This window comes from Cloacibacillus sp. An23, from assembly GCF_002159945.1.
Classification (GTDB): domain Bacteria; phylum Synergistota; class Synergistia; order Synergistales; family Synergistaceae; genus Caccocola.
Genome location: NZ_NFJQ01000005.1, coordinates 1 through 230,686 on the forward strand (window position 1 = coordinate 1; position 230,686 = coordinate 230,686).

Here is a 230,686-nt window from a genome sequence, read left to right on the forward strand (position 1 = left end):
AATGAACAGGCTCCTCGCTCTTCGCTGCACGTATTCTTCCTCTCCGCGGTTTGCACGCCCGCTTACGCTTCGCTTACAAACCGCTTCGCCTTCTCCTCATTATTCCCCTGTCATGGTGCCTGCGCTCTTTTTAGGAACCGTGGCCCCTCGCCGAGCGCATGATTAAGTATATCAGCGTTTAGCGAGAAGTCAATCAATACTTCTTGTAAGCTTTTTAGCTAGGGTAATAGTTAAAAGTATATTTATTGCTACAATATTTCCATTATTATCATAAATGTCATAAACGGGCTAGACTTTATATAAGTTATGGCGGCGTTTATCAGTAAACGCCGCCATAACTTTTTTTGTTATTTTTTCTTTGATTTCTGTTTTTCTTAACACGCGCTCGGCGTTATTCTTTTTCTTCCGTGATGTCGAGCTTAAGGACGCCTTCTTCAAGGAGCGCCTCGACGTTGTCTTCGAGGGTGTTTTCTTCGTGTTCTTCCTGCTTCGCCGGTTCGTCCGCAAGGCCGAGGCCCGCGGCTACTTTGTCGAGCACTTCTTTCGTTATCTCGGCCATGAGGTCCGGGTGCTCTTCTATATATTGGGCGGCTGCGTCTTTGCCCTGCGCCATCGTTTCGCCTTTGTAGGCGATCCACGAGCCTTTGCGCTTGACTATTTCCCGGTCGAGCGCCATGTCGAGTACCGCCATTCCTTTGGGGACTCCTTTGCCGTAGATCAGCGTCGTGTGAGCTGTGCGGAACGGCGGCGCCTGTTTGTTTTTGACTACTTTGATGTAGAGTTCATGGCCTATTACTTCGTCGCCGCGCGTCACCTGTTTGCCCCGGCGCACTTCGATTCTTACAGAGCTGTAGAATTTGAGCGCGCGTCCGCCGGTAGTGGTTTCGGTCGGGCCTTGGCTGTATCCGGAGCTTATCTGGGCGCGGAGCTGGTTGATGAATATTACCGTCGTGTTGCTTTTCGCTATGGCTGCGGTGAGCCGGCGCAGCGCGTAGCTCATGAGGCGCGCGTGAAGGCCTACTTGGCGCCCGCCCTCGTCCATTTTGCCGTCTATTTCGGCCTGCGGCGTGAGGGCCGCTACTGAGTCTACAACGACGAGGTCTACGGCCCCGCTTCTTACGAGCGTGTCTAATATGTAGAAGGCCTGTTCGCCGCTGTCGGGCTGCGAGAGGTAGAGGTTCGCCGTGTCCACTCCCAGCGACGCGGCGAGTCTCGGATCGAGCGCGTGTTCCGCGTCTATGAAGGCGGCGATGCCGCCGGCTTTCTGCGCTTCGGCCAGGATGTGCAGCGCTATGGTGGTTTTCCCGCCGCCTTCGGGGCCGAATATTTCTATTATGCGTCCCCGCGGCACTCCGCCGATGCCGAGCGCCACGTCGAGCGGAAGTATGCCGCTGTGTATGACCTCGACGGCGCGCTGTACTTCGTCGCCGAGCCGCATTATCGCCCCGTCGCCGAAGCGTCCCCTTATCTCGCTGAGCGCCTGTTCCAGAATATCTTCGCGTGTTGCCGCTGCTTTCTTTGCCATCGTTCAGCCTCCGTTTCGTTCATTTTCGGATAGATTATAACAAAGACTAAGCTGTTCACACAATGTTTACAGCGCATAAATTTTTAGAGGCGTGTATATCGGTCCGCGCGGCGTAAGCTCGCTGCGCATGAATATAACCTCACGCACCGTCCACGGCGGGAGGTCGGGGCCGCAGGATTCCAGCGAGCGCAGGGCTTCGGCGGAAAGCGGCGCCGCTTCGCCGCGCCGTCCGAGCGTTATGTGCGGCGAGAATTTTTTGCGTTCTTTCGCGACTCCGCGCCGGGCGGCCAGGTCGTCCGCGGCGCGTGCGAGTTTTGCAAGCTTTTCCGTGTCGCCCGCTATTCCCGTCCATATTACTCGCGGCGCGGACAGTTTGGGGAATCCGCCGGCACCGCGCGCGGACAGTTCGAAGGCGCCGCGCGGAAGCTCTTTGTCGAGGAGCGACGAGACGGCGCGCGCCATTTCCGGCGGTATCTCGCCGCAGAATTTCAGCGTTATGTGTATCGTCTCCGGCTTCACCCAGCGTATGCCGGCTTCACGAGTTTCGCGCTTTTTCGCTTCGATCCACGAGCCGAGCGCTGTTATATGGCTTTGCGGGAGTTTTACGCAGACGAAGGTGCGGAGCAGCGGCCCCGCGAACGCGGGGATGCAGCCGCTCATTATTCCGACTCCGCGAAGGCGACGAGCCGGCGCAGGACTTCTTCGACGGTCTGCCGCCGCACTGAGGCTCTGTCTCCGTCGAATACGCGGCTGAAGGTCTCTGTCCCGTATTCGGATGAGAGACCGAACCATACGGTGCCGACTGGCTTGTCTTTGCTGCCTCCGCCTGGGCCCGCGATGCCGGTGACGCTCATAGCGACGTCAGCGCCGTATATGCAGCGCGCGCCGCGCGCCATCTCGGCGGCGCATTCGGAGCTGACCGCGCCGTGCTTGTCGAGCGTTCCGCGCGATACTCCGAGTATATGTTCTTTCGCAGTGTTCACGTATGTGACTGCGGAGCCGAAGAAGATGTCCGAGGCCCCGGCGACGCACGTTACGGTTTCCGCGATCATTCCGCCCGTACAGGATTCCGCCAAAGCGAGCGAAAGCCCTTTTTCGCGAAAGAGATTTATGACGCGGGCGGCAAGCTCTTCTATGTTTTCCATTTTTATACGCCTGCCTTTATCTGCCTATCGCGGTCAGAATCGCCGTCAGCCCTTCTTCAAAGAGGAGCCAGTGGATGAAGCGCATCAAGAGGTTGACGATTATTCCGCCGGCGATGTCGTCGGCCATTATCCCGACGCCGCCGGGTATCTTGTCGAAGCGGCTTACCGGGAACGGCTTGACGATGTCTATTATTCTGAAAAGGAAGAGCGCCGGGACCGCGTAGCTCATGTCGAAGCCCCAAGAGGCGAGCCACACTCCGACGACCTCGTCTATGACGACCTCGCCGGGATCGTCGCGTTCCGCTGCCTTCTCGTATTTGCCGGCGGCGACGCAGCCGAGCGCGGCGACTGCGGCGATCAGCCACAGCGGCACGCCGCCCGCGAGCATCCATACGGCGCAGCCCGCGACTGAGCCGATCGTACCGGGCATTCTCGAAAAGCGCCCTATCGTCCCGACCGTCGCGACGAGTCCGTACCACGTTTTCATCTCGGGAATAAGTATCACAGCGTCTCCTCCCCTATCATGTCGTGGGGCATTGCCTCGGTGATTTTAACTGTTATCATGTCGCCTTCTTTTAGATCCTTTCTTATGCTGCGCACTTCTATCAGGCCGTCCACCTCGGGCGCTTCGCGGAACGAGCGGCCTTCGGCGTAGCCTTCATCGTGCGCGACTCTGTCTATGAGCACCGTAAGCTCGCGTCCGACGAATGTCTGCTGGCGCTCGAATGATATTTCCTCCTGCGCCCGCATCAGCTCGTCGAGCCGCTTTTTCTTCGTCGCCTCGGAGACCTGCCCAGGCATGTGCTCCGCTGGCGTGCCCTCCTCGGCATAGTAGATGAACGCCCCCATGCGGTCGAAGCGCACCTCCCTGACGAATGCCATCAGGTTGTCGAAATGCTTCTTTTTTTCGCCGGGGAAGCCGACCATGCAGGTCGTGCGCAGAGTGAAATCTGGGTTTATCTCGCGCGCCGTGCGGAAAATAGAGCGCAGCGCGCCTGGCTTTATGTCGCGGTTCATCAGAGCGAGTATCTCCGGGTCGCCGTGCTGTACCGGGATGTCGAGATATGGGATGATCTGCCGTCCGGCGCCGACGCGCTCAAGCAGCTTCGGCGTCACGCGCGTCGGATGCAGATATAACAATCTTATCCATACGTCGTATGGCAGCGAGCTTTCGAGGGCGTTCAGCAGCTCGATAAGCCCGGCTCCGCCTCCCGAACCGCCGTCCATGCCGTAGACGGTGAGGTCCTGCCCGACCACGCAGAGCTCCCGCGCGCCCTCTTCAACAAGCTGCTGCGCCTCCTTCACAATAACATCGACGGGCAGGCTGCGCAGCGGCCCGCGTATCGACGGGATAGCGCAGTAGGAGCAGCGGTTGCCGCAGCCCTCGGTGATTTTCAGATAGCGCGTGAACTTAGGAGTGGACGGCAGGGAGCCGCGCCTGCGCGCGCCGTCGAGCGGAGTCGCGAGACTTTTCAGCACGCTCTCCCAGTCCTCCGTCTCCGCCCAGAAGTCGACCGAAGGTATCTCCGAGGTGAGCCCCTCGCGGTAGCGGTTTACGAGGCAGCCGACGACTCCTATCTTTTCAAGGCGGCCCTTGAGCTTCAGCTCCTCGAGGTCGAGTATAGCCTCTATGCTCTCTTCCACAGCGGGACGGATGAAGCCGCATGTGTTGACGATCGCCGCCGACGCGTCCTCGACCGCCGGAACGAGCTCGTGCCCCGCGGCCTTGAGCGCGCCGGCGAGACATTCGCTGTCCACTCTGTTCTTCGCGCAGCCTAACGTAAGCAGATATATCTTCATATTTTATATAGCTCCGCGATATTGTCCGAAACCGGCTGATTCTGCATATAAAGGCTCAGGCCGTTGTGAGTGAGCCCAGCCGCGATGCCGAGCGTCATGCGGATGCGCGCCTTGAAAGGATTCAGCCGGCCGCCTGTCATCACGCCGAGTTCTTCAAGCTTTTCGAACGAACCCTCGAAGTCGTTCGTCTTGTGGACGCTGCCCTGAAAGCAGCGCGACACTATCGCGACTTCGACGCGGCTGCGCACGAGGTTCCGTATCATCGGCACCCACGAAGGCGGCACGTTTCCGGCGCCGAAGCCGGCCAGCACCAGCCCCTTGAGCTCGCGCGACGACATCAGCGACGAAAGCATCCTGTCGCCGCCGCCGAGAGAGGCCCACATGATCTCGACGTATGGGACTTCCTCCTTAGGACGCACCGCGAGGAAAACGGGGCGCTTCGGCTCACGCAGGAACTTCAGCTCGCCGTTAAGCAGCTTCCCCACCGAGCCGCGCAGAGGCGACTGGAAGGCGCTGTCCGGCGACTCCGTGTCCACCAGCACCGCGTCGTCCGCGCCGAAAAGCTCTCCGCTCGAGCAAATCAGCACGCCCTTGTTCTGCGCGGCGGGCGATAGAGCCGCGAGCACCGCGCAGTGCAGATTCATCAGCCCTTCTTTCACCCCGGCGCGCCCCTGTACCATAAGATTGGCGAAAATGACGGGCTCGCTGCGCTTCCAGAGAAGATTCACGAGATAGGCTATCTCCTCCATGACGCCGCAGCCGGAGACGACGATGATCCCCGCGTACCCCTCCGCGGCGACGGACTCGAGCATCTCCTCCATAGCGAGAGTCATCGGTATCGAATAATGCGTGCTCGGCTGGCAGCTCCACTCTTTTATATCGCAGCGCAGCGCGAGCTCCTCGGGCAGATAGTTCAGGAGAGTGGCTGGATCCGCGTTTTCGTCGGCTGAGAAGTTGCCCGCGATGACGAGCGCGAGTTTCGGCAACGGATGCAATACTATTCCTCCATCCATATAGTAGACATAACGGCGGCGGAAAGCTTTTCCTCCGCGCCTGCATTGTAGCGCAAAGCGCGCGCGGTTTCAAATTACGCCGTTTTTAATAGACTTTTAACGGATTTCATATATCATACTAGCAACAATAGAGAGAGGAGTTTGGATTTGGAAGCGATACTTTCTTTCTTCGGAAGCTGCGCGGCGCTCTTCGGAGAGCTCATCGGCTGGCTCGTGGACGTGATAGGGCACATGGGATACGCCGGCATAGTCGGCCTGATGTTCCTGGAGTCGTCGTTCTTCCCATTCCCGAGCGAGGTCGTCATGCCTCCGGCGGGCTACCTGTCGTGGAAGGGCGAGATGAACATCTTTCTCGTCATCGGCGCGGGCATCGCCGGCAGCATACTCGGAGCGCTCTTCAACTACTGGATAGCAGTCCGCTGGGGACGCCCCTTCTTCGAGAAATACGGGAAATACGTGTTCGTCACGCACGAGTCGCTCGACAAGGCCGAAGTGTTCTTCGCGCACCACGGTCACATCAGCACATTCACCGGACGGCTGCTCCCAGTGATACGGCAGTACATCTCGCTCCCCGCCGGACTCGCGCGTATGCCGCTGCCGCAGTTCTGCTTCTACACGGCGCTCGGCTCCGGCATCTGGGTGACGATACTGACGCTGCTCGGCTACTTCCTCGGCAGCAACGAGGCGCTCATCCACGAGGAGCTGCACAAGATAACGCTTCTGCTCGCCGGCGGCTGCGCCGTACTCGTCGCGATATACGTAATAATCAACAAAACAAGAAAACGAGACAGATAACGAAAAGCCCGCCGCTGTGAAACGCGGCGGGCTTTTTTACGCTTTCGGGCGCGCGCCTCAGGCGACGCCGCGGACGTTCGGAAAGCCACGGCCCGTTTCATACGCCTTACGAAACAGGCCGACGCTCGCGGAGGCGTCAGCCCGTCGGACGGTCAGCCCGTCGGACGAACGATGCGCCAGCCGCACGCGGATGCGATTTTATGTACGCTTACGCGGGCGGCGCTCCGCGCGATAAACCTGACGTTTCCGGCTGCTTCGTGAGGCGGCTTGCTTATAACCGGCCGATGCGGAGGCAATACAATAATTTTTGCCGCGCCCGTTCAGCGCGGACGCCGTCTTCACGTGAGCCGCGCGCGGATTCGTTAAAGCACCGCGCGTGAATTTTGCGCCGGGATTTATGCGCGGTCGTTTTTCGTAATTTTCCGCCGTCAGCCGTTCGCCCCGTTTTCGCGCTTGTTCTTCGCCGCTACGGCGTAGAATGAAACGGAGAGCAGAAGGACGAGGCCGTCTACGAAGCGCGTCCAGAAGCCGGACCAGCCGGAGCTTACGATGCCGGCCTCTATCGTGCCCATCATTATGGAGCCGACCGCCGTGCCCCAGATCGTGCCCTTGCCGCCGTATACGGAGGTGCCGCCGATGAATACCGATGCGAAGACGAGCAGCAGATAGCCCTCGCCCTGCGTCGGCCACCAGTTGCCCATTTCCGCGGTCGCGAGCACGCCCGCGAGCCCAGCGGCGAAGCCGAGGAATGCGAACACGCCGGCGCGCGCCGCGCTTACAGGCATTCCGAGCATCCGCGCTACGTCTATGTCGTCGCCGATGAAGCGCAGATCGTCGCCCCACGAGGTACGATGATAGACGAGCGCCGCCGCGCCGGCAAAGAGCAGCGCCCAGACGGACTGCATCGGAAGAAAGCCTCCGACGCGCCCCGTCAGCACGGCAAGCTCGGGGTTGTCCATCATGAGCGCCATGCCGAGCGGTATCGCCGTGCCGCCCGAGAGCAGCATGACGGCGCCGCGCCAGAAGAAATCGAAGCCTATCGTCGCGACTATCGCTGGCACACCCGTCCACGTTATCATAAGGCCGTTGACAAGCCCGATGGCGAGCCCCGCCGTTATCCCGGCGGCCGCGCCTAGCAGTACGGAGCCGGTGGCCTTCGCCGTCCACGCGAATACGAAGCCGGACATAGCCATGTTCGACGCAAAGGATAGGTCCATCTCGCCAGTTACGACTACAAGCGTCATAGCCGTCGCGACTATCATTATGAAGGGTATCGTGGAGAGGAAGGTCATGTATATGCTCGCGGATAAGAAAGCCTCGGGCGAGCGCACTGCGAAGAAGGCCCATAACGCGAAAAGCACGCCGGTGATTATCATCTGGTCCTTGCTGTTTTTTATAAAGCTCATCGCTCCGCCTCCATCAGCCTGGCGAATAGGTCGTGCTCGGTCAGCTCGTCCTTGCGCCACTCGCCGAATACCTTGCCGTGCGAGAGTATGACGAAGCGGTCCGCGACGCGGTATGCGTGCTCTATCGTGTGCGTGATGACGACGACGGAGCGGCCTTCGGATTTGAGCATGCGCATAAAATCAAGGACTTTTTCGGACTCGCTCACCGCGAGCGCCGTAGTCGGTTCGTCAAGGATGACCACGCCTGCTTTGAAATACATCGCGCGGCCTATCGCCAGCCCCTGGCGTTCGCCGCCGGAAAGAAGCCCAGCTGGAGTATCCGGCGATATGCCCGCGCCCGAAAGGCCGAGACGCGAAATGATTTCAGCGGCGGCCTCGCGCTCGCGCTTCGCGTCGATGAGGCCGAAGCGCGTCTTGACGTGCCGCCCGGCGAAGAGGTTGCGCCAAAGCGGCTGCGAAACGCCGAGCGCCCTGTCTTGATAGACGGCCTCGACGCCGAGGGCGCGGGCGCGCGCAACGCTGAATCTCGTCACGCGCACGCCGTTTATCTCGACGTCGCCTTCGTCCGGCGCGTATAGGCCGGAGATTATTTTTATAAGCGTTGACTTGCCCGCGCCGTTGTCGCCGAGAAGCGCCGTTATCTCTCCGCGGTCAAGCGAAAAGTCCACGCCCCGAAGGGCGCGGACGCTTCCGAAAGATTTGCGGACGCCCCGCATCTCCAGGATTTTATTCATATTTTCGTTAACGTATGGCTTTCTCCGCGAGAGGCGCTATCTGCTCTATGTTGTCCTTCGTGACGAAGCCGCCCGCCGTATCGACGTAAATTCCTCCGAAGTTGCCGCGCTTGTTGAGCACTATCTGGTTGACGGCGAGATAGGCCATCATGTAGGGCTGACCTTCGGAGACGAGGCCGACGTAGCCCGCCTTGATCGCGTCCGCCGTAGCGGGCGAGAGACTGAATCCGGCTATCTGCACAGCGCCAGGCTTGATGCCAGCGGAGCGCAGCGCCGTCCCGGCCTGCGCCGTCAGCGCCGCGTGGTCGATGACGATGAGTTTGCAGTCTTTGTGCGAGGCGATGTAGCCGGTGAGTATCGGAGCGCCGAGAGCCGCTTCTTTGTTGGCTTCCGGCGAAATTTCAAGATAGTCAACCTCGAGTCCGGCCTTCGTGAATACGTCGGTCATAGCCTGCGCGCGGAGGCCGCGTCCAGGAACGCTGCGAAGTCCCCAGATAAAGACCTTGTCGCCTTTTTTGAGGCCGAAGTGGCTGATGCAGCGGTTCGCCATCATTTCGCCCTGGCCGTAGTTGTTCACGCCGATGTAGCTGAATCCCTGCGGCTGGAAGCGCTCGAAGGTCTTAGGCAGCGGCGTGTCGACGCACATGACCTGTATGCCCTGCTTGAAGGCCTGGTCGATGAGCGGCATATATGCGTCGTCGCCTGGCGCGCCTATGACGACCATTCCGTCAGGCTTCGTCGCCATGCCCTGCTTGAAGCTCGTTATCATCTTCTCCGCGTTCCAGTCGGTGTAGACGAATTTGATGTCCACGCCGAGCGCGTCTGCGGCCGCCTGCGCGCCGTTCTGGAGCGTGCGCGCGTAAGGCTCGCCGGGGCTGCCGCCCGCGTCGAACCATACCGTCAGCTTGTTCCCGGCGGCGAAGGCCGTGCCGCAGAAGAGCATGAGAGCGGATAATGCTGCAAGACAAAGTTTCATCGTAAAAACACTCCCTTATTTGATTTTTGTATTACCGGCAAAATTGACTGCACGCGCGCGCCGAAAGCGCGCGACGCCCGTGGCTCCGCGTCTCCGAAACCAGCCGCTGCGAAACGGGGCGCCTCCTTGTCTTTAGGGTCGATTATCGTCCCGTTATGCGGAGCGGCGACGTCCGGCCGATTTTTCCCGCGCATAGATGCATTCCATGCACTTGACCGGATTCTCACAGGCTCATACCGAACGCGCCCTCCTTTCGTGAAAGGATAAACTTACTCCGCCATGATATACTACCGGGCGGGGTTTGCGTAAAAACATTGTTCTGAGGAATAAAACAAAATAAGCGAGGGCGGCGCCTGGCGCGGATGCGTGCAGCTTAATTTTTACGGAGCCGTAAGGTTTTCAGAACTGCGGCGTAGGTGGGTCGATGGCGTGAAATTCACATGATGGTATAATACGGATAGGAAGAGAGAGGCCCCCGCCGGAAGGGAAAGCAGGGGGATGAATCCTCTCCCGGTCTGTCCAAGCTGAGGTGGAGACTCAGCCCAGACGTTTAAGGCCGAGTATTGTGACTGACGTTGGCGGATGAACTCAGCCAAAACTGCTACTGCTAGGAGAGATGCACAAGCTCCTAGCAGTAGCAGTTTTGCTGTCAAGAGAAGCCATTCATAGAATGAACGCTCTCCATTGTCAGCCATCCGTCATTCCCCCTTTCCGCCGGGGGAAATCCCTTTAGCTGGCAGACCCGGCATCACTGCCAAAGGCCCTTCCGCTAACACTATACAGATACTATTGCTGTAAGTCATGCCCACAGCTTAGCTATTTACGCGCTTCAGTAATTTCATCAGCTTGGCAAAAAAATGGGAGAGGCTTTCGCCTCTCCGCTTTGTTTTACAGAGTTTTGAGAATTTCGCCGAGCGGCCTGCGCTTCTTCGGGCGTACCGTCCCGTCCTCGGCGTAGCCGACGGCTACTATAGCGCGGATCGTGTCGCCTTCGGGCAGGCCGAGCAGCTTAACTACCTCCGGGCTCGTGAAGCATCCGATGATGCAGGTCGCGAGGCCGAGGTCGGCTGCCTCCAGCACGAGGTATGCCGTCGCCATGCCGACGTCGCCCTCGGAGAAGCGCTTCGCGTCGTGGTAGTGCTCCATGACTACGGGCATAAGCTTCGGCTCTTCTATCTCGGAGACGACGATGAAGGCCGGAACTTTTTCGCTCCACGCGTTGAGCCCGATCTCCTGCGTCATCTTCGCAAGAGCCTCGCGCGTCTTCGGCTCCGTCACTATCGTGAAGCGCCAAGGCTGGCTGTTGCAGCCCGACGGCGCGAGCGCGGCGGTCTCGACGCAGCGTTCGAGCAGCTCTGGCTTTACCGGCTCTTCCTTAAAATTGCGGCAGCTCTGGCGGCGTTCCGCAAGTCCGCGAAAACTTTCCATCCCCGCGCTTTCTCCTTAGAATTCCAGCGTCTCGCCGGGCTTCATTATCACGATCTCGGTGCCCGGCGCGTTCTCGTGCGCCTGCATCGCGAACACCTTCGGGTCGGCCTTTATCGGCGGGAATGTGTCGTAGTGCATCGGCACGGCCTTGAGCGGACGGATGAACTCTACGGCGCGCGCGGCGTCCTCGTAGTCCATCGTGAAGTAGCCGCCTATCGGCAGGCAGGCGACGTCGATCTTCTCCGCTTCGAGCAGCTTCATCTCCATCGTGAGCCCAGTGTCGCCTGAGTGATATACCTTACGTCCGTCCACTTCTATGACGAAGCCGCAGGCGACGCCGCCGTAGCGAGGCTTTCCGTCCTCGATGATCGGGTCGCCGTGCCACGCCGGCGTAAGTTTCACGCGCCCGAATTCGAAGCGCGCGCGCCCGCCGATGTGCATTCCTTCGACCTTGATCCCCTGCGAGGCGAGCCAGCCGGCCGTCTCGTTGCACGAGAATACCGTCGCGCCGGTGCGCTTGGCTATCTCTATCGTGTCTCCGAGGTGGTCTCCGTGGCAGTGCGTGAGGAATATCGCGTTCACGTCGGTGAAGTCCGCGGCTTTCGCCGCCGCGAGCGGATTACCGGTGAGGAAGGGGTCGATGAGTCCCTTCAGCCCGGTCCCCTCGATGTAGAAGGCGCTGTGTCCCAAGTAACGAAGTTTCGGCATTTTTGATATTACCTCCATACCCTTGTATTTGTTTCGTGCTTTTCCTCAAAGCTATTATAAATTATACAGCGCCGCTCTCACAAGCGCGCGCTCGAAAGCGCGGCCGCATGTCCGGCGCGTATGAAAAAAGACGGCGCGCCGCGACGGCCGCCGTCTTTTCGTATTTTTATGGATTTCGCCGGAGGCCGCGCCTAGGCGAGAGGTTCGACGACTTTTATCGAAAGCTCTTCGAGCTGCTTCGGCTCGACCTCGGAGGGGGCCTCCGTCATCGGGCACTGGGCTTTCTGGTTTTTCGGGAAAGCCATCACGTCGCGTATCGACTTGCTGCCGGTCATGAGCATTACGAGGCGGTCGAGGCCGATGGCGAGCCCTCCGTGCGGAGGCGTGCCGTAGCTGAGGCCTTCAAGCAGGAAGCCGAAGCGCTCCTTCGCCGCCTCGGGCGTGAAGTTTAGCGCGCGGAAGGCGAGCTGCTGCATTTCGGGGTTGTGTATCCTTATCGAGCCGCCGCCGAGCTCAGTGCCGTTGAGCACGACGTCGTAGGCGCGCGAGCGGACTTTGCCGGGCTCGGTGAGCAGGTGCTCGACGTCCTCGTCCATCGGAGCGGTGAAGGGATGGTGGACGGCGGTGTAGCGTCCGCTCTCGTCGTCCCATTCGAAGAGCGGGAACTCCGTCACCCAGAGGAAGCGGAAGCCCGCCTCGACCATGCCGCGCGCGCGTCCGAGCTCGAGGCGTATCTGCCCGAGTATCTCGCAGGCTTTGCGCCAGCTTTCGTCGGCCATGATGAAGAGCGCGTCGCCGTTCTCTATTGCGGAGAGCTCGCGCAGCTTCGCAAGCTGCTCTTCGCTGAGGAATTTAACGAGCGGCCCTTTGAGCTCGCCCTCTTTGACGAGGAAGTTGGCCATGCCCTTGGCGCCGAGCGACTTCGCGCGGCCTTCGAGTTCAGAGAGCTCTTTGCGCGAGAGCGTCGCGCCGCCGGGCAGGCGGAGGCCCTTTATCGTGCCGCCGTTAGCGACGAGCTGCGCGAATGGGTTCTCGCCGTCACGGAAGACTTCTTCAAGGCTGACCATCTCCATCGGGATGCGCATGTCGGGCTTGTCGATGCCGTATTTGTTCATAGCCTCGTCCCACGTCATGCGCAGGAACGGCGTTTTGACTTCGACGCCGTTGATTTCTTTGAAGAGCCCAGCGAGGTAGTTCTCGACGAGCGTCATGATGTCCTCTTCGGTGATGAAGCTCATTTCGAGGTCGAGCTGCGTGAACTCGGGCTGGCGGTCGGCGCGCAGGTCCTCGTCGCGGAAGCACTTCGCTATCTGCATGTAGCGGTCGCAGCCGCCGACCATGAGAAGCTGCTTGAAGAGCTGCGGCGACTGCGGCAGCGCGTAGAAGCAGCCGGGGTTGACGCGGGAGGGCACGAGGTAGTCGCGCGCACCTTCCGGCGTGGACTTCGTGAGCATCGGCGTCTCTATCTCTATGAATCCGTTGTCGGCGAAGTAGTTGCGCGTGTAGCGCGTCACGTCGTGGCGGGTCTTGAGGTTTTTCTGCATCGAGTCGCGGCGGATGTCGAGGTAGCGGTATTTCATGCGCAGGTCCTCGTTGACCTCGTCCGCGTTGTCGAGCTCGAAAGGCGGCAGCTTCGACGGAGCGAGGACGATGAAGTCCTCGACCATCAGCTCGACCTCACCAGTCGCGAGCTCCGGGTTCTCAGTGCCTTCGGGACGCTTGCGCAGCGTGCCTTTGACGGCCAGCACGTACTCGCTGCGCAGAGCGCCCGCGCGCTCGTGAGCGTCGGCGTTGAGCTCGGGGTTGAAGACTATCTGCGTCACGCCGGTCTTGTCCCAGAGTTCGATGAAGATTATCCCGCCGAGGTCGCGGCGGCATCTGAGCCAGCCGTTGAGCACCGCTTTTTTGCCAGCGTCTTCGAGGCGCGGCGTTCCGCAGTACATGGTTCTGCGCCAAGAGGCGTCGAAATATCTTTCCATTTATATGATCCTCTCCGGTTAAAAATTATTGCTGTGCTTTGAGCTTGTTTATGAGCTGTTCTGTCGTCAGCTCTTCCTGCGTGCCGGCGCTCATATCCTTGACCGTGACGACGCCCTTTTCGAGCTCGCTCGCGCCGAGGATGCAGGCGTAGTTCGCCGTGTTGCCCGCGCTCTTCATCTGCCCCTTCATGCCGCGCCCCATATAGTCGAGGTCGGCCGAGATGCGGTGCATGCGCAGCTCGCGCGCGAGCGCCGCGGCCTCGATACGCGCCGACGGCTCGGCTGCTACGACGTAGGCTTTGGTCTCGGGCTTTCTGCCGAAAGAGCAGCCCTGCGCCTCCATCGTGATGATGACGCGCTCCAGCCCCGAGGCGAAGCCGACGCCCGGCACGTGCGGGCCGCCTATCGCCTCCGCGAGGTTGTCGTAGCGCCCGCCGCCGCATACGGCGTTCTGCGAGCCCAGGTCGCCGGACTGTATCTCGTAGGCGGTCTTAGTGTAGTAGTCTAGGCCGCGCACCAGACGCTTGTCGAGGACTACGGTCGCGCCTATCCTGTCCAGGCCGCGGCGGAGCTGTTCGAAGTGCTCTTTGCACTCGTCGCAGAGATATTCCATGACCGACGGAGCGCCCTCTGTGACCTCCTTGCATATCGGGCTCTTGCAGTCGAGTATGCGCAGCGGGTTCCTGTCGTAGCGGCTTTTACATGTGTCGCAGAGTTCGTCGTAGCGCGGGCGCAGGTATTCCTGAAGCGCTTTGCGGTAGACGGGACGGCACTTGGGACAGCCGACGGAGTTCAGGATGACCTGGAGGTTCGAGAGGCCGAGCCTGCGGTAGAGCTCCATCGAGAAGTCGATGACCTCGAGGTCTACGAAGGCGTCCTGCGCTCCGAGGGCCTCTATGTCCATCTGCACGAACTGACGGTAGCGTCCCTTCTGCGGGCGCTCGTAACGGAACATCGGGCCGATGCTCCAAAGCTTAGCGGGCTGCGCTCCCTTGCCCATCTCGTTCTCGAGGTACGAGCGGACCATCGAGGCGGTCAGCTCGGGGCGGAGCGTGATGCTGCGTCCGCCCTTGTCTGTGAAGGTGTACATTTCCTTCTCGACGACGTCCGTCGTCTCGCCGACGCCGCGGCAGAAAAGCTCCGTATGCTCGAAGATGGGGAGATAAACTTCTTTATATCCGTAATCGTCCGCGACTTCGCGGCACTTCTGCGTCACGTAGGCCCATTTCCACGATTCGCCGCCGAGTATGTCCCTCGTGCCGCGCGGAGCCTTGACTGCTTCCATCACAACCGCCTCCCTGCAATTTTGGACGGGCGGGATTTTTCCCCGCCGGAATATTTTTCAAAAAAACAGCGGCGCGCGCCGAAAAAGCCGCGCCGTTCAAATGATTATATTACTTTATAACCGCGCGAAAAAACAAGAGCGCGGCGGCAAAATTGTCGCCGCGCGCGTGGATTCCGCGCTTTCGCGTCCGCTCAGCGCTTGTCCGCGTCCGTCACCGCCCCGTCGCTCCAGTAGTATTTCGTCACGGGGTTCTTGCCGCCTCCGAGGGCCTTCGCCGACGCGCCGAACCACGCCGCGTCCGTAGCCGCCGGGTTGCCGCACCTCACGCGCAGCGGGCGCGGGCCGTTTACTCGGAATTCCTTTTTTTCGCCGGGCTTCATTATCCCCTGATAGAGCACTTTATCGCCCTCGCTTATGCGCATCCAGCTGTCGGCGCGCGCCGTGAGAGTCAACATCGGCATCTTAGCAGGCTGGGCCGGCCGCGCCGGAGCCGCAGGCTTCCGCTCCTGCGCTGGCGCATTCGCCGCCGCGGTCTGAGAAGGCTTCGGAGCCGGCTGTTCGCCGTCCATCCAGCTGAGGTCCACGGAGGCCGGGGCCGAGGCCTCGGGCGGCAGCGCCGCCGCGTCCGCCGAAACGTCTTCCGAGGCTGCGCGCTTTTCCTGCTGCTCGCGCACAATGGGCGCCGTGCCGCCCTCGAGCGGGCTTGTCGCAGACGTCGAAATCTCTCCGCGGTAGCGCAGCGTGACCCAGAAGGCCGCAGCGAGCGAGGCCGCGACGAGCAGATATATCCACATCCGCGGCGAGCGTTTGAACACGCCGGGCGTCACAGACATGTCCGGCTCCTCACGCGCTGCCTTGAAGTCCTCGAGCGTGACGTTGCCGCTTCTCGTCAGAGGGTCGTACTTCGTCCACATGTCAGGCGCGTTGAGGAACGCGCAGTACTGGCGCAGGAAGCTGCGGCAGTACGGGCCTTTCGGCAGAGCGCCGAGGTCTCCGTCTTCTATCGCGGAGATATATTTTTTTTGTATCTTGGTGGCCTCGGAGGCGTGCGCGAGCGTTATCCCCTGCGCCTCGCGCAGCTCTTTCAGTTTCGCTCCGAGCTCGTTAAGCTTGTCAGTCCCGTTGTCTCCGGCGGTTCCGCCGCCGTTCGTCTCAGCAGCCATCCGCATGCCTCCTTTATCCGTAGTATCGCCGCGCAAGACCCGGACATGAACCGTGAGCGCGGCAGTCTTTCGCATTGCTTTAAATGATAGCTTAAAAGGCGGAAAAATAGAACAAGTAATATGGCGCGCGCCGCCGCCGTGTTGCCGCGCCTCCGCCCGTTGTGCTAATATGCGCGGAGATTCGCCGGAATTTTTTCGCAGGGGGCTTGGAAATGAGATTTTTTATTTTTCTGTTCGCGGCCGTCTTCACCGCGTTTTCGTGGCTTCCCGCGCCGTGCGCTGCGGAGGAAGCGGCGCGCGGAGACGTAGGGCGCGCCGCGGTCGCAGGCGTTCTGCCGTTCCCGTCCGTCCTCTGCCTCTATCTCGGCTCTGCGGATAAAATCGCCGCGATCCCTCCAGCGTCGATGAGCGCGGCGCGCGAAGGGCTGCTCGGCGAGCTCTTCCCAAGCATACTGAAGGCCGATACATCGTTCGCCTCCGGCACAGGCGTCAATATCGAAGAGCTGATGACGCTGCGCCCGGACGTGGTGTTTTATCTCGAAGCAGACAAAACGACCGGACGCGCGCTGGAGAACGCCGGGCTGCGCGCCGTCGCCGTCTCTCCGTCGAAATGGGGCTACGACGTTCTGCGCACGTACGAGGAATGGCTGAAGCTGCTGGCGGGAATATTTCCAGAACGCGCCAAAAACGCGGAAAGGGCCGTCGTGTACGGAAGGCGGACGCTAGAGCTGACGAAGGCGCGCGCCGCGAAGATCCCGCCGGGCGAGAGGCGCAGGGTGCTTTACATCGTGCGCGCGGAAAACGGCAGGATAATCACCTCCGGCAAGAATTTCTTCGGGCAGTACTGGTGCGACTCCGTGGGCGCGGAAAACGCGGCGGAGGAGATAACGGCCGAGCGCTCGAACGCCGCCGTCACGATGGAACAGATATATAAATGGAACCCCGACGTGATACTGATAACGAACTTCACGAAGCTGACGCCGCGCGACGTTCTTTCGTCGCCGGAGTGGAAGCCCGTGAAGGCGGTCAAGCGCGGCGCGGTCTACAAGATGCCGCTCGCGCTGTACCGGACATATACGCCGGGGCCGGACGCGCCGCTGACTCTGCTGTGGACGGCGCGCGCGGTATATCCGGAGAGCTTCGGAGACATAGACCTCGCGAAGCAGGCCGTGAGGTATTACAAGGAAATTTTCGGCCTCGACGTGAGCGAGGAACGCGCGCGCGAAATTTTCTGCGCGCCGCTTGAAGGAGGCGCGGGCCGTTGAGCAGGCGCGCAGCGCTGATTTCGCTCTGCGCCGCCGCGCTCGTCTGCGCGCCGTTCGCGGCGCTTTGTTTCGGGCGTTTTCCGATTACGGCGGGCGACGCCGCCTCCGCGCTGTTCCCCGCGTTTTTCGGCGGCGGCGCGGAAAACGAGCTTGCCCGCGGCGTCGTTCTCAACATCCGCCTGCCGCGCGTACTGCTCGCGATGCTCGCGGGCGCGGGGCTCGCCGTCTCGGGCGCGGCCTTCCAGTCGCTTTTCTCAAATCCGCTCGCGACTCCGGACACCCTCGGCGTCGCTACCGGCGCTTCATTCGGTGCGGCACTCGGCATACTCGCGGGGCTTCCTCCCGCTCTCGTACAGATGTCGGCCTTCGCCGCCGGACTCGCCGCCGTCGCCGTCGTGCTCGCAGTCAGCCGCGTGCGCGGCTCATCTCCCGTCATAATGATGATACTCGCCGGAATGGTCGTGAGCGCGCTCTTCTCGGCGCTAGTCTCGCTAGTAAAATTCGCAGCCGACCCGCAGGACGTTCTGCCTGCCATAACATTCTGGCTCATGGGCAGCCTCGCCGGCGCTACGCGGGAAAGCCTCGCGCTAGGCGCTCCCGCGATAATCGCCGGCGCCGCGGCCGTATGGCTCGCGCGCTGGCGTCTCAACGCCGCGTCGCTCTCCGAGGACGAAGCCGAGGCGCTCGGCGTGAACCTTCGCCGCCTCCGCGTCGCAGTGATTGCCGGGGCCGCGCTGATAACCGGCTCCGTCGTCTCTATGTGCGGCCTCATCGGATGGGTCGGCCTGCTCGTGCCGCACGTTTCACGAATGCTCTTCGGCGCGGACAACCGCCGCGTCGTCCCCGCGAGCCTCGCGCTCGGCGCGCTCTTCATGCTCGCGATAGACACGGCGGCGCGCAGCGCCGCGGCCTCCGAGATTCCGGCCTCGATACTCACGTCGATAATCGGAGCTCCCTTCTTCATATTTTTGCTGCGGCGCAGCGGAGGCGTAAGGGGATGACGTTCGAGACGCGCGGCGGGGCCTTCCGCTACGGCGGCGGCGAATGGACGGTGCGCGGCGTGGACTTCCGCGTCGGGAGCGGCGAGATATTGTCGATACTCGGCGCGAACGGCGCTGGGAAGACGACCGTCATACGCTGCTCCGCCGGCCTGCTGCGCTGGAACGATGGCGCGACATATCTCGACGGCGCTGATATAAGGACGCTGGCGCCGAAAAAATTCCGCTCCGCCGTAGGCTACGTGCCGCAGGCGCGCCCATCGGCCTTCGTCTACACGGTAACTGAAATGGTTCTGCTCGGGCGGCTGCCGCGCATGGGAGCCTTCGCCTCACCGTCGGCGGAGGACGGGCGAAAAGCGCGCGAGGCGCTCGAGCTCGCGGGAATCTCACATCTGAAAGACCGCCTGTGCAGCCGCATAAGCGGAGGCGAATACCAGATGGTCGTCCTCGCGCGCGCCTTGGCCTCCGAGCCGTTGCTGCTGATCCTCGACGAGCCGGAGTCGAACCTAGACTTTAAGAATCAGGCCCGCCTGCTCGGCACGGTCGCGTCGCTCTGCCGCGAGCGGGGCATGAGCGCCGTCTTCAGCACGCACTACCCGGAGCACGCGCTCGAACTTTCGCAAAAGTCCCTGCTCGTCATGCCTGGCGGCGGAACGCTCTTCGGCGCGTCTGAAGAGATAGTGACGGAAGAAAACCTCCGCGCCGCCTTCGGCGTCCCCGTCGCGCTGCACCGCTTCGAAGCCTTCGGCCGCGAGCGCATCTGCGTTGCCGCGGAGTACGGCGGCTCGCGCGAATAAACGAAAACCGCGTCTCCTTGACGGTGGAGACGCGGCACTGCTAAAATACTCTCGGGTAGTTCAGCTACCGGAAATACTTAAGCGCCAACTCAAGTATTTTCAACAGCAGGCTAAACAGAGGGACGTATCGGAGTAGTGAGCTCGCGAAGTTACGTCCCTCTCGCCTTTTAAGATGCTTCCATCTTCTTCGGCGCTTCCGAGAGGTTTGTTCCATGTCAGGCGGCACGGCCTCACCTCCCGTCCGGGAGAAACTTCTTACTTCGAGTTCCCTTACCTCGAAAGTCCGTCAACTGAGCCGATTATACTATATGGATGTTATTTTATAAAAATATGCCGCGAAGATATGCTTTAGCCGCGTTCGCAAAAGTGCGCGGCCCTTGCGCGCACGCGGAGCTTTCGCTATTGCGTGCCGCCCGTTATCTTTATCCGGCCGTCGAGCTTCGGCTCGAATTTTCTGCCGAGCGCCTCGCCGCAGTAAAGGTCGAAAGCCTCTATCACGTTATATGGAGTTTCTTCCTTTTTAACGTAATCGAACTCGCGGCACATGAAGTCGGAGGCGGCGACGGAGTAGACTGCTCCGTCGTCGAACGGCTCCCATCCGCGCGCGCTTTCGACGGTCACGTTTCTGACGCGGTTTCCCGCGCACGTCACGCGGCGGTTCACGACCTCGGCGGGCTCGCCGGAAAGGTCTATCTCGAAGCGCAGCCCCGCGGCGTGGACGAATTCGCCGGAGTGCGTACGGCGTGCGTAGTCGTAACGCTCGCCGGGAGCAATTAGCGACGAAGCGGATATTTCAAGCTGTTCGCGTATCTGAGCGCCGGTCATGAGCAGGCGGCAGAGTTTGTCGCCGTATGGAATGAGGTCTAGCATGTCGGTGGACGAGAAAGGGCCGGGCGGCACGACGCGGCCGATGCGCAGCGAGCCGCCGTTGATGAAGCCTATCCTCGCTTGCGCCGCGTATCTGAAAGCCTCGGCCGCGAGGCTGCCGAACTCGTTTTCGCGCGTGCGCGCGGCGGTCCGCGTGCAGTCTACGGCGCGCATCAGCCCCATGACCGGGTTGCTGATTTTGAGCGCGGCGGCGATTTTGCGCTGCGCCTCGCGGCCGGCCGCCTCGACTTCGGGCACGCCGCGCGTCTCAGGCGTCACGGAAAGCAGCTTCCACGAAGATTTCTCCGGCACGATGCCGCCGCCGTCCACGGTCACGTCGAAGCGCCCAGCGCAACGCCCGTCGAGGCCGGCCTGCCCTATCAGCGTGGCGTTCGCGCCGCCGCACACGATTATCTTTTCTTCCACAGCGTCGTGCGTGTGCCCTCCTGCTATCACGTCTATGCCGCGCACATCCTCCGCGAGCTTTTCGTCGAGCGGCAGCCCGATGTGGTTGACGGCGACGACGGCGTCTACGCCCGCCGCGCGCAGCTCGCGGACGTGCTTTTCGGCGACGGCGGCGAGAGCGGCGTCTACCTCGAAGCCCTCCGGAAAACTCACTATCGATTTGAGATCGGGCGTGACGAGGCCGAAGAGCCCGAGCCTCACGCCGCCGCGCTCTATTACCGCGCTCTTCACGAACCATCGTCCGACGGCTTCTTCGTCCTCGAATGTCACGTTCGAGGCGAGCACGGGAAATTTCAGCTTCGGGCCGAGCTTCGCGAGGGTTTTCACGCCGCCGTCGAAATCGTGGTTGCCGAGCACGCCGGCGTCGAAGCCGAGCAGAGCGAGCGCGCCGTACTCCGCTTCGCCCTCCGTGACGATTCCTTTGAGGCCGAGCATTACGTCGCCCGCTTCGAGCAGGAACACCGGCGCGCCGGATTCCTCCGCGATTTTCGCGCGTTCCGCCTCGACCAGCGCGAGGGCGCGCGCAAGGCCGCCTGTGCGCGCGACAGTCGGGCGGCCGTCCGCGTCCGCCGAAACCTCGCGGTATGGCAGTATGTAGCTGTGCGGGTCGTTTACCATGAGTATATGGAAGCGCTTTTCAGCCGAAGCGGGGAGCGCGAGAAGCAGCGCGGCGAGCAGCGCCGCGGCCGTGCGTTTCGTCATAGTCTTCGCGTTCAATTTCGTCTCTTCCTTCCGTTAGGGGCTTTTTCGTCTATTGCCGTAAGCAAGCGCGCGCGAAGCTGCGCGTCCGCTTTCGCCGTTTTTTTATAAATCTACTGGCTTCACGTTCACCACCAGGCTGAAGTTCCCGGTGCAGCTTATCAGGTAACGTCTCGCGTTTTTCATATTCCATTCAATACTTCTGTCTTCGTTGTACAGAGCGTTTTCGTCAAGCGAGAAGCCCAAGCATTCGGGCACGTAGAAATGCACCCATCTGCCGCCTGTCTCGCGGCTGATTCCGCCGTATCTGGTCACTGGCTCCGGCTGGCCTTTTCCGTAAGGGCCGGGGAGGCGCGCCGGCCTGCTCTTCGGGCTCAGCCATACAGTGGCTTCTTTGAGCCTGCCGCTTTGTATCTGCGCTATGTCCTCGCCGGCCCGGACGATGAGGGAGGGGATATGTTCGCTCACGACCATGTATCCGCCGAGGAAAATCGGGAAGGCGATCGAGAGGGCCATTATTTGGATAGCCTTGACCGTAATCATCCCGCGGCACGCGGAAAATACGACGCACGCCGCGGACAGCAAAACCGCAGCAGCCACCGCCGAGACTATCGTTATGTACCAGAGGCGGTAGGCGCGTATAAGAGCCTCGGGCGACTGCGCGCCGCAGACGAGCAGCCGCATGAATACCGGGCTGATTGAAAGCCAAATCAGGCATATCCCGAAGAACATGCCGGCGAACGGAAGGAGCGAGACGAACGTCCGCCCCGCGAATTTTTTCGCCTCCGCCGCGGCTTCGGCGTCCCTGCGCCGCCGGGCCGCTTCACCGGCCGCGGCCTTTTCCGGGGCTTTGTAGGGGACGAAGGCGCCGAAGCCCGGTCCGACGCCGCCGAAAGAACCGCTTAAAGAATTGCTCTCGATAAAGGCGCGGTATTCACTGTGCAGGCGGAACGTGCCGCGGACCGCGAAAACCCCGCCGGCGGCCAGCAGCCAGCCGGATATCCGCCCGCCGCCCCCGACGAGCGCCATCGCCGCGTCCGCGCAGGCGCAGAGCAGTAGCGCGACGGCGCACAAGCGGCTTTTCGTCGCCAGTATCACCGACGCCAGAACGAAAGCCGGCACGGCGACGGCGACGGCGGCGTAATCGCGCGAGACGGCCCCGGCGCAGAGGGATACCGCAGCGCACGAATACGCGAAGGCCAAAGCCGCCGTGACATTGCTCCGGCATTGCTTGGATGCGTATTTTCTGTAAAAAATACTTTTTGTCGTCCGTTCCATCAGCCATTCTCCGATAAAGACGGCTTTCCGCCGCCATGATATTGTACCAGACATTATAACCGCGTCTGGCGGGCGCGGAAAATCCGGCGCGCTGTTGACCTGAGCGGGCTCCAAGTCTTATACTCGGCCTTATGTTTAGAACAGTCGCTATTCTTCTCGTGCTATATCCGCTCGCCCGTTTCGTCCTGCCGCTGCGCGCCTCGTGGCCCGTCAAGGCGGCATTGTCCGCGTTCATCGTCGCAGCCGCGTTCAAGCAGCAGTTCTTCACGCGCTTCGGCGGGCACTTCTTTTCGCCCGAGCTGCCGAAGCCGCTGATAGAGGGCTACACCGTCGTCTTCGCCGCTCTCGCCGCGCTCGTCCTGCTGACGCTATGCCGCGACCTGTGGCTTACCGCGCGCTGCGCCGCGCGCGCCGTCTCCGCCCTGCGCTCGGACTCCGGCAATTTTTACGGGATTTTCGACGGCTCCGGCCTTTCGCCGCGCGCCGCCGCAGCGATGCTCACGCTATCCGTCGCGGTCGGAGTCTACGGCGTTTACGAGGCGCAGCGCCAGCCGCGCGTCGTCGAGCGAGAGGCCGCGCTCGCGGGGCTTCCGCCAGAATTCGACGGCTGCCGCATAGTTCTGCTCAGCGACATGCATATCAGCGCGTCGCGCCGCGCGCCGTGGACGGAGGAGCTCGTCCGCCGCGTGGACGCTCTTTCGCCCGACCTGATACTGATAACGGGAGACTTCATCGACGGCGCCGTCAATGCGCGGCGCGCCGACGTCGAGCCGCTCGCCGGGCTGCGCGCGAAGGAGGGCGTCTTCGGCGTTTTCGGCAATCACGAGTATTATTTCGGATGGCGTGAATGGGGCGCGAAGTTCGAGGAATTTAGGATAAGGATGCTCGCCAACGAAAGCGCCGTTATCGAACGAGGCGGAGGCGCGCTAGTAGTCGCGGGGCTCGCGGACGAATACGCGCCGCGCGGCGGAGCCGAAGGGCCGGACGTTCGGAAGGCGCTCGCCGGGGCTCCCGAGGGCGCACCGGTCATACTGATGGACCACCGTCCGGGACGCGCGCTCGAGAACGCGCTGGCCGGCGCGGACTTGCAGCTTTCAGGACACACTCACGGCGGCATGGTCTGGGGGCTGGCGGAGGTCATCGCGAAGTACAACGGCGGCTATGTGAACGGCTGGTACGACGCCGGCGGCATGAAGCTCTTCGTCTCTCCCGGCACTGGGATATGGAACGGCTTCCTCGTGCGCATAGGCGTGCCAGCCGAGCTGACCGTGCTGACGCTGCGCCGCGCCGGCGAATGACATGGAAATAGTAAAAATCACGAAAAACAAAGAAAAGTATATACCGCTGCTGCTCATCGGCGACGAAGAGGAATCCATGATAGCGCGCTACCTCTCGCGCGGCGAGCTCTTCGTCATGGGCGAGGGCGATACTGTCATCTGCGCCGCCGTCGTAACGGACGAGGGCGGCGGCACAGCGGAGCTGAAAAATATCTCAGTTTATCCCGAATTTCAACGGCGCGGTTACGGGCGCGCGATGCTGGGATTTCTCGAAACGTGCTGCAAAGAACGCGGCTTCTCGGAGTTCGTCATGGGCACCGGCGAGACGCCGCAGACGCTCGGATTTTACGAAAGCTGCGGATATTCGGTTTACCGCCGCGAGCGGGACTTCTTCACGAAAAACTACAGCCGCCCGATAATCGATAACGGCGTACTTCTGCGCGACATGATATATTTAAAGAAAGCTCTGTAAAAAGCGAAAGGGGAGCGCGATTCATGGAAAAACGCGGACTTGAGCCGAAGGACTGTGAGCTTATCGAGACGGCGCGCGCTGCGATAGCGCCGTGCTACGACGGCGAGACCTTCCGCCACACAGTCGGATGTGCGCTGAGATGCGCCGGCGGGAAAATCTACCGCGGCGTCAACGTCTATTCGCTACACGGCTCATGCGCCGAGCCCGTCGCGATAGGCGCGGCGGTCATGGACGGCGCGCGCGGCTTCGACTGCATCGTCGCGGTACACGGCGGGGACGGCCGCATAATGCCGCCCTGCGGCAACTGCCGCCAGATACTTTCCGACTACATGCCCGGCTGCTGGGTCATCGTCGGCGGCGAGGACGGCCCTTTCAAGGTGCGCGCGAGAGACCTCATCCCGTTCGCCTACGAGGCCGAATATTAAGGCGCGGGCCGCTTATTCGTCGGGCGGATACTTCTTGCCTTTTCAATACCGCCGTTTAAGCTTCTCCGGCTCGCGCAGGGGATTTTCCGCGCAATAGACCGTGAGCCGGAAAACGCGGAGCGCGCAATAAGCTTCACGGAAGCCATTGCGCGCGCAGTCAGGCTCGTAAAGCTACGCCGGCCTCCGCTCCGCGAACTTTTCGACGCAGCTTATCACGATATTCCTCAAACGCTCTTCGATGCGCTTCCCTACGCCGGGAATCTCGCGCAGGCTCGCGGCGAGCGCTTCGCCTCTTTCTCCGCGATTGACCGTATCTTTGATATAGTATTGCCGTAGGCTAAAATTTACGCAAGAGGTGAAGCTTTTATGAAGATTCTCGTAATAGACGGACAGGGCGGAGGCATCGGGCGCCAGGTCGTGCAGGCGGTCAAGGCGGCCTTTCCCGACGCCGACATAACCGCTGTAGGGACGAACAGCACGGCGGCAGCCGCGATGCTGAAGGCCGGAGCCGACCGCGCCGCGACGGGCGAGAACTCCGTCAAGGTCTGCTGCCGCACGGCGGACGTGATAATCGGCCCCGTCGCCATCGTCATAGCCGACGCGCTGCTTGGCGAGATAACTCCCGCAATGGCGGCGGCAGTCGGGCAGAGTTCCGCGCCGCGCATCCTAATCCCGGTCAACTGCTGCGGCAACATCGTCGCCGGAGTCCCCGACCTCACAATAACGCGCATGGTCGCGAGCGTCGTCGAGGAATTGCGGAAGCTCGCGTAAAAGCTCGAAAAAAGCCGCCCGTTTATGGCGGCTTCGTTTTTTTACTCGGCTGGCATGGGCTCTATCAGATCTTTTCACGCCGCTTTTCAACTATACGCGAGATCCGTTTCTCCGTTTTTTCCGCCTCATTAGCCTTTTTGCGCTCTATGTTCGCCATCCAAGCGTCGAAGTGTTTGTCGTTCTCTGTCTGCCATGCACTTTCCTGAGCGGCCCACCTGCGCAGTTCGGCGCGGTAGAGCGCTTCGTTTGCAGGGTCGAGCTCTATCAGCCTTTTTAGGTCGCGTTGTGCGCGGTGCCGTTTGGTAAAATCAGTGACTGCGGCGCGCGCTCGCAGCAGCCGCACGTCGTCCGGCTTTTCATATTTGATGCAGACGGGCTCGTATGTAGCGTAATGCAAACAGCACCATACGTTGAGTCCGTCCTGGCGCATCCATAGCGAGCAGAAGGCTTCGAGCGCCGCGAGCCTCATGCAGAGCTTGTCGCGCTCAGGCATTTTGACCGACCAGCGGTAATTTTCCGCTTCGTTGATGATTTCAAGCGGCGTCTTGTCCTCGAAGTGAAATCCACGCACGCCATCTTCGGCAATCAGTTCGCGCACGTAGTCGAAGGAGAAGGCCGAGGGCAGCGCGGCGAGCAGCGGATACTTGTCCAGTACTTCGCCGCATGATACAGAGGGCAGTTCCTTGTCCAGAATCTCGCGGAGCGTCGGGAGCTGCGGCTTGAGCCGCGGCGCGTCCTCCATTTCGTCAAAAGGCCACGGAAAGCCGAGACGCGCGGCGAAGTCCGTCATCTGCCAGCAGTCGCCGTAAGGGAAGCTGTCGCCGTCGTAGGCTTTCCCCTCTTCCTCAAGTTCGTCCGGCGGGCATTCGTCCCAGTCGACGTAGTAGCGCGCTATCTCGCGTTCGCCGTGTATCGGAAACCAGCCGACCAGCGTTGAGGGATTGCCGCTTAGCCGCAGCTTCTCGTCTTCTGAGACAGGTCCGAAATAGTCCGGCATTGTGCTGAAATGATCTTCGTCGTGTCCGCCGTAGAAGTCGTAGCCCCAGAAGCCGCCGTCGTAGATGTAGAGCAGCATAACCGGATTTTCCGCCGCGTCCGACAACGCCTTCGCGAGCGGCGCGAAGCCGAGCTCGCCGCACGCTATGAGCGCCTGCGTCCCCTCATGAGAATGAGCGTAACGGCAGGCCGTGAGGTCGATGTTGAAAGCCGCACTGTGAGCCGCCGTCTCTACCGCCGCGCACGCGTCGTCTTCCTCGCATCCGGGAAAAAGCGCGAACTGTATAAAAACTCCCATAGAATCACCTTCGTCCGCCAAATTCAGACAGAAACGTGGATTTTACATGCCGTCTATGAAGAAGCGGCGCGCCGCACAGGCCCGCCGCCTCTGTAATTTCCGCCGCGCGGCTATGATTTACAGCCGTCCTATGAGCGCCGCGTAGAATTCCGCGGCTTTCGTTATCTTCGATATTTCGCAGTTTTCGTCGCGCATGTGGGCGAGCTTGTACTCGCCGGGGCCGAAGCCTATCGTCGGGATGCCCATGCCCACAGGCGTGACGGCGTTCGTACCGAAGTCCCAGAAGTCGTAGCGCGCGGGCGCTTCGCCGAAAGTATCAGCGTAAGCGGCGTCGGCGGCTTTTTTGAGCGGGGATTCCTCGTCGAGCTTCCACGCCGGGTGCAGCGGTTCGTAGACGAGCGGCGCGCCCTTCCAGCTCGTGCGGCGCAGCGTGCCTGTCTCCCACGACGCGCGCTTTCCTGCGACGAGCGAATCCATCTCGGCGCGCACTTTTTCTATCGTCTCGCCGAGCACGAGCCTGCGGTCGAGGTATATCTCGCACTCGCTCGGCACCGCGTTGAGCGAGGCCGTGACGCAGCTGATGTTCGACAGCACAATCGTGCCGTGCTGCCCGCCCTCGTGCGAGAGCTTTTCGTTGAGAGCCTCGACGCGCTCTATGATCTCAGCCATTTCGTAGACGGCGTTGATCCCCTTCTCGGGAGCGGAGCCGTGCGCCGACACGCCGTGCGTGATTACGCGCATCTGAGCCTTGCCCTTGTGGCCGAGCGTTATCACGTCGTCCGACGGCTCGCAGATCACGACGAAGTCGGGGCGCATGTTCAGCTCCTTATACATCATCTTGATGTTTTCGCCGTCGCAGTATTCCTCGCAGACGCTGCCGCTGACGCATACGCGCTTGCCGTCGAGCATGCCGCGTTCGCGCGCGAGCGCCGCGCCGTAGACCGACGCCGCGAGGCCGCCCTTCATGTCAACAGAGCCGCGTCCGTAGATCCGTCCGTCCTTTATCTCGGCTGCGAAAGGCGGCAGAATCCATTCGTCCGCGTCGTTTACCTCGACGTTGTCCATGTGCGAGTCGAAATGTATCAGCTTTTCGCCGTCCCCGATGAAGCCGACCGCGTTGCCCGTGCCGTCGATGAATGCTTCGTCGTAGCCGAGTTCGCGCATTTTAGCGAGCACCGCCTCGGCGACGCCGCCCTCCTCGTCCGAATAGCTGCGTATGCGCACGAGCTCGCGCGTGAATTCGACTGCGTCTCTTTCAAAGGTTTCCTCAAGCGCCATAAAGGGCCCTCCCGTCGTGAAGTTATGAAAAAGGACGCGCCGCGGCGGCGCGCCCCGTAAAATTCAAAATTTATCCGTGGATTACGCGGTCTTCGTCGAAGAAGTCCGTGAGCGCCTTCTTGATGTAGCCGTCGACGATTTCCTCCGCGTTCCTCTGAATCTCGCCGCGGTGTTCTTCCAGGTATTTCGCCGCCGCGTCCTTTTCCTCTTCGGGAATCGAAGCCACGTCTACAAGGCACTCTATGCACTTCGCGCTGAACTCCGGCAGCTCGATATGGGCGAGCGCAGCCTCTTTCTCTTGGCGGCGGTGGACGCTCGTCTCGAACACCTTATGCGTCCCTTTGCCTCCCGCGTTCATCTCGTCCGCGAAATGGCGCGCGTCCGTCTCGCTGTCGAATACGAGCACGGAGCCTACGCCGTCCTCCCCCTGACATACTACGGCCCAAACTTTTTCCTGCATGAAAAACACCTCCGAGATTTTGTTGTTTTGCTCGCCACTAGTATAAAACAAAACGCGCCGCATGAATATCTCGCGCGCGCAAATTACCCGCCTAGCGCGGGTGCGCGGCGCTGGATTTTTATTAAACGGCGGACGGTGAAAATGTCAGAATGAAAAACACCGTCATGCGGCGGAAACGCCGATATGAGGCAGATGTTATAAGGCCGGCCGCCGCAGCGGCGGCCGAGGGCTGACCAAGCTTTCTTTCACCAAGAGACGCGCGTGATTTTATATCGCGCGCGTCTCTTGTATCCGGTTTTGAGACTTATTTTTCAACAATAACGACACTCTGCAAAAAAAACTATACAAATAAAAAATAACGGCCAAACAAGTGTCCGGCGGCGCTCCCCTGCCGCGCAGCAGTTCCGTTATCTTATTTCGCTTACCACCTTCGGCGGCAGCGGGCCTTCGTTCAGCATTTTTTCGTAGAGGGCTTCGGTACGCGACTGGATGCGTTCCATCGAGATGCCGAGCTGCTGCGCGTACCAGACGGCGCCTCCGGCGCCGACGCCCTCCTTTATGAAGCCCTTCTCGTAGTCGGCGAGGCCGGGGAAGCGCGAATGCGTAAAGTCGAGCGGAGCCGCGTACCAGTCGGCGCCTATTTCCCTTGCGTAATCCTCGAGGCGGCTCGTCGGGTCTATATGGACGTACTTCGTCGTCGCTACGAGCAGCCTGCGGTCGAAGCCCATGTCGCGCAGCAGAGCCGCGACAGCCATCATCTGCGTGCCGCCCGCGAGGACGACCTCGACGCCGCGCGGCAGGGCCGAAGCGTACGCGGCGACCGCTATCTGCATCGGGTCGCCGAGCTCGGCGGCGGCCCGCAGCCCCATGCCCTTCATGCCGCCGGGCTTAAGGCCGAGGCGCTCCGAGGTCTCCTTCCATATCTTTTCCTTAAGCGCGAGGGGGTTCTCAGGCCCGGCGGACGACACTGTACCGACGAAGCCGAAAGCGCGCAGCAGAAGCAGAGCAGTCGTCGTGCCGCCGGGCACGGACTCGGCAAGCACGACGCGCTTCACGCCTTCGTCGAGCCCGCGCGCGAGCTCCGCGGCGCGTTCCGCGATCTCCTCATAATCGGGGACGGCGCTCTCGAAGCGCATGTCGCGTCCGACGCTCTCGCTTATCGTGACGTGCGGAGAAGCCGGGGCTATCGACGTGCCGGCGCGCACAGTCATCGCAGGGAAGCCTGCTTCGAGCAGAGCCGCGCGCGTGACGACGGCGGGCGACGGATGGCCGAACGGGTCGAACGGCAGGGTCGGCGCGACCTTCGGCCTGTCGTAGAAGAGCATGTCCGCGTCCGCCGGCGCCGTGTACGGGAGCGCCTTTACGTCCGTCCCGGCGGCTGAAAGCCCGGGAATGCGAGCGAGCGCGGTCTCGCTGATGAATAATAGAAACATTAGTGATTTCTCCCCCTTACGCAAGTTCGTTTTGAGTGTTACAATGCGCGATAGGTGTTCCCCCGGAAACCGGCGGAGTACCGTTTTATTTTATTGAACGCCGCGTATGCGTCGGTATGACGCGCTTACGAGGACAATTATATTACGGCGGCGTCGTCTGCGCACGGCAAGCGCAGACATTCAAAGGAGGAATATCCGTGGCTTCAAAGCTCGCCCCAACCAGAGGGAATCTCGTCAAGCTCACCAAGGACATGGCGATGGCGCAGTCGGGGCACGACCTCCTGGACCAGAAGCGCCAGGTGCTGATGATGGAGCTCGTCCGCTACATCGACTCCGCTAAGAAGATACAGGAGGATGTGGCGAAGATATTCCAGGACGCTTACGACGCTTTGCAGAAAGCGAACGTCTCTCTCGGCATCGACACCGTCGGCGACATTTCCGAATCTATCCCTATAACGACGGACATAACGGTGCGCCTGCACTCCATCATGGGAGTCGAGATACCGGACATCGACCCGCTGAACGGCGAGGCGATACCGAGCTACTCCTTCCACGGGTCGTCGGGCGCGATGGACGCGGCCTACGCAAAGTTCCGCCGCGTCATGGTGCTCCTGGCGCAGCTTGCGGAGATAGAGACGAGCGTCTACCGCCTCGCGGTGCAGATACGCAAAACGCACAGGCGGGTCAACGCGCTCGAGAAGGTCGTCATACCGAGGGACAAGGCCGAGATACGGTTCATAACCGACGTGCTGGAAGAGAGCGACCGCGAAGACTTTACGCGTATGAAGCTCGCTCAGAAGAAAGTTAAAGAATAACAGCCTTCACCCCAAAGGAGGGATTTTTGCAATGAGTACTCTTCAGGAAGTCCTGGCAGTCCTGCTGGGAGCAGAATCGGAAGCGAAACGCATAGTTGGCGACTCGAAGAACGAGGCCGAGTCTATGCTGCAGACGACGCAGGAAAAATTCGCGTCGGAGCGCACGGGCCGCATGGCCGCGGCTCGAGGACAGGCCAAGGACGTAATGGAGGCCGCCCTCAGCTCGGCGAAGACAGAAGCGGAGCAGATAGTGAACCTCGGCAAGGAGGAGCGCGAGCGTATGCAGAAACGCTTCGCCGAAAACGCCGACACGGTTATAGACTCCATCGTTTCTGAGATAGTGGAGGGCTACCTGTCTAAGAAAAGAGGCGGAATTTAGTGCCATTCTCAAACGGCTCGGCAACGGCCCTCGGCGTCAAGGCGCACGTGCTTCACAGCCAGCTTCTGAAACCCGACGAATACTGGGCGCTGCTGGGGCTGAAATCCACTACGGAGATCGCCTCGTTCCTGAAACAGACGGCGGGCTATAAGGACAAGTTCGAGACGCTCGTTCCTGCGAACGTGCACCGTATCGACCTTGAGAACGCGCTGCGCTCGTCGGTGCTCGCGGAGGCTGAATCGTTCCTTTTCTATCTGCTCGGCGTATGGCGCGAGTTCTTCCTCGACTGGCTCAACTGGCACGAGGCGGAGCAGCTCAAGAGCATATTCCGCTGGATACGCTCGAAGAGGCTCGACCGCGACGAGATGCGCCGCAGGCTCTACCGCGTGCCGTGCTCGAAGCTGCCCTATGAGGCGCTGCTCAACAGCCGCGATTATAAAGAAGCGCTGGACGCGCTGGCAGACACTCAGTACTACGCAGTGCTGCGCGAACCGGTGCGCCGCCTCCTGAACGGCGAAAAATCGCTCTTCTCGCTCGAATTCGCCATCGACAACCTCGTCGAGACGAAGCTCTACGGCGACATCAACAAGCTGCCGTCACAGGAACGCAAGATACTCGAGCCTCTCTTCGGCGAACGTCTCGACCTTCTCAACCTGTATTATTTCCATAGATGTATATGCTATTACAACATGACGATAGAAGAGACGATAAGCCGTATGCTGCCGGTCAAGCACAAAGTGAAGCCGAGCCACCTCAGGATACTTGCGAAGGGCGCGACGCAGGAGGAGCGCATAGAGACGATGGCGGAATATTTCCCCGCCTACGCGAAAATATTCTCAGACGCGATGAACGAGGACGACAAGGAGCTCGCGCTGGATATGTCGATAGACAGGTACATCTACCTCAAAGCCTACTCCGTGCTGAAAAACGGCGTCCCAGGCTTCCACACATCCATCGCGTACTTTATGCTCAAGGCGTACGAAGTCGCGGACATCATCCGCGTCGTCGAGGACGTGCGCTACAACTACGACCGCAACGTCGCTATAAAATATCTAATCAGGCCCATATTCAACGGGGGTGAACGCACATGGCAGTAATGAAAATGGTCGCGCTGACCATGATAGGGCCTCAGTCGGAAATGGAACCCGTCGCCCGCCAGATGGTGCTGACCGGCGGATTTCAGCCGCTTCCGCTCGACCTGCTCATCAACGACAGGTCTCTGCGGTCGAGGCTGACTACCGAGACGGAAAATCCCTACGACGTACTTCTGACGAAAATCTCCGCGATATGGAAAGTCGCGGGAGAGGCCGTGCCGGACCCTCAGCCCGTGACTATCAAGAAGGACTTTACTCTTTCAAAGGCGCGGATGCTCGTCGACCAGACGTCGAAGAGGCTGCAGGTATGGGATCAGCGCCGGAGCGCGCTTGTGGACGAAGAAGAACTCCTTCAGGCCGCGAAACTGTTCGTCGAGGCGCTGGCTCAGACGCGGTTCGGACCGATGGACCTCGCGGACGGCAAGTTCGCGAAGGCGTTCTTCGGGTGCCTCTCGAACGACAACTTCCAGAGGCTTATTGAAAGCACGGAGGAGTCTCCTATAGTCGTCAACGGACTGACTGTCTCCAAGGGCAACACGTGGGCGCTTATAATAACCGCGCCCGACTATGCGGAGTCGACGAAGAAGCTGCTCGACGCGGTTTACTTCAAGGAATTCTCGCTGAAGGAGATTGCGTCGCAGATAGAAGGAGACAATCCGCTCGAACTGCTCGAAAAGCGCATTTTCAACCATCAGCGCGCGATACGCGGACTTGCGAAAGCGGCGAAAGAGATGCTGCGCGAGCACCGCGAGGAATACGAGCTGCTTTTCTCCGAGCTCTACACGATGCAGCGCGTCTACGACGTCTGCAAGGGCCACGGCGAGGTCAGCGGCATGTTCGTGCTCTCCGGCTGGATTCCGGCCGACACCTACGCCGCGATAAGCGAAACGGTCGCGGCCGAAGCTCCTGGCACGACGCTCATCGTCGAGGACATGCGCGACATATCCTCGCTCGGCCTGCGCATACCCATAAAGCTCAAGAACAACCCGATAGTACGCTCCTTCCAGGACATCGTCGCGCTCTACAGCCTGCCGTCATACGGAGAGATGGACCCGTCGCCGTTCGTGGCGCTCTCGTTCGTTCTCTTCTTCGGCTTCATGTTCGGAGACGTCGGCCACGGACTGCTGATATACCTCGGCTCGTCGCTGCTCGTGAAACGCGGCATAATGCGCAGCTCGCTCGGGCGCGTCATGAAAATGGCGTCGATCGCCTCGGTCGTATTCGGCTTCCTTTACGGCAGCATATTCGGCATAGAGGACGTGCTGCCGGCGCTGTGGCTCAGCCCGATGCACGACATCAACAGGCTCATAGCGATAGCGATATGCGTCGGCGTGCTGATGATAAGCCTCGGCCTCGTGCTGAACATGGTGAAGCAGTACCGCGCGCGCGACTTCGGACGGCTTCTCTTCGACGGACAGGGAATGGCCGGGCTTCTGCTCTACTGGACGCTCTGCGCGCTCGCCATGATCTACATAACCGGCGTGCGTATCTCTGACACGATAGCGAACGTCATGTGGGGAGGCGTCATAGTCATGCTCTTCCTCATGGTGTTCCGCGACGTGCTCGCGCGCTACCTGCTCCATCAGAAGGGGGACGGAGAGTCGCCCGTGCTCAACATGTTCGAGATAGTCCACAGCCTGCTCTCGTTCCTCTCGAATACCGCCTCGTTCGTGCGTCTTGCGGCGTTCGCGCTGAACCACGTCGGGCTGTCGCTGGCGGTCATAATGCTCTCCGACATGGTGCACACGCTTCCAGGAGGCATCGTGATGAAGGGCATCGTGCTCGTGATAGGCAACCTGGTCATAGTAGGGCTCGAAGGGCTGATAGTCTTCATACAGACGCTTCGCCTCGAATACTACGAGTTCTTCAGCAAGTTCTACAAGGGGGGCGGCAGCGCCTTCAAACCGGTCGGATGGCGCAGGGAACGCGGAAAATACCAGAAAGCGGGCGCCGAAGAAATATAGGCCCGGCAAAATCGCAACACCCGCGCGGATTTCATCCGCTGCGGCTTAACTTATAGAGAAAAAAGAAAAATTTAAAAAGGAGATGCGTTTCTATGTTTGGACTTATGTTAAGCGGAGGCACTGTGGCGGCTCTTGTGATTGCGGGGCTCGTCCTCAGGAACAGGCAGATTGAGAACGGAAAGAAGATATACTCCGCCGCGCTCGCGGTATCGTCTATACTCGTGCTGAGCGGCGCGCTTATCGCGCTCTTCTCCGGCACGTCAGTCGCGGCGGAAGAAGCCGTCGCCGTCGCAAAAGAGATATCCGTCGGAGCCGGCCTCGGCTTCATCGGAGCGGCCGCAGCCACGGCCATCGCCTGCGTCGGCGCAGGCATTGCGGTGGCCAACGTCGGCTCCGCCGCGATGGGCCTCGTCGGAGAGAAGCCCGAGATGCTCGGCACCACGCTCATTTACCTCGGGCTCGCCGAAGGTATCGCCATTTACGGCGTCATCGTCTCGCTGCTGATAATCCAGAAGCTGTAAGCTCGGGAGACTCAGGCAGATGAAAGCGTACCTTGTGAGCGACAATCACGACTCCCTTGTAGGCATGCGCCTCGCCGGGATCGAAGGGACGCTTGTACACACGCCAGAGGAAACGCACGACGCCGTCAGGGAGGCGCTTAAGATACGCGACCTCGCGATACTCGCGATAACGGAGAAGGCCGCCGAAATGGCGGAGGACGCCGTGAAGCAGCTCCGCGAGCGCGGCGAGCTCCCGCTCGTCGTGGAGATACCGGACAGGTTCGGCACGAAGCGCGGTCCGGACTTCCTCACGAAATACGTGCAGGAGGCCATCGGCGTCAAGATGTAGCCCGCGGGCCGCGCTCATACTTTGGTTTTCCGGCGGGGCCGCTCCTCGCTCGCGCGGGGGGCTTCGCTCCTCTTTCGGGCCGGACCGACACAAGAGGTGAATAATGATGAACGAAGTATCTACCGAAAAAGTCAATAATCTTAGAGACATAATACTCAACCGGGCCGGCGACGAGCGGAAAAGCAATCTGGCCCGGGGGCACAAGGACGCGGAGGCGTGGCTCGCGCGCGAGAATGAGAAACTCCAGCACGAGGTGGACCTCGTGCTCCAGGACGCGCGCAAGCGCGCCGAGGACATACGCCGCCGTCAGATACTCTCCGCGGAGAGGGACAAGTCCACGGAGACCCTGCGCCTTCAGAACAGGATACTCTCCGAGGCTATGGGCCGCCTTCAGGACAAGCTCGTGCATCTTAGGGAGAGAGAAGACTACGCGGACATACTCGCCGGGATGTGCATAGAGGCCGCAGAGATGCTCGGCGTCAAGACGCCGCTCAAGCTTCGCCTTGCGTCGATCGACGCATCTCTCGCGCCCAAGGTCATAGAAAAGACGCGGGCCTTCAACTCCGACATAGTGATGACCGCCGACGCCGACCCCGCGCCGATACTCGGCGGCTGCTGGGTCGTCACGGCGGACGGCCACAAGCAGGTGGACATGGACTGGCAGAGCGTCACGCAGGAGCACGCGGACACGCTCGCCGAGCGCCTGCTGCCGCTGCTCTAGCCTTAGGAGGGATGGCATTTGGAACCGAAAAATAACGCCAAGCCCGTCCACAAGGGCACGGTAGAATTTGTAAACGGCCCTGTCATCAAGGCCGCCGGTATGCGCGACTTCGGAATGCGCGAGGTCGTCCACGTCGGCCCTAAAAAGCTGATGGGCGAGATAATCAAAATGGACGGCGACAACGCCACCATACAGGTCTACGAGGACACCGACGGGCTGAAGATTTACGAGGACGTGGCCGGAACCGGAGAGCCGCTCTCGATAGAGCTCGGGCCAGGCCTCATAGGCAGCTTCTTCGACGGCATAGGCCGCCCGCTCGACGCTCTGCTCGAGCACGAAGGGATGTATATCTCCCCCGGCACGACCGTCAACATGATAAACCGCGACAGGGTGTGGGACATCACCCCAGTCGCCAAGGTCGGCGACATGGTCTCCGGAGGCATGGTGCTCGCCACGATTCAGGAGACGCCGCTGCTCGTACACAAGATAATGGTGCCGCCGAACCTCGAGGGCGAGGTCATGTGGATAACGCCGTCGGGCAAGCACAGCGCCGGAAGCGACGCCGCGAAGATAAAAGACGCATTCGGGCGTGAAATTACGATACCGATAATACAGCGCTGGCCGGTCCGCACGCCGCGCCCGTACCGCGAACGTCTGCTGCCGAACGAGCCTTTCGTAACGGGGCAGCGCGTCATAGACGGCCTCTTCCCGCTCGCCAAGGGAGGTACGGCCTGCATACCTGGCGGCTTCGGCACGGGAAAGACCGTCACGCAGCACCAGCTCGCCAAGTGGGGCGATGCACAGGTCGTCATATATATCGGATGCGGCGAACGCGGCAACGAGATGACGGACGTTCTCGAGCAGTTCCCGGTGCTCGAAGACCCGCGCTCAGGGCGCCCGCTGATGGAGCGCACGATACTGATAGCCAACACCTCTAACATGCCGGTCGCTGCTCGCGAAGCCTCCATATACACGGGCATCACCATAGCGGAATATTTCCGCGACATGGGCTACGACGTCGCGATAATGGCGGACTCGACGTCACGCTGGGCGGAGGCTCTGCGCGAGCTCTCGGGACGCCTTGAGGAAATCCCGGCGGAAGAGGGCTTCCCGGCCTACCTGCCGAGCCGCCTCGCCGAGTTCTACGAACGCGCCGGCCGCGTCGTCACTATAGGCGGAGAGAACGGCAGCGTCAGCATCATCGGCGCGGTATCGCCTCCCGGCGGCGACTTCACAGAGCCTGTAACGCGCCACACGAAGCGATTCATCCGCTGCTTCTGGGGACTCGACAAGAATCTCGCCAACGCGCGCCACTACCCCGCCATCTCGTGGACGGACTCCTACAGCGAGTACGCCTCCGAGGTCGACGGATGGTTCTGCGCCAACGTAGACCCGCGGTGGGGCGAGGTGCGCGACGAGGTAAGGAACATCCTTGCGGAGGACAACAAGATACAGCAGGTCATCAAGCTCGTCGGAGAGGACGTTCTTCCCGACGACCAGAGGCTCGTAGCCTTCACGGCGTTCCTCATAAAGAACGGCTACCTGCAGCAGAACTCTTTTACCGCGGACTCCTACTCGCCGCCGATAAAGGGCTTCGAGATACTCTCGGTCATTCTCGACTTCTACCACAAGGCGCTCGACCTCGTCCGTAAGGACATACCCATCTCCCTCATCAGGGAAGACGAGTCGGTCGACGCGATAACGCACCTGAGAGAGCTTCCGCCAGAAGATACGGACGGCTTCGAGAGAGTGCGCAAGCGCATCAACGAGCACCTCGACCGCGTGGCGGCGGAGCGCACGAAAAAGCTGAGGAGTGAATAACCATGCCGCAGGCTGAATATATAGGCGTAAAAGACATAGAAGGGCCGTTCATACTCGTCGAAAACGTGACGGGCGTCGGCTACGGCGAGCTCGTTGACATACGCGACGAAAACGGCAAAGTCCGCCACGGGCAGGTCAAATCCCTCAGCGAAAAGGCGACGCTCGTGCAGGTGTTCACCGGCACTGGAGACCTCGTCCCGAACTCGACGAAGGTGCGCTTTCTCGGCAAGCCGCTCGAGGTCCACCTCTCGAAATACATGCTCGGGCGCACATTCAACGGACTCGGCGAGCCACGCGACGGCTGCGGCGAGATATACGGCGGCAAGCGCGTCAACATCAACGGGCTGCCGCTCAACCCGATGGCGCGCCAGTACCCGAGAGACTTCATACACACCGGCATCTCCGCGATAGACACGCTGATGACGCTGATACGCGGACAGAAGCTGCCGATATTCTCCGGCAACGGTCTGCCGCACAACCAGCTCGCCGTGCAGATAGCGACTCAGGCGAAAGTCGTCGGCTCCGACGAGTTCGCCGTCGTCTTCGCTGGAATCGGCGTCAAGCACGACGACGCGGCATACTTCACGCAGGAGCTCTCGTCGCGCGGTCACTCGAACAACATTGTGACATTCCTCAACCTTGCCGACGATCCGGTCATCGAACGTATAGCGACGCCGCGAATGGCGCTCTCGACCGCGGAATACCTCGCCTACGAGCTCGGAATGCACGTCCTCGTCATAATGACGGACATGACGAGCTACTGCGAAGCGCTGCGCGAACTCGGCGTTGCCGCGGGCGAAGTTCCGAGCCGCAAAGGCTATCCGGCCTACCTCTACAGCGACCTGGCGTCGCTCTACGAACGAGCCGGCGTCGTGCGCGGCAGGAGCGGCAGCGTCACGCAGATACCGATACTAACGATGCCGAACGACGACATCACGCACCCGATTCCCGACCTTACGGGCTTCATCACCGAAGGGCAGATAGTCCTCTCGCGCGACCTCGACGCGAAAAACATCTATCCTCCGATAGACATACTGACGAGCCTCTCACGACTGATGAAGGACGGCATAGGCAAGGGCTACACGCGCGAGGACCATCCGAGCGTATCGAGCCAGCTCTTCGCATCGTACAGCCGAGTGCAGGAGGTCCGCTCGCTCGCCTCCGTCGTCGGCGAAGACGAACTCTCGAAGACCGACAAGTCGTTTCTGGCGTTCGGTAAGATTTTTGAGGATCGCTTCCTGAAACAGGGCAAAGAGGACGACCGCGAAATCGGCTACTCGCTCGACATGGCCTGGGACATACTGGGCACTCTGCCGACTTCGGAACTCACGCGCGTCAGCCTCACCGAAATCAAGGAACACATCAAGAAAAAGGACGAGGAATAGCCGCCTCGCAAAAATTACGGAATCGACAAAAAGCCCGCTTCGTGCGGGCTTTTTTGCCGCGCGCGCGAAAACGCGGTACAAACGCCGGCCGCCCTCTGTGCTATAATTTCTAACCGAACACACAAAAATAAGACGGAGGACAGGCCAATGATAAACAAAATAGCTCTAGCCGGGTGCGGCAACGTCGGGACGGCTCTTCTCGAAATTCTCCACGATAAAAAAGACGAACTGAAAGAAAAATACGGCTTCGAATACGAGGTCGTCCTCGTCAGCGACCTCATGAAAGGCGTCGTGATGGACGCGGAGGGCATAGACCTCGGCGCTCTGCTCGCTTCGATAGACGAGACGCACACATTTGAAAAGCTTCCGCGCGCGGAGGGAACGTTTGAAGAACTTCTCGTGCGCTCCGGCGCGACAGTGCTCGCAGAATGCACGCCGACGAACCTCAAAACAGGAGAGCCAGGCCTCTCGCACCTGCGCGCGGCGCTCTCGCGCGGAATCAGCGTAACGACCACAAACAAAGGGCCGATAGCGGTCGCCTTCGACGAGCTGACGGCGCTCGCGGAAAAGAACGGAGCGAAGCTCTCCTACGAGGGCGTAGTAATGAGCGGAACGCCGCTCATCGACATGATGAAAAACGGAATAGCCGGCTGTTCCGTCCTCAAGCTCGAGGGCATCCTGAACGGCACGACGAACTTCATGCTCACGAAAATGGCCGAAGGCGCGGAATACGGCGCGGCGCTCGCCGAGGCGCAGTCGCTCGGCTACGCCGAGGCCGACCCGACCGGCGACGTAGAAGGATGGGACGCGGCCGTAAAAGTATCGATACTTGCGAAGATACTCTTCGGCGCTGACATCCCCGTCGATAAGGTCGAACGCACGGGAATAACGAAAATCACGCCTGCGCAGATAGAAGAGGCGAAGAAGAACGGACGCGCCGTCAAGCTGCTCGCGGGCCTCGCGAACGAAAAAGGCGGCCTGCGCGCTTATGTTGCGCCAGTCGAAGTGGAGGCTTCGCACCCGCTCGCCTCGATAAACGGCGCGGCCAACGCGATAACCGTCTCCACAGACAACCTCGGCGACGTAACGCTCATAGGCCCCGGCGCGGGCCGCAGGGAGACGGGGCAGGCCCTGCTCGGCGACATGATACGCATGAGCCGCTGACGCGCCGTCCAAAAGAATATTATAAAAAACGAGCCGCGCGGGAGTTTCCTGCGCGGCTCGTTTTCTGTCATTCGGCTGTTTCTTTATACCGCCTACTTCTTTCTTCTCATCGCCGCGAGCGGCGCGAGAGCAAGCAGCGCCATCGCGCCGAAGCCGGCGCTGCATCCGCCGCCTCCGCCGCCGCCATTATGCGGCGTGTCAGGCGTTGGGTCGTCGGGGACAGGCTCCGGGGCGGGCGTTCCAGCTTCGGACACCGTCACGGTGCAGCTTTCCTCGTAGCTGTATCCGTCGGTGGTGACGGCGGCCGCCGTTATCGTCGCGCTTCCCGCCGCGTGCGCAGCGACCGCGCAGCTTACGCCCTCACTGCTCGTAACCGTAGCGACGGCCTCGTTATCGCTGCTCCACGTCACGGAGGCTATTTTGTCAGCCGTTCCCTCAGGAAGCAAAGAGGCCGTCAGAGTACCTTCCTTGCCGGCCTCGAGCGTCAACGCCGCGGGCGATAAACTCAGCCCCTCCGAGCTGCGGTCGGAGACCGTCACGCGCGCCGTCAGCGTCAGCGTAGACGGCGCGCTGGTATCTATCGTCATGTCCTCATAATTCATAGCGTAAAGCTCCGCCGTCACGGTCAGCGTCGCCGTGCCGAGCGAGTTCCCCGTCAGCGATATCGTGCCGTCGGAGTTGTACGTCGTGGTCGCGATTCCTTCTGGTTCGACGGTAACGCCGGTTATTTTCGCGTGCTCAGCGAAGTTTGCGGACGCGGCTGGAAGTGTCTGGATTTTCATCGTAGATGTCGCGCCGTTCTTCAGCGTGAGCTCGGATGATTCAAAGGCGAGAGTCGCGACGGCCTTCTCGGTTATCTCGGAGGACGGCTTAGACTCTGGTACACTAACGCCACCGTTATTCACGCCAATCCCACTTTCCGCCGTTTCTTCCGCCCACGTCGAATTTTCTACTGAAGCCGTATTCTCTACGCATATTCCTACGACACCACCCGAAGCTTTCGCCTCGCTTACGGAATCATTTGTAATCGTTCCAGAATTAACACAGCCAGAAATCGCGCTTTCGCAGCCGCCAACAATGCCGCCCGCGTAAAGAGAGTCTCCGTCAACCTTACCTATTGTGACACTCCCGCTGTTCACGCAGTTCGTAAGCTTTGCTTGAACTAATTTGGTACTATAGTCGTTGTATCCAACAACGCCGCCTACATATACGTCGGCCTCATTAGCTTCAACCGCGTCGGTAAACGAAACGCTACCGATGTTTGACGAGGAGGTAACTGCCGTGTTCTTAAGATAGCCGCCGATGCCGCCCGCGTACATTGTTTTTCCAGTGCCGGATACCGCCACCGTCCCGTAATTCACACAACCGTCAATCGTGCCCGCTTTTGTCCCGGCGCCATAACCCGATATGCCGCCCGCAGATGTAACGCCTTCACTCGCAGATGATACGTTAGTACTTACATTTTCTGCCACCACAGAAGCTTCGGCTGCGTTGATACAGGCTGTTATCGTCGATTTTTCAGACCTGCCGGCTATACCGCCTGCATAATTGATGTCCGCACCTTTTGCGTGGACTATGCCGCTGTTCGTACAGCCTGAAACAACCCCTAACGAGATTTCTCCAACAATTCCGCCGACAATGTTATTTTCTGGCTCTCTATTCGCTTTATTTAAATCGAATTGATTATTGCTTACAATAGTTCCGCTGTTCGAGCAGTTCTTTATTTCACCTTCATCACTGGAACAGTGGGCAGCTATTCCTCCCACAAACAGAGAAAGCTCACTGCTGCGCGACTCAGAAAAGTCAATGGCTATGCTGATATCGCCAGTATTTGAGCTGTTATATATCCTGCCGTTCAGTAAAGACGTTATACCGCCGACATAGACTGAATATGTCTTGCTTATAAAGCTTTTTGATGTTACCAGCGATATATCGCCGTCTACCGTGAGGTTCTGCACAACGCCGTCGGTCGAGACATTATAAAAAAAACCTAGACGCAGGCTAACAAACGAGGATGCACCATCATCATCACCGTTCGTTATTACATATCCGCTGACAGTATGGCCGCATCCGTCAAAGACACCGTTAAAGGCATTTAACGAAGTTCCTATCGGCGTCCATTCCGTCGGCTCGCCATTTTCTGAGAGGTCTATGTCCTGCGTGAGCTGCGCGTTGATAGCATTATTACCGCTGTTGACTTGCTGCGCAAACCAGAGCAGTTCAGAGGCGTTCGTTATCTGGTAATAGTCGCCGCTCATCGAAGGCTGAGCAGGTTCGAGCGCGTTCGCCGCGGGAGTAAGGAGCGCGGCGGTGAAGAGACAAGCTAGGAGAAGTCCGAAGACACTACGAGTGAGTGAGTGAGTGAGTGAGTGAGTGAGTGAGTGAGTGAGTGAGTGAGGAAACCCTACTATAAAACACGACACAAGATAAATCAGATTTCATTTTTAGTCAATCCTTTCTTACACTATTGCCGCACCGACGCCGTTTTCCGCTAAGTACGTGATATTCTCCTCTGTTTTGAGCATACCTTCTTCTCTGTTGATTTTAGTTTCCAGCTTACTATTGATATATACAATAAACAAATTAGTTTGTAAAGGAAGTTTTCTTGAGCTTACTCTAATCTTTGTGCACCGGACAAATTCGCGTGCTTTACACGTCATTTTATCCGTCCTTCCGCGCATGGTAAGGCGAGGAAGCCGTCAAGCTTAGTCGCTGCGTCCGGCGGCTTCCTCATCTCCGCGTAGTTTGCCTCGCTCCTCCGCGCACAGGAATTTACTGTTTTCCACGCAGCCTCGCCGCGAGCGGCGCGAGAGCAAGCAGCGCCATCGCGCCGAAGCCGGCGCTGCATCCGCCTCCGCCGCCGTGACGCGGCGCCTCGGGGGCGGGGGCGGGCTCGTCCGGTACGGACGGGAGCGGGACGTCGGGCCACATCGGGGGCGGCGTTTCTCCCGGTTCGCCGGGGCCGGAAGGTATTACTATGCCGCCGGGCTGTTCGCCCTCGGGTTCTTCGGGCAGCGGCGGTTCTTCGCTTCCTGCCTCGCGTACCCAGACGAGCGCGGTGACGAGAGAGCGCGACGGCGACGATCTATTGACCGCTCCGTCCGCGCCGCTTCTGTAGGTTTCGGCGTAGGCCGCGAGCAGAGATACTCCAGGAGCTTTCGCGGTTACTTTTATAACATTTCCGCTGATTTCAGCAGCGGCGTGCTCCGGCGGCTCGACGTAAGCCTCGCGCAGAGCGTAGTAGCGCGCTGGCTCGGACGGCGTGCCCGGATGCGCGTGGAGCGATACGCCGGCTTCGGCCTCCTCGCCTTCTTCTACGCCGACTATCACGGGCGTGAGGCTCGGGAATGCCGTCGCCACGAAGCCGCTTATTTCATCCCGCGTCAGCGACTGTGCGTTCGCGACGTTCCTGTCGCCGTAGCCTACCGGCGTGGTTCCTTCGGAGAAGGCCACGTCGTGTATGTCGGCGTTGGGGTATTTGTAGCCGGTTATGCCGCCCGCGACGAATCGTCCGGCGGAGACCGCGCCGCTGTTGACTGAGGAGCGCAGCTCGGTGCCGTATATTTCTCCGGCGAGTCCGCCGACTCTTGCGCTCGAGGACGCGTCGCCCGAGACGGCCCCGACGTTGGTGCAGTTGTATATGACGTTGGATGATGAGAAGCCGCCGCTGCTCCACCCTGCGATTCCTCCGGCGTAGGCGTAATAGGCCGCGCCAGAGGCGGAGACGCTTCCGGTGTTGTAGCAGTTCGCCGCCGCAGAGCCGGAGTAAAGCTGAGCGGCTATGCCGCCCGCCGTTATGTCGCTGTCGCGCCCAGTTCCGCCGACTGCCGCGACGTTTACCGCGTCGCGCAGCACCGCGCCCGAAGCGTAGGCCGTCACGCCGCCTGCCAGGCTGTAGGATATTATCTCGCCCTGGTTCCTGACGCATGAGACGGAGCCGTTTTCGACGCTTCCGGCTATGCCTCCGGCGTAGGCGCGGAATTCGCCTGCGTCCGCCGTCTCTATTCTGCCGCTGTTGTCGGAGAACAGTATGCTTCCGCCGCTCTGCGCTCCGGCGAGGCCGCCCGCGACGGCGTAGTCGGCCGACGCTTCGGTAGTGACGTTTCCTTCGTTGACGCAGTATATTATGTGTCCCTCTGAGTATCCGGCAAGACCTCCGGCGTAGGCGTAGGAGTCGCGCCCGGCGCCCTCGCCCGCAAGCTTCGTTTCAACGGCTCCGAGGCATCTGTAGAGGACGGCGCCTTGCCCCAGGCGCGCCGTTATAGCTCCGGCGGCCGAGACCTCCGCGGCCGGGGCGCACTCTATTTCGCCGCGGACGGTGAGGTTCGCTATCTGCGCGCCTTCCCCCTCGACGTTCAGAAAGAGGCCGGCGCAGCTCGCGGCTTTGCCCGCGGCCTCGCCATCGCGCATTTCGGCGGTCGTTATATTAAGTCCCGTTATTTTGTGGTTGCAGCCGTTGAATTTCCCCGCGAAGGGCGTTTCGCGCGTCCCGATGGGCGTCCACGGCTCGCCGCCGAGGTCTATGTCGGCGGTGAGAAGCACGGTCTTCCCGGCGAAATCCTCCCCGGCGTTTACGCGCTCGCGAAAGCCGATCAATTCCGCCGCGCTTCCTATCGCCAGATCCTCCGCCCATGCGTGTGACGGGAGCGCCGCAAGTATGAGCGCCGCCGTGATCGCCAGGCATCTTCGCAGTTTTAGCATCGCGCGTTCCTCCTTTTGTCGTTTTTACATTGCATAATGACGCTATTATTATACAACGGCGCGCGTGTCGGGCGGCGCGGAATTTCACACCGGGACGCGCGCGCAAAAAAAGCGGCGGCGCCGGATCGCTCCGTGCGCCGCCGCTAGTTTTAGGAAGTCCGCCGAAGTTCCGCTATTTCTCCGACACTATCTCGAGCCAGTAGCCGTCGGGGTCTTCTATGAAGTAGATGCCCATGTCGGGGTTTTCGTAGCAGACGCAGCCCATTTCGCCGTGGAGCTTACGCGCGGCTTCGAAGTCCCTGACCGTGAAGGCGAGGTGGAACTCGCACTCGCCGAGGTCGTAGCGCTCCTTGCGGTCGAAGAGGTATGTCAGTTCGAGCGTGAAGGGCGTCTCGCCGTCGGAGAGGTAGACGAGAGTGAATCCATCGCGCTCGACGCGGCTCGCTTCGGTAAGGCCGAGCGCCTTTTTATAGAACGCGAGGCTTTTTTCCAAATCGAGCACGTTGAAGTTGAAATGATTGAATCTGAATCCCATTTTCAGCGCCTCTTACATGAAAGCCCTGTTGAGTATGAAGAGCACGGCGAGGCCGTAGAGCAGCCAGTTTATCTCGCGTCCGCGTCCCATGAGGACCTTCAGCGCGACGTACGAGAGCACGCCGAATTCGATGCCGGCCGCGATGCTGTACGCGAAGGGCATCATGAAGAAGGCTATCAGCGCGGGGAAGAATTCCGTCCAGTCGTTGAACTCCATCTCCTTGAAGCCCATCATCATGTAGCCGCCGACCATTATAAGCGCCGGAGCCGTGGCGCAGGCGGGGACTATCGAGATTATCGGGTTGAAGAACATCGCGAGGAGGAAGAGCACTGCGACGGTGAGCGCGGTCAGCCCAGTGCGTCCGCCCTGCTCGACGCCGCTCGCGCTTTCGACGAAGGTCGTGACAGTCGAGGTGCCGAGCACGGCGCCCGCCGCCGTCCCTATGGCGTCGGACATGAGCGCCTGGCTGGCCTTCGGCAGGCGGCCTTTTTCGTCGAGCATGTTGGCGCGGCTGGAGACTCCGACTAGCGTCCCGACGGTGTCGAAGAAGTCAACGAAGAAGAAGGCAAGCGTGACGCTCCAGAAGGCCGGCTGCATCAACATCGAGAAGTCCATCTTCATAAATATCGGAGAGAGCGACGGAGGCATCGAGACTATGCCTTCCGGCATCTTCGCGACGCCGAGCGGTATCGCGGCGGCGGTGACGGCGACGACGCCTATCAGTATGCCGCCCTTGACGCGGCGCGCCTCGAGCGTGACCATGAGCAGAAGCCCCGCTATCGACAGCAGCGCGGGGATGTTGCCGCGCAGATGTCCGAGGCCGAGCAGGACGGCCGGGTTGTCCACGATTATACCGGAGCCCTGAAGGCCGATGAAGGTGATGAAGAGCCCGATGCCCGCCGAGACTCCTATCTTGAGCGTCTTCGGTATCGAGTTGACGACCTCTTCACGGACTTTCGTGCATGTGAGGATGATAAAGATAATACCTTCGACGAAGACCGCGGCGAGGGCCACCTGCCACGGTATGTTCATACCGAGCACGACGGTGAAGGCGAAGAAGGCGTTGAGCCCCATGCCTGGCGCGAGCGCGAACGGATAGTTCGCGAGGAACGCCATAAGGAACGTCGCCAGCGAAGCGCCCAGACATGTCGCCACGAGGACGGAGCCGAAGGGCATTCCGGTCTCGGAGAGTATGCCCGGGTTGACGAAGATGATGTAGGCCATCGTGACGAAGGTCGTGACGCCTGCCATGATCTCCTTACGGACGTCGGTGCCGTGTTCCGAGAGCTTGAACTGCCTCTCAAACCAAGAGTTCATGCAAAATTCCTCCCAAAGATTTTTTTGCCGCCTCACGCGGCGCGCGCCGTTATATCCCCGCGCCGCGAAAACGCGAAAAATACTGGATTATTATACAGCGATTACGCGGGAGCAACGACGGTTTAGCGCAAAAGCTCCGGGTCTTTTTCTTACGCGCGCAGGGGTCGTTAAAATTACTGATTTTTTACAATCGGCGCTTGCATTTGCAGTACAAAAGAGCGGATAATATTATCGGTAAAAGGAGATAAGCGAATGAACTATTTTGCCGGTCAATTAAGAAAGTCATACTGCGCCGTGCTTCTCACGGTCTTCTACGTTCTGCTTCAGGCGTTCGTTATGCTTTCCGACGTTGCCGACGCTTCTCCGAATCTGCTCGACGTACAGAGCATGAACATGGTGCAGACCATCAAGAGCGTCAACGACGACGCTACGGTCGCCCAGCGCGCCGCTTTCGCGCTTTTCTTCGCGCATCTGGGCTGCGCCGTGCAGCCGAGGCCGCTGACCGACGCTTTCTCGGCCGGGCTCGACGCGACGCTGCGCCGCATTCCCGCGTGGGAGTTCTGGAACGCCGAGGTGGGGGACGCCCAGGAGGCGCGCCCTTCGTCGGACATGGTTTTTAGAAAATAATTCCGACTTTCCGCACACTCACTCTTTTTCTTTTCAGATAAAAATCATCCGCCGGAGATGAACGCGCAGATACCGCGCGCCGGCGGGCCGTGCCGTCGCCGCGCGCAGCGCCGCCCAGGGGACGGAAGAACGGCATACCAGGAGGTATGATAAGATGCAGCTTCTTCACGCTGGACTCGATATAGGCTCCACTACGGCTAAGGTCGTGGTGCTAGACGAATACGACAGAATAATTTTCAGCCGCTACAGCCGCCATTTCGCGGATATCCGCACCGCGGTCAGCAGGCTTGTTAACGAGATCAAGGACACCTTCGCCGGCTCGCGCTTCACTCTCGCGATGGCGGGCTCCGGCGCGCTCGAAATAGCGCGCGGCATGGACGTGCCGTTCACACAGGAGCAGATAGCATGCACCGCGAGCATCGCGCGCTTCCTGCCCGGAGTGGACGTGTGCATAGAGCTCGGCGGCGAGGACGCCAAGATAACGTTCTTCGACCCTGCCGGGGCCGAGCAGCGCATGAACGAGACCTGCGCCGGCGGCACCGGGGCGTTCCTCGACCAGATGGCGACGCTCTTCGGCACCGACGCGGCGGGACTCAACGAGATGGCGAAGGGATACAAGACGATATATCCCGTCGCTTCGCGCTGCGGAGTCTTCGCCAAGACGGACGTTCAGGCTCTGCTGAACGACGGCGCGTCAAAGCCCGACATCGCGGCCTCGATATTCCAGGCCATCGTCAACCAGACGATAAGCGGCCTCGCATGCGGGCGCAGGATACAGGGGAGGGTAGCCTTCCTCGGCGGTCCGCTCTACTTCCTCTCCGAGCTGCGCAAGCGCTTCTCCGAAACGCTCAAGCTGCCGCCTGAGCAGTGCATATTCCCTGAGAATCCGCACCTCTTCGTCGCGATGGGAGCGGCGATAAGCGCGAAGCAGAACGGCGCGGTCGCCGCCGAGGTGATACAGAAGCGCGCGGAGCACTTCTTCATCTCGCACAAGGAAGAGAAACACTCGATACTGCCTCCGCTCTTCAGCTCCGAGGCGGAGCTTGAAGCCTTCTCAGAGCGCCACTCCAAATGCGCCGTGAAGCGCGTGCCGCTCGGCGAATATAACGGCGACGCCTATCTCGGCATAGACGTGGGCTCTACGACGACGAAGGTCGTGCTGATCGGTTCGCAGGGCGAGCTGCTCTTCTCGCGCTACAAGATCAACGGCGTGGGCGAGCCGGTCAAGACCGTGCGCGAGGTGCTTAAAGAGCTCTATTCGCAGATGCACGGCGGCGTCACGATAAAGTCCAGCGGCGTCACCGGCTACGGCGAAAAGCTGATACAGGCGGCCTTCGGCATAGACGCCGGCGAGGTCGAGACGGTCGCGCACGCGCGCGCCGCGGGCTTCATACTTCCCGGCGCGGACTTCGTCATAGACATCGGCGGACAGGACATGAAGTGCCTGCGCATCAAGAACGGCGTCATCGACGGCGTATTCCTCAACGAAGCCTGCTCGTCGGGCTGCGGCTCGTTCCTCCAGAGCTTCGCGAAGTCGCTCAACATGGAGATGGACGAGTTCGCGCGCGCCGCGGAAAAGTCCGAAAATCCAGTAGACCTCGGCTCGCGCTGCACGGTGTTCATGAATTCGCGCGTGCGCCAGGCGCAGAAGGAGGGCGCGGCGATAGAGGACATCTCCGCCGGCCTCGTCTACTCCGTCGTGCGCAACGCGCTCTACAAAGTTTTGAAGATAAAGGACCCGTCCGAACTCGGCGAAAAAATAGTCGTGCAGGGCGGCACATTCAAAAACAACTCGCTGCTGCGCGCCTTCGAGCTCGTGACCAAACGCGACGTTGTGCGCCCCGATATTTCGGAACTGATGGGGGCGTACGGAGCGGCGCTCATATCGCGCGACAACGCGCCCGAAAAGAGCGGGCTGATCGACGCCGAAGGGCTGGCGCGCTTCCGCGCCGACAGCACGACGCGCCACTGCTCCGGATGCGGCAACAAGTGTCTGCTGACGCTGACGAAATTCGGCGACGGCAAGACGTACATATCCGGCAACCGCTGCGAACGCGGCGCGTCCGTCTCCGAAAAAGGCGCTCTGCCGTCGAACATATTCGCAAAAAAATACCACAGGCTCTTCGACTGCTACAAGCCGCTCGCCGCGTCGGAGGCTCCGCGCGGAGTGATAGGCGTGCCGCGCGTGCTGAACATGTACGAGGATTATCCGTTCTGGTTCACTATCCTGACGAAGCTCGGCTTCAGCGTGCGCCTCTCGTCGAAAGCGCCGGACGAGAACCTCGGCATAGACACGATACCGTCGCAGACCGTCTGCTACCCGGCGAAGCTCGTCCACAGACACATAACTGACTTGCTCGAGTCGGGAGTGGATACTATATTCTACCCCGTCATGCTCCGCGAGACGAAGGAATTCGCCGGCGCGCAGAAAAACTACAACTGCCCCGTCGTCACTGGCTACCCCGACGTCGCGCGGCTGAACATAGACAGGCTCCGCGAGCCCGGCGTGCGCTACATAAAGCCGGAGCTATTCATCGAATCCGACAAAAGCGTAAAACTGGCGCTTGAAGAGGCGTTCGCGCCATTCGGCGTGACCGGCCGCGAAATTTCAAAGGCGGTGGCGGCGGCGCGCGAAGAGATGGCGAACTACAAGCGCGACATAGAGCGCTTCGGGCTGGAGGCGCTGCGCGAGCTTAAAGAGCGCGGCGGCACAGGCATAGTCCTCGCCGGACACCCGTACCACCTCAGCCCCGAGGTCAACCACGGAATACCCGAACTCATCAACAGCTACGGGGTAACGCTCTTCACCGAGGACTCCGTAAGCTGGATGGCGAAAGACATAGAGAAACCCGGAGACGTCGAAGCCGTAGACCAGTGGGTCTACCACTCGCGCCTCTACCGCGCCGCGATGACGGTCGCCTCGCACCCGGACTTCAAAAACGTCGAGCTCGTGCAGTTCAACTCCTTCGGCTGCGGCCTCGACGCGATAAGCGCCGAGCAGACCGCGGACATACTGACTCGCGCAGGCAAGCTCCACACGCTGATAAAGATAGACGAAGGCAAGAACAACGGCGCCGTCAAGATACGCATCCGCTCGCTGCTCGCGGCGATAAAAATGCGCAGGAACAATCCGGAGGCCGTACACGACGCGCCGCGGCCCGCGGCGGAGCGCCCGCGCGTGACCGAGACGAAGGGGCGCGTGCTCCTCTGCCCGCCGCTCTCGAACTATCACTTCCAGTTCCTCGGCGCGGCCTTTGAAAGCGCGGGAATACGCCTAGACGTGCTGCCCGAGGGCACGCGCGAGACTGTCGAGCTCGGCCTGCGCTACGTAAACAACGACGTATGCTACCCGGCGATGATGGTCGTCGGCCAGTTCATACAGGCGCTCAAGAGCGGAATGTACGACCCCGACAAGACCGACTGCCTCTACGCACAGACCGGCGGGGCCTGCCGCGCGAGCAACTACGTCCACCTGCTGCGCCGCGCGCTCGACGCCGCCGGCTACCCGCAGGTGCGCGTCCTCGCCGCCAACCAGCAGAAGGGCGGCGACGCTGAAAAGCTCGAAGTTCCGCTCGGCACCTACTGGCGCGCGCTTATGGCGATAAACTACGGCGACGTCCTTATGCGCCTGCTTCTCCGCACTCGCCCCTACGAGACCGAAAAGGGCGCGGCGGACGCGCTATACGAGAAATGGTGCGAGGCGGCGCGCGCCAACGTCCGCGACGGCAAATGGGGGACTTTCAAAAAGAACGTCCGCGAAATGGTACGCGAATTCTGCGCCGTCCCGATAGAGAACGTCAAGCGCCCGCGCGTCGGCATAGTCGGAGAAATACTCGTCAAATACCACGCCAACGCGAACGAACACCTCGTGGACCTCATAGAGAGCGAGGGCGGCGAAGCCGTCGTGCCGGACATGGCTAACTTCCTGGCCTACTGCATGTTCGACCCGATATACTCGCATCAGAAACTCGGAGGACGCTTCCTGCCGCGCGTCGGCGGCGAGACCGCCGTCTGGCTGCTCGAGCGCGTCAAGGCCCCGATAGCCGAGGCGATACGCGGCACGCGCTACGGCGAGGCGCACGGCATAAAAGAGCTGGCGAAGCTAGGCTCATCCGTAGTCTCCCAGTCGAACCAGGGCGGCGAAGGCTGGCTCCTCACCGCCGAAATGGTCTCGCTCATCGAGAGCGGAGTGAAGAACGTCCTCTGCGTCCAGCCCTTCGCCTGCCTGCCGAACCACATCACCGGCAAAGGCGTGGTCAAAGAGCTCAAACGCCGCTTCGAAGGCGCGAACATCCTTCCGCTTGACTACGACGCGAGCGTCAGCACGACGAACCAGCTCAACAGGATAAAGCTCCTGATGGCGACGGCAAAAGCATAAAACTGCAGTTCCACACGGCGGCGCGCTTTCCTCCCCAGGAAAGCCGCCGCCTTTTTATTTACGGCGCCAAGCCGTTAAAACGTATATAGTGTTTTAACTTTTACATAAAAACGCAGTCGTTCCACGAATCTTCTGCGCGGAACCTCAGTCTTAAGCACCGAGGCCAAAGCAGAAACGATATAGCCCAGTATGAGATTATGCAGTACGTGGCAGAGGGTTCGCAGAGTCCGCCCCGCTTCATCGGGCACATAGGCGTTGGGGGACGGCATAGTTTTTAATGAAAAGTTAAACGTCTATAAAACGAGATTTGCTTATTGTAAGTAAAAACGATGCCGCCGCGGAGCTCTCGACTCGGCGGCAGACTTGATGCAAAGGCATGAAGCCTAATCGGTCGCGCCTTTGAAGCAAGCAGTCAGCCCTCAGCCTGCATGGGCGACACCGCAGACAGGCGGGACGGCGTTTCAGCGGAAAGTATGCCGCGCCGGGACCGCTCGCCCGCCGCCGCGCGTTCGGCACTTTGCCTGAACCCCGGCGACGTTCACCGATGCGGCCGGCCCGCCGCGCGTCTTCTTCGGTTCAGCGCGCCGATTTTTTTATGACGGCCAGCTCATCTTCAGAGAAACGTTTGTCCTTGAAGTAGAAAGCAAAATCCTCGCCGGTTATGCGGCGTATCACGCGGCAGGGATTGCCGGCGGCGAGCGACCAGTCGGGTACGTCTTTCGTCACTACGCTGCCCGCAGCTATCACGCAGTTGCTGCCGACGGTGACGCCCGGCAGAATCATCGCGCCGCCGCCTATCCAGACGTTGTCGCCTATCGTCACCGGCGCGCCGTATTCGTAGCCGGCCGCGCGCGCCGCGGGGTGGAGCGGATGGCCCGCCGTGTAGATGGCGGCGTTAGGGGCCATGAGGCAGTTGTCGCCTATCGTGACGCGGCAGACGTCGAGTATGGTGCAGTTGTAGTTGATATAGAGATTTTTCCCGGCGCGTATGTTGAAGCCGTAGTCGCAGAAAAAGGGCGGGTTTATTACCGCGTTCTCCGATTCCCCGAGAAGCTCCGATGCGATCGTCCTATGCAGTTCGAGGTCGTCGAAAGGCGCGCGGTTGAGACGGTCGAGCAGCGCGCGGCAGCGGCGGTACTGCGCGAGCACCTCTTCGTCCGGTATGTACGGCAGTCCCGCGTCACGGCGTTCTATATTATTCATCGTTTTCTCTCCTTCCAGATTTGTCGCGCACGTGGGCGCACAAGGATTATACGCGCGCCGCGCTCAAAGAAAAACGCCGGAGCGGAAATTTTTCACCGCTCCGGCGTTTTATGCTTTTTTTCTTCGCGTTTAGGCTCTGCCGCACTTTCTGAGCAATTTCGCCCAGCTCGCGTCGGCGTCGCGCTGCGCCTCTTCGACTAGGTCGAGCCGCTCCGCGCCTTTTTTGAAGAGATGCGCGTAACGTCCCTGCGCGCGCAGGAAATCTTCTATCGAGACCTGCTTTTTAGGCTCGTAGGATAGCTTGTACTCCCCGTTCACGACTTCGTAGACGGGCCAGAATTTGCTGTCCGCGGCCATCTGGCATATCTCGACCTGACGCGACGGGTCTATCTTCCAGAAGAGCGGGCAGGGGACGAGAACGTTGACGAAAGCCGGCCCCGGCGTCTCGACGGCGCGTTTGACCTTCGCGATGAGATCCATCGGGTTGTGCAGCGTCGTCTGCGCGACGTAGGGGATGTCGTGCGCCGCTACGATTTCGGTCAGGTCCTTCGCGCGCTGGAGCTTTCCGGGCGCGGCGCTTCCGGCCGGAGACGTCGTCGCGTTTGCGCTCTGCGGCGTCGCGCTCGAGCGCTGCGCGCCGGTGTTCATGTAGCCCTGGTTGTTGTAGCAGATATAGGTGAAGTCGTGCCCGCGCTCGAGCGCGCCGGATAGAGACTGGAGGCCGATGTCGTACGTTCCTCCGTCTCCGCCGAAGGCTACGAATTTTATTTCCTTGTCTATCTTTCCCTTTTTGCGCAGCACTTTGTAGGCAGCCTCGATGCCCGAGACGCCCGCGCCCGCGTTTTCGAATGCTATGTGCATGTAGGGCATGCGCCACGCGCTGTACGGGTAGACGGTCGTCGAGACCTCCATGCAGCCGGTCGCCGCGACGACGACGACGGGGTAATCGACGCCCATGAGCGCCTGGCGCACCGCGGTCGGCGCTCCGCAGCCGGGGCACATGCGGTGGCCCTGCGTGAGCGGGTTCTGTTTTTTCGTGAGTTCCTTTATGTTAATCGCGCACATCTTCGCCGCTCCTTTCAAGCAATCCTATGAAGCGCGCGGATGCGTCGTAGTCGTTCTTCATCATGCGCTCGAACACTGCTCGCGCGTCGGAGGCGAAGAAGTCGCGTCCGCCGAGGCCGAAGACGTATTCCTGCACGGGCACGCGCTGCTCGAGGCCGTAGAGCGCGCTCTTGACTTCGGCCGCGAGCGGGGCCGTGCCGCCTATGCTCGCGCTGCGGTCGAGCACCGCGACACCCTTTTTGCCTCCGGCGAGCCGCGCGAACTCCTTCACCGGGAACGGACGGAAGAATCGCACGCGCAGCAGCCCGGCCTTCACGCCTTCGTCGCGCAGTTCGTCCACGACGTCCTTGACGACCCCTGCCGCCGACGACATCACGACGACGAGATATTCCGCGTCGTCCGCGCGGTAGTCCTCTACGGGCGCGTAGTAACGTCCGGTCTCCTTCTCGAGCTCCGCGGCGAGCTCTTCGTAGACTGGGAGGACGTTGTTCATGCCCTCCATCTGGTTGCGCTTTATCTCGAAGTAATATTCCGACATCGTGAAAGAGCCGTAGGAGACGGGGTTGTCGGTGTCGAGCAGCGGATAGGCGGCCTTGCGCTCGCCCACGAAGCGGCGCACCGTCTCGTCGCCGAGCAGCTCGACTGGCTCGTAGCAGTGGCTCGTGATGAATCCGTCCTGGCATACGAAGACCGGCGTAAGCACGCGCGGGTCTTCCGCGAGGCGTACGGCGAGAAGCACGGAGTCGTAGACCTCCTGCGCGTCCTCGCAGTATATCTGCACCCAGCCCGAGTCGCGCTCAGGCATGCTGTCGGAGTGGTCGCAGTGGATGTTGACCGGCGCGCCGAGGCAGCGGTTGACTAGGCCGAAGACTATCGGCGCGCGGAACGCCGCCGCTATCGGGAATATCTCGTGCATGAGAGCGACGCCGTTGGCCGACGAGGCGGTCATGACGCGCGCGCCGGAGATAGATGCGCCGACGCAGGCCGATATGGCCGAGTGCTCGCTCTCGACCGCGACGTATTCGGAATCCACTTTGCCGTTCGCGACGAAGTCCGCGAAACGCATAGGGATTTCCGTGGACGGCGTTATCGGGTAGGCAGCCACGACGTCGGGATTTATCTGGCGCATCGCCTCCGCGAAGGCGAGGTTGCCCGAGGTCATTACCTTTTTCTTATCTGACATGCGCGCCGACCTCCCCCGGGTGTTCTCCCGACATAGTTTCCTCTTCGGCGAACGAAGATTCGGAGTGCATCGTTATCGCTTTGGTCGGGCAGAGCCGCTCGCATATCGCGCAGCCTTTGCAGAAGAAGAGGTTGATTCCCGTTACTTTTCCCTCCGCGTCGAGCTCTATCGAGTCGTCTGGGCACTGTATCCAGCAGCGGAGGCATGAGACGCATTTCTTCGTATCTATGACGGGGCGCATAGAACGCCACAGCCCCGTCTGCACCTTCAGAGCGGAGGAACCGAAGGCTATCGTCGCCATCGGGACCTCCTGCCAGCATTGCGGTTTACTCATGCGAAGACCGCCTCGCTGCGTCCGCGGAGTATCGCGCGGCGGTTGGCCTCGAGCACGGGCTTCGGCAGTTTCGTCATCTTGCTCGTGAAGTGGTTGACGAATGACTCGACCGGGACGTCGGTGAATACGTGCGAAAGCGCGCCGAGCAGCGGGGCGTTCGGGCGGTTCTGCCCGAGCTCCTCCAGCGTTATCTTCGTAGCGTCCACTACGAGCACTTTAGCCTTCGACGATACGCCGAGACGGCGGCGCAGCTCCTTCGCGTTCTCCGCGCTGTTGACGAGGTAGACGGCGTCGTCCGCGGTTCCCTCCGTCGGGTTCGCGCTTTCGACCATCGTCGGGTCTACTACGACGACTATATTCGGGTTCTGCACTCCGCAGCGGCGGCGTATCGGAGAATCAGAGACTCTGTTGTAGGCGCGTATCGGAGCGCCCTGGCGCTCCGCGCCGTACTCGGGGAAAGCCTGCACGTGCTTGCCTTCCTCGAAAAGGACTTCGGCGAGTATCGCGGAAGCGCTCTTCGCTCCCTGTCCGCCGCGTCCGTGCCATCTTACTTCAAGTGTCTTGTTCATTGGTGTTTCCTCCTTGCATAAAACCGCAGTAAAAATTTTTGCACTAAAAAAGGGGCCCTTTCAAATTTGAAAGGGCCCCTTACTCGTCTGGTCAAACGGCGCTAAACGCCGTTCCTACGAGAAGGAGCCGCGTTAATAATTATAATTATTATGTTATTGTTGGTGATGCTTCTTAACATAACGCTTCCTCCGTTCCCGCAAGATGACGACATATTATCATCGGCCGCCTTGAGTGTCAAATCCTTCATAAATTATCTTTGTAAGGTGAAACCGGCGCTGGTGGAATATTTTTGTAAGAGTTACGGCGTTTTTACCTAACGAAGCCCCTGCCGGTAGCTGCGAACACGCAGCAAAAGCGCCTGGTGCGCGCGGTGTCCGTCGCAGAAGGACATGAAGCGCACGAACCTGTCCATCCAGCCGCCTATCACGCCTACCCCCTTGCCCATCGTGAAGGCAGCGGCGACCGTGCCAAGCCCGAGCCCGCGCACCTCGCCGAGGAAGCAGAAGGTCAGAGCCGCCGTCACCGCGAGGCATATCACGTCGAACGATATCTTTATCTTCGGGTACGAGACGCCCGTGATGAAGGCCAGCTCGCGCGGGAAAAGGTCGGTCGGGATTATCGGCATGCGGCAGCGGTTCGAGAGCGCGATGCCGAAGCATATCACAGCCCAGCTTATGAAGAAGTAGACGACGCGCCACGAGAAGCCGTCGGGCAGCAGCGTCATCCACTTTTCGTGAACGTCCATCATAAAGCTGAAGGCGAAGCCGACCGCGAAGCTAAACAGATACTGCGGGACGAACCTCCGGCGCATGACCATTAGGCTCGCGACGAGCAGCGTCTGGAATATGAAGGTCCACGCGCCGAGCGTGAGCGCCGGGAAAGACTCGGAGAAGGCGTAAGGGACGCTCGAAATGGCGGAGATCCCCGCGCCCGAGTAGAGCATCAGCAGAACGCCGAAGCTGTTTATCACTATTACCGCCGCGAGCGCCGCTTCGCCGCGCATCGTCGTCAGGTGTCTTTTCATCGTCTCATCGCTTCCGTAAAAAAATCGGCAGGGCGGCGGTTGTACGCCGTCCCGTTACGGGTGCAGAGTATAGTACCGCGCCTGCGGATTTTCAAGGGGCGCGGAAAGCTGCGGAACGCGCGCGCCGCGCTGTCAGCCTTCGGCGCTTTCCTCCGCCGCGTCCCTTCCGTTCCAGCGGCAGGCGCGCATGTCGGCGCGCCCGTCCGGCGTGAACTTCACGCCCTCGGCTTCAAGCTTCGCGCGGCGCAGCTCCGCATAGCTTCCGCCCGTGATCGAGCCGTCGGCCATCACGACGCGCTGCCACGGCAGGTCGTCGGGGCAGCGGCGCATGGCCCAGCCCACCTGGCGCGCAGCGCGAGGAGCGCCTATCATGCGCGCTATCTGCCCGTACGACGCGACGCGCCCGTACGGTATGCGCCGCACTACGGCGTAGACGCGCTCGTAAAAAGCGCCCCCGCCGGACTCTACGCGCTCTGTTGCTTCGCCTTTATCTTTTCCGCCATGCGCGCGCCCGCATCGTATGCCGCGCGCAGTTCCTTCGGAAATTCGTTTTTCTTCCATTCCGCTTTTTCCGTCTCGTCCCAGCCGCCGGCGTCGTATTTCGAGTAATCGGTAAACTGGTAGGTGTTGAAGGCGCAGACGCGCTCCGGCTTCGTGAATGCCCGCCCGATGAAATTTTCAAAGAACGCAAGAGGGCCGTCCGCGCACTCGTAATGTTCGTCGAAGTACCGCTCGCTCGTGTTCATCGTGTAGATCATCGCCGTCTCCGGCTTTTTGGGCGAGAGCACAGGATAGCCCTTTCCGTAGCTGATGAACTGGAACGTCAGGCGCTCTATGAAGGCGTGGAGCGGCGGCGTTATGGTGCCAAGATAGACCGGCGAGGCGAAGGCCAGGCCGTCCGCCTGCGATGCCGCGGCGAGCAGATCGGTCGCGCCGTCGCGCCATCCGCACCTGCCGAACGACGGTCCGCCTTTCAGCTTGCAGGCGAAGCAGCTCCTGCATCCGTTGAAGTCGAGGTCGTACAGGCGCACGGTCTCGACCTCGGCCCCGGCCTCCGACGCGCCGCGCGCGAAGCTCCCGCACATCTGGGCCGTGTTCCAACCCTTGCGCGGCCCGCCGTCGAATATGTAGATTTTCATAAAGCGCTCTCCCTCCCGAGAATTTAATGAACTCCGCAGTCGCGGCAGCCGGGCTTTATCCCGTCGAACGAATTATAAAATATCGTCTGCTCCGGCGCGAGGCGCTTCTCATGGAAGGGCGACGGAGCGGCGTCCTCTGCCGGATAGCCGAGCGGCAGTATCGCTATTGGGACTATATAGCTCGGAAGCTCGTAGAGCTTCTTCACTTTCGCCGGATCGAAGTAGCCGACCCACGTCGAGCCGAGGCCGAGCGATGCTGCCTCGAGCATCATATGAGTCGTGACGATGGCGGCGTCGGTCTTGCCGTGGTCGCGTCCGTCGAAGGAGCTCTTCGCGCTCGCGACGTCGTCGTAGCAGACGAGCAGCGCTAGCGGCGCGTTGAAGTGGTACGGCGTGCATTCTTTGAGCTTCGCGAGCGCCTCTTCGCTTTCTATGACGAGCACGCGCTGCGGCTGGTAGTTGACCGCCGTCGGCGCGCAGCGCCCCGCTTCGAGTATCGCTTCGAGCTTTTCGCGCTCGACCTTTCTGTCGGAGAACTTTCTCACAGAGTAGCGTTCTTTCGCGAGTTTCAGAAAATCCATTTTTTTCGTTTCTCCTTTCGCCTGCGTTTTATAGTATGATGATAGCCGCGCCGTGAAAATGCGCAAGTATGCAGTTTTTTCTGTTTTACTATCTTTTGGAAAGTTTGAGGCGGTTGCTGATGTCGTGCGAAAACGGGAAAAACGACGCTGAGAACGGAAGCCGCGCGGCGGAGTGTCCCGTCGTCTACGCGCTCCGGATAATCGGGCAGAAATGGCGGCTGCCGGTAATGTGGCATCTGTATCAGCGGAAGTCCGCTCGATACAGCGAGCTGAAGCGCTCGATAAACGGCGTGACGAACATGATGCTGACGAAGGCGCTGCGCGAGCTCGAGGCGCGGGGGCTGATCGAGCGCCGCCAGTACGAGGCGGTGCCTCCGCGCGTGGAGTATTCGCTGACGGCCCGCGGCGCGTCTCTCATACCGACGCTCGACGAGCTGTACAAGTGGGGCGAGGAGCAGATGCGCATAGACGGCGCGCAGCGTGTTGACAGCCCGGCTCGGCCTCACATATAATTAACCGTCCGTATTCGGACGGCGCGGCTTTGGGGCCGCGCGCCGCATGAAGATTCTTCGCACCGCGTATCGCTTGCAGGATGAAATTCTCATTTCTTCTAACCGCCGGGATGGATTCGCGCGGCACGAGGATGTTTGTGCCGGACGTACACGGGGGGACAGACGCATAATTTTTCGACGCGCAGGCGTTTTCAGCGCCGCGTGCCGGCTGTGCGCGCCCCGCGATATTCAGGAGGTAACTTTTAGATAATGCAGGAAATTCAGGAAAGATTTACAGATTTTGATTTGAAGCCGGAGCTTCTGCGCGCCATAGAGCGCAAGGGCTTCGAGCACCCGATGCCGGTGCAGACCGCCGTGCTGCGCGACGAAAGCCTGATCGACAACGACGTGATCGTGCAGGCGCGCACGGGCTCCGGCAAGACGCTCGCCTTCGCCCTGCCGCTGCTGAACCGCATGGAGCCGGGGGCGCGCACGCCGCGCATCATCGTGCTCTCTCCGACGCGCGAGCTGGCGCAGCAGACGGCGCGTGAATTCGCGTGGCTCGGGGCGGACATGGGCGTGCGCGTCGCGACGCTCGTAGGCGGCCTAGATATGGAGCGCCAGATACGCTCGCTGCGCGAGGGCGCGTCTGTCGTCGTAGGCACGCCGGGACGCATTCTCGACCACCTCCGCCGCGGCACGCTCAAGACCGAGGACATAACGAGCGTCGTGCTGGACGAGGGCGACCACATGCTCGACATGGGCTTCCGCGACGAGATGGAGGCCATCCTCCAGGCTATGGACCACGTGGAGCGCACGTGGCTATTCTCCGCGACGATGCCGCCCGAGGTGCTGTCTCTGACGAAGCTCTATCTCGACGCGCCTAAGAAGATCTCGCTCGTCTCCGACGTCGCCTCGCACAGCGACATCACGCAGAAGGCCTACATCATTCCGTCGCGCCGCCGCTTCGAAGGGCTCGTCAACGTCCTGATATGGGAGAACCCGAGCAAGTCGCTGCTCTTCTGCGGCACTCGCGCCGAGACGCAGGACATTGCAGACCGCCTCTGCGACATAGGCTTCCGCGCGACGGCGATACACGGCGACATGAGCCAGCGCGAGCGCAACAACGCGCTTTCGGCGCTGCGCGGCGGCCGCGTCTCGATACTCGTCGCGACCGACGTAGCGGCGCGCGGCCTCGACATCGACGCGGTCAGCCACGTCATACAGTACGGCCTGCCGCAGAACCTCGAGGCATTCGTCCACCGCAGCGGACGCACGGGGCGCGCTGGACACGAGGGCAGCAACCTGATACTTCTCACCGCGCGCGAGGCGCGTCAGTTCAAGTTCATGCTCCATCAGTCGCACTCGAAGCTGACGCTCGAATGGATACCGGCTCCCGACGCCGCGGAGATAGAGGGCCAGTCGCGCATACGCTTCGAGAACAACATCATCGAGCACGCGCTCGAGTCGGACGAGTTCGAGGAATGGGCGCGCGAGCTGCTTTCGCGCGAGGAAGCGCCCGTGCTCGTCTCGGGGCTTCTCGCGAAGGCGTACGGAGATCAGCCGAGCGGCTATTCGATACGCGAGGACGTGCAGCTCGAGATGGACCGCGAAAAAGGCCGCCGCGACGCGGCGCAGCGCGGAAACGGCAGGGACGCCGCGAGACGCGAGCGCTACAAGCGTCCCGAGATGACCGGCGGACTTTCCGTGCAGTTCGCGGCCGGGCGCAACGACGGCTGGGAGGTCGGCCCGCTGCTCGGCGCGATATGCCGCGGCGCGGGTCTCGGACGCGAGGACGTCGGCAACATCCGCCTGCGCGACACGAGCGCCGTCGTCGAAATTTCGCCGCGCGGAGCCGCCTTCATAGAGGGACGCCGTGAGCGCCTCGAAAAAGAGGGGCTGCCGATAGCCGCGATGCGCGAGATAACTGGCGAAAGCCGCGCGAAACGATACGGCGACCGCCCGCAGCGCCGCGAAGGCCGCGAGCCGCGCGAAGGGCGCGAAAACTTCCGCCCGCGCGCGAGACGCGACGGAGAATCCGGCGCGCGCAGAAGGCTTCCGAAAGAAAAATAAAACGCATCCGGGCCGCGCGAAATGCGCGGCCTTTTTCATGCGCGCGAGTTAATGACAAATTTCGCGAAATTGACAGCGCGCCGCCTTCTTAATACAATCCACATGAAATTCATCGTTAAACGGGGCGGTATATAAAATGTCGTCGGAATCCAACCCTCTCTCCGCTTTCCTCGCGCGCAAGGACATTCGGTTTTCTTTCTCGCGCTACTTCGTGGACGCGCTCGGCGCGATGGGCGTCGGGCTCTTCGCGTCGCTCATCACCGGGCTGATACTCAAGACGATAGGCTCTAAGTGCGGCCTCGCGATACTCGTCGAGTTCGGCGGCCTCGCGGGACAGATGGTCGGCCCCGCCATAGCCGTCGCAGTCGCCCAGGCGCTGAAGGCTCCCGCTATGGTCGTCTTCTCGTGCGCCGCAGCCGGCTTCGCGGGCAACGCCTGGGGCGGCCCCGTCGGAGCCTTCGTCGCAGCCATCGCCGGGGCGGAGTGCGGCAAGGCCGTCTCCAAGGAGACCCCCGTCGATATAATCGCGACGCCGGCGCTCACGGTCATAGCGGGCATGACGGCGGGAAAACTCATCGGCCCGCCCGTCAGCGCGATGATGTCGGCGCTGGGCGTGCTCATCATGCGCGCGACGGAGCTTCAGCCCGGCCCGATGGGGGCGCTCGTCTCCGCGATAATGGGCATGATACTGACTCTGCCCATATCGAGCGCAGCGATAGCCGTCGCCCTCAACCTATCTGGAATCGCGGCCGGAGCCGCGGCGGTCGGCTGCTCGACGCAGATGGTCGGCTTCGCCGTCATGTCCTTCCGCGAAAACGGAGTCTCCGGGCTGCTCTCTCAGGGGCTCGGCACCTCGATGCTCCAGATGCCGAACATCGTGCGCCATCCTATGATATGGATACCGCCTACTCTCGCGAGCTTCATCCTCGGCCCTATATCGACAGTCGTCTTCGGTATGACGAACGTGCCCTCCGGCGCCGGCATGGGGACGAGCGGCCTCGTAGGACAATTCGGCGCGATAGAGGCGATGGGAAGCTCGCCAGCCGTGCTGACGCAGATAGCGCTGATGCACTTCATCCTGCCCGCCGTCCTCACTCTCGCGATAGCCGAGGCAATGCGGAGGATGAATCTCATAAAGCCCGGCGAGATGAAGCTCGACTTATAATCTGTTATCATATACGCATAATAATTCCGTTTGGGAGGTATCCGTGATGAAAGTAAAACTGTTTGCCGGAGCCGCGCTCTGCCTCGCGCTGATTATGGGGGCCGGCGCATGCGCGCCGCTGTGCGCAGAGGAGATAAGCCGCGAGCACGCGCTAGAGACGGCGCTCAAAAACGCGGACGTGCCGCGTAAGGACGCCTACAACGTGAAGATCGAACGCGACGAGGAAAAAGGCATCGCCGTCTACAAAATCGAATTCGAGACGCGCTACGGCGACTACGGCTTCGAGGTCGCGCGCGAGAGCGGGCGCATAATCGGAGCGGACTACGAGGTGGACGAGAAGTGGCTCCATGCGCTCGGAGGCAGCCCAGTCAGCATCGACGAAGCGAAGCGCATCGTCCAGAAAAAAGTCTCCGGCTCCCGCTTCAAGGACATCCGTATGCGCCGCGAGGGCGGCGGACACGAAGCGCGCTACGAAGGCGAGCTCTTCCACGAAGGCATAAAATACGAATTCGAGATAGACCCGAAGACGGGCCGCATATTCGACTGGAACGCCGATCTGCGCGGCTGACGCTGACGGCGGCGCGCCGTTTTCCCGCCGCTTCGCCTGGCGTAAAGGCTGCGAAAGCTTCGCGCGCGCAGCAGGAAAATAACCGCGTTTTGAGAAACGGCCGCGGCGCTTCGGCTGTCGCGGCCGTTTCCTCATTTTTCCCCGGCTGCGTCCATGCCGCTGCGCGATCGCGCGCCGCCATGCGATACTTTTCTTTTCGCCTTGTCCGGCAATTGCCGCCGCGGCACGCCGCCATCCTGTTTTATTGTCCTTCCGTTAAATTTTATCGAAAAAATTGACAAACGAATTGGATTGATGTAAAGTAAAAAGACACATTACGGTACGGACAAAGACGTCCACGAAAACTGTCAACGCAGTTTTCGTGGACTTTTTTTGTCCCGGCAGGGGGGAAGGCATTTATGAAAGAGAACGACGCGGGCTTTCAGCGCGAGGGCGCTTTCAGAAATCTTTCGGGGTGCGCCGTGAGCGCGATCATCGACCGGAGCGGGGGAACGGTGAACGGAGGCGACATCATACGCTCCATCGCCGTGATGCGCGACAGGAGCAACGGACTCGGCGGCGGATTCGCGGGGTACGGGATATACCCGCAGTACAAGGATCTTTACGCTTTTCACGTCTTTTACGACGACGCGCGCGCCAAGAGCGAATGCGAGAGCTATCTCGACGAATACTTCGACGTGGTGAACCTTTCGAAAATTCCGATACGCAGGATTCCGCAGATCCACGACGTGCCGATGATATGGCGCTACTTCCTGCGCCCGCTGAAGACGCGGCTCGAGGAATTCATGGTGAGCGATGACGACTACACATGCCGCCGCGTCATCAGCATAAACACGAAAATAGAGGGCGCTTACGTTTTTTCTTCCGGCAAGAATATGGGCATTTTCAAGGGCGTCGGATATCCCGAGGACATCGGCGAGTTCTACCGCCTCGAAGAATACGAAGGCTACTGCTGGACCGCGCACGGGCGCTATCCAACCAACACGCCCGGCTGGTGGGGCGGCGCGCACCCGTTCGGCCTGCTCGGCTATTCCGTCGTCCACAACGGAGAGATAAGCTCGTACGACACGAACCGCCGCTTCATAGAAATGTTCGGCTACCGCTGCAATCTTCAGACTGACACGGAAGTGATAACCTACATCATAGATTACCTCTGCCGCAGGCAGGGGCTCACGCTCGAAGAAATGTCGTCGGTCATCGCGGCCCTCTTCTGGAGCACGATAGAGCGCATGGAGCCTGACGAAGCCAAACTGCATTCATACCTCCGCAACCTTTATTCCGATTTGCTGATAACAGGGCCGTTCTCGATAATCGTCGGCTTCGAGGGCGGGCTGCTCGCGCTGAACGACCGGCTGAAGCTCAGGTCTTTGGTGACTGCGCGGAGAGGAAGCCGCGTCTACATCGCGAGCGAAGAGGCCGCGATCCGCGCGGTCGAGCCCTACGCAGCCGAAGTGTACGCGCCGAAAGGCGGAGAACCTTTTATCGTGACGCTCGAAGGAGGCGCGGAATGATGAACGCTCTCGATTTCATTTATCCCGAATACGAAGTCGTGCGCGACGCGGCGAAGTGCGTTTCGTGCCGCGTATGCGAGCGCGAGTGCGCAAACGGCGCGACGGTCTTCGACGCGAAGTCCGGCCTGCTGCTGACAGACGACTCGAAATGCGTGAACTGCCAGCGCTGCGTCGCGATGTGCCCCGTCATGGCGATTAAGGTCATAAAGTCCGGCAACGGCTTCCGCGCCAACGGCAACTGGAGCCGTTCAACTATATGCGAGGTCTACCGCCAGGCGTCTACGGGCGGCGTGCTGCTTTCGTCGATGGGCAATCCGCACAAGTACCCGGTCTACTGGGACAGGATTCTCATCAATGCCTCACAGGTTACGAATCCGCCGATCGACCCGCTGCGCGAGCCGATGGAGACGCGCGTATTCCTCGGCGGCAGAGGCTCCGGCGTGGAGCGCGACAAAAACGGAAGGCTGAAATGCAGCCTTCCGCCTCATTTGGATTTATCCATACCGATGCTCTTCTCCGCCATGAGTTACTGGTCGATTTCGTACAACGCCCACGAAGCGCTCGCGGGAGCCGCGGAGGAGCTCGGAACGTTCTACAACACGGGCGAAGGCGGGCTTCACGAAAATTTCTACCGCTACGGAAAGAACACCATCGTACAGGTGGCCTCGGGACGTTTCGGCGTACACGGCGAATATCTGAACGCGGGAGCCGCCATAGAGATAAAAATGGGGCAGGGTGCGAAGCCAGGCATCGGCGGGCATCTGCCCGGAAGCAAGATGGCCGGCGACATCGCGCGGACGAGGATGGTGCCCGAGGGAAGCAGCGCTATCTCCCCCGCGCCGCATCACGACATATATTCGATAGAGGATCTGCGCCAGCTCGTCTATTCGCTGAAAGAAGCGACGGGCTACAAAAAGCCTGTAATCATCAAGGTCGCCGCCGTCCACAACATAGCCGCCATCGCGAGCGGCATCGCGCGGACTGGCGCGGACGTGATAGCGATCGACGGCTTCCGCGGCGGCACCGGCGCCGCGCCTACGCGCATACGCGACAACGCCGGCATCCCCATAGAGCTCGCGCTCGCGGCGGTGGACGGCCAGCTGCGCCGCGAAGGCATACGCGGCAACATATCGATCATCGCAGGCGGCTCGATACGCTCGAGCGCGGACGTGATAAAGGCCATCGCCCTCGGCGCGGACGCCGTTTATGTGGCGACCGCCGCCATGCTTGCATTGGGCTGCCATTTATGCCGCAGCTGCCAGCTCGGACTGTGCAGCTGGGGCATAGCGACCCAGCGGCCGGACCTCGTGAAGCGCCTTTCGGCCGAAGAAGGCCGCCGCAGGCTCGTCAACCTGTTCTCCGCGTGGAACCGCGAGATAAAGGAAATGATGGGGGCGATGGGCATAAATTCAATCGAAGCTCTGCGCGGAAACCGCCTGATGCTGCGCGGCGTCGGGATGAGTTCCAAAGAACTCGAAATTCTCGGAATAAGGCACGCAGGGGAATAGAGGAGGGAAAACATGAAGAGGACCACGATAGACGCAGCGGGGCTCGGTTTCGCCGAGCTCAACGAAAAAATCCGCAGCTGCGGCGCGAAGCATATCCTTGTGAAAAACTGCCTCGGACAGCGCTACATCGCCGACGCCGCGAGCGACGTAGACATATTCATCGAAGGCGTGCCCGGCAACGCGCTGGGAGCCTATCTCGAAGGCGGACGCGTGGAGGTCGCCGGAGACGCGCAGGAAGCCGTGGGCGACACGATGAACGGCGGCGAAATAATAATTCACGGAAGCTGCGGCGACGGCGCGGGATACGCGATGCGCGGCGGACGGATCATGGTGCGCGGCGACATCGGCTACCGCGCCGGCATCCACATGAAAGAATACGGCGGACAGACGCCGGTGATGATAGTCGGAGGCTCTGCGGGGAGTTTTCTCGGCGAATACCAGGCCGGCGGCATGATAATAGTCCTCGGGCTCGACCGTCTCGACGGCCTGCCGCCGGTGCACAATTTCTGCGCTGCCGGCATGTACGGAGGAAGAATATTCCTGCGCACGGAGAAACTTCCTGAGCGGCTTCCGCACGGGGTGAACGCCGGGTGGGCCGGAGACGAGGACATGCGCGACCTGGGCCGCCAGACGGCGGATTTCTGCCGCTGTTTTTCGCTGGCGTTCGATGAGGTGATGAACGGACGCTTCGCCGTGCTCAAGCCCGCCGGGAACAACCCGTATGAAAAGCTCTACGTGAACAACTGACGCGCGCGGCGCGCTCCAAAGCGCGGACAATCTGGCGTTCTTCAAAACCGTCGTGCGCACGATCGCCTCGCGCGACTGGCTTTTCGCGTCTTTCATGCCGAAGCCGCTGTATGGAGAAAGCGGGAACGGCCTTCACTTCGATATATCTGTCTTCAAAAACGGCGCGGATAAAGCGCTTTTCATGGGGCCTGAGATCGAAGGGGCCATATCAGGGATAATGAGCCATATCGAAGAAATGACGCTGTTTTTCAACACTACGACGAACTCTTACCACCGGCTCGGCTCTTTCGCCGCGCCTCGATTCGTAAGCTGGGGCGGCGGCAACAACAGGTCGCAGCTCCTTCTCGCCAAACGCGCGAGGGACGGCTCGGCGCGGCTTCTGCTGCGCTCGCCAGACCCGCTGTGCAGCCCGTACTTCGCCTACGCCCTGCTTATCGAGGCGGCGATGGAGGGTATCTTGTCGAAGAGCCGTCCCGAAGCCCCGTCCGATTTCGACATCTCGCGGGCTCCCGCGGAGCTTCTCAGCCGGTACAGGCGGCTGCCGGAAAGCCTCGGCGACGCCGTAGAGGCGGCGCGGAACAGCGCTTTTCTGAGAAGCCGCATTCCGCAGGCCGTAATAGACAAAATGCTGGAGTGCAAGTCCGCCGAATGGGAAGCGTATCTGCGCGCGGAGGACCGCGCTCAGTTCGAAATGTCCTCTTATTTCGAGGCTTTGTAGTAAAGGAAAGACGAAGTCTGATGGGAAACGGCTTTCTGATAGTCTCGGCATCGCGAGGCAACATCAGGGCGCTCCGCTCGATCGCCTCCGCGGCGGGCGGAGCTGCGGAAGCCCTCTCCGGCGCGCAGGCCCGCCGCCTGCTTGCCGAACGCGAGTTCACGGACGTCGTTATAGACACTCCGCTCCCAGACGAACCCGGAGCCGAACTCGCGCTCTATGCCGAGCGGCGGTGCAGCGGAGGCGTGATCATCTTCGCAAAGCGCGAGATTGCATACGAGCTTGAAAAAGCCGCCGCGGCGCGCGGCGTCATCGTCGTCCCGAAGCCCGTGGACAGAGACGCGCTCCGCGTGTCGCTGCGCGCGCTCGAAATCATGCGCGGCAAGCTCGCGTTGGCCGAGGAAGAGAACCGCCGCCTGCGCGAGCGGCTTGAGAACGAAAGAATCGTCTGCCGCGCGAAATGTTTCCTGATCCGGCGCTTCGGGTTCGACGAGTCGGAAGCCCACAGGTACATCGAAAAAACGGCCATGGACAGCCGCTGCTCAAGACGCGAGATAGCCGAGGACATAGTCGCGCGGCTGGGAGGCGCGGAAGCGGCGGGCGGCGGAGAACGCTAACCCCATGCGGCATTCTACCTCGGCGTTTTCCACCTGCCGCTTTTCAGGAACCACAGGCTTATCATTATCGTCAGCGCGGATGCGAGCGGCGCTGCGAAGCCCACGGTGAAAAGGCTGGCTCCGGCCATGCCGCTCAGTATCCACGTCGCCGGCACGCGCACCGCGAAAGCCGAGAAAATGTTGTTCGCCATCGTGAAAGTCGTGTGTCCGCAGCCGTTGAAGAAGCCGTTCATGCAGAAGACGAAGCAGACGAGTATGCAGTCGATGCTGAACGACCGCAGATAAAGCGCCGTCGCGTCGATGAGCTCGCGGTCGGGCGTGAATATGCGAATGACTATCTCGGGGAAGAAGAACAGCATCGCGAAGGTCGCGACGCCGAAGGCGAGCGAAATCGAAAGCCCGGACAACATCGTCGAGCGCGCGCGATGCGGCTTGCCCGCGCCGATATTCTGCGCGACCATCGCGGAAATGGCCGCGGCGAAAGAGTTCGGCGGCAGCATCGTAAATCCGTTGAGCTTGCCCGTGATGCCTATCGCCGCCGCAGCCGCTACGCCGCCCATCTTGCTCACCGTCGCGAGAATGAAGATGAACGAAATGCCCGTCAGCGAAAACTGCACCGCCATCGGCAGCCCGATGCGCAGAAGCTGAGCGAGCTTCTCGCGCTTTATCCTCATGCTCGCGAGTTTGAAGTCGAAATGATAATCGGCGCGGCGCGCGTAGACAACCGCGAGATAGGCGGAAAATCCCTGCGAAAAAACGGTCGCTATAGCCGCGCCCTCAGCGCCCATATCGAAAATGCCGACGAGCGCGAGGTCGCCCACGATATTCAGCACGCATGCGACCGCTACGAACATCAGCGGCGAGACGGAGTCCCCGAAGCCGCGGAAGACGGCGGCGAGCGCGTTGTAGGCGAACATCGTCGCCAGCCCTGCTACGTTGATGAATACATAGCCGCGCGTCGGCGCGAAGGACTCGGGCGGCGTGCCGAGCAGCCGCACTATCGGGTCGATGAAGAGCAGCAGCCCAGCCGTTATGACGACGCTTAAGAATGCGAACAGAGTCAGCATAGTGCCTATCGTGTCCTTTATCTCCTCCAAGCGCCCGGCGCCGAAGTAACGGCCTATCATTATCGTACCGCCTATCGAAAGGCCTATGACGATGCTGTTTATCATAAAGATGAACTGGCTGCCGATGGAGACGGCCGAAAGGCCCGCCGCGTCCGTGAACTGGCCGACGATTATCATATCCGCCGCGCCGTAAAGCGCCTGAAGCAGATTCGCCGCCATGTAGGGAATCGCGAAGCGCGTCAGCAGCAGCGGGATGCTGCCCTCCGTCAGCGACTGCGCGCCGGTCGAGAATATGCCCGAGAAAAATTTCTTGAAGTCTTTCATTTTACTGCGTCTGCACAAACCTTTCTTGATCCTTCAGCCTGCGAAGGAAGTAATAGAGGAACGGCAGGCTCGTCAGGAAGCTGAAAATATCCGAGACCGCCTGCGTGATTTCCACGCCCGTCATGCCGAAGAGTCGCGGAAGGACGATTATCAGCGGAAGGAAATAAATTCCCTGCCTCGTGCATGCGAGGAACGTCGCGCGCCACGCTAAGCCAGAAGCCTGGTGCATCATATTCGTACCGACGAACAGCGGCTGAAGCAGAAGAGCCGCGCACTGGAAGCGCATCGCGCGCGTGCCTATGGCTATGACCTCAGCGTCGTCCGCGCGGAAAAGCGCGATAATCTCCGGCGCCAATATCCAGCCGGCGAGCGTCAGCGCCGTCATCATAACCATCCCCGTCTTGACCGTGAACCAGAAAGCCTCGCGCACGCGCGCGTAATGCCGCGAACCGTAGTTGAATCCGACGACCGGCGTGAAACCCTGCCCGAGCCCTATCATCACTGAAAGGATAAAAAGGAATATCCTGCCGACTATCGACATCGCCGCGACAGCCGCGTCGCCGTAAGCGCCCGCGCTCGCGTTGAGCGCTGCCGTCGAGATGCTAGCGAGCCCCTGCCGTGAAAGCGACGGGCAGCCGAGGCGCACTATCTCGAAATACGTCGAGGCGCGCCGCGAAAGATTGCGCACGCTTATCGCCGCCATGCTCTTTTTTCGCAGGAAGAACGAAAGCAGGATAGAGAAGCTCACGCACTGGCTCAGCAGCGTGGCCGCCGCCGCGCCCGAAATGCCGAGGCCGAAGGTGAAAATGAAGATCGGGTCGAGAACGATATTCAGCAGCCCGCCGGTGACGAGGCCGCACATCGCAAAGGCGGAATGCCCCTCCGCGCGCAGGATGTTGTTCATCACGAAAGCGCAGCACATGACCGGCGCTCCGAGCAGAATCCACCGGGCGTAGGCGCGCGCGTATGGAAGTATCGTCGGCGTAGAGCCGAGCAGGCGCATCAGCGGATCGATAAAAATCAGCCCGAAGACGCATATGCACGTCCCGAGCGTCAGAGCGCTGAAAAAAGAACACGAAGCATAGACGCTCGCCGACTGTGCGTCGCCCGAGCCCAGCCTGCGCGAGATCACGCTGCCAGCGCCCATGCCGAGCGTGAAGCCCGTCGCCTGGAAAATAGCCATCAGACAGAAGACGATGCCGACCGCGCCGCTCGCGCTCGTCCCGAGCTGCGAGACGAAATAGGTGTCGGCGGTGTTATAAAGCGCGCTCGTCAGCATACTCAGGATAGTCGGCACGGCGAGGGAAATTATAAGCGGCCCGATAGGCGCTTCGGTCATCCTCCTGCGCTGTTCGTCGCGGCTCTGCGACGCCGCTGCGAATATATTGAAACGGCCCATCCGACCACCCCGCGGGCGCGCGGAGACTCGTCCGCGCTCAAAGTTCATCTTTATAAAATACCACTAAATCCGGCCTTTCTCAATAATCGCACGCGCCAGCCGCGCATGGACGAAAAGGCGCAAAAAATCCGCCGCGCCGAAAAACGCGGCGGAAAACGGAAAATCTTGAAAGAAACGTTAAAAATACGCGGGGCTCAGCTCTTCACGAGCTCCCTCCTGAAAACGGCGAAATAGCAAAGCGCAACGAAAACGACGCCGCCCGCGGCATTGCCCGCCGTGACGAAGAAAATATTCTTAAAAAACGCCGCGGCCGTCAGCGCAGGCTCCGTACCGCCGTTCAGCATGAGTCCGAGCGGGATGAAGAACATATTCGCGACGCAGTGCTCGAAGCCGAGCGCGACGAAAGCCGAGATAGGCAGCAGCGCCGAGGCGAGCTTGCCGGTAGTATCCTGCGCGCCGAACGAGATCCACACCGCGAGGCAGACGAACCAGTTGCAGAGCACGCCGCGCACGAGCATCTCCTTCACGGGCAGCGAGACCTTCGCCGCCGCGAGCGCGACGGCGTTCGCCTGACAGAGCGGCGAAAGGACGCCGCTCGCGTAAATCATCGAAGCGAAGAACGCCGCGCCCGCGAAATTGGCGCAATAGACGACGCAGAGATTGCGCATCATCGAAGAAAATGAGAATTTCCCCGAAAGCAGCCCTATGGGCATGAGGCAGTTGCCTGTGAAAAGCTCCGCTCCCGCGGTAAGCACGAGAAAAAGGCCGAGCGTAAAAACCAATCCGCCGATCAGCTTTGAAATTCCGACGCCCGCGGCCTGAACCGCGTCCTGCGTGACGACCAGCATAAAAGAGCCGCCCATCCCGATATAAGCCCCGGCCAGAAGCCCCATAAGCGCCATCGGCAAAAAAGGCAGCCTGCTCTTGACGATCCCCGCCTCGAGCACGGCCCGAGAAATCTCCGCCGGCGTCCTGATTCCCATAAAAATTCTCCTCTCAGGTTTTTGCAGGCTATTATAACCGACCGCCGTCAAAAATGCGTAAAAAAGCCCCGCCGTCCGGCGCGTGGCGGAGGCGGGGCTTAAATCCGTGCGTTTGAACGCTATCTGATGATATTCAAAAGCCCGAGCGAGAACACCGGGAAATAGGTAAAAAGCATAAGGCACAGCACCATCGCGATGAACGAAGGAAGAATAGACTTCGATATGCTTTCTATGCTCTCTCCCGAAATCGCCGAGGCGACGAAAAGGTTTATGCCGTACGGCGGCGAGATGAAGCCGCAGGCGAGGTTGACCGTGATTATCAGCCCGAAGTGTATCGGGTCGATGCCAATCGTCTTGACGACGGGCAGAAGTATCGGCGTAAGGATTATGACGGCGGCTATGTTGTCCACGAAGCATCCGATGATGAGCAGGAATATGTTTATTATCAGAAGCAGAACTACCGGGTTGTGCGCGAAGCCCGTCAGCCATTCCGCCACATGCACCGGTATCTGAGCCATCGCGAGATAGCTCGCGAAAGCCATCGAAAGCCCTATCATAAATTCCGTCGCTCCGTTGATGAGCCCGGTCGTGCGCAGGCAGTCGTAGATACCGTGCCAGTCGAGCTCCTTGTAGACGAATTTGCCTATTATCACGGAATACACGACCGCGACGACCGCGGCCTCCGTCGGCGTGAATATTCCTCCGTAGATGCCTCCGAGGATTATGACGGGAACCAGCAGAGCCCAAAACGCGTCCTTGAAGGCCTTCCAGACTGTCGAGAATTTCGGACGCTCGGAGACACTGACGTAATGGCGCTTCTTCGCCGTGAGATAGCAGACCACCATCAGCGCCACGCCTATGATGAGCCCGGGGACGATGCCCGCTATGAACATGTCTCCTATCGAGCACTGGGCGACGACGCAGTAAATGACGAACGGTATAGAGGGCGGGATGATGACGCCTATCGTGCCCGCCGCGGCGGTGATAGCGGCCGCGAAGCCCGCGTCATATTTGCGCTCCTTCATCGACGGTATCATAAACGAGCCTATGGCGGAAACCGTCGCAGGGCCGGAGCCGGAGATCGCCGCGAAGAACATGCAGGCGAGCACCGTTACCATCGCGAGCCCTCCCGTAATGAATCCGACGAGAGCTTCAGCCAGATTGACGAGCCTGCGCGATATGCCGCCTCCGCACATAAGCGCGCCCGCGAGAATAAAGAACGGGATTGCGAGCAGCGGGAACGAGTCGAGCCCCGTCACGGATTTCTGCGCGAGCATAAGCAGCGGAATATCGGAGGTGAAATACATCGCAAGCGCGGTTGAAAGCCCGAGTGTGATGCCGATAGGAATACTGAGCGCGATGGTGATTATAAGTATTGAGAAGAGGATTATGGCTTCCATTTATATCATCTCCTCCAGTTCTTTCTCTTTTCTTTCCGTGCCGACCGGTTCCCCCTTGTGTATCTTATACATTTCAATGACGAGGCGTATACACATAAGCCCGCATCCGACCGGTACGGAAGCGTACGGCAGCGTCATGGGTATGTCCATTGCGGCGGAAGTCTGCCCTGTATCGTATAGGAAAAGTACAAGCTCCGTGCCGAGCCACGTAAGCGCGAAGCTGAAAGCGAACCATACTATCAGTACGAAGTATTCAAACTGCCTGCGCGCCGTGCCCTTTATGAGATCCGCAAACATCTCGACGCGGAAATGGCTGCGTTCCTTCACGGCGTAGCTGGCGCCTATCCATGAAAGCCAAAGGAATATAAAGCGCGCCATCTCCTCGCTCCAAGAGAGCGAGTTTGAGAAAATATAGCGCATGACGACCTGTACGAATACGAGTACCGTCATGATTGCCATCGTCCAGACGCAGAAATATTCTTCAAAGTTATCCAAGAATTTTTTTATGGTCATCGTTTGCCGCCTCCTGCCTGGAATGAGGCGCGCCGGGAAAGGGCGCGCCTCCGCATTTCAAAAGCTGTGTTACTTCTGGACCTTCCTGGCTATGTCCATAATTTCTTTGCCAAGCTCGCCTTCGAACTGCGCGTAGACAGGCTTCGTCTTTTCCACAAACGGCTGCTTCTGTTCGGCGGTCAGCTCGTTGGCGGTAAGTCCGCCCTTGATGACCTTGGCCTTGAAGTTGGCCTCTTCCTGCTTCATCGCGGCGCGCTGGGTGGCTATGGCCTTGTGGGCTTCGTCGACGACTAGAGCGCGGAGATCTTCGGGAAGCTTCTCCATGAACTTCTTATTTGCGATGAGTATTTCGTATGAGAAAACGTGGCCTGTTTCGGAAACGTATTTCTGGACTTCGTAGAACTTTCCGTCGTCTATCATAGCGTACGGGTTCTCTTCAGCGTCGACCGTCCCCTGCTGAAGCGCGGTGTAAAGCTCGCCCCAGCTCATCGGCGTCGGGTTGGCTCCAAGCTCCTTGAAGAAAGCGAGGTGCATCGGGTTTTCCATCGTGCGTATTTTCAGGCCGCTGAGGTCCTCCGGCTTCGTGATCGGGCGCTTGCTGTTCGTCACGTGGCGGAATCCGTTCTCAAGATACCCAAGCACATAGAATCCCTTCTTCGCGAGGTACTCGTCCAGCTTCTGTCCAAGCTCTCCGTCAACTGCCTCGAAGGCCGCTTCTCTCGTCGTGAAGAGGTAGGGCAGGTCGAGGACCTGTATTCTCTTATCGAAGCCGGCAAGGGCGGAAGTCGACGGTATAGCCATCTGAATGGTGCCCATCTGTACGCCTTCGCAGAGCTCGCGGTCTCCGCCGAGCTGCGCGTTTGGATAGAGTTCTACCTTTATTTTTCCGTCGGAGCCTTTAGCTACATTATCGGCGAAGGTCTTCATCGCCTGCATCGTAGGATGAGAGTCGGAGCCTATATAGCCCAGCTTGATGGTGTATTCCGCGCCGGCGGCGAACGCCGTCCCCGTCATGAACGCCATAAAAACAAACGCTGCAAGAATCTTTTTCATCTGTGTCCGTTCCTCCTTGTTCTTTCCGGTAATAAGTTTTTTGCGACGCTGCGATAAAAAATATTGAAGCCGTTAGTCTTTCTTTCCCCCCTTCCACACGCGGATTTCTTCGTTGTCGGCGTCGACCTCGACGTAGTCCCCGTCTTCAATTATCTCAAACGGATCCTCGCCCGGCATGTCTACCATCGTCGAGCCGACGACGACGGCCGATGAAACGATGACCGGTTCAACATCTTTGACTATGATCGCCGACGGCAGGTTGTGCTTGACCCAGAGCTGGTAGAAGCCGTCGACCTGGACGACGGAGCTGCCCTTGCCGGATTTCACTACCAGCACCTTGCCGGCTATGCTTTTGCCCTGTATCGCGTGGTTTCTTTCAATCACCGTGCCGGTCGCCGGGTCGGTAAGGTAAAAGCACATGGCGTCTTTCGACACTACCGCTTCTCCCGCTCCTTTGCCTCTGACTATCGAACGGCATTTGTAGGTTTTCATGTTGTTGTCCATAATTAGTCGAGCCTCCCTTTGATAGCCGCTTCTACGCATTCCGACAGCCGGCGGATTGCAAAGGGCTGTCCGCGGCGCTCTCTGTAGTACGCGCATTTCGGCGAGTCGGTCACTCCGAGCGCGCCCTCGAACGATTTCCAGCACGGTTCGTCTATGCAGGTGTCGCCAACCATGCGGACTCCTATGAGCTCAAGGCGCTGGCGCAGATGCGACTTCTCGGCGAGCTCCACGGCGTCGGGCGCGGCGAGTATCCAGAACGCGGTATCGTACGATACGTGCCGCCCGGCAAAGAGACGCTCGACCTCGAGAAGCTGGTTGTAAGTGTAATGCGGGCAGCCCAGCATGACGAGGTTGATTTTGCCGGTCGCGGGCGTGAGCATGTCCTCTTCGGCTTTGAGTTCCTTGTTGGTGATGACGTATTCTGATTCAGGTACTTTTTTGCCTCCGAAGGCGGCCTCAAGCGTCGGCGCTTCCGGCGTCACGCCTACCATGTGGTACATGGCGACGGAGCCGCTCGTCGCGGCTTCGGCTCCGAAGTAGAGGAAGTCTTCCTGCCCCGGTTTCGGCTGGTTTCTGAAGCGGAGGACCGGGTTGCGCGAGCCCGCTATTCTGCCGACGCAGTGGCCGAGCATCCCCCAGTCGTAGCAGTCCCTGAGGTCGGCGTCCACGTCGATAAGGAAGTCTCCCCTGCGGTTTTCTTCAAGGTGCAGGCCGTAATAGGGCGTTTTGCCGATGACTGCCGCGGCGAGCGCGCTTACCGACGATTCACGGTTGGAGCGGGCTCCTATCGCGGAGTTGACGTACGGGGTCGCGCTTGATTCAGAGAAGGCGACGTGCTCTTTGAAGAACGGCACGTTCGAGCAAAGCCCGGGGGCGCAGTGATATGTGAGCTTGGCTCCTATCCTGCGGTAGGCGTCGCCGGTGCGCTCCGCGAGCTCGAGCTCTTCTCTCGTCACGTCGAAATATTTCGTGAGGTACTCCGTGTCCCAGTACGGGTTTGTTGTCGGAGGTACGACGCATTTCGCGCCGCCGTCGACAAGCAGTTCGCACCAGTACGTGTCGCCTTCCTGGCCGCTGAGCGCCACGTGGGCGCGCTTGATCGGGATGAGCTTCTCGGCGTTGAAGGTCAGCCCCAACGCGTAGAGCAGCTCCATCGCCTTCTGTCGTCCGGTCCCTTCGGCTCCGTCTAGGATCCGTTTCTCTTCGTCTGTCAAATACATCTCTTTACCGCCTTCCTCTGCGTTTTTATTTAATACTTTGAGCCTATCTTGTGCATCCCGTTTTCAGTATGGGAAGAGAAATTCCGCCCTGCGGCAGAATGCCCACTGACGCGCCGGGCTTCGCCGCGAGCTCGGCGTCGAGCGCCTCCTGTACGCCGCCGGCCGGTATGTATCCTATGGCGCGAATTTCTTCGTCGGAGAGCCCGTCGCTGACCATATAAACCTTGGCCTTGTTCAGCGTCCTCCGGCTGCCTAAGGCGACCACCGCCGATATGACGTCCGTGTCCATATCATACGGGGATGATTCTTTTATCGCTTTGACCACGTCTTCCATCGGAGAAGCAAGCCAGTGCGCGTAAAGCGGATGATTATGGACCATGCCCTCCGGGCACGGGGCGGCCAGGATTATCGCGCCGCCGTGCTTCACCGCAAAATACGCCGAGGTCAGCCCCTTTATACCCTGCCAGTAGTCGATGTCGGCAGGAGACGAGCTGACTACTACTATGTCCGCGAGCTCGTCCATTTCCACGCTGAATGATCTTCTCGCAAGCTCAACGCCGGCGCGGTGTGCTTTGAGATAATCGCCGCAGAATACCCCTGCGACTTCGCCCTTGTAGTTCTTCACTACGTTTATGATGAATGCTAGATTAGCCGCTTTCCCCACTGCGTCTATCCCGGCGCGGCACGGATTGCCGTCCGCCATTCCAAGCGGTATGTCGGGGCAGAACCCTGCGGCGCGGTGCGTCGCCTGTGTCGTTACAAAGTCGCATATCCCGGGCTGCACGATCTTCGCCCCGCCCGAAAAGCCTGCGTCGCTGTGCGGGACGATGTTGCCTATCCCGACAAGCAGGTCAGCCTCGAGCGCGAGCTTGTTTATGTGAACGGGCAGCTTATAGCCCTCGACGTCTATTTCCCCCATGTCCTTTATTAGGCTTGAGTCGGTCGCGTCGTGCTGTACTATTTTGAAGCGGCGAACGATTTCGTCCCCGAGCTTTGCGCGTATTTCGCCGTCCGTCATCAGACGGTGCGTGCCCGGGGCCGTAAGGAAGCTTATAGCTTCGTCGCCGATGCCGGCGTTGTTGAGATATTCGATGATTATTGGCAGGAGTATGTCGAGCGGAGTTTCCCGCGTATTGTCTTCGACCAGGAAAATTATTTTTTTCTTTCCCTTAGCCATCGCCGCCAGCGGCTCCGTACCGATCGGGGCGTCAAGCGCCTTAAAAAGCTCCGCCTTTATGTCGCGCACGGCGGGAAGATTCGTCATTTCTCCAGTAAAGAGCACTCTTGCTTCGCGTGTGTCAAATTCGAGCGATCGCTTCCCGTAAGGTATGCCGTATATCAACTGATATGCCTCCCGTCGTTAGGCAGAAGTGCTTTTATTTCGTATACAACTCACTTCATGCTAACATGATAAATTTTCTGCTCTACTGCACGCTGAACAAATATTCCAGATGAAGAAATCATATCACTATGTCCGCTTTTGTCAATATTTGTGCCGTCCGACCCCATGCCGGCCGTAATTTGGAATATGGCGGATAACGGCCGGTTTCTTCTATTTTTTTTGTATACAAAAAGGCTTTGAGAAATATACGAGATGGTGTAGAATGAGCGGTAGTCTTTCCAGATAGAGCTAAGAAAGGGGCTTTTCGGCGTGACCGCCAGAAGTACAGAAACTACAAGTTGGATAAAGGCGTATGACTGGATGAAGGAAGGGATAGAGTCATGCCGCCTGAAAATGGGCGAACAGCTTCCGGAGATGTATCTCGTCAAGGAAATCGGCGTCAGCCGCACGCCGATACGAGAGGCTATGAGGGTGCTGGAACAGGAGGGCTACATAAAGATAATCTCCAACAAGGGAGCCTTCGTCTCTGAAATCTCAGTCAACGATATAAAAGAAATATATGAGATAAGGAAGCTCCTGGAGCCGTTCGCCGCGCTTTCCGCGGCGAACGGGATACCGGAAGGCGACATCGTGGCGATGGAGCGTGAATGGAAAGCTCTCGACCGGATATTTCGCAAAAAAGGAGAGGTTGACGTCGCCAGATTGGCGTCGTTTGACTTGAAGCTACATCTCGCGATCGCGAACAGCGCGTCGAACAAGCGAATCGGAGCCATCATATCCTCGTACCACGTCCAGATAAAGCGATTTCAGCGCCTTTCCGTCCAGTCGCTCGACGACACGCAGAATTCCATAGACCAGCATCTTCGTATTATAGAGTGTCTGAAAAGGCGGAACCCGGAGGAGCTTCGCCGCTGCCTCTATGAGCATATCGTCAACAGCGAAAGCTATATAATGAAGGACTACTTTCTGAAAACGCCCGCCGATGACGCCTCATAGCGTTTTCGTCGCCGGCGCTGTCATAAACTGCGGGTTTGTAATAATATTGTGCTTGTAAATTTTTTGCGGGAGGCATAAGGATGGCAACGAAGGTAACATTTCCGAACAGCCGTATGGCTTCGATAAAGATGGCGGGAGGCATCCGCGAGATACTGGCGCGCGCGGATGAGATGGAGCGCGAGGGGCGCAGCGTCGTTCATATGGAGATCGGGCGGCCCGACTTCGACTCGCCGGAGTGCGCGAAGGAGGCTGCTATCGCCGCCATACGCGCGGGCAACGTGCATTACACAGACATGGCCGGGGCTTACGACCTGCGCTGCGCCGTGGCTGAGAAGTACCGCCGCGACAACGGCATGGACGTGGACGCCGACAGGAACGTCGTCATAACGAACGGCGCCATGGAGGCTCTCACCGCCACGTTCCTGACTCTGCTCGAGCCCGGCGACGAGGTCATAGTCCCGGCGCCGTATTTCTCGGCCTACGCAGATGAGCTTGCCATTTCAAGCGCAGTGCTCGTGCCCGTCGCGACGAGGATGGAGGACGGATTCAAGCTCCACGTCGAGGATTTGAAAAAAGCCCGCACGCCGAAGACGAAGGCGCTGCTTCTCAACTCTCCGAACAACCCGAGCGGCGCGGTGCTGACGCGCGAAAATCTCGAGGAGATAGCGGCTTTCGCGATAGAGAACGACATATGGGTGATATCTGACGAGTGCTACGAGAAGTTCCTCTACGACGGTGAGCATGTGAGCATCGCGAGCCTGCCCGGCATGGCGGAACGCACGGTGACTGTCTCCGCCGCCTCCAAGACGTGGTCGATGACCGGCTGGCGCATCGGCTGGGTCGTGGCGCCTGAGGCGATGCGCCCTTACGTCAACAAGTGCCACCAGAATCTCACGACCTGCGCCAACTCGTTCGCGCAGGCGGGCGTCGTTGAGGCGTTCGCGAACGCCGGCCCCGACGTCGAGGCGATGGTGAAGGAGTACCGCCGCCGCCGCGACATGGTCGTCTCGTGGCTCAACAAAATCGAAGGCTTCGAAGCCATAACGCCGGCCGGAGCGTTCTACGCATTCCCGCGCATTTCGTCGCTCGGCATGGACGGCTTCAAGTTCTGCTCGTGGCTGCTCGAGGAAGCCGGGGTTTCGACTGTTCCCGGCGAAGTATTCGGAATGCCCGGACACATCAGGCTCGCCTACTGCCGCGAGTACGATTACATCGAAGACGGCCTCAAGCGTATAAAGGCCGCCGTCGAGGGTCTGCGCGGGTAGCCCGCTGGCGCGGCGCAAAAAATCGTGGAATTTACGAGGCGGGCTTCGGCCCGTCTCTTTTTTACAGCTTCGCGGCGGCGGCGCGCATCGCGTCCTCGGGCGCAGGCGCGCAGCCAGTTATGTTCAAAAGAGAAAAAGTCTGCCCGGCTGCCGCGCGCTCCGTCTGAGCAGCGCCGTCCAGGCGTTTGCGGCGGGGGCCGCGGTTTCCAGCTTACGGCGAAAGCGCAAGGCGAATCACCTGATTCCGCGCCGCGTCGTGCGTTCTTGCCGCAACGCTGCGTTTCACGGTAAAGACGCGCTGCGGCCATGGCGAGGCGGAGGAATGCCGGAAAGCCGCCACATCCGGTGAAGCTCCGCGCGCGGTCCGCCGGCCGTTTTTTGTGGAATTTCTCCGCGTATGAGACATTCCGCAGACGCTCCGCGCCACCGCTTTGTTTTTTGCCGCGTTTTGTCCATGCGCGCCGCCGCGCGGTACGTTACGCGGCTTCTCCTAAAGTCCGCCGCCGGTTTCCGCGTTTTGCGCGGCCGTTACGCGCGGCGGGAGCTTCGCGCGTTTTCGCCGCGCGGCTTGAATCCTTGGAATTTTCCGGCTTTGTTAAAAAACTGTTACATTATGTGGAGTCCGTGATAAAATGAGGAGAAGACGCCGCGCGCGTGCGGCGTGTATATTATTTAAAGGCGGGTATGAAAATTATGCACGTTTTTAGGATCAGGACGATACACACGCACAGCGCGAACAATAAAAAATTTAAGATAAACATGTGCAGCGGGCCGATTTTGCCGAAGATGCTGCTCTTCGCGGTGCCGCTGATGTTTTCGAGCATTCTTCAGCTTCTTTTCAACGCGGCGGACATCATCGTCGTCGGGCGCTACGCGGGGGACAATTCGCTCGCGGCGGTCGGCTCGAACACGGCGCTCATAGGTCTGCTGACGAACCTGTTCATAGGCGTCTCGATAGGGACGAACGTCCTCGCCGCGCGCTATTACGGCGCGAAGGACGAGAAGTCGCTTTCGGAGACCGTCCACACATCGATGTTCCTCGCTGTCGTCAGCGGCATCTTCCTGACTCTCGTAGGCGTCGTCTTCGCGCGCAAAATTCTGATAATAATGCAGACGCCGCAGGAGGTCCTCGGCCTCGCGACGCTTTACCTCGTCATATATTTCTTCGGAATGACGCCGACTATGATTTATAACTTCGGCAGCGCGGTGCTCCGCGCCGTCGGGGACACTCGCCGCCCGCTCTTTTACCTCGCGGTCGCCGGGCTTATCAACGTCGTGCTGAACCTCTTCTTCGTCATCAACCTTCATCTCGACGTCGCCGGCGTCGCGATAGCGACGGTCATATCGCAGACTGTCTCGGCGGCCCTCGTCGTGCGTTGCCTCATGCGCGAGAGCGGCGGCATACGTTTCGTACTTTCGGAAACGCGCGTCCACACGGACAAGCTCGTGAAGATACTACAGATAGGCGTTCCTGCCGGGATACAGGGCGTGCTCTTCTCGTTGTCGAACGTCGTAATACAGTCGTCGATAAACACCTTCGGCGCGACGGTGATGGCGGGCAACTCGGCTGCGCAGAACGTCGAGCAGTTCGTCTATTTCGCGATGAACTCCTTCTACCAGGCGATAATATCGTTCACGAGCCAGAACATGGGCGTCGGCAACGTGAAGCGCGTGCGCCGCATACTTAAGACCGGGCTCGCGTGCAGCACGGCCGTCGGCATCGTTCTCGGAATGCTCTGCGTCGTCTTCGGACACAGCCTGCTGCGCATCTACTCGCCGAGCGAGGCCGTCATTTCGGCCGGCATCTCGCGCTTTCACATCGTCGCGGCTACGTACTTCCTCTGCGGCCTGATGGACGGCATGGTCGGCGCGCTGCGCGGCCTCGGCTATTCGCTGATGCCTACCGTCGTGACGCTGCTCGGAGCATGCGGCCTGAGGCTCGTATGGATTTTCCTGCTGTTCCAGATCCCGTCGTTCCACACAGTTACGGTCGTATATCTCTCCTACCCCGTCTCGTGGATAGTCACCTTCGGCGCGCACGTGCTCGGCTTCAGATGGGCTATGGGCAAGGCCGAACGCGAAGCCGCCGCGAAGGCGGCCGCCGCGGTGAAGGCCGCTCCGGCTCCGGCGGAAGCGAAGGCGTAAGTCTCGATTGCAAATATAGCGATAAAACTTTAGAAGAAAAACGGCTTTCACGTCATGCCGCGCCCGACGTGGCATCAGGCGGATCGTGTCAGCCGGGGCATCGCGCATTTGAAGACGCTGTATTCCGCGTCAAGCGAGGAATGACGATTAGAGCCGCTCTTTTCCTTAAACGGCTGAAAGAGCATAAAACGGCGGAGCGCCTAGGCCCCCTTCAGGCCCTTCGCGCTCCGCCGTTTTTTATTTTCTCCGCCGCTTCCGCGAGGCGGAGCGTCATATAAAGTTCGTTCTTATGCGCTCCTCGTATACGGGGCGCGGAACGCCCTTTTCTTTTCCGGCTTCCATGTTCTTGAGCAGCCACGCCATGTTCTGGCCGAGAACGCGCATCGTCTGGAGCCCTTCGCCGTCGCGCTTGACGTCCTCGGGCGTGAAGCCGTGGACCTGGTTCCAGTACTCCGAACCGACGATGTGCATATTGCAGATGGAAAAATATTTGTTGAGCCTGTCGAAGGCCGCGCTCGCGCCGCCGCGGCGGCAGGACACGACGGCGGCACCGAGTTTGCCCGCCATCCTCGGCTCGCTGCAGAAGAACAGGCGGTCGAGGAAAGCACAGAGCGTGCCGTTGGGCCCCGCGTAGTAGACCGGCGAGCCGACGACTATCGCGTCGTATTCGTCGAGCTTTTCCAGCACGTCGTTCACCCTGTCGTTCAGCGCGCAGCGTCCCGTGGTCACGCACTGGAAGCAGGCTATGCAGCCCGGCACCGGCTTTTTGCCGATCTGCAGCAGTTCGTGCTCAACGCCTTCTTTCGCGAGAGCGCCGGCAACTTCCATAAGCGCCGTGTATGTGCAGCCGTGTTCGTTCGGGCTGCCGTTTATCATAAGAACCTTGCTCATAACGTATTCCTTTCCCGTATGTCTCTTACTTCGCCGTCCGTATCTGCGAATATCCGTTCCAGGCGAAGAGGGCTTCTCTCGTCGGGTCGCCGAGCGCTTCGTCCACGGTGCAGATGTAGAGGTAATGGTCGCCCGTCTCGACGTATTCCTTGAGCGTGCAGACTATCGCGACGCGGGTCAGAGCGGGGATTTTTATGTCCGTTCCATCTACGGACGCAAGCTCGACGCCGAATTTTCCGGCTTTGTCGGTGTCGCGTCCCGTCGTGCTTCCGCATCCGGCGACGGCCTCCTCGAGACCCTCGGCGGGCATCGCGAGGACTGCTTTGCGCGTTTCGCGCACTCTCTCGCCCGTGTATGAGGTCTTCGCCATCGCGAAGGCAATCATGTCTGGGTTGAACGAGAGGTACGTCCACCACGATACGGAGGCGAGGTTCGCCGTTCCGTCGGGCTTCGTCGTGCAGACGAGCGTCAGCGGGTTCGGCGAGGTCAGGCGCGAGGCCACCGGCAGAGTGATCTTCTTCATCGTTCAGTCTCCTTTCGATACGGCGAGGCCGGCCCCTCGCGGCCCGGCTTCCTCGCCTTGCTCATATTTGATTTTAAAGTTAAAGCTCGCAGTATATTTTCGCCACTATCTTCCACTCGCCGTCGATCTTCATCAACTCGTGGTAGTCTGCGAAATCTTTGCCGTGCCAGTTCTTTATGATGACGCGGCCCACTGCGATGTCTCCCGCGATGTCGAGCACGTCGATGTGCGTCTCGCAGCCCTCCGCGGCTCCGACTTCATCGTAGAGGTCGTAGAGCGCGCCTATCGGGCCGAGCACATATTCGCCGTGTCCGGCGTGACAGCCGTTCATAACGGCCTTTTCGTGGAAGGCTTTCTTCACAGCCGGAACGTTCGCGGCCGCGCCCTCTTTGCAGTATATTTCGAGGACGGCTTTCACCGCCTCGTAGTCCGACGGTTCAGCGCAGCGCGCCATAGCCGCCGTTACTTCTTTATCGTGTCGGAGTTCTGGTTGTAGGCCTTCGCGACGCACTTCCACTCGCCGTTCATCTTGAGGAGGAGAAGCACGTCGGTGAAGTCGATCCTGTTGCCCCAGCCCTGCTCGAGCACGCGCACGACCGCGAGCGTCTCTTCGACGAGCAGCACGTCTACGCGCGCCTTGAAGTTGTCGCCGCCCGGCACCGTGTCTACATTGTGATAAAACTGCTGTATCGAGCCGTGCTCGAGGTTGCCGTCGAGATAGCCGAAAAGCACCGCTTCGTCGATGAACAGCTCTTTCGCATATTTGCTGTTGCCCTCGGCGACGCTCTTGACGAACTTCATCGCCGCTTCCTGTACCGCTTCGTATTCCTTGATGTCCGCCCTCATTTGAAAGTCCTCCATGTTTTCGTAAATCTCTGCGCGTTTCGTTTTTTCACCCGCGCGCTATCTTTTGTGTCAACGCTATAAAGATAGCAAGAATAAAAATGAAAACAAGTACGCACAATTTTGTGTGGTACTAGCTTTAATGTTTAATACTTACTTAAAGGTAATGGGGTTTGCGTCGATTGGAGGCGCGGGAAAAAATGCGCGCCCTTCGCGCACATTTGACGCGCGCGGCGATAAAAAAGCGGCGCGGTGGATATTCCGCCGCGCCGCCGCGTGTTTCAGGGATTTTCCGCCGTTAGTCGGGAAGCGCTATCGTGAGCGCGGAGTTGAAGCGGAGGCCCGTCTTCTCTCCGGCCTCGCGGCGCGCCGCGCCCGGGAAGTAATTCTCCATGACGGAGATTTTTTCGCCGCTGTCGAGCGCGACGACGTATTCCATGCGGTCGCCGCTGAACACGGCGCTCTCTATGGTGCCGCGCAGCACGCCCTCCTCGGGGCTCGCGAGCGTCACGGCCTCGGGGCGCAGGATGAGGTGTATCTTCCCGCCCGTTTTGTAGCCGCCGTCGGCGAAGAGCTTGACGGGGAACTTCGCGCCGCCCGCCGCCATCACGCCGCGCTCCGGCGACTCGACGGCCTCGAGGACGCCGGGCAGCTCGTTCGCCTGCCCGATGAAGTCCGCGACGAAGAGCGTGCGCGGGTGCGTGTAGATGTCGAAGGGCGTGCCTATCTGCTCGACGCGCCCGCGGTTCATCACCATGATGCGGTCGGCCATCGTCAGAGCCTCCTTCTGGTCGTGCGTGACGTAGAGGCATGTGATGTCGAGCTGCTTCTGTATGCGCCGAATCTCCGTGCGCATGTGCAAACGCAGCTTCGCGTCAAGGTTCGACAAAGGCTCGTCCATCAGCAGCACCTTCGGCCGCATTACGAGGACGCGCGCGAGCGCGACGCGCTGCTGCTCGCCGCCCGAGAGCTGGTTCGGGTAGCGCTTCTCAGCGCCCTTCAGCCCGACCATATCGAGAGCCTCGGCGACTTTGCGCGTCACGTCGGGGCCGCTCTCCGAGCGCATCTTCAGGCCGTACGCGACGTTGTCCCCAATGGTCATGTGCGGGAAAAGCGCGTAGTTCTGGAAGACGAAGCCTATCTCGCGCTTATTCACCATGACGTTCGTAACGTCACGACCGTCTATCAAAATGCTGCCCGACGTCGGAGTCTCGAAGCCGGCCACCATGCGCAGCGTCGTCGTCTTGCCGCAGCCGGAGGGCCCGAGGAACGTTACTAGCTCGCCGCCCTTCACATCAAGCTCGACGCGCTCGACCGCGTTGAAGCTCACGCCGTCCTTTACGAATGTTTTCCTTATATCGTGAAGATGAAGTTCCACAGCCATTGTCAGTTACCTCCCTGCCCTCTGTAGCCGAAGCCCGCGGCCCGCACGAGGAGCGTCAGCAGTCCGTTGAATATGAACACCAGAATGATCAGCACGACGGAGAAGGCGCAGGCGTTGCCGAACTGCAGCTCCGTCATACATTCGAGTATACGCGCCGTAAGCAGCGACCAGCTCACGGAGACTAGGAAAATCGTCGCGCTGATAGCCGTCATCGAGTGGATGAAAAGATATTTCATGCCCGCGAGCAGCGCGGGGACGACGAGCGGCAGAGTGACGTTGCGGAAGGTCGCGGCGGACGAAGCGCCGAGGCTCAGCGACGCCTCTTCAAGCGACGTGTCTATCTGCTGCAGCGAGGCTATGACCGAGCGTATCCCCGCCGAGTCGTAGCGGAAGACGTAGGCCGCGACGAGTATCGACATCGTGCCCGTGAGAATAAGCGGGCTCGTGTTGAATGCTATGACATAGGCGATGCCGACGACCGTGCCGGGCAGCGCGAAGTTGAGCAGCGAGACTATTTCCATAAGCGCGTTGCACGGGAAGGACTTGCGCTGCGTGATGTAGGCGACGAGCACGGCGATAAGCCCGCCGATAGGGGTAGAAACGCAGGCGATTATCAGCGTATCGACGATGGCCTTGCGCCCGTGGTTGAAGACGTATGCGAAGCTGTCCAGCGTGAAGCTGTTGTCGAGTCCCCACGTCTTGGTGAAAGCGCCTATAGTGATGAGCGCGTAGAGGAAGACTATGAAGGCTATCACGACGGCGCAGACGCCGAGGATAACCGTTTCCGCCGCGGCTCCTATGCCCTTCGGCTTGGTCTGCGCGCCGGACTTGCCGCTCACCGTGACGTAGCTCTTGCGCCCGACCCACCAGCGCTGCACGAAGAATACGAAAAGCGCCGGCACGAGCAGGGCGAAGGAGAGAGCCGCGCCGCCGCGCAGGTCGTAAAGCCCTGTTATCTGGAGATACGCCTGCGTCGGAAGCACCGGGAACTGATGTCCCGCGAGCACCAGAGGCGTGGCGAAGTCCGCGAGCGAGCATGCGAAGAGCAGAAGTATCGAGTTAGCGACGGCAGGCATGGTAAGAGGCAGAGTCACGGTGCGGAATACGCGGAACGGAGAGCCGCCGAGCGAGAGCCCGGCGTCCTCAAAATTCGGGTCGATGCAGGCGAGCACCGACGATATCGTGAGGAACGCGACGGGGAAGTAAGTCAGCGACTCGGACATCCACGTCCCCCAGAAGCCGTATATGTTGAAATCTGGAATGCCTAGCAGATTGAGCAATATGCCGTTCGGCCCGAGCGAAAGAGTCAGCGCGATGCTGCTCGTGAAGGGCGGAGAGATGAGCGGCAGCACGGTCACGGCGGAGATGAACCAGCGCAGAGGCGCCGGCATCTTTATGCGCACCACCGCGAAGGCGAAGCAGAATCCGAGCGCCGTGCCCATGACGGCGACAGCTATCGCGAGCCAGATGCTGTTCACTAAAGCGAGGCGGTCGTATGAATTGGAGAAAACCACAGCCAGGTTCTCGAAAGAAAAACCGCCATCCTCCGAGCTGAAGGTCACGGCGAGCAGCCTGACGAAAGGATAGATTATAAAGACGCCGAGCGCGAGCCACAGCGCGGCGACCACCGGCACGAGCGCAGGGTCGCGCTTCATCGACGAAGAAGCCATAAATTCGGGAACCTCCTCTGAAGACATGCCGGCTCCGAAAAGGAGCCGGCGCCGTAAAGAGCTTATGAAACTAGCGGATGACTTCGTTGACCCAGCGGTCCACGTATTCCTTGCGTTTGTCGCCCTTGTGCTCCGCTCCGACCGTCAGCAGCTTCACGTGAGACATGTCGAGCGCGGGGTTGTCGATGACGAGCCCCTTGACGACGGGGATGTAGTTGATCTTCTTGGCGAGGAAGAGTTCGCCGAGCTTTTTGCTCGTCGCCCAGTCGACGAAAGCCTTCGCCTCGTCCATGTTCTTCGCGCCGTTGATGATGCCGGTCGCCTCGATGCCGAAAGTTACGCCTTCTTTCGGATACGTTATGACGACCGGGTAGCCCTGCTGCTGAATGTCGAGCGCGTCCACAAGATAGAAGACGCCGCTCGCCGCCTGTCCCTGCGCTATCGGCAGAGCGCCGCCCGCGCCGCTCTTCGTGTAGAGCTGTATGTTCTGGTGCAGCTTCTTCTGATAGTCGAACGCGCCGTCCACTCCGTAAATGGCGATGAGCGTGTAGATGCGCTCCGTAGCCGTGCCGGAAGTGCGCGCGTCGGCCATCTGCAGGCCGTTCTTATAAGCCGGGTCTAGCAGGTCCTGCCACGACTCAGGGGCCTTCATGCCGTTCTTCTTCAGGAAATCCGTGTTGGTGAGAAAACAGAGCGGGATAAGCCCGATGCCGGTCCAGCGGTTGCCAGGGTCCCTGTACTCCGCGGGCGTCAGCTCCTGCTCCTTCGGAGCGTATTCGGCGAATACGCCCGCGTCGCAGCCCGCCGTGTAAACGTCGGCGGGGCCGCCGAGCAGGATGTCCACCTGCGGGTTTTTCTTCTCAGCGTTGAGACGCGCGAGCGCCTCGCCCGACGAGAAGCGTATGAAGTTGACCTTGATGCCTGTGTCCTTCGTGAACTGCTCGAAAACCTGCGTCGCGTACTTCTCAGGCATGACCGTATAGGCGTTGAGCGTCGCGGCATGCGCCGCCGCGCCGACAGCCGAAGCGATTAGCAGCGACAAAACGACTGCGAAAACCTTCCTGCGCATAAAAACCACTCCCGTAAAAAATTTCCCGCCGCGCGAAGCGGCGCGCGCAAAAGCGCGATGTTACTGTAACGTTACTTAAATGATAACATTATTTTACAAAAATAAAAATCGACTGAGCCGCCGCTAAAAACAAAACGGACGCTGCGAAATTTATTGCCGTTCTCATACAGCAAACAAATTATAATAAAACGGCGCGCGCCGGTGTTCCGTGCGCGCGCCGCGATTTTCTTTTATTTCCTTGAGGCTAGAACAGACCGGATACTTTTCCGTTCGCGTCTACGTCGATGTTGCAGGCTGCGGGGCGCTTCGGGAGGCCCGGCATCGTCATTACCGAGCCGGTGAGCGGGATTATAAAGCCCGCGCCGGCGGAGAGGCGTACTTCGCGCACGGTGAGGGTGAAGCCGGTCGGGCGGCCTTTTTTCGCCGGGTCGTCGGAGATCGACGACTGGGTCTTCGCCATGCAGATGAGCAGATCGTCTTTGCCTAGGTCGTGTATCTTCTTGAGGTCTTTTTCGGCTTTGTCGGTGTAGACTACTCCGTCGGCTCCGTATATCTTTGTCGCTATGGTCTCTATTTTCTCTTTCGGCGTGAGTTTCTCGTCGTAGAGGTAGTGGAAGGTGTTCGGCTTCTCGCAGGCCTTTATCACTTCTTCGGCCATCGCTATGCCGCCTTCGCCGCCTTTGGCCCAGATGTCGGATTCGACGACGGGTACGCCGAGTTTCGCGCACTTTTCCTGTATGAACTTAAGTTCTTCTTCGGTGTCTGTCGGGAAGGCGTTGAGCGCTACGACGACGGGGAGGCCGAAGGAGAGCATGTTCTCGACGTGTTTCTCAAGGTTCGGGATGCCCGCTTCGAGCGCCGCCATGTTTACTTTGCCGAGGTCCTCCTTGGCGACTCCGCCGTGCATCTTGAGCGCGCGTATCGTGGCGACGATTACTACGGCGTTGGGCTTGAGGCCGGCGAGGCGGCATTTGATGTCGAAGAATTTCTCGGCTCCGAGGTCGGCGGCGAAGCCGGCTTCGGTTACGAAGTAGTCGGCGAGTTTAAGGCCGTATTTTGTCGCCATTACGCTGTTGCAGCCGTGGGCTATGTTGGCGAAGGGGCCGCCGTGGATGAAGGCCGGGACGTGCTCGAGCGTCTGAACCATGTTTGGCTTTATGGCGTCCTTGAGGAGCATCGCCATCGCGCCCTGCGCTTCGAGGTCGCGCGCGGTGACGGGCTTGTCTTCGTAGGTGTAGGCCACGATGATGTTCGCAAGGCGCTCCTTGAGGTCTTCTATGTTTTTGGAGAGGCAGAGTATCGCCATGACTTCGGAGGCGACTGTGATGTCGAATCCGTCCTGGCGCGGAACGCCGTCGACTTTGCCGCCGAGGCCTATAACTATGTTGCGGAGCGCGCGGTCGTTCATGTCGAGGACGCGCTTGAAGACTATCCTGCGCGGGTCTATGTTGAGCGGGTTGCCCTGCTGGATGGAGTTGTCGAGCATCGCGGCGAGGAGGTTGTGCGCCGAGGTGATGGCGTGGAAGTCTCCAGTAAAGTGTATGTTTATGTCTTCCATCGGGACGACCTGGCTGTATCCGCCGCCGGCGGCTCCGCCTTTGACTCCGAATACGGGGCCGAGCGATGGCTCGCGCAGCGCAAGGGTGACTTTTTTGCCGAGCTTGGCGAGGGCTTGAGCGAGGCCGACCGAGGTGGTCGTCTTGCCTTCGCCCGCGGGTGTCGGCGTTATCGCGGTGACGAGGATGAGCTTGCCGTCTTCGTCGTCTTTTACCTTGTCCCAGAGACCGAAGGATACCTTCGCCTTGTATTTCCCGTAGAGCTCAAGGTCGTCTTCGCTTATGTCCAGGCGTTTGGCCACCTCGGTTATCGGTTCCATCTTCGCCTGCTGCGCTATTTCGATGTCGCTCAGAAAAGCCATGCGTATCACTCCTGATGATTTTTTTATATTAAAAGCGAATCGTGTAAAAAATTTATAAAATATCGAGCGCGCGTCTTTTCACGTGCCGCGTTCAGCGCGCCGCGCCGTCTATAGCCTCGTTCGAAAGTTCGTCGGCGCGTTTGTTCTGCGCGCGCGGCACCCATTCATAGGTGACTTCCATGCCTTCGGCGACGCTCCACGCCTCGCGCGCGAGCTCGCGCAGATGGGGCAGGTTTATCTTCCACTGTTTCGAGAGCTGGCTCACGACGAGCTTGCTGTCGCCGCGCACAAGGAGCTTCGTCACGCCGCGTTCGCGCGCTGCTTTGAGCAGAAGTATCGCGGCGTTGTACTCGGCTTCGTTGTTCGTTTTTTTGCCGAGATAGGCCGCCGTCTCCCATACGACGCCGCCGTCCTCGCCGGCGAGCCACGCTCCCGCGCCCGCCTCGCCTGGATTGCCGCGCGAGGCCCCGTCAAAGTATCCCGTCATTTCATTACTCCCCCCGCCGCAGTTTTTGCGTTATACTTTCCTATTATATGCGACTGAGATTCGGAGGTAAACAGATGGCCGCTGTAAAAAAGACAAACGCAGTGCGGCAGCTCGAGAGCAAAAAAATCCCGTTCGAGCTGCTTGAGTACGATATAGACGAAGAGCTGCTCTCCGCCGAGGACGCCGCGGCGAAGACCGGCATAGCCGAGGAGCGCACCTTCAAGACGCTCTGCTGCCGCGGAGACAAAACGGGCGTTATGATGGTCTGCGTCCCCGCCGGGCGCGAGCTTGACTTCAAAGCGCTCGCCGCGGCCAGCGGCAACAAGAGCGCGGAGCTCGTGCATCTCAAAGAAGTGCAGGGGCTGACCGGCTACGTGCGCGGAGGCTGTTCGCCGCTCGGCACAAAGAAAAAATATCCGGTCGTCATAGACGACTCGGCGATGAAGTTCGACTTCATCACGGTCAACGCGGGGCACCGCGGCCTGCTCTTCAAGCTCGCGCCCGCCGACCTCGTGAAGGCGACCGAAGCGAAGCTCGCGCCGATAATGAGATGACGCTGGAAGCGGGCGGCGCGGCCCCGAAGAGATGGCAGCTCCTGCTCGCGTACTTTCTCATGTACGTCGTGTGGGGCTCTTCGTATCTCGCGATACGGTATTCCGTCGAGACTATTCCGCCGCTCCTTTCCGGCGGCATAAGGTTCATGACGGCGGGACTCGTGCTTCTGCCGCTGCGCCTCGCCCGCACGCGCGACTTTCCGACCGCGAGGGGCTGGCGGCTCGCCTTCCTCACCTCGCTGCTGCCCTTCTCCGTCACCTATGGGCTAATCACGACCGCCGAGACGGTCATACCGTCGTCGATAGCGGCGCTGCTGCTCGCTATTGAGCCGCTGTGGTTCTGTCTGCTCGGCTGGCTGTTCTTCAACGGCAGAAGGCCGGCCGCGCGCCACTGCATAGGCATAGCGGCGGGCTTCGCCGGCGTGTGCATTCTTATAGCGGGAGACCCGAACGCGGACCTGTCGCTGCGCACCGGCTATACCTTCTGGATGCTGCTCGTCGTCGCGGCGAGCGTGACGTGGGTGCTCGGCGCTTTCTTTTCTAAAAATCCCGGAATCCACGGAGACCCGCTCACCGTATCCGGAATGCAGATGATCTGCGGCGGCGCGCAGATGTTCGCGCTTCAGCTCGCGCTTGCGGCCTGCACCGGCGAGTTCCCGGACGCCGGCGGATTTTCGCTGCGCTCCGGCGTCGCGCTCTGCTACCTGATATTTTTCGGTTCGCTGGCCGGCTACACATCGTTCGTCTGGCTCATGCGCTGCCAGCCGGCGAACCGCGTCGCCACGCACGCCTTCGTCAATCCCGTCATCGCCGTGATAATGGGCGGCCTCGCCGGCGGCGAACCGATACACGCGAACGTGATCGCAGCCGCGGCGCTCGTGGTCTTCTCCGTAATCGTAATGATATGGGAAAAATAAAAATAATCCTCTCTCCGCCGGAGTGATAAATGCTGTAAAATAGTGATGGAACGCTGTAAGTTTTCAGACTTCAATACCCATTGAAAGGAGACATTTCAATGTCAAGAGAAGTAATAAGCACGACGAACGCACCGGCGGCGATAGGCCCCTATTCACAGGCGATCAAGGCCGGCGGATTCCTTTTCATTTCGGGGCAGATCCCGCTCGATCCCGCGACCGGCGCCGTGGTGCCGGGATGCGTAGGCTGCCAGGCCGAGCAGTCGCTCAAGAACCTCTCCGCGATACTCGCGAGCCAGGGGCTCACGACCGCCGACGTAGTCAAGACGACGGTCTTCATCAAGGATATGAACGACTTCGCGACGGTCAACGAGGTCTACGCGAAATACTTCGCCGAGAACGCCCCCGCGCGCTCCTGCGTCGAGGTTGGCCGTCTTCCGAAGGACGTGCTCGTGGAGGTCGAGGCCATAGCGGTCTGCAAGTAAGAGATTATAAAACAAAAGAGCGGGCGCTTTCGCGGCGTCCGCTTTTTGCTGTTTTATAGTGACTTAACTTTTACATAACAACACCGTCGTTCCGCAAATGTATAGTGCGGAACCTCCGTCCTAAACACCGGGGCTGAACAACGCGATGTAGCTGCAAAAGCTGCCGCGTGATATAGGACGGAGGCCCCGCAGAGCCTGCCCCGTTTCATCGGGCACAGGAGATTTGCGGGGCGACATGATTTTTTGATGAAAAGTTAATCAACTATGAGAGAGGCGCGCCGCCGCGAAGCATGGAACCACCGGCGTCCTGGCGCGGCGGGGGCGCTCTTTTGATTTTTTATGGACTCCGGAAACGAGCCTGGCGGCCGGCGTACTTCAGCCTATCCGCCGAGTTTGCCCGTTTCGCCTATTCTTTTGACTATCTCCGCCGCGGCCTGCGTCACGGCCAGGCCGCCCTGCGAGGTCTCGCGCAGCGCCGGGGCCATCATGCGGCCTATCTGCCCCATCGAGTCTATCACTTCGTCGAGCGGTATCGCGGACTCTATGCCGGCGAGCGCCATATCCGCGCAGAGCACGCCGTTCGCGACGAGTATGCCGTTGCGCTTTATGCACGGGCACTCTACGAGGCCGCCGACCGGGTCGCATACGAGGCCGAGGACGGACTTGAAGGTCATTGCCGCCGCGTGCGCGCAGGCCGGCGGAGAGCCGCCTTCGAGATAGACGAGCGCAGCCGAGCCCATGGCCGCCGCCGCGCCGCACTCGGCCTGGCAGCCGCCGTCGGCTCCAGCGAGCGTCGCGCGGAATGCGGTCACCTCGCCTACGGCGCCGGCAGTTATCAGCGCGCCGGTCAGCAGCTCGTCCGTATCCTTGCCGCCGCCGCGGAAAAATTCCCACGCGAATATCATGCCCGGTATTATGCCGCAGCTTCCGGCGGTCGGGGCGGCGACTATGCGGCCCATGACGGCGTTGTACGAGGCTACCTCCATCGCCGTCGCCGAGGCCGCCGCTATGAACTCGCCCGCCATGCCGCCGCCGCGCGCGCGCAGCTTCGCCCCCATCGGGGCTTCTATGCGGCATGGTATCTCGTTCGCGCAGGCTTCCTTCACGCTGCGGCGCATGTCCGCGAGACGCTCAGCCATGCGCGCGCGAATCTCCTTCGCCTCTATGCCGCTATCCTTCGAGTCGAGGATTATCACGGCCTCGGGAAACGATATTTTCTTCTCCTCTGCGAGCGCGACTATCTTTTCGACGGCCTTGAGCATCAGTCTTCACCCTCTATCTTTATCACGCGGACGATGCCCGGGTGCATGTTTTTCATGACCTCGGCGTCTACGTCGGCCCCCGCGGGGTCGAGTTCTATCACCATCGTCGCGAGGCCGCCGCGCGAGTCGCGGTGCAGCTTCATCGTCGCGATGTTGACGCCGTGCGCCGAAAGATACGACGTGACGGCGCTGACGACGCCCTGCACGTCCCTGTTCATTATTATCACGGCCGGCAGCGCGCACGAGATGTCCACCTGAAAGCCGTCGAGCTTGTGGAGCATCACCGCGCCGCCGCCTATCGAGTAGCCGACCGCCTCCATCGCGCGCCCTTCGCCCGTTACGACGACGCGCACGGAATTCGGATGCGCGCCGGCGACCTCCTCAGTGTGGAACTCGAACTCGAGCCCGGCCTCGCGCGCGAGCCCGAAGGCGCGCCTTATGCCAGGGTCGTCCGGCCTCATGCCCATGAGCCCGGCGACGAGCGCCTTGTCCGTGCCGTGGCCCGCGCCCGTGCTCGCGAAGCTGCCGCGCATGTAGAGCGCGGCCTTTTTTATCTCACCGCCCCAGCACATGCGGACGATGCGCCCGATGTGCGCGGCTCCCGCCGTGTGGCTCGACGACGGCCCGACCATGACGGGCCCGATGATTTCCCAAACAGGCATACGATCACCCCGATTGTCAGTGATTGTGCGATACGAGGCTATCTTATATGAAGCGGAGCGAAAAGACAAACGCGCGCGCAAGGCGCACGGATTTCCCGTAATTCACGCGGAGTACATGCGCGCCGTCCGGCGCCCGGACGCGCGGGGCGCGCGTATGTACGCGCAAAACTCCCGTGCGCGGCTGAAAAAGAGCGCTAAAGCGCGCGGCCTTCCAGAGATGAGGCAGCGACTCATAAATTCCGAAAAAGTCCGCAGCGCGGAGACGTGCGAAAAAATTTCAGTTTCCGCCCTTGACAAATAAAATCTTCGGTGTATCATACCTCAGCAGGATAAATGAACTTTTTGTTATTTTATCCAATCTAAATAGTTAAATCTACAGCATTTTATAAACCTCCGTAAGAAATTCAGCGGAACATGAGGCTGTAAGAGACAAATTATTAGATAAATGGAGAACAAAAAGTTCAGCTAGATTTAATAAAAAATAAAATTTTTAACGGAGGTATTTTTTTATGAAAGCTGTATGCTGTGTCTGCGAGGCCGACGTCACCGTACCGGAGGATTGCTGCGAAGGCGAGCTCGTCATCTGCCCCGACTGCGGGACCGAGCTCGAGGTCGTTTCGCTCGAACCGCTCACGCTCGAGGAAGCGCCGCAGGTTCAGGAAGACTGGGGAGAATAATGGCGACGCTGCGCATTCTCTTCACGCGGCTGCGCACCGAAGAGAAGCTGCTTAAAGAGGCGGCGGAGCGCCTCGGCATCCCGTGCGAGCTTCAGCTCGTCTCCGACACCGTCTTCGGCGGAGAGCCGTTCTGTTCGCAGGAGGACGTGGTGCTCGCGAGGTGCGTCTCGCACAACCAGAACGAGGCCGTCGCGCAGATGCTCGAGACGCAGGGAATCCGCGTCGTCAACTCTTCGCGCGTCATGGGTATATGCGGCAACAAGCTGACGACTTCGTGCGTGCTGGAGCAGGCCGGAGTGCCGCAGCCGAAGTTCCTCGTCGCCTTCACGCAGGAGGGCGCGCTCGACGCGGTGGAGCGTCTCGGCTATCCCGCAGTCTGCAAGCCGGTCTCCGGGAGCTGGGGACGGCTGCTCGCGAAGCTCAACGACAGAGAGAGCGCCGAGGCGATATTCGAGCATAAGTCTATGCTCGGAGCCATTCACAACACATTCTACATTCAGGAATACGTCGATAAGGGAAGCTTCGACGTGCGCGCCTTCGTCGTGGACGGAGAGCCGCTCTGCGCGATAGCCCGCACGAGCGAGCACTGGATTACCAACACGGCGCGCGGAGGCTCGGCCTCTAATATGCCGCTCGACGACGAGGTGTCGGCGATTCTGCGCTCGGTACACGCGGCGATAGGCGGCGAGTTCCTCGCGATAGACCTCTTCAAGAGAGACGGCCAGTGGCTCGTCAACGAGGTCAACGACGGCGGCGAGTTCCGCAACTCGATAGCCCCGACCGGGAAGGACATCCCCGGCGCGGTCGTCGAGGCGGCGTGGAACAAGAGAAGATAAATTATGAATACTTATGCGGCCCGCACCCTCATAAAGCGCGGAAAGTGCAAGCGCATAAAGCGCTCGCGCAGCGGGCCGTGTATGTTTGCCGGAAGATTTTAGCGCTCTGGCGCGAACGGCGGATTCACGGCTCGCTTCACGGGAAGCGGGCCTTTTTTATGGATTTTTTAAAAGTTTTCGACAAGGGGAGAAGTTTGCATGACAGAAAGAATTCCGGTAACTATATGGGGCGCCACGGGCTTCGCGGGGGCGGAGCTGCTCCGCATTTTCGCGCGCCATCCGCATTTTGAGGTGATAGGCGCGGTCTCGCGCTCGAAGGCCGGCACGTCGGTCGGCGCGGCGCATCCGCACCTGCGCCACGTCTACAACGAAATGACCTTCATTTCGCCGGAGGAGGCTGCGGCTCTGTCGCCGGCCGTCGCGTTCCTCGCTCTGCCGCACCGCGCTTCGGCGCAGGAGGCGGTACGCAGGCTCGAAGCCGGAGAGCGCGTCGTGGATCTGTCGGCTGACTTCCGCCTGCGCAGCGCGGAGGAATATAAAAACTGGTACGGCGTGGACCATCCCGCGCCGGAGCTTCTCTCGGAGGCCGTCTACGGACTGCCGGAGCTGCACCGCTCGGAGATGGCCGGCGCGCGCCTCATCTCGGGCGTCGGATGCAACGCGACTTCGGTCATCACTGCGCTCTATCCGCTTGCGAAGGCCGGGCTTATAGAAGAAGCGCGCGTCGAGTGCCGCGTCGGCTCGTCCGAGGCCGGGGCGAACGCCGACGAAGGCTCGGCGCACGCGATGCGCAGCCGCGCGATGCGCGTCGTCAGCCCCTTCGTACACCGCCACATGGCCGAGGTAGTGCAGGAGCTTTCGCTGCCTATGAGCTCGTTCACGATGGGAGTGACGACGGCTGAGATGGTGCGCGGCATCCAGTGCCTGGCCCACGTCAGGCTGAACCGCCAGGTGCGCGAGGCGGAGATTTGGAAGCTCTACCGCGGCGCGTGGAACGGCGAGCCGTTCGTCTCCTTCACTCCCGCGAAGCCCGCGCACTTCCGCATTCCCGACCCGCGCTTCGTGCTCGGCAGCAACCGCGTGCTGACCGGCTTCATGCTCGCGGAGGACGGGCGGCGCATGATAGCGGCATCGGCTATAGACAACCTGATGAAGGGCGCGGCGGGCTCCGCGGTGCAGTGCGCGAACCTCATGTTCGGCCTCGCCGAGACCGAGGGGCTCGACATGATGCCCGTCTACCCCGCGTAGGAGGTATATAAAGATGATAGGAGTTGTAAAAATCGGCGGCGCTTCGGGCAACGCGCTCGAGCCGCTCGTTGACGAAATAGCGAAAAGGACCGCCGCGGGCGAACGCTGGATAGTTGTTCACGGCGCGAGCGGCGTCATGAACGACCTCTGCGCCGAGCGCGGCGTGGCGATACGCATGGTGACAAGCCCGAGCGGCTACAGGAGCCGCTTCGTAGGCGAAAAGGAGCGCGGGCTTTTCCGCGAGGCGGCGCTTTCCTACGGCGCGCGCATAAAGGCTCTCCTCGAAGAGCGCGGCGTGAAGGCCGAGCAGGCCGACCCGGAGCGCGCGGCCTATGCGGTCGCGAAGCGCAAGGACTTCCTGCGCGAGAGCGTAAACGGGCGCATCAGGATACTGCGCGGCAACTACAGCGGAACTGTGACGAAAATCGACGCCGCCCCGCTGACGGCCATGCTCGACGCGGGAATCGTCCCCGTCGTGCCGCCGCTCGCGCTCGACGGCGAGCTTTCTATCTCGCTCAACATCGACGGCGACCGCCTCGCGGCGCAGATAGCGGGCGCGGTGCGCGCCGAGGCTATGATAATACTCTCGAACGTCCCGGGCCTCATGAAGGACGTGAACGACCCCGGCTCGCTCATCACGTCGGGCCGCCTCGCACAGTGGGACATAATCGAACACTACGCCGAGGGCAACATGAAAAGGAAGCTCGTCGCCTGCAAAGAGGCGCTCGAGCTCTCCGTCCCGAAGGTGTATCTCGCAGACGGGCGCGTCGAGTCGCCCATAGCCAACGCGATAGGAGGCAACGCGACATGTCTGGTTCGCTGAGCAAGCTTTTCGGAGGCCGCGGCCTGGTGCTGACGCACGGCGACGGCCCGTACGTCTGGGACGCGCAGGGACGCTGCTACGTCGACTTCTTCAACGGCCACGGCGCGGCGCTCTTCGGCCACGCCAACCCCGCGCTCATGGAGGCCGTGAAAGAGGCCGCCGCCGGGGTATGGAGCTGCGGCGCGGGCTACGAATCCCCCGTGCGCGAGGAAGTGGCGGATCTTCTCACCGAGGGCATGGGGCGCGACGCGACCGTATTCCTCTGCAACAGCGGCACGGAGGCCATCGAGGGCGCGCTCAAGCTCGCCGCCGCGGCCGGCGTCAAGGGGCGCGGCGAAATAATAGCGGCGCGGCGCGGGTTCCACGGACGCACCTGCGGCGCGCTCGGCCTCACATTCAACCCGAAATACCGCGCGCCCTTCGCCTCGTTCATACACGCGGCGAAGCACTACGCGCCGGAGGACATTCCAGAAAAAATCACTGACGAGACGCTCGCCGTGTTCATCGAGCCCGTTCAGGGCGAAGGCGGCGTCTACCCCATCCCCGAAGAGGTCGGGCGCGCGATAACGGAAAGCTGCCGCGCGCACGGGACTTTGCTCGTCGCCGACGAAGTGCAGACCGGCCTCGGACGCTGCGGAAGCTTCTTCGCATCGTACCGCCACGGCCTCGACCCGGACATAATCTGCGTCGCGAAGGGGCTCGCGGGCGGCCTTCCGGCCGGCGCGGTCGTCTGGCGCAGCGAGCTCGGCGACTTCCCGCCGCACACGCACGGCTCGACCTACGGCGGCAACGAGTTCGTTGCTCGCGTCTCGGCGGCGGCGCTGAAGCTCATCAAGAGCGAAAATCTCTGCGCCCACGCAGAAGAGCTCGGCGCGCACATACGCGCGGAGCTTGGAAAGAGAGACATACCGCTCGTCGGCGCGGTGCGCGGCGACGGGCTGCTGATAGGCGTCGAGAGCGGCGTGCCCTCACAGGAGATAGTCAGGGAGCTGCAGAACGACAGGCTGCTCTCGCTTCCCGCCGGGCCGCGCGTCGTGCGCTTCCTGCCGTCATTCGCCGTGACGCGCGAGGCCGCGGAGGAGGCCGTCGAGATATTCGACAAGACGATGCGCCGCATCGCCGCGCGCGGAGGAAAGGCCTGATGCGCTTTCCCGAATCCGTCGGCCTCCTCATCGACATAGTAGCCGTGCCGAGCCCGACGCGCCACGAGGAAAACGCGGCGCGGATGCTATGCGACCGCCTGCCCCGCTTCGGATGGGAGACGGCGCACATAGACGGCGCGGGCTCCGTAATAGCGACGCGCGGCAACGGCGACAAGGAGCTCGTGCTGCTGAGCCACATAGACACCGTCCCCGGCGGCCCGGAGTTCGCAGTCACAGAAGACCGCATAATAGGGCGCGGCTCAGTGGACGCAAAAAGCCCATGCTGCGCGCTCGCGGTCGGCGGCGGAGCCGTCGAAGTGCCCGAAGACTGGCGCGTCACATTCGTCGCGGCGGTCGGCGAAGAGATAGACTCGCGCGGCGCGCGCTTCCGTATGCCGCTGCACGAGCCCGCGGCGCTCGTAATAGGCGAGCCGACCGGAAGCCAGGGGGTGGCGCTTTCCTACCGCGGACGCATACTCTTCTCGCTCGTCGCGGAAGACAGCGGCGCGCACCGCTCCGGCAGCCCCGGCCCTATGACCGCGACAGTCAACGCCGCCGCCTCGCTCGTCCAGATAACCGAGAACATGGGCAAGGGCTACAACATCGCCGTAATGGAGATGGAAGGCCACGAGGCCGGCAAACGCTCCGCCTCGATAACGATGGACCTGCGCACGCCGATAGGCGCGGACAAAGAAGAGCTCGAGCTCATGCTGAAGGAGACCGCCGCGGCCTTCGACGTCGGCCTCAAGGTCATAGAGTACGTCCCGCCGCACGAGGTGCACAAGTCCGACCCGGTCGTGCGAGCATTCCGCACCGCGATACGCGACGTGACCGGCGAACCGCCGCGCGTCCTCGCAAAGCAGGGCACCTGCGACTTCAACGTGCTCTCGCCGTGGGGCTGCCCGATGGGGGCCTACGGCCCGGGCGACTCCCGCTACGACCACAGCTCCGACGAGCAGATAGAAATAAAAGAGTTTCTGCGCGGAATCGACGTCATAAAGGCCGCCCTGCCGAAAATAATGGCGGCGATATAGCGTTCCGCCGCGGCTCCTTTTCGCGCGGCCGCCACGAAAAAATCACATTTTTAATGTATAATAGCTATTATCAAATAAAAATGTGAGCAAAGGGGGCCTCAGCGGTGACAATCAAAAAATTGGCGGCACTGGCGTTTATAATGACCGCGGTAGTTGCCGGACAGGCCGCCGCCCATCCTCCGACGAACATACGTCTCGGCTGGGACGGCGCGCACGGCACGCTCTCCGTGAAAGCGGATCACCGCGTAAACGACAAAACCAAGCACTATATAATGAGCATGGCGGTCTCAGGCCCGTCGGGGCAGCTCGTTTCCGAGAGATACGAGTCGCAGCAGTCCAACGAAGGCTTCTCCGAGACCGTGAAGCTGGACGGCGTAAAACCCGGGGACAAGATATCCGTCGAGCTCGTATGCAACATCATGGGCTCCGCCGTGCAGGAGATAACGATAAACTGAACACGCGGACACAGCACGAAGGACAGGAAAGGCTCCGCCCTTCCTGTCTTTTTGTATGCGCGCGAAAAACGCGGCGCATATGCGAAATAAAAAATCAAAGGCCGGAGATGTTTGCGGATGAACACAGCTTTTGAAGAGATAGTAAGCGCGGAGCACATAGGCTCGGACTCCAACCCCTTCGGGCTCGGAGCGCTGATAGAAAAGGCCTGCCGCGAGGGGCTGCCCGAAGCTCGGCGCGACGGGACGAAGACGTGCCTCCTCTGCGTGGACATGCAGCGCGACTTCATGGAGGGCGGGCCGCTCGGAGTCGCCGGGTCGCTTGGAGACGCCGGACGGCTGGCCCGCTTCATCTATGACAACATGACGAAGATAACCGAAATAGCCGCCTCGCTGGACACGCACTCGCCGCGGCAGATATTCCACCCATGCTGGTGGCGCGGAGCGGACGGCGAAACGCCCGCGCCGTTCACAGTGATAACGGCGGAGGACGTGAAAAACGGACTCTGGCGTCCGCTCTACGAAAAGGAGAAAAGCGAGGAATACCTCGAACACCTAGAGGCCGGCGGACAAAAGAAGCTCGTGATATGGCCCTACCACTGCATAGCCGGCACGGCTGGCTTCGCGCTGGAAAACCAGCTCTCGAACATGATGCACTTCTTCTCCGCCGCGCGGAGCTCCGACATAAAGAAAATATTCAAGGGCACGCTTCCCGCGACGGAGTTCTACGGCATAATCGCACCCGAATACGACCCGGGGGGCAACTACGCGAACCGCGAACTGCTCGACGAGCTACGGCGCTGCGACAGGCTGGTCGTCGCCGGCGAGGCGCGCGACTACTGCGTGGCGCAGAGCGTCCTCCAGATATGCGAGGCGATGGAAAAGGAGAAGAAACGCCCCGAAATATTCATCCTCGAGGACTGCATGAGCTGCGTAGGCGGCGGCACGGAGTCCGTCTCCGCGGCCTACGCCGGCTGGGCCGCAAGGTTCGGCCTGCACATCGTCAAAAGCTGCGAGGATTTCCTGTAACGACGGCAGAGTACAGGCGGGAGCAAAAAGAAGACGGCTTCGGCATACGCACGAAGCCGTCTTTCTTTTTGCGGCCGGCCGACTTTGGAAAACAGACGCCGCGCTGACGATGCCTGCCCGGCGCGGCGCGTACGCTATTTATCAGCGCCGGGACGATCAAGCTTCAGCGCCGGGTCTTCGACGCCGTTGGCCTCGAAGGCGCGGCGGCGGTCGATACAGGTGCCGCAGACGCCGCACGGCTTTTCCCCGCCCTGATAGCAGCTCCACGTAAGTTCGTAGGGGACGCCGAGGCGCAGTCCCTCGGCTACGACCTGCGCCTTGTTTTTGTCGATGAACGGCGCTTCAAGCCGCAGGGCTTTGCCGCTGCCTTCATAGACCGCGCTGTTCATGCTTCTGAAGAACTCCTCGCCGCAGTCCGGATAGGCCGCGCCAGCCGCGTCGTCGCGGTGCGCGCCGTACCAGACGCTGCGGCAGCCGAGCGAGAGCGCGACGCTCGCCGCGCAGGAGAGAAACAGTCCGTTGCGGAAAGGGACGTAGGTCGAGACCGGCGCGCCGCCCGAAGCCGCGATCTGCTCGGCGTACGGCGCTTCCGGCACTGCGGCCTCAGAGCGCGCGAGCAGAGAGCATCCGCTGTAGGCGAAGACGGCGGAGAGGTCCAGCTCTATTCCCTTCACGCCGTAACGCGCGAGTATGCGCTCCGCGGCCCGTATCTCTTTTTCGTGTTTCTGCCCGTAGCGTATCGAGAGCGGTATCACGTTTTCCTTCCCGTATTTTTCAACAGCGAGCGCCAGACATGTCGCGCTGTCCACGCCGCCGCTGAACAGCACCATCGCTTTGCAGGCCATCGATGCAACCTCAGCGGTTGTCAACTTTCTCTGGATACATGTCGTGGCGCGCCAGCCGCTCGAAGGCGACCTGCTCCCAGCGCGTGCCCTTCCTGCCGTAATTGCAGTACGGGTCTATGGAGATGCCGCCGCGCGGAGTGAATTTGCCCCAGACCTCGATGTACTTAGGGTCCATCAGGCGAATCAGATCCTTCATTATTATGTTGACGCAGTCCTCGTGGAAATCGCCGTGATTGCGGAAGCTGAACAGGTACAGCTTGAGCGACTTGCTCTCCACCATGCGCTCGCCGGGAACGTAGGATATGTATATCGTCGCGAAGTCCGGCTGCCCCGTCATAGGGCAGAGGCTCGTGAACTCGGGGCAGTTGAATTTCACGAAATAATCGTTATCCGTGTGCTTGTTCGGGAATGTCTCAAGCAGCCCGGGCGCGTAATCGTCGGGGTATGAGACGCGCTTGCCGCCGAGCAGCGAAACGCCGCTCAACTCTTCTTTCGTACGTCCGTTCATATCGTTCGCTCCTTATTATGATTTGGTTTTATATGCCGTTCCTGCCCTGCTCCGCAGCGGCGCGCGTGCGGCGCGCGTTTTCAAGCAGCTTCACGAGCCCGACTCCGGCGAAGGACGGTACGAGCTGGCCTACGCAAAGGTTGAGCGCCATCAGCGGATAGGGAATCCCGAGAATATAGGACAGATAGATGGAGACGCCGAGCCCGGGCACAAGCACGATAGGCACGGCTATCAGCATACGGTTCCAGTTTTTGCGCCGTATCAGGACGATGCACGCCGCAGCCGTCATGCCGACGACGCAGCCGCCGAGCATGTCCACGACGCCGAAGCCTCCGAAGAGCATGTTCGAGATGAAATTGGCGAGGCCGAGCGGCACGACGAGAAACGGGAAAAGATAGGCGAGCGCGTAAAGGCAGGTCGCGATGCGTATCTGGTACGCGCCGAATGAGAAGCTCGAGGTGAGGCTTAGCACTACGACATAGAGCGCCATCACCATGGCCGAAAATGTCAGTTTTTGCAGGCGGGTCATGTTGTCCGCGTTTTCCATATCCGTTTACCTCCCAAATAAAAAATCCCCGGCCTTCATCGGAAAACCGGGGATCGTCTGCAACGGTCGCTGCGCCGGCGCGCGTCCGTCCGCATAATCGCGTCCGAAGCGCGGCCTCTCGTCTATAGGCTGTTTTCGTCCCTAGTTTTGTTTTACGACAGGATGGTTTCGAACTGTCGGCCAGAGTAGGGGGACGCCGCCCCCTATTTCAGACGGTTGTCCATGATAAACGATTTCCGTCCATTTTGCAACGGCGGACGCGCGCGCTAATCGCCCGCCGCCGGCGCGGGCTGCGTTTTTTGCGGGATTGCGCGCGCCGGCAAACGAGGGGACTTCGCGGCGCGCGGCGGGCCGGTTTATGTTATACTGAGAGTTGTTTTTATTTTTCGCGGCGGCAGCCGCAGGCGGGGAATTATTATGATAGATATCACAGATTTCAGCCCGGAGACGGTGCGCGGCGGAAGCGCTCTGATGCTCGGGGGCAACGACAGGAAGGCCGCGAGCTTCCGCGCTCTCGTGGAGGCGTGGCCGCGCGCCTTCCCGGAGGACGCGCTTATCGTACTGGATCATTCCGGGCGGCTTTACGAGAGCTTTGAGGGTGATGCGGCTCTGGCGGACTTGTCGAGCGCCGGCTCCGTCGTCCCGGACCTTATCGAGCCGTTCGCGCTGAACGAGACTGCCGGAGAGTCGAGCGCGAATATCGCGAACGCGGTGCGTCAGGCGGCGTATCAGGAGATACGCTCGCGCGACGCGAACGACAAGTTTTTCGACGACCTCGGCAAGCTCGTCACCGACCGCATGATAGTCTATATGCTCGAGACGGAGCGGAACGTGCTGCTCAATATCGCCGGCGGCGAGGTGGAGGGCGTGCTTCCAAGGCTGAACCTTTTCACTATTTTCTGCCGTCAGCACAGGTATGTGGAGTCGCTGATGACGAAAGCCGTCAGCGGCGAAAAGGACGCGCTGCCGGACAAGCGCGCGATCATGGGCGCGGAGTTCCGGCGCGGCGCGCGCACGAGGGAGTACGCGCTCGCCGAGTATATTCTCGATAAGGAGCTGCGTTTCCAGAAAAACGGCGGCCGCGAGGCCCCGGTGCCATTCGCCGACCTGCTTTTCACCACCTCCGAGACCTCGAACACGCAGCGCTGCATCAAGATGCAGGCGGACGCGAGCACGGCCGATTTCCGCGCTCTGCTCTCCCTCGTAACGGAAAAGGCGGCTCTGCTGAACGGGCTGCCGACGCTGAAGCTCGGAAAATTTTTCGATTCGCCGGACGGAGTGCCGCTCTTCGTCTGCTCGTGCGGGAACGCCGCGGCGGACAGGGGCTTCGCGGCGCTGCTGACGGCGGCGGCCGGCGCGGCGGCGCAGAACGCGGGCAAACGCGCCGTGGTGTTCGTGCCGGAGCTCGACCGCTGGGGGCTCGTCAATCTGCTCGACAAGCTGCGGCAGAACTGGGACGGACTGAATTTCGTCTTCGGATACGAGAATTTTTCGCGCCTGTCGCTCGAAAGCCGCTCCGAGGAGGCGCAGCTCATCGAGACGCTTTATTCGCTGAGCGACCGCCGCGTCTGGCACGCGACGAAGGAGGAGCGGCTCAACAAAGCCTTCGCCTCCTACGTATCGGACGCCGACGTCATCTACAGGCCGGACGACCTAGACGAAGAGCTGCGAGCCGTCGAGGAGGACGGGCGCGTGCGCTACACGGCGCTCGAGGAGAGGCCGGCGGAACGCGTCCGCGAACGAATAAAGCTGCGTGCGCGGCGCGGCGCGGAAGCGAAGCTCTGGATAACGGGCGGCGCGGCAAAGAGGGAGCCGCTGACGCTCGAATCGCTGCTCGAGGAGGGGGAATCGCTGTGAGGAACGCACGGGAAAAGCTGCCGCCGCTCTGCGCAAAGTACGGACATCAGCTCGGGCGCGGAACGCGCGGCGTGGAGCAGATACTTGAGGATTTCGGCGCGCTCGACAGGATAGCGGTCGCGCTCGCCTCCGAGGAGCAGAACAATGTCGCGCTGACCGGCCCCGCCGGATGCGGCAAAACCTCCACTGTACACAAGCTCGCGGAGCTTATCGACGAGGGGCGCTACGCGCGGCTCGCGGGACGGCGCGTCGTCGTGCTCAACATCGACCTTATAAATCAGGAGAAGGAGAAGCGCGACCTGCGCTTCAAGCACATTCTCGACGAGGCTGAATATTACGGGATAATCATCTACGTGGACGAGGCGCACAGGCTGAGCGAGAATCTCGGCCCGTCGAACCTGCTCAACACCTTGAAGCCGTACATCACGAGCGGCGGGATAAGCATGCTCATTTCGACAACCTCCGAAGAATACAGGCAGTACATAGCGCGCGACAGGGCGATGGAGCGGCGCTTCCAGTCCATAGAGCTGAAGGAGCCGGACCACGAGAGGCTCGTCCGCATAATAGAGCGCGTCGCGCGCGTGCGCTATCCGAACACCGAGATAACGCCCGAGGCGATAGAGGAGACGACGAGGCTCGCCGCGCTCTGCTCGCCCGAACGCTGCGAGCCCGCGCGCTCGCTCGAACTGCTCCACTACGAGATTTCGGCGGCGCGCATAAGTCTGCCGCCGGACATCGACGTCGGGGCGATCACGGCCGCGGACGTGCGCCGCGCCGCCGCGCTGAAGACCGGCGGAAATATTGTCGGGGAGATGTAAGCATGCTCAAAGCCACATTGGAACTTTGCTCCGAATACGATCTCGAGGCGCGCTCGCGCAGCGCCTCTCTCGCAAAAAAAACGCTCGAGCAGATACACCGGGAGTATCTCGAAGCGCTCTTTACGGCGGCGCGCCGCCACAGGCTCGATATATGGGACTTCGCGCAGAAGTTCATGGACTCGCCCGTGTCGCTGCGCCTGGACAGGCCGGAGACTCTGCTGACCACGGAGTCGGAGTTGCTGTTCCGCGACTTTTCGATATACTGCGTGCAGAACCATATCGAGCTCGCGACAGCGCCTGACGCGAACGCCGGGATGAACGCCTTCCGCACCATCTCGCCGGAGGCGAAGTGGCTCGCCGCGATATATTCCGCGTGGCACGCCAAGACGGGCGAGGCGGGCCGCGAGATAGTCGAGCGCGCGCCGTCTTCGCTGCTGCGCAAGATACACAAAAAGGCCATGAAGCATCCGACGGAGGACGTGCTCGAGCTGCTGCTCGACTATTCCGCCGAGGCCGCCGAAATCTCGCCTGCCGACTGCGCGCTGCTCGAAAAGGCGCGCGCCGCCTCGGAGTAGGCGGCTTTACCGAGCAACGACCTCGCCGACCCACGGCGAATCTTCCGCGCGCGACGAAGCGTGCGGATGACGCGGGGCTTCCGTCAGTAATCTCGCCAAAACGGCGTAAATTTTTATAGCTCAGGCAAAGGCCGCCGTTCCTCCGGCGGCCTTTTTCACGCTCCGCGAAAGAGACGGGGGCGTCGCGCGGCGTCGGCATCGTGCTGGTCGGCGAGTTCATGGGATGGAACTTCACCGGCGCGCTGATGGCGATATGGGCCATGTCGGTCATGTACATCGGCGTCGCTATGATGACGACGGAGATGGCCTCGATTATAGAGGAGCCGGGCGGTCAGTACGCGATGGCGAAATCAATACTCGGCCCGCTCGCCGCGTTCAACGTCTGGCTGATAAGCGTCTTCGAATACACGATGCTCGAAGCGGCGGACGCCGTCGTCGGCGGCGACATAGTGAGCTCGCCGAACCCGGAACTCTCCCCTATGCCCTTTATCATACTCACGCTGCTCCTGCTGACGCTGATAAACTACAGGGGGATTTACGGCACGCTGACGCTGAACTTCTTCATCACCGCCGCGGCCTTCGCGAGCGTGATGTTCCTGCTCGGCTCGACGGATTTCTTCGACCCATCGCGCTCGCTGATAAAACTCGGCGAGCTGACCGACGGCCTGCCCTACGGGCTGCTCGGCGTATTCGCCGCGATGCAGTTCGGGATATGGTTCTTCCTCGGAATCGAGGGGACGGCTATGGCCTCGTCGGAATGCCGTAAAGTCGAGCGCGCGCTGCCTGTCGGGACGATGATAGGGCTTCTGACTCTGCTCTTCGGCGCGATGGCGACGTGGTTCGTCTGCTCCGGACTGGTCGAGGCGCATAAGCTCGGCGGCTCCGTCTACCCGCTCTACGACGCCGCCGTAGCCACGGGCAAGCCGCTCGTGATAGCCGTGCTTTTCGCCGGGACGGTGCTCGCCTGCCTCGCGAGCGCGAACGGCTGTATCAGCGACGCGAGCCACGCCTGGAGCGCGCTTGCCAAAGACACGATAATGCCTGCGTACTTCGCTGCGGAGCACCCGCGCTTCGGCTCGTACTACCGCTCGATAGTGTTCCTGCTGCCGATATCGCTGATGTTCGCCTTCACGGGGATGCTCGACCAGATAATCACATTCTCGATATTCTCCGCGCTGCTCGTCTACATCATAACAGCCGTTATGATGATACGATTCCGCAAAATGTACCCGCTCGGGACGATAAAGCGCGCCTATATATCGCCGCTGCACCCCGTTCCCGCGCTGGTCACGATAGCGCTGGCCAGCTGCGCGCTCTTCGGCATGTTCCTGACCTACGGCGTGAACATGCTCTCCGGCACGCTCTTCTACGCGCTGGCCTCGCTGTGGTTCATAAAACGCCGCCGCAGCCGCCTGGACCCCGGAATATTCGTCACGCCTTCGCTGAAAAAATGGGGGAAGCCTAGAGCGTAGCGTTCAACGCCGTATGGGACGGTCATAGAAACGTGATTACGAAAACCGCCCGCGTCTGAAAATCAGGAAGCTGGCGGTTTTATTGTATGGGAAAGAGATAAGCGGTTATTTTTCGCTCGCGCGGCGCTGTGTAAAACGCGCCGCGCCGAACCGCCGGAGGTTCCATAGCCACGGCCCGGACAAATTCCGCGCGCGACAGCTTCTCATACAACGGGCCGTCGTATTCCAATACGGCGACGCCGTGTGGCGTCTTCAACGTCGAGCAAGCGGCGCGCCGCGGAAAGGCTCAAAATAAGGTGCAGAACGCTATGGCGTATGTTCAAGAGCGGCGAGAAGAAATAGCGGTGCGGAAAGTCCCCGCATCCCGTCGTCACTATTCGCTTCGCGCGAGGCGTTCCATGCGCATCTGTCCGAGGTTTTCAAAGTAGTCAAGCGTCGTGTCAAGGAAGAATTTCGCGAAGCGCGATATGTAGCGGTCTTTCCTTCTTATTATTGAAAGACGCTGCGTGATAGGCTTTGACTCGTTGTGCAGAGGGAAGACGTTTATATCAGGCTCGAGGTTGTTGTTGCTGTCCGCCAGATTCATCCTCGTGGCGAAACAGGCCGCCTTGCGCCTGCGGCAGAGCGAAAGCCCTATCTGCGTGTTCGGGCTCGTGAGCAGGCGGCGCGGCGTCACGCCAGCGCCGTCGAAGCACTCTTTTATCCGCGTCCCCATCCTGTTGGAGAGCATACAGAACGGCAGTTCGGCGAAGTCGCCAAGCTCCGCGCCGGAGAGCGACCGCCTTTTCAGCGCGTCCGCGCCGTCGCCGTAATATTCCGCCAGCAGAGAGTCCGCGACGCAGAGATATACCTGGTCCTCCATCAGATGCCATTCGTTCAGCGCCGGATTGCGCTCCTGCGAGAGCACGACCCCGTAGTCAAGCGCACCGCTCTCGACAAGCGGTTCAAGCACCGAGGACGTGGCGCTCGTCAGCCGTATGTCCACCTTTGGATACTTAGAGCCGAATATGCACAACACCTCCGGCAGAAAAGCGTTCAGCCGCATCTCGCTGCCGCCTATCCGCAGAGTGCCGCGCTCCTGCCGCCCCGCGTCCGAAAGCATATCTTTCAGGTTCCTCTCGTCGCGCCCCAGCTTTTCTGCAAAGCTCAGGACGTACTCGCCCGCGCTGGTCAGCCTCGTTGGCTGCGAACGCTCCACGAGCCTCGCGCCGAAATACTTCTCAAGCCTCAGCAGGTGGTTGCTCAGCGTCTGCTGCGATATGTGCAGCCGCTCCGCCGTCCTCGTTATATGGAGGTCCTTTGAAAGCTCCGCGAAATAATATAGGCTCTGAATATCCATGAACGCTCTCTCTCACAAAAAAATTTTGTAAAAAACTCAAATTTATACTGTTTGATTAAATATTATGTATATATTACTATCATAGCGTTCATAAAACAAGCCGAGAGTAACAGGTTACGGAGGCCGGCCTTCCGCTCGCAGGAGCGCGGCGAGCCGCCGGCTGTACGCGGCTGCGCGCCGGACACGGCGCGGCGGGAGGAATAGATATGAAAATAGGATTTATAGGATTCGGGGAGGCCGCTTACAACATAGCCCTCGGCCTCGCCGGAGAAGGAGTGAGCGGTATACGCGCCTTCGACTCGATGGCCGGGGACGCCGTAATGGGAAAGCTCGTCCACGCGCGCGCGGAAGAGGCGAAGGTCGAGCTGTGCGGCTCCGCCAAAGACGTGGCCGAGTGGGCCGACGTGCTTTTCGCCGCGGTTCCATCGTCATTCACGATGGACGTCTGCCGCGGGGTAAAGGGCAGCCTGCGCGCCGGGCAGATATACGCCGACGTGAGCGCTTCGACGCCGGCCATGAAGGAAGCGATATGGAACGAAATCAGCGCGACGGGCGTGCTTTTCGCCGACGCAGCGATGCTCGGCTCCCTGCCCAAGGACAAGCACCGCGTTCCCATAACGGCGAGCGGAAACGGCGCGGCTAAGTTCAAGGAGACGATGGAGCCCTACGGCATGAAAATAATGCTCGCGGGCGAACGTCCCGGCGCGGCCTCGGCGATAAAGCTCGTGCGCAGCATATTCATGAAGGGCATTGCGGCGCTGATGATAGAGATGCTGCAGGCCGCTGACGCCTACGGCGTCTCGGACGAGGTCGTCGCCTCCGTCGCGAAATCCATGGACGGCACGCCCTTCACGAGCCACCTCGACCGCCTCGTGACCGGTTCAGCACTCCACTGCGTGCGCCGCGCGGCGGAACTCAAAGGCTCGATTGCGATGCTCGAAGAGGCCGGGCTCACCTCGGAGATGAGCGCGGCGACGAAGCAGAAGCTCGAGGAACTTATACCATACGAGTTCGCCAAGCATTACGTAGAGGCCAAGCCAGCGGGCTGGCCCGAAATAATAGAAAAACTCCGCAAAAACTAAAATATAATTGGAGGAAAACACAATGCCAGTCGGAAAGAGAATATATCTGCGCCGCGAAATGCCGGATCCCGAGATAATGAACCAGTTCAAGACGATACCGGCCTCGAACACCGCCGACGTGATGGAGAGAAACTGCGCCATGAACCCGCGCATCAGGCTCGTCAGCAGCCCGAAGGCTCAGATGATGGCCGGCCCGGCCTTCACAGTCAAAGGACGCGCGGGGGACAACCTTCTGCTCCACGCGGCGCTCAACTTCTGCAGCGAAGGCGACGTGATAGTGGTCTCCAACGAAGAGGACGACACGCGCTCGCTCATGGGCGAGATAATGATGGCGTACCTGAAATACACGAAAAAGATTGCGGGCATAGTCCTCGACGGACCGATACGCGACATCGACGAAATAGGCAAATGGGACTTCCCCGTCTACTGCACCGGCACGACCCCGGGCGGCCCGTACAAAGAAGGGCCGGGAGAGATAAACGTCCCAATCTCATGCGGCGGCGTAAGCGTAAACCCGGGCGATATAATCCTAGCCGACCCCGACGGCGTGATAGTCATCCCGCGCCGCGACGCCGCGCAGGTGCTTGAAGACGCGAAGAAATTTCAGGCCGCCGACGAAAAGAAACTCGCCGCCGCCAAAGACGGCACCGCGAACCGCGCCTGGGTCGAAAAGAGCCTCGAGGAAAAAGGATTCGAGATAATCGACGACGTGTATAGGCCGTAGGCTGAGAAGCCCGAGCCGCCGCGTTCATTTCAGACGGCGCGGGCACGAGGCGAAACGAACTTTTTCAACAGAACTGGGCGATAAATGGAGGGCACAAATATGACGCCTGCAACATTGACAATTATAATTCTGATTTTAGCCGTTATTTCCTTCCTGATGGAAAAAATACCGGTCAACATGACGATAATGCTGACAATGAGCGTTTTAGTCCTGACCGGGCTCGTCACGCCGAAAGAGGCGGTCAGCGGATTCGCAAGCACAACCATACTGATGCTTATAGGCGTCATGATAGTCGGAAGCGCGCTGTTTGAAACCGGGGTCTGCGACAAAGTCGCCGCAGTCGTGCGAAGATACGCAAAGACCGAGCGACAGATGATTTTGGCGATACTGGTCCTTTCGAGCATAATGTCAGCCGGGCTCAGCAATTCAGGCACTGTCGCGGTATTCATACCAATCATATTAGGCATCTGCGCTTCGAGCGACTTCAGCCGTTCGAAGCTGCTCATGTGCGCCTTCCTCGGTTCGATGGCCGGAGGCCGTCTGACGCTCGTCGGCGACGCGGCCATCAACGTGCTTGTCGGCGACCAGATAAAGGCGCTCGGCTATCCGTTCGGTTTCTTTGAAATCACAAAAATCGGGCTTCCGCTTACGATAGTAATGATTATCTACATTTACTTCATCGGTTATAAATTTCTGCCCGATATTAAAGCCGTCGACGATATCGACCTCGGCATATTCGAGACCAAGCCCAGGAACGCGCCTTTATGGAAACAGGCGCTTTCCGTGCTTATACTGCTCGTCGTCTTCGTCGCGATGATATTTGAAAACAAAACTGGAATCCCATCTTATATGGTGGCCATCATAGGAGCGGTTGCGGTCGGCCTTTGCGGTATCTTTACGGAAAAACAGACATATCAGCTCGTCAGCATCAAGACGGTGATACTTCTCGGCGGAATGACGCCGCTGTCGATAGCGCTGAGCAAGACCGGCGCGGCCCAGATAATAGCGGATTCGCTCATTATGATAATAGGCGGTTCGACGAACGTCTATTTCATAACCGTCGTGATTTTCGCGCTCACTTGCGTCATGACGCAGTTCATGTCAAACGTCGTCACCGTTACGCTCCTCATGCCGATAGTGATAGCCATAGCCAACACCATCGGCGTCATACCTTCCGCGCTGCTGATGGTCATGTGCGTAGCCTCGACGGTATCCATACTGACGCCGATAGCGTGTCCGCCCGCGAACCTCATCTACTCCTACGGAGGGTACAAATTCAACGACTACTTCAAGAGCAACATCGGACTCGCGATAATATTCCTCATAGTATGCGTCGTGCTGATACCGATGCTGTGGCCTCTCTACGCGTAACGCCGGTGACGCCTATGCTTGACGTAATTTTTGAAAACTGCGTGTACTCCGCCTCTGGTACGGGCGCAGACTCAAGAATCGACATCGGAATAATGGACGGTAAAATCGCGTTCGCCGCGCCGCACGGCAAACGCTCCGAAGAAGCCGTACAAACAGTACGGTGCGAAGGTCTTCATGCCTTCCCCGGCTTCATAGACTTCCACACTCACCTTTTCGCGCACGGAAGCACGTTCGGCATGGAGGCCGACGACCTGCTTACGGCCGGAGTAACGCGCGCCGTGGACATGGGAACGTCAGGCTGGGTAAACTATCCCGCTTTCCGCAAATGTGACATCGAAGGGCGCAGGATACGCATAAAAAGCTTCCTTAACGTTTCGCCGGTCGGACAGCCCGGAAAAGGAATTTCAGAGCCTCTGGAAGACGGCGTAATCTCCATATCCGACATGGCGAATGTGATAGAAAGATATCCGGGCAAGATAATAGGTCTAAAGGTCCGCATAAGCAGAAACATTGTCCGCGGCCTCGGGCTCGAACCGCTGAAAAAGGCGGTCGAAGCGGGCGAGGCCCTCGGACTCCCAGTATGCGTCCACACGACGGACCCGCCGGCCCCGACGAAAGAGATATTGAAAATACTGCGGCGCGGCGACATTTACAGCCACATGTATCACGGAGAGGGCGAGACGATTTTAAGCGCCGGCGGCAGGCTGGAGCCGGAGGCGTTTCGCGCTCGCGAACGCGGCGTACTCTTCGAAGTGGGAAACGGAAGAAAGAATTTTGATTTCAGGGTCGCAGAGCAGGCTGCGAAAGAGGGCTTCTTCCCGGATTTGATTACGAGCGACTCGACGCGCGCAACGTTCCATAAAGATGAAAGCATGTGGGACCTTACGTTTGTGATGTCGAAGTTCTTAGATTTAGGGATGAAGGCGGCGGAAGTGACGCGCAGCGTTACCGAGACTCCGGCGCGGCTGTTCGGCTTGAACGCACGGGAATACAGGTTAAAAGAAGGCTGCGGCGCTGACCTTACATTTTGCCGCATAAGCGAAACATCAACGCGCCAATACGATTCGTACGGCAATGAACGCACAGGAAAATGGCTTATCGAGCCTGTGATGACGGTACTGGGCGGAGACATCGTATATGACGTGACAAAAAATATTCAAGAGTAAGACATTCGGTAAAATAAAGGCGGCTCATCCGAGCCGCCTTTTGATTTTTGCCGGGCACGAAAGCGAGTCCATTTCACGCCAGCTCCAGATACCGCCGCGTGTACGGGCAGACTGCGAAGCATTTGCCGCAGAGGTCTATGTCTATGCCGGTGCGGGCTTTCATCAGCTCGCGCTGTTTGTCGAAGCATTTTTGGGGATTTACTATCGCGTCGCGCGGCGTTCCGGGGCTCCATAATTTTCCGCTGAGAGCATGGGCTGGGCAGGCGTCCACGCACGAGGTGCAGAGGCCGCAGCGCGGCGATAGCGGCGCGGCGCAGTCGAGCGGCGCGTCTGTGAGCAGCGTGGACAGGCGCACGGCGGAGCCGTATTCCGGCGTGACGAGCAGGCAGCTTTTGCCTATCCAGCCGAGGCCGGCGCGCGCAGCCGCCGTTTTGTGCGGCAGCTCAGTCTCGAATTCGTTTTTCTTTTTCACGGCGTCGGTCGTTACTGGCTCGGCGGCGTAGCCGCGCGCGCGGAGATATTCCGCGGCTGAGGTTATTATCCTGTTTAGGCCGTTGTTGAGCTCCGCATACATGTAATAGTAGCTTTTTGTCGGGCCGTCCGCTATTTCGCGCAGTATGTGGCGCGGCACGGCGAGCGCGACGGAGGCCGCGCGCGGGTACGAACAACCCGGTACGCCGCTCATGTCCGCGAATCCCGCGAGCTTCGCGCCTATTTCGTATAGGAAATTTCTAAATCCGTCGGAAAGCATTTTTCGTCCACCCCCCCGCTTGTGCGCAGTGTTTTCAGTTTCGCCGCGTCCGCCTACATTCTACCGCGCCGGGGCCGTGGTTTCAATTTCACGTTCGCCCGGCGCTGAGGCTTAAAATGTGGAGCCGCGCGCAAGGGGCGGGTATAATAATTATTCAGTTTTCGGCAGAGAAGGCCGCTTTCGTCATGCCGAGCCTGACATGGAATCGAATGCCGTTGTAGCTGCTTAATCAATAAAGAGATACAGCAGGCTTCACCGTCATTCCGCGCTTGACGCGGAACACAGCGTCCATAAATCCACATACATTAGGGTATTTGAAGACGCTAGATGCCGCGTCGGAGCGCGGCATAACTAGATGTGATGCGTTTCGTTTATATAGTTGACCGATGATAAATATCGCAGCGTATCGGAGTTGAAAGCCGCGGGATTCCGCGTCCGCCCAAAAAACGCGCCCGGTAGAGCCCGCCCCGTCTCATCGGGCGTCAGCAAAGCGCTTGCGTCAAAGCGTGGAATGGCAATAAAGACAGCCATTTGTCGGTTGAATATACGCTCCACCGTTATTCATAGCTCTGACGCCGTGCGCCGCCGGCGTGAACAGAGGCGCGCTTACAAAAAGGCCCGCGCTTTGCGCGCGGGCCTGTCGTCGGTTTCGATTGTCTGTTTAGAGATAGTTCGCGGCTTTGAGGACTTCTTTGACTTTTTCCTCGTTGTGCTTTGCGAACTTGATGACAGGGCCGGTGCAGCCCATCGAGGATTCGGCGTAGATGCCGGCTTTCCAGAGGGCTTTGACGGCGTTCTCTATTTCGAGGACGTCTACGCCGTGGATCTCTTCGTCGGTCGGCTCCGCCGCCGGGGCTTTGACGTCTTCTTCGGCCGCCGCCTGTTTCGGCTGCATGGACTCGATGAGTTCGTCAAGGCCGGCCGCCTTCGCCGCGGCGAGTTCCTTCGCGACTATCGCGGGCAGCCCGTTCTTCGCAGCGGCCGCGTTGAGCGACAGAGCGGAGGCGATGACGGGAGCGCCGGAGGCGCGGGAGATGATGGAGATGACTTTGTCCCAGCCTTCGCCGGCGGAGGGGCCGTATCCCCATCCCATCGCTTCGTAGTTGCCGCCGGTCGTCCAGGCTCCGAAGAGCTTCATCAGGACGTTGCCGGTGAGCGTGTCGGTGACGCAGACGTCGGAGGCTCCGGCGAGAAGGTCGTTGCCGCGGAATATCGCGCCGCCGTCTTTTCTGATGCTGTCGGCGAAGGTGATGTCGTATCCGTTCTCCTGGAGCTTCTGGAGCGCGCGGAGGACCGTCTGGGCTCCGTCGAGGTTGAGTATGCCGACGGTGGGCTTAGCCACTCCGGCGGACTTGGCGACCGCGATGCCGTAGATGGCGTTGCGGAGCATGGCCTCGGTGCGGACGGGCGACGCCGTGCCGGTTGAGGAAGCTATGAAGCAGGGCTTGCCTTTGCCGGGGGTGAATACCTTTCCTATCGTCGTGACGCCGACGGGGAAGGGATAGTGGAGCGCGACCGCTCCGGCTATCACGCCGTCGTTGAGGGCTTTTTCCATAGCGTGCGCGATTTCATGCTCGTCGGCCGCAGTCTCGATCCAGTTGAGATCCTCGTAGCCTTCGAGTTTCGGGCCGATGCAGTAGACTTTCACCGACGGGTCGTTCTGCTGCGCGAGGCGCGCGCCTTTGCAGAGCTCTTCCTGTCCGAGTTCGCTGCCGTAGGCCATGAGGCCGACGCTGGTTTTCTTGCCGCCGCCGTCCCTGGCCTCCTCTATTATTTCATTCAGTATGTCGCCTATTAAGGCTTTTACCGCTGCTTTGTCTGCCATCGCCAGCACCTACTTCTTGAGGGTAGCCGCAAGTTCTCCGAGGCTTTCGAGGATCAGTTCGCGGATTTCTTCTTTGCTTACCGCGGCTTCCTCTTTCTTGGGCTGCGGCTTCTCGATGAGGAAGGAAGCGCCGTCCGCCAGGTTCGTGAGGCGTCCGAGGAAGAGGCTTCCCTTGCCTATGATCATGGCGCGGGTCATCTTGCCGGCGTTGATTGCGTCGATGGCGTGTCCGATGAACGGAACGCCCGAGGGAATGTGTCCCTGGGTGTGGACGAAGCCGGTCATGCCGTGCTCTTTCGTGAACTTGACCATGTCGGCCTTCTCTATGGCTTTCTTCATGACTGCGAGGGCCGCGATCATCTTGAAGTTGGCTTCGGGGACGTTTCCGGCTCCGGCGGGGAGCGTTATCTCCGGGTTGTGGAGTTCGGGCGAGAACTTGTCCACGTCAGCGAAGGTGAGGCCGACCTTCTGAAGCGGCTCGTAGGTAAGGACGGAGGTGACGGCCTGCGGCGAAGCGCCGGCGCCGACGGTGTGCTTTCCTACCGCGTCGAGGCGGATGACAGGGTGCTGTCCGTCGTCGGGAACGACGAGGGCCGCGAAGGAGCCGATGCAGTTCTCAAGGGCGGGGAGTTCTTTTTTGACGTGGTCGCGCGCGTTCATGTAGAGTTTCGGGATAGCTCCGCCGGCGACTACGGCTACGTTCTTGCGGGTGCCCGCGGCTACCATCGAGGCGGCGGCGAGGGTCGCGTTGACTGGGCCGGCGCAGAATCCGCGCACGTCGCAGCCGGAGGCGTTCATGCAGCCGGCGATTTCAGCGATGGCTTTCGCGAAGTTGCCGCCGCCGCGCTGGTTCATGTCGCCCGCGGCCTCCTCGGAGCACTCGACTACGAAGTCGATGTCGTTCGGGGTGAGTCCCGCGTTCTTGATGAGGTGGAGCAGCGAGAGGACGGCGCTGGCCTTGTTGCAGATGTTGACCATGAGCTCGTAGGCGGTGAGGTTCGGGTCTACCTCGTGTCCGCGGCGGGCGCAGCCGACGACCTTGCCTTCAAAGTAGAGCGGGAGCGCGCCTTCGTTGGCGGTCTCGTGCTCTATCTCGGACATCTCGTGTCCGGCCTCGAGGCGTGCTAGTATGTCGTCGCGCATGAGCGGGTGCTTGGCGACCTTTTCCTTGACGGCGGCGGCGAAGCCCTTCTCAAGCCAGATGAGGTCGAAGACGTCGCACATATCCATGAAGGCGAGGGTCTCGTCTTCCGGCATGATTTCGCCGTACTTGCCGTAGCGGATCGATTCGGGCTCGAGGTTCTTGTACCAGGGCTGCTGGCGCTTCTCGAAGTCCTCTATCTCCATCGCGCCGATGTAGGTGAGGTTCGGGGCGTAGCGCGTGGCTTCGTCATAATTCTGTTCAAACTTGGGAAGTTCTTTGAGGAATTCCGAATCAGGATGGGTCTCTCTCTCCACGAAAGGAGTGTTGCCGTACCAGAGGGCGAGCTCCGGCGTGTGGTTGAGTGAATAGGCTGCCGCTTTGAACGCTGCGTTTGGCATTTTGTTGTATTCCTCCTGTTTTTGTTTTCACAAGCTGTATTGAAATAAGCCCGCAGGCTGTATTCTCACAATCCCATACATAAGTAATTATAAATTTCACTAGCTATTTGGTCATTGTGCAATCGAATAATAAATGTAGCCCGCCGCACTCGCGGAGCGTGTCAAAAGGACGCTGCGCGGCTTATAAAAAACGCGGGGCGGCATACGCCGTCCCGCGCAGTTTGCTGCTTTAGAATACAGTCTGCTCCGTGACCGGGGTTTCGAGGGCCTTGATGGCCTTGTCGAGTATCGCGCGGCGGATGTGGAGCTCTTCCTCGTGGCTCTTCGTAGGATCTCCGAGCGGATGGGGAATGGCTACGGCCGGGACTATGCGGTTCGCGCCGACCGTCTGGGAAATTGGGACTATCGTGCAGACGTGCACGACAGGGATGCCGTAGGATTCGATCGCTTTTACCATCGTTGCACCGCAACGAGTGCAGGTTCCTCAAGTGGAGGTGAGGATCACGGCGTCAACTCCATCTTTCTTAAGCTGCTCGCCTATCGCAAGTCCGAATTTCTTCGCGTTCGCCGTGGAGGTTCCGTTTCCGACGGTCGTAAAGAAGTATCTGTAAAGCTTCTTGAATACGCCTTCCTTCTCCATCTCGCGGAGCACGTCGACGGGGAGGACGCGGTTCGGGTCGTTGTTCGCGTAGGACGGGTCGTATCCGCCGTGGGCCGTCGCGTAGTGCTCGGCGTCGACGGACTGTACGCCTTCGATGTCGTAGGTGCCGAATCTCGTCGCGCTGGAAGCCTCGATGTGGTCGGGGTTGCCCTTCGGGACGATACCGCCGGAGGTGACGAGCGCGATGGTCGCGTTCTTCATATCGGTGATAGCCGCCGCGGGTTCGACGCGGTCGAAGCTCGGCATCGGGTATTCGGTCTCGAAGGCCTCGCCCTTGAGCTTCTTGACGAGCATGTCTACGGCGCGCTTGGCCCCGATCTCTTCCATGAAGTAGTTCACGCGGACGCCGCGCTGGATGTAGCCGGCCTCTTCGGGCGAGCCGGGCTGTCCGTTGGTCTCGATGACCTTAAGGACGAGCTTCGCCATAGCGGGGATGGCTTTGCCCATGCCGCGCGCGCTGTCTGCGGTCGGTACGATGAATACCGACTTCTTGTACATGTCGACGCCCGGGTTCTCGGTGTACATTCCGGAGACTGCGGGGATCCCGAGCTGCTTCTGCACGGCTTCCGCGACGCCGCCGGCGGCCGTTCCGTAGCGTCCCGCGTTGAAGGCCGGGCCGGTGACTACCGCGTCGGGCTTGAATTCGGCGATGAGCTTGACTATCTCTTCGGTCGCGGATTCCATGTGCTCGGCATAGTAGCCGTCGCCGCAGATTACGGTCCCGACGACTTCGCCGGCGTCGCCGAGGGCGTTGTTGAGCGCCATGCCGGGGCCGACTACTCCCTGACGCGATTCCGGCTTGACCTCGCCCGCCATTTCCTCTCCGCCGATTCCGGCGTAGAACTGGTTGATATAGTGTACTATTCTTTTCTTCGTCATTGTCTTAGTCCTCCTACCAGGTCTTGGCGCTGATCGGGTTGAATCCGAGTTCGCAGGTAGCGCCCGTGATAGCCTGAAGTTCGACCTCTATCGAGCCGTCGGGACGGAGCGATCCGTCGAATCCGCCGGCGATGATGTTGACATAGTCGCTGAATCCGATGAGCTTCTCCATCGGCGGCAGCACGATGATCATGTTCGCGTTGCCCGCCGTTACGACCGCGGTGGCCTCGGGGGCTGCGTCGGCGAGGGACTGGCTGGCTCCGTCGCGTCCGGCGTATTCGTCGGTAACGAGGACGGTCTTGATGCCGGCCTTCTCGGCCTTGGTGCAGTTCATGATGAGGTCGGCGTCCGGATTGCCGAAGCCTTCTTCGCTGACTATGACGCCGTCGACGCCGAGCATCGCGGCGAGCTTCACGGCGTAGGACGAGCTGCGCTTCTTATCGGCGAGGGTGACGTTCTCGTTCGTGATGATGACGCCGACGAAGTTGATGTCCTTGCCGTGGCGGTCATAGAGGTTGCGGATGACGGGGTTGTTGAGGTGGACGTAGGTGCTGTTCTTATCGCATGCGGAAACGCAGTTCCCGGATACGATGGCTCCGTCCATCGTCTCGTTCGGGTGGATAAGCGAGGGAAGTATCTTCTTCGCGTCCACGCCGTAGACGTAGGTGTCGTGGAGCAGTCCCTGGGTCTGGAGCATGTAGATGTAGGCGACCTTCGGGAGCTCGGGATAGGCCTTCATAGCCTCTGCGAAGCAGGGCAGCTCGTAGGTCTCGGTCGTATCGACGTGCGCACCGGCCTTCCAGACGGCCTCGGCGACGTAGAACGCGGCGCGGAAGCCGGCCATGCGGCAGGCCTTCTCGTAGTCGTGGGCTTCAAGTCCCTCGACGGGTTCGATGACGAGGACGGCGTTCATCGTCTTGGAGAACGGCGTGTAGTCCGCGCCGGGGCCCTGCATGTCGATGATGCCCTCCTGGAAGCCGACGATGCGTCCGCAGGTGAGTACCGCGGCGCCTTCGAGGACGAAAGTCTTTCCGCTTCCGACGGTCTCGACGTCGCTGAGCATTCCGGGGAATATCTGTCCCGGGCCTTCCGTCTTGTAACGCGGTTCGATTACGTCCTTCACCGGGCAGATGCGGACGGATTCGCCGGGACGGGCGAGATCCGCGTCCAGCGTCTTGAAGTGTTCGCTGTCGGCTGCGGCGGCGATGAACTCTTCTTTGTTGATCTGAAGAGTCCCGTCTGCAAGGAGCGCCGTTTTGTCGCCCCATGCTATGTTCTTCACTTTTGCCTTCTGCAGTTCGAGTTTCATGGTGATCCTCCTTGTGTTGTTATTGATGGGAAGCAGCGCGCGCAGTTTATCTGTCAACCACCTCCGAGTAGCTTTTGACCGGAGATGTCAACAATCCGTACTGACGAAAAGTCTCTTCCAACAACACGACGTCCATGTATCGGAAATCCTTTTCTATGTTATCGGCGAGGCCGCCGGGAGGCATTATGTGGTGCGAATTTTCGTAGAAGCGCACCGCATCCTCAATCAGGGACAGCGATTGAATGTCCGGCAGGCCGGTCGGGCCGTTGTTTTTTCTGAGTATCAGAGTGCGGTATGGCTGCTGGTTCGGCTTGAAATTCCCGTAAAGAGGGCTCGCGAGAAGCTCCCATCCCTCCTGGACGAGAGCGCGTCCGCGTTTCAGCACGTCGACGGACGCAGCGGCGCCCATATATTCGAGCGGCGCAACCATACCCTCAAGCGCGGGATTATTCGTTAAACAGATATAAGAAAACGAGGACAAGCCCATAGGAACACCGCCATCCGCTGATATTCCCCTGTTTTCGTCCTCGTTGAAGCCAACGATTCCAGAGTGCCGTCCAACGGTAATCCTTGTGCCTGAGAGTTTCAGCCTGTCCGGCCTTGCCCCTTCGGCGCCCGTAGTGGAGAGTGGGACTCTCTTACCGCCTTCATCCAGCTTGTTAATAGTATAACTATTTCGATCTTTCGTTGTCAACGCCGGCGCGGACGTGAAAAAAACGCAAAATACCGAAAACGGCGCTTATTTTATATCAGCGCATAAAAAACGGCGGAGTTCCATTCGCCCACCGCCGTTTTTTTGTTCATATGGTGATTTATCCGTTCTACCACTTCAGCCCGGTGATGAACACCGCAGTGATGCAGACCGGCGCGACGAGGCGGCATACCCAGAGCCACGCGCGGTAAAGCTTGAACTTGAACTCTCCGCGGTTCGTCACCTCGTCGAGCGCGTCCTTCGTCCATATCCATCCGACGAATATCGAGGTGAATATGCCGCCTATCGGCATAATGGCGTTGTTCGTGATGAAGTCCACTGCGTCGAGGAAGCCCTTGCCGCATATCTCAGGGATATGCCCGCCGCCGGACAGCGCCGAGGGCACTCCGAGCAGCGTTATCGCAAGCCCCATGACTATCGCGGACTTGGCGCGCGTCCAGCGGAGCTCGTCTACCGCGTAGGTCACGGAGACCTCGAAGAGCGCTATCGCCGATGTGAAGGCGGCGATGAAGAGCAGCGCGAAGAAGGCGAACGAGAAGAAAGCGCCCATCGGCATCTGCGCGAAGACCGCCGGCAGAGTAACGAAGGTGAGCCCCGGACCTGAGCCCGCGTCTATGCCGAAGGCGAAGACCGCCGGGAATATGACCAGCCCCGCCATGAAGGCCGCCATCGTGTCAAGAAGCACTATCGTGCGCGTCATCGTGGGCATATATTCCTTGCTGCTGAGATAGCTGCCGTAGGTGACGGTGATGCCCATTCCGAGCGAGAGCGAGTAGAAGCCCTGACCGAAAGCGGCGAGCACGCCCTCGGCTGAGAGCTTAGAAAGGTCGGGCATCAGGTAGAAGCGCAGCCCGGCCGACGCGCCCGGCAGAGTCAGCGAACGCACGATTAGCAGCAGCAGTATTATGAAAAGCATCGGCATCAGGACTTTGCAGCTCTTTTCGATGCCGCCGCTGATACCGCGGTAGACGACGAGGACGACGCCTGCCATTACGGCGCAGAGGCAGATCACCGTAAGATAAGGGTTGGCGATGAAAGTCGAGAATGATTCCGCCGCGCGCCCCGCCGCGGCCTCTTCCATTAGGCCGCCGAAGGATTTGAACATATAGGCGAGAGTCCAGCCGGTTATGACGGCGTAGTAGGAAAGTATGACGGAGCCGCAGAATATCCCGAGATAGCCTACGAGCGGCCACGCGCCGCCGCCGAGCTTCCTGTACGCGCCGGCCGCGTCAAGCTTCGCGCGCCGCCCTATGGCGAGCTCGGCAAGCAGCACGGACGCGCCTATGACGAGTACGAACGCGAGATAGACGAGGACGAACGCGCCGCCGCCGTACTTACCGGTGATATAGGGGAAGCGCCAGATGTTTCCGAGCCCTATTGCGGAGCCCGCCGCCGCCATTATGAAGCCGAAGCGGCTCCCCCACTGATCCCTTTTCCCAGAATTGGCCTCCAAAAGACCCACTCCTTTCATATTTTGCGGAACGCCGGAAAATAAAACACAAAAAGACACTTCGAGCATCTTTAACAACGTCCGCGAGCTTTTAAGTATATAACACAGAAACGACTCAAAAACAAATGTCAGATAAGTTAATTTTATATTCCACCTTGTTTTATATTCCTTTTTTAACGATGCGTTTTAAATTTTCAACGCGGCGTTTTACCTGTGCGCAGAGGCTCCGCTATAAAAAAATAAACCGCGCGGACCGTCGAGGTCTGCGCGGTTTATTTTTCTTGTAATCAATCAGTCTTCGGCCGGCACGTTGACCCTTACTATGTCAAGCGCCCGTCCTGTTTCTCCGTCTATTTCGATCACGACGCCCTGGAAGCGCACGCGCTCCTCGCACACGGCGAAGCGGCTCGGCGTCCCCATGAGGAACTTAGGCATCACCGATTCCGCGGACATTCCGATTATTCCCCCATGCCCGCCGGTCATGCCGGCGTCGCAGAGAAAAGCCGTGCCTCCCGGCAGTATCTCCTCGTCTGCGGTCTGCACGTGGGTGTGCGTCCCGACGACGGCCGAGACGCGCCCGTCGAGATAGACTGCGAGCGCCCTCTTTTCGGAAGTCGCCTCGGCGTGTATGTCTACGAATATTGACGAAACCCCGCACTCGGCGAGCGCCGCGTCCGCGGTCTGAAAAGGACAGTCGAGCGGCGGCATGAAGGTGCGCCCCTGAAGGCAGAGGACGGCGAGCTTTTCGCCGTTCTTCTCGTAGACCGCGAAGCCGCGTCCCGGCGTCCCTTTCGGATGGTTCGCGGGGCGCAGGACGTTCGGCTCGGAGTCCAGCATCGGGACGAAGTCTTTTTTATCCCATACGTGGTTGCCGTTCGTCAGGACGTCTATGCCGCATGCGAAGAGCTCTTTCATCACCTTTTCGGTGAGGCCGAAGCCGGCGGCGCTGTTTTCGCCGTTCGCTATCACGAAGTCGAAGCCGCCGAACTCGGAGCGCAGGCGCGGTATCATCCGCGCCGCGGCCTCGCGCCCGGGGCGGCCCATTATATCGCCTATGAAAAGCACGCGCATGGACGGCCTATTTCGCGTACTCGACGGCGCGCGTCTCCCGTATCAGCGTAACCTTTATCTGTCCGGGATAACGAAGTTCTTCCTCTATCTTGCGGGCGATGTCGTAGGCGAGTTTCTGCATCTCGCCGTCGTCGGTGACGGTCGGCGCGACCGTCACGCGCACCTCTCGTCCGGCCTGGATCGCGAAGGCTTTGCTGACGCCAGGGAACGCCTTGGCGACCTCTTCGAGCTTCTCGAGGCGCTTCACGTATGCGTCGAGGCTCTCGCGGCGCGCTCCGGGGCGCGACGCGCTGACGGCGTCGGCGGCGGCTACGAGCACCGCGTAGATCGTCTGAGGCTCCTCGTCCTCGTGGTGCGAGGCTATAGCGTTCACGATGTCCGGGCTTTCGCCGTAGCGCTTGGCGAGATCGGCGCCGATCTTGGCGTGCGGCCCCTCGACCTGGTGGTCGACGGCTTTGCCTATATCGTGCAGAAGGCCGGCCCTGCGCGCCTTCTGCTCGTCCAGCCCGAGCTCCGCCGCCATGACGCCCGCGAGATGCGCGACCTCAAGGCTGTGGGCGAGGGCGTTCTGTCCGTAGCTGGTGCGGTAGCGGAGCTGCCCGATTATCTTGGCCAGCTCGCTGTGCATATTCTTTATCCCCGTTTCGAGAAGCGCCTCCTCGGCGGTCTCGAGTATCTGCGCCTGGACGTCCTTTTCCGCGCGCTCGATTATTTCCTCTATGCGCGCCGGATGGATTCTCCCGTCTACGACGAGACGTTCGAGCGACAGACGCGCGACCTCGCGCCTCACGGGGTCGAAGCTGCTTAGAGTCACGGCTTCTGGAGTATCATCAACGATAAGGTCGACTCCGGTAAGAGTTTCAAAGGTTCTTATATTGCGCCCCTCGCGCCCGATTATGCGCCCCTTCATCTCGTCGGATGGAAGGTTTACGACGCTTACGACGACGTCCGAGGTGAACTCGACGCTGCAGCGCTGTATCGCCGTCGCTACGATCTCCTGCGCCCTGCGGTCGGCGTCGCGCTTGGCCCGCTCCTCAAGCTCCTTCAGGCGGAGGCCGATGTAGTGGTTCGCGTCTGCCTCGACTTCTGCGAGAAGCTGCTCGCGAGCCTCCTCCTGCGTGAGCCTCGCTATCTGTTCGAGCTTGGCGATAAGCTCCTGCTCCTGGTCGGAGAGCCTGTTCAGCTTCGACTGGACCTGCTCGTTCTTGCCTTTCAGCTCTTCTTCCTTGCGGCTGATGTTCTCAAGCTTTTTATCAAGGTTTTCCTCTTTCTGCTCGAGCCTGCGCTCCGCGCGCTGCAGTTCGCCGCGTCTTTCCTTCGTGTCGCGGTCGAGCTCCTGACGCAGCCTGTGTATCTCCTCTTTGCCCTCGGCTACGATGTCGCGCTTCGCAGTCTCGGCCTTCTTCGTCGCCTCCTGCACTATGCGGTCGGCCTCCGAAAGAGCCCCCCTGAATTTTCTCTCCTCAGTTTTCTTGTGGTATGTAAAACCTCCGAGGGCGCCTACGGCGAGCCCCGTGATTATACACAGCACGATTGTCGTGAATTCCCATTCCATTTTTCCTTTCACCTCATATTCGATTGTCATGGTACATTTGCAGTTTTTGTCAGACGTAAAATTGTATGAATACGCTACATAATGAATTTTATGCCAACGTATGGTATTTTACATAAAAAAAAGACATTTCTCAAGTGTCGGTACGCGCGCTCCAGCCTGAACCGGCGCGGCATAAGCGGCGGCTTCCGCGCGAAACAAAGAAAAGAAGATTGAAAACGCGCGCGCAAAAATAAGCGCCGCGTCATAAGACGCGGCGCTTTCTCGCAGATTTTCGCTTAAAGCGCTAGGCTTTCAGCTGTCCTTTCTCGTCGAAATCGTTGAGGGCGTTGCTGACTACCTTCGCGAGCCCGATGACGGCGATGAGGTTCGGGATGACCATGATTCCGTTGAAGAAGTCGGCGAGCTGCCATACGAGGTCGAGCTTCAGCGCGGAACCGAGGACGATGAAGAACATCGCTATGCATCTGAATATCGGGAGCGGCTTGTTGCCGAAGAGGAATTTCACGTTCTGCTCTGCGAAGAAGTACCAGCCGATGATCGTCGAATAGGCGAAGAAGAATATGCATATCGCGACGAAGGGCGAGCCGAAGCTGCCGAGGCCGGTCGTGAACGCCTTCTGCGTGAGCGCGCTGCCGCTCGTCACGCCGTCGAGGGAGCCGGTGGTGAGGATTATGAGGGCGGTCATAGTGATGATCATGAACGTGGTGATGAAGACGCCCATGATGGCGACGAAGCCCTGCTCCGCCGGATGGTTGACCTTAGCCTGCGCGTGAGCGTGCGGCGTAGAGCCCATACCGGCTTCGTTCGCGAAGAGTCCGCGCGCGACGCCGTAACGGATGGCTTCCTTCATCGTAACGCCGATGATACCGCCGGTGGCGGCAGCCGGGTCGAAGGCGCCCTGGATGATCATCTTGAAAGCCGGGATTATCATGCCGGCGTGAGTGGCGAGGATGTAAAGTCCGCCGACGATGTAGCACATTGCCATGATCGGGACGAGCTTCTCGGTGACGGATGCAAGGCGCGCCGTGCCGCCGAAGAATACGAGGCCGCTGATCACGGCGATGAACACGCCGACCGCGAGCTGATTGACGCCGAAGGCCAGGTGGAAGGACTCAGCTATCGAGTTCGACTGGACGGAGTTTCCGACCATGCCGAGGGCTATGATGATACAAACGGAGAAGAATACCGCGAGAGGCTTGCACTTGAGTCCCTGCGAGATGTAGTATGCCGGGCCTCCGGTTATTTCGCCGGTGGGCCTCCTGACCTTGTAGGTCTGAGCGAGGACCGCTTCGGCGAATATCGTGGCCATTCCGAAGAAGGCCGCGAGCCAGATCCAGAAGAGGGCTCCAGGACCTCCCATCGTGAGCGCCGTGGCGACTCCGACGACGTTTCCGGTTCCGACCTGCGCCGCGACCGCCGTGGCGAGGGCCTGGAAGGAGCTCATACCGTCCTTGCCGGCCTTCGCTCCCGAGAACGAAAGCTGTCCGAAGGTGTATTTTACCGCCAGGCCGAATTTGCGGACCTGGACGAAACGAAGGCGCAGCGTGAAGTAGAGCCCTGCGCCGCAGAGAAGCGGAACTAGACAGAAATTGCCCCACAGATAACTGTTAAGGGTGGTGATGAGTGCTGTTAACTGATCCAAGGTTACCAACCTCCATTACGTGTCTAAACGTTACTCTTTTCACTACCTATGTTGCATAATATACGCGCGCTGTCCCATCTGCCGCCTACTATACAAAATTAACTATCAGTTGTCAAACTATACAATTTATTCAATTTAATATATTTTTGACCTAACGCGCGTGTCAGTTTAAAACCAGAGTTTTTACAGCCTGCCGGCCTGTTTCGCGCTTTTCGCCAAGCGAGGCGGCGTTTCTTGTTTTTTGTGCAGAAACATAAAAAACTGCTGTAATATGGGGGAAAAATACATTTATATGAGAGATACGGCGCGTCCGAATACGCGGATACTTCGCTTTTACAGCCTCGCGGCATCGGGAAAGACGCGATGAATTTATCTCCACGCGCCTTACGCGGCGCGCTTTTGCGTGAAACGGCCGGCGCGGAGGACGGCGCAGCACTCCTATGAAAGCGGAACCGAGCTTAAGCCTCCGCCGCATTACGCGCCGTGCCGCAATATGCCGCACGTTTCGTTCGTCTATGAGGACTGCGGCCCATTACGGCGCAGGGACGAGGCGCGGCAGGCCGAAAGAGTTTCCGCGGTGAGGCCGCGTGCTGCGAGCGAGAGGACGTCCTCGCGCGCAAGCGCGGCGAGGGCGGCGTCGCGCGCGAGGTCCGCGACTTTCAGTCCGGCGGAGCCGTGCTGCGCTATTCCAGTGAGTTCTCCTGCGCCGCGCGTTTCGAGGTCGGCGCGCGCGATCGCAAAGCCGTCGTTCGTCGCGGCGAATTTTTTAAGCCGCTCCGCGTCCTCCGCCGCGTCGGAGAGCAGTATGCAGACGCCGCGCCGCGTTCCGCGCCCGACGCGCCCGCGGAGCTGGTGGAGCTGAGACAGGCCGTAGCGCTCCGGCGACTCTATCACTATCACGGTTGCTTCCGGCACGTCGATGCCGACTTCGAGCACGGTCGTGCCGACGAGAAGCTGCGACGCGTCGGAGCGGAAGGCCGACAGCGCGCGCTCTTTTTCCGTGCTTTCCATTTGTCCGTGGACGAGAGATATTTTCACCGGAGGAAGTTTTTTTACCAGCCATTCGTAACGCTTTACCGCCGAGACCGGCGAGCCTTCGCTTTCTTCGACGCGCGGGCATATCCAGTAGACGCGCCCGCCGGCCATGATTTCGCGCGCGATGAAGCGCAGCAGCTCAGTCAGCCCTGCGTAGCCGGTCGTCCGCGTTTCGACGGGAGCGCGCCCCGCGGGGACCGATTCTATTATGGATACGTCGAGGTCGCCGTAGAGCGTGAGCGCCATGGTCCTCGGTATCGGCGTGGCGCTGAGCATGAGCAGGTGCGGCTTCGACGAGCCGGATAAGAGCTTTTCGCGCTGGCGCACTCCGAAGCGCTGCTGCTCGTCTATTATCACGGCGCCGAGCTCGCGGAATTTTATTTTTTCGGAGAGCAGCGCCTGCGTTCCGGCGGCTATCCTGACTTCGCCGGAGGCTATCGCGGCCTCGGCCTTTCTGCGCGCGGCCGCAGGCATGGAGCCTTTCAGCAGTACACATTCGTCTTCGCCGAGCGGGATATATTTTTTCATCCGTTCATAAAGCTGCTCTGCAAGCGATTCAGTCGGCGCGAGCACGGCGCACTGGGCTCCGCCGTCGCATACCGCCGCCGCGAAGGCCGCGGCGACCGCCGTTTTGCCGGAGCCGACGTCGCCCTGCACGAGCCGAGCGCTCTGCGCGCCGGCCGAAGCGCCGTCTATTATTTCGTCTATGACTTTTTTCTGCGAACCGGTGAACTCGAATGGGAGGTTCTTCGTCATGGCGCGGTAGAGAGGGCCGCGTTCGGCCGCGGCGGCTCCGCTTTTCGCGTTTTTTTCGCGAGAGGCCGCCATTTCGAGCTGGAGTTCGAACAGCTCGCCGTAGGCAATGCGCCGGCGCGCATCCTTCCACGCCGGCGGGGAGTCCGGCTCGTGCATCTGGCGCACGGCCTCGGGGAGCGGCATTAGATTATTTTTTTCTCTGATTTTCAGCGGGATCGGGTCGGAGAGGAGCGGCGAGTATTTTTTCACCGTCTCCGTCACGGTGCGGCGGAGCCAGTTTTTCGGCAGCCCGGCGGTGAGCGGGTAGACCGGCGCTATGCCTTTGAAGCCGTCGGGGATTTCCCCGCCTTTCAGTATCTCGAACTCGGGAGAGAGCATCTCGAAGACGCCGCCGCGCAGCGACGGGACGCCGAAGAGCGCGGCGCGCGTCCCTTCTTTCAGCGAGTTTTCAAGCCCTTTGATGTTGAACCATACCGCGTCGAGGAATCCGCCGCCGTCGGAGAAGCGGCATTTTATCAGCCTGCGTCCGCGCCCTGGCAGAGTGCGCGTCTCGCAGCCGCGCGACTCTGCCGCTACGACCGCCGGAGCTCCGGGCACGAGTTCGGATATTTTTCTGACGTTCCTGCGGTCCTCGTATTTTCTCGGGAAGAACCAGAGCAGGTCGTAAATCGTGAGGAGGCCGAGCTTTTCGAGCAGCGCGGCCCTGCGCGGCCCCGCCCCCTTCAGCGCGGAGAGCGGGGATGCGAGTCTTTCGTCCACGGCGCGCCGCCGCTACTTTTTCATGATCTCCTGCGGGTCTACGCCGAGCATCCCGCACGCGGCCTCGAAGTCGCCGGGGTCGGATTTCAGCGCCGGTTCCTCGGCCGCTTCGGGCTGCGGCGCTTCCGCCTGGTTTTCGCGCACCTCAAGAACGCTGTCCACGGCTCCGCCGAGCTGCGAGTTCATCGCCTGGTTGAGCTGGTTGTCGAATTTCGCGAGCACTCCGCGGAACTCCTGCGCGTACATGTCGCGGATGTTGCGTATCTGCTCGACCCCGGCGCGCAGCCGTTCGGCCTCCGCCGCCGCGTCGCGGCACATGGCGTCGGCCTGCTCCCTCGCGTCGGCGATTATCTTGTTCGCCTGCTCGCGCGCGCTTTTCACGCGGTCGTCGGCGCTTTTCTGAGCCATGAGCAGCGCCTCGTGGAGCACGTCCTTCATCCTGTCGTACTCGGCGAGGCTCTCCTGCTTGGAGGCGAGGTCGCGTTCGAGCTCTTTCGTCCGCTGGTTGTAGAACTGGAGCGTCTCTGCGACGTGGTCGAGGAATTCGTCCACTTCGGCCGCGTCGTAGCCGCGCAGGCTCTTTTTGAAGGACTGGTTCACAACGTCAAGGGAGGTTAAAAGTTCCGACATGTCATCTGCTCCTTTTCGCAAGGTTTTCAGTAATTTCTGGGACCGAATATAGCGCTGCCGACGCGGACTATCGTGCTGCCCTCTTCGACGGCTACGGCGAAGTCGCCGCTCATGCCCATCGAGAGCTCGGGCAGAGGAAGCCCGGAGGCCGCGCGCAGCCTTTCGCGCAGTTCGCGCAGTCCTCCGAATGTCGCGCGCAGCACGGCCTCGTCGTCCGTGTCAGCCGCTACGGTCATCAGCCCCTCGACCGAGAGGGCCGGCGCCGAGGCCATCACGCCCTCGAGCAGCCGCTCCGCATCTTCGGGGGCGACGCCGCTTTTCGCCGGCTCGCGCGACATGTTCACTTCTATGTATACCGGGAAAGCATCTCTGCCGCCCTCGCTCAGCACGCGGTCCATCGCGCGCGCGGTGTCGAGGGCGTCTACGCTTTCGACTAAATCAAAATTCTCGAGGGCGCGGCGTATCTTGTTTTTCTGTAAATGTCCTATGAGGTGCCACGGGCACGACGGCGTGCCGGCGGGCCACGCCGCGCGCTTCTCCGAGGCCTCCTGCACCCGGTTCTCGCCTATCAGGTCGAGCATGGGCGCGGCCTCGAGCATCATTTCGAGCGGATGGAATTTCGTGACGCCCATGAGGCGCACTTCGTCCGCCCCGCGTCCGGCGCGGCGCGCCGCCTCGGCTATCTTGCCCTTTATTTTTTCTATGTTGCTTTTTATGTCGCTCACCAAAGCTGTATCCTTCCTTCTCTGGCGGACGCCGCGTCTTCGACGACCGCGTCGCCTACGGATATTCCCTTAGTCACGAGGAACATGCCGCCGCCGGTCGTCTTGCCGCGCACCGGCACGAAAACGACGCGCGCCCCGCGTATCATATATACTCCTTTTTCGCCGCCTTTTTCAAGCAGCGCTGTCGCCGGTATCAGCGCCCCGCGCGTCTGCCCGGCGTCCACTATCAGCTCATATCCGCGCGATAAAAGCATCTCTGGAGGGAACCACGGCATCGCGAGCGCGAGCTTCGTGAACCGGCCTTCCCTGCGCGTCACGCGCACCGCCGCTTCGGAGACTGTGTCGTCAGCGTCCATGCGGACGCGGAGCTTGCCCGACTTCAGCTGCTTCGCTATGTCTCCGCCGTCCGGCAGATAACCGATGAAGCGAAGCTCCTGAGGCTGTTCGGCTATCTTTCCTATCACCTGCCCGCGCGCGACCTGAGCGCCGTCGCCGAAATATTTAAGCTTGGCTTCCTGCGTAAACTCCGAGCGCTTCGCGTGCCAGAGAGCGGAATAGCGCCAGCCGTCCTCGCGCCCGTCGCGCCCCGCGACGAAATAACCCTGTTTGTAGGCCCTCACGTCGCGCCCCCCGACGCGCGCCACTACAGCGCCGCGCGGGACGCGCACAGGCCCTTTGCCGAGCGGGTAGACGCATACGCCTGAGGCGGGCGCGCGTATCATGTTCTCCTTCCACAGCAGGAAGCCGCGCACCTTAACAAGCTGCGCCTCTATGCCCGGAGTCGCCCACGTTATATCTGGGTGCAGGTATTCGTACCTGTCGAAGTAGAGCTTGAAGGCCCATATCCACAGCACGACTATGACGAGCACGCCTATCCAGTAGGTTATGCTGAACGCCCTGTTTTTTTTCTCCGGGACGTACTTCCTTACCATATTTTATTTTTGTTTGCCGTCCGTTACGCCGCAGAGCGGCGGCACCTCGGCCAGGCAGGCGCAGGCGCGCCACGCCCCGGCGGCGAGATGCTGTTCTCGGCTGAAATTACCAGTCGCGACGCCTATTCCGCGCACTCCCGCCGCGGCGGCGGCCTTCATGTCTATATCCGTGTCGCCTACGTAGACGGCCTCGGACGGTTCGGCGCCGAGGCGCGCGAGCGCCGTCAGCAGCGGCTCCGGGTGCGGCTTCGCGTGAGTCACGTCCTCGAGGCCGATTATCACGTCGAGCCTGTCGGTGATGCCGAGATATTCCGCCGGATTGCGCGCGTAGCGCCTGTTTGAGACGAGCCCGGTCTTTATCCCCGCGCCGCGCAGCGCGTCGAGCGTCGAAAGCGTGTCGGGGAACAGGCGCAGCAGCCGGCGCTCCTCTGCGCGGAATTTCGCGCGGTATTCCTCTAGCCACTCCTGGCGGAACTCGCCCCAGTACATGCGCCAGCTGTCTTCTATCGTGAGGCCTATCGCCGCCATGACCGTCTCGCGCGGCACGGGGCGCAGCCCTTTGAGCTTCGCGAACTCGTTCGTGCAGTGCTCTATGCCCCAGCTGCTGTCAACGAGCGTCATGTCGAAATCGAAAAGCGCCGCCTTTACCGGCGCTGTATCGCGCGGCGTCATTCCTCCGCCCCCAGCACGAAGCCCTTGAGATAGTCCGTCTCTGGAACTCCGAGCAGCGCCGGATGGTCCTCGGGCTGATGTATCTCGCGCACGACGCGGCATGACATCCCGGCGTCGCGCGCCGCCTCGGCGAGCACGTCGAAAAGCATGTCGCGCGTGAAGGCGTGGCTGCACGAGAGGAATACGAGATGGCCGCCGGGGCCTAGCCGCCGGAAGCCCCGCACGGCGAGCTCCTTGTAGCCGCGCCGCGCCGAGTCGAGCTGCCCCTTAGAGGGCGAGAAAGGCGGCGGGTCCATGATGACGAGGTCGTACCTCTTGCGCTCCGCGTCTATCTCGCGCATTATGTCGAAGGCGTTGCCGCAGACGAACTCCGCGCGCGAAACGTCGAGGCCGTTGAGCGCGAGGTTGTCCTTCGCGCGCGAGAGCGCCGCCTCGGACTGGTCTATCGCGGTGACGCGGGTAGCCCCTCCCCTGAGCGCGCTCGCCGTGAAATGCCCCTGATAGCAGAAGCAGTCGAGCACATCCGCGCCATTATAAAGCGGCTCGAGCAGAGCCGGGACGTGCCGCACGTCGAGGTACGCGCCGGTCTTCTGCCCGCCCGCGACGTCAACGAGCTCCGTCAGCCCGCCTATGCGCACGCGCAGCGGGCCCTCCGGAATCTCGCCGAGCAGCGGCTTCACCTCGCGCGGTATGCCCTCCTTGTCGAGGTGCTTCGTGTCGTTGCGCAGTATTATCGCAGATAATTTTCTGACCTTGCGGAAAATCTTCGCCACCTCGCCGGCGTGGCGGTACCAGCCGTAGGCCGACAGCTGGAGCGACAGCACGTCGCCGTAGAGATCCGCCGTGACGCCAGGCAGGCGGTCGCCCTCGCCGTGTACCCAGCGGAAGCTCTCCTCGCCCGCGCACCAGCGTTTGCGCGCTTCGAGGGCCGATTCGACGCGCGAGCGCAGCAGCGCCATCTGGTCAGGCTCGCGCGTGCCTAGCGACAGCACGCGGATACAGAGCGCGCTCTCGCTCCACAGCCCCCAGCCCAGCACCGCGCCGCGCCTGTCTGCGAAGGCGACGATGTCCCCGGGCGCGCAGGCCGGGACCTGAAGCAGGCTTCCCCGGAATATCCACGGGTGGCCGCGCTTCGCCCGCTCCGCCCCGGCGTCGTTCAGCACCGCGCGCCGCAGAAGTTTTTTCTGCGAAGTCACCGGCGTTTGTCCCTTTCTATCACGGCGAAGGCGTCGTGATTATGTATGCTTTCGTGGCTCGTCACCGAGACGCGGAACCAACGCACGCGCTCGTCGGCCTGCATCGCGAGCGCGAGGTCGCGCACGGCGTCCTCGACGAACCGCGGGTTTTCATAGGCGCGCTCCGTGACGAACTTCTCGTCCTCGCGCTTCAGCAGGCTGTATATAGGCGCGGAGGCGCACCTGTCGGCTATCTCTATAAACTCTTCGAGCCACACGAACGACGCGAGCCGCACCGCTATCGAGGCGTGCGCGCGCTGGTTGTGCGCGCCGTACTCCGAAATCTCCTTGGAGCACGGGCAGAGAGTCTGCACCGGTATCTCGACCGTCGTCACGAGGTCGAAGTCTTCTCCGAGCAGCGCCGCGTCGAAACGCACATCGCACCTCACGCGCCCGCGCGCTCCGCTGACGGGGGCCGTCTTCGTTATAAAATAGGGGAAATCGAATATCGCGTGCGCGTCGCTCGCGTGCAGCCGCTCCTTGAGATTGGCCAGAAGCCCTTCCATATTATGGAAAGTCACCTTCTTCTCCTGCGCGCTCAGCACCTCGACGAAACGGCTCATGTGAGTGCCGCGGTAATCCCGCGGCAGCGAGACCGAGAGGCTCACCTCCGCCACAGTCTCCTGCACGCCGTTCTCGCGGTCCGGCACCGATATCGGCCATGAGATGCCGCTGATCCCCACGCGGTCTATCGCTAGATTTCTGTCGTCGGCTTCGTTCTGAACGTCACGCATCTTTTACGTCCTCCCTGCGGCAGATCACGGAAGAGCCCTCCGTCTCCCAAAGCTGAACTTCAAACAGCCGGCAGTTGTCGCGGCGCAGCGGCGCGTCGAGCTCGCGGAAGATCCAGCGCGAGATATACTCCGCCGTCGGCTGCGGGATGACGTCGTTTATATAGGCGTGGTCGAGCCTGTCGAGCACGAGCTCCGTCACGGCCTTTTTCAGATCCACGAAGTCGTAGATCATCCCCTCCGCGTCCGGCTCGCCCTCGAGCGTCACGCGCAGATGATAGGTGTGCCCGTGGAGCCTTTCGCACTTGCCGTGATAATGTATCAGATTATGCGCCGCATCAAACTTGAAGTCCCGGCACAGCAGCATTACAAAATTCCCCCTGAATTTATATAGTATCTTTATTCTACCACGCGCCGCCGCTTTTCAGCGGCACAGGGTTTTTTCAACAATGCCGCACAGCGCGTGGCCGAACAGGATGTGCATCTCCTGTATCCTCGGCGTGGCGCTCGACGGGACGCATACGCAGAGCCCGGCTTCGCGCGCGAGCGCGCCGCCGTCTCCGCCTGTCAGGGCTATGGTGCGGATTCCCATCTTCTTCGCGGCGCGGACCGCCTCAAGCACGTTCGCGCTGTTCCCGCTCGTCGATATCGCGAGCAGCGCGTCGCCCGCGCGTCCGTGCGCCTCGAGCTGACGCGAGAATATCTTGTCGAAGCCGTAGTCGTTGCCTATCGCGGTAAGAGCCGAGCTGTTGCACGAAAGCGCGGCCGCGTCGAGCGGCTCGCGCTCCGCGAGGTAGCGGCCCGAGAGCTCAGCCGCAATATGCTGCGCGTCCGCCGCGGAGCCGCCGTTGCCGCAGACGAAAAGCCTGCCGCCTCCGCGGAGCGACGATATTATCACGGACGCCGCGGCCCCGGCCTGCGCCTCGAGCGAACGCATCGCGCTCACAACCTCGGCGTGCTCGCGGAGGTCGCGCGAGAACGAAGCGCGCGCCGCGCCGTCCTCGAACTCGGCTATAGCCTTCGCGGCATCGCGCAGGTTCCCGCAGTTCAGCGTGCCGCGCGCACCCTTCGCGTACTCCTCCGCGCCGTAGCCCGTCATTAACAGCACCGACGGAGCGCCCAGCGCCTCAGCCATCTCGAGGTCGCTTTTCTTGTCTCCCATTACGAAGGCTACGTCCGCGTCGGAAAAGCCGAGCTCCTCCTGAGCGCGCCGGACGAGCCCGAGCTCCGGCTTGCGGCAGCTGCATCCTTCGTCCGGCCTGTGCGGGCAGTGGAACCAGCCGCTCACGCGCACGCCCGAGCAGGCGAGCATCTCGTCCACGCGGAGGTGGACGGCGTTCATCTCGTCCTCGGTGAAATAGCCGCGCCCGATGCCGGACTGGTTCGTCAGCACGACGAAGCTGTAGCCCATCCCGGCAAGCATGCGCAGCCCATCCGCCGCGCCCTCGGTGAGTTCCGCGCCGTTCGGGTCGTGCAGGTAATTTTTATCTTTTATGATAGTTCCGTCTCTGTCGAGTATTATCCATCTTTTCATTTTGAATGGGATATCCTTTCTATAACGGATGTGGTCGAATATCCGTCCGTAAGCGGCAGTATAACGACCTCGCCCGCGTATTCGCGTCCCGCGACATCCTCCGGGCGGTAGTCCCCGCCCTTCGCAAGCACGTCGGGACGAAGCACGGAAAGCAGCTCAGCCGGCGTGTCCTCGCCGAATACGACAACGGCGTCCACCGCCTCAAGCGCGGAAAGCACCTTCGCGCGCGAAAGCTCGCCGTTAACGGGACGGCTCTCGCCCTTCAGCCTCTTCACCGAAGCGTCGGAGTTGAGGCCGACGATCAGCCGGTCCCCGAGAGCCCGCGCCGCGGTCAGCGAATCTATATGCCCGGCGTGGAGTATGTCGAAACAGCCGTTCGTAAAAACAATTCTCTCGCCGTTCGCGCGCCATCTGCGGCAGAGCTCCGCCGCGTCGCCGCGCGAATATATCTTGCCGCCGGACTGCGCGCCCTCCTCCGCGACCGCGGAGAGAAGCTCATCCGCCATTATCGGATATGTGCCGACCTTGCCTATTACTATCTGCGACGCGGCGTTGGCGAGCTTCGCGGCGTCGCACAGCGGGAGCCCCGCTGACGAGAAGGCCGCAGCCGCAGCTATCATGGTGTCGCCCGCACCGGAAACGTCGTAGACCTCGACGGGCCAGACAGGGATATGCAGCGCCCCGCCGCGTGAGACGAGCGTCGCCCCCTTCTCAGAGCGCGTCGCGAGAATATTTTCTATACCGTAACGCGAGGCCAACTCCGACGCGGCCTCCGCTACCTCGCCGTCTTCGTTCGCGACGGCGCGCCCAGCCGCGGCGGAAAGCTCCTTCAGATTCGGCGTAATCGCGAAAGCGCCGCGGTACGGCTCCCAGTCTGATTTCTTCGGGTCAACCCAGACCTGCATACAGGCGGAGCGCGCGAACGATATGACGCGGCGGCATAGCTCCGGCGAGCAGAAGCCTTTGCCGTAATCGGAAAGCAGGACGAGCCGCGAACCGGCGGAAGCGGCCTCCCTTATCTTTGAAACGACGCGCTCTATATCCTCGCCGCGCGGCTCCGTAAGCTGCTCGCGGTCGAGCCGCAGCATCTGTTGGCGTCCGCCGCCGAGAACGCGCGTCTTGACAGTCGTCGGGCCGAGCGGCGTTATACACTCAGTATCCGCCTCCGCAAAAACGGGCAGAGCCATGAGAGCCGCGCCCTCCGTATCGTCCCCGACGCTTCCGGCGGCGTACACGCGGACGCCCAGCCCCGCGAGGTTCGCCGCGACGTTGCCGGCGCCGCCCGCGACCAGCCGCTCCGACCGCACGCGCACGACGGGTACCGGAGCCTCAGGCGAAATGCGCGACACCTCGCCCGTCACATAACGGTCGAGCATAAAATCGCCCGCGACGACGGCGGGAAAACGCCGGAACCCGCCGAGCAGAAGCTCGCGGGCAAGGATCATCGTTTCGTGTGAAAAATTCGCAGAAAGCCTCATCGTCCGTCCCCGAGATCAAATTTTGCGCGGCCGCCGTTTTTTCCGTAAACCGCGCCATTTTAGCTAATTGTATCATTACGCACGAAATATTAGCGGAAATCGCGCGGCAAAACTAATATAATAATAACCGTATCAAATCAACACAACGGGGTGGTAACATGGAGAAGAAAACCGTAACTATACTGCTCGGCAGCCCGCGCAAAGACGGAAACACCGAAACCATAGCCAAGGCGCTCGCCAAGGGCGCTGAGGAAAACGGCTGCGAAGTGCGCACGCTGCGGCTGCAGGGGAAGAAGCTCAACGGGTGCATGGACTGCCGCCACTGCTGGGCGACGGGCGCGCCCTGCGTCCAGAAGGACGACATGGGCGAAGTCCACGAAGCGATAGCCGCCGCGGACGTCATCGTCTTCGCGTCGCCGCTTTACTTCTATTCGTGGAGCGCGCAGATAAAGCCCGTCTGGGACAGGCTGCTGCCCTTCTACGCCGAAAATTCTAAGATAGACGTGCGCGGCAAGAAAGCCGTGCTCATATCCGCGGCCGGCGACACGGAACCGGAATGCTTCGGCGGGCTCAAAGAGTCGTTCCGACTCGCCTGCGGCTACACGCAATGGGAAATCGCGGGCGAAATATACGCGCTCGGCCTATACCCGAAGGACGCGGCTGCGAACGAAGGCCAGAAATATATAGAAGAAGCGTACGAACTCGGAAAGAGGCTGTAAAAAATGAAAAACTGCGTAGTGACGGGCGGAGCCGGATACGTCGGCAGCCATTGCTGCAAAGCTCTGGCGCAGGCCGGATACACCCCTGTAACGGTGGACAATCTTTTCCGCGGGCACAAAAAACTGGTAAAATGGGGCCCCTTCCGCGAATGCGACGTGCTCGACACAGACGGGCTCGTAAAGATATTTGAAGAATTCAAGCCCGAAGCCGTCTTTCACTTCGCGGGGCTCACATACGTCGGCGAATCCGTGGCGAAGCCGGAGGACTACTACCGCGTCAACACTGCCGGCACTCTCTCGCTGCTATCCGCGATGCTGCGCTGCGGCTGCGACAAGATAATCTTCTCGAGCACCGCCGCGACCTACGGCGACCCGCGCTACACCCCGATAGACGAAAAACATCCGCAGAACCCGATAAACCCGTACGGCTGGAGCAAGCTCTTCATCGAGCGCATGATGGAAGACTTCTCAGCCGCCCACGGCATAAAATTCGCGGCGCTGCGCTACTTCAACGCCTCCGGCGCGGACCCGGAGTGCGAGACGGGCGAACTGCACGAGCCAGAGACGCACCTTATCCCGCTGATACTCTTCGCCGCCCTCGGACGGCGCGAGAACATCAAAATTTTCGGACGCGACTACGACACGCCCGACGGTACGGCCGTGCGCGACTACGTCCACGTCACAGACCTCGCCTCGGCCCACCTTAAAGCCCTCGAAAAGCTTGAATCGGACGGCGTGAACCTAAAGCTCAACCTCGGCACCGGCTCCGGTTACTCCGTGCTCGAAGTGATAAAATCCGTCGAACGCGTCTCCGGCAGAAAAGTCCCCGCGCTGGACGCGCCGCGCCGCGCCGGAGACCCGCCTGTGCTGGTGGCGGACTCCGCCGCAGCGCGGCAGACGCTCGGCTGGGAGCTGAAACACTCCTCGATAGACGAAATCGTCGAAACGGCGATGCGCTGGCACGAGAGGAACTGAATGATACGCCGCGGAGGGGCTTCGTTTACAGAGCCCCTCCGTTTTGTTTCTAGCATATTGACTGAAGTCATATGCGTATGTAATCATATTGGCGCTTGGCGAAAAAGGTGTACTTTTTTCGCCGATTCCCTAACCTTTTCAAGATAACGCAAAAAACATCGAAAAACGGCAAAAACATCTCTTCGGCATCAAGATACTAATGATATGCCTGTAAAGAGAAATAAATCATACGTGGCGAAAAAAGTACACCTTTTTCGCCGCCTGCTATTGCGCCCATAATTGAAGCTGAATGATATCCTGCTTTGGAGGTTATGCCGTTTGCTCTTCAACTCGTACGTTTTCATATTCATCTTCCTTCCGGCGACGTTTATCATATGGCGCTCGCTATGCGCAAAGAAAAAGACAACGGCGGCGATATACTGGCTGCTCTCGGCGTCGCTCTTCTTCTACGGCTACTGGAACCCGCCATACCTGCTCCTGCTGTTGGCCTCGATAGCCGTCAACTTCACGATACAGCGCATGATAGCGAAGACCGCCCCTTCAAGGACGGCGAAGCTGTGGCTGACCGCCGGAGTGGTCATGAACCTAGCGCTGATAGGATACTACAAATACGCCGACTTCTTCGCCTCTAACATAGCGCTGATGACAGGGACCCCGTGGCGGCACATCGAAATATTTCTCCCGCTCGGAATATCCTTCTTCACATTCCAACAGATAGCCTGCTTAGCTGATACGTACCACGGCAAACTCGGCATTATTCCGTTCCGTCATTACGCGCTCTTCGTCTCATTCTTCCCTCAGCTCATAGCGGGGCCGATAGTGCTCGCCGACAAAATAATCCCGCAATTTTCCGATAAAAGGATATTCTGCCTCTCGTGGAAGAATATCTGCATCGGGCTGACGCTCTTCTCGATAGGGCTTTTCAAAAAAGTAATCATCGCCGACACCTTCTCGCCGTGGACGGCGCTCGCCTTCGAAGCGGAGCATCCGCTGACTCTGCTCGAAGCGTGGGGAGGCGCTCTCGCTTACACCATCCAGCTTTATTTCGACTTTTCCGGCTACTCCGACATGGCGCTCGGGCTCGCCTCGTTCTTCAACATAAAGCTGCCGCTCAATTTCAACTCGCCATACAAAGCCCGCTCCATCATTGACTTCTGGCGCAGATGGCACATGACGCTCTCGGCCTTCCTGCGCGACTATCTCTACATTCCGCTCGGCGGCAACAGAAAGGGCAAAACGCGCCGCTACGTCAATCTTATGATCACGATGCTGCTCGGCGGACTCTGGCACGGCGCTGGCTGGACCTTCGTGATATGGGGCGGCCTCCACGGCCTTTATCTGACGGCCAATCATTTCTGGCGCGAGCACAGCCCGGTGCGGCTTCCGTCGTTCTTCTGGTGGCTGCTGACGTTCCTGTCCGTAGTCATCGCGTGGGTGTTCTTCCGCGCAGAATCCGCGTCGCAGGCAATAGAGATATTAAAAGGCATGGCCGGCATGAACGGCTTCGTCGTCCCGTCGGACTACGTGCCCGGCTGGCTGGCCTCGATTCTCTCGTCGCTTGGAGTATCCGTGCTCGACTACACGCCGATGTGGGCGTTCGAGCGCCGCGAGATAATCAATATAACGCTCGCCGTGCTCGCGTGCGTCTTCGCGCCGAACGCATACGAAATAACGTCAAGAGCCGACTTTACGCGAAGGCAGTGGCTCACGGCGGCGGCCGCCTGCACACTGGCGCTCACGTCGGTGCTCTCAATGTACCACGTTTCCGAATTCCTCTATTTCCAGTTTTAAGGCGGTGCCGCGAAGATGCTGAAAAATAAAATTTACAGGAAATGGGCCGTACATTTTTTATCTATTTTTGCAATCGTCACGGCCGTTACAATGGCGATAAACTACGCGGTAGACCCGATGTGGTGCTTCGATCACGAAACGCCGTTCGCCGTATGGCGTGAGGTCATAGACGAACGCGAACAAAAAACCAATCTGCTGCGGTTCAGGGATTTCGACATAGACGCTTTAGTTATCGGCAGCAGCCGCGTCATGCAGATTGATCCGGAACAAGTCGGAGAAAACGCCTTCAACATGGGCTTCTCAGCCTGCATGCCTCTGGAATATCCGACGCTTATGGAGGTTTTTTACCGTACGAAACGACATTATCCAAAGAAAATACTTGTCGGCCTCGACTTCTTCGGGGCCGGCGTCAACTACGCGAGCGGAGACAGCGAGAACAGGGCGCTCCAATCCCTGGCTCAACTCAATGAAAACGCGTTCGTTTACAAACTTGAAAAATTGGCCAGCATCGAGCTTGCGCGCAAGAGCGTCAACTTGATCCGCAAAAATATGAAGATAGATGAAGACGGCATAGCATACGCGGACATAAAATACAGTTCCGGATACATGGGGACGAAAGCATATTATCCCCCGGCCGCCGATATAGAGCAGAAAAAGAGCATGTGCAGGAGCATTTATTACGATTTCATGAAAATATACGAATTTTTCGAGTACAGCGAACATTACAAAGAATATCTGTCATCTCTCATCAAACCGCCGGTGAACGCCGAGGTCATGCCGTTCGTCACGCCTGAGGGAACTTTAACGATGCGCCTTATAGCGAAAACGCCCGGGCGCCTCGACGATTACGAAAGGATGCTGCGCGAGTCGGTCGAAGTTTTCGGCGGCGTATGGAATTTTATGTACGTCAACTCGGTCACGTCGAACCACGAATACTGGCGCGAACCAAGCCACTGTCTCGACCAGGTCAACGAATGGGTGCTGGAAAGGATGTTGGGCACAGGAAATCCTCCGTCTGACTTCGGCGTGTACGTCACGCGCGAGAATATAGACGAGCACGTCAAAGAAGTGCGGGCGCAGCTTATCGCTCTGCGCGAGACAAAGGATTCTTGGGACACATTCATGGACGAATGATTTTTAGAGTTTTATCTCCTCCATGGCCGTGTACCAGTGTCCGCCGCTGTCCTTAAAGGAATAATACAGTTTCCATTCACAGACACCGCCATCTTTCACGAGCGCGGCTTTATACAGGCTTTCTTCTCCCGCCTCCGAAATTGGGTCGAGGCGTCTGCCGTGAATCACGCGCCAGTTTAACCCCAGGTCGGAGCTTTTCGCAAAAAATATTGAGTGCCGTCCTGCATCGTTCTTCGCGCAGAACGCCATAAGCAGACGCCCGCCGTCCTCCGCCATGTCGATATGCCACAGGCTGAAACCATCCGGCATTCCGTCAAGCGCGGCGTCCGCCACATCCGTCAGAGACGACAGGCCGGGACATTCTGCGCGTTTCATCTTATATTCTCCGTTTTCCTCATCCACGTACCAGACAAAATAACGTCCGCCCACCTTCAGCACGGCGGGCGACATGAGTATTCCAGCGCGGTTTGTAGGAGTCTTCACGGCCTTCAGAGTTTTCGGCGCGCTCCATTCCGCTCCGTCGCGAGACGACGTGACGAAGAGCGTCACCAAAAGAAAATTTTTCTCTTCGCGCACTTCTCTGTAAAAAAGAAAAACTTCGCCGTCTTCGTAAAACAGAGCCGGATCTGAATTATACCCCGTCCAGTCGGACGGCGGCGCGGCAACCGGCGATTTTCCGCCTTGCGGCAGACGCCATGAAACGCCGTCATAGCTCACAAGAAATTCAGGGTTTTCAAAATAGACTATGGCTTTCGGAAAAGGCGTCACCGCCATCAAATAGCGCCATTTCTCCGCGCCGAAGCCGTCTGGGATATATAACACGTCTGGATGCACGGTTTCGCCGAAGCCGGAAGTCATGGACAAATCCAGCATGACGGCGTTTTCGCGCCAGGAGCGCGGCGGTGCGGCGACGCTGCGTCCCTCTTCATACTGCATCATGTTCCAGCGTTTTTTAACGCCGCCGCGGAAAGAAGAGGAAAACAGGAACGGCGCGTTTACGCTGAGCTGCATCAAAAGGCGAAGCGATTCTCTCTTTATTTTTGAGAAATCCATCGGTCTGTCCTCCGTTTATATTCGTGCGCTCGCATTATAATCCACGCACAATGCGCATAAAATTTCCAAAAGCGATCGTGTTTGTCTGATTTTCCAGCACCCATTGTCTCGGCTCACACTCCGGCAGGATCGCAAGCCCGTGCCGCAGTTCGTCAAAGTCATGCCACTTGGCTCCAGTGGAGGGCGTTATGTATGGCGCCGCGTCGCGTCCTCGCGCGAGCACGTCTTCCGATTCGTACACGAACGTCGGCCTGTTCATCGACCATGCCTGAGTGAGCGCAAGCCCCTGCGTCTCGCTTCCGCCGAGCACGACCATGAAATCACACCACTCCAGCAGTTCTTTATAATCGCCGGGGACATACGTGCCGTATTCAAGCGTCCTTACTTCGAAGCCGGCGCGCTCTAGAAAGCCCGATACGTCAGGCGCGTTTTTATCCGAACGTTTTATATAAACCAGCGCACGGCGCATTGCGCTGTTGTCTTTCATATCCAACGGCAACCATAAATTTTCGTCCACGCCGGCGGCGTAGACACGAAGATTTTTGATCACACGTCCGGCATCGCGGCACTCATTCATATATGCGGCGCGCACCCATTCTGAGGCAAGGAAATAGCAGTCCAGCGCGTCGGAAGTTACTATCCATCCATGTTCCGACGGTCCCTCGTGACATATCATCGGCCCTGCGATGAGCTTATCGACGACTCCGGAGCGCTTCCACTTTATCACATCGCGGAGCACGCGCCACGAACAGGGAACGTAGGCGACGCTGCCCACGGTCTCTTTTCGCGTCGGATTTACGAGCAGTTCGACATCCGGAAAATATTTTGCGCCTTTGATGAACGAATCGACGAGATCCTGATGCCCGCCGAGCGTGTACGAGCACGTCCACGCTTTATAGGCGTCGCCGCGAAGCCTGTATTTCAGATAATTGAAACGCCGCTCGCAGTCTTTCGCAAAGCGCTCCAACGGAGCCAGAGGTTTTGTAAAAAATGATATGCGCATCGTCAGCCCGCTTTCCGCCGGAGAGGAACGCCCCCGCGTCCGTTCCGTTTATTTGTCTCCGCGCGAATATTTTAAGGCATAATAGGCCTTGAGGCCAAATATCCTGATAAACGGCCTGTAGATGTATCTCCTGTGGAACTTGGTGCTGTAATCCATGAGGCGGAAACGTTTTTCAATCTCGCTGATTAGTTCTTCATCCCATTCTCCGCTCAGCTTGATCCCGCGAAAGCTCCGCCAGTATATGTACGATATCACGCCGAGCAGCGTTTTTCTGAACTCTGGCGACAGGTGCTGAGATTTTGAAAATTCCATGAGCGAGTCGGATACCTTGATGAGATCTGTAAAACTTTTACGTGTTTCAGGTATTCTGGTAAGCGAGCCTTCTCTTATTCTATAAACATAAATAGAGGCAGGGAAATACTCTACTTTGCGCGCATAAGAAAATATTTTCGGCAGCCATTCCTCATCTTCTGATTCAGCCCCGTTATAAAAATATATTCCATTATTAACTATAATATCCCTTAATATGCACCTAAGCCATACTACATTCTCAAAACAAGAATTCCTTTCACACCGAGTCCAGACATCTTGTCCACTGCCAGACATGTCTTTAGATTTTTCGTTTCTAATTACATGCCTGACCATTCGACCATTTTGCTTGCAACGGTCAAATTCAACTATATCCGCGTCGCAGGTGGAAAGGTAGTCGATTAGGTGGGAAACTGCATCTGGAGTCAGATAATCATCGCCGTCAACAAAGAAGAAATATTTGCCGCTTGCAGCGTTTATTCCTGCATTTCTCGCTGACGATACTCCACCGTTTACCTTTTCAACGACAATGAGAGGAAGATCTGTCTGTCTGTCTGTCTGTCTGTAATTTTTCAGTATTTCGCCGGTGCCGTCGGTCGAGCCGTCGTTCACGACGATAACCTCGGTTCGCGCCGCAGCCTCTTCCGGCATCCCGTCAAATATTGAGTCGAGGCACTGTCTTATGTACTGCTCGACGTTATATGCAGGAATGATTATGCTTAGCAATTTGCCGTTATCCATCGCAGTGCCGCCCTTTCTCTTTTTATCTTTATCTCTGCGTCAGGCGTTTCGCCGCCGCAAACACTTCCGACGCGCCTATATCTTCAAGGCAAAGGCGCGAGCATTCCAGCTTCTCACATCCCTTCTCAGGGCAACCGCAGAAAAAGCAGGCGCCGAGGCTTTCCATGTACATCGTCCCCGCGCCGGGGAAATTCGGTCCGAACAGCCCCGCCACTGGCTTTCCGAGCGCGCGCGCTATGTGCATCAGGCCGGTGTCGCCGGATATTACCGCGTCCATTTCGGAGACGAGCGCTATCGAGCCTTCTATAGATGTGCGCCCCACCATATCCGTCACGAGCGGCGACTTCGCTCCTTCGCATATTTCGCGCGCCGCGCGCGCCTCGTCTGCGCCGCTTCCCATTAGGTACGTGCCGTATCCCGCTTCCGACGCGAGGCGGCAGAACTCTATCCATCTGCGGACGGGCCATCTTTTAACGGCGGCGCTCGCGCCTATGGCGAGGCCGAGTTTTTTGCGTCCGTCCTTCGGCACGCGCCAACCGTCGCTCACTCCGCGCGGAGCGCAAAGGTATGAACCGCATTCGCTCATTTCGCGCGACGTGTCCATGAGGTCTGAAAAATCAAAGTCCGTATGAGTGAACGGAAATCTGTGTATCGGGCAGTAACGCTTTTTTATCCCGGATAACAGCGAAAACAGGCTGCTGCGGTCGGAGCCGTGCATATCGACGAGTATGTCGAATCCCATGCGCCGCACCTTTCTAAGCAGCTCGAGATAGCCTCGGTTGCCGGTGTTCTTCCTGTCCCATTCCATAACGGCGTCCACCCACGGCTGCGCGCGGACGATTCCGGCGTAAAGCGAATCAACGAGCCACGTGAGGCGGAAATCCGGGTGCTTTTCCTTTACGCGCATGGCTGTGTAGTTGGCGAAGATTATGTCGCCGAGAGATGAAAATCTGAGGAAAAGAACTTCTTTGCGCTTGTCTGCCAACGCGCGCGCCTCCAGTCCGCCGTACAGGTTTATGATATATATAATAGAAATCCGCCGGGGCCGCGGCTCTTTGACGGTAGAGCCGCGGCGTGTTACAATCCTCTCAGGTGGTTCGTCTACCGGAGGTACTTGAGCGCCAACTCAAGCAGCCTCACGAGCAGTTCAAACAAAGGGGCGTATCGGAGCAGGAGAGCACCGAAGGTACGCCCCTTTCGCTTTGCCCCGGTACGAGAGCGTCTGCGCGCTTTGCCGCCGCGGCTCAGCTTTCCCCGAGAGGTTTTCCGACCGTTCAGCCGTTTTCACCTCCCTTCGGGGAGAACCTTCTTACTCAGAGCGCCCAGCCCTGAAAGACCGTCAGAGAGTATTATACGATATAGTTTTCAAAAACGCCTCAGAGCGCGGCGCGATAGTCTTCTATTACCCGGCGGTAAAGCTCCGTGGTCTCTCCCGCTATTCGCGCAACGCCGAACTGCGCGGCCCGTTCGCGCGCGCGAGCCGCCGTCTCCGGCAGGGAAGCTGAGCTAAGGGCGCGGCGAAGGCCGTCGGCTGTCGAACCCGCGTCACCGGGCTCGGCGAACCAGCCGTTCACGCCCTCTTCTATGATGTCGAGCGGCCCGCCCGCCCGAGTCGCTATCGCCGGAAGGCCGCAGGCCATCGCTTCGAGCAGCACTATGCCGAACGGTTCCGGCTCCTTCGACGGAAGTACGAAGAGGTCGGCGGCCCACATGTACTGGCGTATGTCCTTCGCGAACGGGAATATTTTTATATTCTCGCGAAACGGCGATTTTTCGGCGAGCGCGGCGAGTTTGTCCCTTTCCTCGCCGTCTCCGACTATCCAAAGAACGGATCTGTCCGCCTCGGACGGATTTTCCGTGAGAAATTTGCCGTAACCGTTTATGAGCACGTCGAAGCCCTTCCAATCGACGAACCGCCCGGCGCCGAGGACGGCCTTCACGCCGCCGGACACGCCGAGCGCGGCGCGCCTCTCCGCGCGCACTTTCTCGTCGCGCGCATATTTTGAAACGTCTATCGGGTTATGCACGACGGCGATTTTACCTTCCGGCACGCCGAGCGAGGCGAAATATTCCTTGACCGAGGAAGAGCATGCCGCGTAGAAATCGCCGTCTTTGTGGTACTTGAGCTTAGGATATTTGTCTATCGTCTGAAGTACCGGGACGTTTTTATGCTTTCCCCACCAGCCGCCTATTTTCGCGGCGGAGGAAAGGCGCGTGTGTATAAGGTCTGGGCGGAAGCCGTCTATAAATTTGCCGAGCCTTGTGTTGGTGAACGGCAAAGCCTGAGACAACGGGCGGCAGAGGCCAAACTCTATACCGGCTTTGTCGAGCCGCTCCGTAAGCGTGCCATAATCGCGGCAGGCGACGAAATTTTCAACGCCGAGCCGCGCAAGCTCGGAGAGAAGCTGAACCCACGTCTCCCCCCACGCGAGGTTGCTTTCATCGACGTAATGAAGCACGCGCATATCAGCGCGCCTCCGAGCCCGCAAGCACTTCTTTATATATCCGCTCATCCTCGTCGGCCATCCTGGCGAGCGTCGGCACTGACGAAAGCGGGATATTCACCTTCGCGCGGCGAGTTTTTATGAAATCCGCTATCGCCTCGCGCCACGCCGCGACGTCGCCTGGCGGCAGGAGATTTTCCGAACTTCCCGCCATCTCGCTGACCGGCGGAATGTCCGAAGCGATCACCGGAATGCCTATCTGGACGGCGCGCGCAAGCGTCAGCGGCATACCCTCGGTGTACGACGGGAAAAGCAGACACGACGAACGCGCCATAAAATCGTCGGCCTTATCGGAATAGCCGTGGAACGTAACGCGCCCCGTAAAGCCGCGCTCTTTCGTTATATTTTCAAGCTCATCGCGCATCGGGCCGTCGCCCAGGACGTCGAGCGTCCACTCCGCATCCTCCGGCATCGCGCGCAGCGCGTCGTGCAGCCCCTTGACAGGCGACAGCCGCCCGACGAAGAGGAACTTCACCGGCCCGCGCAGGTTTTCCTCGCTCCAGCGGACCTTCGGCTCGTCAAGGCCGTTCAGGACGACCTGCGTATTGTCGTAAAAACACGCCTTCATGCCTTCGCGCACGGCGTTGCTGACGCATATCACGCGCGCAGCGTCGCGGTACGGCGCGTATATCCACGGCGATTTGTTGCCGAAGACGACGTGAGCCGTCACGATATACGGAACATGCGCGGAACCTGCCGCCCAGCGCGCGATCCACGCCGGGACGCGCGAGTGCGCGTGAATGAGCTGAAAGCCCTCGCGCCGCGCAAGCGCCGCGATCTCCCGCGAGCAAGCCCATATCGTAAAAGGATTTTTTTTATGCACAGGCATATCGACGTGGCGCACCGCGCCTGAGAGCTGGCTTTGCATTTTGCCGCCCGCCGATATTACGGTAATCTCGTGCCCGCGGGCCGTAAGCTCGTTCGACAGGTCTATGACATGCCGTTCTACGCCGCCTATATCAAGTTCGGGAAGGATTTCGATGATTTTCAAAAGGCGCACCTTCTTATCTTTTGTTGAAACGCACGTAGTACGTCTTGTAGTAGAGCCTCGGAAACAGCAGCGCGTACAGAGACTTTATAAAAACTCCAGGCTTGTCGAAGAACGAGCGAAAACTTCTGAAAAGTATGCCGCGCACATTTTTATCCGCAAGCATTTTTCTGTAATCATCATCAGCTCCGCTTGCCGCATAGACGGCGAGCATACGCTGAAGGCCTATCGGTATGACGTATGTATCTACAATATGCTTTGCGGTGTGGGTACGCATGTGGCTCCTAATGAACGCGGCTTCGTCGAAATGAGCGTCAGTATGATGCTTGTAGCGCGTTATCATTTTTTCGCGCGACGATTCGGATTTTCTCGTACCCATGTTTTCATGCTGAAGATATATGTAGAGGCAGTCTTTTACAAACGACACCTTCGCGCCGGCCGCTATGACTTTCGTCACAAATTCCACGTCTTCACCGGCCGTCCTCCCTTCGGTAAGACGTATGCCGTTTTCCAAAAGGAATTCGCGTCTGTAGATCGCGGCCCACAACATAGCCGTTATCCTGTTTAAAAGGCGGCGGCGCAGAAGTTCGTCCTGCGTCATCGCAAATGCACCGTCTATCGACGGATACAGCTTTTCTTTCCCGTTCGCCGCGTCGCGCGTTTTGTAACCGCAGAAAGCAGCGTCTCCGCCGTTTTCCGAGACGCTGCCGTAAAGCCGGGAAATGAAATCATGCTCTGCAAGGTCGTCCCCGTCGAAGAATATCACGTATTCGCCCCGCGCCGCCATGAGTCCCGTATTGCGCGCGGCGGACACGCCTTTGTTGCGGTCGTGGCGCATCAGCCTGTGCTCGACGCCCGACTCATCCAGAGCGTCGCGCGCGCGCTCAAAGGTGGAGTCGTTCGAGCAGTCGTCCACGACAATTATTTCAAAATCTCTGAATGACTGCGCGGCGAGCGATCCAACCGCAGCACCTATCATAGATTCCAGATTATAGGCCGGGATGACGACGCTGACTAACGGCATATGTGACGCCTCGAGTTCATAGGAAGTCTACCGTTTTTCCGCATTTCTCTTCACTCCGAACAGCCCTTTTGTGAATATATACGGCAGCGTCCATATATGACCTCTGAAGATGTTGTCGAGTATCTGTTTTTTTACGCGCCGCACGCAGTCGGACGAGTGGAGATGCGCGTACGGCGACGACGACAAATCATGAAGCATCGTCCGTATCAGCTCGTTCTCGCTGCGGCAGTACGGCGTAAGCCTGAGATAACGCCAGTACAAATCGTCTACATACGGGCGCGTGCAAAGCACCCACGGCTTAGCCGCTCCTCCCGCCATATGCCAGATCGAGCCATAGAGCGTTTCTTCCGTCGCACCAGACGCGTCTATATGGTTGAACCTCTCGTCTATCAGTAGTTTATCGCCGGCGAAGATATGGTTGAGGCAGTCCTGGTCGGCAAGCGTGATACACTTACGGTATTTCGCGTAGAAATCGGCGACGGCTTCGAGGAAATCATATTCCTCACGAAGCTTCTTCAAATTCAGAAGAAGGACCCCGGCGTTAAAATATTCGCCGCGCTTTACGCCGAGCATGCGCCACGCCTTATCCAGCCGCCACGGCAATGGCTTCCCTTTCAGATAGTCGAGCGACCACACGTCGCGTACGGCGGCGACTGCGCGCCCGTCGAGAGGGACGTTCCACAGCTCTGCTATATCCATATTCACGACTATGTCGCAGTCTAGATAAATGATTTTGTCTTCAGCGCATATCTCAGGCAGCAAGAGCCGGAAGAGAGTCCCGCGCGCGCCGTCGAGCGTCAGACGGCTCACGTCTACGCTGCCGGCGTCAAGCATATTCTCGACGTTGATGAACTTTATTTCCTGTCCGTAGGACGACGACAGCCGCGTCAGCTTGTCACGGTTGTCGCCCGTGAGCGTGTCGTCATGTACTATGTGCAGGCATACGGGATGCTTGGTGTTCGCAAAGACCGACGCCATCGTAACGGCCGCGTGACGGCAGTAAGTACCTTTAGGGTCGCAGAAAGCCAGCGCTATGTGGATTTTGTCGTTCGCAGACATCGCGCTGCCACCTTTTATTCAGTAGTAGCAGACTGAGGCGCAAAGCCGCAATCTTTTTTTTCACGCGTCTCAGGCAGCGCTGCAATAATGCCCATGGACGCCCAGAAAATGACGGCAAGATCCCTGCGCGCCTCAAACACGTCGCCTGTCATGCCGTAAACCAACTGCCCGCCGAGCATCACGAGGAAGATAAGATGCCACGGCACACCGTTTTCAATACGAAAGCGTCCTCGCCAGCATTTTTTTATCATCATAAAAAGCGCAGCTACGAAGAGAAGAACCGATGGAACGCCGGATGAGACTGCAAGCTCGAGGTACATGTTGTGCGCGTGGCTGCGCGCGACGAAATCAAGCTTGGCATACTCAGTATTTTCTTTCAGAGCGCGTCCGTAGACCTCTTCCAGATTCTTTCTTCCGTATCCGGCTATCGGACGATCTGCCACGAGGCCGGAGACTATGCGCCAAATCGACGACCTGTGGTTGGTCAGCGATTGCGCGTCCCGAACGGAAGATATTTGGCGAAGCTCTACTTCAAAACGTTTCTGTATGGCGCCGCCGGAAATATGGTTGAAAGCCGCCAGCACGAGCACGCCAGCGCATATCCCGGCTCCGATGCTGACAAGTTTAATTTTCCCGGCGCACGCAGCATAATATAGTATGAACGGGAGCATGAGGAACACCGTGAGCCACGCTCCGCTTGCGAACGAGATGAAGAGAGTCACCATGCTGACGATGCACGAGAAATATTTCAGAAAGTATCGTTTTTCCCATATCCACAGGGCGTAAAAGAAAATATACGGAACAGCAAGCACAGGATACAGCCCAAGAGTGTTGCCGTTCATCGTAAGACGTTTAGGCAAAGTGAACGGGAGCGGAACGTAAGCCTTGATGATTATCAGGCAAAAGATGAAAGTCGTAAGAGGAACGAAGAATTTGATGAACGTCTTCCGCGCATCCTCCGAATCAAACAGCCGCACTGCGAAAATGTAGCCAACCAGAAGTTCAAGGTACACCGACGCGCCTTGGCCCCACACTTCAAAATCCGTCATGAAGAACACATTGGCGAAAGCGCTCCAAATGAAAAAGACCGTCATTACGATAGAAATATCCTTGCATGACTTGCTTTTGAAGGATACCAACTTATCTTTATATCTCACGCGCCCGTAGATCAGCAGCCCGAGGACGAGGACATAGCCGACGTAGTGTACGGCGGGGGCGAATATGGTGAAAATTATCGATGTCAGATAGATATATCTCGCGGCGATTTCATACGAAACATCGTACAGTCTCATCTGCTTCGATTCCTCTCCTATACTGATGCAATTAAATACATTTTAGCACAGCGCTTTACAAAATATAAATAATTCATGCTCTGTCAAAAGGGCTCAGATTTTTTTCGACAATGCGCCGGGGCCGCTGTTATACTATGCGTTAATAATTGTCGAGGAGATACCGCTATGCTGAGGACAATAAGAAAGCTGATAAAAGAAGGAGAAGGCTTCACCGTTGAATTCAAAAAATGCAAAGATTCTTTGCCGTCGAGCGTGTTTGAAACAATATGCGCGTTCCTCAACAGACATGGCGGAGACATCCTGCTCGGCGTCGACGACGGCGGTAACGTTACCGGAGTAAAGGATGAGGCGATCGAACAGATTAAGAAAGATTTCGCCAGTTCAGTCAACAATAAACAAAAACTGAGCCCTACGTTTTACATCAATCTCGACGCTTATAAACTGAACGGGAAGTATATACTGCACACACATATCCCGGAAAGTTCGCAGGTACATAGATGCTGTGGACGCATTTACGACAGGAACGAGGACGGGGACTTCGATATCACGGATAATACCGCTCTCGTCTCCGAAATGTACATCAGAAAAAACAATACTTACACCGAAAATAGGATTTTCCCTTTTGCGGAGATGTCCGACCTTCGCAAAGACCTTATAGCCAGAGCAAGAATCACGGCGGTCAACGCGCGTGGCGGCGGGCATCCGTGGGCTCTGATGTCTGACGAGGAGCTGTTGAAAAGCGCGAGCCTGATAAGCAAAGACATGACGACGGGCAAATCAGGAATAACTCTCGCGTGTATCCTGCTTTTCGGCAAAGACGAGACCATTATGAACGCTCTTCCGCACCACAGAACGGACGCTATTATGCGCAGAAAGGACTTGGACCGGTACGACGACAGAGACGATATCCGCACAAATCTACTGGAAAGCTACGACAGGCTGTGCGCGTTTGCGGCAAAACATCTCAACGACGCATTCAGTCTGGAAGGGACGATAAGGATCAGCGTCAGGGATAAGATTATGCGAGAGCTTGTCGCCAACTGTCTGATACATAGGGAATATTCAAACGCGTTTCCGGCGAAACTCATTATCGAAAAAGACAGGGTATATACCGAAAACGCCAACAAACCCATCAGGACAGGACGCATAGATATCCGGGATTATACCCCGTATCCAAAGAATCCTGTGATCGCACGTGTTTTTAAGGAAATGGGTTATGCCGACGAACTAGGGTCGGGCATTAGAAATATTGTCAAATATACAAAAATATATGCGGATACCGAACCCGTTTTTGAAGAAGGAGATATTTTCAGAACGTATATTTTCATCAATGAGCGCCTTTCCGCGGCCGACGATAATACGGGACGGCCGCTTGAGACGGAAAGCGAGCCCAAGATGAGGCCCAAGACCGAGCCCAAGATAAGGCCCAAGACAGAGCCCAAGATGAGGCCCAAGACAGAGGCGGTAACAACGGAAGAAATTATTCTTGCCCTGCGCGAGCGTACAGACGCAAGCAAGCGCGAAATCGCGGAAATGCTGGGACAAAAGAGTATTTCCGGTTCATTGAAAAAAAGTATGGCGTCGCTGCTGAAGGAAGGGCTGATAGAGCCGACTATACCGGATAAACCGAGAAGCCGTTATCAGCGTTACAGAATGACGAAAAAGGGATTGGAGCGCTCGAAGTCTGCCGGCTAAGCGCACTCGGCGAATAAGGCGGGCAGTCTGTCAGTCTCAGCCGGCAGAACTGGGCAGACGTTACCTTCCCGCCAGGCTTGACAGATCGAATATCGGGAGCAGCACCGCTACTACTACGAAGCCTACGAGAAGCCCCATGACCAAGATGATCAGGGGCTCGGCGAGGGTGGCCCATTTCTGCATGGAGGTCTGGGCGTATTCCCAGCAGCCGGCGCCTAGGCGTTCGGCGGTTTCTGGGAGGCTCGCGCCGGCTTCGCCTACCCGGATGACGGTGGTTATCTCTTCGGGGAAGGAGCCTTCTTTTTCGAGCGCCTGCGAGAAGCGGTAACCTTCTTTTATGTAGCCCGCGACGGTCGAGAGGCGGCCTTTCACGGGGTCGAGCGGCTCGGTCAGCTTGAGCGCCTGCACTAGCGGGATGCCGGCGCGCAGGAGCGTGCCGGTCTGGCTGAAAATCAGCGCGAAGGTCAGATTTTCGCGCGCCTCGCGGAAGAAGGGCAATGCGATTTTTTTATTGCGGCGGCGCATCCAGAGCGCGAGCAGCGCGACGGCGGCGGCGAAGGGGACGACTCCCACGCGGACTGCGTGCGAGACGAAGATGAGCGCTTTCGTAATAAACGGCAGCTCCGCGCCCGATTCTATGACGAGCGCCGTGAGGCGCGGAACTACGAAGCTCAGCAGGAATACGACGACGCCGAGGCCGACGAGGAGCATGAGCATCGGATATGTTAGCGCCGTCTGTATCTTGCGGCGCAGCGAGATTTCGTTTTGCAGCAGTTCTCCGGCTTTTTCCAGAATTTCTCCTAGCGACGCCGATTTTTCGCCGGACTCGACCATTCCGACGAGTCCCGGGCGGAAGACACCGAGAGCTGTCATCGACGCGGCGAGCGAGCGTCCGCCTTCGACAGATTCGCGCAGCTCGGTGTATACCGGCTTCAGGTTTTTGCCGCGCGTCTGCTTTTGCAGCAGCTTCAAGACTTCCGTCAGAGAGAGGCCGCTGCGCATGAAGGACGAGAGAGTAGCGCAGAACAGGCGCTGCTCCTCGAGCGAGAGCTTTTTGCGGCGGCTTCCGCCGGCGAAGCTCCACGCGCGCGCTTTTTCCTCTTTTACAGAGACGACGGCGCAGCGTTCGGACTCGAGCTCGCGCAGCAGGTCGTTCTCGCTCGCGGCTTCGCGGCGCAGTATCTTGCGCGCGCCCTCCTGCGTGTAGACTTCTGCGCGGTAGAGCGGCACGGCTAGACCTCGCCGACGACGCGCAGCATTTCCTCGGGCGTCGTCTCGCCGTTCTTGACGGCCTTGAGGCCGAGTTCGAGCAGCGTGGAGAATCCGCCTTTGCGCGCGAGTTCGCGAAGCTCGTGCGGCTGAGCGCCGCGCGCTATCGCCTCCTGTATCTCGGGCGTGACGTCGAACTGCTCGTAGAGGCCGAAGCGTCCGCGGTAGCCGGTGCCGCCGCATTTTTCGCAGCCACGTCCGCGCCACGCGTGCTTGACGCCGTTTTTGCGGACGACGCCGGTCGTGTCGAACTTTTCGCGGCAGTGCGGGCAGACGCGGCGCACTAGGCGCTGCGCTACGACGCCGAGCAGCGAGCCCGCGACTAGGTAGGGCTCTATGCCCATGTCGGTGAGGCGCGTTACGGCGCTGACGGAGTCGTTCGTGTGGAGCGTCGAGAAGACGAGGTGGCCCGTGAGCGAAGCCTGTATGCCTATATGCGCGGTGTCGAAGTCGCGCATTTCGCCTATCATTATTATGTCGGGGTCCTGGCGCAGAATGGAGCGCAGCGTCCCCGCGAAGGTGAGGCCGGCCTTTTCGTTGACCTGCACCTGACCGACGCCCGGGAGGTCGTATTCTATCGGGTCTTCGACCGTGATGACGTTTACTTCGGGGCGCGCGAGCGCCTGCAATATCGCGTAGAGGCTGGTGCTTTTGCCGGAGCCGGTCGGCCCGGTGAAGAGTATCATGCCGTTGGGGCGGCGGATGAGCCGTTCGAGGCGCTCGCGCTCGCTTTCCTTCATTCCTAAATCTTCGAGCGTGAGCAGGCCGCGCGCCTTGTCGAGAAGTCTCAGCACGAGCCGCTCGCCGTGCTGCGTCGGCAGCGAGCTGACGCGGATGTCCACGAGCCTGTCGCCGAGGCTTATTCCTATGCGTCCGTCCTGCGGCACGAAGCGTTCCGCTATGTCCATGTTCGCCATGACTTTTATGCGGCTCGTCACGGGGGCCTGGTGGCCCTTCGAGAGCGAGTATTTGTCCGTGAGCACGCCGTCTATGCGGTAGCGCACGGCGACGCGGTCCTCGTACGGCTCGATGTGTATGTCGGTGGCGCGCTCGCGCAGCGATTCCATCAGTATGCCGTTGACTAGGCGGACGACGGGCGCGTCAACGCTGTCGCTCATTACCTCCTGGCGCGCGAGCTCGGAGAGGTCGTCCACCTCTTCTATCGCGTTGAGGGTCTCCTGCCCGACGCCGCTCTTTATGTCGTAGAGCGCGCGTATCAGGCTTTGTATCTCGGCGGGCGGGCAGAGCGTCTCCGCAAGGCGCGCGCCCGTGGCCGCGGCGAGGAGCTGCGCGTCCGGCGTCGCCGCGTAGTCGGAGACGGCGACGGTCATCACGCCGCCCTCGAGCGCGAGCGGGACGATGCACCTGTCGCGCAGCGCGTCTAGGCTCACGCCCTCCGGTATGAGGGCGATTATTTTTTCCGGCGTTATGTCGAAGTCCTTTATCGAGCGCGCGGGCATTTTATTTCTTCGGCGCTTCCGTCTGTTCCGTAACGTCGCCCGACTGCGGCGCGTAGATCAGCCCCTTCGGGTCGAGCATCTCGCGCGTCACGCCTTCTTTGCGCGTCGCCTTCTGATAGTCGCTGTTGTTGCGCTGTATCAGTATGCGCTCGGCTTCGCTGAGCTCCTGGCCGTTGCGGATGATATTGTCGGTGACTTTCGAAGCGTGCTCCGGCGTCTCGATTATGTACGGCGTGAGGAATATCATGAGGTCCACCTTCTCGCGCTGTTTTTCCGTCGATTTGAAGAGGTTGCCGACGAGCGGTATATAGGAGAAGAAGGGCACGCGGTTCTTGAGCTCCTTCTCGGCCTCGCGGATGAGGCCGCCTATTATGACGGTCTGCCCGTTGGCGACGAGGACGGTGGTCTTGACCTCGCGCTTCGATGTTATCGGCGTGGCATTGTTCGTCGTCGTCTGGAGTTCCTCTATGCGCTGCTCTATCTCGAGCGCGACGAGGTTGCCGCTCCTGATGTGAGGCGTGACGTTGAGGATGAGGCCGACGTCCTTGTATTCGTAGCTGTTGGTGACGGAGTCGGTGTTGGTCTGGTTCGTGAGGCTGCCGGTGAGCTGCGGGATGACCTGCCCGACCTGGAGCGAGCTTTCGAGGTTGTCGGTGCAGAGCAGCCGCGGCATGGAAAGTACGTTTATCGCGTCGAAGCGGTTGAGCAGGCGGATGTAGGCGTACATGAGGCCCGCGCCCTGGGTGTTGGTGAGAGTGTTATTCCCCATATAATTGCCCTGATTGTCATACAAGGGGACGTTTTCCTCTTGCGTTATTAAGCTTTGATAGAGAGACATAACATCTCCAGGGACGGCTGTATTTCCGAGTTGTACGTTTCCAGCCACCACAGCGTCGCCCATTATATCGCCGCCCCACGCCGCCCAGTCGATGCCGGCGCTGTTGAGCTTGTTGAGGCTGACCTCTGCGATGAGGCCGCGCAGCATGACCTGCTTCGGCTGAGTGTCGAGCTGTTCCAGTATGGACTTGAGCGAGTTGTACTGCTCCTGCGAAGCCGTGAATATGAGGCTGTTTGTCGGAAGGTCGGGGACGACCGTCGAGGGCATCGCGCCCTCCTTGTCGGGCGAGAGCTTCGCCGCGGTCGCGAGTATCTGCGAGAGCTGCTCCGCGACTGATTTCGCGTCGGCGTTGTGCAGCTTGTAGACGTGGAAGTTTTCGGTGCGCGAGGGCAGGTCGAGCTCTTTTATCACGCGCTCGGCCTCGCGGATGTTCTGCGACGTGCCTATTACGACTATGCGGCCCGTGCGCTCGTCGGCGACCGCCATGAGACCGGCGAGCTTCGACGAGGCGTCCTTGCCCATCGCGTTCATCTGCGCCTCGAGCAGCTTCGCGTTCGCGTAGGAGAGCGGGACGACCTTTATCACGCGGATGCTGTCGGGCGCGTCGAGCGCGCGGATTATGCCGACGGCGCGGTTCAGCGCAGAGGCTTTGCCGACGAGCATGACGGAGCTGCCGTTGCCGACCGGCGATACCTGCACGTCCTTCATCGCGGTCTTGAGCGGCGCGACGACGTAGCCTGCCTTGACGTAGTTGAGCGGCACGACCTGCACTATGACGGCGTCGCTCGGCCCTACGCTGCGGTCGCTCTTGACGACGTAGCCGGTGGTGACCGCGCCGCCAGACGAGGGCGTGACCTTAGAGTAGCCGTCCATCTGCTCGAGCGTGAGGTTGTTCATCTCGAGCACGGAGAGCATGACCTCGCGCGCCTCGTTGAGCGTGACGGCCTTCGGCGAGACGACTGAGACGGTGCCCGATATGCCGGGGTCTACGAGTATGTTTTCGCCGAGAAGCTCGGACATGAAGCGGAGGAATTTGACGATTTCCACATCTTTGAAGTTGAGCTGAACGCGGCCCGAGGCGCGCATCTCGTTCGCCGCCTTCATGAGGTTCAGCTCTTCCTGGTCGGGCTCCGCCGCTCGCGCGGCTGGGCAGGCCGCGAGTGAAAGCGCGGCGGCCGCGAATAATATATAAAGCAATCTTTTTCTGACCCTCATATCAGTCACTCCCGCTTTTTCGATAAATTTCTATGCCGAAGCCCCGCGCCGGGGCCGCCGTCAGTCGTTTTCTCCGTTTTCGGAACTTTCTCCGGAGGACGCGCTCTGAGCCTCGAGCCTGTCTTTGCGCGCGTCCTCTTCGGATTCGAGGTAGACGGTCATGCGGTTGTCCTTCGCGTCGCGCACGACCAGCTCGCGCCATTTAACGAGCACCGTCTCAGAAACGTCGCCGGAGCGCCCCGTGCCGTCGAAATCCAGCCCTTCGAGGTCGAGCCGTCCGAAATCCTCGCCGAACAGCTCCGTCTCCTTTTCCTCAGTCTCCCAGCGTAGGTCGCCGCTCGTGCCGCGCTCGTCGAGTACTCCGGTCAGCACGCCTATCTCTATCTCGCGAGCGCCGTCGAGCAGCTTCTCCCTCTCGCTCACAGCGGCGAGCGTGTTCTGCGAGAGGATGACGAGCTTGAGCGCCGCCGTGCCGACCGTTGCGAGTATCACGACCGCGACGAGCACCTCGAGCAGAGTGAATCCGCCGCGCTTCACGCCGCTACTTCACCTGATAGCGCAGCTCGACGGGCTTTCCGCCACGAAGCACGGTCACGTCGAAGCGGCTGCCAGCGATGAGCGAGTTCAGCGCGTTCGAGGCGTCCGCGACGTTCGTGATGTTGACGCCGTTTATAGCGCTTATCACGTCGCCCTGCGCCACGCCGACGCGCGCGAGGACGCTGTCGGGGGCGAGGCTCTCGAGCTTCATCCCCGAGGCGTCGGGCGTAGGTATCATGCGCACCTTCGCAAGCTCGTCGTAGGGGTTCATCAGCAGAGCGTCCACAAGCTCGCGCGGCACGGCCCCCTCCTGCCCCTCCGAGGCCGGTTCAAGCCCCGAGAAGTCGAGCTCCTGCTTCTCGGGCGCGCGCGTCTCGGTCCTGCGCTGCGGCGGATTGCCGCGCCTCGTGCGGCGGCGGCTGTTCAGCCGCGAGTCGTCCGGGGAGCCGCAGCCCGAAAGCAGCAGATATATCGGATGCCCGCTCGTCCCGTCGGAGAGCGTCGCTTCGCTGTATTTGACATCCGAGAGCGTGAAGCCCTCTATTTTCTGTCCGGTAAGCACGAGCCGCGTCTGTCCGCCCGTCTCTATCCACGCGCCGATCCCGGGCAGGGTGCCGCGCAGAGCGAAGGATTTGAGCGCCTCGGGCGTGGCTTTGACCGCGCCGCCCGCTTCGTCCTCCTTCACGGCGCGCACGTCGGCCTTGAAGGGGTTCGCCTCGGCGAACGACTCCGCGCCTCCAGTGCGTCCCGCGTTGGCGAAGGACGGGGCGCGGCGGCCGACTGCGCGAGCCGCGGCCGTGTCCGCGCCGAGCGCGGCGGACATCAATGCACTCTCGATAAAGGCGCACGCTATGTAGCCGGCGAAAAGCCCCGCAGCGAGCGCCGCGAGCGTGAGCACGCGCGGCGAGAGTACCGCGCCGCCCTGCGGCGCTGCGGCCTTCGCCGCCTCCGAGACGCCCGCGCGCGACACGAGAGCGCGCACGCGCCGCGGCAGTTCCGCGAATCTTCCGGCGAAGCGGCGGCTCATCTCTCTATCCTCCATTCGCCCTCTTTTATCTTTTTGAGCGGAAGCATGTTCGCCGTCCTAAGCATTTCGAGCATCCTGTCGAGCTCAGGCGGCACGCTGACGAGCAAGCGGGCGCGCGCTATGCGCATGGAGCCCAGCGATATCTCCGCCGAGCCGGAAATCGAGGAAGGGCCGGTGAACGATATGTTCTCCAGCATCACGGCCCGCGGCGTTACGCGCACGTCGGCCTCGCCGCGGTTCCACTCGACCGCCTGGCGCGTCACGGGGACGAGGCTGCCACGCCCGAAGGTCAGGCGCGCGCTCTTTTCCTCCGAGAACAGCGACGAAAGTATATCAGGCGCGACGTATAGCTCGCGCACGCTAAGCCGCGCGGCCGGAAGGTCTGCCCCGACGCCGGAGTAGGAAAAAGTTTTCGAAAAAAGACCCGATACGTCCGAGGACGAGGCGGTCAGATAGACGCCGCGCGAGGCCGCCTCACGCGCCGCAAGCGCGAAGAGCGACGAGCCGAGCGTCCGCCACGGGAAGAAAATAAAAATTCCGACTATCAGCCCCGCGATAGCAACGGCGGCGAGGCGGAGATTTTTTTTCATTGCGCCTCCCCCTCTATCGTCAGCGTCACGTTGAGCAGCCGTCCGTCGCGCCGCGCTTCGAGCGCACGCACCTCGGCGGTCTTTACCGTCAGGCCGTTCCCGCGTATTTCCGCCGCAAGGGATTGAAACTCGTCTGGATAAAGCCGGTTGACCTGAAGCGCGAGCCCCGCCGGAGAGGACGAGAGTTGCGCGACCTTCGGCTGAAGGCCGGTCTTGTCGAGTATCGCGGATACGGCGGTAAGAGGCTCTTCCGCGGACACGACGCTGCGCTCGGGATACGAACGCAGCTCGGAGGCCGCGCGCAGCACCTGCTCCGCCTCGCGCAGGCGCGAAGCGTTCTCGCCTTTAGCCGAGAGCGCCGAGACGAACGCGACGGCGAAAGCGAGCCACACCGCGGCGGCTATCAGAGCCGAGCGCCGCAGCCGCGCAAATTCCGGCGCGCCGCGTATCTCGTCGAGATTCAGATTCATCTGTCGCGCCCCCCTTCCGAAAGCTGGAAGGTGAAGCGCATGCCGCCGCCCGGTATCTGCTGCACATCGCCGAGACGGACGGAAAATCCGTTTTTGGAGAGCTCGCCGCGCAGCGTCTGTATGTCCTCGGTCTTCTGCGCGCGGCCTTCAAGTTCCGTGCGCTCCGCGCCGTAGCGCAGAGCGTCGAGGCGCGTCCCCTCGGGCGCGGATTTCCACGCCGCGGCTACGCCCGCAAGCACGCCGTCGAAGGAGAGCTGTACGCCGCCGCCCGAGACTGCGCGAAGTCGCCGCGTGACGGAGGTCAGAGGCGCGCGGCTTTCTTCGCCGAGCGCCGCGGAGTATATTTTTGAAGGAGACGATGCGAACGAATCCTTAGCGTATAAATTCTGCGCGAGAAGCGCGAGCGACAGGACGAGGCAGAAAAGCCCGACGGCGGTCGCAGCGCGCAGTCCGGAAAAAGCCGAGGCGAAGAAGCTCTCGCGGCGTTCCGCCGCGGTCGCGCCGCTGTTTGAGAAGTCGAGAGCGGCTATCGAGGGGGCCGCCGCGAATGTCGCGTTTCCTGCGCGCTGAAGCTCAGCGCTGGAAATCGCATCCGCGTCGAATATCCTGACCTTCTCCGCCTCTATCGCGCCGCCCGACGACTGCGCGTAGGAACGCATCCAGCGAGCGGCCTCCTCTGGGGAGCATTCATCGTCCGAGAAGCAGCGGTAGAGCTTCGGCTCGTAGTCCTCGGCCCACAGCGCGCAGGAACAGCCGTCCTCGCGCCAGACGGCGAGGCCGCTTCCGCCCACCTCGGAGAGCATGACGAGCGGCGCGGGCACGAAGGCCGCCCCCTCGCCGAGAATTTTTTCGTAATGTTCTATCTCCTCGCGCGACGCGAACCACGCCGCTCCGCGCGTCGAAGACGAGCTCTGCTCCGTCACCTGCGGCGTCATCGAAAGCGCCGCGCGAGCGCCCGTCAGAGCGCGGAATTTCAGCTCCAGCGCGTTCCGCAGCCCGGCGCGCCGCCCGAACGGGAAAGCGAACGGATACGCCGCCGCCGTCTTAAACGGCACGCAGCAGACGCGCCGTTCTCCGGGCGAAAGAGGAGCCTCCTCCATCATACGGGCCGTATAAAAGGCGGCTTTTCCGTTAAGCCGCGGCCCCTCCGCGGGAATGAGCGAATGCAGCTTTTCGTTAAGCTTCTTAAACAACGGCCTTCCCACACCCCCAGCAGGCTATTCTTCCCATCTGTAAACGCCGGCGCCGCCGCGTTCGACGGTCGCCCTGTAATTCCTGACGTTCCCCGCCTCGTCGGAGACTCTGACGCTGAGCAGGAAACGGTCGCTTTCAAAGCCGATAATATTCGCGAGCTTCGTCGCCAGCGCCGCCGGAAAGCCCGGGACGGCGCGCAGCCCGTCCATGTCGCGGATCGGGTTCACGAGGCGGTAGGCCGCGATGCTGCGCGCGTGCGAGAGCGTCAGCGTATCGTCAAGCACCGCCAGCACCTCGGGCGCGGCGACGTTGACGTTGAGCTTCTCGCCTCCGTCCGCCGTAACGTAGGCGGCGAGGCCGGGCGCGTCCTCCGTGCCCCACAGCACGCCGTCCGTTATCTCCGGCATCGCGCGAAGCTCGCTCAAATCCGAAATCATACGGTTGATGTTGATATCGCGCTCCGCGCCGCCGAGCTTTTGATCCGTGTCCGAATCTATAAAGTCGATGACCTCCCGCGCCAGGCGCGGCTGTCCGAGCTCCTCCCATATATTCTCCCATGCGGCCTCGTACTCCGAACGGAGCGTGACGCCGTCGGGCAAAAGGAGCGCGTTTATCGCTATTTTATCATTTAACGGACGTATTTGTACTTCCACGGTGAATTCTCCGATTTCCAATTTTACGTGTTCGTAAGGGTCGTACAGCTTTTCCGTCGGGCCGTCCCAGCCGTTGGAATCCGCGTCAATCCTTCGGCTCATAACCTTCACGGCTATCTCGGCGGCTCCGCGGAAGCGGTATATCCTCTCGCGCGACGCCTCGGCCATCGACTGAGCGCGCGCGAACCACGCGAAGGCGGTCGCCGCAGTCAGCAGCGTAGCGGCGGCGAGCATCACGGAGACCAGGATGAAGCCGCTACTTCGCCGCACCCGCGAACCTCTCCGTGCACACGTAGGAGCCGTCGTCTTTCAGCACCAGCTCCGCGCGCAGTATCTCCGGCAGACCGCCCTCGTAGCTCTCGCGCTTCCACTCGCCGCCCTTCGGGAAGTAGAAGCGCAGGCCGCGCGCGTCGGGCAGCAGTAGCTCGCCGTCTTTCGCCTCGAGGTCGTCCGGGTCTATCTCCATAGGCTCCGGCACGTCGTCGGACTCCGCGCCGAATATGTCGCCTGAGCTCGCGTGCAGCGACGGCTGCCCGCATATCACCCAGCGGTAGAGGCCGGGCTCGCCGTCGCTGAATGAATCCTCCGGCAGCACGCGGTAGACGACGACGCCCGCGCTGCGTCCCTCGTAGGCCGGCGAGAGGCTCCACACCATCAGCCTGTCGTCCGCGTCGTTGCCGAGGCTCTCTTCGTGTATTACTTTGACGGATTGAAACGAAGGGTTGTGAAGCGCCATGCGGAGGTCGCGGTACATCGCGTCCGCCGCGTCGCGGGCGTTGTGGCGCGCGCCCCAGCGCGACTGCGCCTCCTCGAGCGAACGCACCGTCAGTACGAGCGGGGCGAGGGCCGCCGCCGCGATTATCCCGACGAGGCCGACGACCAAAAGTATCTCGATCAGCGTGAAGCCGCGCGCGCGCTTACTTTTCATCGTCCGCCGCGCCGCCGCCCGAACGCGGGGTCGGGCGAAGATATGTCGAAAGCTCGCCGAGCATGGCGAGGTCCTTCGTCTCGCGCGCATAACGCAGAAGCTCGACGAGCTGCTTCGCCTGCGGCTTCGTCCTGAAGCTTCGGTAAAGCTGCTCTATGCCGGCGCGCTCGTCCTCGGGGCGCCCGGTCGCCTCCGCGACCGCGAGCAGATGGTAGGCGAGCCGCTCTCCGGCATCGTCTCGCTCCATCAGGCTCTTTGCGGCCTCGTCTATGAAGGCGCGCTGAAGCTCCGCGTTCTTCGTCAGAGTCGCGGCGCGCAGGCACTTGTCGGCGACGCAGCCCGAATAGAAAAACGCCAGCCCCGCGGCGGCGACTGCGGCGGCGAACGCGCCGAAGAGCCGGGCGGCGAGGCCGTCGGGCATCGATCCGCGCGGCTCGCCGTCGAAGAGCGTCCTGTTCGCCCACGCGAAAGCGAGCGGCATCCATATCACGATTTCGATACGGTGGAACGGGCGGCTGAAAAGCGCGTCGAACCATATCAGAAAGAGCATCGCGCAGCCCCAGAGAGTGCCCGGCGGCAGCGGCCTCCGAAGCGCCAGCGCGCGCGCAAAGCCCGCGAGCCACCAGGCACCCGCCGCGAAGAGCGCCGCCGCGCCGAACAGTCCGAGCTCGGTGAGAAGCTGCAAATATTCGCTGTGCGCCCAGTATGTGAACTGCCATTTAAGCTCCGGGTGAGTCTTGAAGGCCTCGCGCTGTCCCTCGAGATAATGCCACTTATAGTGGCCGAGCCCGGTCCCGGCGAACGGGTGAAGCTTGAAGACGTTCCAGCTAGTTATCCAGATCTCGCGGCGCGCGCCGAAGTTCGAAGTGTTGAGCAGCATGTCGCTCGTCTTGTTGATGAGAGTGTAGGCGCGGCTCCAGCCGAAGTAAGCGGTGCCGATGTTAGCGGCGAGCATCAGAACGACTACGGCCGAGGCCGCGCCGACGCGCCGCAGCAGGACCAGGCACTCCCCGCGGCACCGGCAGACCGCGAGCGACAGGACGAGAGTCCCGGTGATGAGCGCGAGCATCCCCGCGCGCGTCGTCGAATTCCACAGCCCCCACGAGTTGAAGGCAAGCAGCGCAAGGTTGCCCCACGTCAGAAATTTGCGCCGCGCCCCCTCGTAGAGCGGCGAAGAGTAGACCATGTGGAGATATACCCCGTTCATCGCAGCCATCGCCATCCATAGGCCGAACATCTCCTGCTGTCCCGTGTTGCCTATGTAGTTGCCCGGCACGTTCATTATGAGCGGGCAGATGCCGTTCATATCCCGTATCAGAAGCTCGGCGAAGACGACGTTCACCGCCGCGTTGAGGTTCGCGAGCCACATGACGCGGCGCAGAGCCGTCTCGGAATCGAAGAGGTTGTAGCAAAAAACGTAGGCCGCGAACAGGACGGCGAAGAAGAACCATTCCTTGAAGTAGGTTGACCAGGCGAAGATGTCCGCCCAAAGCGGCTGTAATGATATAAAGGCGAGGAAGGCGAACCAGACGGCCCCGAAGAGGTCGAGGCGGAAGCCGGCGCGCTGCGGGCCGGAGAGCGCGAGCGTGACGCCGCCTATCAGCGAGATCGCGGCGACCGGCAGCATCGTGCAGGCCCATTTCATTATGTGCAGCGTGTCGAACCAGCCCGTGCCGGAGTATACGAGATTCGGAAGCGAGAGCGATACGAATATCAGCGGATAGAATATCCACAGCGGCACAAGCTCGCGCCGCCCTCCGCCGCCCGGAAGGAGCGACGGTGGGCGCACGGCTTTATCACGTTCGGATCTGTCCGCCGAAAATTTCATCTTTCGCCAGCGCAGCGGAGGACGGCTACATCGAAGCGCCGTAGACGTTCTCGAAGCGCGCGAATTCGCGGAAGAATACGAGGTCCACCTTGCCGGTCGGGCCGTTTCTGTTCTTCGCAACGATGACCTCGGCGGTAGCGTCCTGCGAGTCGTTCTCCTGCGCGTAGTAGGCCTCGCGGTAGAGGAAAAGGACCATGTCCGCGTCCTGCTCTATCGAGCCGCTTTCGCGAAGGTCGGAGAGCATCGGGCGCTTGTTGTTCTTGTCGCGCTTTTCAACGTCGCGCGAGAGCTGCGACAGAGCGATGACCGGCACGCGGAACTCGCGCGCAATGCTCTTGAGCGTGCGCGATATTTCCGAGACCTCCTGCGTGCGGTTCTCCATGTGCCGCGCGCCCTGCATAAGCTGGAGATAGTCGATTATGATGAGGCCGCGTCCTTCGCCGTGCTTCGCGAAGAAGCGGCGGCAGCGCCCGCGCAGTTCGAGAGTGTTCAGCGGAGAGCTGTCGTCGATGAAGATGGGGCTTTTCTCTATCTTCGCCGCGGCGCGCTTGAGGCTCTCCCACTGCTCGCTTTGCTGGCGGCGGCTCTCGAACAACTCGATGAGGTTCACCTTCGCCTCGGACGACAGCATTCTCTGAGCTATCTGCTCAGCCGACATTTCGAGGCTGAAGACGAGCACCGGGACGTTCTCCTCGCTCGCCGCGTACTGTCCTATGTTCAGGGCGAAGGCCGTCTTACCCATAGCGGGGCGCGCCGCTATGATGTAAAGCGCGCCCGGCTGAAGCCCCGCCGACATCCTGTCGAAGTCGGGAAAGCCTGTCGGCACTCCCGTTATCGCGAGGCCGCCCGCAAGGCGCTTCTCTATGTCGGACATCGCGGCTTTCAGCACGTCGTGCGTGGAGCGTATGTTCGTGGTGCGCCCGGTGCGCGAAATCTCGAAGACCTTCTGCTCCGCCGTCTCGAGGGCCTCGTCCACTTCGATCTCCTCGCTGAAGCCTATCTTCGATATGTCGCTGCCGACCGTTATCAGCGCGCGGTGGACGGCCTTGTCGCGGACGATGCCGGCGTGGTATTCGATGTTCGCCGTCGTCGTGACGGCCTCGGTGAGCGATGTGATGAACGAGAGTCCGCCCAGCGTCTTGACGAGGTCCTGCTTGGCGGCCTCGTCGCGGAAGGTCAGCGCGTCCACCGCGACGCTGCGTTCGGAGAGGGACTTGATTATCTCGAAGGCCTTCCTGTGGCGCGGGTCGTAGAAATCCTCGGCGGCGAGCATCTCGACCGCCGTATTGAGAGCCTCCGGGTCGAGCAGGCACGAGCCGAGCACCGCGCGTTCAGCCTCAAGGTTGAACGGCGGTATTCTCTCGGGCCCGGCTTGATTATCCAAAGCCTATTCAGTCTCCACTTTCAGCGTCATTTCGGCCTCTACACCAGGATAGAGCTTTATCCTGAAGGCGTAGCTTCCGGTCTGCTTGACAGAGTCGTCGAGCTTTATATCCTTTTTATCGACGGAGCTGCCGAACTGCGCCGCGAGCGCCTCGGCCACCTGAGCCGATGTGACGCTCCCGAAGAGCTTGCCGCCCTCCCCGGCGCTGGCCTTGACGGTCACGACCTTGCCGCCGAGCGTCTTCTTAAGCTCGAGGGCCGCCTTCTGGCGCTTGTCGTCTTTGGCTTTCTGCGTCTTCTGATTCTCCTGATACTCGCGTATCTTTCCGGGAGTGGCCTCGTCGGCGAGGCCGCGCCCCACGAGGAAGTTGCGTCCGTAGCCGTCTGAGACCTCTATAAGCTCTCCCTTTTTGCCGACTTTCGCGACATCCTGCTTAAGAATTACTTTCATATCTATTTCCCCCTTAGCTTGATACGCTTGCGCAAATCATACCATATGTCAAAAACTCCGGCCATCGACAGAACATACGAGACCGGCGCGAAAAAAATCCCGACGGCGACGGCGGCGCACCTGACCGCGCGGTTGACCCTGTAGGCCGACATGAAATACCACGCGAGCGAAAGGCCCTCTATAAGAAACACGCCGCGCAGCACCTCCATCATGTTGAGCGCGAGCATCTTATAAAGCGCGTCTTCGGGCATGGCCTTCGAGGCCATATCAAGGACGAGCGCCGCGAGCAGAGCCCAGAAGATATTCTTTGGGAAGCGCCAGCTCGCGAACGGCGGCAGCTTCGGCACGTTCAGCGACGCGTCTCGCCGCGCGTACAGCCGAGCGGCGAGATAGCCCGCTGCCGTGTCGCAGGCCGAGAACAATATCAGCATAGACGGCATGAGCATGCCGACCGTCTTCACCATATCGGCTGCATAGCTTCTTACGCTCTCCTGCGAGACCGAGACGCCGCCCTGCGACAGCGTGCCGGAGAGTGACGAGATGAACGCTTCGGCCGCCTCAGGCGTTATCATGAACGGATTGACGCCGGCCGCGTAGCGGAAGACTCCGATTAGAAAGAGCTTGACCGTCACGGACGCCGCGAGCGCGGCGAGAAAATAATCCGCGCCGTTTTTTGCGCGCAGCATCACGACGCCGGCGGCCATGCCGAGTATGGCGAACTCACAGACGTACAGCAGAGCCGAGACCTCGCCCATCGCCGCGAAGACGACGGCGGTCCCGGCCAGGGCGCCGGAAAGCGCGTGCCTTATCCCGGCGCGGCAGGTAAAGAGAAGAAAAGGAACAGGCGCGGCGAGAACGGTGAACGGAGAGAGGAACGCTATCTGCACTCCCGCCGCAAACATCGCGACGCTCGCCGCTATCCACGAAAAATATTCCAATATCAGTTTGCCTTTCACGTCAGACCCCCGCATGTCGCATATCAATAAAAAAGGAGAGCCGCAGGCTCTCCCGATATTATAACAGTTGAATTCGGTTTTTTAGTCCGAGGTAAAGGGCAGAAGCGCGATCAGCCTCGCGCGCTTGATGGCGCGGGTAAGCTGGCGCTGGTGCTTCGCGCAGGTGCCGGTCACGCGGCGCGGGATTATCTTGCTGCGCTCCGTTATATATCTCTTGAGCTTGTCGATCTCTTTGTAATCTATATGCTCCACCTTATCGACGCAGAAATGACATACCTTCGGCCTGCGTTTGCGGCGTTTGCGGTTGTAAGTGCCTTCCATCTGAAATCCACCTCTTTCTAGAACGGTATCTCCACATCTCCGGATGAATCCGGCCCGTTAAGCTCCGAGAAGTCAAGCGGGAATTCGTCTTCAAAGCCGGCCTCGTTCCTCAGGCTGCCCATGTCGGGAGCCGGCATCGCGTCGGACTGGGGAGCGCGCTGGTACTGCTGCTGCCCGCCTCCGTAGCTCTGCTGCTGGTAGCCGCCCTGGTCGTCGTCCCTGCGGCCCGAGCTGAGCAGGACGATGTTGTCGGCTACTACTTCCGTGACCCAACGGCGCTGGCCGGTCTTTATGTCGTCGAAATCGCGAACCGAAATGCGTCCCTCGACGAGAACCGGACGGCCTTTTCTGAGGTAGCGCTCGCAGACGTCCGCCTGCGCCCCCCAGACGGCCACGGGAACGAAATCCGTATGGCTCTGAAGCTCGCCCGTGACTTTATTCTTCCACTGGCGTCCTATCGCTACAGTGATGCGCGCAACCTTTTGCTTGGTCGGCGTAAATCTCACGTCGGGGTCGCGCGCCAGGTTGCCCATCAGCACGACTCTGTTGTATCCCCTAGACATAAGACTTACTTCTCCTCCAGGTTGACGACCATGTGGCGCACAACGGACTGCCTGAGGCTAAGGAGACGTTCCATTTCCTTAACCTGAGCGGGGTCGAGCTTGAACGTGTAGAGAGTGTAGAACCCCTCCAGTTCTTTTTCGATGGGGTAGGCAAAACGCTTCTTGCCCCAGAGGTCGACCTTTTCAACCTCAGCTCCCAGTCCGCGCACGATCTCAGCTATCTCGTCGGACACTGTCTTGTGATCCTCGATATCAGCCTTGAATATTACTACCATTTCGTAAGACCGCACGTACTTCACCTCCTCCCTATGGACTCTGGCCTCTTCTCTGCGGAAGAGGCAGGGAAACACAGTTTTGTATTATACACCGAGGGCGGCGCTATTGCAATTTATCCTGCGACGTGACATCGATCTTATATATCCTGTCGCCGGAGCGGACCAGATTGAACTGCTCGACCGCGAGCCGCTCTATGCCTTCCGGCGTGCTGTAGTAGCGTATGTCCTGCTTGAGCTTCTGCGTGCGCCGTTCCTCGGCGACGAGCTCCTCCATGCGCTTGTCCAGGGTCGAGGCGAGCACGTCTATCTTCTCAAGCTCTTTGAAGAAGGACGTGAGCAGCACGGCGACGAGGAACGTCACCGCCGCGCCGAATGCGACCCAGCGCAGCTTCGGAGGGTTCATCGCCGGCGGCGCGTTCCCTACATCTTCTCAGGCGCGGATACGCCGAGTATGCGGAGCGCGTTGCGAAGCGTAACGCGCGCGGCCTCCGCGAGAAGTATGCGGGACTTCATGACGTTTTCCTCCGCGCCGAGTATTCTCTGCGAGTTGTAGAAGGCGTGGAAGGCTTCCGCAAGCTCGTTCGCGTAGTAGGCCATGCGGTGCGGGGCGTATTCCTCGGCGGCCTTAGCGACTTCCTCCGGGAAGCGTGAGATAGCCTTCGCGAGGTTGAGCTCCGACGGATCCGATATCAGCGACACGTCGAGCTCTTCAAGCTTCGGCGCGGGAATGCCGCGGCTTTCAAGCTCGCGCATGATACTGCATATCCTCGCGTGGGCGTACTGTATGTAGAAGACGGGGTTTTCCGAAGAAGCCTTCTTAGCAAGCTCGAGGTCGAAGTCCACGGTGCTGTCGCAGCGGCGGATCACGAAGAAGAGTCTGGCGGCGTCGCGCCCGACTTCGTCCATTATCTCGCGCAGCGTCACTATCGTGCCGGCGCGCTTCGACATCTGCACGGGCTTGCCGTCGCGCAGGAGGTTGACCATCTGGATGAGCAGCACTTCGATGCCGTCGTCGGGGTAGCCGAAGGCTTTGTTGACTGACTTGATGCGCGGCACGTAGCCGTGATGGTCCGCCCCCCATACGTAGACGAGCCGCTCGAAGCCGCGGTCGTATTTGTTTTTAAGGTATGCGACGTCGGAGGTGAAGTAGGTCGGCATACCGTTGGAGCGGATGAGCACGCGGTCCTTGTCGTCGCCGAACAGCGTCGAGCGGAACCATAGCGCCCCGTCCTCCTCGTATGCGTAGCCGCGCTCTTTGAGAGCCTCCATAGCCGGTTCGACTGCGTTGTTGTCGTAGAGCGATTTCTCGGAGAACCAGACGTCAAACTTCACTCCGAAGTCTTCGAGGTCCTTTTTTATCATGGCGAGGACCATTTTGCCCGTCTCCTGCGAGAAGAATTCAAGCGTTTCCTCGAGCGGCTTCTGCGCGAGGCTGTCGCCGTATTTTTCGACGTAAATCTTCGCAATGTCGTTCATGTAGCCGCCCTGGTAGCCGTCCTCGGGCATCGGGGCTTCCTCCGCGCGCCCGAGAGCCTCGAAGTAGCGCGCCTGCGCGGACTTGCCGAGCAGTTCCATCTGGAGCCCGGCGTCGTTCGTGTAGTATTCGCGCTCGACGTTCCAGCCGGCAAAGTCGAGCAGGGAGGCCGTGATGTCGCCGACGGCGGCTCCGCGCCCGTGCCCCATGTGGAGCGGGCCGGTCGGGTTCGCGCTGACGAATTCGACCTGTACGCGGCGGCCCTGTCCGATGTTCGAGCGTCCGTAGCCGGCATCCTTTTCTATCGCGGTCCTGATTGTCTCGGCGACCCAGTCGGACTTGAGCGTAAAGTTCATGAAGCCGGGGCCGGCGACCTCGGCCTTTGCTATCACGTCGTTTTCCGGTATCTTAGCGATAATGTCGGCGGCGAGGTCTCTCGGCTTGAGACCGAAGGGCTTCGCGAGCTGCATGGCGATGTTCGTGGCCCAGTCGCCGTGTCCCTCCTGGCGCGGGCGCTCGGTGCGCACGACGAATCCGTCCGGCACTTCGCAGCCCTTTTCTGCGGCGGCGGCGCGCACGGCGCAGTCGAGCAGTCTTTTCAGTTCGTCAGTCATGTTCCGCATCACACAACACTCCTTATATCTCTGAGGAAGCTTTTTATTTTCTGAACGGCAGGTCGATCACCGGCCAGCGCAGGGTGGCCGCTAGCTCTTCTCTGAGAAGCTGGGCCGTCATGCCCTCGACGTCGCGGGTCTTGACCACCCACAGGCTGTCGGCGAGCAGCTCTCCGCGTTTGGGCCAGTGGGTTATCGATTCGCGCAGCACGGCGCGCGTGCCCTCGCCGAGCTGTTTCAGCGCCGGCTCCTGGAGCAGGCGGAAGCCGCCCGGCATGGATATGCGCACCTTCTGGTCTATCGTGAACGGGAAGCGCAGCGTGTAGTTCTCCTCGCGTCCTATCATTTCGCTGACGCGCATCGGGACTCCGCCTGGCAGGCGCAGCAGCATGCTTTCGCCGTGGATTATGCCGGGCGTGCAGTTGACGGAGAATTTCATGCTGTAGCCTTTTTTCTCTTCCTTTACATCCGTCGCGGTCAGGCTCATGCCGAGCATCGCGAAGTTCAGCTTTTCAAGTACGAGGCGCGAGGCGTCTTCTATCGCCGGTATTCCGCTGCCGGAGAGCAGCTCGCTCCATCCGCCCGTCACTGTGACGTCGAGCGTGCCCTGCGCCCGCCCGTTGGCGTCGAGCTTGAGCTTCCAAAGCAGCGCGAGGCGGCTGTCGGAGGCGGAGCCGTTGGATAATTTTTTGGTTTTAGGTTCGTTTTCTCCCTCTCCGTATAGCTCGGTGCCGGCTAGCGACAGCGGCACACGCCCCGGAGTGAACGGGAGGCCCGGAACGAAGTAGGACGACCTAGAAGCGCCGGGAAGCTTGAGCTCGAGGACCGGACCTTCAAAGAGCGACACGGCGGCCGGGCTCGATTCGCCGACGGGCATCTTCGGGCTCCACCATATCTTCGAGCCCCAGCCGAGCTCGGTCAGCCATTTATGGAGCAGGAAAGACTGCTCCCACGGCGTCCACGGTCCCTCGGCGGGGATCTCGCCTTTGCCGCGCACCCAGTCGATCGGATATCCCGTCAGGGTGCGTTCCGGCGTGTTGACCCACTCTATGAGGCTCATGCCGGAGCGGCGCGCTTCTTTGCCGGCCGCCTCCGGTATCGGAAGCTGCGGCACGGAGGCGGCGAGCGCGCCGGCTTCGCGCAGCGCCGTCAGAGCGCCCTCGCCCGTCGCGAAGGCGAGCATCGGGCGCTCGTTGACTACGAAGCCTTCGCCCCGCCACGGGAGCTGGTTCATAACCTTCCAGCTGTATTTGACGCTGCCGCCGCTTTTTGATTCGTCCGGCTCGCGCATGTCGCGCCCGTCCCAGAATATCTCGGTCCCCTCCGGGACTTCGACGCTGACGGTCTGCTCCCATATCGGGAGGCCGCCGGCCATGTTTACGGCGCCGCTGATGCCCTCGCCGGCGCCGCGCTTTTCACGCACGGCGACGACTACGGCCCTGCCTATCGTATCCTCCGGCACGGTCACTACGCTGACCGAGGCTCCGCCGGGGAGAGTCCTGTTCTCGACCGGGAGGTCGCCCTCCTTCATCCCCGTCATGGTGTTATACCACGCGGCCTCCTCAACTGAGACGGAGCCGCCGGCCGGAGCTGGATAGAAGAGGGTCTTCCAGTCTTCGGGCACCTTTTCGCCCATCATTATCACCATAGCGCGGAAATGCTCCGCCGAGCCGTCGGGCGAGAGCTTCGACTCGTCGCTGCGGAGCCATATTACCGCGTCGTTGCCGTCGTATATCTCCATCGACGGCACCTCGTCCTTGAGGCGCATTATCTCGCGTTCGCTGTCCCAGTCGGCGAAGGCGCACCCGGCGAAGGCGATGCACAAAACCGCCGCGAGCGCAGCCCTCACGAATTTTATTCCGCGTACGGCGCTCATGGCTATTTGTTCCTGCCGCAGCACTGTTTGTATTTCTTGCCGCTGCCGCACGGGCACGGGTCGTTGCGCCCGATCTTCACGTCGTTGACTATCGGCTGCGTCTTCTGCGCCGTCGCGGTCACGCCGGGGTTTTCCATCTCGTCGTTGTAATTGCCGGGCAGAGCCTGCGGCATCTCGAACGGATCCCGGCTTTCCTTCCAGTTCTTGCTTCTGCGCGCGTTTTCCATCTCGCGTTCCTCGTCGCGCGACACGACGGAGACGCGCAGCGCGAACTCGGTGATGCTCTCGCGCACGCGGACGAGCATCTCCTGGAACAGGTTGAATGACTCGAACTGATATTCGACGAGCGGATCTTTCTGCCCTATCGCGCGCAGCCCTATACCGCGGCGCAGCTCGTCCATAGCGAGCAGATGCTCTTTCCAGTTCGCGTCGAGAACCTCGAGGAATATGTAACGATATATCTGGGCGGAGAGCTCCGGCCCCAGCTCTTCGGTCTTCTGGCGGAAGCGCGCGCGTATCTCCTCGATTATGCGCGGGCGGGCCTCTTCGAAGGCCTGCTCGGAATCCACGCCCTCAAGGCACGCGGCTACGCCGGGCCAGAAGAGCGCGTTGAGGCGCACCGTCACGGACTTGATGTCAGGCTCATCGGCGTTCTTGTCGGCGAAGGCCTTGTCGAGCTGCGCGTTCGCCGTGTCCTCGAGTACCTCAAGCGTCCTTTCGACAATGTTCGGGTCTTCGAGTATCTCGCCGCGCTCCGCGTAAACGGCCTCGCGTTGGCGGTTCATCACGTTGTCGTAGGCCAGGAGCTGCTTTCTTATGTCGAAATGCATCTCCTCGACCTTTTTCTGCGCGTTTTCGATGGCCTTGGAAAGAAGCGGATGGTCGAGCGACTCGCCCTTCTCCATGCCCAGTTTGTCCATTATCGCGGATATCTTGTCGCCGCCGAAGAGACGGATTAGGTCGTCCTCGAGCGCGATGTAGAAGCGGCTCTCGCCCGGGTCGCCCTGGCGTCCCGAGCGTCCGCGGAGCTGGTTGTCTATGCGGCGCGACTCGTGTCGCTCTGTACCGATTATGCGCAGGCCGCCGGTGGCTATGACCTTGTCGTGCTCCTCCGCGCATATCTTCTTATATTTTTCGAGGACCTCGGCGTAGAGCTGCGGATCGTCAGCCGGGCTCTTGCCCTCCTTTTCGAGTTCCTCGCGCGCGAGGAACTCCGCGTTGCCTCCGAGCACGATGTCAGTACCGCGTCCGGCCATGTTCGTCGCGACGGTGACCGCTCCGAAGCGTCCCGCCTGCGCCACTATCGCGGCTTCCTTGTCGTGGACCTTCGCGTTCAGCACGTTGTGCGGAATCTTGCGCGCGCGCAGCAGCTTGCTTACGCGCTCCGAATGCTCTATCGAGGCGGTGCCTACCAGTATAGGCTGCCCCTTCGCGTGATATTCCGCGACCTCGTCGGCTGCCGCCGTGTATTTCTCATCGGCCGTCTTATAAACCGCGTCGGGATTGTCCTTGCGGATCATCGGCTTGTGCGTCGGTATGACTATGACGTTGAGGCCGTATATCTCCTTGAATTCCTCGGCCTCCGTCTTCGCCGTGCCGGTCATGCCGGCGAGCTTCTTATACATGCGGAAGTAGTTCTGAAGCGTGATCGTCGCGAGAGTCTGGTTCTCGCGCCCGACGCGCACGCGCTCCTTAGCCTCTATCGCCTGGTGCAGACCGTCCGAATAGCGGCGTCCGAACATCAAACGTCCCGTAAATTCGTCCACTATCACTATCTCGCCGTCCTTGACCACGTAATGCACGTCGCGCTGGAACAGGTGGTGAGCCTTGAGCGCCTGCACTATCTTGTGCGCGAGCGACGAGTTTGCGAAATCCGTGAAAAGATTAGGCAGCTTCATGATGCGCTCCGTCTTCGCGATGCCCGCCTCGGTCAGCGCGAGGTTGCGCTCCTTCTCGTCCACCTCGAAGTCCGTCCCCTTTATGAGCTCGCGAGCCACGGCGTCGGCGACGCGGTAAGGCTCGGTGTCGTCCTCCGAGGGGCCGGAGATGATGAGCGGGGTACGGGCCTCGTCAATCAGTATCGAGTCCACCTCGTCTACGATGCAGTAATTGTGTCCGCGCTGCACCTGCTGCGACTTCTGTATCGCCATGTTGTCGCGCAGATAGTCGAAACCGAACTCGCTGTTCGTGCCGTAGGTGATGTCGCACTGGTAGGCCGCCTTGCGCGCGTCGTCGGGCATGAAAGGCGATATGACGCCGACCGTCAGCCCCATGCCGCGGTAGACCGGCCCCATCCATTCCGCGTCGCGCGCCGCGAGGTAGTCGTTGACCGTTACGACGTGGACGCCCTTCTTCGTCATCGCGTTGAGCGCAACGGCGAGCGTGGCGACGAGCGTCTTTCCTTCGCCCGTCTTCATCTCCGCGATGTTGCCGTCGTGAAGCGCCATGCCTCCGATGAGCTGTTCCTTGAAGTGGCGCAGCCCGAGCGCGCGCTTCGAAACCTCCCGGACGCGCGCGAAAACATCCGGCAGAATATCGTCGAGGCTCTCGCCATTTTCGAGACGCCCGCCGAAAATCTCGGCGGAGCGGGCGAGCTCCTCGTCAGAAAGCTTCTCGACCTCCGGCTCCAGAGAATCTATCACCTGCGTCTTCTTCTCGTATTTCGCTACGGCCCTGTCGTTGGGGTCGAGGCCGAGCGCCTTTATCACTCCGTTAAGAAATCCCACTGACTCCTTCCACCTTTCGCAAAAATACGGGACGGACCCGTAAATGTCTTCTTCAATGTATCTTCAGTCCGCGACGCGCAAAGCCGAACGCGCGGACAATATTTTTCTGATAATACGCAAAGCCGGGCGGCGCGCCTGAAAAACTTCCGCCGAGGCGCAAAACCGCCGAAAATCCGCTCGCCCGCAGCCGGGCTTCCGTCTCATCAATGGGGCCGCGCACTCCCGTCCGCGCGACGCGCTACAAGGCGGCGGCCGCCAGTGCGCAAGCGTCCCCATAGTTTTTGATTATATACTTATACAAGGAAGTAAGTCAAAAAAATTATAACGCGCCGGACGAGAAAAACGGCGCGGCGTGAATGAAAAATCATCAAGCGTACAAAGCGGGCGGCACGCCGTGGAAAAGCCGCAAACGCGGCGAAAAACGAAAAATCCGTTTCTCAGCGGCGCGCCGCCGCCAGCGAAAACTCACGGACTTTTCGGCGAACCGCGGAATTTTCCGCAAATTCGCCGAAAATCCGTAAAACCAGCGGAATCCGTCCAAGCCGGCGCCGCGCGCCTGTAATCTCCGCCGGCCGCGGCCGGAGAGTTAAAGCTAAAAAAAGCGGCGGCCTGATAAAGCCGCCGCAACTCGCCGGAAATCCCCCCGCCGCCTTAATTTTCCTTTAACGAGACGTTATTGAGCTTTTCGTAATAACGTCCCAGCGCGCCGTGGTCCATCGACTCACAGCCGTCGTTGGCGAGGGCGATCATCATTTCAATAACCTGGCTTGAAAGCGGCACAGAGCAATTTAATGCGCGGCTCGTCTCCAGCACGTTCCAGAGATCCTTTATGTGGAGGTTTATACGGAACCCGGGATTATAACGCGCCTCGAACATCCTCGGCGCTTTATCCTCAAGGCACTGACTGCCGGCAAGTCCCCTGCGTATAGCTTCAAACACCTTACGCGGATCGACGCCGGCCTTTTTGGCGAGCGCCATGCCCTCCGCGACTGCGGAGATGTTGATGCCGACGATTATCTGATTGACGAGCTTCGTCGTCTGACCGGCTCCGCTCCCGCCGACAAGCGTGACAGTCGCGCCCATTTTTTCAAGCACGGGGCGCGCCTTCTCAAACGCAGCCGCGTCGCCGCCGGCCATAATGGCGAGCGTCCCCTGCTCCGCCTTTTCCTGACCTCCGCTCACCGGAGCGTCTATCATCTCGACGCCCTTTTCGTTGAGCACGGCATTAAGCTCACGGCTCACTATCGGCGATATAGAGCTCATATCTACAACTATCTGTCCTTTTTTCACGCCGTAGATGAGACCATTCGCGCCTATGGTCACTTCTCGCACATGGGGCGAGTTCGGCAGCATCGTAATAATTATTTCTCCGGCTTTCGCTGCGACGTCGGCAGGGCTGCCGCCGCGCTCCGCTCCGCATCCGCAGAGCTCGTCCGCCGCTGCGGCCGCAACGTCGTAGACGACCAGCTCATATCCGGCTTTAATAAGATTTTTAGCCATTGGGCGGCCCATGATGCCAAGTCCTATAAATCCGATTTTACCCATAACGAATACCCCCAGTTTTATGTCAGTTAATAGCCTTTGATCCTGTCGACGACGTTTTCAAGCTTTTCTCCGTTTATAAAGCGGCGCAAGTTGCTGAAGAAAATATCAAAAGTTCTGTCGATATAATTCTCTTCATCGTCGCACCCCATGTGCGGAGACATAACGAGATTCGGTGCGTCCCAAAGCGGCGAATCCGCTGGAAGCGGCTCCTGTTCAAACACGTCGAGCACCGCGCCGGAGAGACGGCCGTTCCTGAGATTCTCCATCAGCGCATCGCCGTCCACTATACGCCCGCGGCTGATGTTGACGAAGCCGCAGCCCTCTTTCATTGCGGAGAATGCGCCGCGGTCTATCATGCGATACGTCTCGTCGGTGGACGGCAGCGTTACTACAACGTAGTCGGCACGCCCAAGGGTCTCGCGTAGGCTTGAAACGTGAACAAGCTCGTCGAAATTCTCGCGCGGCGACGTGTCGATATCGACTCCTATAGTGCGGAGGCCGAGCGCCTTCGCGGCCTTCGCAGCGGCGGAACCTTGGTGTCCCGCCCCCAAAACGGCGACGGTCGAGCCTCTTATGATCGAAACAAAATGTGCGTCCCAGAAATGAGCCTGCTGGGCGCGCATGAGGCGTGGCATGTGGTTCGCAAGCATCAGAAGCGCCATCATGACATACTCGTAACTCTTCGGAGCGTGCGCGCCCCTGTTGTTCGTCAATACCGCGTCTTCCGGCAGCCAGTCGAGCGGCAGCAAATGCTCGACGCCCGCGCCGATAATATGTATCCATTTGAGATGCGGAGCGGCCGTTTTGACCTCTTCAAGCGGAAACATGTACCCTATCATGACGTCCGCGTCCGCGACTCCTTTGCGGAACTTCACGTAATCTTCGGCGTTCCAGCTCGGCGTGTTTTCAAAGCTCGTCGAAGTGCGCGTAATAGAGATATCCACCTTGTCCTTGAACTCAGGGAATCTATCGAGCGCGGCGTCTATGCGCTCCTGCGTCATGCGGAAGACTTTAAGGCTGTCCTCCGCGGTAAGAACCGTGATGTTAAGTTTCCTGTCGGTCACGTTAAAACTCCTTCTTTATATCGACGATATTCTTGAGCGGCCGCCCCGCAAGTTCGTTGCGTACGTTCTCTATCGTGAGGTCGAGCGTCAGCGGCATATAATTCACGAGGTCGTCTGAAGAAACATGCGGCGTTATCGTAAGATTCGGCGTAGTCCACAGCGGAGAATCCGCAGGCAGCGGCTCTACATCGAAGACGTCGAGTATAGCGCACGCTATATCCCCGTTTCTGAGCTTTTTGTCTAAAGCGTTCTGATCCAACAGCGCGCCGCGCGATACGTTCATAAGCCCGGCTTCTTTCGGAAGCCATCCGAGCACCTCTTCGCTGAACATACCGCGAGTCTCATCCGTTACGGGCGCGGCGATCGCAAGAAAATCCGTATCGGCAAGTTCTTCCTTCAGTCTATCAACGGTATAAACGCCCTCGCAGCACGGATGCGACTTGACGTACGGGTCTATCCCGATAACGCGCAGTCCCATGCGGTGCGCCTGGCGCGCAATCTCGCCGCCCTGACTGCCGACTCCGAAAATCACTAGTTTCTTACCTTTAATAACCGAAGTGAAAATCTGCTTCCATTCGCCGTTCCGCTGCGCAGTCGCAAGGCACGGCATACGCGAGTTGAGCATTGCGAGGAACATGGCGAACGATTCTCCGGATTTCGGAAGATGAACGCCCCTGTTGTTTATCAATGATACGCCCTCGGGAACCCAGTCGAAGGGAGCCATATGGTTCACGCCGGAGCTGATGAAGTGTATCCACTTCAACTCGGGGGCGTACTGAGCCATATTTTCAGTCGGGAATACAAAGCCGACCAGAACGTCGGCGGTCTTCATGTATCCATAATATTCTTCGAAGTCGCCATCCGTCCAGCGGTCGATAGGATCTTCCGCGCTGCTGCCTATCGTTATATGCAGCTTGTCCGCTATATCGGCGTTTCTTTCAAGAAGGGCCTTCACATGCTCTTCCGTGCCGATGAACACCTGCGACGAGCTACGGCTGTTCTCAATATGAATGTGCACTTTTCCGTTGTACATACACAAAACCTCCAAATTTACACGGTTTTAAAGCCTGTGCTAGTACGCCGGCGGCCGGATCAATCGGCGCGGACGTAGGCGGATGGCGGAAGTTCTTCGAGGCGTATCAGGGCCACGATGAAAATTTTAAGCGCCTCTTTCATCACGGGGAAATATGAAGCTTCGTTCGGAGCATGATCGGAAGCGACAAACGAAGGACGCGGCGTAAAGTCGTCGCCGGGACCGAAACCGACGGCGTTCTTAAAGCGTCTGGCGTACGTACCGCCGAACAGCGTATAGGTCTTCCCTTCGTGGCCGGAGACGTCCGAGTAGGACTCCACTAGCGTCTGTATAGGCGCGTAATCGGGCGAAATGTAGAACGGTTCGAGAACCTCGACGGCTTCAAAGCGAGCGTTGTGCTCCGCTGCGATTTTCTCAAGCGCCGCGGTAATCTCCGCTCCGCTTATGCACTCCGGATAGCGGATATTCATGTCCTGACGCAGGACTGCTCCCTCCTGCGAGATGATGCCGCCGATGCTAGTCAGCCGTCCGAGGAGCTTGCCTTCGCAGTTGATGCCGAGGCCTTCGCCGTAGCCGCTGACGTGTATCTTGTGCATAAGTTCGAGGAAGGTTCTTTCCTCCGCGTCGCAGACGTCGTTTTCGAGCAGGAAGTCCGTCAATATTCCGATTGCGTTGTGCTTCCCGTCTGGATGCGCCGCGTGTCCGCCAACGCCCTGAGCCTCTATCAGGTATCTTCCGTCTTGACGCTCTGAGACGGTGATGCCCTTCATAGGCTTGAAGCTTCTGCCACGGACGTTCACTATGCAAGAGGCGTTGCCAGGAATCGAGTTCGACGCGTTGCCGCCGGAGAACTCCGAAATGTTCTTAAAGACTGGCGCAGAGTAGAAGCCGCCGTTTGAATGAATGCCCTTTTCGCCGACGCTCACGGGGAAGTCCACGTCCGGCGTGAAGCAGAAGAGCGGCTCCGGGTTGTTTTCAAGGTAATGCGGGACGTCGTGCATGCAGCACTCCTCGTCGCACCCAAAGAGCAGGCGGAGGCCGTAGCGCAGAGGCGTGCCCCTCTGCATGAGGAAGAGCGCCGCGTAAAGCGAAAGTATCGCCGCGCCCTTGTCGTCGCAGACGCCGCGCGCGATGAGCCAGCCGTCCTTTTCCGTCAGCACATACGGGTCGGAGTTCCAGCCGTCGCCTTCCGGCACGACGTCCACGTGCGTGATGACGGCCAAATGGTCTTTCTCCTCGCCGGGAAGCTCCGCCCAGCCGACATGTCCGCCGCCGTCGTTGACGGAAAATCCGAGCCGCTGCGCTATCGCGAGAACCGAGTCGAGCGCGTTGCGCGGCCCGCGGCCGTATGGAGCGCCCTCCTCCGCCGGGCCTTTCACGCTTTTCTTAGAAATCAGCTCCGCAAGGTCGCTCAAAATATCTTTCTCATGTTTTTCAATAAACTCGTCGATTTGCTTGAACAGCTCCGTCTCTTTCATGATAGACCTCCATGCAGTCAAAGTAAAAATTTTTGTTTTAGAAAGCGCGCTAATCTTCTTCCGTCTCGCCGTCGGACTGCTGCATTCCAAGATATTCCTGCTGTATCGTCGGGTCGTTCAGAAGTTCCTCGCCGACGCCCTCGCGGGTAACCTGTCCCGTCTTGATGACGTAAGCGCGGTGTGCGACTTCCAACGCGAGGAATGCGTTCTGCTCGACTATCAATATAGTCTGTCCTCTTTCTTTATTAAGCTGCACTATTTTGTCGAAGAGTTCGTCGATTATGATAGGCGCCAGCCCCAGCGAAGGCTCGTCCATGCAGAGCAGCTTCGGCCGCGCCATCAGCGCGCGTCCTATGGCGAGCATCTGCTGCTCGCCGCCGGACAACGTTCCGCCCTTTTGTTTGAGCCGTTCGCGCAGGCGCGGGAAGAGCGAAAGCACCTCTTCAAAATCTTTCTCGATAGCTTCTTTACCGTCTTTGCGGTTGAACATGCTCACCATAAGATTTTCTTTCACCGTAAGGTTGGGGAAGATCCTCCGTCCCTCGGGCACCAGCGAAATCCCCCTCGTGACGGTCTCATAAGAGGTCGAAGGAAGCTTTTCTCCGCAGAACGTTATGACGCCGGATTTGATTTCTTTATCCCCCGCTATGCTGCGCAGAAGCGTAGACTTCCCGGCTCCGTTGGCGCCGACCACGGAAACTATTTCCCCCTCGTCTATATGGATTGACACATCCTGCAAAGCGTGTATGCCGCCGTAATAGACGTTGATGGAATCGACGTTGAGGAAATTGCTCACACTCTGCGCCTCCTTTCGCCGAGATAAGCTTTGATGACCTTAGGGTCTGTCTGGATTTCTTTAGGAGTGCCCTCGGAAAGAAGCTGGCCGAGATTCAAGACGTAAATCCTCGAACAAAGCCGCAGGACTATATCGATATGATGCTCTATCATAACGACCGTCAGGTTGAACATCTTGTAGATGCCTCTTAGAAGCTCCACAAGCTCCTGACATTCGTCGTTGTTCATTCCAGCCGCCGGCTCGTCGAGCAGCAGCAGCTTCGGCGACGCGGCGAGCGCGCGCGCTATCTCGAGCCGCCTCTGTGAGCCGTACGGGAGCGTGCCCGCCTCTCTGTCCTTTTGGTCTGCAAGCCCGAGTATGGAGAGATATTCCAGCGCGCGCTCCTCCGTCTCGTGCTGCGTCTGTTTTACGACCGGCAGCCCCAGCATCGCCGACCAAATCGAATATTTCGGCGTGCTGTGCATCGGAATCGAGACGTTCTCAAGCACGGTCATTTTCGGGAAAAGCCTGATGTTCTGAAACGTTCTGCTAATTCCGTAATTTGCAATGACCGCCGGTTGTTTGCGTACGAGGCTTTTACCGTCGAACTCTATCTCCCCGGCCGTCGGCTTGATGTAGCCGGTGATGGAGTTGAAGAACGTCGTCTTCCCCGCGCCGTTCGGGCCGATAAGGCCGACGAACTCGCCTTGGTTTACGTGTACGCTGACATCCTCGATCGCATGAAGTCCGCCGAAAAATATGCTCATATGCCTGACGTCGAGCAGCGGAGTATTGTTGTTATCCATTCGTCTTCGCACCGCCCTTCCTCTTAAACAGACCGACGAACCATTTCCATGAAATCTCTTGATAGCCCATAAGCCCTTCGGGCTTGAACTGCATTATGAGCACGAAAGCCGCGCCGTAGAAGACGAGACGCCACAGCTGCAGGAAACGCAGCACTTCCGGCAGGACAACGAGAACGACGGCCGCGAGCATAGGGCCGGACAAACTTCCCATGCCGCCCAAGACGACGGAGGCGAGCAGGTCGTCGGACTTCGCTTCGGCGAACGTGGTCGGCGCGATATAGGTTGCGAAGAACGAGAAAAGTCCGCCCGAGATGCCGCCGTAGAAGGCGCTTATCATCAGCGATACGAGTTTCGTTTTCACGACGTTGACGCCGACCATCTCAGCGGCTAGCTCCTGCTGCTGGACGGCGACGCAGTTCTTGCCGTACTGCGATTTTAGGAAGTTCCTCATGAGGAAGACCATCAGGACGGTGATAGGCACTACCACCCAAACGGTCGAGAGGCGGGGAATTTCAGAAATTCCGTGCGCCCCTTGGAAGACTGGGTAAATGTTCGAAATGCTGATGCGTATGACGGCGACGAAGCCGAGCATTACGATTGCGAATGCGTCGCCCGCCATTTTGTTGCGCAGGGCGGGGTATCCTATGATTACGCTGACCAACACGGCGCAGAGGCCTCCGCATACGATTGCGAGAAGGAACGGAACGCCCAAGTGTTTAAAGAATATTACCGCCGCATATCCGCCGACTGCGAGGAAACCGGCGTGTCCGATTGAAAATATGCCGGTATAGCCTGTGAGCAGCACCAGCCCGGAAACGGCTATTATGTTGACGCAGGCGAATATTACAAGAGACATTATATACATTTTGCCGTTCCCCCTTCCTTATAATTTGTCGCCGGTGTCGTTGCCTAGGATTCCATTAGGCAGGAAGATCAGCACGACGATAAGGACGCCGAACGAGAACAGGTCTCTGTATGACGATGAGATGTAGCCTGAAATTATCGTCTCCAATATGCCCAAGATGAAGCCGCCGAGAACCGCTCCCGGAAGGCTTCCCAAGCCTCCTATGACGCTTGCGATGAAAGCCTTGCTGGATATTGCGCCGAGCGTCGGATAGACGGCATACTTCATGCCGGTAAAGGTGCCCGCTATCGCCGCGGTGATGCCCGATATGGCGAAAACTATGAGAGAAATTCTATCGACGTTGATTCCCATCAGGCCGGCTGTATCTGTATCGTGCGCGCTCGCCCTAATTGCGATGCCATATTTAGTTTTATCGATAAACACCCACAGGACGAGCAACGATATGAGAGAGACAAGAAGCGAGAAAATATCGAGCGCGCCCATACGTATTTTCCCCATAGCGAAGATACGGAACGGAAGGTCGCAGTTGAGGCTTCTCAGGTTGGCGCTCATCATGATGGTCATAAAGTTCTGAATCAAAATATTAACGCCCATCGCAGAAATCATTAGGAAGAGGCGCGAAGCTTTCATTTTTCGAAGAGATCTGTACGCGACGATTTCAGTAGCGACGGAGACGAGCACTCCGACGACGATGGCTCCGCACAGACCGGAGAGCAGCGAGGTCATGCCGAGTTCATGCACCATGAAATAAGCGCCGTAAGCCGCGCACATCATAATGGCGCCGAAGGCGAAATTCGTAAACTTAAAAATACTGTATATCAGCGCATATCCAACTGCAAGAAGGGCGTAGATTCCGCCTATTGAAAGGCCCGTTACAAGCTGTTGTATAAAAAGCGTTGTAGACATAATTTGTACTCAACTCCGTTTGCGACGCGTGCGCGGCGGCGCGGGCCGCCGCGCACGACATTGAAAATTTTATGCTTGGTGCGGCATAAACGGTTTTTTAGTTAGTTCTGAGGCTTAACCTTATCGAACAGAGTATATTTGCCGTCCTCTACCTTGAGTATCGTTACGCTTTTGTTGAGCGGATTGTGCGTAGCCGGGTCGATCGTAAAGGGTTCGGTGAAGAGCGGGACGTCTTTCGCCGTATCAAGAGCTTTTTTAAGGACTTCGCCGTCGAAGCTGTTCGTCTTATGTACAGCCCACTCAAGCAACTTTATGCCGTCAAGGCCGTAATAAGCGTAAATATTCGCTTTGTATCCTGTGCTCTTGTGCCTTTCGTCAAAAGCCTTCTTGTATTCGGCGTAGGCTGGTTCCTCGTCTATCATCGGCGTGGAGATATAGGCGCCTTCAACCTGCGGGCCGGCCGTTTCGAGAAGCTCAGGCGCATATACGCCGTCTGTGAACAAATAGGTGAACTGGAGGCCGAGCTGCTCCGCCTGTTTCGCTATCAGCGTCGCGAACCTATATTCCGCCGCGGGGGCGAAGAGCACCGTCGCCCCGGTGCCGCCGATCGTCGAGAGCTGGGCACGGAATTCAACATCGCTCATCTGATAGGACTGGGCGCTTATCACTTCTCCGCCGAGGCGCTTATACTCGTCGGTAAAGAACTTGAGTATGCCCTGTGCGTAAAGGTCTTCTACACCGGCTATCGTCGCCAGCTGCTTGATGCCGAGCTTGTTGTAGGCGAAGTCGGCCATAGCGGCTCCCTGATACGGGTCGGCAAACGAAACTCTGTACATGTACGGCTGGACTTTGCCGGTCTCTTCGCTGACGGTTATCTTCGCGTTCGTCGCGCCTATCGTTATGCACGGGGTCTTGCTCTCGTTGCAGAGCGTGATTATCGGAAGGGCGTATCGGCTGCCGGTCGGTCCCACGATCGCGATAACTTTGTCCTGCTGTATCATCTTGTTGACTGCGGTGACGGATTCCGTAAGCGCGTCGCGTCCAGCATCGTACGACACGAGTTCGACCTTTTTGCCGAGCCATCCGCCTTTCGCGTTGATCTCTTCAACGTAGTCCTCGATGGCCATTTTTGGCGGAATGTCCGTATATGCGCCCGGGCCGGTCAAGTTCGCCAAGAAGCCGATTTTGACGGTATCTCCGCTCCATCTGGCCGCCATGTCCGGGTCTTCGGCTGCGAAGGCTGGAGCGCAGAAAGCTGCGAAGCCCATCGCGGCCGCTGCAAATGCCGACGCGAAAGTTTTACTGCTCAATTTCACCATGACGTTACCTCCTTATATAATTTTCGTTTTTTTGCGAATTCATCTTAATGCTGCGTGAAAAACTGCCGTATTTTTAATTAGCGGGCTTTACTCTTTCAAACAGCGTGTATTTGCCGTCTTTTACCTGCAGTATCGTGACGCTCTTGTTGAGCGGGTCGTGCGTCTTGGGGTCGATCGTGAACGGTTCCGTAAAGAGTGGGACGTCCTTCGCGGACTCAAGAGCCTCTTTTATCTTCGTGCCGTCAAAGCTCTGGGCTTTGTTGACGGCCCATTCGAGCAGCATTATGCCGTCCATGCCGTAGTAGGCGTAGAGGTTCGCCTTGTATCCGGTGCTCTTGTGCTTTTCGTCGAAGGCTTTCTTGTATTCGGCGTAGGCGGGTTCTTCATCGATCATCGGCGTAGAGATGTAGGCGCCTTCGATTTGCGGACCGGCAGTCTCAAGAAGCTCAGGAGCATATACGCCGTCTGTGAAGAGGTAGGTGAACTGGAGGCCGAGCTGCTCCGCCTGCTTCGCTATCAGCGTCGCAAATCTGTATTCCGCCGCGGGGGCGAAAAGCGCGTCCGCACCGCTGTCGCCTATCGCGGAAAGCTGGGCGCGGAACTCGACGTCGTTCATCTGATATGCCTGCGAGTTGACCACTTCGCCGCCGAGACGTTTAAATTCGTCGGTGAAGAATTTGAGAATGCCCTGCGCGTAGAGATCGTCAACGCCGGCTATTGTAGCGACTTTCCTAATTCCCAGCTTGTTGTATGCGAAGGTCGCCATCGCCGCTCCCTGATATGGGTCTACGAACGATACGCGGAACATGTACGGCTGGACTTTGCCGGTCTCTTCGCTGACGGTTATTTTCGCGTTCGTCGCGCCTATCGTTATGCAGGGGGTCTTCGTTTCGTTGCACAGCGTTACGATGGGAAGCGCGAAGCGGCTGCCGGTCGGTCCTACGACGGCGATAACCTTATCCTGCTGGATCATTTTGTTGACGGCCGTTACGGATTCCGTGTAGGGGTCGCGTCCCGCGTCGTAAGGAACCAGCTCGACTTTCTTTCCGAGCCATCCGCCTTTGGCGTTTACCTGTTCAATATAGTCCTCGATGGCCATCTTGGGCGGAATGTCCGTGTAAGCGCCCGGCCCCGTCAAGTTGGCGAGGAAGCCTACTTTTACCGTATCCCCGCTCCATCTCACAGACATATCGTCCGCAGCCTCGGCGCGGGCGCATCCTGCGGCGAACAAACCAACCACTACCGCCGCCGCGACGGCGGCAAGCTTCTTAAACATCGATGAAACCTCCTTTAGTTTTTCAGAGAAAAAATTTCCCTGTAAAGCGCTTTAGTTGTCAACCACACATTTTGCAAGATGATGCTCGACGAAATATCCCGCTTTTTTGGGGTCTCGTTCTTTTATTGCTTCGGCTATCTTTGTGTGCGCATCTATGGTAGAGTCAAGAAGCCCTAAGTCTTCTTTGTAACGTTTCCACATGTGAGTGTCGGCTTTGGCGAGGAGGCCTCGGCTGATTTTCAGTATTTCTTCGTTATTAGAGGCTTCGGCTATCGCGAGGTGGAAGGCGCTGTCTATATCGAAGAAAAGATTTATATCGCCCGCCGCGAGCGCGCTCTTTGATTTTTCAATCAGTTCTTCAAGTCTTGCAATCTGCTCCGGCTCGGCGCGTCTTGCCGCCATAACCGCCACCGACGGCTCCAGGGCTATGCGCGCCTCAAGCGCTTCAAACGAACCGTTTACGGTTTCTGTATCTTCGAGAAATTTGTCAAGGATGCCGCGCGGACCGAATTTGCCGTAGAGAGCGTCATGTGCGATGAAAGTACCTTCGCCTGGAACGCGCGTGATGATACCCATGATTTCAAGCGCGGAGAGAGCCTCGCGCACAGAAGTACGGCTTATGTCGCTCTGTCTGACTATTTCAAGCTCGTTTGGCAATTTGTCGCCAGGCTTCAAATCTCCGCTTTCGAGCAAAGAAAGTATCCTCTTGACAATGATGGCCGGCTTTTTTGTAGAATCTTGCTTCGGAAACAATTCTTCCATTCCCGACACCTACTTTTATATACTCATTTTATGTATGACATAGTATGTATTTTGTGATAAGTGTATCATGAAAACATGTTTTGTCAATGGACTAATAGAGATTATAAAAAAGCGGCGCTTGCTTTTACGCAAGTGCCGCGCCGTGTGTCTTTTATAGAAAATTTAGCCGGTCACGGCCTACTTTCCCAGCATCATCAGCGCGAAGACTTTCGCTTCGTTCAGCATGTGGGCTATTTCGATGTGCTCGTTCGGCATGTGGGCGCAGTCTACTTCCTGTCCCCATACGACGGCGGGGATTCCTGCGCGGCGGAAGAAGGCTCCGCAGGTGCCGCCGCCGACGCCGCCGACCTTCGGCTTCATGCCGGGATAGACCTCGGCGAGAGCCGCCAGCAGCGTCCTGACGACAGGGGCGTCCTCCGCCGTCGGAGCCGCGGCCTGTTCTTTCTGCGGGAAGCGGCGGGTTATCTTGACTTTGTATTTTTCCTCTGTTTTCTTCGTCTCCGCGTCGACGATTTTCAGCACTTCTTCGAGCGGGACGGAGGGAAGGACGCGGCAGTCGAAGCTGAACACCTCGAGCCCTGGCACTGTGTTTACGTTAGCGACATTGGCGCGGCGGCGCGTAGGCTCGAAGGTGGATTCTGGCGGGTCGAAAAGGTTGTCACGCTCGGGGAAAGCCGCGTGCAGGGCCTCGTCAAGCGCTACGGAGAGGGCGTTGGCGGCGCGGCAGGCGTTGACGCCGAGATGAGGCGTGCTGCCGTGGACCTGTTTGCCCTCGACGGTGAATTCCATCCAGCAGATGCTTTTTTCGGCTATTTCAACAAAATCGCCGTTCTCAGTCCCCATGTCCGGGACGATTACAAGGTCGTCTTCAGCGAAAAGGCCTTTCTTCAGGAGGTGGCAAATGCCGTATTCACTTCCAAGCTCTTCGTCGGCGACGAAGGCGAGGCAGACTTCGTACTCAGGGGTTACGCCGAGTTCTTTGAGCGCGCGGAGCGCGTAGAGCGACGCCACGAGCTCCTGCCCGTTGTCGTTGGAGCCGCGTCCGTAGACGCGCCCGTCCTTGACCTCGGCCTTGAAAGGATCCGTGTGCCACAGGGAGCGTTCGCCCTCGGGCACAACATCCATGTGCGCGACTATCCAGAGGCGGCGTTTCGTTTTTCCCGGAAAGCGTACGACAAGATTCGGACGCTCGCCGCCAGCAGCTTTCGGGTCGGGCAGCGCGTATGTGCTAACGTCGCTGAACCCAAGCTCTTTCAGTTTCTTTATCAGATATTCGGCCTTGTGGAATTCGCCGTCTCCGCCGTCCGCCGGGCCTATCGCAGGAATAGCGACCAGGCCGCACAGAGTCTGCACCATTTTCGGCTCAAGCTCTTCTATCTTCGCAAAAAGTTTTTCTTTCAAGTTATGCACCTCGTTCTCAGCGTTTTTGACGATACTTCACGATCAAGATTTTATAACAACGCCGCGCATTTTCAAGGTTTTATGAAGAGGAGGATGCCGGACCGCGCGCCAGTCGGAGCGCGGGCTCTGCCGCCATGCAGCAGGGTGGTCAACGAAGGCGTCCGTCCAAATGAGAGCGTCCGCAAGGCCAACCGGCTCTCCAACGGCATGTTCCGGCTCGCGCACTTACACGAGTGTGAATCTAAAAGGAAGCGATTTTCTCACTGCATGAATTTCACAGAAGAGGGCGTGGGCGCGCGGCTGCCGCGCGAGGACCGCGCGGAGCCTGCGTTACCTTTTGCTTCGCGCCGCGAGCCGGCCGTGCAGGCCGCTGCGGGGGACGCCTCATTAGGCCGCCGCTGCGCCGTCATGATACGAAAAGACGCGCCCCTTTGCAAAGAGGCGCGTCCGTGCGGCTTTTGACGTAAGCGTCTTACTTCTCGTCCTTCATCTGAGAGAAGATGTTGGCGAGGATTGCGCCGGAGATGTTGTGCCAGACGCTGAACACCGCGCCGGGAACCGTGGCGAGCGCCAGCGACGGGAAGGATGTAGCCGCGAGGCTCGTGGCCAGGCCGGAGTTCTGCATACCGACCTCGATGGCTATGGCCTTCTTCTTGGAGAGCGGCAGGCCGAGGGCGCGCGCTACGCCGTATCCGAGCGCGTAGCCGAGCAGGTTGTGCAGTATGACGACGGCGAAGACTATCAGGCCCGTATCCATGATGCGGGCGGAGTTCGCCGACACGACGGCGGCGACTATCATGACTATCGCGGTGACGGAGACGAGCGGCAGTATCTTGACGGCCTTCTGCGTCGTCTCGCTGAAGAACTTGTTGATGACGAAGCCGGCGCCTATCGGGAGTATGACGACCTGTACTATGGAGATGAACATCGACATCATATCGACAGTGACTGTTTCTTTAAGCAGCAGGTACGTCAGAGCCGGCGTGACGATCGGGGCGAACACGGTGGACACGCTCGTCATTCCGACGGAGAGAGCGACGTCGCCCTTGCTGAGGTACGTCATGACGTTCGACGACGTTCCGCCCGGGCATGTGCCGACGAGTATGACTCCGACGAGAAGCGCGTCGTCGAGCTGGAAGAGCTTGCCGAGAGCGAAGGCGAGCAGCGGCATGATGGAGAACTGCGCTATGAAGCCGATGATGATGTCTTTCGGACGCTTGAAGACGACGGCGAAGTCCGCGGGCTTCATCGTCAGCCCCATGCCGAACATGACTATCATAAGAAGCGTCGTGACCCAGCTCGTCTTTATCCAGTTGAGCGCCGACGGCTGGAACAGCGCGACGGCGGCTACTATGACGACTATTATCGCCATGTACTTACCGACAAGTTCGCTTAATTTTTCAAGAAACCTCATTACAAAAATCTCCTCCGCGCATGAAACAGCGCATATATTTCAAAACGCAACGTATTATAAGAACCGGCACACGGCGCTGTCAAACATGCGCCGGAGCGCGCCGCGCCGCGCAAATGCAGGCGAAAGCGCGTTCGCTGGCGGAGAACATATACCGAAGCGCGTATAACGGCAAACAAAAAGAGGGCATAATCATACGCCCTCTTTATTTTTTTAAATTTGTCGAAACTCTTAGCCGCAGTATCCGCCGTGCCAACCCGGGGCGTAATCATAGTGATGTCCGCCTCCGTGGCAATGGGACAGATACATCCCGCTCTGTTCAATGCCGCGCGCAGTTCCGGCCGCGTAGGATACGGCTCCAGCAGCGCCGCAAAGCGCCACGGCGATCACACACGCCTTCAGGAATTTCTTCATCATCGAGATCACTTCCCTTCCTCCAAACTTTCCGCGACGTATTATACACCTTATGAGGCGGACGCGCGTACGATCCGGCGTCCGCCGTTTATCCCCGGCGTCCGCGCCTTCCGCGCCCGTGCGGCTGCGGGGCGGCTGCCCTGACGGCTTCCTTCAGAAGCCTGCCAGCCGCCTCGACCCTGCCGTTGTTCCCACGCTCTCCGTACATCGCCGCGCCGAACGACATCCCGAGCATCAATCCCTTTACCAGCAAACCTACTGCGTTAGATGGACCGCGCATAATCCCCAGCTCCTTGCTATCCGTTTTATTGAAGATGCCGGGATTATTTTAACCGATATAGTTAGCCTGCGCTACCTATTTTTACGATTTTTGCTTTTCTTCGTTTTATTCCGGCGCGTTCGGGGCGCGCCCACGGCTCAGCCTATTTTTATGAAGCCGTTTGAGCTGATGGTGAGCGCATCCTTGCTGGTCAACTTTGAGCCTTTGACGTTGAGGCCGTATATGTTCACGCCGGTATTGCTGACGACGACCTTTGCATGTGAGTCGGCGGTACTGGTAAGCCTCACGGTCTTAGACGAAATGTTCGCGTCTTTGTCGTTCATCTCTATCTGCGCGCCGTCTTTTATCTTAATCAGCGCCGACTTATCCTTAAATTCGGCGCTCGAACCGTCCTTGTACTGAAGGGCGGCTTTGGCATTGTCGACGACAAGCCCAGACAGCTTTGTATCGTCGCTGATTTTGTCCGCCTCCGACGGATAGTCGCCGGGAGTGACGGGCACGCCGAGCTTGAGCTTCCCGTCCGAGGGCGCGTAGCCGAGCCACTGCTTCTGCTTGAGGCTTACTGTAGAGCCTTTGCTGCCGCCGCGCGCAATGAACCACTCGTCGGCATAGTCCACGCTGTCTCTCTTGGAAATCGAGACTGTATCCGTCGCCCTGCCGTATATAAGGTCCGATATGGAAGCTATACTGTGATGCGGCGGCCTCATGACTGTTATTTTCTGTGTGTTTCTCAGGAAATCGTTGTCTGCGCTGATTATATCGTCGGCCACCCCGTCGCCGTCGGCGCGGCCGACGCCCCAGTGCGCCGGGCCTTTCGGGTCGCTGATGCGCAAAGACGCGTGCACCGCATCCGTACCGGCGAGCCCAGCCGTGTTGTCGATGGGCGTTCCCACAAGCGGCACGCCGCCCGCGTGAAACAGTATATGCTCCCCGGCGTTCGCGGTGACGGAGGTGCCGGCGTTCATGTTGACGTTCGCCTTAACGGCGTTGAGCGAGATACCGCCGAGCTTATCCTCCTGCTTATACATGGCCACCAACATCACTATCAACGACGTCAGCTCCGGCAGCAGCGACGCGAGCGACGACGTGGTGTAGCTGCGCTGCGCCGCGGCTTTGCTGACTTTATTGTAGTTCTTGTCGTAGTAGAGCTTATTGTCATCCGAGGCCGGCTCTTCGATGATCGCTTCCGCCACATCCATGACGGAGCCACAAACCCTCAGCACCAGGGTGGACAAGAGGCCGACGAGCTCGGGCGTTCCGGCTTTGGCCTGTACGAGAGAGGTCGCCGTGCCGTCGTCCTTGACGGTCATCGCCATGTTGTACGCCGTCTTCGGCGCTATCCCGATATTGATCAGCTGGAGGGCCATATTGAGCGCGAGCATCGCGTCTTTTACTCCGTCCGCCCCCCACGACAGGGCGTTCGAGGTGTCGCCCGAATAGGCTTTGCTGAGCGAGGAGAGAGTATCGGAGACCGCCGTGCCGAACGACGAGCATGTGGCGGCCCACGTCGCGAGCGCCTTCGGGTCGGTGGTAGAGCATGTAAGATTGCGGAAGCCGCACAGGTTCGTCTTGACCACTCCGGCGAGATCTGTGCTGCACGTCGATGTAGCGTGCAGTGCCGTGTCGGTCGCGTTCACAGTGAGGTCGGACGACCCCGCGGACATCATGAGCCCGTTGCCCGAGGGCATAAGCATCGAGATTCCCTGCTTTTTATCCTCGTCGTTTATCGTTATCTGGTTGCCGCCCGCTGTGCGCAGCCCCGATATGTTGCGGTTGCCGGAGCCGTATATGCTGCCAGTCTCGCCGTTGGCGAGGACGCCGGAGATGTACGGGCGGTCCGGGTCGCCCTCCTCGAACGATACTAACGCCTCGACGCCGGGCTGCACCGGCAGCGCGAAGCCGCTGTCGGGCCCCGCCTGAAGCTGAGCCATTCGTATCCAGCACGAGGCGTTGCCGCCGCTGCGCCCCGATACGTCGAAGGGGAAGACGAGCTTGTAGCGCCCGTATTCGTCCGTCTCGGCGCGCGCGCCTCCGCCCGCGCCGTCCACGAAGGCGCGCATTACTCCGGTTATCTTAGCGCGCGGAGCTTTGCGCTCGGGGCGGTACGTCGTATCGGCCTCTATGCAGCGAAATTCGTTGCGGTAGAAGAGGTGCTCTTTCGCTCCGCGCAGCGGGATGCCGAGGCCGAGCGATATGAATGACTCCTGCGACCCCTCGTGAGTGACCTCGGTCACCATGTAGTCGCGGTTGAAGGAGGGGCTGTAATGCCCGTCGAGCGTGAATACCGCGCCGGGGCGCACGAGCGGCGAGGCGCTGACGCCGCTGTATATTTTGCCGCGGCATTTCAGCTCCTCGGCGCGTATCTCCGCGATGCGGAGGGCCTCCGCCTGAGTTTCGGCGTGCTCGTGCGCGAGGTAGACGTCGCCGAAGCCGTCGGGCGACACTTCGGCCTCCGCGACTATCGGCATGTTCGGGCTGCGCCAGCTGTAGCTGCGCACGACGACGCGCGCCGGGAGCGGCGTCCGGCAGAGCGAGAAATATGTCGCGACCTCGCCGCTTTTGCCGCCCTCAAGCCCGGTCGCGGGAGAGTAATAGAGCGTCCCCGCAGAGCCGTCGTGCGACTGCGGCGCGTCTGAGAATATCACCGTGTCGCCGTCGGGCGCGAAGTAGAAGTATGCCCCTTCGCGCTCCATGCGCCACGTTATGTAGTCGTAGAGGCTTTCCTCGTGCTGCATCGCGAATTCCTGGCGCGGGTAGTCGCCGCGCGTCAGCCGCATTTCGTAGGCGAGCGGGAAGAAGCGCTCGGAGGCGAAGAGCTCCTCGACGGTCTCGGGCGCGGTCTTGTCCAGGAATATCGCGCTCTGCACGAGCTGCGTGAATTTCCAGAAGGCCGGGCGAAGCTGTACGGTATAGTATGCGTAGTTTTTGAAGTGCCCGGTCTGCTTCGCCGAGGCGGGGCGGCCCGCGAATACCGCGTCGGGCGCGCCGTCGCGCTTTATCGTGAGCCTGGCGCGCCCGGAGAGAAGCACGCCGAGGTCTACGGAGAGGTTTTCGCTGACGAGGTCTATCTCAAAGGAGAAAAGGCTCGAGAGCCCCTCGGCGCCGCGAAAGCCGAGGACGCGGAAGGTGTCCTCCGCCATGCCCTCGGCCTCGAAGCGGAACAGTTCGCTGTCCGCGTTTTGTGCCATCGCGTATCATTCCTTTCATGACGTACGGGGAGCCATGCGGGGCGGAACGCGGCGGCATGCCGCACCTCCGCCCCGCGCGGCTGGGTCAGTCGCTGACGCTCACCTTGCCCGAAGAATTTATCTTTGTCATAAGCTGGACCGGCAGAGTCTCCGTGCCCGAGAGCACCAGCCCCGCGTCGAGTATGAAGTTGACGCTGAACGGCTCCGCCGGGTCCGGCGCGTATGTGACGGTCACGCCGCGCAGCCTCGGCTCGCAGCGTTCGATGAAATGCGCTATCTCTTTCTCGAAGCGCGGAATGTCCTCGCGGCTGTAGCTCACGCCGATGCTCGTGAAGTCCGGAATGCCGAACTCCTCGTCGAGCACGCTGCTGCCGCGCCGCGTGTTCAGAAGCTTGCCCACGTAGCCGATGACGGAGCGAAGCACCTCGGCGGGGTCCTCGAAGTTCCCGCGCTCGGGGTCGTGCTGCATCGCGCGCATCCGCTCCAGGAAGCGTATGGAGGACACGGCCTATTTACCCCGCGTCTCCGACGGCGAGAATACGACGCGGACGGCCCCGCGCGATTCCGAGTATTCGGCCTTCGCGGAAAGACGCGCGACTCCCTTGGCTGCCACGCCGGAGACGCGCAGGTAGCCCTTGTGCGACGCCGTCTGTATCAGCGAGAGACAGCCGCCGCTCATCGGTTTTTTCATAAACGGAGCGTTCTTCCACTCGCCCTTGAGGTCCACAGTGGCCCCGTTGACGTTTGTCGGGTTGTAGAACGACACGTTACCCGCAATGCCGTCGAGCGGAAGCACAAGCGCCACCGCCCCGCCGTCGAGCGTCTGTATCTCTGGGCTGCCGAGCGTCCCGCTTCCGGGAGACGAGCCCTTCGCGAGCTCCGTCCATTCGGGCGCGGGCGGCGTCGAAGGCGCGGGCGTCTCGACCGGCGGGAGCGGGCGCGGCGCGGGCGGAAGCTCCGCCGCGCGTTCGCCGCGCGAGAAGAGGAAGGCCATCGTGTTGCCTATGCAGCTTGTGCGCGTGCTGCGCGATACCGCGACGCCGAGGAGCAGCACGAGTATCAGCCATATCAGCAGCATCCAGCGGAATATGGTCCGTAGCGAGTTCATCTGCGCGTCACCAGCCTTGTTATGTTCGCCGGCAGCTCGGGATATTTCGGAGCCGCGGCCTTGGCGTCGTCGAAGATGCCGGAGGTGTTGGAGACTATCACCGGCACCTTGACGGTCTTGACCTCCGCCGCGTCGAGCTTGTCCGATACGCTCGGGAAGTCCATCGCGAAGAAGGTCTTTTCTCCCATGCGGAAGTCGGTCACGAATTCCTTGAAGCTCCCGTATTCGCGCGTCATATCGAAGCCCGGGAAGCTGATTACAAGCGTCACGCGCCCGGATTTTTCGGGGCTGTAGGTGAAGGCCGCCTCCTGCGGGTAGTTCTGGTTGACGAGCTGCTGCGGGCCGTCTTCGCCCTCGAGCGTCAGCGTCACCATGCTCGGGCGCAGCCTCGCTCCGGCGTTGACTATCGGCGGGCGCGAGCTTATGTGTACGCGGAAGGAGTCCTTACGCTCGGGCGGCAGGGGCTGCGACGCGGCGCTCGCGCCCTCCACGAGCATCTGGAGGAAGCCGTCGTCGAATGGGAACTGAGCGCCGTTCCACTCTGAGGGGACTGGCGCGCCGCCGCGGTGCGAGAGCAGGTCGCCGAGGTTGTTCTGTACAAAGAGCGGCACGACGCCGGTCTCGCCGAATATCGCCTCGCCTCCGCCGCGTCCGTAGAGCACGGTCGGGCTGTTGAGCACCTCGTCCTCCCAACGGCGCTGAATGAGCTGCGCCGTCTCGGCCGTGGCCTCGGCGGCGATGAAGTCCAGTATGCCGCCGAGCACCTCGCGCGCCGGCGACCATTCCTCGTCTATGAGGGCGAAGGCCTCGCCGAAGCTGAGCGCCGCGTCGTCGTATGGCTTCGCCTCGGGGTGCTCAGCGCCCTTTTCGCGGCCGAACTTCGCCGAGCATAGCGAGAAGGCCGACGAGGGGTTTGAGACCGTGCCCAGCAAAGTCCCGCAGTTTTCGAAGAACGAGCGCATGTCGGCCTCGGCCTTGACCAAATCGCCGACCTTCGCCTCGCTCTTGACGCCGGAGCGGAGCTGCGTCAGCAGCCCGGGGTTCGACTCGACGGCGGAGAACATGTTCCACAGCCGCGTCTTGCCCTTGCTTTCGCTGTTCGCAAGAGCCATCGCTACGACGGCGTCTACCTGCTGCATGCGTCCGACCCACGGCGGGCTGACCCTGCTTTCGCGCAGCGGCGCGCTCTCCGCCATGATGCGGCGGTAGACCTTGACGTGCGGAAGGTCGGATACCTTCGTTATCTTTTCGTAATCGGAATAGAACTCGAATTTTTCGTTTCTGAGCGACGGGCCGGCCTCGGTGAAGCGGCGCGCGAAATCTTCCCACGCCTTGGCGTAGTTCAGCAGATATTCCGATCTGAAGTTTTCGAGGTAGACGCTCAGCACGCCGGAGCCGCCGGCTATGTCCTCGATGTCCTCTATCGTGTCGCGGACTGCTTTGCGTCCCGCCGCCGTGTAGCAGAATTCTACCTGCGCGTCTGCATCGCTCTGGATCGGTATATGCCGCCAGAACTGCGATAGACGCACGTTCTCCGTGCTGTGCGACGAGTTGAGCTGCGCCGTAAGGTCGTTGAGCAGGTTGCTGCCGCGCCGCGTGAAGCTCTGGACGAGCAGCGAGCGCATCTCCGCCGCTATCGCGGAAAGCTGATCCTCGCTCTCCGTCCAACGCAGCGAGTTGATTATGAGCTGTCCGGTCACGGGCGTCCATTCCTTTTCGTTCAGTCTTGTCAGAGGAAAGGAGCCGGCGTCGTCCGAGGCCCCGTGCAGCGCCGCCGCGTCGAGGCCGGACTGCCCGAGGCGGTCGGCGAGCGCGGCGGAGAGCCACGCGAGCTCTATCGCGAGGTCCATGTCGCGCGCGCGCGTCTGCGGCGTGGATGGAGCGGCGAGTATAGCGCGGAACTGGTCGGTCATAGGACGGAGGATCAGGCGGTTCACATCGCTTACGTAGTCGCGCTTGACTCCGGCGAGAGCGCGCCCGAGCATATCCTCGCCCATCTTGGGCAGATACCACGACTCGTGCGCCCTTTCGAGCTTTTGTATGTAGGTCATCTCGGAGTAGAGGCGCGCGTAGGTCTCGGACATGTCGCCGCCGGCTCCCGCGAGCACGCCGGCGCTTTCTCTTCCGTAGCGGCTCTCCGCCGCGTGCGGGTCGTCGGACAATATCCTGTACTGGTATATGGTGTTGGCCGCCGTCAGCCCGCAGAACGAGAGCGTCAGCAGCAGCCAGCCGGCCATAAGCGCCGTCTTACCTCCGGCACCGACGGGGATTCCGGTGAACGGCCTCGGCTGCGGCGCGGCGAGCAGGACGCGCGAGACGAACTCGCCCGCGAACGCGGGACGGCGGTGTTCGCCGCGGCCCGACGGGCGCGAGGCGCAGAAGAACACTCCCGCTATTTCCGGGTTGACCTGGTGCGATAGCTCGCGCGACAGGTTTTCCGTCAATATGTCGAGCTTCGGCGCGAGCCCCCTGAGGCGGCGGAGCGCCGTCAGCATATCGCCGTGAGGCGCGGCTCCGCGCGCCGCGCCGTCGAGCAGGAACGTTTCGAGCTTTCCGGCGGCGGCCTCCGCGGCGCGTCCTCCGGGTGCGCAGGCGCTCCATCCTCCGAGCGCGCCCTCCGGCCCGTCGGGCAGGCAGCGCGATAGAAGCGCGCCCATTCCAGGCAGACTCTCGATCTCTTCGACAAGTATGTAGACCGGGTACAGCGCGTTAGCGGTCATCATTATCTGGTGGAGCCTGCCGCGGAGATCCTGCCCGAGAGCGTCCGCCTCGAAGTCGCTCATCGCCTCGAGCTCCGGCGCGCGCAGCGTCAGCACCACTCCTCTGAGCGGGGCGGAGCGTCTTCGCGCGGCGAGCAGCTCCTCAAGCTCGGATTCCCACGTCCTTTCGTCGCCGCAGCTGAGGCTCAGCAGGACGCACGAGCCGAGGAAGTGCCAGCGCAGCGGCGCTTCCCCCTCCGGCAGTCTGCGCCCGAAGCCGTCGAAGGGCGTTTCAACGCCGGCCTCTTTGCCGACGGCTATGAACCACGGCTGGCTCGCGCCGAAGCGGCGCGAAAAGCGCGACGGCGAGTTGAGTATGCATGACATTCCCTGGTTCCACGCGCTTCTCACGGAGCCTCCGGCGACTTCGGCCTCGGCCTTCGGGCTCCCGCTCGCCACCTTCGCGACGAAGGCGCGCTTGTCGCGCCAGCGCCAGAGCGCGAGCAGCCCGCGCCAGACGAGGTACAGGGCCGCGATGCCGAGCACCGCCGCCGCTCCGGTGAAGACGGGCCAGCCCTCGTACCACGAGAGCGCCGTCAGCGCGCCGAGCAGGACGAGCAGAAGCAGCAGGATAAGGATATATTTCAAAGCCTTGGAAAGAAATTTCATTCAGCCGCACCTTCCTCCGAACAGATCAAGGAACGCCGTGGAACGGCGCGTTCGCCAGAACGCCGGCGCAGTAGAGCGCGAATACGAGACAGACCAGCAGCGGCAGCGCCACGTAGGCGGCGCGCTCCGCTACGGCGAGGCCGTACTTCGGGAGGCGGCGCGCGGGCGGCGCTTCCGGCTCAGGCTCGTCGTCGAACAGCGCGCGGCAAGACGATCGGACGCGCGCAAGAAGCGAGGCGTCGCCGTAGAGCGCGCCCCTGAAACCGAAGAGGAGGCAGAGCGCGAACACCCTGATGGCCTCGAAGCCTTCTCCGCAGCCGCGCGAGGCCGCCGCGTCGAAGCGCTCCGCGAGGTCGAGCTCGCGCCAGCTTCCCTCCGCGCCGCCGTCCAGCTCCGCGCAGGTCATATCCCCGGCGGCGGACTCCTCCGCGCCGTCGCGCGGCACGCCTCTGACGCGGCGCGGCGCTCCGCACGAATCGAGGCACTTGTCTAGCTCCTGATAAAAGAGCCGTCCCGCCTCCGAGGTGCCGAAGTATCTGAACTGGAGGCTGACGGCGGCCCACGACGCCGCATCGGCGCGCGGAGAACTCATCATCTGCTCGTCGGCCCACGCGTATACGGCGAGGCGCGCCTGCTCGAGCGCGCGCCGCCCGGCGGCGGACTGAGACTCTCCGGGGGATACGGCGGAGCGCTCGCGCCCCGCGAGCTCAACGATGCGCGCGTTAGCCTCGGCGAGCGGCGTTTCAAGCCCCTCGGGCGCTCCTGCGTAGTGGAGCGTCTCCGCCATCAGCGGCGCGAACCGTTCGCATAACCCGTTCATGCCCTCACCTCTCGACTACCGTTATCTGGACGCGCAGATCATCAGGCGCGCCAGGCAGCATGTACGATATCTCCCCGTCCGCCTCGAGCCTGCGCCAGAGCGGGTCGTTGGAGTCTATTCTGAAATATAGCGTGTCTCCGCGCCTCGGCAGCCCCATCGGAGGCTGCTCGCTGCGGCGCATGCGCACGCCGGGCAGAGCCTGCGTCATCAGGTCGGATATCTCGGAACTGGGCGCGAGCTTGCCGAGCGCCGGCGCCCCCGCGAGGTCACCGCCGCCCGGAGAGCGCAGCAGAAGCCAGTAGTCGTAGCTTCCGGCCGAGAGAGCGCCGCGCGGCATCACGGCTGAGAACACTCCGGGCGAGGCGGCGGGCTCGAGGTCGAATATGAACTGCGGCCCCATGACCAGCGTGTCCACGAGGCGCATTATCACGCGGGAGACGGCGCTGAAGCAGCCGTACAGGTCGGTGTGGTCGTATGGCGGGATCACGCGCGCCCCCTGCCGCGTCTCGCCGAGCGGAGACATGTCGGGCGCGAAAACCGAGAGCTCGCCCGCGATGCGGCAGAGCGAGCCGTAGACCTCCCACGGGTGGGCGTTCGGCGCGCTGAGCCAGCGGTTCAGCTCCGGTATGCTGCGCCCGAGCAGGCCCAGTATCGCTATGAGGACGGCGCCGTGGCCCTGTATCCCCTGCCAGTTGCCGTCGTTCGTCGTTATCTTGTATTCGTCCAGATGGCGGTTGCGCGAGAGCAGCGTGTCGGAGACGTCGTGGACGAGACGGTGCAGCGCCGGCGACGCGCCGATATCCACGCACGGCGGGGCCATGCGCTCGTCGAGGCGGACGCGCTCGCCGTCGCGCACGAGGCGCGCGATCGGCATCTTCCACAGAGCGCCGCCCTCCTCCTCGCCGAAGCAGAGGCGCATGTTGTAGCGCAGCGTAGAGACCGACATTTCCGGGCCGCTGCAGTAGTAGTCCGGCACCTCGTCCGGCTCGGGCGGCGCGGCGTAGCGGAAGTTCTCGGGCGCTTCGTCGGGAGACTGCGCGCGCACGACGTTGCCGCCGCTTTCCCGAAACTCCGCGATGCCGGCGTAGACTGTCAGCGGCGCTTCAGGGTTCGTCCACGCCTGCCCGAAGGGCCTAGGCTGGAGCCACGCGTTGCCGGGCAGCGAGACCCATTCACCCGACGGAAGCAGCAGTTCCATCGAGACGGCCTCGAAGACGCCGTTCGCAACGGCGTTCTCGTTCACCTCGAGACGGCGCACCCCCCACAGGTACGGATTGAGCAGAGCGAGGGCCGCCGCCGTCCTCCTGACGTTCTGGATGTATTCGAGCTGAAAGTGCTGCGGCTGCAAAAACACGCCGTGTTCCCAAAAAACAGGATTATCGTTCATCTATACCTTCACCTCCAGTGACGGTTACAGCCTCCGCGCTGAGAGAAACTCCGGCTGCGAGAGTTCCCGCGGTGTAGTATGTGGTTCTGCGCCGTTTCAATTTTATTACGGTCGTCCTCACGGGAAAAGGGACGTAGGCCGAGCAGCGAGCGGCGTCACCGTGCGCGTAGCCCGCCGCGGCGGCGAAATATTTCGCGCCCTCCATGCGGTCGAGTGTCAGCGAAATTTTTTCGCCCGGCTGGACGTATACGACCCTGCTCATGAGCGCGGCCCCTCCGAGAAGGTCGAGGCCGCCGCCGAGGAGCTTCGCCACGCCGTCGAAGGACGACGCGAGCTCGGAGAACTTGGCCATGTCCGAGAGCTGATACAGACAGACCGTTATCCCGAGCGGCGAGCCGTAGGCGAAATTCAGGTCATTCGCAGCCGTTATCGCGACGGTGAGGCCGTCCTTCGCCTGGCTCCACACGACCTCCGAAGGCTTGAGCGCCCCGTCGGGCGGCGGCGCGGGCCTCTTCGCGGCCTCGCAGCGCGGCGCGGAAAAAATCGCGAGCGCGGCGAATACTGCTGTCGCGCAGAGAAGCCCGAAACGCTTAGGCGACATCTACCTTGGCCTGCGCCGCTACGGAACAGAGACCCACCGTGTTGCCGTCGTTGTGCTTCGTCGTCGCGCCCTGCGAGACCGCGGCCTTGCCCTCGAGCGTGACCTTCTTCGAGCCGGAGACGAATTCCCCCTTGCCGATGAATTTCGACGATACGACGCCGCCTCCGGCGGTGCCCGCCTCGTCTCCGTTCGAGATCGCGGTTTGCGACTTCACGTTGAGCGCTAGCGCGCCCGATATGAATACCTTTTTGCACGCTGTGTTCGGCAGCGCCATATTGCACATGAATATATTCACGTAGGGGATCGGGACCGGGCCGCCGGGCGTCGGCGTCTTGCAGACGTCGGGCGCGCTGCTCATGCACGTCCCGCCCTGTAGTGTGAGCGCGAACATCCTAGCCCACCTTTATGCGCTCGGCGTCGAGGTCGAGCATCGCCTTGGCGCGCACGTCGGCGTTCTCTGCGCGAAGGCGGTAGCTCGCTTCGCTCTCCACGCGCATACGACCGGCGCGGCGCTCGTCGAGGCCGTCCGTGCGCTCGGAGAGCTCGCCGTAATGTCCGCTCTTGCGCGCGATGCGCTCGCCGAGCCGCCGGGCCGCGGTCTGCACCGCCGCGAAGCCCTGCAGCAGAAGTCCGCCGCCCATCGACACGACGGTTCCCTCCATGGATATTGAACGGGAGACTATGCTGGCGCTTTCGCTCTCGACCGAGAGCTCGCGCGCGCGGAGCGCCGTCTTCGCCGGAAGCTCGATCTCCGCCTCCGTGTCTCCGCGAACCAGTACGCACGTCACCCACGCTTCGCCGCCCGGCAGGAAGGCCGTCAGCACAACGTCGCCGCAGCGCGGCTTGAGCAGGCATCCCGCCGCGCGCTCGGCGCGCACCAGTCCGCGCGGCGTGCGCACGAGCATCGCGCCGTCGTCCCCGACGCCCGCTACCGTCCCCTTGACGAGCGCGCCGTCCGCTTCTATCGGAAGTGCGTATCCCATACCGTCTATCCCCTTTCCACTAAACCATCATCGTGCGTGATAAAAAATCTATAAAGCCGTTACTTGCCGCCGAAGCGGAAATTTTCCGCCTTGAGCAGTTTCTCGTCAGTGCCGCGCAGCCCGCCGGTCAGAGCGCCGGACATCGAGGCGCCGCCGAAGCGCACTCCGTGCCCGTTCGCGAGGGACAGGTCGGCGCCGTCGAAGCGCGCGCGTGAAACGTTCGCGTGAGACAAATCCGCCATGCGCAGCCTCGCGCGCGAGAGATTCGCGTAAGAGAGGTCGGCGCCGGTGAAATTCGCCTTCTCGAGCGGAGCGCCCGAGAGGTCCGCCAGAGCGAGCGAAGCGCCGGCGAAATGAGCCGCCGTCAGGTCGGAGCCGGTGAAAACGCATTTGTTCATGACGCTTCCGATAAAGCCCGCGAGGCCGAGAGAGCAGCGAAGGAATTGGGATTCGGAGAAATCCGTCTCCATCGCGACTATCTGCGTGAGCTCGCAGTCCTCGGCGGTCACGCCGCGGCAGGAGCAGCCCTGGAGCACCAGCATCGCGCCGCGCGCGCGCGTCATCCTCATTCCGTCGAGGCGGCAGCCCGCGCAGTGCGTCTTTTCTATATCCGTATCCACCCAGTCGGGCAGGGCCGTCTCCATCTCCATGAAGGTCGTGAGGCTGAGGCGTGCTCCGGGCCACGAGCAGCCGGAGAGCGCGCTCTCATGGAAGAATGCGCGCGTCATGTCCGCGCCGCCGAGCCCGCACTCCGTCAGCCTCGCGCGGACGAACGCCGCGCCGCGAAGAGAAGCGCCGGAAAAGTCGCAGCAGCCGAGCTCCGCGTCCTCGAACGTGCAGTCGGAGAGCTCCGCCCCCGTGAAGGAGCAGCCCTCGGCGCGGCAGCCGGTAAAATCCGCTCCCGTCAGCTCCGCTCCGTCGAAACGGCAGTTCGTCAGGACCTTCCCCGCGAACGAAAGCCCGCCGAGGCTTCCGCATCCCGTGAAGTCAGCATCACTGACTGCCTCCTGCGCCATTATTTCGTCAAGCCCCTTTACTTCGTCCGCCACGCCGTCACCTCCCCTTCCTCGCCTCTACTACGGTCTGTCCGCAGTCCGCGCCGCTCATGTCCGTAGCTCCGTCCGTGAATATGCGGCAGAGGTCCGCGCCGAATAGATTGCTCTTTGACAGGTCAGCGCCGTGAAGGCGCGCCTCCCTGAGCGAGCCGCGGAAAAGGTCTATCCCGCGCATCGAGGCCCCGTCGAGGCGGCTACGTGAGAAATCGCCGCCGCGCGCGGACGCTCCGGTCCAGCGCGACGAGGAGAGCAGGCAGTCCGTGAACGAAGCGCCGCCCGCCTCGGCTCCCGTGAAGTCCGAGCCCGTGAGGTCGCACTCCGTCCAGTTCGCCTCCGTCAGGCCGGCCCCGGCGAAGCTGCATTCGCGCGCGCTCGAACCGCGGCAGAAGGTCGAGCCGCCGAGCGCGGCTCCGGCGAAGTTCGAGCCGTCCGCTTTCGATTCGTGAAAATCCACGCCGCGCAGGTCCGCGCCCGAGAAATCTGAGGCGCTCACGTCACTGAAGGCGACGCGCGCGCGGCTCAGCGCGGCTCCCTGCGCGCGAAGTCCGCGCGCATCGGTATTGTAGAGCGACGCGCCGGCGAGGGCCGCGCCGGAAATGTCCGCGCCCTCGAGCAGCGCCTCGGTGAAGTCCGCGTCCTCCGCCGCGGCCGACGAAAGGACGGCCCCCTTGAGGTCCGCGCCTGTGAACGACGCGCCTTTGAGGCTCGCGCCAGCGAGCACGGCGCCCGCGAGCGAAGCGCCGTTGAAGCTCGCGCCGTCGAGCTTGGATTTTATAAACGAAGTCCCGGCGAGTTCCTGCCCCGAGAGATCCATCCCGGAGAGGTCGAGGCCGTCGAGCTTCGCCCCCGCGAGCGAGCCGCCCGAGGCGATGAGCAGGGCTGCGGACTCGCGCGAAAGCGGCGCTTCCGCGGCCCCGCGCACGGCCTCCGCCGTGTTTTCCACGGCTTCGGCGGATTTTTCCGAAACGGCTGGCTCAGCGGCTGACGCTGCGACGGGGACCGCAGCAGGAGCCGCGCCGCCGCCCATCGTCACGCCGAGCTCGTTCATCTTCTTCTGTATATTTTCTATGCGTCCCCTTACGGAGTCCTTCGGGAAGCCGGCAGCCGCTTCGAGCCGCGACGCGTAGTCGAGCAGCTCGCGCGGGTCGTAGGGCACCTCCTCCTCGAGCGCGGCGGCGAAGCGAGCCGCGGCGGCCGGCTCCATACCGGCCTTCACGAGCTGCGCCGCACAGTCCGCCGTGCCGCGCGAGGGCGCAGCCTCGCTCTCTCCGACCGGCAGCGAGGCGAGCGTCTTCTTCATCCTCGATACGACGCCGGCGTCCGCTCCTATCGCCGCGCCGAATTTTTCGGCGTAGGCGTCCGAGGCCGCCTTCCACGCGGCCTTGTCCTTGAAGTCCTCTATATTCGGCACCAGGATGTCGAGCGCCCTCCTGACGGATTCTATCTGCGCGTCGGATACTCCGGCGCGTTTCAGCGATTCCTCGAAGGCAGGAGGCTTCGCCGCTCCGGCCCGGGCCGACAGCTCCGCCATCCGCTCCGAGAGCCTGTCTATACGCTCGCGCGTCTCAGCGGCCTGCTCCGCGGTCATCGGCGGCAGGCCGGCTTTCGCGAGCTCGGCGTTTATCCCGGGCAGGGACTCTTCAAATTCCTTACGCATGTCCGCGCGCAGCTCCGAGGCGGAGACGGCGAAGCTTTCCCCGCTTGGCGCAGCAGAAACGGCCTGCGCGTGCGAAACGTTTTCCGCTTCCGCGGAGGCTTGCGCCTCGCCTGAGGCGGCGTCATGCGTTTCTAGCTTTTCCGCCGCCGCGGCTGCCGCGCCGTCCGCTGCGACGGCGGCTGAGGCTTCGGCTCCCGCGGTCTCAGCGCGCGCGTGCGGCTCCACAGGCGGAAGCTCCTCCGGCGGCGCGGCGTAATCCGCGGCGGCCTTCGCCGGCTCGCCGTCTATGTTCAGCGAAACGTTTACCTCTTCTATGCCAGCGCCGGCCTCGTCGTCGCATTCGACGGCGGCGTGCCACAGCAGCAGGCCGACTGCCGCGTCGGGGAAGAGCCAGAGCGTGTCCGGCTGCGGGGCCTTGCGCGAGGCTCCGTCCTTCGTCACGAAGGAGAAGACGGCCTCCGCCCTCGGAACCGCCGTCTCTATGGACGGTAAATCCTTGTTAAGGTTGACGAGAGCTACCGTCTCGCCGCCGCGCAATCCTTTCGGCAGTCTTTGGGGCGGCTGAGACAGGTTATAAAAGCCCCAGTCGAAATCGTCGGGGACGCCGGGCCATTTCTCGCGCAGCCATTTGCCGTCGTAGGTGCCCATACGCCCCATGCGGCAGGGCCACGCGCCTCGCGGCCCCATGCACGCGGGCGCCCCGTATGGCGCGGACTCGTCAGTGACCGGCGGCTTTTCGCCCTTGCCGGGGCGCGGGCCGTCTGGATTCTCCGCGTCGCTGCCCCACGTGGAGCTCCAGCCGAGCCCGGCCGAGACGAAGGGCTCGCGCCCCTCTACAAGAAATCTCCGGCGGCTCTCGCCGACGCGCACGGAGACTATCGTGCCCCTGGACGGCGCTCCGCCGGGAGCGTAGGCGCGTCCCGCGAGCAGCCACTCGGCCTCCTTCTTGGGCACGCCCATGTCGAGGCATTCGCCGGGGGCGAGCGCGCCCATCGCGGCGGCGAAGGCCGCCGTAGGTTCCGCCGGACGCCCCGTCGCGAGGTCGAAGGCGAAGCCCGCCGTAAAGCCCATACGGAGCTTCCCATCCATATAAAAAGGCTGATACGTCAGGCTCAGCAGCTCATGCGCTTCTGTTTTCACAACTGGCATCAGCTTTTCGCTCCTTCCGATAAAACCGTCATTTCTTCCACGATATCTTCACCGGCTGCACGGCCTCGGAGCCGAGATAAAATCCGAGCCTCGCGCCGGCTCCGAGCGCCGCGGGCGGCGGCGTCCCGCCGTCCGGATGCAGCACGAGGTCGAACTCATGCGGCGAGTCGAGATATCTGTCCACCCGGTCGCGGAACGTCTCGTATCCGGCGCGCCCCGGGAGGAACTCCCCGGCGTCGCGCGGCCCAGCTTTCCAAAGATGCACGCGGAATCTGCCCGAGCAGTCCGCGACGGACGAGCCGAGCACTGCGTCGTCCCCGAGCGTGCAGCCGCCGCGCCCGAGGAGGCAGCGCTGCCCATCCGGCACAGGCGCGCGGCGCTCGACGCACTGCTCGACCTCGACGTCGCCGCGTCCGAGCACGAATGCGATGTAGCGCTCGAGGCGCACCGCCGAACGCGGCCTCTGCGCGAGAAGATCGACTATCGCAAGTGCCTGCAGCCCCGGGTCGCGGAGCGTGTCCTCGGCCTGCCCCATCAGGCTGTACTGTATGAACTCCGCCGAACGCGACGCGCTCTCCACCGTGCGCCTCGGGATGTCGCCGTGGCGGTTCGCCGCGTAAAGCAGATGATAAAGATGATTGTTGAGTATATCGAGGAAGTCGCGCGTCACGCTCTCGTCGTCGCGCGCCTCGTCCAGCAGCTCCTCGGTGTAGAAGGTCGGGAGCGACCCCATCGTGCTGTAAAGCCCGTAATAGGGCACCGTTACGCGGAACACGCCCCCGCTGCGCCCTTCCCTGCGCTCGACCGAGACGACCTCGGAGGGCGGGAAGGCGAGTGAAAGCCACGGCACGACGCGCAGATTCCTGCGGAGGAAGAGGTCTATCCCCTCCGCCGTATCAGCGTTGAGCGCTCCGATCAGCCACAGCGCCTGGTACATCGTGAAGCGCTGCGGCTCGGTCATAAGCCGGCGTTCTAAATCAGCCGTCTGGTTCCTAGCCTCGGAGTCCATTCCCATCGTTCGCCGGCGCCGGAGACCGTGAGCACGAGCCTTGTATATGTATTCATCGCCGCGAACTCGGCGAGGAACTGGTCGAGCGAGTCCGCGAAAAGCCAAAGATCGCCGTCCGACACGAAGCCGGCCGGATCAAGTTCAAGGTCGAGACGCCGCCCGCGCAGCATCCGTCCGCGGAAGAGCCGCTCCTCGCCGCACGACGAAAAGGAGCGCACGGACTGGCAGCGCTTCGCGCACGCGACGGCGAGCTCCGGCGCGTCGCCGGAACGCGGCGCGTAGAGCGAGAGAGTCTGCCGAAGGGCCTCGGCTGAGGCCACGGGCAGCAGGTTGGCGTTCATCTGGGCGAGGAAGCGCCACTGCAGGCTCTCGTCTGTGGGCGGCGAAAGAGTAGCAGAGGGAGCCGTCACGTTCTCGAACGAAGCCTTCGACGGCGAGCTGTCGGTCGGCCGGCAGATGTCGCCCTGAAGCAGCCTGTTCGGAATGCCGCGGTTGCAGCATATCAGCTCCATTGACACCACCCGCTCGTCGAAGCCGTCCGTCGAATCGGGACGGCGCGGCATGGAGAGATAATATTCCGATACGGCCCCGTCCTCCGGCATCGTGTATCTGACGCTGTAAAGCATTCCGCCGCGCGACTCGCCGTAGAGCCCGTAGGGCCGGCAGCGTTCGGCCCTTCCTCCGCGGCGCACGGCTGCGACGTCCGTAACGCCGAGTATATCGACGTACTGACGCTCCTTGACGTGCGGATATATGCGGTATTCCTCCTGTGTGAAGTCTACCTGTATCGGTTCGGAATGCACGCTGAAAATATTGCAGGCCGATACCGTGTTGACCGCGAACGATCCGTCGGAGAAGGCCGGCAGAGGCGCGACCGACGGGCCGAAGCGGAAGGTTACGCGCAGCTCCCGCGAAGATTCCGCGAGCGGAAGCCGTTTCAGCCCGGACAGGCTGAAGGCCGTGAGATGGTCGGGACAGCAGAAATAGCGCACCAGCGACATATAGGAGCGGTTGGCCGCGCGTCTCTGCGGTAGGCGCAGATCCTCAAGCGGAGGGCGCTTTATGGAAAGAGCGGAAGCCGGGAGGCTGACGGATGAAGCGCCGGAGGCGACAGACACGGACTCGAGCCGCGTCAGCAGCGCGAGAAGGCGCTGCGAGGCCTGCGCGTAGGAGCCGACGAGATGGAAGTCCAAACTGTCTGGCAGAAACCTCTCAAGCGGCGCGGCCGCGCGCAGCGTCACGGTCACCTCCCCCGACATGTCGCTGCGCGTCTCGCTTTCTGTCGAAGCGACCTCGAGCGGCAGCACGTCGAGATCCCACATCGTGCTGTAAAGGCACGAGACGCCGCCTATCGGACGCGATGCGAGCTGCGTGCCGCGCGGAACGGCGAGCGGCTCCGTAAAGCCGGGGCTGAGTGAGAAGCGCATGACCGCCATCGACGGCACCGGCATCACCGACTCCGGGAAGACCTCGCGCAGCAGCGTCTGTATGAGCTCCGGCGCGGTCTGGTCGAGACGCTCGTGTATCTTCGCGCACAGGTACGCCGTCCCCTCGAGTATGCGCTCGGCGTCCGGATCTCCGCCCTGCTCCAGCAGCATGGGGGCGACGGCGGGATATTTTCGTGCAAACTCGCGGGCGCCCTCGTGCAGCATTCTCAACTGTTCCTGAAAGTACTTGTTCACGGCCGCCTCTTTCCCTGATAAATCTGCAAAACTCCCAAAAACACATGAAGCGTCGTTAAAACTAATCTGTCATTTCTAAATTATACACAAGGTTTATCAAATTGCAAATTACAACGGCTCGACATAAAGGCGTAAACTGTCCCTCAGTGCGCTTGACAAACGAAGCGGGCCGTCCGTAATATAATTTTACCGGCCGCAGCGGCGCGCAGCGCGCCGCGGACGGCGCAAAAAACTCAAGAGGACACTGAAATGGACATAACAGCGCTCGCGGCGTCGCCCGTCAGCGAAAGCTCGCCGGCAGGCGCGGACGCCAAATACGAACCCGAATACGAAGCGATGACGGCGGAGATAGCCAAGCTCTCATCCGTCAGCCGGAGCGAGCCGATATCATGGCAGGCCGTCGCGGACAACGCCGCCGAGATACTCGCCCACAAATCCAAAGACATCCAGGCCGCCGCATACATGGCGGTGGCTCTTCAGTACACCGAAGGGACGCAGGGGCTGCTCGACGGCGCGAGGCTGCTCCACGGCCTGTTCGAAAACTTCTGGGACGACGCCTTCCCGCCGAAGGCGAAGCTGCGCCGCCGCCAGAACGCCTACGACTGGTGGCACGAGCGTACGCTCGAGCTGCTGAAGAAGGACGGGCAGCCGCCCGTGAGCGCGGAACTCGCGGAGGACGCGCGCAGCGCGGTGCTTGAGCTCGACGGGCTCGCCGGGACCCTGATGGAGGAGGCGCGCCCTCTGCGCGACATAGCCGAGGCGATACGCGCTCTCCCGCTGCTCCCAGAGGAAAAGCCGGAGCCGGCGGCTCCGCCCGCCCCAGCGCAGCCCGAGAACAGAGAGGAACCGCAGACCGCTCCGCAGCGCGAGCCGGAACCGCCGCTCGCGACGCCCGCGCCTCAGCCTCCGGCCGCCGCGCCCGTACCCGCGCAGCCAGGCGACACGGCGGCGGCGCAGGCCGCATTCGTCGAGGCCGCGCGCGCATACGCCTCGGCGCTCCGCGCGGAGGATCCGGCGAACCATCTTGCGTGGCAGCTCCCGCGCGTCGCGCTCTGGGGCAGGATAGCCGCGCTGCCGCCAGCCGACGGCTCGGGGCAGACGATGATCCCAGCGCCGGACATGGAGAGGATCGGAGCCGTCGAAAGGCTGCTCTCGGGGCAGAACTGGCTCAAGGCCGCCCTCGCGGCCGACGACCTGTTCCCCTCTTATCCGCTGTATATAGACCTGCAGCGCATGGCTGACGAGGCGCTGGGCAGGCTCGGCCCCGCCTTCGCCGCGGCGCGCGCGCGCGTGAGGAGCGAGACGGCGGCCCTCATGGAGCGTCTGCCGGGGCTCGCGAAGCTCAGCTACGACGGCGGCACGCCATTCGCCGCGCCGGCGGCGCGCGCGTGGCTCGACGAAATAACGCGCGGCGGAGACGAAGCCGGCCCCGCCGGCGGCGTCGCCTTAGATAAAACAGGAACAGCCGTCGCCGAGGCGAGGGAGCTGCTCGCCGGCGGCGACGCCGCCGGCGCGCTGAAAACGCTCGAGGATGCGCATGGTTCATCCGCCGCCGCCAACGCCAGACTGCGCGCCGAAGAGCTGCGCATACTCTGCTCGCAGCGCGAGACGAAGGCCGCCGCGGCGCTCGCGCGCGCTCTGACCCGCGAGTTGGAGGAAAGCGGGCTCGCGAGGCTCGAACCCGAGCTCGCGGTCGAAACGATGACGGCGGTCTGCCGCGCTCTCGACCTCTCCGGCGACGCGGAGGGAGCGGAAAGACTGCGCGAAAGGATAGCCGCGATAAAACCCTCCGCCGTGCTCGGATGGAGCTGAGACCGCCGGACGCGGGTCGGCCGTTAAAAAATTTCCGCCGCGCCGCGGAGGCGCCGCCCCTCTGAAACGCGAGGCATACGCGAGCCGGAATCCGCGCGGACGGACGGAACGGCGGCCTGCAAGGGTAAAACGAGCGCCCCGGCGCTCTTTGTCCGCGCGCGGACGAAATCCCATAAATCCGCCGCGCGGCATTGATTCGCTTATCGCCGTTCAACTATGCGGGCGAGGCCGCAATATCTTGTCATTCCGCGCTTTGACGCCGCGCGCCGTCCGCGAAAGCTGACGTTTAGCCGTTTATAGTCAATTAACTTGATTACAAAAATCAGTGATTTCGTCACCCCGCGCCTAACGCGGGGCCCAGCGGTTTTTACTTCCGATACGCCGCGGTATTTGAAGCCGCCGGACGCCGGGGCGAGCCCGGCATGACAAATCAAAGTTCTTCTTCATAAATTGAATGGCTATACGGCGCGCGCCCGACGAGACGGAGCTCGCGCCGTATAGCCAAGCGGCGGGCTTGCGCGGGGGATTTTCGGCGTCCGCCCGCGCGTATGGGTGCGTCCGGCGTTAATAATAGTCATAAATGCGCTATGAACATATCAAAAATTACCTTAACGACGCTTATAGATGCTATAATAATCAAGACTTTAATCTGCGGCGCAGCCGTGAAGGAGGAAAATGTACCATGAACAATGAACCGGCGTTCATAACTGAACTATCGATTGTCCCCCCCCCGCTAAACGAAATTTTAGTTTAGCAAAATTCTTTTCATCCCTTCTGCTATTCGTATTTCTTTTCTCACTGGCAACATTGACCTGCGCGTCGAAGTCGTGGGCCGAACCGGCGACCGAGACGACAGACGGCGCCGTCTACTATCTGCTCGCCACGCCAGAGGATCTAGCGTGGTTCCGCGACGCGGTGAACGCGACGAGCGCCGACGCTGCCGCGCCGGACATCAACGCGAAATTGACGGCTGACATCGACCTCTCCGGCTATGAATCGTGGACGCCGATAGGACAGGGCACCGACGCGACGCCCAACGGCTACGAGGGAATATTCGACGGAAACGGTCACAGCGTTACGGGGTACACCGTGACGGCGCACGTCGAAGTACGCGGCTATGAAAACAACAGCGATGTTAGTGGGTACACGCCGCGCGCGTCAGGATTATTCGGCTTTGTCTCAGGGACTATCAGGAATCTCAGAGCAAGCGGAACTGTCAGCATTAACGAAGAAACTACAGGCATCGCGCTCTGCGTCGGCGGCATAGCAGGTTATCTCCAGACCGGCCAGTCTCTGATAGAAAACTGCTCTTTCTACGGCAATGAGGAAAGCTCCGTAACCGTCAATTCAGTCGACAGAACCTACGCAGGCGGCATTGTCGGGCACGCAGACACGGACGGCGTCGCGCTGATAGGATGCTCCAACGAAAGCGCAGGGGACATCAGCATAACAATGACAGCGGGAAACCAGTCCGCAGTAGGCGGAATCATCGGCATGAGCGGAGAGAAGGCTTCTATTATAGACTGCGTAAAGAGCGGCTCTGGCAATATCGTTACCAACTCGCCTGGCAGGGGCGTGGCAGGCGGCGTTATCGGATATGCGTTCTATAGCGTAGATAACTGCGTCAACAGCGGAGCCGGAAATGTAACCGGCATTTCTACCTCTTCTAGTAAGGTTTATGCCTATGCCGGAGGCATTGTCGGGTATGCTGACGATGACTCTCCGGTAACAAACTGCTCATATAGTGGCTCCGGCAATATCGAAGCAAATTCAAATTTCGACGGCACCTACACAAGTAACTGCAACGCATACACCGGCGGCATTGCAGGCTCTGCCTATGCAGGAGTGCAGAACTGCACCAACAGCGGCTCTGGTGACATTACGGGCAGCGCCGGTAGCTCTCCCTACGTCGGCGGCATAGTCGGGTACGCCCAAAAACAGCCGGTTACGAACTGCGTTATGAGCGGTTCTGGCGATATCGAAGCAAACGCGACCGTGTGGAACTCATACGCTGGAGGCATCGCCGGACGGAGTGACTTGGGAGTCGAGAACTGCATAAACATAGGAACGGGAGACATTGCATCGTCAACAGAGGCAAGCAACAAGAACGCCTGCGCCGCCGGCATAACCGGGGCAGGCAACGCTACGGAGTGCGTTATGAGCGGCACCGGGACAATATCGGCGTCGGCGCCGAATGAATCCAATCAGTTAGCTGGAGGACTTATAGCGACAGAGGGCAGTTCGTCGGACTGTGCGTGGAACAAAACGGAAAATTCTCCCGAATACGCGAACCCCGGCGGTACAAGAGAAGACCCTAACCCTACCAATGAAGGCGTGACCGTCGTCAAAGACGTGGAGCTGGACAGCGCCGTAGTTGCGCTATCGGCCTCGATTTCTTCCAACACGATGTACGTCGGCGCGGACGAGACGATTACCGTCAGCGCTCTGCCGGGCGACAACGGGACGATAAACATCACGGATTTCAGCTCGTCGGACGACACGATAGTCGCGGTGAGCGAGGGCGAATACGGCACGCTCGTGCTGACGGGCGTCAGAGAGGGCACGGCAACTGTGACGCTGAGCGCCGAGGCCGAGGCCACGGACTTTTCCAGCCTCGCGGGCGGCGAATCCGGCGGTGATGTGACGAGCGGAGACATTACTAGCGGCGATGTTACGAGCGGCGACGTGACCGCGGAGACTAAAAAGGTCGTCTTGAAGAACGTCTCGTTCACCGTCACCGTCAGCAACGTGGCGCTCGAAGGCATATCGCTCCCCGCCTCCGTCCAGATGAAGGCGGGCGACACGCAGACGATAAACGTGACCTACACGCCCGGCGACGCTACGGAAAAGGGCGTGACGTGGAGCAGTTCGAATGAAAGCGTCGTGACTGTGACGCCGGCCGCCGAAAAAGGCGCGGCTACGCTTAGGGCGGTAAGCGCGGGCACGGCGACCGTAACCGCAACATCCGACGACGGCGCGCACACGGCGCAGTGCTCCGTAACGGTCAGCGCGGCGGAAACGGACACGCCTGACACACCACCCCCGACGCCGGAGCAGCCGCAGCACTCCGGCGGCGGTGGCGGCGGCGGATGCAGCGCGGGATTCGGAGCGCTTGCCCTGCTCGCGTTCATCCCGATAGTCATGCGCAGAAAGAAATAGCCCTTTAGGGAACAAACACACAACAAAGCCAAAGCCGGAGGGAAACCTCCGGCCTTGGCTTATATAATCATTTGTAGTTATTTAACTTATGGAGAATAACTTTAATTCGTCATGCCGGACTTGCCCCAGCATCCGGCGTTGTTAAACATCGCCGGCTTGCCGGAGGTTTAAAGCCGCGGGATTCCGCGTCAAGCGCGGAATGACGACGAAAGCAGCTGATTCTCTTTGTTGATTAAATAGCTATAAATAATGATTATAATTATTTGACTTTCAGCAGAGAGTATCGCTTTCAGCATGGCAGGGCCGACCCCGGCGGCGAGCGTCGTCAAACATCGCGGCGTATGGAAACTAAAAGCCGCGGGATTTGGAGCCACTGGATGCCAGGGCAAGTCCGGCATGACAAACCTTTGTTCTCCTTCATAAGTGAAATGATTATAAAAGCCGCTGGGCCCAACGTCGAGCGCGGGGTGACGAAATCTCCGATTTTCGTAATCAAGTTAATTGACTATAAATATACTAAACGGCCACGCGCTTCGCACTCGGGGCCGTCGTTTTATACTATTTCGGCTGTTTATAGTTATTCAACTATTTAAGAATACGGCGGCTCTCTTCGTCATGCCGCGCTTGACGCGGAATCCTGCAGCTTCAAATGCGTGATGCCTCGGTGAACACAAACCGCCGGACGCCGCGTCGTGGCGTGAAATGACGAGAGATACGTCTTTCTTGTAAAGTTTAGTCGCTATAAGAACACGGCGGCTCTTATCGTCAATTCACGCCCGCAGCGGCGAGCCGCGGAAATCTTCAGCGCCCGTCCGCGCGGAGGGCGCGCGGCGCGGCGATGGAGCCGGCCGTTTTTGTTTGCCGGCCGGCAACTGTATCCGCCGCGCCGCTGCGGTTTTGCCGCGGCTATTCCTGTTCCTCCGCTTCCGGCTCGTGCGGCGTTTCCCCGGCGCACGGAGCCTCCGCCTCTTCTTCGGCGGGTTCGTCGTGGAAACGCAGCGCGAACGAGCCGTCCTCGCCGACGTAGAGCTCGGCGTGCGGCGGCATCTCTCCGCCGGACATGCGCTCGAGCATACGGTGCGCGAGCTTGGGCAGCACGGAGCCGGCGAGTATCGTCTCGATGCTGCGCGCGCCCGTCTCGGTTTCAGTGCAGCGCGATACGATAAGCTCAGTCACCTCGGGCGCTACCGTAAGCTCGACGCCGTTGTTGGCCTTGAGGCGTTTGACGACCGAGGCGAGCTTCGCCTCGGCGATGCGCTTCATAGCCTCTTCGTTCAGGCTGCGGAATGGAACGACGGTCATGCGCGCCAGCAGCGCGGGACGGAAATGGCGCGAAAGCTCGGGGCGCACCGCCTGCACGAGCGCCTCTTCGTCTATCTCGCCGCCGCCCGCCGTGAGGCTCTGGATGGTCTCGGAGGCGAGGTTCGAGGTCAGCATGATGATGGTGTTCCTGAAGCTGACCTCCTTGCCCTCGCCGTCGGTGAGCGTGCCCTTGTCGAAGACCTGATAGAAGAGATTCATCACGTCGATATGCGCCTTCTCACACTCGTCGAGCAGGACGACCGAGTAGGGCCTGCGGCGCACTGCCTCGGTGAGCATGCCGCCCTCGCCGTAGCCGACGTAGCCCGGCGGCGAGCCTATGAGACGCGACACGGTGTGCTTCTCCTGGAATTCGCTCATGTTTATCGTGACGACGCTGCGGCTGTCGCCGAAGAGTATCTCGGCGAGCGCGAGCCCCGTCTCCGTCTTTCCGACGCCCGAGGGGCCGGCGAGCAGGAATACGCCGAGCGGCCTGTCCGGAGACATGAGGCCGGCGGTCGAGGCCTGTATCGTCTTGGCTATCACGCGCAGCGCCGCGTCCTGCCCCTTGATGCGCTCGCCGAGCAGCTTGTCGAGCTCCTGCGCGACGGCGGCCTGACGGCTCGCCATGCGCCCCGCGGGGATGCCGGTCCAGTCGGAGACGACCTGAGCGACGACCTCGCCCGTGACCTCGACGTGTATGAGCCGTCCCTGCTCGTGCAGCGCTTCGTATTTTTCCTTCGCACGCTCGAAGTCGAGGCGGATGCGCTCGGCCTCCGCGCCGCCGGCTCCTGCCGCCTCGGTCTCCGGCGCTTCCGCGCCTTCTCCGGCGTTTTCAGGCTTTTCGGCGAGCTTCGCGGCAGCCAGCATCTCGCCGCGGCGCGCGATGAATTCGTCCGCCGCGTTCTTTTCCTCTTCCCAGCGTGCGCGGAGGCGCTCTTCCCCGGCCTTCGCTTCTTCTATCTCCTTTTCAAGCTCCGCGACGCGCTTTTCGTCTACTTCGGCTCCGTTCATGATGTCGCGTTTCAGCCCGTCGAGCTCGCGCTCCGCGGCCTGGCGCGCGCGCTCCGTATCTTCGAGCGGAGCGGGCTTCGACGACAGGCTGACCTTGACGCGCGCGCAGGCGGTGTCGAGCAGGTCTATCGCCTTGTCGGGCAGGAAGCGCCCGCTGATGTAGCGCGCGGAGAGGTTCGCAGCCGCTTCTATCGCGTCGTCGCGTATCAGGACGCCGTGGGCCTTCTCGTAGCTCGCGCGTATCCCGCGCAGTATCAGCGCGGCCGTGCGCGGCGACGGCTCGTCGAGCTTGACGAGCTGGAAACGTCTCGCGAGAGCCGCGTCCTTCTCAAAATATTTTTTGTATTCCTTCCACGTCGTCGCGGCGCAAGTCTTTATCTCGCCGCGCGCGAGCGCCGGTTTCATCAGGTTCGCGGCGTCGGAGCCGCCGGCCTGCCCGCCCGCGCCGACGAGCATGTGCGCCTCGTCTATGAACAGTATTATCGGCTTCTCGCTCGCCTTTATCTCGTCGAGCACGCCTTTGAGACGGCGCTCGAATTCTCCCTTGACGCTCGCGCCGGCCTCGAGCAGCCCCATGTCGAGCGAGAGCAGGGTCGAGCCCTTTATCGCGTCTGGCACGTCGCCCTGCACGATACGGAGCGCGAGCCCCTCGAGCACAGCAGTCTTTCCGACACCCGGCTCGCCGACGAGTATCGGGTTGTTCTTGCGGCGGCGCGCAAGGATGTCCACCATCTGGCGGATTTCCGCGTCGCGCCCGAATACGGGGTCTATCTTCCCGGCTTTGGCCTTCGCCGTGAAATCCTCGCAGAATTTCGCGATAAAGCTCTCGGCGTCTCCGCCCGCCGCGGCCTTCGAGGCCGGAGCCTCGGGCAGCGTCATTGAAGTCTCCTTGGAGCCGTCCGCTATCTTGGCGAAGTTCTTGAGAAGGTTCTCGCGGCTGACCGCGGAGAAGGCTTGCGTATAATCGCCCTGCGCGTAGACGGCGGGCTTGCGCAGGAAGGCGAGCAGCAGAGCGCCGGAGCGTATGCGGCTCAGCTTGAGGTCTACCGATGCGACGAGCCACGCAGCCTCCATAAGCTCGATGAGCAGCGGCGAGAATACAGGCCGTCCGCCGTTGCCGCTCCTGAAGCCGTCTACGGCGGCGTTCAGCGCGCGCTGAGCCTCCGCCGCGTCGGCGCCGAAGGTCTCGAGCGCCATCGGGATGTCGCTCTGCGGCTCCGCCATGCAGGCCAGCAGCAGATGCTCTATCGCAACCTCGTAGTGGCCGCGCCTTACGGCGTTTCCGGCGGCGTTGTTGAGCGCGAGCGTGAGAAAGTCGTTGCATTTTTCAAAAAGAGAGGCAATATCTACTCCTGTGGACATAAGTTCCTCCTTTTGCCGCGCGCGGCGGCGCGGAATTTTTCAGAGCGCCGGTACGACAGAGACAGAGGAGGACAGATGCGCTCTGCCCCTCTCTGTCTCTCGACTTGGCGCGTTACCGGGCCGGACTAGGCTTTCCAGTCGTCGGTGTATTCGATGTTTCCGTCGTTGTACGTCCACGTAATCTTGGAGTAGGTGAACTGCACGTCCTCCATGTCGTGATAGGGCTTGCTCTCCGGCAGGAAGGTGAGCGGCGTGAGCTGGTCCATCTCGACTACGATGGCGTTCTCCATTTTGACGGTGAAGTATTTTTCTTCGGTGCCGTCCGGCTTGATGCGGTAGTAGTCTACCGTGACGTCGAGCTGCTCGCCGGTGCAGCAGGCCTTGTAGAGCTTCGGCGAAGCCTGGCTCTTCGCCATCGTTATCTTATAAGGATGGTGTATCCTCTGACCGGTCGGCAGTCCGGTGTGGGTGTCCTTCGGTATCTCCACCTTGTGCTCGGTGGCGTAGACGAGGATCGAGTCCTTCTTGTCGCCGCCCTGCTCACAGTCGCCCTTGATGTCGCCCTGGCTTTTTCCCTTTAATTTCATATACGCTGTAAGTGCCATTCCAGTATCTCCTTTTCTATGTGATTATCGCCGTTAGGTAAAGGCAGCGCTTATTGCTTGTCCAGCTTCCCGACGAGGGAGAGCGTGAAGTTCGCGCCCATGTACTTGAAGTGCGGGCGGACGAGCAGATTGACGGAATACCAGCCCGGATCTCCGGGCACGTCGCTGACCTGCACCTTCGCCATGCGCAGCGGGCGCTTGCTGCGCGTGATGGCGTCTGGGTTGTCCATCTCCGTGACGTACTGGCTTATCCATGTGTTGAGCTCGCGCTCGATGTCGGCGCGCTCTTTCCAGCCGCCGATGTTCTCGCGCTGGATGACCTTGATGTAGTGGGCCAGACGGTTCATTATCATCATGTACGGGAGCTGAGTCGAGAGCTTGTAATTCATCTCGGCCTCCTTGCCCTCCGGCGTGTTCGGGAAGACCTTAGGGCGCAGCACGGAGTTCGCCGAGAAGAATGCCGCGTTGTCGGAGCCTTTGCGCATTGTCAGGGCTATGAAGCCTTCCTCAGCGAGCTCGTATTCGCGGCGCTCTGAGATGAGGACCTCGGTCGGTATTTTCGTCTGTATCTCGCCCATCTGCTCGAACTGGTAGAGCGGAAGGTTCTCGACCGCTCCTCCGCTCTGCGGGCCGATGATGTTGCTGCACCAGCGGTACTTCGCGAAGCTGTCCGCCATGCGCGAGGCCAGCGCGAAGGAGGTGTTGCCCCAGCAGAAGTCCTCGTTGCCGTCAACGGTCTCGGTAAAATTGAAATTCTTGGCTGGCGTCGTGTTCTCGCCGTAGGGCAGGCGGAGCAGGAAGCGCGGAAGCGTCAGTCCGAGATAGCGGCTGTCCTCGTTCTCGCGCAGCGAGCGCCACTTCGCGTACTGCGGCATCTCGAATATGGAGTGAAGGTCCTTGAGGTTCGGAAGCTGGTCCCACGAGTCGATGCCGAAAAACTCCTTGCCCGCCGCGCCGAGGAACGGCACGTGCGACATCGCGGAGACGCTCGCCACGTTGCGCAGCAGCTCTATGTCCTGCGGTCCCGGTCCGAAAGTGTAATTTGAGACTACCGCGCCGACCGGCTGTCCTCCGAACTGGCCGAACTCGGCGGTGTAGATGTGCTTATAGAGGCCGGACTTGACGACCTCGGGCGAATCCTCGAAGTCGTCGATAAGATCCTGCTTCGAGACGTTGAGTATCTCGACCTTGGTGTTCTGGCGGAAATCGACGTTGTCTACAAGGAACTTAAGCGAGCGCCACGAGGACTCGAGCTCGCGGAACCGGCTGTTGTGCATGATCTCGTTGACCTGGTCGGAGAGCTTCTTGTCGAGCTCGACGATCATCGCGTCAACGAGCGCTCCGCTCACCTTCGGGGCGGCGCCGCTCGAGGCTATCTCCTTGATGAACTCCTGGAGCCCGGCGCGCGTAACCTCGTATCCCTCGTCGGTGGGCTTGATCTTGGACGCCTCTATGATTTCGTCAAGCAGGCTCGAAGCAGGGGCCTCGGCCTGCTGCGGCATAGTTTCCTTCTGTTCTTCGGCCATCCTACTTCTCCTCCTCTCCGTCTATGCCGAGCTCCTGCAGCAAAGCGTCGCGGGCCTTTTCGTCGTTTACAAGGTCCTGAAGCTTCTTGCGGAAATTGGGGACGTTCGACAGCGGCCCCTTGAGAGCCTTCAGCGCCTCGCGCAGCTGCATCAGCTTCGCGAGCTCGGGCACCATCTCGACTATGGCGTCGGGGCCGAAGTCCTTCAGCGTTTTGAATTTAAGGTCGGCTGACAGCGTCGCGTCGGGGTCGTCGCCGAGCTTGTTCGGCACCTGAAGCTGCAGCGAGAGCCCCTGGCTCTGCATCACCTTGTCAAAATTATCCTTATCAACGCTGATCGGCTTGCGGTCCTCAAGCATAGTGTCGTCCTTGCGCAGAGTGAAATCCCCCAGCACCATCAGCTTAAGAGGCAGCTCGATATCTTCCTGGACGTCGCCTGTAGCCGGCCTGTAAACGATATTTACCCGTTCCTTCGGCGACGCGCTTCCCTCGTTAGGCATTTCCCCGTTAACCTCCTATTCTGAAAATAAAATCGTAATAACTCAAAAAATGCGAACAACCGGGCCGCTTCAAAACATACGGCGGATAGCGCTCTATCTGTGTACTACTATATATTCTAGGCTAACGAGTGTCAAACGGATTGCACGTAATGGCAAGGTGAAATTATCCGGCTCCGGCTTACGCATACAATAGGCGCACAAACGAAGAAAACAGCGCGGCGCGTACACGGCGGACGGCGCTTTTCGGGCCGCCGTTGAAAACAGCGAGATGCCGGCGCAGCTCCGCGGCGTTTTTATTCCGATTCCGCGCCGCGCGCCGGGCGGAGAAAGAAAGAGCCTATCAGCGGTATAATGGCGACCGCCGCCATAGCGAAGAACGAAGCCCTAAGCCCGAAGCTGTCGGCGAGCATCCCGAGCAGCGGCACCGTCAGCCCGCCGATGCTTATCGCAAGCCCGAGCGTCACGCCGGAAGCGAAGCCGACGTGGTTCGGAAGATACTGCTGCCCGAGGACGACCATCGGGCTGTATGAGAAGTAGAGAGATGCGACTATCGGAAGCATGAGCGCGCCCGCGAGATATACGCTGCGCGTCGAGGCGAGCAGCAGTATCGCCGGGATGTAGACGGAGAGGCTCAGCCGTATCATCCTGCGGCAGCCGAAGCGGTCGGCGAGCCTGCCGCCGATCAGAGTGCAGGCCGCGCCCATAGCGTAGTATACGCTGAGCGCAGCGCTGCCCGCAGATTCCGTCTGGCCCAGCTCGTGTATCCAGTAGAGCGCCAGGAAGGTATTCATGCCGCACATCATTATCGAGCGTCCGAATATCACGAGACAGAGGCGCGCGAAGGCTCCCCAGTCGTCCGCTCCGCGCGCCGCGGCGCCCGAGGAGGCCCTGCCCCTGCTCGCACCGAGCTCCGTCAGGCTGCCGTACTGCGAGAAGAAGAGCGCGCATGCGATTATCTCCATCACGAGGAACACGCCGGTGCCGCGCATCCCGAATGTCAGTATCGCGGTCGAGACTATCAGCGGCCCAAGCGAGAAGCCGAGGCTGCCGCCGAATGAGAAAATGCCGATGCTGCGGGCTTTGTCGTGCTGACCGGAAGCGTAGTTTACAAATTTCACGGCCTGCGGGTGGAAGAGCGAGACGCCTGTGCCGCTTAGGACGACGGCGCAGCACAGCCCGAAGAAGCTCGAGGTGAAGCCGGTCAGCGCGATGCCGCCGCCGGCCATAAGCATGCCTATAGGGATGGCCCACGCGGTGTTGCGCTTGTCGGAGACGTAGCCGATGAGCGGCTGTACGGCCGAGCCGACCAGGTTCGATATCATGACGAGCGAGGCCGCCGTCGCGTAGCTGTAGCCGTAGGCCGCAATGAGGAACGGAAGCACGGCGGAGAGCGCCCCCTGATTTATATCCGAGCAAAAGTGCCCGAGCGACATCAGATACTTATACTTCGTATTGCGCTGCAATCAGTCCATCTCCCCGCCGTTATCACGAGCTAAGCAATATTGCCGATTTTAACACTTTTTTAACAGGCGCGGAATACGCGGGCACGGAAAGTTCACGCGCGCGGAATCCGGGCGGCGCGTTTCGCCGGATATCCACGCGCGGCCGGCGTCATCGCCGCTTATGCTGCGCGCGCCGGTTTATTGAGTTTCACATAGCGTCTCCGATATTTCACAGCGCGCGGATTCCGCCTGCTTCATCTCGCGGTGCGGAAGAAAATCGCAGGATTTCGTCCTACAAAGATGGCATGAGCAGTGTATCTTTCCCTTGGCGAGCCGTCCCGGCCTGCCGCGCGTCCATGCGTTTACATATTCTTCTCCGCCGACGCGCCTGAGTATGGAAATCTTTCTTTTGATAACGCGCCGCCGCTGTCTTCTGCGGTATTCTCTGGTTCTTTCCAAAACTTATCACTCCCGGACGATTCGGGCCGCCTGCACGGGGCGTCTGGGAAATTCCCCCGTACAGGCGGCTTATGTGGTCCGGGCGTGAAAGGAAGCGTGCGCGTGTCATCGTCCTGATTTGCCGCCGCCATTCGCTTCAAGCTCGCGGCGCATGACGGAGACGGTCTTCGCGTAGCCCGCGCGTTCGTAGAGGCGGCGCGCGGCGGCGTTGGCCTCGAGCACGTTCAGCTCCATGTATTCGAGCCCGCGCCCGCGCGCCCACTCTTCGCAGGCCGCGAGCAACGCGCTTCCTACGCCGCGCCCGCGCAGCTTTTCGTCTACGCATATGTCCATGAGGAAGGCGTAACGCCTTTGCGCGACGCCCGCTAGTTTCGCGGACTCGCGGCTCTGGAGCAGAGCGAAGCCGAGAGCCGCGCCCTCCTCTTCGGCTATCAGAATATCGGATTTGTCGGAAGTTATAGTATCTTTTATAAAACTTTCGTCCTGTTCCTCGTTCGTGCGGTAGAGCGGCGCAAGTTCGTAAAGGCGCGCTATTATCTGACGGTAGAGCCGCATTATCTGCGGAATGTCGCGCGGCGCGGCTTCACGTATTTTCATCGTTCTGCGCTAATCGCGCGGCATTTCGCGCCTGATGTCCGCGATGGGCGGCACGAAGTCAGCCGCGGCCGCCGCGTCCCAGGGGAAGAGAACCCACGTGTCCTGGCTGACCTCGGTGATGAAGCTGTCTACGAGCGCGCGGCCGGCCGGTTTCGCGTAGACGGTCGCGAAGTGCGCCGCTCCGAACATTCCGCGGACTATCTTCGCCGTCTTGCCCGTGTCCACGAGGTCGTCTATCACGAGCCACGTTTCGTCCACATGCGCCAGGTCGGGACGTTTCAGAATATCAGCCGACGCGGCCTGGTCGCGCATCGTGTAGCTTGAAATGCAGACCGTATCCACGAGCCGTATGTTCAGCTCGCGCGCTATGACGGCGGCGGGGACGAGGCCGCCGCGCGCGACCGCGACGATGCGGCTCCAGTCTGAGCGCACGTCCAGCAGCTTCCACGCAAGCGCGCGGCAGTCGCGCTGAAGCTGCTCCCACGACACGGGGTAATTTTTGCGGTATCTCGACGATGTACCCGACATTGCGAAATCTCCCTTCCGCACGCTAGAGCGAGTCGCCTAGCGAATCGAGCAGCGCGTCGATGTCGTCCTTGTAATCGTTTCCCGGCTCGAGCGAGAGGCGCATCGTCACGCCGTCGCCCTCGCGCGCCCCCTCGGGCAGCAGCGCCGCGGGAAACTCGAACACCGCGCCGTCGAGCAGCATCAGCCGCGCGACGCCGGAATCCACCGCGTCTATGAAAAGTTTAAGCTCTTTATGCGAACTCATTTGACCACTCTCTTTCTCTCGAACGTAACGCTTTTTCCGTCGGTGCGCAGCTTGACCGGGCCGTCCGCCGTGTCGAAGCGCAGTATTCCGGCTTTGCGCACAGCGCTCACGACCTCTTTGTGCGGGTGTCCGTAGCTGTTGCCGCGCGCGTAGCTGAGTATGATTATATCCGGCGAGACCTCGCGCAGAAGAACGGCGTCCGTCCCGTTGCGCGCGCCGTGGTGGGCGGCCTTAAGCACAGCCGCGCGCGGCATGGGCGCTATCGTCTCCTGTTCCTCCTTCTGCGCGTCGCCCATCATAAGGAACGAGACCTCGCCGTATGTTACGAGAACGATCAGCCCGTTGTTGTTCGCGTCGCTGTCGGTCCCCTTGAGCGTCTTCGCCGGGGCTAACACGTCGAGCTTCACGCCGCCCATCTTCGTCGAATAACCGCGTTTCGGCCGCCCGAACGGAATTTTCTTATCTTTTATCGTCTGATAGAAATCGCGCTGGATCTTAGAGCCGTGGTTGTAGCCGGAGTCCCATATCTTTTTTACCGGAATCTTCGCGAGAAGCTCCTTCATCCCTCCGATGTGGTCCTCGTGCGGATGAGTCGCGACGAGCAGGTCGATTTTGCGCACGCCGCACGATTTGAGATAATTCACGGTCTTCTTCGCATTCTTGCGCGTTCCCGCGTCGAAGACTATCGTCTCCCCGCCAGGCAGCACGAACAGCGAGCAATCCCCCTGCCCGACGTCGAGAGCGTAGTACCGGAGCTGAGCGGCCTTCGCCGCCTCGGACGGAGAGAGAAAGAGCGCCAGCGAAGCTATCGCCGCGAGCAGGAAAAACGCTAATTTGTTTAATTTGAATTTCATGGCACGACCTCCCGCAGACCGGGGCGCGCCCCGTAATCTGCGCTATAATGGTACTTTATCAAAGGAAGAAAGGAAAGACGCGATGTTCGGATTCTTTCTCGTGATGCCGCTGGTCATCATTATAGCGCTGGGCAACATACTGAGGAGACGCGGCTTCTACAGCGACGGCGACGTCGCGGCGCTTTCTAAGACGCTGTATTGGGTTATCCTTCCGATGCTGCTTTTCCGCACGACATATATTTCAGGGACGGAGGTTCTTTCGCAGCCTAATTTACTTATCGCTGTCAACATATGTTATGTAGCCACCTTAGCCGCGGCGTGGCTGGGGGCCGCGCGCTTCGCTCACCAGGGAGACATGCGCCGCGTCGCAGTCTCCGTGCTCTCCGACTTCCGCTCGAACAACATATACCTCGGCTTCCCCGTCATCCAGCTCGCGATGGGCGAGGCAGGGCTACATCTTGCATCTGTGTATATCGCCGTGAGCATGGCTTTCTACCAAATTTATTCTATCGGTGGAGGCGAGGTAGCCGTGACTGGAAGGATAACGGCGGCAAACCTTGCTGGCATAGCGCGCAAGCTATTAACGAATCCTATGCTCGTTTCCTGCGTCGCAGGCATCGGAGCTGCCCTGCTTTCTGTGCCGGTACATTTTGTCTTTGACGAAACAATGAAGCTTGTCTCAGGAGCCGCGACGGCGGTAGCGCTGCTGGCTCTAGGCGGCACGCTTGATATACCAGAAGCGCATCGTGTTATAGAAATCATGCGTCGCACATGGTTCGACATTCTGATAAAGCTCATTCTTAATCCTCTGATTATGTGGGGTGCGCTCACAGCCTTCGGGATTTCCGGAGACCTCGCGCGCGTCACGGTCATGCTCAGCTCGATGCCATGCGCCGTCAACTGCTTCATAATCGCCAAGGGCATGGGCATGGACGGAGACTACGCTGCGGACCTCGTAGCAGCGACGACTCTTCTCGGCATAATTTCTATTCCGGCTTGGGCTTACGCGCTCGGCATAGTTTAGCTCCGTTTCTATAAAAAAATGTGAACCATACATAAGCCCACGGTTTCTGTGTGAAGCGCGGGTCAGCCGTTTATTCTGCAAAAATCGCAAAAATCCGCGGCGGCGTGAATTTTATATTGAACTTAATGCGCTGTTTGGTTTATAATATCGGGACGGAACTCATATACTCTATCTGAAAATTTCTATAACGAAGGAGTGCGCTGCGATGATGGTACCACATTCGGTAAATGCGGAGAGAGACGGAAAGGCTACTAAGGTAGTAATAGCGCTCGGCGGCAACGCGCTGATGGAGGCAGGCACGCCTCCGACCGCGGAGGAGCAGCTCAAGGTCGTCAAGAAAACCTGCGAGAACCTAGCGGACATCAGCTGCAGCGGCTATGAGATGGCCGTCGTCCACGGCAACGGCCCACAGGTCGGACGCCTCGTGCTCCAGCAGGAGATAGCGGCGGCGGAGCAGCCCGACCAGCTTCCGGCGATCCCATTCGACTGCTGCGGCGCTATGACCGAGGGCTACATCGGCTACCAGATACAGCAGAGCCTGCGCGACGCGCTCCGCAACAGGAACCGCAACGTCCCGGTCGTCACCATCGTGACTCAGGTAATAGTGGATGCCGACGACCCGGCCTTTGAAAAGCCGACGAAGCCGATCGGACGCTTCTACAACGCCGAGGATGCGAAGAAAATGGCGGAGGAAAAGGGCTGGACGATGAAGGAGGACTCTGGCCGCGGCTGGCGGCGCGTCGTCCCGTCGCCGAAACCCAAGCGCATAGTCGAGCTCGACTCCGTCAAACGCCTCTGGGACACGACGATAGTCGTCACGGCGGGCGGCGGCGGCATCCCCGTCGTTGAGAACATGGACGGCTCGCTGACCGGAGTCGCAGCGGTCATAGACAAGGACCTCGCGGCGGAGCGCCTCGCCGAGGACATGGAGACAGACATTCTGCTCATCCTCACCGAGGTCGAGAACGTCTACGTCAACTTCGGCAAGCCCGACCAGCGCGCGCTCTCGCACATAACCGTCGCCGAGGCCATAAAGTACATGGAAGAAAAACAGTTCGGCGCCGGCAGCATGGAGCCGAAGGTAATGGCGGCGATAAAGTTCGCGCGCCGTTTCCCCGGCAAAAAGGCGATAATCACCTCGCTCGCGAAGGCCAAAGACGCGCTCGAAAACGGAGCCGGAACAGTCATCACGATGGCGTAGCACCGAAATTTTACGAAATCCCCGAAAAACACATCCCCGCGCCCGGAGCCTCGGACGCGGGGATGTGTTTATAATCAGTCCGTTCTGCATAAAACCTATACCACTCCGCAAATCTCCTGTACAGGCAAAACGCAGCGACCGATGCGCGCCCTTTCATGTTTGCCCAGGAACACGCGGAACCTCAGAACTGACGCCGCGCGCAAGGCTACGGCCTTATCACGACGCGCATCCCTATTTTTATATATTTCTCCTTCAGCTTCGCGACGTCGGCATTCGTGAGGCGGATGCAGCCCTCCGTCGCGTCCGTCCCTATAGAGGCCGGGTCGTGCGTGCCGTGGATACCGATACCGCGCCAGCCGGTCGCAAGCCGGATGAACCACGGGCCGTACGCACCCTTTATCTCTCCCCTGCCGTCGCCGAAATCGTGGCTCCACCACGATGCGTCCTGGATCTGCTCGACCGTGAAGCTCCCCTCCGGCGTCCGCATATCGCCTACGCGCTCCTTTTGGCCTTTGTTCTTCCCCACCGCTATTCCGAAACTCTCCACTACGCCGCCGCCGGACATGACGCGCAGGAGATGTTCTCCCTTTGAAACGTCGAGCCATATCTCGGCGCCGCCCTCCGCAGCGAAACACGCGCCGGCAAAAATCGCCGACGCCGCCAGCGCCGCGATGAATACGCATATCGCTCGGAATTTAATCATCTCGGCCGTCCTCCGCGCCGTCCGACCCTCGCCCACGCCGCGCGGCGTTCCATATACGCTCCGCCTTCGAGCCGAGAAGCCACAGGCTCGCCCCCAAAATAAGGAAGAAAAGCCCCTTGTTCATAGCGTTCCAGAAATTCTCAAAAAAGCGCGTATAGACGTTGACGGCGAGAAAAACCGCGCCGTAGCCGCGCAGCATCATGTCGTCGCTCCTGATGCCGAGCCACAGCGAAACGCCCGCCGCCGCCGCGAAAACGGCGCACCAGAGAAAAAGCTCCGCGCGTCCTGTCTGACGCCAGCTCCCGTCCGCCAGCCCGTTATTCCCGAAAATCGACATCATCCACAAACTGACGAAAAGGAACAAAAGCCCAACTGAAAGCGTCTGGCGACGAAAACAGGCTAAACGCGGCGAACGCTCCATAAAACACTGCGCAGCTACGAGCGCGACGCCGTAAAGCGCGAACCGCGCCGGGTAATTCATCCCAAGCCAATAAGCGCCCCAGCCGGAAACATACCCCGTCTCCGCACCGAGCCAGCTCCCGAGCGAAAAAAGCGCGAAAATCCAGACGAGCGATGAGCCCATGGCGACGGCGATAACCGCGTAAACCGCAGCCGCCAGCGCCAGCAGCAGAGAAAAATGCCCGTCCTCGCCGCCGAGCGCGACGCCTAGCCACGCTATCGACGAAGCCGTAGACAGCACGCCGAGCATCAGCACAGCCTCGTTCGTAAAAACGCGCTCCGGCCTGCGCAGCCGCCGCCGGTACGCCGCCGCGTAAAAAACAGCCGCAAGCGCGGCGAAAAAGACGCACTTCACGAGAGGCGCGCTCCCGAAAACACGCCGTATAAGCGCGACGAGCCACTCCGTCTGAAGCAGCGCCGCGATTCCAACGGCAAAACAGCAGAGCGCGAGAACGAGCAGCCAGCGCGCCGTGCGCCGCCAGTCGAACGGAAGCGGCGACACACTGCCGCGCAGCCGCCGCGCCGTCTCGGCGTCCACGACGCCCGCGCCCTCCCACACATCTATCATCTCCGCAACGACGGCATAGCGCCGCTTTGAAATCTCTATCATCCTAACGCCCCTTTCAAAGCCGCGAAAAATCAATACACGCCGCTATTGTAAGCCACGCGCGCAAATTGAGCCAGAGCCGGCGCCGCGCGGCGTTCCGCCAGGCATGGCGAACTTGCCGCACGCGCGCGCCGCGCGGCACAAAGCAAAGCCGAAACCGCCGCCTCAAAACTTATGCGCGCGGCGTAAAACACACATCAACTCCAGACCTCCTCCCAAGCTGCCGGCCGCTTCGCTCGCAGGCGAACGCCCCGCCGAAAACATAAAAAAACGCCAGGGCATATTGACAAATCATCAATATCCTGTAAAATATCTCCTCGTAATGCCGCTGATTGCGGCGATGTGAGTGCTAGGATGGCCGAGTGGTCAAAGGCAACAGACTGTAAATCTGTCGGCGAGAGCCTACGCTAGTTCGAACCTAGCTCCTAGCACCATTTTTTATGTAAGCGCCCTTACCGCGCACACGGACCAACGCCGACTTAGCTCAGTAGGTAGAGCACATCCATGGTAAGGATGGGGTCTCCGGTTCGAGTCCGGAAGTCGGCTCCATGAATATCAAGGGTTTTCGGGATTTCCGAAAGCCCTTTTTTATTCCTCCATACTCAGTATGTACTCAAAGTGTGATTCCCGACGTGATCAGCTCTCCGCTTATATGAGCGTCTGGATTCTTTTCCATCCGTCTTGTGCAGTCCGCGCAAATGATTCTCGGCCTCCGCATGGAGGCGCGCATGGC

Annotated in this window: 206 protein-coding genes, 2 tRNA genes, 1 pseudogene and 1 riboswitch; of the genes and pseudogenes, 62 read left to right on the forward strand and 147 right to left on the reverse strand. The window is 60.3% G+C overall.

All coding sequences use genetic code 11. The features are described 5' to 3' along the window. Window positions 1–391: 391 nt before the first annotated feature. From recA to B5F39_RS05695, 6 genes are all read right to left on the reverse strand, one after another. Window positions 392–1,525: a recombinase RecA gene (recA, locus tag B5F39_RS05670; RefSeq protein WP_087364855.1), complete on the reverse strand. Its 1,134-nt coding sequence runs from the start codon at window positions 1,523–1,525 to the stop codon at window positions 392–394. 66 nt (window positions 1,526–1,591) lie between these two features. Next, the gene (thpR, locus tag B5F39_RS05675) at window positions 1,592–2,185 is read right to left on the reverse strand and encodes an RNA 2',3'-cyclic phosphodiesterase (RefSeq protein WP_158095950.1); all 594 of its coding nucleotides are present in this window, start codon (window positions 2,183–2,185) and stop codon (window positions 1,592–1,594) included. Continuing rightward, window positions 2,185–2,670 (reverse strand): CinA family protein, encoded by a 486-nt coding sequence (locus B5F39_RS05680; RefSeq protein ID WP_087364859.1) that lies wholly within the window; start codon window positions 2,668–2,670, stop codon window positions 2,185–2,187. Before B5F39_RS05680 ends, thpR begins: the two co-directional genes overlap by 1 nt. 16 nt (window positions 2,671–2,686) lie before the next feature. After that, window positions 2,687–3,175 (reverse strand): phosphatidylglycerophosphatase A, encoded by a 489-nt coding sequence (locus tag B5F39_RS05685; RefSeq protein WP_087364860.1) that lies wholly within the window; start codon window positions 3,173–3,175, stop codon window positions 2,687–2,689. After that, the gene (rimO, locus tag B5F39_RS05690) at window positions 3,172–4,470 is read right to left on the reverse strand and encodes a 30S ribosomal protein S12 methylthiotransferase RimO (protein ID WP_087364861.1); all 1,299 of its coding nucleotides are present in this window, start codon (window positions 4,468–4,470) and stop codon (window positions 3,172–3,174) included. Before rimO ends, B5F39_RS05685 begins: the two co-directional genes overlap by 4 nt. Further along, window positions 4,467–5,483 (reverse strand): asparaginase domain-containing protein, encoded by a 1,017-nt coding sequence (locus tag B5F39_RS05695; protein ID WP_087364863.1) that lies wholly within the window; start codon window positions 5,481–5,483, stop codon window positions 4,467–4,469. Before B5F39_RS05695 ends, rimO begins: the two co-directional genes overlap by 4 nt. 231 nt (window positions 5,484–5,714) lie before the next feature. Between B5F39_RS05695 and B5F39_RS05700 the strand changes: the two genes are divergently transcribed. Beyond that, on the forward strand, window positions 5,715–6,278 hold the full coding sequence (locus B5F39_RS05700) for a DedA family protein (protein WP_087365243.1): 564 nt from the start codon (window positions 5,715–5,717) through the stop codon (window positions 6,276–6,278). Between the two features lie 428 nt (window positions 6,279–6,706). On the opposite strand, the gene B5F39_RS05705 is transcribed toward B5F39_RS05700, so the two are convergent. From B5F39_RS05705 to B5F39_RS05740, 8 genes are all read right to left on the reverse strand, one after another. Then, on the reverse strand, window positions 6,707–7,684 hold the full coding sequence (locus B5F39_RS05705) for an ABC transporter permease (protein WP_087364864.1): 978 nt from the start codon (window positions 7,682–7,684) through the stop codon (window positions 6,707–6,709). Next, window positions 7,681–8,418 carry an ATP-binding cassette domain-containing protein gene (locus tag B5F39_RS05710; protein ID WP_087364866.1) on the reverse strand — a complete coding sequence of 246 codons (738 nt, stop codon included), beginning with the start codon at window positions 8,416–8,418 and terminating at the stop codon, window positions 7,681–7,683. The genes B5F39_RS05705 and B5F39_RS05710 overlap by 4 nt, the downstream gene beginning before the upstream one ends. Window positions 8,419–8,425: 7 nt before the next feature. Beyond that, the gene (locus B5F39_RS05715) at window positions 8,426–9,394 is read right to left on the reverse strand and encodes a substrate-binding domain-containing protein (protein ID WP_087364867.1); all 969 of its coding nucleotides are present in this window, start codon (window positions 9,392–9,394) and stop codon (window positions 8,426–8,428) included. A gap of 888 nt (window positions 9,395–10,282) precedes the next feature. Further along, window positions 10,283–10,822 carry a nitroreductase family protein gene (locus B5F39_RS05720; protein WP_087364868.1) on the reverse strand — a complete coding sequence of 180 codons (540 nt, stop codon included), beginning with the start codon at window positions 10,820–10,822 and terminating at the stop codon, window positions 10,283–10,285. A 15-nt stretch (window positions 10,823–10,837) separates the two neighbouring features. Then, window positions 10,838–11,530 (reverse strand): metal-dependent hydrolase, encoded by a 693-nt coding sequence (locus B5F39_RS05725; protein ID WP_087364869.1) that lies wholly within the window; start codon window positions 11,528–11,530, stop codon window positions 10,838–10,840. A gap of 191 nt (window positions 11,531–11,721) precedes the next feature. Further along, on the reverse strand, window positions 11,722–13,509 hold the full coding sequence (aspS, locus tag B5F39_RS05730; RefSeq protein ID WP_087364871.1) for an aspartate--tRNA ligase: 1,788 nt from the start codon (window positions 13,507–13,509) through the stop codon (window positions 11,722–11,724). 25 nt (window positions 13,510–13,534) lie between these two features. Next, complete coding sequence (gene hisS, locus B5F39_RS05735) at window positions 13,535–14,794, reverse strand: histidine--tRNA ligase (RefSeq protein WP_087364873.1); 1,260 nt, start codon at window positions 14,792–14,794, stop codon at window positions 13,535–13,537. Between the two features lie 191 nt (window positions 14,795–14,985). Then, window positions 14,986–15,957 (reverse strand): helix-turn-helix domain-containing protein, encoded by a 972-nt coding sequence (locus B5F39_RS05740; protein ID WP_158095951.1) that lies wholly within the window; start codon window positions 15,955–15,957, stop codon window positions 14,986–14,988. A 212-nt stretch (window positions 15,958–16,169) separates the two neighbouring features. On the opposite strand from B5F39_RS05740, the gene B5F39_RS05745 reads away from it, so the two are divergent. Genes B5F39_RS05745 through B5F39_RS05755 form a run of 3 tightly spaced genes read left to right on the forward strand, consistent with a single transcriptional unit; the run spans window position 16,170 to window position 19,017 of the window. After that, window positions 16,170–17,222 carry an ABC transporter substrate-binding protein gene (locus tag B5F39_RS05745; protein WP_087364878.1) on the forward strand — a complete coding sequence of 351 codons (1,053 nt, stop codon included), beginning with the start codon at window positions 16,170–16,172 and terminating at the stop codon, window positions 17,220–17,222. Next, a complete protein-coding gene (locus B5F39_RS05750; RefSeq protein ID WP_087364880.1) occupies window positions 17,219–18,223 on the forward strand; it encodes an iron ABC transporter permease in 1,005 nt (334 codons plus the stop codon). The genes B5F39_RS05745 and B5F39_RS05750 overlap by 4 nt, the downstream gene beginning before the upstream one ends. Further along, window positions 18,220–19,017, forward strand: coding sequence for an ABC transporter ATP-binding protein (locus tag B5F39_RS05755; RefSeq protein WP_087364882.1), 798 nt, complete (start codon window positions 18,220–18,222; stop codon window positions 19,015–19,017). Before B5F39_RS05750 ends, B5F39_RS05755 begins: the two co-directional genes overlap by 4 nt. A gap of 399 nt (window positions 19,018–19,416) precedes the next feature. On the opposite strand, the gene B5F39_RS05760 is transcribed toward B5F39_RS05755, so the two are convergent. Next, window positions 19,417–21,066 (reverse strand): bifunctional UDP-sugar hydrolase/5'-nucleotidase, encoded by a 1,650-nt coding sequence (locus tag B5F39_RS05760; protein WP_087364884.1) that lies wholly within the window; start codon window positions 21,064–21,066, stop codon window positions 19,417–19,419. 87 nt (window positions 21,067–21,153) lie between these two features. Then, window positions 21,154–22,380, reverse strand: a complete 1,227-nt coding sequence (locus B5F39_RS05765; protein WP_143330665.1) for a hypothetical protein — start codon at window positions 22,378–22,380, stop codon at window positions 21,154–21,156. Window positions 22,381–22,457: 77 nt separating this feature from the next. On the opposite strand from B5F39_RS05765, the gene B5F39_RS05770 reads away from it, so the two are divergent. The 4 genes from B5F39_RS05770 (at window position 22,458) to B5F39_RS05785 (ending at window position 25,271) form a co-directional block, all read left to right on the forward strand. After that, complete coding sequence (locus B5F39_RS05770; protein WP_087364888.1) at window positions 22,458–23,624, forward strand: metallophosphoesterase; 1,167 nt, start codon at window positions 22,458–22,460, stop codon at window positions 23,622–23,624. A 1-nt stretch (window position 23,625) separates the two neighbouring features. Continuing rightward, the gene (locus B5F39_RS05775; protein ID WP_087364890.1) at window positions 23,626–24,075 is read left to right on the forward strand and encodes a GNAT family N-acetyltransferase; all 450 of its coding nucleotides are present in this window, start codon (window positions 23,626–23,628) and stop codon (window positions 24,073–24,075) included. Window positions 24,076–24,098: 23 nt separating this feature from the next. Further along, on the forward strand, window positions 24,099–24,500 hold the full coding sequence (locus B5F39_RS05780; RefSeq protein WP_087364891.1) for a cytidine deaminase: 402 nt from the start codon (window positions 24,099–24,101) through the stop codon (window positions 24,498–24,500). Window positions 24,501–24,866: 366 nt separating this feature from the next. Then, window positions 24,867–25,271, forward strand: a complete 405-nt coding sequence (locus tag B5F39_RS05785) for a DUF3842 family protein (protein WP_087364893.1) — start codon at window positions 24,867–24,869, stop codon at window positions 25,269–25,271. Between the two features lie 64 nt (window positions 25,272–25,335). Here the strand turns inward: B5F39_RS05785 and B5F39_RS05790 are convergent, their stop codons facing one another. From B5F39_RS05790 to cobT, 4 genes are all read right to left on the reverse strand, one after another. Beyond that, window positions 25,336–26,565: a hypothetical protein gene (locus B5F39_RS05790; protein WP_087364895.1), complete on the reverse strand. Its 1,230-nt coding sequence runs from the start codon at window positions 26,563–26,565 to the stop codon at window positions 25,336–25,338. A 117-nt stretch (window positions 26,566–26,682) separates the two neighbouring features. Further along, complete coding sequence (locus tag B5F39_RS05795; protein WP_087364897.1) at window positions 26,683–27,843, reverse strand: YgeY family selenium metabolism-linked hydrolase; 1,161 nt, start codon at window positions 27,841–27,843, stop codon at window positions 26,683–26,685. 70 nt (window positions 27,844–27,913) lie between these two features. Continuing rightward, window positions 27,914–28,303: a hypothetical protein gene (locus B5F39_RS05800; protein WP_087364898.1), complete on the reverse strand. Its 390-nt coding sequence runs from the start codon at window positions 28,301–28,303 to the stop codon at window positions 27,914–27,916. Between the two features lie 407 nt (window positions 28,304–28,710). Then, the gene (gene cobT, locus B5F39_RS05805; protein ID WP_255376014.1) at window positions 28,711–29,760 is read right to left on the reverse strand and encodes a nicotinate mononucleotide-dependent phosphoribosyltransferase CobT; all 1,050 of its coding nucleotides are present in this window, start codon (window positions 29,758–29,760) and stop codon (window positions 28,711–28,713) included. A 173-nt stretch (window positions 29,761–29,933) separates the two neighbouring features. Here cobT and B5F39_RS05810 point away from each other — a divergent pair, with 173 nt between their 5' ends. The 10 genes from B5F39_RS05810 (at window position 29,934) to B5F39_RS05855 (ending at window position 39,928) form a co-directional block, all read left to right on the forward strand. After that, entirely contained in the window at window positions 29,934–30,551 is a 618-nt protein-coding gene (locus B5F39_RS05810) for a V-type ATP synthase subunit D (RefSeq protein ID WP_087364901.1), read from the forward strand. Between the two features lie 31 nt (window positions 30,552–30,582). After that, on the forward strand, window positions 30,583–30,930 hold the full coding sequence (locus B5F39_RS05815; RefSeq protein ID WP_087364903.1) for a hypothetical protein: 348 nt from the start codon (window positions 30,583–30,585) through the stop codon (window positions 30,928–30,930). Continuing rightward, window positions 30,930–32,027, forward strand: coding sequence for a V-type ATPase subunit (locus B5F39_RS05820; protein ID WP_087364904.1), 1,098 nt, complete (start codon window positions 30,930–30,932; stop codon window positions 32,025–32,027). The genes B5F39_RS05815 and B5F39_RS05820 overlap by 1 nt, the downstream gene beginning before the upstream one ends. After that, the gene (locus B5F39_RS05825) at window positions 32,018–33,988 is read left to right on the forward strand and encodes a V-type ATPase 116kDa subunit family protein (protein ID WP_087364906.1); all 1,971 of its coding nucleotides are present in this window, start codon (window positions 32,018–32,020) and stop codon (window positions 33,986–33,988) included. The genes B5F39_RS05820 and B5F39_RS05825 overlap by 10 nt, the downstream gene beginning before the upstream one ends. A 92-nt stretch (window positions 33,989–34,080) precedes the next feature. Further along, window positions 34,081–34,509 carry an ATP synthase subunit C gene (locus B5F39_RS05830; RefSeq protein ID WP_087364908.1) on the forward strand — a complete coding sequence of 143 codons (429 nt, stop codon included), beginning with the start codon at window positions 34,081–34,083 and terminating at the stop codon, window positions 34,507–34,509. 19 nt (window positions 34,510–34,528) lie between these two features. Then, window positions 34,529–34,837, forward strand: a complete 309-nt coding sequence (locus tag B5F39_RS05835) for a V-type ATP synthase subunit F (protein WP_087364909.1) — start codon at window positions 34,529–34,531, stop codon at window positions 34,835–34,837. A 103-nt stretch (window positions 34,838–34,940) separates the two neighbouring features. Beyond that, complete coding sequence (locus tag B5F39_RS05840) at window positions 34,941–35,558, forward strand: V-type ATP synthase subunit E family protein (RefSeq protein ID WP_239391136.1); 618 nt, start codon at window positions 34,941–34,943, stop codon at window positions 35,556–35,558. Between the two features lie 18 nt (window positions 35,559–35,576). Beyond that, window positions 35,577–37,379 (forward strand): V-type ATP synthase subunit A, encoded by a 1,803-nt coding sequence (locus B5F39_RS05845; RefSeq protein ID WP_087364911.1) that lies wholly within the window; start codon window positions 35,577–35,579, stop codon window positions 37,377–37,379. A 2-nt stretch (window positions 37,380–37,381) separates the two neighbouring features. Next, on the forward strand, window positions 37,382–38,764 hold the full coding sequence (locus B5F39_RS05850; protein ID WP_087364912.1) for a V-type ATP synthase subunit B: 1,383 nt from the start codon (window positions 37,382–37,384) through the stop codon (window positions 38,762–38,764). A gap of 147 nt (window positions 38,765–38,911) precedes the next feature. Then, window positions 38,912–39,928, forward strand: coding sequence for a homoserine dehydrogenase (locus B5F39_RS05855; protein ID WP_087364914.1), 1,017 nt, complete (start codon window positions 38,912–38,914; stop codon window positions 39,926–39,928). A 92-nt stretch (window positions 39,929–40,020) separates the two neighbouring features. Here B5F39_RS05855 and B5F39_RS14570 read toward each other — a convergent pair whose 3' ends face one another. The 4 genes from B5F39_RS14570 to B5F39_RS05875 all read right to left on the reverse strand — a co-directional run bounded on the left by B5F39_RS14570 (window position 40,021) and on the right by B5F39_RS05875 (window position 46,481). After that, window positions 40,021–40,833, reverse strand: coding sequence for an Ig-like domain-containing protein (locus B5F39_RS14570; RefSeq protein WP_239391138.1), 813 nt, complete (start codon window positions 40,831–40,833; stop codon window positions 40,021–40,023). Window positions 40,834–42,700: 1,867 nt separating this feature from the next. Then, window positions 42,701–44,629 carry a Synerg-CTERM sorting domain-containing protein gene (locus B5F39_RS05865; protein ID WP_087364916.1) on the reverse strand — a complete coding sequence of 643 codons (1,929 nt, stop codon included), beginning with the start codon at window positions 44,627–44,629 and terminating at the stop codon, window positions 42,701–42,703. A gap of 172 nt (window positions 44,630–44,801) precedes the next feature. Further along, a complete protein-coding gene (locus tag B5F39_RS05870; RefSeq protein WP_087364918.1) occupies window positions 44,802–45,164 on the reverse strand; it encodes a VOC family protein in 363 nt (120 codons plus the stop codon). Window positions 45,165–45,176: 12 nt separating this feature from the next. Next, window positions 45,177–46,481, reverse strand: a complete 1,305-nt coding sequence (locus tag B5F39_RS05875) for an NCS2 family permease (RefSeq protein WP_087364920.1) — start codon at window positions 46,479–46,481, stop codon at window positions 45,177–45,179. A 252-nt stretch (window positions 46,482–46,733) separates the two neighbouring features. Between B5F39_RS05875 and B5F39_RS05880 the strand changes: the two genes are divergently transcribed. Together B5F39_RS05880 and B5F39_RS05885 are read left to right on the forward strand one after the other, a co-directional pair. Beyond that, window positions 46,734–47,108, forward strand: a complete 375-nt coding sequence (locus tag B5F39_RS05880) for a hypothetical protein (RefSeq protein WP_087364922.1) — start codon at window positions 46,734–46,736, stop codon at window positions 47,106–47,108. 154 nt (window positions 47,109–47,262) lie between these two features. Then, window positions 47,263–51,486 (forward strand): acyl-CoA dehydratase activase, encoded by a 4,224-nt coding sequence (locus B5F39_RS05885; protein WP_087364923.1) that lies wholly within the window; start codon window positions 47,263–47,265, stop codon window positions 51,484–51,486. Window positions 51,487–52,062: 576 nt separating this feature from the next. Here the strand turns inward: B5F39_RS05885 and B5F39_RS05890 are convergent. From B5F39_RS05890 to B5F39_RS05930, 9 genes are all read right to left on the reverse strand, one after another. Then, a complete protein-coding gene (locus tag B5F39_RS05890) occupies window positions 52,063–52,689 on the reverse strand; it encodes a sugar O-acetyltransferase (protein ID WP_087364925.1) in 627 nt (208 codons plus the stop codon). 129 nt (window positions 52,690–52,818) lie between these two features. Beyond that, on the reverse strand, window positions 52,819–53,754 hold the full coding sequence (locus tag B5F39_RS05895) for a thiamine pyrophosphate-dependent enzyme (RefSeq protein WP_087364927.1): 936 nt from the start codon (window positions 53,752–53,754) through the stop codon (window positions 52,819–52,821). Continuing rightward, a complete protein-coding gene (gene porA / locus B5F39_RS05900) occupies window positions 53,741–54,937 on the reverse strand; it encodes a pyruvate ferredoxin oxidoreductase (RefSeq protein ID WP_087364928.1) in 1,197 nt (398 codons plus the stop codon). The genes B5F39_RS05895 and porA overlap by 14 nt, the downstream gene beginning before the upstream one ends. Next, complete coding sequence (locus B5F39_RS05905; RefSeq protein ID WP_087364930.1) at window positions 54,927–55,271, reverse strand: 4Fe-4S dicluster-binding protein; 345 nt, start codon at window positions 55,269–55,271, stop codon at window positions 54,927–54,929. The genes porA and B5F39_RS05905 overlap by 11 nt, the downstream gene beginning before the upstream one ends. Beyond that, complete coding sequence (locus tag B5F39_RS05910; protein WP_087364931.1) at window positions 55,268–55,840, reverse strand: 2-oxoacid:acceptor oxidoreductase family protein; 573 nt, start codon at window positions 55,838–55,840, stop codon at window positions 55,268–55,270. Before B5F39_RS05910 ends, B5F39_RS05905 begins: the two co-directional genes overlap by 4 nt. 314 nt (window positions 55,841–56,154) lie before the next feature. Further along, entirely contained in the window at window positions 56,155–56,865 is a 711-nt protein-coding gene (locus tag B5F39_RS05915; RefSeq protein WP_087364933.1) for a DUF6198 family protein, read from the reverse strand. A 132-nt stretch (window positions 56,866–56,997) separates the two neighbouring features. Further along, window positions 56,998–57,426 carry an MGMT family protein gene (locus B5F39_RS05920; RefSeq protein WP_087364935.1) on the reverse strand — a complete coding sequence of 143 codons (429 nt, stop codon included), beginning with the start codon at window positions 57,424–57,426 and terminating at the stop codon, window positions 56,998–57,000. After that, entirely contained in the window at window positions 57,330–58,004 is a 675-nt protein-coding gene (locus B5F39_RS05925; RefSeq protein WP_087364937.1) for a flavodoxin family protein, read from the reverse strand. The genes B5F39_RS05920 and B5F39_RS05925 overlap by 97 nt, the downstream gene beginning before the upstream one ends. A 23-nt stretch (window positions 58,005–58,027) precedes the next feature. Beyond that, window positions 58,028–58,585 carry a nitroreductase family protein gene (locus tag B5F39_RS05930; RefSeq protein WP_087364939.1) on the reverse strand — a complete coding sequence of 186 codons (558 nt, stop codon included), beginning with the start codon at window positions 58,583–58,585 and terminating at the stop codon, window positions 58,028–58,030. 119 nt (window positions 58,586–58,704) lie between these two features. Between B5F39_RS05930 and B5F39_RS05935 the strand changes: the two genes are divergently transcribed. From B5F39_RS05935 to B5F39_RS05975, 9 genes and pseudogenes are all read left to right on the forward strand, one after another. Next, entirely contained in the window at window positions 58,705–59,097 is a 393-nt protein-coding gene (locus B5F39_RS05935; protein WP_087364941.1) for a helix-turn-helix domain-containing protein, read from the forward strand. Between the two features lie 249 nt (window positions 59,098–59,346). Further along, window positions 59,347–61,149, forward strand: coding sequence for a DEAD/DEAH box helicase (locus B5F39_RS05940; protein WP_204245049.1), 1,803 nt, complete (start codon window positions 59,347–59,349; stop codon window positions 61,147–61,149). 136 nt (window positions 61,150–61,285) lie between these two features. Next, a complete protein-coding gene (locus tag B5F39_RS05945) occupies window positions 61,286–62,314 on the forward strand; it encodes a PTS sugar transporter subunit IIC (RefSeq protein WP_087364945.1) in 1,029 nt (342 codons plus the stop codon). Window positions 62,315–62,360: 46 nt separating this feature from the next. Continuing rightward, a complete protein-coding gene (locus B5F39_RS05950; RefSeq protein ID WP_087364947.1) occupies window positions 62,361–62,882 on the forward strand; it encodes a PepSY domain-containing protein in 522 nt (173 codons plus the stop codon). Window positions 62,883–63,280: 398 nt separating this feature from the next. Continuing rightward, window positions 63,281–64,393, forward strand: a complete 1,113-nt coding sequence (locus B5F39_RS05955; protein ID WP_087364948.1) for a hypothetical protein — start codon at window positions 63,281–63,283, stop codon at window positions 64,391–64,393. Then, a complete protein-coding gene (locus tag B5F39_RS05960; RefSeq protein ID WP_204245050.1) occupies window positions 64,390–65,901 on the forward strand; it encodes a glutamate synthase-related protein in 1,512 nt (503 codons plus the stop codon). Before B5F39_RS05955 ends, B5F39_RS05960 begins: the two co-directional genes overlap by 4 nt. 12 nt (window positions 65,902–65,913) lie before the next feature. After that, complete coding sequence (locus tag B5F39_RS05965; RefSeq protein WP_087364950.1) at window positions 65,914–66,648, forward strand: hypothetical protein; 735 nt, start codon at window positions 65,914–65,916, stop codon at window positions 66,646–66,648. A 19-nt stretch (window positions 66,649–66,667) separates the two neighbouring features. Then, window positions 66,668–67,366 (forward strand): annotated as a pseudogene (locus B5F39_RS05970) (type I glutamate--ammonia ligase); the annotation flags it as partial. A 20-nt stretch (window positions 67,367–67,386) separates the two neighbouring features. Next, entirely contained in the window at window positions 67,387–67,980 is a 594-nt protein-coding gene (locus B5F39_RS05975) for an ANTAR domain-containing protein (protein ID WP_158095953.1), read from the forward strand. A gap of 14 nt (window positions 67,981–67,994) precedes the next feature. Here B5F39_RS05975 and B5F39_RS05980 read toward each other — a convergent pair whose 3' ends face one another. From B5F39_RS05980 to larA, 9 genes are all read right to left on the reverse strand, one after another. Then, window positions 67,995–69,371: an MATE family efflux transporter gene (locus tag B5F39_RS05980; RefSeq protein WP_087364954.1), complete on the reverse strand. Its 1,377-nt coding sequence runs from the start codon at window positions 69,369–69,371 to the stop codon at window positions 67,995–67,997. A 1-nt stretch (window position 69,372) separates the two neighbouring features. Then, window positions 69,373–70,770: an MATE family efflux transporter gene (locus B5F39_RS05985; RefSeq protein WP_087364956.1), complete on the reverse strand. Its 1,398-nt coding sequence runs from the start codon at window positions 70,768–70,770 to the stop codon at window positions 69,373–69,375. A 194-nt stretch (window positions 70,771–70,964) separates the two neighbouring features. Continuing rightward, on the reverse strand, window positions 70,965–71,753 hold the full coding sequence (locus B5F39_RS05990) for a formate/nitrite transporter family protein (RefSeq protein WP_087364958.1): 789 nt from the start codon (window positions 71,751–71,753) through the stop codon (window positions 70,965–70,967). Window positions 71,754–71,872: 119 nt separating this feature from the next. Then, on the reverse strand, window positions 71,873–73,153 hold the full coding sequence (locus B5F39_RS05995) for a TRAP transporter large permease (protein WP_087364960.1): 1,281 nt from the start codon (window positions 73,151–73,153) through the stop codon (window positions 71,873–71,875). Beyond that, entirely contained in the window at window positions 73,154–73,666 is a 513-nt protein-coding gene (locus B5F39_RS06000) for a TRAP transporter small permease (protein WP_087364962.1), read from the reverse strand. It lies immediately after the preceding gene. A 69-nt stretch (window positions 73,667–73,735) separates the two neighbouring features. Next, window positions 73,736–74,719, reverse strand: coding sequence for a DctP family TRAP transporter solute-binding subunit (locus tag B5F39_RS06005; protein ID WP_087364964.1), 984 nt, complete (start codon window positions 74,717–74,719; stop codon window positions 73,736–73,738). A 72-nt stretch (window positions 74,720–74,791) separates the two neighbouring features. Further along, window positions 74,792–75,223, reverse strand: coding sequence for a DUF126 domain-containing protein (locus tag B5F39_RS06010; RefSeq protein ID WP_087364966.1), 432 nt, complete (start codon window positions 75,221–75,223; stop codon window positions 74,792–74,794). A 2-nt stretch (window positions 75,224–75,225) separates the two neighbouring features. After that, on the reverse strand, window positions 75,226–76,443 hold the full coding sequence (locus B5F39_RS06015) for an aconitase X catalytic domain-containing protein (RefSeq protein WP_087364968.1): 1,218 nt from the start codon (window positions 76,441–76,443) through the stop codon (window positions 75,226–75,228). 43 nt (window positions 76,444–76,486) lie between these two features. After that, window positions 76,487–77,785, reverse strand: a complete 1,299-nt coding sequence (larA, locus tag B5F39_RS06020; RefSeq protein WP_087364970.1) for a nickel-dependent lactate racemase — start codon at window positions 77,783–77,785, stop codon at window positions 76,487–76,489. Window positions 77,786–78,145: 360 nt separating this feature from the next. Between larA and B5F39_RS06025 the strand changes: the two genes are divergently transcribed. From B5F39_RS06025 to B5F39_RS06035, 3 genes are all read left to right on the forward strand, one after another. Beyond that, window positions 78,146–78,781 carry a GntR family transcriptional regulator gene (locus tag B5F39_RS06025; protein ID WP_087364973.1) on the forward strand — a complete coding sequence of 212 codons (636 nt, stop codon included), beginning with the start codon at window positions 78,146–78,148 and terminating at the stop codon, window positions 78,779–78,781. An 80-nt stretch (window positions 78,782–78,861) separates the two neighbouring features. Beyond that, window positions 78,862–80,046 carry a pyridoxal phosphate-dependent aminotransferase gene (locus tag B5F39_RS06030; RefSeq protein WP_087364975.1) on the forward strand — a complete coding sequence of 395 codons (1,185 nt, stop codon included), beginning with the start codon at window positions 78,862–78,864 and terminating at the stop codon, window positions 80,044–80,046. Window positions 80,047–80,739: 693 nt separating this feature from the next. Next, the gene (locus B5F39_RS06035; protein ID WP_087365251.1) at window positions 80,740–82,191 is read left to right on the forward strand and encodes an MATE family efflux transporter; all 1,452 of its coding nucleotides are present in this window, start codon (window positions 80,740–80,742) and stop codon (window positions 82,189–82,191) included. Window positions 82,192–82,461: 270 nt separating this feature from the next. On the opposite strand, the gene B5F39_RS06040 is transcribed toward B5F39_RS06035, so the two are convergent. The 9 genes from B5F39_RS06040 to B5F39_RS06080 form a co-directional block, all read right to left on the reverse strand. After that, window positions 82,462–83,082, reverse strand: a complete 621-nt coding sequence (locus B5F39_RS06040) for a flavodoxin family protein (protein ID WP_087364977.1) — start codon at window positions 83,080–83,082, stop codon at window positions 82,462–82,464. Window positions 83,083–83,107: 25 nt separating this feature from the next. Continuing rightward, window positions 83,108–83,605 carry a flavin reductase family protein gene (locus B5F39_RS06045; RefSeq protein WP_087364980.1) on the reverse strand — a complete coding sequence of 166 codons (498 nt, stop codon included), beginning with the start codon at window positions 83,603–83,605 and terminating at the stop codon, window positions 83,108–83,110. Window positions 83,606–83,684: 79 nt separating this feature from the next. Further along, on the reverse strand, window positions 83,685–84,059 hold the full coding sequence (locus B5F39_RS06050) for a nuclear transport factor 2 family protein (RefSeq protein ID WP_087364982.1): 375 nt from the start codon (window positions 84,057–84,059) through the stop codon (window positions 83,685–83,687). Window positions 84,060–84,067: 8 nt separating this feature from the next. Beyond that, the gene (locus tag B5F39_RS06055) at window positions 84,068–84,466 is read right to left on the reverse strand and encodes a nuclear transport factor 2 family protein (protein ID WP_239391142.1); all 399 of its coding nucleotides are present in this window, start codon (window positions 84,464–84,466) and stop codon (window positions 84,068–84,070) included. Window positions 84,467–84,746: 280 nt separating this feature from the next. Continuing rightward, entirely contained in the window at window positions 84,747–85,832 is a 1,086-nt protein-coding gene (locus tag B5F39_RS06060) for an ABC transporter ATP-binding protein (RefSeq protein ID WP_087364986.1), read from the reverse strand. A gap of 2 nt (window positions 85,833–85,834) precedes the next feature. Beyond that, on the reverse strand, window positions 85,835–87,502 hold the full coding sequence (locus B5F39_RS06065) for an iron ABC transporter permease (RefSeq protein WP_087364987.1): 1,668 nt from the start codon (window positions 87,500–87,502) through the stop codon (window positions 85,835–85,837). A 70-nt stretch (window positions 87,503–87,572) separates the two neighbouring features. Next, window positions 87,573–88,571 (reverse strand): ABC transporter substrate-binding protein, encoded by a 999-nt coding sequence (locus B5F39_RS06070; protein WP_087364989.1) that lies wholly within the window; start codon window positions 88,569–88,571, stop codon window positions 87,573–87,575. A gap of 244 nt (window positions 88,572–88,815) precedes the next feature. Further along, on the reverse strand, window positions 88,816–90,489 hold the full coding sequence (locus B5F39_RS06075; RefSeq protein ID WP_087364991.1) for a formate--tetrahydrofolate ligase: 1,674 nt from the start codon (window positions 90,487–90,489) through the stop codon (window positions 88,816–88,818). Between the two features lie 91 nt (window positions 90,490–90,580). After that, window positions 90,581–90,976, reverse strand: a complete 396-nt coding sequence (locus B5F39_RS06080; protein ID WP_087364993.1) for a ribonuclease HI family protein — start codon at window positions 90,974–90,976, stop codon at window positions 90,581–90,583. 74 nt (window positions 90,977–91,050) lie between these two features. Here B5F39_RS06080 and ybaK point away from each other — a divergent pair, with 74 nt between their 5' ends. The 3 genes from ybaK to B5F39_RS06095 all read left to right on the forward strand — a co-directional run bounded on the left by ybaK (window position 91,051) and on the right by B5F39_RS06095 (window position 92,929). Then, on the forward strand, window positions 91,051–91,530 hold the full coding sequence (gene ybaK, locus B5F39_RS06085) for a Cys-tRNA(Pro) deacylase (protein ID WP_087364995.1): 480 nt from the start codon (window positions 91,051–91,053) through the stop codon (window positions 91,528–91,530). Continuing rightward, window positions 91,527–92,447, forward strand: coding sequence for an EamA family transporter (locus B5F39_RS06090; protein WP_087364997.1), 921 nt, complete (start codon window positions 91,527–91,529; stop codon window positions 92,445–92,447). Before ybaK ends, B5F39_RS06090 begins: the two co-directional genes overlap by 4 nt. Before the next feature lie 98 nt (window positions 92,448–92,545). Beyond that, window positions 92,546–92,929, forward strand: a complete 384-nt coding sequence (locus tag B5F39_RS06095; RefSeq protein ID WP_087364999.1) for a RidA family protein — start codon at window positions 92,546–92,548, stop codon at window positions 92,927–92,929. A 380-nt stretch (window positions 92,930–93,309) separates the two neighbouring features. On the opposite strand, the gene sdaAA is transcribed toward B5F39_RS06095, so the two are convergent. Continuing rightward, window positions 93,310–94,191 (reverse strand): L-serine ammonia-lyase, iron-sulfur-dependent, subunit alpha, encoded by an 882-nt coding sequence (sdaAA, locus tag B5F39_RS06100; protein WP_087365001.1) that lies wholly within the window; start codon window positions 94,189–94,191, stop codon window positions 93,310–93,312. Then, a complete protein-coding gene (sdaAB, locus tag B5F39_RS06105; protein ID WP_087365003.1) occupies window positions 94,191–94,853 on the reverse strand; it encodes an L-serine ammonia-lyase, iron-sulfur-dependent subunit beta in 663 nt (220 codons plus the stop codon). The genes sdaAA and sdaAB overlap by 1 nt, the downstream gene beginning before the upstream one ends. A gap of 509 nt (window positions 94,854–95,362) precedes the next feature. Between sdaAB and lysW the strand changes: the two genes are divergently transcribed. The 8 genes from lysW (at window position 95,363) to B5F39_RS06150 (ending at window position 102,094) form a co-directional block, all read left to right on the forward strand. Beyond that, a complete protein-coding gene (gene lysW, locus B5F39_RS06115; protein ID WP_087365007.1) occupies window positions 95,363–95,530 on the forward strand; it encodes a lysine biosynthesis protein LysW in 168 nt (55 codons plus the stop codon). Next, window positions 95,530–96,366 (forward strand): RimK family alpha-L-glutamate ligase, encoded by an 837-nt coding sequence (locus B5F39_RS06120; RefSeq protein ID WP_087365009.1) that lies wholly within the window; start codon window positions 95,530–95,532, stop codon window positions 96,364–96,366. Before lysW ends, B5F39_RS06120 begins: the two co-directional genes overlap by 1 nt. A gap of 198 nt (window positions 96,367–96,564) precedes the next feature. Further along, entirely contained in the window at window positions 96,565–97,614 is a 1,050-nt protein-coding gene (gene argC / locus B5F39_RS06125) for an N-acetyl-gamma-glutamyl-phosphate reductase (protein ID WP_087365011.1), read from the forward strand. A 13-nt stretch (window positions 97,615–97,627) separates the two neighbouring features. Then, on the forward strand, window positions 97,628–98,437 hold the full coding sequence (locus tag B5F39_RS06130; protein ID WP_087365014.1) for a uridylate kinase: 810 nt from the start codon (window positions 97,628–97,630) through the stop codon (window positions 98,435–98,437). Continuing rightward, on the forward strand, window positions 98,422–99,579 hold the full coding sequence (locus B5F39_RS06135; protein ID WP_087365016.1) for an aminotransferase class III-fold pyridoxal phosphate-dependent enzyme: 1,158 nt from the start codon (window positions 98,422–98,424) through the stop codon (window positions 99,577–99,579). The genes B5F39_RS06130 and B5F39_RS06135 overlap by 16 nt, the downstream gene beginning before the upstream one ends. Further along, a complete protein-coding gene (locus B5F39_RS06140; protein WP_087365018.1) occupies window positions 99,579–100,613 on the forward strand; it encodes a M20/M25/M40 family metallo-hydrolase in 1,035 nt (344 codons plus the stop codon). Before B5F39_RS06135 ends, B5F39_RS06140 begins: the two co-directional genes overlap by 1 nt. 140 nt (window positions 100,614–100,753) lie before the next feature. After that, window positions 100,754–101,068, forward strand: a complete 315-nt coding sequence (locus tag B5F39_RS06145) for a hypothetical protein (protein ID WP_143330667.1) — start codon at window positions 100,754–100,756, stop codon at window positions 101,066–101,068. Between the two features lie 117 nt (window positions 101,069–101,185). Continuing rightward, entirely contained in the window at window positions 101,186–102,094 is a 909-nt protein-coding gene (locus B5F39_RS06150; protein WP_087365021.1) for a hypothetical protein, read from the forward strand. 134 nt (window positions 102,095–102,228) lie between these two features. Here B5F39_RS06150 and queC read toward each other — a convergent pair whose 3' ends face one another. From queC to B5F39_RS06165, 3 genes are read right to left on the reverse strand one after another with little or no spacing between them, the layout of a single operon-like run. Then, a complete protein-coding gene (gene queC, locus B5F39_RS06155; protein WP_087365023.1) occupies window positions 102,229–102,939 on the reverse strand; it encodes a 7-cyano-7-deazaguanine synthase QueC in 711 nt (236 codons plus the stop codon). A 10-nt stretch (window positions 102,940–102,949) separates the two neighbouring features. Next, entirely contained in the window at window positions 102,950–103,447 is a 498-nt protein-coding gene (gene queF, locus B5F39_RS06160) for a preQ(1) synthase (protein ID WP_087365025.1), read from the reverse strand. 28 nt (window positions 103,448–103,475) lie between these two features. Further along, window positions 103,476–103,994 (reverse strand): QueT transporter family protein, encoded by a 519-nt coding sequence (locus B5F39_RS06165; protein WP_087365027.1) that lies wholly within the window; start codon window positions 103,992–103,994, stop codon window positions 103,476–103,478. A 417-nt stretch (window positions 103,995–104,411) separates the two neighbouring features. Here B5F39_RS06165 and B5F39_RS14220 point away from each other — a divergent pair, with 417 nt between their 5' ends. From B5F39_RS14220 to B5F39_RS06180, 4 genes are all read left to right on the forward strand, one after another. After that, window positions 104,412–105,851: a hypothetical protein gene (locus B5F39_RS14220; RefSeq protein ID WP_158095954.1), complete on the forward strand. Its 1,440-nt coding sequence runs from the start codon at window positions 104,412–104,414 to the stop codon at window positions 105,849–105,851. After that, window positions 105,848–106,669 carry an AAA family ATPase gene (locus B5F39_RS14225; RefSeq protein WP_158095955.1) on the forward strand — a complete coding sequence of 274 codons (822 nt, stop codon included), beginning with the start codon at window positions 105,848–105,850 and terminating at the stop codon, window positions 106,667–106,669. The genes B5F39_RS14220 and B5F39_RS14225 overlap by 4 nt, the downstream gene beginning before the upstream one ends. A 2-nt stretch (window positions 106,670–106,671) precedes the next feature. Then, window positions 106,672–107,244, forward strand: coding sequence for a hypothetical protein (locus tag B5F39_RS06175; protein WP_087365029.1), 573 nt, complete (start codon window positions 106,672–106,674; stop codon window positions 107,242–107,244). Between the two features lie 200 nt (window positions 107,245–107,444). Then, complete coding sequence (locus B5F39_RS06180) at window positions 107,445–108,716, forward strand: APC family permease (RefSeq protein WP_204245051.1); 1,272 nt, start codon at window positions 107,445–107,447, stop codon at window positions 108,714–108,716. A gap of 373 nt (window positions 108,717–109,089) precedes the next feature. Here the strand turns inward: B5F39_RS06180 and B5F39_RS06185 are convergent, their stop codons facing one another. Further along, window positions 109,090–110,055 carry a LysR family transcriptional regulator gene (locus B5F39_RS06185; protein ID WP_087365031.1) on the reverse strand — a complete coding sequence of 322 codons (966 nt, stop codon included), beginning with the start codon at window positions 110,053–110,055 and terminating at the stop codon, window positions 109,090–109,092. Between the two features lie 206 nt (window positions 110,056–110,261). Here B5F39_RS06185 and B5F39_RS06190 point away from each other — a divergent pair, with 206 nt between their 5' ends. From B5F39_RS06190 to B5F39_RS06205, 4 genes are all read left to right on the forward strand, one after another. Continuing rightward, window positions 110,262–111,137 carry a DUF1932 domain-containing protein gene (locus tag B5F39_RS06190; protein WP_087365033.1) on the forward strand — a complete coding sequence of 292 codons (876 nt, stop codon included), beginning with the start codon at window positions 110,262–110,264 and terminating at the stop codon, window positions 111,135–111,137. A gap of 22 nt (window positions 111,138–111,159) precedes the next feature. Beyond that, on the forward strand, window positions 111,160–111,861 hold the full coding sequence (locus B5F39_RS06195) for an RraA family protein (RefSeq protein ID WP_087365035.1): 702 nt from the start codon (window positions 111,160–111,162) through the stop codon (window positions 111,859–111,861). 99 nt (window positions 111,862–111,960) lie between these two features. Continuing rightward, window positions 111,961–113,232, forward strand: a complete 1,272-nt coding sequence (locus B5F39_RS06200; protein WP_087365037.1) for an SLC13 family permease — start codon at window positions 111,961–111,963, stop codon at window positions 113,230–113,232. A 14-nt stretch (window positions 113,233–113,246) separates the two neighbouring features. Next, window positions 113,247–114,398, forward strand: a complete 1,152-nt coding sequence (locus tag B5F39_RS06205; protein ID WP_087365039.1) for an amidohydrolase family protein — start codon at window positions 113,247–113,249, stop codon at window positions 114,396–114,398. A 73-nt stretch (window positions 114,399–114,471) separates the two neighbouring features. On the opposite strand, the gene B5F39_RS06210 is transcribed toward B5F39_RS06205, so the two are convergent. From B5F39_RS06210 to rfaE2, 20 genes are all read right to left on the reverse strand, one after another. Then, complete coding sequence (locus B5F39_RS06210; RefSeq protein WP_087365041.1) at window positions 114,472–115,149, reverse strand: 4Fe-4S double cluster binding domain-containing protein; 678 nt, start codon at window positions 115,147–115,149, stop codon at window positions 114,472–114,474. A gap of 661 nt (window positions 115,150–115,810) precedes the next feature. Continuing rightward, on the reverse strand, window positions 115,811–116,974 hold the full coding sequence (gene grdD, locus B5F39_RS06215) for a glycine/sarcosine/betaine reductase complex component C subunit alpha (RefSeq protein ID WP_087365257.1): 1,164 nt from the start codon (window positions 116,972–116,974) through the stop codon (window positions 115,811–115,813). A gap of 9 nt (window positions 116,975–116,983) precedes the next feature. After that, complete coding sequence (gene grdC, locus B5F39_RS06220; protein ID WP_087365043.1) at window positions 116,984–118,516, reverse strand: glycine/sarcosine/betaine reductase complex component C subunit beta; 1,533 nt, start codon at window positions 118,514–118,516, stop codon at window positions 116,984–116,986. A 229-nt stretch (window positions 118,517–118,745) separates the two neighbouring features. Further along, window positions 118,746–120,056, reverse strand: a complete 1,311-nt coding sequence (grdB, locus tag B5F39_RS06225) for a glycine reductase complex selenoprotein B (protein WP_087365045.1) — start codon at window positions 120,054–120,056, stop codon at window positions 118,746–118,748. Window positions 120,057–120,069: 13 nt separating this feature from the next. Further along, window positions 120,070–121,365: a glycine/sarcosine/betaine reductase component B subunit gene (locus B5F39_RS06230; protein ID WP_087365047.1), complete on the reverse strand. Its 1,296-nt coding sequence runs from the start codon at window positions 121,363–121,365 to the stop codon at window positions 120,070–120,072. Window positions 121,366–121,411: 46 nt separating this feature from the next. Then, window positions 121,412–121,852, reverse strand: a complete 441-nt coding sequence (locus B5F39_RS06235) for a GrdX family protein (RefSeq protein ID WP_255376015.1) — start codon at window positions 121,850–121,852, stop codon at window positions 121,412–121,414. A gap of 67 nt (window positions 121,853–121,919) precedes the next feature. Then, window positions 121,920–122,016, reverse strand: a riboswitch (glycine riboswitch). Window positions 122,017–122,186: 170 nt separating this feature from the next. Further along, window positions 122,187–123,530: a sodium-dependent transporter gene (locus B5F39_RS06240; protein WP_087365051.1), complete on the reverse strand. Its 1,344-nt coding sequence runs from the start codon at window positions 123,528–123,530 to the stop codon at window positions 122,187–122,189. 288 nt (window positions 123,531–123,818) lie between these two features. Beyond that, a complete protein-coding gene (locus tag B5F39_RS06245; RefSeq protein ID WP_087365053.1) occupies window positions 123,819–124,598 on the reverse strand; it encodes a TIGR00282 family metallophosphoesterase in 780 nt (259 codons plus the stop codon). Window positions 124,599–124,605: 7 nt separating this feature from the next. Further along, window positions 124,606–126,153: a ribonuclease Y gene (gene rny / locus B5F39_RS06250; RefSeq protein WP_087365055.1), complete on the reverse strand. Its 1,548-nt coding sequence runs from the start codon at window positions 126,151–126,153 to the stop codon at window positions 124,606–124,608. A 283-nt stretch (window positions 126,154–126,436) separates the two neighbouring features. Beyond that, window positions 126,437–127,795 carry a sodium:alanine symporter family protein gene (locus B5F39_RS06255; protein ID WP_087365057.1) on the reverse strand — a complete coding sequence of 453 codons (1,359 nt, stop codon included), beginning with the start codon at window positions 127,793–127,795 and terminating at the stop codon, window positions 126,437–126,439. 513 nt (window positions 127,796–128,308) lie between these two features. Continuing rightward, window positions 128,309–130,345 carry an ATP-dependent DNA helicase RecG gene (locus B5F39_RS06260; protein ID WP_087365059.1) on the reverse strand — a complete coding sequence of 679 codons (2,037 nt, stop codon included), beginning with the start codon at window positions 130,343–130,345 and terminating at the stop codon, window positions 128,309–128,311. Window positions 130,346–130,357: 12 nt separating this feature from the next. Further along, a complete protein-coding gene (locus B5F39_RS06265) occupies window positions 130,358–130,975 on the reverse strand; it encodes a DivIVA domain-containing protein (protein WP_087365061.1) in 618 nt (205 codons plus the stop codon). A 26-nt stretch (window positions 130,976–131,001) separates the two neighbouring features. Further along, on the reverse strand, window positions 131,002–131,700 hold the full coding sequence (locus tag B5F39_RS06270) for a YggS family pyridoxal phosphate-dependent enzyme (protein ID WP_087365259.1): 699 nt from the start codon (window positions 131,698–131,700) through the stop codon (window positions 131,002–131,004). Then, the gene (locus B5F39_RS06275) at window positions 131,697–132,632 is read right to left on the reverse strand and encodes a hypothetical protein (protein ID WP_087365063.1); all 936 of its coding nucleotides are present in this window, start codon (window positions 132,630–132,632) and stop codon (window positions 131,697–131,699) included. The genes B5F39_RS06270 and B5F39_RS06275 overlap by 4 nt, the downstream gene beginning before the upstream one ends. A gap of 3 nt (window positions 132,633–132,635) precedes the next feature. Then, window positions 132,636–133,304 carry an HAD-IA family hydrolase gene (locus tag B5F39_RS06280; RefSeq protein ID WP_087365065.1) on the reverse strand — a complete coding sequence of 223 codons (669 nt, stop codon included), beginning with the start codon at window positions 133,302–133,304 and terminating at the stop codon, window positions 132,636–132,638. Then, window positions 133,301–134,500 carry a class I SAM-dependent rRNA methyltransferase gene (locus B5F39_RS06285; protein WP_087365067.1) on the reverse strand — a complete coding sequence of 400 codons (1,200 nt, stop codon included), beginning with the start codon at window positions 134,498–134,500 and terminating at the stop codon, window positions 133,301–133,303. Before B5F39_RS06285 ends, B5F39_RS06280 begins: the two co-directional genes overlap by 4 nt. Continuing rightward, window positions 134,497–135,273 carry a GTP cyclohydrolase FolE2 gene (gene folE2 / locus B5F39_RS06290; RefSeq protein WP_087365069.1) on the reverse strand — a complete coding sequence of 259 codons (777 nt, stop codon included), beginning with the start codon at window positions 135,271–135,273 and terminating at the stop codon, window positions 134,497–134,499. Before folE2 ends, B5F39_RS06285 begins: the two co-directional genes overlap by 4 nt. Continuing rightward, window positions 135,266–135,637 carry a 6-carboxytetrahydropterin synthase QueD gene (gene queD / locus B5F39_RS06295; RefSeq protein ID WP_087365071.1) on the reverse strand — a complete coding sequence of 124 codons (372 nt, stop codon included), beginning with the start codon at window positions 135,635–135,637 and terminating at the stop codon, window positions 135,266–135,268. Before queD ends, folE2 begins: the two co-directional genes overlap by 8 nt. Window positions 135,638–135,694: 57 nt before the next feature. Then, a complete protein-coding gene (locus B5F39_RS14230; protein ID WP_158095956.1) occupies window positions 135,695–136,804 on the reverse strand; it encodes an HAD-IIIA family hydrolase in 1,110 nt (369 codons plus the stop codon). After that, the gene (gene rfaE2 / locus B5F39_RS06305) at window positions 136,801–138,282 is read right to left on the reverse strand and encodes a D-glycero-beta-D-manno-heptose 1-phosphate adenylyltransferase (RefSeq protein ID WP_239391146.1); all 1,482 of its coding nucleotides are present in this window, start codon (window positions 138,280–138,282) and stop codon (window positions 136,801–136,803) included. The genes B5F39_RS14230 and rfaE2 overlap by 4 nt, the downstream gene beginning before the upstream one ends. Window positions 138,283–138,440: 158 nt before the next feature. Here rfaE2 and B5F39_RS06310 point away from each other — a divergent pair, with 158 nt between their 5' ends. From B5F39_RS06310 to B5F39_RS06325, 4 genes are all read left to right on the forward strand, one after another. After that, entirely contained in the window at window positions 138,441–139,001 is a 561-nt protein-coding gene (locus B5F39_RS06310) for a flavodoxin family protein (RefSeq protein WP_087365073.1), read from the forward strand. Between the two features lie 3 nt (window positions 139,002–139,004). After that, window positions 139,005–139,976 (forward strand): UDP-glucose 4-epimerase GalE, encoded by a 972-nt coding sequence (galE, locus tag B5F39_RS06315; protein WP_087365075.1) that lies wholly within the window; start codon window positions 139,005–139,007, stop codon window positions 139,974–139,976. A gap of 318 nt (window positions 139,977–140,294) precedes the next feature. Next, window positions 140,295–141,767: an MBOAT family O-acyltransferase gene (locus B5F39_RS06320; protein ID WP_087365077.1), complete on the forward strand. Its 1,473-nt coding sequence runs from the start codon at window positions 140,295–140,297 to the stop codon at window positions 141,765–141,767. Between the two features lie 15 nt (window positions 141,768–141,782). Then, complete coding sequence (locus B5F39_RS06325) at window positions 141,783–142,901, forward strand: hypothetical protein (protein WP_087365079.1); 1,119 nt, start codon at window positions 141,783–141,785, stop codon at window positions 142,899–142,901. Between the two features lie 3 nt (window positions 142,902–142,904). Here the strand turns inward: B5F39_RS06325 and B5F39_RS06330 are convergent, their stop codons facing one another. From B5F39_RS06330 to B5F39_RS06370, 9 genes are all read right to left on the reverse strand, one after another. Next, complete coding sequence (locus tag B5F39_RS06330; protein WP_087365081.1) at window positions 142,905–143,954, reverse strand: exo-alpha-sialidase; 1,050 nt, start codon at window positions 143,952–143,954, stop codon at window positions 142,905–142,907. Between the two features lie 34 nt (window positions 143,955–143,988). Continuing rightward, complete coding sequence (locus B5F39_RS06335) at window positions 143,989–144,957, reverse strand: hypothetical protein (protein ID WP_087365083.1); 969 nt, start codon at window positions 144,955–144,957, stop codon at window positions 143,989–143,991. 48 nt (window positions 144,958–145,005) lie between these two features. After that, on the reverse strand, window positions 145,006–146,007 hold the full coding sequence (locus B5F39_RS06340) for a glycosyltransferase (protein WP_087365085.1): 1,002 nt from the start codon (window positions 146,005–146,007) through the stop codon (window positions 145,006–145,008). A gap of 28 nt (window positions 146,008–146,035) precedes the next feature. Beyond that, window positions 146,036–146,992, reverse strand: a complete 957-nt coding sequence (locus tag B5F39_RS06345; protein WP_087365087.1) for a glycosyltransferase family 9 protein — start codon at window positions 146,990–146,992, stop codon at window positions 146,036–146,038. Between the two features lie 391 nt (window positions 146,993–147,383). Beyond that, entirely contained in the window at window positions 147,384–148,472 is a 1,089-nt protein-coding gene (locus tag B5F39_RS06350; RefSeq protein WP_158095957.1) for a glycosyltransferase, read from the reverse strand. 1 nt (window position 148,473) lies between these two features. After that, entirely contained in the window at window positions 148,474–149,502 is a 1,029-nt protein-coding gene (locus B5F39_RS06355; protein ID WP_087365090.1) for a glycosyltransferase family 4 protein, read from the reverse strand. 13 nt (window positions 149,503–149,515) lie between these two features. Then, window positions 149,516–150,523, reverse strand: a complete 1,008-nt coding sequence (locus tag B5F39_RS06360; RefSeq protein ID WP_087365092.1) for a glycosyltransferase family A protein — start codon at window positions 150,521–150,523, stop codon at window positions 149,516–149,518. A 27-nt stretch (window positions 150,524–150,550) separates the two neighbouring features. Then, window positions 150,551–151,582: a glycosyltransferase family 8 protein gene (locus B5F39_RS06365; protein ID WP_087365093.1), complete on the reverse strand. Its 1,032-nt coding sequence runs from the start codon at window positions 151,580–151,582 to the stop codon at window positions 150,551–150,553. A 14-nt stretch (window positions 151,583–151,596) separates the two neighbouring features. Next, window positions 151,597–152,874, reverse strand: a complete 1,278-nt coding sequence (locus B5F39_RS06370; RefSeq protein ID WP_087365095.1) for an O-antigen ligase family protein — start codon at window positions 152,872–152,874, stop codon at window positions 151,597–151,599. 165 nt (window positions 152,875–153,039) lie between these two features. Here B5F39_RS06370 and B5F39_RS06375 point away from each other — a divergent pair, with 165 nt between their 5' ends. Next, window positions 153,040–154,569, forward strand: a complete 1,530-nt coding sequence (locus tag B5F39_RS06375; RefSeq protein ID WP_087365097.1) for an RNA-binding domain-containing protein — start codon at window positions 153,040–153,042, stop codon at window positions 154,567–154,569. Between the two features lie 60 nt (window positions 154,570–154,629). Here B5F39_RS06375 and B5F39_RS06380 read toward each other — a convergent pair whose 3' ends face one another. The 49 genes from B5F39_RS06380 to tssF all read right to left on the reverse strand — a co-directional run bounded on the left by B5F39_RS06380 (window position 154,630) and on the right by tssF (window position 210,529). After that, the gene (locus B5F39_RS06380) at window positions 154,630–155,799 is read right to left on the reverse strand and encodes a type II secretion system F family protein (protein ID WP_087365099.1); all 1,170 of its coding nucleotides are present in this window, start codon (window positions 155,797–155,799) and stop codon (window positions 154,630–154,632) included. Between the two features lie 2 nt (window positions 155,800–155,801). Then, window positions 155,802–157,298, reverse strand: coding sequence for a GspE/PulE family protein (locus B5F39_RS06385; protein ID WP_087365101.1), 1,497 nt, complete (start codon window positions 157,296–157,298; stop codon window positions 155,802–155,804). A 1-nt stretch (window position 157,299) separates the two neighbouring features. Then, window positions 157,300–159,351: a type II secretion system secretin GspD gene (gspD, locus tag B5F39_RS06390; RefSeq protein WP_087365104.1), complete on the reverse strand. Its 2,052-nt coding sequence runs from the start codon at window positions 159,349–159,351 to the stop codon at window positions 157,300–157,302. Window positions 159,352–159,411: 60 nt separating this feature from the next. Further along, window positions 159,412–159,888, reverse strand: coding sequence for a prepilin-type N-terminal cleavage/methylation domain-containing protein (locus B5F39_RS06395; protein WP_087365106.1), 477 nt, complete (start codon window positions 159,886–159,888; stop codon window positions 159,412–159,414). Window positions 159,889–159,892: 4 nt separating this feature from the next. Beyond that, the gene (gspC, locus tag B5F39_RS06400) at window positions 159,893–160,930 is read right to left on the reverse strand and encodes a type II secretion system protein GspC (RefSeq protein WP_143330669.1); all 1,038 of its coding nucleotides are present in this window, start codon (window positions 160,928–160,930) and stop codon (window positions 159,893–159,895) included. Beyond that, complete coding sequence (gspN, locus tag B5F39_RS06405) at window positions 160,912–161,505, reverse strand: type II secretion system protein GspN (protein ID WP_087365110.1); 594 nt, start codon at window positions 161,503–161,505, stop codon at window positions 160,912–160,914. Before gspN ends, gspC begins: the two co-directional genes overlap by 19 nt. Beyond that, the gene (gene gspM / locus B5F39_RS06410; RefSeq protein WP_087365112.1) at window positions 161,502–161,975 is read right to left on the reverse strand and encodes a type II secretion system protein GspM; all 474 of its coding nucleotides are present in this window, start codon (window positions 161,973–161,975) and stop codon (window positions 161,502–161,504) included. The genes gspN and gspM overlap by 4 nt, the downstream gene beginning before the upstream one ends. Further along, on the reverse strand, window positions 161,972–163,168 hold the full coding sequence (gene gspL / locus B5F39_RS06415) for a type II secretion system protein GspL (RefSeq protein WP_087365114.1): 1,197 nt from the start codon (window positions 163,166–163,168) through the stop codon (window positions 161,972–161,974). The genes gspM and gspL overlap by 4 nt, the downstream gene beginning before the upstream one ends. A 24-nt stretch (window positions 163,169–163,192) precedes the next feature. Further along, entirely contained in the window at window positions 163,193–164,092 is a 900-nt protein-coding gene (locus tag B5F39_RS06420) for a type II secretion system protein GspK (RefSeq protein ID WP_143330670.1), read from the reverse strand. Further along, complete coding sequence (locus B5F39_RS06425) at window positions 164,079–164,750, reverse strand: type II secretion system protein (RefSeq protein ID WP_158095958.1); 672 nt, start codon at window positions 164,748–164,750, stop codon at window positions 164,079–164,081. Before B5F39_RS06425 ends, B5F39_RS06420 begins: the two co-directional genes overlap by 14 nt. After that, a complete protein-coding gene (locus B5F39_RS06430; protein ID WP_158095959.1) occupies window positions 164,740–166,539 on the reverse strand; it encodes an O-antigen ligase family protein in 1,800 nt (599 codons plus the stop codon). Before B5F39_RS06430 ends, B5F39_RS06425 begins: the two co-directional genes overlap by 11 nt. Before the next feature lie 64 nt (window positions 166,540–166,603). Beyond that, a complete protein-coding gene (gene dnaB / locus B5F39_RS06435; RefSeq protein WP_087365122.1) occupies window positions 166,604–167,962 on the reverse strand; it encodes a replicative DNA helicase in 1,359 nt (452 codons plus the stop codon). 3 nt (window positions 167,963–167,965) lie between these two features. Continuing rightward, window positions 167,966–168,412, reverse strand: a complete 447-nt coding sequence (gene rplI / locus B5F39_RS06440; RefSeq protein ID WP_087365124.1) for a 50S ribosomal protein L9 — start codon at window positions 168,410–168,412, stop codon at window positions 167,966–167,968. Window positions 168,413–168,414: 2 nt separating this feature from the next. Next, complete coding sequence (locus B5F39_RS06445; protein ID WP_158095960.1) at window positions 168,415–169,368, reverse strand: DUF2232 domain-containing protein; 954 nt, start codon at window positions 169,366–169,368, stop codon at window positions 168,415–168,417. An 81-nt stretch (window positions 169,369–169,449) separates the two neighbouring features. Further along, window positions 169,450–169,689, reverse strand: a complete 240-nt coding sequence (gene rpsR, locus B5F39_RS06450) for a 30S ribosomal protein S18 (RefSeq protein ID WP_087365128.1) — start codon at window positions 169,687–169,689, stop codon at window positions 169,450–169,452. 17 nt (window positions 169,690–169,706) lie between these two features. Next, the gene (gene ssb / locus B5F39_RS06455) at window positions 169,707–170,252 is read right to left on the reverse strand and encodes a single-stranded DNA-binding protein (protein WP_087365130.1); all 546 of its coding nucleotides are present in this window, start codon (window positions 170,250–170,252) and stop codon (window positions 169,707–169,709) included. A gap of 5 nt (window positions 170,253–170,257) precedes the next feature. After that, window positions 170,258–170,602 carry a 30S ribosomal protein S6 gene (gene rpsF / locus B5F39_RS06460; protein WP_343217574.1) on the reverse strand — a complete coding sequence of 115 codons (345 nt, stop codon included), beginning with the start codon at window positions 170,600–170,602 and terminating at the stop codon, window positions 170,258–170,260. A 28-nt stretch (window positions 170,603–170,630) separates the two neighbouring features. Beyond that, window positions 170,631–170,930, reverse strand: coding sequence for a septum formation initiator (locus B5F39_RS06465; protein WP_087365134.1), 300 nt, complete (start codon window positions 170,928–170,930; stop codon window positions 170,631–170,633). Window positions 170,931–170,947: 17 nt separating this feature from the next. Continuing rightward, window positions 170,948–172,624 carry an arginine--tRNA ligase gene (gene argS, locus B5F39_RS06470; protein WP_087365136.1) on the reverse strand — a complete coding sequence of 559 codons (1,677 nt, stop codon included), beginning with the start codon at window positions 172,622–172,624 and terminating at the stop codon, window positions 170,948–170,950. Between the two features lie 34 nt (window positions 172,625–172,658). Continuing rightward, on the reverse strand, window positions 172,659–174,491 hold the full coding sequence (locus B5F39_RS06475) for a hypothetical protein (protein ID WP_087365138.1): 1,833 nt from the start codon (window positions 174,489–174,491) through the stop codon (window positions 172,659–172,661). A gap of 2 nt (window positions 174,492–174,493) precedes the next feature. Next, window positions 174,494–177,217 carry a preprotein translocase subunit SecA gene (gene secA, locus B5F39_RS06480; RefSeq protein WP_087365140.1) on the reverse strand — a complete coding sequence of 908 codons (2,724 nt, stop codon included), beginning with the start codon at window positions 177,215–177,217 and terminating at the stop codon, window positions 174,494–174,496. A 651-nt stretch (window positions 177,218–177,868) separates the two neighbouring features. Then, window positions 177,869–178,762 carry a 2-hydroxy-3-oxopropionate reductase gene (garR, locus tag B5F39_RS06485; protein ID WP_087365142.1) on the reverse strand — a complete coding sequence of 298 codons (894 nt, stop codon included), beginning with the start codon at window positions 178,760–178,762 and terminating at the stop codon, window positions 177,869–177,871. 26 nt (window positions 178,763–178,788) lie between these two features. Next, on the reverse strand, window positions 178,789–179,826 hold the full coding sequence (locus B5F39_RS06490) for a D-2-hydroxyacid dehydrogenase (protein ID WP_087365144.1): 1,038 nt from the start codon (window positions 179,824–179,826) through the stop codon (window positions 178,789–178,791). A gap of 1 nt (window position 179,827) precedes the next feature. Further along, the gene (locus tag B5F39_RS06495) at window positions 179,828–180,859 is read right to left on the reverse strand and encodes a D-2-hydroxyacid dehydrogenase (protein ID WP_087365146.1); all 1,032 of its coding nucleotides are present in this window, start codon (window positions 180,857–180,859) and stop codon (window positions 179,828–179,830) included. A gap of 59 nt (window positions 180,860–180,918) precedes the next feature. Then, window positions 180,919–182,337, reverse strand: a complete 1,419-nt coding sequence (locus B5F39_RS06500; protein ID WP_087365148.1) for a Sapep family Mn(2+)-dependent dipeptidase — start codon at window positions 182,335–182,337, stop codon at window positions 180,919–180,921. 49 nt (window positions 182,338–182,386) lie between these two features. After that, window positions 182,387–183,133, reverse strand: a complete 747-nt coding sequence (locus B5F39_RS06505) for an ABC transporter ATP-binding protein (protein ID WP_087365150.1) — start codon at window positions 183,131–183,133, stop codon at window positions 182,387–182,389. After that, window positions 183,130–183,918 carry an ABC transporter ATP-binding protein gene (locus B5F39_RS06510; protein ID WP_087365152.1) on the reverse strand — a complete coding sequence of 263 codons (789 nt, stop codon included), beginning with the start codon at window positions 183,916–183,918 and terminating at the stop codon, window positions 183,130–183,132. The genes B5F39_RS06505 and B5F39_RS06510 overlap by 4 nt, the downstream gene beginning before the upstream one ends. After that, window positions 183,911–184,783: a branched-chain amino acid ABC transporter permease gene (locus B5F39_RS06515; RefSeq protein ID WP_087365154.1), complete on the reverse strand. Its 873-nt coding sequence runs from the start codon at window positions 184,781–184,783 to the stop codon at window positions 183,911–183,913. The genes B5F39_RS06510 and B5F39_RS06515 overlap by 8 nt, the downstream gene beginning before the upstream one ends. Window positions 184,784–184,801: 18 nt before the next feature. Continuing rightward, the gene (locus tag B5F39_RS06520) at window positions 184,802–185,689 is read right to left on the reverse strand and encodes a branched-chain amino acid ABC transporter permease (RefSeq protein WP_087365156.1); all 888 of its coding nucleotides are present in this window, start codon (window positions 185,687–185,689) and stop codon (window positions 184,802–184,804) included. Between the two features lie 101 nt (window positions 185,690–185,790). Further along, window positions 185,791–187,008 (reverse strand): ABC transporter substrate-binding protein, encoded by a 1,218-nt coding sequence (locus B5F39_RS06525; RefSeq protein ID WP_087365158.1) that lies wholly within the window; start codon window positions 187,006–187,008, stop codon window positions 185,791–185,793. A gap of 73 nt (window positions 187,009–187,081) precedes the next feature. Continuing rightward, window positions 187,082–188,284 (reverse strand): ABC transporter substrate-binding protein, encoded by a 1,203-nt coding sequence (locus tag B5F39_RS06530; RefSeq protein ID WP_087365160.1) that lies wholly within the window; start codon window positions 188,282–188,284, stop codon window positions 187,082–187,084. Between the two features lie 51 nt (window positions 188,285–188,335). Further along, entirely contained in the window at window positions 188,336–189,046 is a 711-nt protein-coding gene (locus tag B5F39_RS06535) for a FadR/GntR family transcriptional regulator (RefSeq protein ID WP_087365162.1), read from the reverse strand. A gap of 177 nt (window positions 189,047–189,223) precedes the next feature. Further along, on the reverse strand, window positions 189,224–190,447 hold the full coding sequence (locus B5F39_RS06540) for a M20 family metallo-hydrolase (RefSeq protein WP_087365164.1): 1,224 nt from the start codon (window positions 190,445–190,447) through the stop codon (window positions 189,224–189,226). 472 nt (window positions 190,448–190,919) lie between these two features. Then, a complete protein-coding gene (locus B5F39_RS06550; RefSeq protein ID WP_087365168.1) occupies window positions 190,920–191,861 on the reverse strand; it encodes a bile acid:sodium symporter family protein in 942 nt (313 codons plus the stop codon). 228 nt (window positions 191,862–192,089) lie between these two features. After that, window positions 192,090–192,284: a hypothetical protein gene (locus B5F39_RS14005; RefSeq protein ID WP_143330672.1), complete on the reverse strand. Its 195-nt coding sequence runs from the start codon at window positions 192,282–192,284 to the stop codon at window positions 192,090–192,092. 76 nt (window positions 192,285–192,360) lie between these two features. Beyond that, on the reverse strand, window positions 192,361–192,552 hold the full coding sequence (locus tag B5F39_RS14235; RefSeq protein WP_087365172.1) for a hypothetical protein: 192 nt from the start codon (window positions 192,550–192,552) through the stop codon (window positions 192,361–192,363). A gap of 137 nt (window positions 192,553–192,689) precedes the next feature. After that, window positions 192,690–195,740 carry a type VI secretion system tip protein TssI/VgrG gene (gene tssI / locus B5F39_RS06565; RefSeq protein ID WP_087365174.1) on the reverse strand — a complete coding sequence of 1,017 codons (3,051 nt, stop codon included), beginning with the start codon at window positions 195,738–195,740 and terminating at the stop codon, window positions 192,690–192,692. 85 nt (window positions 195,741–195,825) lie between these two features. Beyond that, the gene (gene tssE / locus B5F39_RS06570; protein ID WP_087365176.1) at window positions 195,826–196,245 is read right to left on the reverse strand and encodes a type VI secretion system baseplate subunit TssE; all 420 of its coding nucleotides are present in this window, start codon (window positions 196,243–196,245) and stop codon (window positions 195,826–195,828) included. 3 nt (window positions 196,246–196,248) lie between these two features. Continuing rightward, window positions 196,249–196,848 (reverse strand): hypothetical protein, encoded by a 600-nt coding sequence (locus tag B5F39_RS06575; RefSeq protein WP_087365178.1) that lies wholly within the window; start codon window positions 196,846–196,848, stop codon window positions 196,249–196,251. Beyond that, window positions 196,845–200,216: a type VI secretion protein IcmF/TssM N-terminal domain-containing protein gene (locus tag B5F39_RS06580; RefSeq protein WP_087365180.1), complete on the reverse strand. Its 3,372-nt coding sequence runs from the start codon at window positions 200,214–200,216 to the stop codon at window positions 196,845–196,847. Before B5F39_RS06580 ends, B5F39_RS06575 begins: the two co-directional genes overlap by 4 nt. Window positions 200,217–200,241: 25 nt before the next feature. Then, entirely contained in the window at window positions 200,242–201,036 is a 795-nt protein-coding gene (locus tag B5F39_RS06585; RefSeq protein ID WP_087365182.1) for a DotU family type IV/VI secretion system protein, read from the reverse strand. A gap of 4 nt (window positions 201,037–201,040) precedes the next feature. Continuing rightward, window positions 201,041–202,423, reverse strand: coding sequence for a type VI secretion system baseplate subunit TssK (gene tssK / locus B5F39_RS06590; protein WP_087365184.1), 1,383 nt, complete (start codon window positions 202,421–202,423; stop codon window positions 201,041–201,043). After that, window positions 202,413–203,024 carry a type VI secretion lipoprotein TssJ gene (locus B5F39_RS06595; protein ID WP_087365186.1) on the reverse strand — a complete coding sequence of 204 codons (612 nt, stop codon included), beginning with the start codon at window positions 203,022–203,024 and terminating at the stop codon, window positions 202,413–202,415. The genes tssK and B5F39_RS06595 overlap by 11 nt, the downstream gene beginning before the upstream one ends. Beyond that, window positions 203,014–203,415, reverse strand: a complete 402-nt coding sequence (locus B5F39_RS06600) for a DUF4150 domain-containing protein (protein WP_087365188.1) — start codon at window positions 203,413–203,415, stop codon at window positions 203,014–203,016. Before B5F39_RS06600 ends, B5F39_RS06595 begins: the two co-directional genes overlap by 11 nt. 1 nt (window position 203,416) lies before the next feature. Beyond that, window positions 203,417–204,007 (reverse strand): DUF3540 domain-containing protein, encoded by a 591-nt coding sequence (locus tag B5F39_RS06605; protein ID WP_087365190.1) that lies wholly within the window; start codon window positions 204,005–204,007, stop codon window positions 203,417–203,419. Between the two features lie 59 nt (window positions 204,008–204,066). Next, complete coding sequence (locus B5F39_RS06610) at window positions 204,067–205,056, reverse strand: pentapeptide repeat-containing protein (RefSeq protein ID WP_087365192.1); 990 nt, start codon at window positions 205,054–205,056, stop codon at window positions 204,067–204,069. A gap of 4 nt (window positions 205,057–205,060) precedes the next feature. Then, complete coding sequence (locus B5F39_RS06615; protein ID WP_087365194.1) at window positions 205,061–207,868, reverse strand: DUF2169 domain-containing protein; 2,808 nt, start codon at window positions 207,866–207,868, stop codon at window positions 205,061–205,063. Between the two features lie 28 nt (window positions 207,869–207,896). Beyond that, window positions 207,897–208,883: a type VI secretion system baseplate subunit TssG gene (tssG, locus tag B5F39_RS06620; protein WP_087365195.1), complete on the reverse strand. Its 987-nt coding sequence runs from the start codon at window positions 208,881–208,883 to the stop codon at window positions 207,897–207,899. Then, window positions 208,841–210,529, reverse strand: a complete 1,689-nt coding sequence (gene tssF, locus B5F39_RS06625) for a type VI secretion system baseplate subunit TssF (RefSeq protein ID WP_087365197.1) — start codon at window positions 210,527–210,529, stop codon at window positions 208,841–208,843. The genes tssG and tssF overlap by 43 nt, the downstream gene beginning before the upstream one ends. Before the next feature lie 279 nt (window positions 210,530–210,808). Here tssF and tssA point away from each other — a divergent pair, with 279 nt between their 5' ends. Both tssA and B5F39_RS06635 read left to right on the forward strand, forming a co-directional pair. Next, window positions 210,809–212,371: a type VI secretion system protein TssA gene (tssA, locus tag B5F39_RS06630; protein ID WP_087365199.1), complete on the forward strand. Its 1,563-nt coding sequence runs from the start codon at window positions 210,809–210,811 to the stop codon at window positions 212,369–212,371. An 807-nt stretch (window positions 212,372–213,178) separates the two neighbouring features. Continuing rightward, window positions 213,179–215,530, forward strand: a complete 2,352-nt coding sequence (locus tag B5F39_RS06635) for an Ig-like domain-containing protein (RefSeq protein WP_087365201.1) — start codon at window positions 213,179–213,181, stop codon at window positions 215,528–215,530. Window positions 215,531–216,436: 906 nt separating this feature from the next. Here B5F39_RS06635 and tssH read toward each other — a convergent pair. From tssH to B5F39_RS06690, 10 genes are all read right to left on the reverse strand, one after another. Next, window positions 216,437–219,205: a type VI secretion system ATPase TssH gene (gene tssH / locus B5F39_RS06645; protein WP_087365205.1), complete on the reverse strand. Its 2,769-nt coding sequence runs from the start codon at window positions 219,203–219,205 to the stop codon at window positions 216,437–216,439. 125 nt (window positions 219,206–219,330) lie between these two features. Further along, complete coding sequence (locus B5F39_RS06650; RefSeq protein ID WP_087365207.1) at window positions 219,331–219,810, reverse strand: Hcp family type VI secretion system effector; 480 nt, start codon at window positions 219,808–219,810, stop codon at window positions 219,331–219,333. A gap of 50 nt (window positions 219,811–219,860) precedes the next feature. Next, window positions 219,861–221,312: a type VI secretion system contractile sheath large subunit gene (gene tssC / locus B5F39_RS06655; RefSeq protein WP_204245058.1), complete on the reverse strand. Its 1,452-nt coding sequence runs from the start codon at window positions 221,310–221,312 to the stop codon at window positions 219,861–219,863. Window positions 221,313–221,337: 25 nt separating this feature from the next. Next, window positions 221,338–221,835: a type VI secretion system contractile sheath small subunit gene (gene tssB / locus B5F39_RS06660; RefSeq protein WP_087365211.1), complete on the reverse strand. Its 498-nt coding sequence runs from the start codon at window positions 221,833–221,835 to the stop codon at window positions 221,338–221,340. Between the two features lie 293 nt (window positions 221,836–222,128). Beyond that, entirely contained in the window at window positions 222,129–223,298 is a 1,170-nt protein-coding gene (locus tag B5F39_RS06665; RefSeq protein ID WP_087365213.1) for an MFS transporter, read from the reverse strand. A 177-nt stretch (window positions 223,299–223,475) separates the two neighbouring features. Continuing rightward, window positions 223,476–223,736 (reverse strand): hypothetical protein, encoded by a 261-nt coding sequence (locus B5F39_RS06670; RefSeq protein WP_087365215.1) that lies wholly within the window; start codon window positions 223,734–223,736, stop codon window positions 223,476–223,478. A 105-nt stretch (window positions 223,737–223,841) separates the two neighbouring features. After that, complete coding sequence (locus B5F39_RS06675) at window positions 223,842–224,333, reverse strand: GNAT family N-acetyltransferase (protein WP_087365217.1); 492 nt, start codon at window positions 224,331–224,333, stop codon at window positions 223,842–223,844. Between the two features lie 9 nt (window positions 224,334–224,342). Beyond that, a complete protein-coding gene (gene gpt / locus B5F39_RS06680; RefSeq protein WP_087365219.1) occupies window positions 224,343–224,861 on the reverse strand; it encodes a xanthine phosphoribosyltransferase in 519 nt (172 codons plus the stop codon). Window positions 224,862–224,883: 22 nt separating this feature from the next. Next, window positions 224,884–225,105, reverse strand: a complete 222-nt coding sequence (locus B5F39_RS06685) for a hypothetical protein (protein ID WP_087365221.1) — start codon at window positions 225,103–225,105, stop codon at window positions 224,884–224,886. Then, window positions 225,102–225,959: a ComEC/Rec2 family competence protein gene (locus tag B5F39_RS06690; protein WP_087365223.1), complete on the reverse strand. Its 858-nt coding sequence runs from the start codon at window positions 225,957–225,959 to the stop codon at window positions 225,102–225,104. Before B5F39_RS06690 ends, B5F39_RS06685 begins: the two co-directional genes overlap by 4 nt. Window positions 225,960–226,041: 82 nt before the next feature. Between B5F39_RS06690 and B5F39_RS06695 the strand changes: the two genes are divergently transcribed. Both B5F39_RS06695 and arcC read left to right on the forward strand, forming a co-directional pair. Beyond that, window positions 226,042–226,983 (forward strand): AEC family transporter, encoded by a 942-nt coding sequence (locus B5F39_RS06695; RefSeq protein ID WP_158095962.1) that lies wholly within the window; start codon window positions 226,042–226,044, stop codon window positions 226,981–226,983. 205 nt (window positions 226,984–227,188) lie between these two features. Further along, window positions 227,189–228,184 carry a carbamate kinase gene (gene arcC / locus B5F39_RS06700; RefSeq protein ID WP_239391148.1) on the forward strand — a complete coding sequence of 332 codons (996 nt, stop codon included), beginning with the start codon at window positions 227,189–227,191 and terminating at the stop codon, window positions 228,182–228,184. Between the two features lie 205 nt (window positions 228,185–228,389). On the opposite strand, the gene B5F39_RS06705 is transcribed toward arcC, so the two are convergent. Together B5F39_RS06705 and B5F39_RS06710 are read right to left on the reverse strand one after the other, a co-directional pair. Further along, window positions 228,390–228,887 carry a L,D-transpeptidase gene (locus tag B5F39_RS06705; RefSeq protein ID WP_087365228.1) on the reverse strand — a complete coding sequence of 166 codons (498 nt, stop codon included), beginning with the start codon at window positions 228,885–228,887 and terminating at the stop codon, window positions 228,390–228,392. Next, window positions 228,880–229,956 (reverse strand): DUF2157 domain-containing protein, encoded by a 1,077-nt coding sequence (locus tag B5F39_RS06710; protein ID WP_204245054.1) that lies wholly within the window; start codon window positions 229,954–229,956, stop codon window positions 228,880–228,882. Before B5F39_RS06710 ends, B5F39_RS06705 begins: the two co-directional genes overlap by 8 nt. A gap of 345 nt (window positions 229,957–230,301) precedes the next feature. Here B5F39_RS06710 and B5F39_RS06720 point away from each other — a divergent pair. Both B5F39_RS06720 and B5F39_RS06725 read left to right on the forward strand, forming a co-directional pair. Next, window positions 230,302–230,387 (forward strand) — tRNA-Tyr (locus tag B5F39_RS06720). A 39-nt stretch (window positions 230,388–230,426) separates the two neighbouring features. After that, window positions 230,427–230,502: transfer RNA gene (locus tag B5F39_RS06725), tRNA-Thr, on the forward strand. The last annotated feature ends 184 nt before the right edge of the window (window positions 230,503–230,686 follow it).

Coding starts and splice junctions, on each gene's coding strand:
- B5F39_RS06070 (WP_087364989.1), bottom strand. CDS start 88,571: ATGCGCAGGAAGGTTTTCGCAGTCGTTTTGTCGCTGCTAATCGCTTCG.
- B5F39_RS06595 (WP_087365186.1), bottom strand. CDS start 203,024: ATGTCGCCTAAGCGTTTCGGGCTTCTCTGCGCGACAGCAGTATTCGCC.
- B5F39_RS05915 (WP_087364933.1), bottom strand. CDS start 56,865: ATGAAAAGACACCTGACGACGATGCGCGGCGAAGCGGCGCTCGCGGCG.
- B5F39_RS06690 (WP_087365223.1), bottom strand. CDS start 225,959: ATGAAATTCAAATTAAACAAATTAGCGTTTTTCCTGCTCGCGGCGATA.
- B5F39_RS05880 (WP_087364922.1), top strand. CDS start 46,734: ATGAACTATTTTGCCGGTCAATTAAGAAAGTCATACTGCGCCGTGCTT.
- recA (WP_087364855.1), bottom strand. CDS start 1,525: ATGGCAAAGAAAGCAGCGGCAACACGCGAAGATATTCTGGAACAGGCG.
- B5F39_RS06340 (WP_087365085.1), bottom strand. CDS start 146,007: ATGGATAACGGCAAATTGCTAAGCATAATCATTCCTGCATATAACGTC.
- gpt (WP_087365219.1), bottom strand. CDS start 224,861: ATGTCGGGTACATCGTCGAGATACCGCAAAAATTACCCCGTGTCGTGG.
- B5F39_RS05780 (WP_087364891.1), top strand. CDS start 24,099: ATGGAAAAACGCGGACTTGAGCCGAAGGACTGTGAGCTTATCGAGACG.
- B5F39_RS05980 (WP_087364954.1), bottom strand. CDS start 69,371: ATGAAAGACTTCAAGAAATTTTTCTCGGGCATATTCTCGACCGGCGCG.
- B5F39_RS06120 (WP_087365009.1), top strand. CDS start 95,530: ATGGCGACGCTGCGCATTCTCTTCACGCGGCTGCGCACCGAAGAGAAG.
- B5F39_RS06230 (WP_087365047.1), bottom strand. CDS start 121,365: ATGAAACTCGAACTGCAGAAGGCAAAAGTGAAGAACATAGCATGGGGC.
- B5F39_RS06190 (WP_087365033.1), top strand. CDS start 110,262: ATGAAAATAGGATTTATAGGATTCGGGGAGGCCGCTTACAACATAGCC.
- B5F39_RS06015 (WP_087364968.1), bottom strand. CDS start 76,443: ATGTATTTGACAGACGAAGAGAAACGGATCCTAGACGGAGCCGAAGGG.
- B5F39_RS06095 (WP_087364999.1), top strand. CDS start 92,546: ATGTCAAGAGAAGTAATAAGCACGACGAACGCACCGGCGGCGATAGGC.
- B5F39_RS06310 (WP_087365073.1), top strand. CDS start 138,441: ATGGAGAAGAAAACCGTAACTATACTGCTCGGCAGCCCGCGCAAAGAC.
- B5F39_RS06695 (WP_158095962.1), top strand. CDS start 226,042: ATGTTCGGATTCTTTCTCGTGATGCCGCTGGTCATCATTATAGCGCTG.
- B5F39_RS06500 (WP_087365148.1), bottom strand. CDS start 182,337: ATGAAAGAGACGGAGCTGTTCAAGCAAATCGACGAGTTTATTGAAAAA.
- B5F39_RS05785 (WP_087364893.1), top strand. CDS start 24,867: ATGAAGATTCTCGTAATAGACGGACAGGGCGGAGGCATCGGGCGCCAG.
- sdaAB (WP_087365003.1), bottom strand. CDS start 94,853: ATGCCTGTTTGGGAAATCATCGGGCCCGTCATGGTCGGGCCGTCGTCG.
- B5F39_RS05695 (WP_087364863.1), bottom strand. CDS start 5,483: ATGGATGGAGGAATAGTATTGCATCCGTTGCCGAAACTCGCGCTCGTC.
- B5F39_RS06135 (WP_087365016.1), top strand. CDS start 98,422: ATGTCTGGTTCGCTGAGCAAGCTTTTCGGAGGCCGCGGCCTGGTGCTG.
- B5F39_RS06090 (WP_087364997.1), top strand. CDS start 91,527: ATGACGCTGGAAGCGGGCGGCGCGGCCCCGAAGAGATGGCAGCTCCTG.
- B5F39_RS05765 (WP_143330665.1), bottom strand. CDS start 22,380: ATGTCTGGTACAATATCATGGCGGCGGAAAGCCGTCTTTATCGGAGAA.
- B5F39_RS05990 (WP_087364958.1), bottom strand. CDS start 71,753: ATGGGAATCAGGACGCCGGCGGAGATTTCTCGGGCCGTGCTCGAGGCG.
- B5F39_RS06520 (WP_087365156.1), bottom strand. CDS start 185,689: ATGTCTACAACGCTTTTTATACAACAGCTTGTAACGGGCCTTTCAATA.
- B5F39_RS06580 (WP_087365180.1), bottom strand. CDS start 200,216: ATGAAATTTCTTTCCAAGGCTTTGAAATATATCCTTATCCTGCTGCTT.
- B5F39_RS05950 (WP_087364947.1), top strand. CDS start 62,361: ATGAAAGTAAAACTGTTTGCCGGAGCCGCGCTCTGCCTCGCGCTGATT.
- argC (WP_087365011.1), top strand. CDS start 96,565: ATGACAGAAAGAATTCCGGTAACTATATGGGGCGCCACGGGCTTCGCG.
- B5F39_RS05955 (WP_087364948.1), top strand. CDS start 63,281: ATGAAAGAGAACGACGCGGGCTTTCAGCGCGAGGGCGCTTTCAGAAAT.
- B5F39_RS06145 (WP_143330667.1), top strand. CDS start 100,754: ATGACCGCGGTAGTTGCCGGACAGGCCGCCGCCCATCCTCCGACGAAC.
- tssI (WP_087365174.1), bottom strand. CDS start 195,740: ATGGCACAAAACGCGGACAGCGAACTGTTCCGCTTCGAGGCCGAGGGC.
- arcC (WP_239391148.1), top strand. CDS start 227,189: ATGATGGTACCACATTCGGTAAATGCGGAGAGAGACGGAAAGGCTACT.
- B5F39_RS06330 (WP_087365081.1), bottom strand. CDS start 143,954: ATGGATTTCTCAAAAATAAAGAGAGAATCGCTTCGCCTTTTGATGCAG.
- B5F39_RS06275 (WP_087365063.1), bottom strand. CDS start 132,632: ATGGTAAGGAAGTACGTCCCGGAGAAAAAAAACAGGGCGTTCAGCATA.
- B5F39_RS06615 (WP_087365194.1), bottom strand. CDS start 207,868: ATGCCAGTTGTGAAAACAGAAGCGCATGAGCTGCTGAGCCTGACGTAT.
- tssC (WP_204245058.1), bottom strand. CDS start 221,312: ATGCCGCAGCAGGCCGAGGCCCCTGCTTCGAGCCTGCTTGACGAAATC.
- B5F39_RS06060 (WP_087364986.1), bottom strand. CDS start 85,832: ATGGCTGTGGAACTTCATCTTCACGATATAAGGAAAACATTCGTAAAG.
- B5F39_RS06510 (WP_087365152.1), bottom strand. CDS start 183,918: ATGGATAACAACAATACTCCGCTGCTCGACGTCAGGCATATGAGCATA.
- B5F39_RS06335 (WP_087365083.1), bottom strand. CDS start 144,957: ATGCGCATATCATTTTTTACAAAACCTCTGGCTCCGTTGGAGCGCTTT.
- B5F39_RS05850 (WP_087364912.1), top strand. CDS start 37,382: ATGCCGCAGGCTGAATATATAGGCGTAAAAGACATAGAAGGGCCGTTC.
- B5F39_RS05925 (WP_087364937.1), bottom strand. CDS start 58,004: ATGAAAATCTACATATTCGACGGCGGGCCGCGCAAGGGTTGGAACACG.
- B5F39_RS05715 (WP_087364867.1), bottom strand. CDS start 9,394: ATGAAACTTTGTCTTGCAGCATTATCCGCTCTCATGCTCTTCTGCGGC.
- B5F39_RS06515 (WP_087365154.1), bottom strand. CDS start 184,783: ATGTATATAATGTCTCTTGTAATATTCGCCTGCGTCAACATAATAGCC.
- B5F39_RS06030 (WP_087364975.1), top strand. CDS start 78,862: ATGGCAACGAAGGTAACATTTCCGAACAGCCGTATGGCTTCGATAAAG.
- B5F39_RS05840 (WP_239391136.1), top strand. CDS start 34,941: ATGATGAACGAAGTATCTACCGAAAAAGTCAATAATCTTAGAGACATA.
- B5F39_RS06235 (WP_255376015.1), bottom strand. CDS start 121,852: ATGGGCTTGTCCTCGTTTTCTTATATCTGTTTAACGAATAATCCCGCG.
- B5F39_RS06210 (WP_087365041.1), bottom strand. CDS start 115,149: ATGCTTTCCGACGGATTTAGAAATTTCCTATACGAAATAGGCGCGAAG.
- B5F39_RS06650 (WP_087365207.1), bottom strand. CDS start 219,810: ATGGCACTTACAGCGTATATGAAATTAAAGGGAAAAAGCCAGGGCGAC.
- B5F39_RS06530 (WP_087365160.1), bottom strand. CDS start 188,284: ATGTTTAAGAAGCTTGCCGCCGTCGCGGCGGCGGTAGTGGTTGGTTTG.
- B5F39_RS05875 (WP_087364920.1), bottom strand. CDS start 46,481: ATGAACTCTTGGTTTGAGAGGCAGTTCAAGCTCTCGGAACACGGCACC.
- B5F39_RS06140 (WP_087365018.1), top strand. CDS start 99,579: ATGCGCTTTCCCGAATCCGTCGGCCTCCTCATCGACATAGTAGCCGTG.
- B5F39_RS06675 (WP_087365217.1), bottom strand. CDS start 224,333: ATGAAAATACGTGAAGCCGCGCCGCGCGACATTCCGCAGATAATGCGG.
- B5F39_RS06045 (WP_087364980.1), bottom strand. CDS start 83,605: ATGAAGAAGATCACTCTGCCGGTGGCCTCGCGCCTGACCTCGCCGAAC.
- B5F39_RS05700 (WP_087365243.1), top strand. CDS start 5,715: ATGGGATACGCCGGCATAGTCGGCCTGATGTTCCTGGAGTCGTCGTTC.
- sdaAA (WP_087365001.1), bottom strand. CDS start 94,191: ATGCTCAAGGCCGTCGAAAAGATAGTCGCGCTCGCAGAGGAGAAGAAA.
- queD (WP_087365071.1), bottom strand. CDS start 135,637: ATGCTGCTGTGCCGGGACTTCAAGTTTGATGCGGCGCATAATCTGATA.
- B5F39_RS05770 (WP_087364888.1), top strand. CDS start 22,458: ATGTTTAGAACAGTCGCTATTCTTCTCGTGCTATATCCGCTCGCCCGT.
- B5F39_RS05995 (WP_087364960.1), bottom strand. CDS start 73,153: ATGGAAGCCATAATCCTCTTCTCAATACTTATAATCACCATCGCGCTC.
- B5F39_RS06055 (WP_239391142.1), bottom strand. CDS start 84,466: ATGGAGGACTTTCAAATGAGGGCGGACATCAAGGAATACGAAGCGGTA.
- B5F39_RS06175 (WP_087365029.1), top strand. CDS start 106,672: ATGCTCAAAGCCACATTGGAACTTTGCTCCGAATACGATCTCGAGGCG.
- B5F39_RS05855 (WP_087364914.1), top strand. CDS start 38,912: ATGATAAACAAAATAGCTCTAGCCGGGTGCGGCAACGTCGGGACGGCT.
- B5F39_RS05965 (WP_087364950.1), top strand. CDS start 65,914: ATGAAGAGGACCACGATAGACGCAGCGGGGCTCGGTTTCGCCGAGCTC.
- lysW (WP_087365007.1), top strand. CDS start 95,363: ATGAAAGCTGTATGCTGTGTCTGCGAGGCCGACGTCACCGTACCGGAG.
- B5F39_RS06050 (WP_087364982.1), bottom strand. CDS start 84,059: ATGGCGCGCTGCGCTGAACCGTCGGACTACGAGGCGGTGAAAGCCGTC.
- B5F39_RS14220 (WP_158095954.1), top strand. CDS start 104,412: ATGATAGATATCACAGATTTCAGCCCGGAGACGGTGCGCGGCGGAAGC.
- B5F39_RS06075 (WP_087364991.1), bottom strand. CDS start 90,489: ATGGCTTTTCTGAGCGACATCGAAATAGCGCAGCAGGCGAAGATGGAA.
- tssK (WP_087365184.1), bottom strand. CDS start 202,423: ATGAACGATAATCCTGTTTTTTGGGAACACGGCGTGTTTTTGCAGCCG.
- B5F39_RS06165 (WP_087365027.1), bottom strand. CDS start 103,994: ATGGAAAACGCGGACAACATGACCCGCCTGCAAAAACTGACATTTTCG.
- B5F39_RS05725 (WP_087364869.1), bottom strand. CDS start 11,530: ATGCCGAAACTTCGTTACTTGGGACACAGCGCCTTCTACATCGAGGGG.
- B5F39_RS06475 (WP_087365138.1), bottom strand. CDS start 174,491: ATGAGCGCCGTACGCGGAATAAAATTCGTGAGGGCTGCGCTCGCGGCG.
- B5F39_RS06575 (WP_087365178.1), bottom strand. CDS start 196,848: ATGAACTCGCTACGGACCATATTCCGCTGGATGCTGCTGATATGGCTG.
- B5F39_RS05890 (WP_087364925.1), bottom strand. CDS start 52,689: ATGAATAATATAGAACGCCGTGACGCGGGACTGCCGTACATACCGGAC.
- B5F39_RS06360 (WP_087365092.1), bottom strand. CDS start 150,523: ATGCCGTTAGTCAGCGTCGTCATCCCGGCCTATAATCTGGAATCTATG.
- B5F39_RS05705 (WP_087364864.1), bottom strand. CDS start 7,684: ATGAGCTTTATAAAAAACAGCAAGGACCAGATGATAATCACCGGCGTG.
- aspS (WP_087364871.1), bottom strand. CDS start 13,509: ATGGAAAGATATTTCGACGCCTCTTGGCGCAGAACCATGTACTGCGGA.
- B5F39_RS05870 (WP_087364918.1), bottom strand. CDS start 45,164: ATGGGATTCAGATTCAATCATTTCAACTTCAACGTGCTCGATTTGGAA.
- B5F39_RS06200 (WP_087365037.1), top strand. CDS start 111,961: ATGACGCCTGCAACATTGACAATTATAATTCTGATTTTAGCCGTTATT.
- B5F39_RS05985 (WP_087364956.1), bottom strand. CDS start 70,770: ATGGGCCGTTTCAATATATTCGCAGCGGCGTCGCAGAGCCGCGACGAA.
- B5F39_RS06535 (WP_087365162.1), bottom strand. CDS start 189,046: ATGGAAGAATTGTTTCCGAAGCAAGATTCTACAAAAAAGCCGGCCATC.
- B5F39_RS06385 (WP_087365101.1), bottom strand. CDS start 157,298: ATGCCCGCGCGCTCGATAAAGGACTTCGACATAACGCCGGAAAAAATA.
- B5F39_RS06495 (WP_087365146.1), bottom strand. CDS start 180,859: ATGTACAACGGAAAAGTGCACATTCATATTGAGAACAGCCGTAGCTCG.
- B5F39_RS05905 (WP_087364930.1), bottom strand. CDS start 55,271: ATGAGTAAACCGCAATGCTGGCAGGAGGTCCCGATGGCGACGATAGCC.
- B5F39_RS05835 (WP_087364909.1), top strand. CDS start 34,529: ATGAAAGCGTACCTTGTGAGCGACAATCACGACTCCCTTGTAGGCATG.
- B5F39_RS06280 (WP_087365065.1), bottom strand. CDS start 133,304: ATGACGCCGCGCGATACAGCGCCGGTAAAGGCGGCGCTTTTCGATTTC.
- grdD (WP_087365257.1), bottom strand. CDS start 116,974: ATGGCAGACAAAGCAGCGGTAAAAGCCTTAATAGGCGACATACTGAAT.
- B5F39_RS06585 (WP_087365182.1), bottom strand. CDS start 201,036: ATGAACGGGTTATGCGAACGGTTCGCGCCGCTGATGGCGGAGACGCTC.
- B5F39_RS05790 (WP_087364895.1), bottom strand. CDS start 26,565: ATGGGAGTTTTTATACAGTTCGCGCTTTTTCCCGGATGCGAGGAAGAC.
- argS (WP_087365136.1), bottom strand. CDS start 172,624: ATGCGGAACATGACTGACGAACTGAAAAGACTGCTCGACTGCGCCGTG.
- B5F39_RS06065 (WP_087364987.1), bottom strand. CDS start 87,502: ATGGCTTCTTCGTCGATGAAGCGCGACCCTGCGCTCGTGCCGGTGGTC.
- B5F39_RS05865 (WP_087364916.1), bottom strand. CDS start 44,629: ATGCTAAAACTGCGAAGATGCCTGGCGATCACGGCGGCGCTCATACTT.
- B5F39_RS06025 (WP_087364973.1), top strand. CDS start 78,146: ATGAAGGAAGGGATAGAGTCATGCCGCCTGAAAATGGGCGAACAGCTT.
- B5F39_RS05755 (WP_087364882.1), top strand. CDS start 18,220: ATGACGTTCGAGACGCGCGGCGGGGCCTTCCGCTACGGCGGCGGCGAA.
- B5F39_RS05930 (WP_087364939.1), bottom strand. CDS start 58,585: ATGGATTTTCTGAAACTCGCGAAAGAACGCTACTCTGTGAGAAAGTTC.
- B5F39_RS05825 (WP_087364906.1), top strand. CDS start 32,018: ATGGCAGTAATGAAAATGGTCGCGCTGACCATGATAGGGCCTCAGTCG.
- B5F39_RS06685 (WP_087365221.1), bottom strand. CDS start 225,105: ATGAGTTCGCATAAAGAGCTTAAACTTTTCATAGACGCGGTGGATTCC.
- tssF (WP_087365197.1), bottom strand. CDS start 210,529: ATGCTGCACGAGGGCGCCCGCGAGTTTGCACGAAAATATCCCGCCGTC.
- gspC (WP_143330669.1), bottom strand. CDS start 160,930: ATGGAGGATAGAGAGATGAGCCGCCGCTTCGCCGGAAGATTCGCGGAA.
- galE (WP_087365075.1), top strand. CDS start 139,005: ATGAAAAACTGCGTAGTGACGGGCGGAGCCGGATACGTCGGCAGCCAT.
- B5F39_RS05940 (WP_204245049.1), top strand. CDS start 59,347: ATGCAGGAAATTCAGGAAAGATTTACAGATTTTGATTTGAAGCCGGAG.
- B5F39_RS06130 (WP_087365014.1), top strand. CDS start 97,628: ATGATAGGAGTTGTAAAAATCGGCGGCGCTTCGGGCAACGCGCTCGAG.
- B5F39_RS05895 (WP_087364927.1), bottom strand. CDS start 53,754: ATGTGCGCGATTAACATAAAGGAACTCACGAAAAAACAGAACCCGCTC.
- B5F39_RS05775 (WP_087364890.1), top strand. CDS start 23,626: ATGGAAATAGTAAAAATCACGAAAAACAAAGAAAAGTATATACCGCTG.
- B5F39_RS06375 (WP_087365097.1), top strand. CDS start 153,040: ATGCTGAGGACAATAAGAAAGCTGATAAAAGAAGGAGAAGGCTTCACC.
- B5F39_RS06325 (WP_087365079.1), top strand. CDS start 141,783: ATGCTGAAAAATAAAATTTACAGGAAATGGGCCGTACATTTTTTATCT.
- B5F39_RS06550 (WP_087365168.1), bottom strand. CDS start 191,861: ATGAGGTTTCTTGAAAAATTAAGCGAACTTGTCGGTAAGTACATGGCG.
- B5F39_RS05920 (WP_087364935.1), bottom strand. CDS start 57,426: ATGGAAGAAAAACGAATTTCCGAAGGAACTGCGCGCGGCATACGATGC.
- B5F39_RS06245 (WP_087365053.1), bottom strand. CDS start 124,598: ATGCGCGTGCTTTTCATAGGCGATATAATGGGCCGCCCCGGGCGCGAG.
- B5F39_RS06600 (WP_087365188.1), bottom strand. CDS start 203,415: ATGTTCGCGCTCACACTACAGGGCGGGACGTGCATGAGCAGCGCGCCC.
- B5F39_RS06465 (WP_087365134.1), bottom strand. CDS start 170,930: ATGAACCCTCCGAAGCTGCGCTGGGTCGCATTCGGCGCGGCGGTGACG.
- B5F39_RS06705 (WP_087365228.1), bottom strand. CDS start 228,887: ATGATTAAATTCCGAGCGATATGCGTATTCATCGCGGCGCTGGCGGCG.
- B5F39_RS05935 (WP_087364941.1), top strand. CDS start 58,705: ATGTCGTGCGAAAACGGGAAAAACGACGCTGAGAACGGAAGCCGCGCG.
- garR (WP_087365142.1), bottom strand. CDS start 178,762: ATGGGTAAAATCGGATTTATAGGACTTGGCATCATGGGCCGCCCAATG.
- B5F39_RS05975 (WP_158095953.1), top strand. CDS start 67,387: ATGGGAAACGGCTTTCTGATAGTCTCGGCATCGCGAGGCAACATCAGG.
- rimO (WP_087364861.1), bottom strand. CDS start 4,470: ATGAAGATATATCTGCTTACGTTAGGCTGCGCGAAGAACAGAGTGGAC.
- B5F39_RS05740 (WP_158095951.1), bottom strand. CDS start 15,957: ATGGCTGCTGAGACGAACGGCGGCGGAACCGCCGGAGACAACGGGACT.
- B5F39_RS06000 (WP_087364962.1), bottom strand. CDS start 73,666: ATGACCATAAAAAAATTCTTGGATAACTTTGAAGAATATTTCTGCGTC.
- B5F39_RS06265 (WP_087365061.1), bottom strand. CDS start 130,975: ATGTCGGAACTTTTAACCTCCCTTGACGTTGTGAACCAGTCCTTCAAA.
- B5F39_RS05745 (WP_087364878.1), top strand. CDS start 16,170: ATGAGATTTTTTATTTTTCTGTTCGCGGCCGTCTTCACCGCGTTTTCG.
- queF (WP_087365025.1), bottom strand. CDS start 103,447: ATGAACGGACGTACGAAAGAAGAGTTGAGCGGCGTTTCGCTGCTCGGC.
- gspN (WP_087365110.1), bottom strand. CDS start 161,505: ATGAAAAAAAATCTCCGCCTCGCCGCCGTTGCTATCGCGGGGCTGATA.
- B5F39_RS05885 (WP_087364923.1), top strand. CDS start 47,263: ATGCAGCTTCTTCACGCTGGACTCGATATAGGCTCCACTACGGCTAAG.
- B5F39_RS14235 (WP_087365172.1), bottom strand. CDS start 192,552: ATGCGCGGTCCATCTAACGCAGTAGGTTTGCTGGTAAAGGGATTGATG.
- hisS (WP_087364873.1), bottom strand. CDS start 14,794: ATGGAAGCAGTCAAGGCTCCGCGCGGCACGAGGGACATACTCGGCGGC.
- B5F39_RS05945 (WP_087364945.1), top strand. CDS start 61,286: ATGTCGTCGGAATCCAACCCTCTCTCCGCTTTCCTCGCGCGCAAGGAC.
- rplI (WP_087365124.1), bottom strand. CDS start 168,412: ATGAAAGTAATTCTTAAGCAGGATGTCGCGAAAGTCGGCAAAAAGGGA.
- ybaK (WP_087364995.1), top strand. CDS start 91,051: ATGGCCGCTGTAAAAAAGACAAACGCAGTGCGGCAGCTCGAGAGCAAA.
- rny (WP_087365055.1), bottom strand. CDS start 126,153: ATGGAATGGGAATTCACGACAATCGTGCTGTGTATAATCACGGGGCTC.
- porA (WP_087364928.1), bottom strand. CDS start 54,937: ATGTCAGATAAGAAAAAGGTAATGACCTCGGGCAACCTCGCCTTCGCG.
- B5F39_RS06080 (WP_087364993.1), bottom strand. CDS start 90,976: ATGACGGGATACTTTGACGGGGCCTCGCGCGGCAATCCAGGCGAGGCG.
- B5F39_RS06710 (WP_204245054.1), bottom strand. CDS start 229,956: ATGATAGAGATTTCAAAGCGGCGCTATGCCGTCGTTGCGGAGATGATA.
- B5F39_RS05795 (WP_087364897.1), bottom strand. CDS start 27,843: ATGGCGCTTGAGGAAACCTTTGAAAGAGACGCAGTCGAATTCACGCGC.
- B5F39_RS06525 (WP_087365158.1), bottom strand. CDS start 187,008: ATGGTGAAATTGAGCAGTAAAACTTTCGCGTCGGCATTTGCAGCGGCC.
- ssb (WP_087365130.1), bottom strand. CDS start 170,252: ATGTCTAGGGGATACAACAGAGTCGTGCTGATGGGCAACCTGGCGCGC.
- B5F39_RS14230 (WP_158095956.1), bottom strand. CDS start 136,804: ATGAAAAGATGGATAATACTCGACAGAGACGGAACTATCATAAAAGAT.
- B5F39_RS06010 (WP_087364966.1), bottom strand. CDS start 75,223: ATGGACAACAACATGAAAACCTACAAATGCCGTTCGATAGTCAGAGGC.
- rpsR (WP_087365128.1), bottom strand. CDS start 169,689: ATGGAAGGCACTTACAACCGCAAACGCCGCAAACGCAGGCCGAAGGTA.
- B5F39_RS06150 (WP_087365021.1), top strand. CDS start 101,186: ATGAACACAGCTTTTGAAGAGATAGTAAGCGCGGAGCACATAGGCTCG.
- gspD (WP_087365104.1), bottom strand. CDS start 159,351: ATGAGGGTCAGAAAAAGATTGCTTTATATATTATTCGCGGCCGCCGCG.
- B5F39_RS05720 (WP_087364868.1), bottom strand. CDS start 10,822: ATGGAAAGTTTTCGCGGACTTGCGGAACGCCGCCAGAGCTGCCGCAAT.
- B5F39_RS05960 (WP_204245050.1), top strand. CDS start 64,390: ATGATGAACGCTCTCGATTTCATTTATCCCGAATACGAAGTCGTGCGC.
- tssG (WP_087365195.1), bottom strand. CDS start 208,883: ATGGGAATGGACTCCGAGGCTAGGAACCAGACGGCTGATTTAGAACGC.
- B5F39_RS06040 (WP_087364977.1), bottom strand. CDS start 83,082: ATGAGCAAGGTTCTTATGATAAACGGCAGCCCGAACGAACACGGCTGC.
- gspM (WP_087365112.1), bottom strand. CDS start 161,975: ATGAATCTGAATCTCGACGAGATACGCGGCGCGCCGGAATTTGCGCGG.
- tssH (WP_087365205.1), bottom strand. CDS start 219,205: ATGTCCACAGGAGTAGATATTGCCTCTCTTTTTGAAAAATGCAACGAC.
- B5F39_RS05800 (WP_087364898.1), bottom strand. CDS start 28,303: ATGCAGGAAAAAGTTTGGGCCGTAGTATGTCAGGGGGAGGACGGCGTA.
- B5F39_RS06425 (WP_158095958.1), bottom strand. CDS start 164,750: ATGAAAAGTAAGCGCGCGCGCGGCTTCACGCTGATCGAGATACTTTTG.
- B5F39_RS05710 (WP_087364866.1), bottom strand. CDS start 8,418: ATGAATAAAATCCTGGAGATGCGGGGCGTCCGCAAATCTTTCGGAAGC.
- tssA (WP_087365199.1), top strand. CDS start 210,809: ATGGACATAACAGCGCTCGCGGCGTCGCCCGTCAGCGAAAGCTCGCCG.
- B5F39_RS06195 (WP_087365035.1), top strand. CDS start 111,160: ATGCCAGTCGGAAAGAGAATATATCTGCGCCGCGAAATGCCGGATCCC.
- B5F39_RS06605 (WP_087365190.1), bottom strand. CDS start 204,007: ATGGGATACGCACTTCCGATAGAAGCGGACGGCGCGCTCGTCAAGGGG.
- B5F39_RS06350 (WP_158095957.1), bottom strand. CDS start 148,472: ATGCGCGTGCTTCATTACGTCGATGAAAGCAACCTCGCGTGGGGGGAG.
- B5F39_RS06205 (WP_087365039.1), top strand. CDS start 113,247: ATGCTTGACGTAATTTTTGAAAACTGCGTGTACTCCGCCTCTGGTACG.
- B5F39_RS06005 (WP_087364964.1), bottom strand. CDS start 74,719: ATGAAAAAGATTCTTGCAGCGTTTGTTTTTATGGCGTTCATGACGGGG.
- B5F39_RS05830 (WP_087364908.1), top strand. CDS start 34,081: ATGTTTGGACTTATGTTAAGCGGAGGCACTGTGGCGGCTCTTGTGATT.
- B5F39_RS06185 (WP_087365031.1), bottom strand. CDS start 110,055: ATGGATATTCAGAGCCTATATTATTTCGCGGAGCTTTCAAAGGACCTC.
- queC (WP_087365023.1), bottom strand. CDS start 102,939: ATGGCCTGCAAAGCGATGGTGCTGTTCAGCGGCGGCGTGGACAGCGCG.
- rfaE2 (WP_239391146.1), bottom strand. CDS start 138,282: ATGAGGCTTTCTGCGAATTTTTCACACGAAACGATGATCCTTGCCCGC.
- folE2 (WP_087365069.1), bottom strand. CDS start 135,273: ATGCGTGACGTTCAGAACGAAGCCGACGACAGAAATCTAGCGATAGAC.
- thpR (WP_158095950.1), bottom strand. CDS start 2,185: ATGAGCGGCTGCATCCCCGCGTTCGCGGGGCCGCTGCTCCGCACCTTC.
- B5F39_RS06370 (WP_087365095.1), bottom strand. CDS start 152,874: ATGAGACTGTACGATGTTTCGTATGAAATCGCCGCGAGATATATCTAT.
- grdC (WP_087365043.1), bottom strand. CDS start 118,516: ATGCCAAACGCAGCGTTCAAAGCGGCAGCCTATTCACTCAACCACACG.
- B5F39_RS05910 (WP_087364931.1), bottom strand. CDS start 55,840: ATGAACAAGACACTTGAAGTAAGATGGCACGGACGCGGCGGACAGGGA.
- B5F39_RS06365 (WP_087365093.1), bottom strand. CDS start 151,582: ATGTCTGCGAACGACAAAATCCACATAGCGCTGGCTTTCTGCGACCCT.
- tssB (WP_087365211.1), bottom strand. CDS start 221,835: ATGCCTAACGAGGGAAGCGCGTCGCCGAAGGAACGGGTAAATATCGTT.
- B5F39_RS05815 (WP_087364903.1), top strand. CDS start 30,583: ATGAGTACTCTTCAGGAAGTCCTGGCAGTCCTGCTGGGAGCAGAATCG.
- B5F39_RS06035 (WP_087365251.1), top strand. CDS start 80,740: ATGCACGTTTTTAGGATCAGGACGATACACACGCACAGCGCGAACAAT.
- B5F39_RS05680 (WP_087364859.1), bottom strand. CDS start 2,670: ATGGAAAACATAGAAGAGCTTGCCGCCCGCGTCATAAATCTCTTTCGC.